Origin of the sequence: Streptomyces sp. NBC_01622, from assembly GCF_045209635.1 — a bacterium.
In the GTDB taxonomy this organism is placed as follows: Bacteria; Actinomycetota; Actinomycetes; order Streptomycetales; family Streptomycetaceae; genus Streptomyces.
Map to the genome: position 1 here is coordinate 1 of NZ_CP109293.1, position 230,686 is coordinate 230,686.

The 230,686-nt window shown below is 69.2% G+C and carries 196 protein-coding genes, 1 tRNA gene and 19 pseudogenes (1 of these 216 cut by a window edge); 93 read left to right on the forward strand and 123 right to left on the reverse strand.

Annotated features, from left to right (window positions below):
• Window positions 1-684 precede the first annotated feature (684 nt).
• The gene (locus OH768_RS00005; protein WP_406448669.1) at window positions 685-813 is read left to right on the forward strand and encodes a hypothetical protein; all 129 of its coding nucleotides are present in this window, start codon (window positions 685-687) and stop codon (window positions 811-813) included.
• 112 nt (window positions 814-925) lie between these two features.
• Here OH768_RS00005 and OH768_RS00010 read toward each other — a convergent pair whose 3' ends face one another.
• The 3 genes from OH768_RS00010 to OH768_RS00020 form a co-directional block, all read right to left on the reverse strand.
• Complete coding sequence (locus OH768_RS00010; protein WP_406448671.1) at window positions 926-4,234, reverse strand: hypothetical protein; 3,309 nt, start codon at window positions 4,232-4,234, stop codon at window positions 926-928.
• Between the two features lie 559 nt (window positions 4,235-4,793).
• Window positions 4,794-5,084 carry a hypothetical protein gene (locus OH768_RS00015; RefSeq protein ID WP_406448673.1) on the reverse strand — a complete coding sequence of 97 codons (291 nt, stop codon included), beginning with the start codon at window positions 5,082-5,084 and terminating at the stop codon, window positions 4,794-4,796.
• Between the two features lie 119 nt (window positions 5,085-5,203).
• Window positions 5,204-6,841: a hypothetical protein gene (locus OH768_RS00020; protein ID WP_406448675.1), complete on the reverse strand. Its 1,638-nt coding sequence runs from the start codon at window positions 6,839-6,841 to the stop codon at window positions 5,204-5,206.
• A 272-nt stretch (window positions 6,842-7,113) separates the two neighbouring features.
• On the opposite strand from OH768_RS00020, the gene OH768_RS00025 reads away from it, so the two are divergent.
• Entirely contained in the window at window positions 7,114-7,836 is a 723-nt protein-coding gene (locus OH768_RS00025; protein ID WP_406448677.1) for a hypothetical protein, read from the forward strand.
• Between the two features lie 328 nt (window positions 7,837-8,164).
• Window positions 8,165-8,241, forward strand: a tRNA-Met gene (locus tag OH768_RS00030).
• 131 nt (window positions 8,242-8,372) lie between these two features.
• Here the strand turns inward: OH768_RS00030 and OH768_RS00035 are convergent.
• From OH768_RS00035 to OH768_RS00045, 3 genes are all read right to left on the reverse strand, one after another.
• Window positions 8,373-8,672 (reverse strand): hypothetical protein, encoded by a 300-nt coding sequence (locus OH768_RS00035; RefSeq protein ID WP_406448679.1) that lies wholly within the window; start codon window positions 8,670-8,672, stop codon window positions 8,373-8,375.
• Window positions 8,669-8,941: a hypothetical protein gene (locus OH768_RS00040; protein ID WP_406448681.1), complete on the reverse strand. Its 273-nt coding sequence runs from the start codon at window positions 8,939-8,941 to the stop codon at window positions 8,669-8,671. Before OH768_RS00040 ends, OH768_RS00035 begins: the two co-directional genes overlap by 4 nt.
• 196 nt (window positions 8,942-9,137) lie before the next feature.
• Complete coding sequence (locus OH768_RS00045) at window positions 9,138-9,431, reverse strand: hypothetical protein (RefSeq protein ID WP_406448683.1); 294 nt, start codon at window positions 9,429-9,431, stop codon at window positions 9,138-9,140.
• 126 nt (window positions 9,432-9,557) lie between these two features.
• Between OH768_RS00045 and OH768_RS00050 the strand changes: the two genes are divergently transcribed.
• The 3 genes from OH768_RS00050 (at window position 9,558) to OH768_RS00060 (ending at window position 12,522) form a co-directional block, all read left to right on the forward strand.
• Window positions 9,558-10,835, forward strand: a complete 1,278-nt coding sequence (locus OH768_RS00050) for a hypothetical protein (protein ID WP_406448685.1) — start codon at window positions 9,558-9,560, stop codon at window positions 10,833-10,835.
• Between the two features lie 751 nt (window positions 10,836-11,586).
• On the forward strand, window positions 11,587-11,955 hold the full coding sequence (locus OH768_RS00055; RefSeq protein WP_406448687.1) for a WhiB family transcriptional regulator: 369 nt from the start codon (window positions 11,587-11,589) through the stop codon (window positions 11,953-11,955).
• 66 nt (window positions 11,956-12,021) lie between these two features.
• Window positions 12,022-12,522: a DUF6624 domain-containing protein gene (locus tag OH768_RS00060; protein WP_406448689.1), complete on the forward strand. Its 501-nt coding sequence runs from the start codon at window positions 12,022-12,024 to the stop codon at window positions 12,520-12,522.
• 101 nt (window positions 12,523-12,623) lie between these two features.
• Here OH768_RS00060 and OH768_RS00065 read toward each other — a convergent pair whose 3' ends face one another.
• The 3 genes from OH768_RS00065 to OH768_RS00075 all read right to left on the reverse strand — a co-directional run bounded on the left by OH768_RS00065 (window position 12,624) and on the right by OH768_RS00075 (window position 14,971).
• Entirely contained in the window at window positions 12,624-13,535 is a 912-nt protein-coding gene (locus OH768_RS00065) for a hypothetical protein (protein ID WP_406448691.1), read from the reverse strand.
• A 274-nt stretch (window positions 13,536-13,809) separates the two neighbouring features.
• Window positions 13,810-14,643, reverse strand: a complete 834-nt coding sequence (locus OH768_RS00070; protein WP_406448693.1) for a helix-turn-helix domain-containing protein — start codon at window positions 14,641-14,643, stop codon at window positions 13,810-13,812.
• Window positions 14,644-14,650: 7 nt separating this feature from the next.
• Complete coding sequence (locus OH768_RS00075) at window positions 14,651-14,971, reverse strand: hypothetical protein (RefSeq protein ID WP_406448695.1); 321 nt, start codon at window positions 14,969-14,971, stop codon at window positions 14,651-14,653.
• A 549-nt stretch (window positions 14,972-15,520) separates the two neighbouring features.
• Between OH768_RS00075 and OH768_RS00080 the strand changes: the two genes are divergently transcribed.
• Complete coding sequence (locus OH768_RS00080) at window positions 15,521-15,676, forward strand: hypothetical protein (RefSeq protein ID WP_406448697.1); 156 nt, start codon at window positions 15,521-15,523, stop codon at window positions 15,674-15,676.
• Here the strand turns inward: OH768_RS00080 and OH768_RS00085 are convergent.
• The 5 genes from OH768_RS00085 to OH768_RS00105 form a co-directional block, all read right to left on the reverse strand.
• Window positions 15,669-16,460: a DUF5677 domain-containing protein gene (locus OH768_RS00085; RefSeq protein ID WP_406448699.1), complete on the reverse strand. Its 792-nt coding sequence runs from the start codon at window positions 16,458-16,460 to the stop codon at window positions 15,669-15,671. The two genes, OH768_RS00080 and OH768_RS00085, sit on opposite strands and share 8 nt — an antisense overlap.
• 304 nt (window positions 16,461-16,764) lie before the next feature.
• On the reverse strand, window positions 16,765-17,232 hold the full coding sequence (locus OH768_RS00090; RefSeq protein WP_406448701.1) for a GntR family transcriptional regulator: 468 nt from the start codon (window positions 17,230-17,232) through the stop codon (window positions 16,765-16,767).
• Window positions 17,229-17,639: a hypothetical protein gene (locus OH768_RS00095; protein WP_406448703.1), complete on the reverse strand. Its 411-nt coding sequence runs from the start codon at window positions 17,637-17,639 to the stop codon at window positions 17,229-17,231. The genes OH768_RS00090 and OH768_RS00095 overlap by 4 nt, the downstream gene beginning before the upstream one ends.
• Before the next feature lie 222 nt (window positions 17,640-17,861).
• The gene (locus OH768_RS00100; protein WP_406448705.1) at window positions 17,862-18,080 is read right to left on the reverse strand and encodes a hypothetical protein; all 219 of its coding nucleotides are present in this window, start codon (window positions 18,078-18,080) and stop codon (window positions 17,862-17,864) included.
• Window positions 18,081-18,230: 150 nt separating this feature from the next.
• On the reverse strand, window positions 18,231-19,910 hold the full coding sequence (locus OH768_RS00105; protein ID WP_406448707.1) for a hypothetical protein: 1,680 nt from the start codon (window positions 19,908-19,910) through the stop codon (window positions 18,231-18,233).
• Window positions 19,911-20,255: 345 nt separating this feature from the next.
• Between OH768_RS00105 and OH768_RS00110 the strand changes: the two genes are divergently transcribed.
• A complete protein-coding gene (locus OH768_RS00110; RefSeq protein ID WP_406448709.1) occupies window positions 20,256-22,106 on the forward strand; it encodes an RNA-binding domain-containing protein in 1,851 nt (616 codons plus the stop codon).
• A gap of 138 nt (window positions 22,107-22,244) precedes the next feature.
• Window positions 22,245-23,057 carry a TIGR02391 family protein gene (locus tag OH768_RS00115; protein ID WP_406448711.1) on the forward strand — a complete coding sequence of 271 codons (813 nt, stop codon included), beginning with the start codon at window positions 22,245-22,247 and terminating at the stop codon, window positions 23,055-23,057.
• Between the two features lie 4 nt (window positions 23,058-23,061).
• Here OH768_RS00115 and OH768_RS00120 read toward each other — a convergent pair whose 3' ends face one another.
• Window positions 23,062-23,247 carry a hypothetical protein gene (locus OH768_RS00120; protein ID WP_406448713.1) on the reverse strand — a complete coding sequence of 62 codons (186 nt, stop codon included), beginning with the start codon at window positions 23,245-23,247 and terminating at the stop codon, window positions 23,062-23,064.
• A gap of 193 nt (window positions 23,248-23,440) precedes the next feature.
• Here OH768_RS00120 and OH768_RS00125 point away from each other — a divergent pair, with 193 nt between their 5' ends.
• The gene (locus tag OH768_RS00125; RefSeq protein ID WP_406448715.1) at window positions 23,441-24,304 is read left to right on the forward strand and encodes a hypothetical protein; all 864 of its coding nucleotides are present in this window, start codon (window positions 23,441-23,443) and stop codon (window positions 24,302-24,304) included.
• 57 nt (window positions 24,305-24,361) lie between these two features.
• On the opposite strand, the gene OH768_RS00130 is transcribed toward OH768_RS00125, so the two are convergent.
• Entirely contained in the window at window positions 24,362-25,114 is a 753-nt protein-coding gene (locus tag OH768_RS00130; protein ID WP_406448717.1) for a hypothetical protein, read from the reverse strand.
• Window positions 25,115-25,565: 451 nt separating this feature from the next.
• On the opposite strand from OH768_RS00130, the gene OH768_RS00135 reads away from it, so the two are divergent.
• Window positions 25,566-25,805 (forward strand): hypothetical protein, encoded by a 240-nt coding sequence (locus OH768_RS00135; RefSeq protein ID WP_406448719.1) that lies wholly within the window; start codon window positions 25,566-25,568, stop codon window positions 25,803-25,805.
• Window positions 25,806-27,147: 1,342 nt separating this feature from the next.
• Here the strand turns inward: OH768_RS00135 and OH768_RS00140 are convergent.
• Window positions 27,148-29,562: a Helicase associated domain protein gene (locus tag OH768_RS00140; protein ID WP_406448721.1), complete on the reverse strand. Its 2,415-nt coding sequence runs from the start codon at window positions 29,560-29,562 to the stop codon at window positions 27,148-27,150.
• Between the two features lie 285 nt (window positions 29,563-29,847).
• Here OH768_RS00140 and OH768_RS00145 point away from each other — a divergent pair, with 285 nt between their 5' ends.
• The 3 genes from OH768_RS00145 (at window position 29,848) to OH768_RS00155 (ending at window position 32,464) form a co-directional block, all read left to right on the forward strand.
• Window positions 29,848-31,221: a hypothetical protein gene (locus OH768_RS00145; protein WP_406448723.1), complete on the forward strand. Its 1,374-nt coding sequence runs from the start codon at window positions 29,848-29,850 to the stop codon at window positions 31,219-31,221.
• 227 nt (window positions 31,222-31,448) lie between these two features.
• Window positions 31,449-32,225: a hypothetical protein gene (locus tag OH768_RS00150; RefSeq protein WP_406448725.1), complete on the forward strand. Its 777-nt coding sequence runs from the start codon at window positions 31,449-31,451 to the stop codon at window positions 32,223-32,225.
• Window positions 32,222-32,464: a hypothetical protein gene (locus OH768_RS00155; RefSeq protein ID WP_406448727.1), complete on the forward strand. Its 243-nt coding sequence runs from the start codon at window positions 32,222-32,224 to the stop codon at window positions 32,462-32,464. The genes OH768_RS00150 and OH768_RS00155 overlap by 4 nt, the downstream gene beginning before the upstream one ends.
• On the opposite strand, the gene OH768_RS00160 is transcribed toward OH768_RS00155, so the two are convergent.
• The 7 genes from OH768_RS00160 to OH768_RS00190 all read right to left on the reverse strand — a co-directional run bounded on the left by OH768_RS00160 (window position 32,465) and on the right by OH768_RS00190 (window position 38,335).
• Window positions 32,465-33,037, reverse strand: coding sequence for a transcriptional regulator (locus OH768_RS00160; protein ID WP_406448729.1), 573 nt, complete (start codon window positions 33,035-33,037; stop codon window positions 32,465-32,467). It lies immediately after the preceding gene.
• A gap of 17 nt (window positions 33,038-33,054) precedes the next feature.
• Window positions 33,055-34,647, reverse strand: coding sequence for a helix-turn-helix domain-containing protein (locus tag OH768_RS00165; protein ID WP_406448731.1), 1,593 nt, complete (start codon window positions 34,645-34,647; stop codon window positions 33,055-33,057).
• Window positions 34,644-34,934: a helix-turn-helix domain-containing protein gene (locus tag OH768_RS00170; protein ID WP_406448733.1), complete on the reverse strand. Its 291-nt coding sequence runs from the start codon at window positions 34,932-34,934 to the stop codon at window positions 34,644-34,646. The genes OH768_RS00165 and OH768_RS00170 overlap by 4 nt, the downstream gene beginning before the upstream one ends.
• 158 nt (window positions 34,935-35,092) lie before the next feature.
• The gene (locus OH768_RS00175) at window positions 35,093-36,556 is read right to left on the reverse strand and encodes a UvrD-helicase domain-containing protein (protein ID WP_406448735.1); all 1,464 of its coding nucleotides are present in this window, start codon (window positions 36,554-36,556) and stop codon (window positions 35,093-35,095) included.
• Entirely contained in the window at window positions 36,553-37,035 is a 483-nt protein-coding gene (locus tag OH768_RS00180; protein WP_406448737.1) for a hypothetical protein, read from the reverse strand. The genes OH768_RS00175 and OH768_RS00180 overlap by 4 nt, the downstream gene beginning before the upstream one ends.
• Complete coding sequence (locus tag OH768_RS00185) at window positions 37,032-37,901, reverse strand: DUF6083 domain-containing protein (RefSeq protein WP_406448739.1); 870 nt, start codon at window positions 37,899-37,901, stop codon at window positions 37,032-37,034. Before OH768_RS00185 ends, OH768_RS00180 begins: the two co-directional genes overlap by 4 nt.
• 170 nt (window positions 37,902-38,071) lie before the next feature.
• Window positions 38,072-38,335, reverse strand: coding sequence for a helix-turn-helix transcriptional regulator (locus OH768_RS00190; protein ID WP_406448741.1), 264 nt, complete (start codon window positions 38,333-38,335; stop codon window positions 38,072-38,074).
• A gap of 173 nt (window positions 38,336-38,508) precedes the next feature.
• On the opposite strand from OH768_RS00190, the gene OH768_RS00195 reads away from it, so the two are divergent.
• Both OH768_RS00195 and OH768_RS00200 read left to right on the forward strand, forming a co-directional pair.
• A complete protein-coding gene (locus tag OH768_RS00195) occupies window positions 38,509-39,633 on the forward strand; it encodes a hypothetical protein (protein WP_406448743.1) in 1,125 nt (374 codons plus the stop codon).
• A 125-nt stretch (window positions 39,634-39,758) separates the two neighbouring features.
• On the forward strand, window positions 39,759-40,388 hold the full coding sequence (locus OH768_RS00200) for a hypothetical protein (RefSeq protein ID WP_406448745.1): 630 nt from the start codon (window positions 39,759-39,761) through the stop codon (window positions 40,386-40,388).
• 410 nt (window positions 40,389-40,798) lie between these two features.
• On the opposite strand, the pseudogene OH768_RS00205 reads toward OH768_RS00200, so the two are convergent.
• Window positions 40,799-41,339, reverse strand: a pseudogene (locus tag OH768_RS00205) (transcriptional regulator); the annotation flags it as partial.
• 438 nt (window positions 41,340-41,777) lie between these two features.
• Here OH768_RS00205 and OH768_RS00210 point away from each other — a divergent pair.
• The gene (locus OH768_RS00210; protein ID WP_406448747.1) at window positions 41,778-42,047 is read left to right on the forward strand and encodes a hypothetical protein; all 270 of its coding nucleotides are present in this window, start codon (window positions 41,778-41,780) and stop codon (window positions 42,045-42,047) included.
• A 188-nt stretch (window positions 42,048-42,235) separates the two neighbouring features.
• Window positions 42,236-43,371, forward strand: a pseudogene (locus OH768_RS00215) (IS3 family transposase).
• A 64-nt stretch (window positions 43,372-43,435) separates the two neighbouring features.
• On the opposite strand, the gene OH768_RS00220 reads toward OH768_RS00215, so the two are convergent.
• Window positions 43,436-47,092: a hypothetical protein gene (locus tag OH768_RS00220; RefSeq protein WP_406448749.1), complete on the reverse strand. Its 3,657-nt coding sequence runs from the start codon at window positions 47,090-47,092 to the stop codon at window positions 43,436-43,438.
• Window positions 47,093-47,805: 713 nt separating this feature from the next.
• Between OH768_RS00220 and OH768_RS00225 the strand changes: the two genes are divergently transcribed.
• A complete protein-coding gene (locus tag OH768_RS00225) occupies window positions 47,806-47,973 on the forward strand; it encodes a hypothetical protein (protein WP_406448751.1) in 168 nt (55 codons plus the stop codon).
• A gap of 626 nt (window positions 47,974-48,599) precedes the next feature.
• Here the strand turns inward: OH768_RS00225 and OH768_RS00230 are convergent.
• Both OH768_RS00230 and OH768_RS00235 read right to left on the reverse strand, forming a co-directional pair.
• The gene (locus tag OH768_RS00230; protein ID WP_406448753.1) at window positions 48,600-48,788 is read right to left on the reverse strand and encodes a hypothetical protein; all 189 of its coding nucleotides are present in this window, start codon (window positions 48,786-48,788) and stop codon (window positions 48,600-48,602) included.
• 424 nt (window positions 48,789-49,212) lie between these two features.
• On the reverse strand, window positions 49,213-49,542 hold the full coding sequence (locus OH768_RS00235) for a hypothetical protein (RefSeq protein ID WP_406448755.1): 330 nt from the start codon (window positions 49,540-49,542) through the stop codon (window positions 49,213-49,215).
• A gap of 318 nt (window positions 49,543-49,860) precedes the next feature.
• Between OH768_RS00235 and OH768_RS00240 the strand changes: the two genes are divergently transcribed.
• Complete coding sequence (locus OH768_RS00240) at window positions 49,861-50,457, forward strand: winged helix-turn-helix domain-containing protein (RefSeq protein WP_406448757.1); 597 nt, start codon at window positions 49,861-49,863, stop codon at window positions 50,455-50,457.
• Entirely contained in the window at window positions 50,382-50,984 is a 603-nt protein-coding gene (locus tag OH768_RS00245) for a transposase (RefSeq protein WP_406448759.1), read from the forward strand. Before OH768_RS00240 ends, OH768_RS00245 begins: the two co-directional genes overlap by 76 nt.
• 19 nt (window positions 50,985-51,003) lie before the next feature.
• On the opposite strand, the pseudogene OH768_RS00250 reads toward OH768_RS00245, so the two are convergent.
• The 3 genes and pseudogenes from OH768_RS00250 to OH768_RS00260 form a co-directional block, all read right to left on the reverse strand.
• Window positions 51,004-51,934 (reverse strand): annotated as a pseudogene (locus OH768_RS00250) (IS5 family transposase).
• A 60-nt stretch (window positions 51,935-51,994) separates the two neighbouring features.
• A complete protein-coding gene (locus OH768_RS00255) occupies window positions 51,995-52,423 on the reverse strand; it encodes a RacP protein (protein ID WP_406448761.1) in 429 nt (142 codons plus the stop codon).
• Between the two features lie 3 nt (window positions 52,424-52,426).
• Window positions 52,427-53,541: pseudogene (locus OH768_RS00260) on the reverse strand (DUF6192 family protein).
• A 728-nt stretch (window positions 53,542-54,269) separates the two neighbouring features.
• Here OH768_RS00260 and OH768_RS00265 point away from each other — a divergent pair.
• On the forward strand, window positions 54,270-55,883 hold the full coding sequence (locus tag OH768_RS00265) for an IS1182 family transposase (protein WP_406448763.1): 1,614 nt from the start codon (window positions 54,270-54,272) through the stop codon (window positions 55,881-55,883).
• A gap of 49 nt (window positions 55,884-55,932) precedes the next feature.
• Here OH768_RS00265 and OH768_RS00270 read toward each other — a convergent pair whose 3' ends face one another.
• The 6 genes from OH768_RS00270 to OH768_RS00295 all read right to left on the reverse strand — a co-directional run bounded on the left by OH768_RS00270 (window position 55,933) and on the right by OH768_RS00295 (window position 63,157).
• Complete coding sequence (locus tag OH768_RS00270) at window positions 55,933-57,384, reverse strand: NF041680 family putative transposase (RefSeq protein WP_406448765.1); 1,452 nt, start codon at window positions 57,382-57,384, stop codon at window positions 55,933-55,935.
• Window positions 57,385-57,606: 222 nt separating this feature from the next.
• Window positions 57,607-59,109 (reverse strand): hypothetical protein, encoded by a 1,503-nt coding sequence (locus OH768_RS00275; protein WP_406448767.1) that lies wholly within the window; start codon window positions 59,107-59,109, stop codon window positions 57,607-57,609.
• Window positions 59,106-60,284 carry a tyrosine-type recombinase/integrase gene (locus OH768_RS00280; RefSeq protein WP_406448769.1) on the reverse strand — a complete coding sequence of 393 codons (1,179 nt, stop codon included), beginning with the start codon at window positions 60,282-60,284 and terminating at the stop codon, window positions 59,106-59,108. The genes OH768_RS00275 and OH768_RS00280 overlap by 4 nt, the downstream gene beginning before the upstream one ends.
• Window positions 60,285-60,956: 672 nt before the next feature.
• Window positions 60,957-61,406 carry an ATP-binding protein gene (locus tag OH768_RS00285; protein WP_406448771.1) on the reverse strand — a complete coding sequence of 150 codons (450 nt, stop codon included), beginning with the start codon at window positions 61,404-61,406 and terminating at the stop codon, window positions 60,957-60,959.
• A 100-nt stretch (window positions 61,407-61,506) separates the two neighbouring features.
• Window positions 61,507-62,268 carry an SDR family NAD(P)-dependent oxidoreductase gene (locus OH768_RS00290; RefSeq protein WP_406448773.1) on the reverse strand — a complete coding sequence of 254 codons (762 nt, stop codon included), beginning with the start codon at window positions 62,266-62,268 and terminating at the stop codon, window positions 61,507-61,509.
• 37 nt (window positions 62,269-62,305) lie between these two features.
• A complete protein-coding gene (locus tag OH768_RS00295) occupies window positions 62,306-63,157 on the reverse strand; it encodes an SDR family oxidoreductase (RefSeq protein ID WP_406448775.1) in 852 nt (283 codons plus the stop codon).
• Between the two features lie 118 nt (window positions 63,158-63,275).
• Between OH768_RS00295 and OH768_RS00300 the strand changes: the two genes are divergently transcribed.
• The 9 genes and pseudogenes from OH768_RS00300 to OH768_RS00340 all read left to right on the forward strand — a co-directional run.
• Window positions 63,276-64,244 carry a LysR family transcriptional regulator gene (locus OH768_RS00300; RefSeq protein ID WP_406448777.1) on the forward strand — a complete coding sequence of 323 codons (969 nt, stop codon included), beginning with the start codon at window positions 63,276-63,278 and terminating at the stop codon, window positions 64,242-64,244.
• 219 nt (window positions 64,245-64,463) lie between these two features.
• Window positions 64,464-64,802 (forward strand): annotated as a pseudogene (locus tag OH768_RS00305) (hypothetical protein); the annotation flags it as partial.
• Between the two features lie 60 nt (window positions 64,803-64,862).
• Entirely contained in the window at window positions 64,863-66,017 is a 1,155-nt protein-coding gene (locus tag OH768_RS00310; RefSeq protein ID WP_406448779.1) for a site-specific integrase, read from the forward strand.
• A complete protein-coding gene (locus OH768_RS00315) occupies window positions 66,014-66,340 on the forward strand; it encodes a helix-turn-helix domain-containing protein (RefSeq protein WP_406448781.1) in 327 nt (108 codons plus the stop codon). Before OH768_RS00310 ends, OH768_RS00315 begins: the two co-directional genes overlap by 4 nt.
• A gap of 335 nt (window positions 66,341-66,675) precedes the next feature.
• Window positions 66,676-68,724, forward strand: a complete 2,049-nt coding sequence (locus tag OH768_RS00320) for a hypothetical protein (RefSeq protein ID WP_406448783.1) — start codon at window positions 66,676-66,678, stop codon at window positions 68,722-68,724.
• A gap of 293 nt (window positions 68,725-69,017) precedes the next feature.
• Window positions 69,018-69,833 (forward strand): oxidoreductase, encoded by an 816-nt coding sequence (locus OH768_RS00325; protein WP_406448785.1) that lies wholly within the window; start codon window positions 69,018-69,020, stop codon window positions 69,831-69,833.
• A gap of 129 nt (window positions 69,834-69,962) precedes the next feature.
• Complete coding sequence (locus OH768_RS00330; protein ID WP_406448786.1) at window positions 69,963-70,778, forward strand: oxidoreductase; 816 nt, start codon at window positions 69,963-69,965, stop codon at window positions 70,776-70,778.
• 301 nt (window positions 70,779-71,079) lie between these two features.
• Entirely contained in the window at window positions 71,080-71,670 is a 591-nt protein-coding gene (locus tag OH768_RS00335) for a TetR/AcrR family transcriptional regulator (RefSeq protein ID WP_406448788.1), read from the forward strand.
• Window positions 71,671-71,935: 265 nt separating this feature from the next.
• A pseudogene (locus OH768_RS00340) lies at window positions 71,936-72,088 on the forward strand (ADP-ribosylglycohydrolase family protein); the annotation flags it as partial.
• 107 nt (window positions 72,089-72,195) lie between these two features.
• Here OH768_RS00340 and OH768_RS00345 read toward each other — a convergent pair.
• The 3 genes and pseudogenes from OH768_RS00345 to OH768_RS00355 form a co-directional block, all read right to left on the reverse strand.
• A protein-coding gene (locus tag OH768_RS00345; RefSeq protein WP_406448790.1) for an IS5 family transposase occupies window positions 72,196-73,013 on the reverse strand; the annotation gives its coding sequence in 2 pieces (ribosomal slippage) (window positions 72,196-72,671 and window positions 72,671-73,013; 819 coding nt in all).
• A gap of 56 nt (window positions 73,014-73,069) precedes the next feature.
• Window positions 73,070-74,775 (reverse strand): annotated as a pseudogene (locus OH768_RS00350) (ISAzo13 family transposase).
• Between the two features lie 553 nt (window positions 74,776-75,328).
• The gene (locus OH768_RS00355) at window positions 75,329-76,099 is read right to left on the reverse strand and encodes a transposase (protein ID WP_406448792.1); all 771 of its coding nucleotides are present in this window, start codon (window positions 76,097-76,099) and stop codon (window positions 75,329-75,331) included.
• An 878-nt stretch (window positions 76,100-76,977) separates the two neighbouring features.
• Here OH768_RS00355 and OH768_RS00360 point away from each other — a divergent pair.
• The 8 genes from OH768_RS00360 (at window position 76,978) to OH768_RS00395 (ending at window position 82,693) form a co-directional block, all read left to right on the forward strand.
• Entirely contained in the window at window positions 76,978-77,238 is a 261-nt protein-coding gene (locus OH768_RS00360) for a hypothetical protein (protein WP_406448794.1), read from the forward strand.
• A gap of 416 nt (window positions 77,239-77,654) precedes the next feature.
• On the forward strand, window positions 77,655-77,948 hold the full coding sequence (locus OH768_RS00365; protein WP_406448796.1) for a hypothetical protein: 294 nt from the start codon (window positions 77,655-77,657) through the stop codon (window positions 77,946-77,948).
• A gap of 986 nt (window positions 77,949-78,934) precedes the next feature.
• The gene (locus tag OH768_RS00370; RefSeq protein ID WP_406448798.1) at window positions 78,935-79,174 is read left to right on the forward strand and encodes a hypothetical protein; all 240 of its coding nucleotides are present in this window, start codon (window positions 78,935-78,937) and stop codon (window positions 79,172-79,174) included.
• Between the two features lie 66 nt (window positions 79,175-79,240).
• A complete protein-coding gene (locus OH768_RS00375) occupies window positions 79,241-79,567 on the forward strand; it encodes a hypothetical protein (RefSeq protein WP_406448800.1) in 327 nt (108 codons plus the stop codon).
• Window positions 79,568-79,604: 37 nt separating this feature from the next.
• Entirely contained in the window at window positions 79,605-79,979 is a 375-nt protein-coding gene (locus OH768_RS00380; RefSeq protein ID WP_406465078.1) for a transposase family protein, read from the forward strand.
• On the forward strand, window positions 79,931-80,080 hold the full coding sequence (locus tag OH768_RS00385) for a hypothetical protein (RefSeq protein ID WP_406465080.1): 150 nt from the start codon (window positions 79,931-79,933) through the stop codon (window positions 80,078-80,080). Before OH768_RS00380 ends, OH768_RS00385 begins: the two co-directional genes overlap by 49 nt.
• Before the next feature lie 185 nt (window positions 80,081-80,265).
• Window positions 80,266-80,658, forward strand: coding sequence for a tetratricopeptide repeat protein (locus OH768_RS00390; RefSeq protein ID WP_406448802.1), 393 nt, complete (start codon window positions 80,266-80,268; stop codon window positions 80,656-80,658).
• 238 nt (window positions 80,659-80,896) lie between these two features.
• Window positions 80,897-82,693 (forward strand): RecQ family ATP-dependent DNA helicase, encoded by a 1,797-nt coding sequence (locus OH768_RS00395; RefSeq protein WP_406448804.1) that lies wholly within the window; start codon window positions 80,897-80,899, stop codon window positions 82,691-82,693.
• Window positions 82,694-82,825: 132 nt separating this feature from the next.
• Here the strand turns inward: OH768_RS00395 and OH768_RS00400 are convergent, their stop codons facing one another.
• From OH768_RS00400 to OH768_RS00410, 3 genes are all read right to left on the reverse strand, one after another.
• Window positions 82,826-83,464, reverse strand: coding sequence for a Type 1 glutamine amidotransferase-like domain-containing protein (locus OH768_RS00400; protein ID WP_406448806.1), 639 nt, complete (start codon window positions 83,462-83,464; stop codon window positions 82,826-82,828).
• Between the two features lie 39 nt (window positions 83,465-83,503).
• Window positions 83,504-84,769 carry an IS256 family transposase gene (locus tag OH768_RS00405; protein ID WP_406448808.1) on the reverse strand — a complete coding sequence of 422 codons (1,266 nt, stop codon included), beginning with the start codon at window positions 84,767-84,769 and terminating at the stop codon, window positions 83,504-83,506.
• Window positions 84,770-84,894: 125 nt separating this feature from the next.
• On the reverse strand, window positions 84,895-85,341 hold the full coding sequence (locus OH768_RS00410; RefSeq protein ID WP_406448810.1) for a hypothetical protein: 447 nt from the start codon (window positions 85,339-85,341) through the stop codon (window positions 84,895-84,897).
• A 215-nt stretch (window positions 85,342-85,556) separates the two neighbouring features.
• Here OH768_RS00410 and OH768_RS00415 point away from each other — a divergent pair, with 215 nt between their 5' ends.
• Window positions 85,557-85,790 (forward strand): hypothetical protein, encoded by a 234-nt coding sequence (locus OH768_RS00415; RefSeq protein ID WP_406448811.1) that lies wholly within the window; start codon window positions 85,557-85,559, stop codon window positions 85,788-85,790.
• A 285-nt stretch (window positions 85,791-86,075) separates the two neighbouring features.
• Window positions 86,076-86,843, forward strand: a complete 768-nt coding sequence (locus OH768_RS00420; protein ID WP_406448813.1) for a hypothetical protein — start codon at window positions 86,076-86,078, stop codon at window positions 86,841-86,843.
• A gap of 169 nt (window positions 86,844-87,012) precedes the next feature.
• On the opposite strand, the gene OH768_RS00425 is transcribed toward OH768_RS00420, so the two are convergent.
• Window positions 87,013-87,822: a hypothetical protein gene (locus tag OH768_RS00425; RefSeq protein WP_406448815.1), complete on the reverse strand. Its 810-nt coding sequence runs from the start codon at window positions 87,820-87,822 to the stop codon at window positions 87,013-87,015.
• A gap of 609 nt (window positions 87,823-88,431) precedes the next feature.
• On the opposite strand from OH768_RS00425, the gene OH768_RS00430 reads away from it, so the two are divergent.
• A complete protein-coding gene (locus tag OH768_RS00430; RefSeq protein WP_406448817.1) occupies window positions 88,432-88,893 on the forward strand; it encodes a hypothetical protein in 462 nt (153 codons plus the stop codon).
• A gap of 121 nt (window positions 88,894-89,014) precedes the next feature.
• Here OH768_RS00430 and OH768_RS00435 read toward each other — a convergent pair whose 3' ends face one another.
• Together OH768_RS00435 and OH768_RS00440 are read right to left on the reverse strand one after the other, a co-directional pair.
• Window positions 89,015-90,235 carry a PIN domain-containing protein gene (locus OH768_RS00435; RefSeq protein WP_406448819.1) on the reverse strand — a complete coding sequence of 407 codons (1,221 nt, stop codon included), beginning with the start codon at window positions 90,233-90,235 and terminating at the stop codon, window positions 89,015-89,017.
• 96 nt (window positions 90,236-90,331) lie between these two features.
• Entirely contained in the window at window positions 90,332-90,499 is a 168-nt protein-coding gene (locus OH768_RS00440; RefSeq protein ID WP_406448821.1) for a hypothetical protein, read from the reverse strand.
• A 298-nt stretch (window positions 90,500-90,797) separates the two neighbouring features.
• Between OH768_RS00440 and OH768_RS00445 the strand changes: the two genes are divergently transcribed.
• Together OH768_RS00445 and OH768_RS00450 are read left to right on the forward strand one after the other, a co-directional pair.
• Complete coding sequence (locus tag OH768_RS00445; protein ID WP_406448823.1) at window positions 90,798-90,929, forward strand: DUF6207 family protein; 132 nt, start codon at window positions 90,798-90,800, stop codon at window positions 90,927-90,929.
• 371 nt (window positions 90,930-91,300) lie between these two features.
• The gene (locus tag OH768_RS00450) at window positions 91,301-92,209 is read left to right on the forward strand and encodes an aminoglycoside phosphotransferase family protein (protein ID WP_406448825.1); all 909 of its coding nucleotides are present in this window, start codon (window positions 91,301-91,303) and stop codon (window positions 92,207-92,209) included.
• 797 nt (window positions 92,210-93,006) lie between these two features.
• Here OH768_RS00450 and OH768_RS00455 read toward each other — a convergent pair.
• Both OH768_RS00455 and OH768_RS00460 read right to left on the reverse strand, forming a co-directional pair.
• Window positions 93,007-96,909 carry a trypsin-like peptidase domain-containing protein gene (locus OH768_RS00455; protein WP_406448827.1) on the reverse strand — a complete coding sequence of 1,301 codons (3,903 nt, stop codon included), beginning with the start codon at window positions 96,907-96,909 and terminating at the stop codon, window positions 93,007-93,009.
• 10 nt (window positions 96,910-96,919) lie between these two features.
• Entirely contained in the window at window positions 96,920-97,252 is a 333-nt protein-coding gene (locus OH768_RS00460) for a trypco2 family protein (RefSeq protein WP_406448829.1), read from the reverse strand.
• A gap of 828 nt (window positions 97,253-98,080) precedes the next feature.
• Here OH768_RS00460 and OH768_RS00465 point away from each other — a divergent pair.
• From OH768_RS00465 to OH768_RS00475, 3 genes and pseudogenes are all read left to right on the forward strand, one after another.
• Entirely contained in the window at window positions 98,081-98,851 is a 771-nt protein-coding gene (locus OH768_RS00465) for a transposase (RefSeq protein WP_406448831.1), read from the forward strand.
• Window positions 98,852-98,946: 95 nt separating this feature from the next.
• Window positions 98,947-99,246 (forward strand): putative quinol monooxygenase, encoded by a 300-nt coding sequence (locus OH768_RS00470; protein ID WP_406448833.1) that lies wholly within the window; start codon window positions 98,947-98,949, stop codon window positions 99,244-99,246.
• 159 nt (window positions 99,247-99,405) lie between these two features.
• Window positions 99,406-100,201 (forward strand): annotated as a pseudogene (locus tag OH768_RS00475) (IS5 family transposase).
• 9 nt (window positions 100,202-100,210) lie between these two features.
• On the opposite strand, the gene OH768_RS00480 reads toward OH768_RS00475, so the two are convergent.
• Both OH768_RS00480 and OH768_RS00485 read right to left on the reverse strand, forming a co-directional pair.
• On the reverse strand, window positions 100,211-101,194 hold the full coding sequence (locus tag OH768_RS00480) for a CehA/McbA family metallohydrolase (RefSeq protein WP_406448835.1): 984 nt from the start codon (window positions 101,192-101,194) through the stop codon (window positions 100,211-100,213).
• Between the two features lie 146 nt (window positions 101,195-101,340).
• Window positions 101,341-103,023, reverse strand: coding sequence for an ISAzo13 family transposase (locus OH768_RS00485; RefSeq protein ID WP_406448837.1), 1,683 nt, complete (start codon window positions 103,021-103,023; stop codon window positions 101,341-101,343).
• Between the two features lie 342 nt (window positions 103,024-103,365).
• Between OH768_RS00485 and OH768_RS00490 the strand changes: the two genes are divergently transcribed.
• The 5 genes from OH768_RS00490 (at window position 103,366) to OH768_RS00510 (ending at window position 108,599) form a co-directional block, all read left to right on the forward strand.
• The gene (locus tag OH768_RS00490) at window positions 103,366-104,127 is read left to right on the forward strand and encodes a TnsA-like heteromeric transposase endonuclease subunit (RefSeq protein WP_406448839.1); all 762 of its coding nucleotides are present in this window, start codon (window positions 103,366-103,368) and stop codon (window positions 104,125-104,127) included.
• Window positions 104,124-105,998, forward strand: coding sequence for a Mu transposase C-terminal domain-containing protein (locus tag OH768_RS00495; protein ID WP_406448841.1), 1,875 nt, complete (start codon window positions 104,124-104,126; stop codon window positions 105,996-105,998). The genes OH768_RS00490 and OH768_RS00495 overlap by 4 nt, the downstream gene beginning before the upstream one ends.
• Window positions 105,995-107,044: a TniB family NTP-binding protein gene (locus OH768_RS00500; protein ID WP_406448843.1), complete on the forward strand. Its 1,050-nt coding sequence runs from the start codon at window positions 105,995-105,997 to the stop codon at window positions 107,042-107,044. Before OH768_RS00495 ends, OH768_RS00500 begins: the two co-directional genes overlap by 4 nt.
• Window positions 107,041-107,685 carry a hypothetical protein gene (locus OH768_RS00505; protein ID WP_406448845.1) on the forward strand — a complete coding sequence of 215 codons (645 nt, stop codon included), beginning with the start codon at window positions 107,041-107,043 and terminating at the stop codon, window positions 107,683-107,685. Before OH768_RS00500 ends, OH768_RS00505 begins: the two co-directional genes overlap by 4 nt.
• Window positions 107,686-107,843: 158 nt before the next feature.
• On the forward strand, window positions 107,844-108,599 hold the full coding sequence (locus OH768_RS00510; protein WP_406465082.1) for a class I SAM-dependent methyltransferase: 756 nt from the start codon (window positions 107,844-107,846) through the stop codon (window positions 108,597-108,599).
• A 174-nt stretch (window positions 108,600-108,773) separates the two neighbouring features.
• Here OH768_RS00510 and OH768_RS00515 read toward each other — a convergent pair whose 3' ends face one another.
• The 5 genes from OH768_RS00515 to OH768_RS00535 all read right to left on the reverse strand — a co-directional run bounded on the left by OH768_RS00515 (window position 108,774) and on the right by OH768_RS00535 (window position 113,546).
• Window positions 108,774-109,670: a PIN domain-containing protein gene (locus OH768_RS00515; protein ID WP_406465083.1), complete on the reverse strand. Its 897-nt coding sequence runs from the start codon at window positions 109,668-109,670 to the stop codon at window positions 108,774-108,776.
• Window positions 109,583-109,777 (reverse strand): hypothetical protein, encoded by a 195-nt coding sequence (locus OH768_RS00520; RefSeq protein ID WP_406465823.1) that lies wholly within the window; start codon window positions 109,775-109,777, stop codon window positions 109,583-109,585. The genes OH768_RS00515 and OH768_RS00520 overlap by 88 nt, the downstream gene beginning before the upstream one ends.
• Before the next feature lie 205 nt (window positions 109,778-109,982).
• Window positions 109,983-111,302 carry a UDP-glucose dehydrogenase family protein gene (locus tag OH768_RS00525; RefSeq protein WP_406448847.1) on the reverse strand — a complete coding sequence of 440 codons (1,320 nt, stop codon included), beginning with the start codon at window positions 111,300-111,302 and terminating at the stop codon, window positions 109,983-109,985.
• 71 nt (window positions 111,303-111,373) lie between these two features.
• The gene (locus OH768_RS00530) at window positions 111,374-111,811 is read right to left on the reverse strand and encodes an NUDIX domain-containing protein (RefSeq protein ID WP_406448849.1); all 438 of its coding nucleotides are present in this window, start codon (window positions 111,809-111,811) and stop codon (window positions 111,374-111,376) included.
• Window positions 111,812-111,839: 28 nt separating this feature from the next.
• Window positions 111,840-113,546: an asparagine synthetase B family protein gene (locus tag OH768_RS00535; RefSeq protein ID WP_406448851.1), complete on the reverse strand. Its 1,707-nt coding sequence runs from the start codon at window positions 113,544-113,546 to the stop codon at window positions 111,840-111,842.
• 363 nt (window positions 113,547-113,909) lie between these two features.
• Here OH768_RS00535 and OH768_RS00540 point away from each other — a divergent pair, with 363 nt between their 5' ends.
• Both OH768_RS00540 and OH768_RS00545 read left to right on the forward strand, forming a co-directional pair.
• The gene (locus tag OH768_RS00540; protein ID WP_406465084.1) at window positions 113,910-115,307 is read left to right on the forward strand and encodes a sporulation protein; all 1,398 of its coding nucleotides are present in this window, start codon (window positions 113,910-113,912) and stop codon (window positions 115,305-115,307) included.
• A gap of 115 nt (window positions 115,308-115,422) precedes the next feature.
• Window positions 115,423-116,232 carry an IS5 family transposase gene (locus OH768_RS00545; protein ID WP_406448853.1) on the forward strand — a complete coding sequence of 270 codons (810 nt, stop codon included), beginning with the start codon at window positions 115,423-115,425 and terminating at the stop codon, window positions 116,230-116,232.
• Between the two features lie 110 nt (window positions 116,233-116,342).
• On the opposite strand, the gene OH768_RS00550 is transcribed toward OH768_RS00545, so the two are convergent.
• Complete coding sequence (locus tag OH768_RS00550) at window positions 116,343-119,270, reverse strand: AfsR/SARP family transcriptional regulator (RefSeq protein WP_406448855.1); 2,928 nt, start codon at window positions 119,268-119,270, stop codon at window positions 116,343-116,345.
• Between the two features lie 167 nt (window positions 119,271-119,437).
• Here OH768_RS00550 and OH768_RS00555 point away from each other — a divergent pair, with 167 nt between their 5' ends.
• The 3 genes from OH768_RS00555 (at window position 119,438) to OH768_RS00565 (ending at window position 121,271) form a co-directional block, all read left to right on the forward strand.
• On the forward strand, window positions 119,438-119,635 hold the full coding sequence (locus OH768_RS00555) for a peptidase inhibitor family I36 protein (protein WP_406465085.1): 198 nt from the start codon (window positions 119,438-119,440) through the stop codon (window positions 119,633-119,635).
• Between the two features lie 368 nt (window positions 119,636-120,003).
• Window positions 120,004-120,468, forward strand: coding sequence for a hypothetical protein (locus tag OH768_RS00560; RefSeq protein WP_406448857.1), 465 nt, complete (start codon window positions 120,004-120,006; stop codon window positions 120,466-120,468).
• Window positions 120,469-120,569: 101 nt separating this feature from the next.
• The gene (locus tag OH768_RS00565; RefSeq protein ID WP_406448859.1) at window positions 120,570-121,271 is read left to right on the forward strand and encodes a methyltransferase domain-containing protein; all 702 of its coding nucleotides are present in this window, start codon (window positions 120,570-120,572) and stop codon (window positions 121,269-121,271) included.
• Between the two features lie 342 nt (window positions 121,272-121,613).
• Here the strand turns inward: OH768_RS00565 and OH768_RS00570 are convergent, their stop codons facing one another.
• The 12 genes and pseudogenes from OH768_RS00570 to OH768_RS00625 form a co-directional block, all read right to left on the reverse strand.
• Window positions 121,614-122,129, reverse strand: a complete 516-nt coding sequence (locus OH768_RS00570) for a hypothetical protein (RefSeq protein ID WP_406448861.1) — start codon at window positions 122,127-122,129, stop codon at window positions 121,614-121,616.
• A gap of 109 nt (window positions 122,130-122,238) precedes the next feature.
• The gene (locus OH768_RS00575) at window positions 122,239-122,928 is read right to left on the reverse strand and encodes a transposase (protein ID WP_406448863.1); all 690 of its coding nucleotides are present in this window, start codon (window positions 122,926-122,928) and stop codon (window positions 122,239-122,241) included.
• A 167-nt stretch (window positions 122,929-123,095) separates the two neighbouring features.
• Window positions 123,096-123,836: pseudogene (locus OH768_RS00580) on the reverse strand (ISL3 family transposase); the annotation flags it as partial.
• A gap of 400 nt (window positions 123,837-124,236) precedes the next feature.
• Window positions 124,237-124,986: a DUF6082 family protein gene (locus tag OH768_RS00585; RefSeq protein WP_406448865.1), complete on the reverse strand. Its 750-nt coding sequence runs from the start codon at window positions 124,984-124,986 to the stop codon at window positions 124,237-124,239.
• Window positions 124,987-125,018: 32 nt separating this feature from the next.
• Complete coding sequence (locus OH768_RS00590; RefSeq protein ID WP_406448867.1) at window positions 125,019-125,276, reverse strand: DUF6313 family protein; 258 nt, start codon at window positions 125,274-125,276, stop codon at window positions 125,019-125,021.
• Window positions 125,273-125,686, reverse strand: coding sequence for a DUF6313 family protein (locus OH768_RS00595; RefSeq protein WP_402364805.1), 414 nt, complete (start codon window positions 125,684-125,686; stop codon window positions 125,273-125,275). Before OH768_RS00595 ends, OH768_RS00590 begins: the two co-directional genes overlap by 4 nt.
• A 118-nt stretch (window positions 125,687-125,804) precedes the next feature.
• Window positions 125,805-127,349 carry an ISL3 family transposase gene (locus OH768_RS00600; protein ID WP_406448869.1) on the reverse strand — a complete coding sequence of 515 codons (1,545 nt, stop codon included), beginning with the start codon at window positions 127,347-127,349 and terminating at the stop codon, window positions 125,805-125,807.
• Window positions 127,350-127,469: 120 nt separating this feature from the next.
• Window positions 127,470-127,820 (reverse strand): annotated as a pseudogene (locus tag OH768_RS00605) (STAS domain-containing protein); the annotation flags it as partial.
• A 71-nt stretch (window positions 127,821-127,891) separates the two neighbouring features.
• Window positions 127,892-128,977, reverse strand: a complete 1,086-nt coding sequence (locus OH768_RS00610) for a GDSL-type esterase/lipase family protein (RefSeq protein ID WP_406448871.1) — start codon at window positions 128,975-128,977, stop codon at window positions 127,892-127,894.
• On the reverse strand, window positions 128,974-129,171 hold the full coding sequence (locus tag OH768_RS00615) for a hypothetical protein (protein ID WP_406448873.1): 198 nt from the start codon (window positions 129,169-129,171) through the stop codon (window positions 128,974-128,976). Before OH768_RS00615 ends, OH768_RS00610 begins: the two co-directional genes overlap by 4 nt.
• A gap of 42 nt (window positions 129,172-129,213) precedes the next feature.
• Complete coding sequence (locus OH768_RS00620; protein WP_406448874.1) at window positions 129,214-130,530, reverse strand: MFS transporter; 1,317 nt, start codon at window positions 130,528-130,530, stop codon at window positions 129,214-129,216.
• A 35-nt stretch (window positions 130,531-130,565) separates the two neighbouring features.
• Entirely contained in the window at window positions 130,566-132,149 is a 1,584-nt protein-coding gene (locus OH768_RS00625; RefSeq protein ID WP_406448876.1) for a CoA transferase, read from the reverse strand.
• Between the two features lie 184 nt (window positions 132,150-132,333).
• Here OH768_RS00625 and OH768_RS00630 point away from each other — a divergent pair, with 184 nt between their 5' ends.
• Entirely contained in the window at window positions 132,334-133,041 is a 708-nt protein-coding gene (locus OH768_RS00630; RefSeq protein ID WP_406448878.1) for a FadR/GntR family transcriptional regulator, read from the forward strand.
• Window positions 133,042-133,202: 161 nt separating this feature from the next.
• Here OH768_RS00630 and OH768_RS00635 read toward each other — a convergent pair.
• A pseudogene (locus tag OH768_RS00635) lies at window positions 133,203-133,431 on the reverse strand (IS110 family transposase); the annotation flags it as partial.
• A 433-nt stretch (window positions 133,432-133,864) separates the two neighbouring features.
• Between OH768_RS00635 and OH768_RS00640 the strand changes: the two are divergent.
• The 3 genes and pseudogenes from OH768_RS00640 to OH768_RS00650 all read left to right on the forward strand — a co-directional run bounded on the left by OH768_RS00640 (window position 133,865) and on the right by OH768_RS00650 (window position 138,357).
• Window positions 133,865-136,474: a glutaminase domain-containing protein gene (locus tag OH768_RS00640; RefSeq protein ID WP_406448880.1), complete on the forward strand. Its 2,610-nt coding sequence runs from the start codon at window positions 133,865-133,867 to the stop codon at window positions 136,472-136,474.
• 524 nt (window positions 136,475-136,998) lie between these two features.
• Entirely contained in the window at window positions 136,999-137,454 is a 456-nt protein-coding gene (locus OH768_RS00645; protein ID WP_406465086.1) for a hypothetical protein, read from the forward strand.
• A gap of 63 nt (window positions 137,455-137,517) precedes the next feature.
• A pseudogene (locus tag OH768_RS00650) lies at window positions 137,518-138,357 on the forward strand (transposase family protein).
• Between the two features lie 250 nt (window positions 138,358-138,607).
• Here the strand turns inward: OH768_RS00650 and OH768_RS00655 are convergent.
• A complete protein-coding gene (locus tag OH768_RS00655) occupies window positions 138,608-139,279 on the reverse strand; it encodes a TetR/AcrR family transcriptional regulator (RefSeq protein WP_266501868.1) in 672 nt (223 codons plus the stop codon).
• A 106-nt stretch (window positions 139,280-139,385) separates the two neighbouring features.
• On the opposite strand from OH768_RS00655, the gene OH768_RS00660 reads away from it, so the two are divergent.
• Both OH768_RS00660 and OH768_RS00665 read left to right on the forward strand, forming a co-directional pair.
• Window positions 139,386-140,219: an SDR family NAD(P)-dependent oxidoreductase gene (locus tag OH768_RS00660; protein WP_266501871.1), complete on the forward strand. Its 834-nt coding sequence runs from the start codon at window positions 139,386-139,388 to the stop codon at window positions 140,217-140,219.
• A 77-nt stretch (window positions 140,220-140,296) separates the two neighbouring features.
• The gene (locus tag OH768_RS00665) at window positions 140,297-141,046 is read left to right on the forward strand and encodes an SDR family NAD(P)-dependent oxidoreductase (RefSeq protein WP_406448883.1); all 750 of its coding nucleotides are present in this window, start codon (window positions 140,297-140,299) and stop codon (window positions 141,044-141,046) included.
• Between the two features lie 101 nt (window positions 141,047-141,147).
• Here OH768_RS00665 and OH768_RS00670 read toward each other — a convergent pair whose 3' ends face one another.
• Window positions 141,148-141,273, reverse strand: a complete 126-nt coding sequence (locus OH768_RS00670) for a hypothetical protein (protein WP_406448885.1) — start codon at window positions 141,271-141,273, stop codon at window positions 141,148-141,150.
• A gap of 163 nt (window positions 141,274-141,436) precedes the next feature.
• Here OH768_RS00670 and OH768_RS00675 point away from each other — a divergent pair.
• Together OH768_RS00675 and OH768_RS00680 are read left to right on the forward strand one after the other, a co-directional pair.
• A pseudogene (locus OH768_RS00675) lies at window positions 141,437-141,739 on the forward strand (DUF4158 domain-containing protein); the annotation flags it as partial.
• A pseudogene (locus OH768_RS00680) lies at window positions 141,738-142,029 on the forward strand (Tn3 family transposase); the annotation flags it as partial. The pseudogenes OH768_RS00675 and OH768_RS00680, both read left to right, overlap by 2 nt.
• Window positions 142,030-142,041: 12 nt before the next feature.
• On the opposite strand, the gene OH768_RS00685 reads toward OH768_RS00680, so the two are convergent.
• A complete protein-coding gene (locus tag OH768_RS00685; RefSeq protein ID WP_266501879.1) occupies window positions 142,042-142,905 on the reverse strand; it encodes an SDR family NAD(P)-dependent oxidoreductase in 864 nt (287 codons plus the stop codon).
• A 466-nt stretch (window positions 142,906-143,371) separates the two neighbouring features.
• The gene (locus tag OH768_RS00690; protein WP_406448887.1) at window positions 143,372-144,769 is read right to left on the reverse strand and encodes an FAD-dependent oxidoreductase; all 1,398 of its coding nucleotides are present in this window, start codon (window positions 144,767-144,769) and stop codon (window positions 143,372-143,374) included.
• 211 nt (window positions 144,770-144,980) lie between these two features.
• Between OH768_RS00690 and OH768_RS00695 the strand changes: the two genes are divergently transcribed.
• Complete coding sequence (locus tag OH768_RS00695; RefSeq protein ID WP_406448889.1) at window positions 144,981-145,943, forward strand: AraC family transcriptional regulator; 963 nt, start codon at window positions 144,981-144,983, stop codon at window positions 145,941-145,943.
• Here OH768_RS00695 and OH768_RS00700 read toward each other — a convergent pair.
• The 3 genes from OH768_RS00700 to OH768_RS00710 form a co-directional block, all read right to left on the reverse strand.
• Window positions 145,924-146,082, reverse strand: coding sequence for a hypothetical protein (locus OH768_RS00700; protein ID WP_406448891.1), 159 nt, complete (start codon window positions 146,080-146,082; stop codon window positions 145,924-145,926). The two genes, OH768_RS00695 and OH768_RS00700, sit on opposite strands and share 20 nt — an antisense overlap.
• A gap of 71 nt (window positions 146,083-146,153) precedes the next feature.
• Window positions 146,154-146,993, reverse strand: coding sequence for a transposase family protein (locus OH768_RS00705; protein ID WP_406448893.1), 840 nt, complete (start codon window positions 146,991-146,993; stop codon window positions 146,154-146,156).
• A 63-nt stretch (window positions 146,994-147,056) separates the two neighbouring features.
• Window positions 147,057-147,512 (reverse strand): hypothetical protein, encoded by a 456-nt coding sequence (locus OH768_RS00710; protein ID WP_406465088.1) that lies wholly within the window; start codon window positions 147,510-147,512, stop codon window positions 147,057-147,059.
• 456 nt (window positions 147,513-147,968) lie between these two features.
• On the opposite strand from OH768_RS00710, the gene OH768_RS00715 reads away from it, so the two are divergent.
• Together OH768_RS00715 and OH768_RS00720 are read left to right on the forward strand one after the other, a co-directional pair.
• Entirely contained in the window at window positions 147,969-148,097 is a 129-nt protein-coding gene (locus OH768_RS00715; RefSeq protein ID WP_406448895.1) for a hypothetical protein, read from the forward strand.
• 568 nt (window positions 148,098-148,665) lie between these two features.
• Complete coding sequence (locus OH768_RS00720) at window positions 148,666-149,115, forward strand: spore-associated protein (protein WP_406448897.1); 450 nt, start codon at window positions 148,666-148,668, stop codon at window positions 149,113-149,115.
• 1,027 nt (window positions 149,116-150,142) lie between these two features.
• On the opposite strand, the gene OH768_RS00725 is transcribed toward OH768_RS00720, so the two are convergent.
• The 4 genes from OH768_RS00725 to OH768_RS00740 form a co-directional block, all read right to left on the reverse strand.
• Window positions 150,143-151,012, reverse strand: coding sequence for a carbohydrate ABC transporter permease (locus OH768_RS00725; protein ID WP_406448899.1), 870 nt, complete (start codon window positions 151,010-151,012; stop codon window positions 150,143-150,145).
• 71 nt (window positions 151,013-151,083) lie between these two features.
• Entirely contained in the window at window positions 151,084-151,983 is a 900-nt protein-coding gene (locus OH768_RS00730) for a carbohydrate ABC transporter permease (protein WP_406448901.1), read from the reverse strand.
• Window positions 151,980-153,251, reverse strand: a complete 1,272-nt coding sequence (locus OH768_RS00735; RefSeq protein ID WP_406448903.1) for an ABC transporter substrate-binding protein — start codon at window positions 153,249-153,251, stop codon at window positions 151,980-151,982. The genes OH768_RS00730 and OH768_RS00735 overlap by 4 nt, the downstream gene beginning before the upstream one ends.
• A gap of 49 nt (window positions 153,252-153,300) precedes the next feature.
• A complete protein-coding gene (locus OH768_RS00740) occupies window positions 153,301-155,292 on the reverse strand; it encodes a glycoside hydrolase family 127 protein (RefSeq protein WP_406448905.1) in 1,992 nt (663 codons plus the stop codon).
• Window positions 155,293-155,623: 331 nt separating this feature from the next.
• Here OH768_RS00740 and OH768_RS00745 point away from each other — a divergent pair, with 331 nt between their 5' ends.
• The 3 genes from OH768_RS00745 to OH768_RS00755 all read left to right on the forward strand — a co-directional run bounded on the left by OH768_RS00745 (window position 155,624) and on the right by OH768_RS00755 (window position 160,425).
• Window positions 155,624-158,146 carry a SpoIIE family protein phosphatase gene (locus OH768_RS00745; RefSeq protein WP_406448907.1) on the forward strand — a complete coding sequence of 841 codons (2,523 nt, stop codon included), beginning with the start codon at window positions 155,624-155,626 and terminating at the stop codon, window positions 158,144-158,146.
• Window positions 158,143-159,039 (forward strand): LacI family DNA-binding transcriptional regulator, encoded by an 897-nt coding sequence (locus OH768_RS00750; protein WP_406448909.1) that lies wholly within the window; start codon window positions 158,143-158,145, stop codon window positions 159,037-159,039. Before OH768_RS00745 ends, OH768_RS00750 begins: the two co-directional genes overlap by 4 nt.
• Before the next feature lie 546 nt (window positions 159,040-159,585).
• Window positions 159,586-160,425 carry an IS5 family transposase gene (locus tag OH768_RS00755; protein WP_406448911.1) on the forward strand — a complete coding sequence of 280 codons (840 nt, stop codon included), beginning with the start codon at window positions 159,586-159,588 and terminating at the stop codon, window positions 160,423-160,425.
• Between the two features lie 224 nt (window positions 160,426-160,649).
• Here the strand turns inward: OH768_RS00755 and OH768_RS00760 are convergent, their stop codons facing one another.
• The 10 genes from OH768_RS00760 to glnT form a co-directional block, all read right to left on the reverse strand.
• The gene (locus tag OH768_RS00760; RefSeq protein ID WP_406448913.1) at window positions 160,650-161,045 is read right to left on the reverse strand and encodes a hypothetical protein; all 396 of its coding nucleotides are present in this window, start codon (window positions 161,043-161,045) and stop codon (window positions 160,650-160,652) included.
• Between the two features lie 659 nt (window positions 161,046-161,704).
• Window positions 161,705-161,926, reverse strand: coding sequence for a hypothetical protein (locus OH768_RS00765; protein WP_406448915.1), 222 nt, complete (start codon window positions 161,924-161,926; stop codon window positions 161,705-161,707).
• 244 nt (window positions 161,927-162,170) lie between these two features.
• Window positions 162,171-163,001 (reverse strand): hypothetical protein, encoded by an 831-nt coding sequence (locus OH768_RS00770; protein WP_406448917.1) that lies wholly within the window; start codon window positions 162,999-163,001, stop codon window positions 162,171-162,173.
• A 536-nt stretch (window positions 163,002-163,537) separates the two neighbouring features.
• Window positions 163,538-164,833: an ammonium transporter gene (locus OH768_RS00775; RefSeq protein ID WP_406448919.1), complete on the reverse strand. Its 1,296-nt coding sequence runs from the start codon at window positions 164,831-164,833 to the stop codon at window positions 163,538-163,540.
• Between the two features lie 102 nt (window positions 164,834-164,935).
• On the reverse strand, window positions 164,936-165,559 hold the full coding sequence (locus OH768_RS00780) for an XRE family transcriptional regulator (protein ID WP_019068425.1): 624 nt from the start codon (window positions 165,557-165,559) through the stop codon (window positions 164,936-164,938).
• Window positions 165,560-165,568: 9 nt separating this feature from the next.
• The gene (locus OH768_RS00785) at window positions 165,569-166,654 is read right to left on the reverse strand and encodes an FAD-dependent oxidoreductase (protein WP_406448921.1); all 1,086 of its coding nucleotides are present in this window, start codon (window positions 166,652-166,654) and stop codon (window positions 165,569-165,571) included.
• Window positions 166,651-167,970: an FMN-binding glutamate synthase family protein gene (locus OH768_RS00790; protein ID WP_406448923.1), complete on the reverse strand. Its 1,320-nt coding sequence runs from the start codon at window positions 167,968-167,970 to the stop codon at window positions 166,651-166,653. The genes OH768_RS00785 and OH768_RS00790 overlap by 4 nt, the downstream gene beginning before the upstream one ends.
• 16 nt (window positions 167,971-167,986) lie before the next feature.
• A complete protein-coding gene (locus OH768_RS00795) occupies window positions 167,987-168,661 on the reverse strand; it encodes a glutamate synthase (protein ID WP_406448925.1) in 675 nt (224 codons plus the stop codon).
• On the reverse strand, window positions 168,649-169,524 hold the full coding sequence (locus OH768_RS00800; protein WP_406448927.1) for a glutamine amidotransferase family protein: 876 nt from the start codon (window positions 169,522-169,524) through the stop codon (window positions 168,649-168,651). The genes OH768_RS00795 and OH768_RS00800 overlap by 13 nt, the downstream gene beginning before the upstream one ends.
• An 11-nt stretch (window positions 169,525-169,535) precedes the next feature.
• Window positions 169,536-170,879 (reverse strand): type III glutamate--ammonia ligase, encoded by a 1,344-nt coding sequence (gene glnT / locus OH768_RS00805; protein ID WP_406448929.1) that lies wholly within the window; start codon window positions 170,877-170,879, stop codon window positions 169,536-169,538.
• A gap of 936 nt (window positions 170,880-171,815) precedes the next feature.
• Here glnT and OH768_RS00810 point away from each other — a divergent pair.
• The gene (locus OH768_RS00810) at window positions 171,816-173,135 is read left to right on the forward strand and encodes a glycoside hydrolase family 16 protein (RefSeq protein ID WP_406448931.1); all 1,320 of its coding nucleotides are present in this window, start codon (window positions 171,816-171,818) and stop codon (window positions 173,133-173,135) included.
• Window positions 173,136-173,209: 74 nt separating this feature from the next.
• On the opposite strand, the pseudogene OH768_RS00815 reads toward OH768_RS00810, so the two are convergent.
• The 9 genes and pseudogenes from OH768_RS00815 to OH768_RS00855 form a co-directional block, all read right to left on the reverse strand.
• Window positions 173,210-174,050, reverse strand: a pseudogene (locus tag OH768_RS00815) (endo alpha-1,4 polygalactosaminidase).
• Between the two features lie 125 nt (window positions 174,051-174,175).
• Window positions 174,176-174,574 carry a hypothetical protein gene (locus tag OH768_RS00820; RefSeq protein WP_406448933.1) on the reverse strand — a complete coding sequence of 133 codons (399 nt, stop codon included), beginning with the start codon at window positions 174,572-174,574 and terminating at the stop codon, window positions 174,176-174,178.
• A gap of 123 nt (window positions 174,575-174,697) precedes the next feature.
• A complete protein-coding gene (locus tag OH768_RS00825) occupies window positions 174,698-175,834 on the reverse strand; it encodes a serine hydrolase domain-containing protein (protein ID WP_406448935.1) in 1,137 nt (378 codons plus the stop codon).
• 93 nt (window positions 175,835-175,927) lie between these two features.
• A complete protein-coding gene (locus OH768_RS00830) occupies window positions 175,928-176,158 on the reverse strand; it encodes a hypothetical protein (protein ID WP_406448937.1) in 231 nt (76 codons plus the stop codon).
• Between the two features lie 35 nt (window positions 176,159-176,193).
• A complete protein-coding gene (locus tag OH768_RS00835) occupies window positions 176,194-188,325 on the reverse strand; it encodes a hypothetical protein (protein WP_406448939.1) in 12,132 nt (4,043 codons plus the stop codon).
• Window position 188,326: 1 nt separating this feature from the next.
• Complete coding sequence (locus OH768_RS00840) at window positions 188,327-188,662, reverse strand: hypothetical protein (RefSeq protein WP_406448941.1); 336 nt, start codon at window positions 188,660-188,662, stop codon at window positions 188,327-188,329.
• The gene (locus tag OH768_RS00845; protein WP_406448943.1) at window positions 188,659-189,150 is read right to left on the reverse strand and encodes a YbaB/EbfC family nucleoid-associated protein; all 492 of its coding nucleotides are present in this window, start codon (window positions 189,148-189,150) and stop codon (window positions 188,659-188,661) included. Before OH768_RS00845 ends, OH768_RS00840 begins: the two co-directional genes overlap by 4 nt.
• Window positions 189,151-189,565: 415 nt before the next feature.
• Window positions 189,566-190,522, reverse strand: coding sequence for an ornithine cyclodeaminase family protein (locus tag OH768_RS00850; protein WP_406448945.1), 957 nt, complete (start codon window positions 190,520-190,522; stop codon window positions 189,566-189,568).
• A complete protein-coding gene (locus tag OH768_RS00855) occupies window positions 190,519-191,280 on the reverse strand; it encodes an IclR family transcriptional regulator (protein ID WP_406448947.1) in 762 nt (253 codons plus the stop codon). Before OH768_RS00855 ends, OH768_RS00850 begins: the two co-directional genes overlap by 4 nt.
• 130 nt (window positions 191,281-191,410) lie before the next feature.
• Here OH768_RS00855 and OH768_RS00860 point away from each other — a divergent pair, with 130 nt between their 5' ends.
• Together OH768_RS00860 and OH768_RS00865 are read left to right on the forward strand one after the other, a co-directional pair.
• Complete coding sequence (locus OH768_RS00860) at window positions 191,411-192,724, forward strand: amidohydrolase family protein (RefSeq protein WP_406448949.1); 1,314 nt, start codon at window positions 191,411-191,413, stop codon at window positions 192,722-192,724.
• Window positions 192,721-193,806, forward strand: coding sequence for a dipeptidase (locus OH768_RS00865; protein WP_406448951.1), 1,086 nt, complete (start codon window positions 192,721-192,723; stop codon window positions 193,804-193,806). Before OH768_RS00860 ends, OH768_RS00865 begins: the two co-directional genes overlap by 4 nt.
• Here the strand turns inward: OH768_RS00865 and OH768_RS00870 are convergent.
• Window positions 193,779-195,023, reverse strand: coding sequence for an MFS transporter (locus tag OH768_RS00870; protein ID WP_406465089.1), 1,245 nt, complete (start codon window positions 195,021-195,023; stop codon window positions 193,779-193,781). The genes OH768_RS00865 and OH768_RS00870 overlap by 28 nt on opposite strands.
• A 21-nt stretch (window positions 195,024-195,044) precedes the next feature.
• Here OH768_RS00870 and OH768_RS00875 point away from each other — a divergent pair, with 21 nt between their 5' ends.
• Entirely contained in the window at window positions 195,045-196,604 is a 1,560-nt protein-coding gene (locus OH768_RS00875; protein ID WP_406448953.1) for a recombinase family protein, read from the forward strand.
• Window positions 196,605-197,453: 849 nt separating this feature from the next.
• Here OH768_RS00875 and OH768_RS00880 read toward each other — a convergent pair.
• Window positions 197,454-197,660: a hypothetical protein gene (locus OH768_RS00880; RefSeq protein WP_406448955.1), complete on the reverse strand. Its 207-nt coding sequence runs from the start codon at window positions 197,658-197,660 to the stop codon at window positions 197,454-197,456.
• A 184-nt stretch (window positions 197,661-197,844) separates the two neighbouring features.
• The gene (locus OH768_RS00885) at window positions 197,845-198,039 is read right to left on the reverse strand and encodes a hypothetical protein (RefSeq protein ID WP_406448957.1); all 195 of its coding nucleotides are present in this window, start codon (window positions 198,037-198,039) and stop codon (window positions 197,845-197,847) included.
• 97 nt (window positions 198,040-198,136) lie between these two features.
• Between OH768_RS00885 and OH768_RS00890 the strand changes: the two genes are divergently transcribed.
• From OH768_RS00890 to OH768_RS00900, 3 genes are all read left to right on the forward strand, one after another.
• Entirely contained in the window at window positions 198,137-198,988 is an 852-nt protein-coding gene (locus OH768_RS00890) for a helix-turn-helix domain-containing protein (RefSeq protein WP_406448959.1), read from the forward strand.
• Window positions 198,989-199,005: 17 nt separating this feature from the next.
• The gene (gene cyaB / locus OH768_RS00895) at window positions 199,006-199,563 is read left to right on the forward strand and encodes a class IV adenylate cyclase (RefSeq protein WP_406448961.1); all 558 of its coding nucleotides are present in this window, start codon (window positions 199,006-199,008) and stop codon (window positions 199,561-199,563) included.
• A 97-nt stretch (window positions 199,564-199,660) separates the two neighbouring features.
• Entirely contained in the window at window positions 199,661-200,206 is a 546-nt protein-coding gene (locus OH768_RS00900) for a hypothetical protein (protein ID WP_406448963.1), read from the forward strand.
• 154 nt (window positions 200,207-200,360) lie between these two features.
• Here the strand turns inward: OH768_RS00900 and OH768_RS00905 are convergent, their stop codons facing one another.
• The 8 genes from OH768_RS00905 to OH768_RS00940 form a co-directional block, all read right to left on the reverse strand.
• On the reverse strand, window positions 200,361-200,948 hold the full coding sequence (locus OH768_RS00905; protein WP_406448965.1) for a hypothetical protein: 588 nt from the start codon (window positions 200,946-200,948) through the stop codon (window positions 200,361-200,363).
• A 34-nt stretch (window positions 200,949-200,982) separates the two neighbouring features.
• On the reverse strand, window positions 200,983-201,690 hold the full coding sequence (locus OH768_RS00910; RefSeq protein ID WP_406448967.1) for a hypothetical protein: 708 nt from the start codon (window positions 201,688-201,690) through the stop codon (window positions 200,983-200,985).
• Window positions 201,687-202,532, reverse strand: a complete 846-nt coding sequence (locus tag OH768_RS00915; protein ID WP_406448969.1) for a hypothetical protein — start codon at window positions 202,530-202,532, stop codon at window positions 201,687-201,689. The genes OH768_RS00910 and OH768_RS00915 overlap by 4 nt, the downstream gene beginning before the upstream one ends.
• A gap of 100 nt (window positions 202,533-202,632) precedes the next feature.
• Window positions 202,633-202,902, reverse strand: coding sequence for a hypothetical protein (locus tag OH768_RS00920; RefSeq protein ID WP_406448971.1), 270 nt, complete (start codon window positions 202,900-202,902; stop codon window positions 202,633-202,635).
• The gene (locus OH768_RS00925) at window positions 202,902-203,225 is read right to left on the reverse strand and encodes a hypothetical protein (RefSeq protein ID WP_406448973.1); all 324 of its coding nucleotides are present in this window, start codon (window positions 203,223-203,225) and stop codon (window positions 202,902-202,904) included. Before OH768_RS00925 ends, OH768_RS00920 begins: the two co-directional genes overlap by 1 nt.
• Window positions 203,226-203,227: 2 nt before the next feature.
• On the reverse strand, window positions 203,228-203,398 hold the full coding sequence (locus OH768_RS00930) for a hypothetical protein (RefSeq protein WP_406448975.1): 171 nt from the start codon (window positions 203,396-203,398) through the stop codon (window positions 203,228-203,230).
• A complete protein-coding gene (locus tag OH768_RS00935; protein ID WP_406448977.1) occupies window positions 203,395-203,601 on the reverse strand; it encodes a hypothetical protein in 207 nt (68 codons plus the stop codon). Before OH768_RS00935 ends, OH768_RS00930 begins: the two co-directional genes overlap by 4 nt.
• Window positions 203,598-204,761: an NlpC/P60 family protein gene (locus OH768_RS00940; protein ID WP_406448979.1), complete on the reverse strand. Its 1,164-nt coding sequence runs from the start codon at window positions 204,759-204,761 to the stop codon at window positions 203,598-203,600. The genes OH768_RS00935 and OH768_RS00940 overlap by 4 nt, the downstream gene beginning before the upstream one ends.
• A gap of 304 nt (window positions 204,762-205,065) precedes the next feature.
• Between OH768_RS00940 and OH768_RS00945 the strand changes: the two genes are divergently transcribed.
• The 4 genes from OH768_RS00945 (at window position 205,066) to OH768_RS00960 (ending at window position 208,985) form a co-directional block, all read left to right on the forward strand.
• On the forward strand, window positions 205,066-205,263 hold the full coding sequence (locus tag OH768_RS00945) for a hypothetical protein (protein WP_406448981.1): 198 nt from the start codon (window positions 205,066-205,068) through the stop codon (window positions 205,261-205,263).
• 100 nt (window positions 205,264-205,363) lie between these two features.
• A complete protein-coding gene (locus OH768_RS00950; RefSeq protein ID WP_406448983.1) occupies window positions 205,364-207,646 on the forward strand; it encodes a phage/plasmid primase, P4 family in 2,283 nt (760 codons plus the stop codon).
• Window positions 207,647-207,895: 249 nt separating this feature from the next.
• Window positions 207,896-208,675 (forward strand): hypothetical protein, encoded by a 780-nt coding sequence (locus tag OH768_RS00955; RefSeq protein ID WP_406448985.1) that lies wholly within the window; start codon window positions 207,896-207,898, stop codon window positions 208,673-208,675.
• A complete protein-coding gene (locus tag OH768_RS00960; RefSeq protein ID WP_406448987.1) occupies window positions 208,644-208,985 on the forward strand; it encodes a hypothetical protein in 342 nt (113 codons plus the stop codon). The genes OH768_RS00955 and OH768_RS00960 overlap by 32 nt, the downstream gene beginning before the upstream one ends.
• A 414-nt stretch (window positions 208,986-209,399) precedes the next feature.
• Here the strand turns inward: OH768_RS00960 and OH768_RS00965 are convergent, their stop codons facing one another.
• Window positions 209,400-210,281, reverse strand: a complete 882-nt coding sequence (locus tag OH768_RS00965) for a GyrI-like domain-containing protein (RefSeq protein WP_406448989.1) — start codon at window positions 210,279-210,281, stop codon at window positions 209,400-209,402.
• A 168-nt stretch (window positions 210,282-210,449) separates the two neighbouring features.
• On the opposite strand from OH768_RS00965, the gene OH768_RS00970 reads away from it, so the two are divergent.
• Both OH768_RS00970 and OH768_RS00975 read left to right on the forward strand, forming a co-directional pair.
• On the forward strand, window positions 210,450-211,565 hold the full coding sequence (locus tag OH768_RS00970) for a serine hydrolase domain-containing protein (protein ID WP_406448991.1): 1,116 nt from the start codon (window positions 210,450-210,452) through the stop codon (window positions 211,563-211,565).
• Between the two features lie 300 nt (window positions 211,566-211,865).
• Window positions 211,866-213,488 carry a cellulose binding domain-containing protein gene (locus tag OH768_RS00975; protein ID WP_406448993.1) on the forward strand — a complete coding sequence of 541 codons (1,623 nt, stop codon included), beginning with the start codon at window positions 211,866-211,868 and terminating at the stop codon, window positions 213,486-213,488.
• A 160-nt stretch (window positions 213,489-213,648) separates the two neighbouring features.
• Here the strand turns inward: OH768_RS00975 and OH768_RS00980 are convergent, their stop codons facing one another.
• From OH768_RS00980 to OH768_RS00990, 3 genes and pseudogenes are all read right to left on the reverse strand, one after another.
• The gene (locus OH768_RS00980) at window positions 213,649-214,653 is read right to left on the reverse strand and encodes a chitinase (RefSeq protein WP_406448995.1); all 1,005 of its coding nucleotides are present in this window, start codon (window positions 214,651-214,653) and stop codon (window positions 213,649-213,651) included.
• A gap of 484 nt (window positions 214,654-215,137) precedes the next feature.
• On the reverse strand, window positions 215,138-215,692 hold the full coding sequence (locus tag OH768_RS00985) for a GNAT family N-acetyltransferase (RefSeq protein WP_406448997.1): 555 nt from the start codon (window positions 215,690-215,692) through the stop codon (window positions 215,138-215,140).
• 108 nt (window positions 215,693-215,800) lie between these two features.
• A pseudogene (locus OH768_RS00990) lies at window positions 215,801-215,959 on the reverse strand (dihydrodipicolinate reductase); the annotation flags it as partial.
• A 52-nt stretch (window positions 215,960-216,011) separates the two neighbouring features.
• Here OH768_RS00990 and OH768_RS00995 point away from each other — a divergent pair.
• Entirely contained in the window at window positions 216,012-216,389 is a 378-nt protein-coding gene (locus OH768_RS00995; protein ID WP_406448999.1) for a hypothetical protein, read from the forward strand.
• Window positions 216,390-216,588: 199 nt separating this feature from the next.
• Here OH768_RS00995 and OH768_RS01000 read toward each other — a convergent pair whose 3' ends face one another.
• From OH768_RS01000 to OH768_RS01010, 3 genes and pseudogenes are all read right to left on the reverse strand, one after another.
• Window positions 216,589-217,176: a phosphatase PAP2 family protein gene (locus OH768_RS01000; protein ID WP_406449001.1), complete on the reverse strand. Its 588-nt coding sequence runs from the start codon at window positions 217,174-217,176 to the stop codon at window positions 216,589-216,591.
• A complete protein-coding gene (locus OH768_RS01005; RefSeq protein WP_406449003.1) occupies window positions 217,169-218,578 on the reverse strand; it encodes a diacylglycerol/lipid kinase family protein in 1,410 nt (469 codons plus the stop codon). Before OH768_RS01005 ends, OH768_RS01000 begins: the two co-directional genes overlap by 8 nt.
• 388 nt (window positions 218,579-218,966) lie before the next feature.
• A pseudogene (locus OH768_RS01010) lies at window positions 218,967-219,182 on the reverse strand (thioredoxin family protein); the annotation flags it as partial.
• A gap of 226 nt (window positions 219,183-219,408) precedes the next feature.
• Between OH768_RS01010 and OH768_RS01015 the strand changes: the two are divergent.
• From OH768_RS01015 to OH768_RS01025, 3 genes and pseudogenes are all read left to right on the forward strand, one after another.
• A pseudogene (locus tag OH768_RS01015) lies at window positions 219,409-219,639 on the forward strand (serine/threonine protein kinase); the annotation flags it as partial.
• Between the two features lie 424 nt (window positions 219,640-220,063).
• Window positions 220,064-220,882 carry a lectin gene (locus OH768_RS01020; protein ID WP_406449005.1) on the forward strand — a complete coding sequence of 273 codons (819 nt, stop codon included), beginning with the start codon at window positions 220,064-220,066 and terminating at the stop codon, window positions 220,880-220,882.
• A 147-nt stretch (window positions 220,883-221,029) separates the two neighbouring features.
• The gene (locus OH768_RS01025; RefSeq protein WP_406465090.1) at window positions 221,030-222,106 is read left to right on the forward strand and encodes a glycoside hydrolase family 19 protein; all 1,077 of its coding nucleotides are present in this window, start codon (window positions 221,030-221,032) and stop codon (window positions 222,104-222,106) included.
• A 95-nt stretch (window positions 222,107-222,201) separates the two neighbouring features.
• Here the strand turns inward: OH768_RS01025 and OH768_RS01030 are convergent, their stop codons facing one another.
• Window positions 222,202-222,699 (reverse strand): pyridoxamine 5'-phosphate oxidase family protein, encoded by a 498-nt coding sequence (locus OH768_RS01030; RefSeq protein WP_406449007.1) that lies wholly within the window; start codon window positions 222,697-222,699, stop codon window positions 222,202-222,204.
• Window positions 222,700-223,012: 313 nt separating this feature from the next.
• Here OH768_RS01030 and OH768_RS01035 point away from each other — a divergent pair, with 313 nt between their 5' ends.
• On the forward strand, window positions 223,013-223,954 hold the full coding sequence (locus OH768_RS01035) for a serine protein kinase RIO (protein ID WP_406449008.1): 942 nt from the start codon (window positions 223,013-223,015) through the stop codon (window positions 223,952-223,954).
• Window positions 223,955-224,038: 84 nt separating this feature from the next.
• Here the strand turns inward: OH768_RS01035 and OH768_RS01040 are convergent.
• Both OH768_RS01040 and OH768_RS01045 read right to left on the reverse strand, forming a co-directional pair.
• Window positions 224,039-224,794 (reverse strand): annotated as a pseudogene (locus tag OH768_RS01040) (hypothetical protein); the annotation flags it as partial.
• A 34-nt stretch (window positions 224,795-224,828) separates the two neighbouring features.
• Entirely contained in the window at window positions 224,829-226,148 is a 1,320-nt protein-coding gene (locus OH768_RS01045; protein ID WP_406449010.1) for an RNA-guided endonuclease InsQ/TnpB family protein, read from the reverse strand.
• A 26-nt stretch (window positions 226,149-226,174) separates the two neighbouring features.
• Between OH768_RS01045 and tnpA the strand changes: the two genes are divergently transcribed.
• A complete protein-coding gene (gene tnpA, locus OH768_RS01050) occupies window positions 226,175-226,606 on the forward strand; it encodes an IS200/IS605 family transposase (protein WP_406449012.1) in 432 nt (143 codons plus the stop codon).
• Between the two features lie 385 nt (window positions 226,607-226,991).
• Here the strand turns inward: tnpA and OH768_RS01055 are convergent, their stop codons facing one another.
• A complete protein-coding gene (locus OH768_RS01055) occupies window positions 226,992-227,351 on the reverse strand; it encodes an ArsR/SmtB family transcription factor (RefSeq protein ID WP_406449014.1) in 360 nt (119 codons plus the stop codon).
• 207 nt (window positions 227,352-227,558) lie between these two features.
• Window positions 227,559-227,933, reverse strand: coding sequence for a hypothetical protein (locus OH768_RS01060; RefSeq protein ID WP_093631318.1), 375 nt, complete (start codon window positions 227,931-227,933; stop codon window positions 227,559-227,561).
• A gap of 304 nt (window positions 227,934-228,237) precedes the next feature.
• Between OH768_RS01060 and OH768_RS01065 the strand changes: the two genes are divergently transcribed.
• Both OH768_RS01065 and OH768_RS01070 read left to right on the forward strand, forming a co-directional pair.
• Window positions 228,238-229,206, forward strand: a complete 969-nt coding sequence (locus OH768_RS01065) for a Ppx/GppA phosphatase family protein (RefSeq protein ID WP_406449016.1) — start codon at window positions 228,238-228,240, stop codon at window positions 229,204-229,206.
• A gap of 242 nt (window positions 229,207-229,448) precedes the next feature.
• Window positions 229,449-230,126, forward strand: a complete 678-nt coding sequence (locus OH768_RS01070; protein WP_406449018.1) for a GntR family transcriptional regulator — start codon at window positions 229,449-229,451, stop codon at window positions 230,124-230,126.
• Here OH768_RS01070 and OH768_RS01075 read toward each other — a convergent pair.
• A complete protein-coding gene (locus OH768_RS01075) occupies window positions 230,119-230,316 on the reverse strand; it encodes a hypothetical protein (RefSeq protein ID WP_406449020.1) in 198 nt (65 codons plus the stop codon). The two genes, OH768_RS01070 and OH768_RS01075, sit on opposite strands and share 8 nt — an antisense overlap.
• A gap of 282 nt (window positions 230,317-230,598) precedes the next feature.
• On the opposite strand from OH768_RS01075, the gene OH768_RS01080 reads away from it, so the two are divergent.
• A protein-coding gene (locus OH768_RS01080; RefSeq protein ID WP_406449022.1) for an amidohydrolase family protein crosses the window boundary here: on the forward strand, window positions 230,599-230,686 show its 5' end (the start). It continues 779 nt past the right edge of the window; only the first 88 of its 867 coding nucleotides appear in the window; the start codon lies at window positions 230,599-230,601; its stop codon lies off the right edge, out of view.

Here is a 230,686-nt window from a genome sequence, read left to right on the forward strand (position 1 = left end):
ACGCGCCGACGCTACGCGTCGGAAAGCTGTCTTCGCGGAGCGAAGACAGCTCAGTCCCTCCGGGACCGAAGATCCGCTCCGCGGATCTTGTGGGGTTCGGGTCCGTCGGTGCGGTGTCCCGATCGCTCCGCGATCGTGCCTCCTCCCCGACTGGCCTGCATTGTCCAGTGCATCTCGACTCCTCCTGAGATGAGTTGAGAGATCCGTCCACTCCGTGGCCGGCTCCGGCTAGCTAGGAGTGAGAGGTGTGCTCTCCGGCCAGCGGTCTGTGACTCATCAAGATAATGATCAGCCACGCGTTCTGAGAGCTTTGAGGATTGGGTGCTTCCTTAGTCAAAAAATCTTGGGATATTTGAGTTCTGCCCCTCCCCCGTTCCCTGGGCACGCCAGTCCGCGATGGGCACGTTCGGCGGGGAGATCGTCGACTGGATCTGCAGGACCCAGCCGACATCGACACGGATGATCGGGCTCACCGCTTTCCCTCGGGGAACCGGGCCACGACGCCGGGCAGCTTCCTCGACCGCCCGTTCATGGCGGACCGGCACACCTTCGAGCGGGAGCGCAGCGTCCTGTACTACGAGGAGACCGCCGCCCGGGCCGCGACCTTCCTGGCACACCGCGCTACTGCTGCGGCCCTTCACCGACTACAACCTGGTCATCGGCTGGGCCTGCACCAGCCAGTACATGCACGTCTCCGGCCAGCCCCTCCAGGCCAAGGACGACGATCTGTACGAACTCGCCCAGGCAGTCCGTACCCAGGAAGCCGATCTGCGCGCCGTCGCACAGCGACTGGAGTCCTGGCGCAGCGAGTGACGCCGCCCGGGGCCAAACGGCCGGTGTAGGCGGGAAATAGGCGTCGGTAGCGGTAGGACGAAATCACCCGGAGGCGACTGCGGAGAGTGGTTGGGGGCTGGTGGCCGCGAGGTTAGCCGACGCTGTCCCAGAGGCGAACCGTGCCGTCTGTGCTCGCCGTCGCGAGGAGTTGGCCGTCGGAGCTGAAGCTCATAGAGGTAACTCGGTCCATGTGCCCGTAGAGGGTTCTGATGCGGGACAGGGTCTCGTTCGTGGACCACAGTTCGACGGTGCCGTCGGTGCGGAGCCCCTCGTACTTCACCGTGACGCCGGCGCAGGCGAGGATGGGTTGGTTCGGGTGGAAGGCCGCGGCGGAGGCGGCGGGCAGCCGTCCGGTGGTCCGGTGCCAGACGCCGTTGGGGTTAGGCCGCCAGAGTTCACCGCGGGGAGCCGACACGTAGAGGCAGTCGTCATGGGGGCTGGCGAGTACGACGGGTAAGCCGTCGTAGTGGTACTTGTCGAGCAGTTCCGGGACGAAGAGCTTGCGGCCGTGCTTCTTGTACGGCGGGCGCAGGGCGGCGGCCACGTTGTTGCCGTCGAGCACCAGTTCCCCCTGCCGCAGTATGGCCAGGGCACAGGCCCCTTCCAGGACCTCGTCGTGGCTGGTCAGGCCGTGTAGGCGGCTGTCGGCGCCGACGCGGGCCACGAAGTAGCCGTCCGTGTCGGAGTTGGAGGCCTGGTAGCCGCCGACGAGGTAGCCGCCCGATGGGTGGAAGACGAGGCGGCGGACGCTTCCCACCGGCCAGCGCCCGAGCAGGGTCGGGGGCTGTTGCCGCCGGATGTCCCAGAGCTCCACCGCTTTACCGCACCCGACAGCCAGGAGCCTGCTGCCGGTGGGGTCGAATGCCAGGGAATGGACGTTGGGGGGTTCCTTCCAGCCGGGACGGATCAGGCGGTGGGGGTCGGCGAGGAACCGCCCTCCCGAGAGTGCGTTGCCCCACCAGGTCCGGCCGTCGCCCGCTGCCCACACCAGCTCGTGCGTGCCTGGCCGGAACGCCACGGCCGACATGGACTGACCGTCGGGATCCGCGAACACCGCCCTGCTCTCGTCCCGGTGACGCGTCAGCACCACCCCCGTGCCGGCGCATGCGGCCGCCAGTCCCGCTGCCAGCACGACCCGTCGGCGCGCGCTCTCCGGCTCCGTCCTCCGTGGCGCCTGCGGAGACCGGTCAAGGGTCTGCTGCCCGGCGAGGGCCTCCTGGAGCCGGATGTGCCGGAACTGATAGGTGCCACCGGACTGACGGAGGATCTCCCGCTGCCGGGCGTCGGCCAGGAAGGCCAGCAGTCGCCACGGCAGCTGGCCCCGCAGGGCGAGCCACCAGCGGGCCACGACGAAGCGCGGCCAGGCTCGGGTGAGCACGACGAACATCGCGAACAGCGTCCCCGGCAGCAGCAACCACAACGCCGCCCCGGCGGTGCCCACGCCGAAGTCGTGGCCCGTGCGGTGCCACGCCGCTCGCGTGTAGTCCCCGAGGTCGGCGTCCCCCGGCCAGCCCGGCCAGCCGCTCGCCCAGTGGAAGAAGAGGCCGCCCGCAACCAGGCCCGCCCTCAGTCCGTACATCGCCAGCACGCCGAAAACCGCACCGGCCAGCACCGCACCGGCCACGGCCGAAAGCCGGTCCTGGGCAACCGAGTTGGCGGGACTTACCCGGGCGGCCCGGGACGGCGGCGCGTTGAGCCAGCCGTGGGCGGCAAGCGCCAGCCCGGTCACGGTACTCAGCGCGGCACATACGGCGAGCAGTTTGGCGAATGCCTCGGCGCCCTGCAGTGTCCCCGGTCCGAGAGTCTGACCTAGCACCGTCACCAGCGTCGCTCCACCGGTGACGGGGACGACGAACACGGCGCTGAGCGCGGCACCGCGGCGGAACCCGCGCCTCAATCTCGGTCCGGACCCGTTCAGGGACCACGACAGCCGTCCCGGCAGCGGGCTGCCCGCCGCGTACCAGACGATGGAACCGGTCAGACCGAACAGCACCACGGGCCACAGCGCCCAGGCCCCGACAGTACTGGCTGAGCCTCCGCCCATGACCATGACCCAGCCGACGGCGACGCACGCGAGCAGGAGTCCGGAGCCGAACGCGACGACCGGGCCCGCCCACGCCGGTATCAGCCGCGCGCCGAGCAGCCACCACGCGAGATCGCGCTCCCGGTGCTCGTGCAGGTAGCAGGCGAGGAACGTCAGCCAGCGCCGCGCCTGTTCGGGATTCCACCGGCCACGGACCTGCGCGCCCTCGGGTAACCATGGGTCGGGCGCGTACGCCGCCTCGACCACCTGGTGCGTCAGATGGTCCTCGACCGCGTACCGGCAGTCGAACCGCTCCTCGTCCAGCAGTTCGGCAGGGTCACGTCCTCCACGCCGATAGACGAGGTGGGCCGTCGTCACCATCAGCGGCGTCGACAGGGCCTCCGCCACCGGCCCCGGGGGTTGGGCGCGCAGCCGGTCGAAGACGCCGTTCCAGCTGACGCCGTCCGGCCAGTCCAGGTCGCTGAGGTAGCCGATGACGTCGGCGGGCGGCACCGGCAGCACTTCGACCACCGGCGCGCGCCTCAGCCGCGGGGCCCCGCCCCGGATCAGTTCCTCGTATTCCACGGCACGGCAGGTCACGACGAGGGGGCGGTCCGTGCCGATCGCCTGGTTGATGCCGCGGATCGCACCCCGGCGGGCGGACTCCGGGATCTCGTCCAGGCCGTCGAGCACCGGGAGCAGCAGGCCGTGGGTGAGCAGGAGGCGCGGGATCTCCGGGTCGCCGCCGTAGTACGGGACGGCGAGGGTGCGGACGATCCAGTCGTCGAGCCGCTCGCGCAGCGGGTCCCAGGACGAGATGGAGAGCAGGACCGGGACGCGCGTACCTGCATTTCGGGAGGCCAGCAGTCCGAGGGCCAGCAGCATCGCGAGGACCGTCTTGCCCGCCCCCGGCTCCCCGATGACAACGAGCCGGCCCTGTTCCAACTGGCCGTATCCGTCGGCGAGTCGGCCGATGGCGCGGTCGAAGTCCCCGTCGAGTCTGCCGTCCAGCCGCACCCGCAGCACCCGCCCGCCGGCGGCCTGTGCACGTGGCTCGTCGGCAACCTCCCGGCCGGTCGTCGCCCAGACGATCGGCAGCACCCTCGGATCGCGCAGGCGCCGGGCCTCCGCCTCTTCGAGCCACTGCGCCCTGACCGTGCGGGCCAGGTCGTCGGCGTACACGGCGGGATCGGGCCGAGGCGACTCCTCACGGAAGAAGTCGACGAGGGCCAGGATCAGAGCGGCGATACCGATGAACAGCCCGCCCACCGTGGCGACATGATCGGACGCGCCGCCGACCAGCATCCACACCGCAAGGCCGGTCGACCCCGCCCCGACAGCGGCGAAGACGCCGATGCGGACGAGACGCCGACGCACACCCGCCTGTCCTAACGGCCCCCGAAGCACTACCCGAGTATGGGCGTGCGAAGCCCTGGTTACTCACACTTTGCACGAAACGATCCCTTTACGACAGATCGCGACAACTTCAGCGCAACAACTCCCAAAGCGCATTCGCCGTCGGCTCCTTCGCCACCACCCGATTCGACTCCGACAGCGCCGATACCAGCGGCATCATCACCGGCCTGAACTCGCTCGCTGCGGGCGTCGGGGTACCAGGGGACGAGGCGCAGGAGGAAGCGAAGGGTGTAGCGGGCGACGGTGCGGTGGGCGGGACGCGGGGCGTAGGCGCCGGTGAGGGCCAGGAGCAGCAAAAGCGCGGCGCTGGCGAGGGCGGTGCGGACGACGGTGGCGGGGACCAGGAGCGGAACGGCGGCGGTGCGGGCGGGCCATCGGCGGCGGCAATGCGGCGTTTTCTGTACCTCACGGGGTTGAGTTCTGCCCGGACTGAGGGGCGCCGGTCGGCATGTCCCGCCTTCCGCCGGTTGCCCGGGGCGGTCGTTGGACCGTCCCGGCTCGGCCTGCCCGGGCGTGCCGGTCACTCGTCGTGGCTCTGGTCCTCGGTCCGTGCGCCCGGCCGTGCCCGCTGCACTGGGAGAGTGCGGCTCTGGCGGCGCAGCTGCTGGTGGCGGCGGCGGCGGTCGCGCCACCAGGCCAGGCGGTGCGCGGACTCCTGCGGCAGGAGCGTCTGCAGGACAGCGACGGTGATCAGCCCGAGGGCGAGAGCGCCGAAGAGGCCTGCGGTCAGCCACCACGGGGTGCCGACCATTGCCGACGTGACGCCGCCCAGGCCGGCCGCGACCGACGAGACGAGCGGTGCGGTGTTCATACGGAGTTCCCCCTCCGACGGGCGCACCGTGCGGTGCGCGGGACGTGCGGCCGGGTGTCTTTTCGCCGGGCACGTACCCAGTTGAGCGGAGGGGGAAGAGCTACTTGTATCGGTGGGTGTCACATCCGGCGGGCGTACCGGTCGAACGCCTGCTGCCAGGCCTCGTGCGCCGCCTCCTCAAGCACCCGGGTGCGGCTGCGGTAGGCCTGGACGGCCAGGGCCTGGACGAGGTCCGTGCGCGGATTGGTGAGGAGTTCCTCGGCCACCGACGGGCCGGGCCACTGCCACGTCGCACGTCGCACGCGGAACTTCGAGGCGGTGTACTTGCTGTGTCGGGTGGCCAGGCGACGGAACGTCTGGGCGTTGTCGCGTGCCTCCCGCAGCTCTTGGAGGTCTAGTTCATCGAGGCCGTCGTCGTGGAGTTCCTCGATGATCTCGTCCATGCGCCGCAGGGTCTCGGCGCGGGCTTCGGCCATGGCCGCGTGCTGCTGCTCGGAGGTCAGAAAGCCGAGGCGGTGCGCCAGATCGGCGGGCAGGTCCAGGACGATGCGGAGCGAGGAGTCCACCCCGTACTCGTGACTCCAGTCGATGAGGACAGCCTCGATGAACCCGGAGATCTCTTCGGACCGCAGTTTCGCGGCCCGTGCCGCGGCCGCCAGCGGCTCGATGCCGGACACCGGTTCCCAGCCGGAGCCCGCGGACGTCATCGGCCACAGGGCCAGGCGGCCCTGGTAGGGGAAGGTCAGGAGCCGGCCGTCGGTGACCCACTGGGTGTAGGGCTCGGTCAGGTCCGTGCCTCTGATGGTGTGGGCGTGCCAATTCGGCGGAGTGCGCAGTATCCAGGCCGGCGGGTTCACCACGTAGGACGCGGAGTCCTCGTCGGGGCCGGGCCTCGCAGAGGTCAGCCAGTCCTCGAAGTCCTGGACGGCGACTGTGCGGTGGGCGCGCCATACAGCCGTTCCCCCGCGTCCGGTCCAGTCGTAGGACTGGTTGTGCAGTGTCATCGGGGGCCGTTCGGCGGCCTGGAGCGCGTCCTGGTACTGCTCCTGGAAGGCCGGGCCCTGTTCGTACAGCAGCTGCTCGCCCGTCGCAGCGTCAGGACCGGTGAGCAGGCGGCGGGCGAGGGCGGCGGTCTTGTCGAAGCGGGCCGGCGAGTGCCAGCCCACCTCCTCTTCCAGGGCCTCGGCTGCCAGGAGCAGTTGTCGTTCGGCCGCCTCGTCCATCTCGTCGGCCAGGCCCGAGCGGATGGTCTCGGCGGGGACCAGCAGTGCGCGCTCGGGGCCGGTGCTGGTCTCGGCCGTCGTCAGCCGCCACAGTCCCAGCGCTGCCCGGTGCCTCAGGAGAGGCAGCAGCCCCTCCAGGGCCTCGTCGGTGAACGGCTCGACTGCGGCGATGGCGGTCATCACCGCGTCGGTGAGCACCCGGGCCTGGTAGTCGCGGTGGCTGCGCCGGTGCTGGCCGGGCAGGCTCAGGGAGACGGCGCGGGCCCGCTCCAGCAGGTCACGCTCCGCGCGCAGCCGGACCGGCCGGTCCGGGCGCGGCTCGTGTCGTGACCTGGGCGGCGGGGGGTAGCGCAGCACCGTAGAGATGTGCGTCAGCCGGTCGTCGGGGTCCCGGTCCTCCTGGAACTCCACGTGTTCGCCCAGCAGTTGGCGCAGTGTCGCGTCCTGCGACGTCCCTCTGCGGGTACCGACTGCGGCCAGGGCCTCCACCGCACACCACGGCAGGCGGACGTTGGTCTCCGTACGGCCAGACATGGGGCCAGTATCGGCCCATCCCCGCACGCTCGTCGCGTGAACTCGGCATCCTGACCTCTCCGTTGGCCGCTGCCGTGTGTTCCTGAGGCCGCCTCCTCTACCGTCAGCAGGTCTCCGGCGCGATGCGCGCCGAGGTCGGCTGCCCGCCCGGCTGCGGGCCGGGACGGCTGCGAACCCTTCGCCGGCCGGTGCGTGGATAGCCTGGGCAGGTGATCCACAGTCATGACCGTGCCGGCGAACCGCATGCCGCTGGACTCCCCGATCCTCATACGGTGCTGACCGGAACGGACTGGGCGTTTCTTGAGATGCCGACCGGGACCGGAGAAATCCTGCCGTCGGCGCTGGCACGGCTCCTTGACCCCAACCCGGAGGTGAGGGCGTCGGCGGTCGGTGAGTCGCTCGGGGCGGTAACCCACCAGAACACCATCTACGAGGCGACCGTGCCCGTGGCGCTGTTCGTGGCCGCGATCCTCACCCACCCGGCCACCACCGCGGGCGAGGCCGCGCGCGTCGTCGGCAGGGTCGTGGGCTACCCCACCCGCGCGGCCCTGCTGGACTGGCTGGGCAGCACCGCTTACGACGCCGACGACGCGTGCGTCGCCTGCGGCGGACGGACCCCGGACAGCGCGTTTTTCGGCGATGCCCCGGGTCTGCGGGCCTTTTGCGAGTTGCGTCCCGTGTTCTACCGCGCCGTGCACCCACTCCTCGGGGACGATCACGAAGAGGTACGCCATGCTGCTCTCATCGCCGCCATCCCTCTGACCCGGCATCCGCTCCTCACCGGGCACCGGGGTGAACTGGCCGACCACGCCCGCTCTTTGCTGGCCTCCAGCACCCACCGCCACCGACGCGACCGGGCGCTGGAGGCGTTGGCGGAGTGGGGGCACGACGTCAGCGGCCTGGAAAACGCAGACGACGTCGCGGTCCGGGAACACTGGGCCCGGCAGCGAGCAGAACGCTGGGCGGGCGGCTGCACAGACGATCCCCCGTTCTGAGTGGCCTCGGCCCGAACCCGGGAACGTACAGGCTGCCCCGGGTCGGGTCGGCGTCGTGCCCCAACACTGCCTTGCTGGGCGGATGTTGAATGCCGGGTATCAACCGGCCGGTGTGAGAAGGGCGTTGAGGTAGGCGAGCATGCGGGCGCGGGCGGCCGCGGTGAGCATGCCGCCGTCGTGCTCGACGAGTTCGCACAGCCGAGCCGGTTGGTGAACTCGCGGGCGGCGCCGCAGGTGATCGTGCCCGGGCCGACTCGGCGCTGTACGAGGCTGTCGGAGGTAAATCCCGGTCTGCCGCGTCCTGATGACGTAGTGTGAGGGATACCGACGCGGGGTGGAGCAGCTCGGTAGCTCGCTGGGCTCATAACCCAGAGGTCGTGGGTTCAAATCCCTCCCCCGCTACCACCGTCCGGCCCCCTCCGATATCCCAGATCGGAGGGGGCCGGAGTCGTGTGCGGTCCCGGACATCCGGACGCGAGATGCCGTGCACGACCCGTGGTACTGCACGATGCCGAGCCGGTGGAACGGCGGGCTGGTCAGCGCGGGAGCGGGCGTACGGCAGCCGTGCACAGCAGGGGAATCTCATCGAACTCCCACAGTCCCTCGCTCCGCTCCCACGCTCCGCCGCGGTCGGCTTCCTCGTAGCCGAGCTCGGCGAGCGCCCGGCGGCGGCCGGAGCTGGTCAGCAGGCCCGCGTCGAGAAACACCGTCGGCTCATCCATCCACGGGTCCCCGCCGTCCTCGTGCAGCCCACCGGGCGCTACGGCCATCAGCCAGCGCCCGTCGTCCTGCAGGGCGACGTACGCCGTCGCCTTCTCGTACCGCTCCCTGCTCACAGGCACCGGCCTCGGTCACCGGCGGCTCTGGCAAGGCCCGGGACGGTCGCCGAGATCTTGCAGTGGGAGATCACCGGGGTGCGTCCGTACCGGCCGACGCCGCCAGGACGGACTTGCCGCGCCCCTCGTACGGTCGCAGGGCTGCTCAGGAGTCGGCGCAGCCGGGGCGCGTCCGGGCGGGCGGTGTCGGTGTATACGGCGGTCTGCAGGATGTCGTAGAGCGAAGGCGGGCCCGGCTGGAGTAGTCGGCGGTCAAACAGGCGTGACATGGCGGTCTCTCCCCTCGGTGCGGCAGCGGTGTTGGTGCCCGCCAGCCTGCCGTGTGGGCACGCTGCTGATCTCTGCGTGAGGGGAGTCCTCCCGCCCGGCGGTCCGTACCGCTCTCAGCGTCCCGTGCCACGGGATTCGGCCCCGGGACCGACCAGCCGGTGCCGGTCACGCGCATGACTGATCGAGGTGGGGTCCTCAGGTCTCACCCCGCCCCTCCCCCGTCCGCTCTCCGTCGGAGTCGGGGTACCAGGGGGCGAGGCGCAGGAGGAGGTGGAGGGTGTGGCGGGCGGCGGTGCGGTGGGCGGGGCGCGGGGCGTAGGCGGCACCGAGGGCGAGGGCGGCGGTGAGGGCCAGTAGGAGCAGGAGCGCGGCGCCGACGTAGGCGAGGGCGGTGCGGCCGGCCGGGGCGAGGAGGAGCACGGTGGTGGCCGTACGGGCGGGACGCTGGCGGGCGGGATGCCGGCGGGCGGGGCGGGGACGGGCGGGCATGGGGAGCGGCTCCTTCGCGGCGTGCGGCGATACCCCGGGCCCCTGCCGGAGCCTGGTTGTCTGCCCAGTTCAGCGGGTGCGCGGCGCACGTTTTCCGGGTACCTCGCGGGGTTCTAAACTGCGGCGGTGCCCAGAGGAGAGCCGAGCCCGGCGGACCAGCAGCTGATCGAGCACCTGGCGGCGCTCGGCCTGTACGTGTCGGCGGCGCAGCTGGAGCGGTGGCGCGGGGCCGGGCTGCTGTCCGGGCACGCTCGGGCGTGGCTGGGGCGCGGGCGCGGCTCGGTGTCCGTGCTCGCCGAGGAGACCGTCACGGTGGCCGCGGCGATCGCCGAGCACGCGCGGCCGGGGCGGGACCTGCGCTGGACGGTGATCGCCTGGTACGCCGAGGCCGGACGGCCGGTGGTGCCCGGGGAGTCGGCGGTGCCGGAGCCTCCGTGGCCGGCCGTGCACGAGGCCCTGGTGTGGGCCGCGGGGCGCTCCCGGGCGCAGCGCCTGGCCGCCGCCGGGCGAGCCGCGGCCGTCGCCGGCGAGGAGGAGCAGGACGCCTTCTACGCCCACGTCACCCGCCTGTTCGGGCGTGATGCGGGCCTTCTCCCGCACCCGGACGAGCTGCTGCGGGTGGTCGAGGACCCGGACGCCGAGTTGGCGCGCGGCCCCGACCGCCGGCTGCGGCGCGGCGCGGTCCGTCTGATCGCGGCCGCCGGCATGGGCGCCGCCGAGGTCGGCGGCGAGGCCTTCGTCGACGCGCTCGCCGCCCTGATGCCCGGCCTCGACTGGGCGCCCGTCGCCGCGGAGGCGCGGCGGGCCGAGGAGGCGGGAACCCTGGAGGACTGGGTCCGGGCCGGGACGCTCGACCCGCTCGCCCTCCTGCGGGCGGCCGGAGAAGAGGAGGTGGCCGCCGCCCGCCGTACGGCGCAGATGCTCGCCGGGATCGGCGCCCTCTACGTGATGCACGGGCTGCTGATGCCCGACACCCCCGGCCTCGCCCACCTGCGCGAGCAGCTCGACGCCTCCGGCTTCGCCGTGATCGTCGCCCAGCTCGTCCCCCTCATGATCAACCCGACCGGCATCCCCCAGGCCCTCGTCATGTGCCTGATACCCCACATGGGCGCGCTCGCCGCCCACTTCGAGACGCTGCTCACCCAGCAGGCCGACACCGAGCGCGGGCTGCTGTGGCTGCCCGACGACGAACACAGCTCAGCCGAGGCCTACATGGAGGCCTGGACCGGCCGCATCCACCAGCTCACCGACCGCTCCCGCACCCGCCGCACCGCACAACAGGCCGACGGGGTGGACGGGGTGGACGACGACGTCGCCGTCGAGGCCTGCGACCGTCCACACGGCGCCGGCCACATGATGGAGCCCACCCTGCAGCCGGACCAGGAAGGAACCCGCAACCGATGACCAGCAACGACCTCCGGACCGGGCCGGGATGTGCTGCATGACCTTCTTCGACGACCTCGCGCGCGCCTCCCGGATGCGCACGCCGGAGACCGAACTGCGCTACCACGGCGGCCCGCTCGACGGACAGGCCCACCCCTGACCCCTGGCCGCCGCAGATCCCGATCGCCCCGTCCGCCGGCCAGGCGGGAGGCCGGTACCTGCTCGCCGGCGGCACGGACGACCCGGACCTCTCCTTCTCCTACTACTGGACACCCGGCGACCGCGCATCCGCGCCGCGACCGGGTTCCGCCGCCCACGACGCCCCAGCGGCCGACCAGCTCATCGAGCTCCCGGACTGGGCCCTCGCTATCCGCGCCCTCTTCCAGGACAGCCGGGGCCGGCATGCCTCCCTCCAGCTCGATGTCCCGCCCCCGCCCCACGAGTAGCCGTGCCCCCAACCTCCCCGATGGCACAAGGCGGTTGGGACCCCGCCACGGGCCCGGCCGGGGAACTCGCGGGGGTGACGCTGGCATGACCGTCGAGCAGTACGGGCCGCGGCCCTACGGATGGATCCAACGGCACGACTTCGTACGGGAGTTGCTGGGGCAACTGACCACCGTCCCAATGCCGGCAACGGCTGTGCCTGGACGGGAGGTTGAGGATTTGTCGTGCCGCCGTCAAGGCCGCCTTCACCCGTAGGGATTGCCGCGCCTTGACGGTGTCTCATGCCCGGTGCGTTTGTCGTACCGTCTCCCCACCGTCGCATCCTCGGATGGGACGGTGGCGGTCCGGATCGGGGAGAGGACGGCATCGGGTGATCGTGGGTGATGGGGAGTCGTGGGGCGCGAGGGCGATCTGCCGAACCGCCGACCCCGAGGAACTGTTCGTCGAAGGCGCCGCGCAGAACCGGGCGAAGGCTGTGTGCACCGGCTGTCCGGTGCGTACGGAGTGCCTCGCCTACGCTCTCGACCACCGTATTGAGCATGGAATTTGGGGCGGTATGTCTGAAAAAGAAAGGCGCGCACTGCTGCGGCGGCGGCCCACAGTGACGTCCTGGCGATGTCTGCTTGAGGCTGCCCGCACGCAGCACAACCGGCAGGAATCCCCCGAAGGTGACGAGCGCCGTGCCTCGGCCGGCTGAGTACGGCCCGGCTGGCCGCCGCTTCATCACCTCCGCTCCGGCGTCGACGAGGAGAATCAGCTCACGTTGAACCACGCCCTTGCCGCCGAACTCCACCGCCGTGCCGAAGAAGACCAGGCGGCGCGCCGCCTCCCGGCCGGAACCCATGACGGGCGCGAGATGCGCCGGATCGACGCCGACAACACGGCCTGGCTCCAGCAGGTCATCGCCGAACACGGCTGGCCAGGCGTGGCGTTGGCCGGCGAACAGGGAGCCGATGAGGCATGGCTTCTGGCCCAGCACGCCGATCTCGCCCCCGCCTTCCAGCACCAGGCGCTCGAACTCCTGAAAGCTGCAGTCGCGGCCGGAGACGCCCCTCCACGCCACCTGGCCTACCTCACCGACCGGGTTCTGGTCGCGGCCGGCGAACCCCAGGTGTACGGAACGCAGTACACGGACGACGGAGACGGCTCGAACCTGCGCCCGCAGCCCGTTGCCGACCCTGACCAGCTCGACGAACGCCGCGCCGCGGTGGGGCTGGAACCGGCTGCGGCGTACGACCGACGCATGCACGGGTTGGAAGAATGAGGAACGCACGAGTCGAGTGAGCTCGGCCGGTCGCCGACCCCGCTGCCCCGCAGGCCGGGAAGTCCCCGCACCCGGCCGACGTTTGAGACGTGAAACCTGTTCTACGGACGGGGCCAGGCGGCAGGGACGGAAGGCGGCAGCGGGATCTCGTCCAGCCGCAGCCACTGCTCCCGGCCGGTCCGATCGGCCAGGCGGAACCTCACGTCGCCACTCTCGCCGGCCTCGTACGGGGCGTCGGCGACCGCCCTCAGCAGGGCCCGCAGTCTCGGGTGCGGTGCCTGCATAGCCCGGCCGCGCACGCCCTCGCCGCGCAGGGCGGCCAGGGCGAAGGAGGCGACGTTCACGCCGGTGCGGTGGTGGTCGTCGGCGTGGGCCGCCATCTCCGGGTGCTCCACGATGGAGGCCAGCGCCTCCGGCCCGGCGACGGTGTAGGTGAGCACCAGGTCGCCGCGCTGGAGCATCACCTGGGCTCCGGGTTGCATCATCGAGCCGTCGTCGTGGGTGGACAGGGCAACCCTGCCGATCATCGGTCCGGCGCCGATCTCACGGATCTCGTCGAACTGCTCCACGGTGGCGTCCACGAACCGCTCGGAGTCCGGCAGCACCAGCACGCAGTGCCCGTTCCATACGGTCCCCGTCCAGCTGGGCGTGAGTGAGCCGTAGCGGGTGCCGCCGCCGTCCTTGTACTGCACCGCCAGGTCGACCGGCAGCAGCTCGGCCCTCACCCCGAGCTGGCCGTAGGCGTTGCGCAGTGTCAGGCAGGCGTCCACGCACACGTTCGCCGGGACACGGCCGTCCGCGAGAGCGGCCCACAGGTGCGGCAGTACCAGTTCCACCAGCTGGTCCGGCTTCGCGTGCTCCAGGAGCGTCGCGGTCTGGTCCAGGCTGCCGCGCAGAAGAAGTCCGCCGCCCGGCAGAACCGGGGCCGGGGTGCGCGGACGGGGCACCTGGGGCTGGCGCGGGGCCCGTGTCTGTGGCGTCCGGTGCTTACGGCCTCGCTTCTGCTTCGACATGGAGCTGAGCGTAAAGATCCCAACCCGCCCTGCAACAGACCGCGTTGACACCGCTATGGCCTCAGGCCGGTGCGGGTGCCGGCCTCCCACGTCACCACTGGGCAGGGACAGTTCCGCATCCCCCGCTTCCACCGGCTGCCGGGCATCGTCCGTCGGCACGGCGGACTCATCCCAGGAGCTCGACGGGATCGTCGGACGGGCGGACGGGTAGGGGCGGCTCACGCCGCGCTCTGTCCTCGCTCAGCACCCTCTCCCGTACCTGCCGCCACAGGATCTACTCGTCCGACGGCACGCCGAGCGCGTCGAGGATGCTGCCGAAGAAGAGGTCGATCGACCGCTGTCCGGCCATGATGTGCTTGACGACGGTCCCCGGGGCCCACAGGGCGGGGCCCTGACGGGTCGTCCGGGCGGCGATCTGCTCGTCGGTCGGGGAACCGGCAGCTGTGCGCAGGCCGTCCAGCGCGGCGACCAGGTCATCCACGGTGCGGATCGAGTCCAGCTTCTGGCGCAGTCGCCATAGGTGAGGCACCTTGCGCTGGATACGTGCGGGGCCGTTCAGGGTGATCACCCGGTCCCAGGCCTGTAGGCACTGGGACCGCAGGGGTTTGTGGACTTCGACAGCGTCGAGGAAGGCGGCGAACTGTTCCCGGTCGGCGGGGATCGTCCTCTTGGTGACGAGGCGGTGCGCCGTGGAGTGCCCGAGCCGGCCGTCCGTACGGTCCTCCACCTCGCTCATCGACGGAGCGCCGTTCCTCTCGTACAGTTCCTCGGCGAGCGCGGCCAGGTCAACGACGGTACGCACCAGATGCGCGGCGGGAGCCTGGGGGCGGGGACGGTCGGCCAGCCGCTGATGGTAACGGGCCTGCCTCCACAGGTCGATGGTCTCCTGCTCGGGTCCGCCGCAGTGGGTGACGGCGTCCCGCACGACGTCCCGGCGTGGCGGGCGGCGGCCGGAGGCGGCGTTGCGCAGGGTGGCGGCGGACCAGCCGGTGTCGTGCGCGAGGTCCTCGTACGTCAGGCCCGCCGCCGCGCGCCAGGCCCGCTGGAAGTCGGCAAGCCGGCCGACGGCGAGCACCTCCCGGACGACCGGGTTCTCTGTGCGTCCCACGGGGCGCTCACTCCTCCCCAGCGAGTTTGCCGAGCTTCCCGATCCACACGAGTGGACGGATCCGGCCCGTCGCCGACGCCACGATCACCGCACCCAGTCCGCCCACGGCAGCGACCATCTGCACCACCTCACCGAGCGTCGACCCGGTGAGGTACAAGAGCGCCGCCACGCCAAAGACGACGCTCATCAGCGCCGCCTCGGCCGCGTTGAGCCGCTTGCTCTCCCCGCCGTTCCTGGGCGAGGACACCGGTACAGCCGCGGGCACGTCGACGGCCCGGGCGGCGACCGCGCGCAGGGAGGGGGGCACCGGGCTGTCCTCGGGGGACATCACAACTGGCTCCTGGGTGTGACAAGGGGGCTCCGGCAGCGGAGCCCGAGGAGGTGATGGGAAGCGGTGCCGGAGCTGCGGGGCGAGTCACCCGCATACGTCCGGCGCGTGTCGTCATCGTCGCAGCCCTCGGGTCAAGTCCCGTACCGAAAACGGGCCGTTGGAGCCGATTCCGCAGTGTGCATCCCAGTCGTTCGGACGCCGCGATGCGGGGACCACGGTCTCGTGCCGGGCAGGTGCGGGAGCCGGTTCACGCTGGCAGACATGCCCGATGCACGCTCCGCCCGCCCCCTCAGGCCTGCAAAATCCGCAGCCGGCATCCCAACCCTGCGCCGTTCCGGGACGGCGGCCCGAGCCGAACGAGAACACCTCGCGGCCGTCGGGTCGGCCGGCGAACCCACAGCGAGGAGACGACGGTGCCCGAAGAGCTGTCGCCCAGTGGGTGGCCGGCTTCCGCAGCCCGCAGACCCACGGTCAGCGCCGCACCTACATGGAGGAGTTGCTGCTCTTCGCGGCTGAGGAACCTCGGAGGCGGGTACCGCGGTCGGCGTGCTCTACGTCATCTTGAAGGACGACCAGGGCGGCAGCGGCGACGGCCGGTCGGTGGCCTCGGTCGCCGCGCAGGGTCCGCATGCTCCCGCGCTCACCGGCGGGCAGGTCGGGCCGGGGCGCCCTGAACGGCCCGGCCCCGGGACCGTTACTTGACGCGGACGGGCAGGAGCTGGGTGTTCTCCAGACCGAGGTCCGCAGTGGCCTGGTCGATGCTGGCGCGCAGGGGGTCGCCGTCGATCAGGGGGCTCACCACGGTGGCGGTCTGCAGGAGCGCCAGGGCCAGTTGGATGATGTCGGCGTGGCCGAGATCGGCGGCCTCCGGCCGGATCTGCAGGGAGCCGTCGCTCATCTGCTCCACGTACGCGCTCGCGGTGGCGATGGTGGTGTGCGAGAGCGAGGAGAGGTGCGAGTAGACCGGGTAGATGTCGCCGACGTCGTAGCGGTCGAGCATGTCGTAGAAGTTGCCGAGCTCGTGCTTGAGCTTGTTGAACAGGGTCTGTTCGGCCGGGGTACGGACGGCCGGCACCTGCTGGGCGGTGGCCTGGTCGATCACGGCACGGAACTCGGCCGCGTTGGACCAGCCGGTCTCCTCCAGCTTCTTGCACAGCTTCTCGCGCTCGTCGTCACCGCGGGCGACCAGGGCGTCGACGGCCAGATCGCCGTTGTCGACGAGCCAGTTGATGGCGTACGCGTGGTTGAGGATGTTGCGGACTATCGGGGCCGCCTCCAGGGTGAAACCGCGCTCGGTGAGCAGCAGGACGGCTTCGGAGGTGCGGCAGACCAGACGCCACCAGCTGTAGACCGGGCCGAAGACCCGCTCCTTGTCCACGGGAACGCTCACGCCGTGGACGATGGCCGCGTCGGCGGCCTCGAGGAGGTCGGCGGCCGTCGACCGGGCGAGGTCGGCGGACTTCTGATCGTTCGTCAGGTTCGTCATGCCCAGGGACTGTAGGGGTTCGGGGCGGAGTGATACGAGCGGTTTGCGGGCAGGCCCGGAAAGCCGGGGCACGTGGTGGGGGCGGGACCGTGTCCCTGGATGCGATCAGCGCCGGGGATGCTGACAGCCCCGTTCACTGCGAGGTGCACGGCGGGAGCTGGTGCACGGACGGGCCACGCCCGCGCGGCCTGGCAGCGCTGTGCCGCCCGCGTACGCCGGACCCGGATGCTGCCTGGGTGCGGCGCGGGCCGACGGACCTGCCGCATGACCGGGACCGAGCCGGGCACGGCGTTCTCGCCGCCCGTCACGTCACGGGCGCGGCCGTCCGCCGGCGGAGGCTGCCGGCCTGTCCGAAGAGGCGCAGCAGGGTGTCCAGGACGTCGGCGAGTTCGTCGACGCGGCGCGCGAGTTCGGTGTATTCGTCCGTGGGCATGTGTGTCCGGGAGGCGGCCGCGGAGACGGAGCCGGCGGGGGCGGGGAGGGGGCTGGCGACGAAGGTTCCCCGGCCGGGCTCGGTGTAGACGAGGCCTTCGTCGCGCAGGACCCGCACGGCGGACCGGGCGGTCATGTCGGCGATGCCGTACTCCTCTCCCAGGACACGAGAGGGCGGCACCTGGTCACCGGGGCCCAGGCGCCCGACGAGGATCTGGCGCCGCAGGTCGTCGGCCAGGAGACGGTAGGGAGGCCGGTCCGAGGACTGCGGCAGACGCCGCGCCGCGGTCCTGCGGGCCCCTGCGCGCGGACTGCCGGGCGCTGCCGCGCCGTTGCTCACGACGGGCCCGCGCCCGGGACGGAACGCCGGGGTGCGCGGTGGATCCGGCTCTGAACCAGCTCGATCTGCTCGGCGCCGTAGGCGGTGGTCGCACCCGAGGGCTTGTAGCCGGAGGCCGGGGCGAGTTCGCGCAGGGGGTAGCGGCCCGAGGCGTGGAACTCCCGGGCGTAGGCCAGGATCAGGCGGACGCGGCGGTCGGCCGCCTCCCTCTGCGCCCGGGCCTCCTCCAGAGCCAGGATCAGGGGATCGGCATCGAGGCCCAGGGCGGCGGCCTCCAGGTTGGAGGCGTACTCCGAGCGCTCGCGCTCGGCCTCCTCGTAGGCGTCGGGGAAGGCATCCTCCGGAGTCACACTCCCCGGTTCGGGCAACGGGCAGAGCAGGGCGGCGAGTTCATCAATCAGCAGCATTTTTCGATTATCGTAAATCTTTACGATAATCGCAAGATGCTGTGAGGTTGCCGATCCCGCGCTGCCGCCCGACCCTCGCCTTCGTCCCCGCCCGGAGGCGGTCGGCACGGCGGCGGCGTACCCGCCGGGCAGTGGCGCCTCGTCCGGTCGGCGGCCTCGGTGCCCATACCGTCGGGAGCCGCAGCCCCGCAGCCGCCCGGACCCAGCCGGGGGACGTGTGCTCTAGCCGCGCTGCTGGTGATTCCAGCGGGCGCGCCACCAGGCCAGCCGGTGCGCGGAGTCCTGGGGGAAGACCGACTGGATCGCGGTGACGAGCAGGGCGAGGGCAAAGCAGGTGAAGGCCAGGGCGGTCAGCCACCACGGCGCGCCGATCAGTGCCAGGGCGATGCCGCTGATGCCGGCGGCGGCGGACGAGATCAGCGGTCGGTTCGGATTGTGCATTCGAAGGTGTCCCCCTCGGGCGGGCGTACCTGCGCGGTACGCGGAATGTCAGGAACCCGGGCGTTTTTCGCTCGGCCTGCATCCAGTTCTACGGAACGAGGGCTTTATTTATGTATCGGTATTTGTACATCATTTGTACATCGGTGGGTGTCACACCGGGTCTTTTCCCCTGCGGTCCCTGCGCCCGTACCGGTCGAACGCGTAGCCCCACGCCTGCTGCATCGCCTGCTCCAGGATCAGCGAACTCCTGTCGTGCGCGGCGGCGGCCAGCCACTGCACGAGGTCGGCCGGGGAACCGGCGAGGAGTTCGCCGGCCACCGACAGTCCCGGCCACCGCCACACCGCCTTGCGCACCCGGAACTCCGATCCGATCCACCGGTCGAACCGCTTGGCCAGGCGCGCGAACTCACGGGCGTTCCCCCGCGCTTCCCGCAGTTCACGCAGCTGTTCCTCGCCGTGGCCGTCGTCCTTGAAGGCGGCGATGATCTCATCCATGTCCTGCAGGGTCTCCTCGCGCGCCTCGGCCATGGCGCGCTGGCGTTCCTCGGCGGCGACGAAGCCGAAGTCGTACGCGCTGCCCACCGGAAGATCCAGCGCGAGGTGGAGGCCAGGGTCTTCTTCGAACTGGTGGTTCCAGTCGATGAGCACGGCCTCGATGAAGCCGGTGATCTGCTCGGGCCGCAGATCCAGGGCGGCGGCGAGCAGCGGCTCGATCCCGGGCACGGGCTCCCAGCCCGGCGGGCCCTGCCTGCGCCGAAGCGGCCAGAGGGCCTGCCGGTTGCGGTAGGGGAAGACCAGTGCGCGGCCTTCGGCTGCCCACTGCGCGTACGGCTGCGGCAGCCGCCCTTCGCGGGTGAGGGCGGGGGCGACGGCCCTCCAGCCGGAGGGGCGGGCCAGCATCCAGCCGGGCGGCTCCATCATGTACTCGGCCGTGTCGTTCCCGGTGCGGCCTGTCAGCCAGTCCTCGAAGTACTGCAGGCGAACCTGGCGTTGGGCCCGCCACACCGCGGTCCCGCCGCGCCCGGTCCAGTCGTAGCTCGTGGTTCCCCGCAGCCATGCGCGATGCGCGTCATCGGCGTGGAGAGTGTCCTGGTGCAGGAGGTGCCATGCCTGGCCTTCGTCCTGGAGCATCCGCTCTTTGGCCCCGGCCTGCGAACCGGTCAGCAGATCGCGGGCGATGTTGGCCGCAACCAGGAACCGGGCCGGGGAGTGCCAGGCCACGTCCTCCTCCAGGGCCGTCACGACCGCCAGCAGATGCTGGTCCTCCTCGTCATGGGGTTCTTCTGACATCCATGCCGTCGTCGAGCGCACGTATTCGGCGGCGTCCAGAAGCTGGATCTCCGGGCGGGTGCAGAGCGTGGCGGCCGCCAGTTTCCACAGGTTGCGGGCCGCGCGGTGGCGCAGGAGAGGAAGCAGACCGTCCAGGAACTCGTCCGTGAACGGCTCGGCCACCGCGATCGCGGTCATCACCGCGTCCGTCACCATCCGGCCCTGGTAGTCGCGGTACGCGCGCTGGTACTGCCCCGGAAGCCGCAACGAAACCGCCCGTGCCCGCTCCAGCAGCCCGGCGGGCAGACGCAGCCGCAGGGGCCGGTCCGTACGCAGATCACCTCGCCAGCGCGGCGGCGGCGGATACCGCAGAACGGTGGAGATATGCGTCAGCCGGTCCTCGGGGTGCTCCGGTTCCTGCCGCCCGACTTGTTCCGCCAGCAGCCGGCGGACCGTCGCATCCCGTGAAGTGCCCTCCCTCGCCATGACGGTGGCCAGCGCCTCGAACGCACACGGCGGGAGCCGGACGTTGGTCTCCGTGATCTCCATACGACCAGACACACCGCCATTATCGGGACTGCCTCGGCCCCGGCGCCCGCGTCCGGCCCTTCACAGGACCGGAAGATCCCACGTCATGGCCTTCCCGAGGGCCTGTGCCGCCGCAGCCAGGCACTCGGCCGTCCTGCACGCCACTGGCCCCACGACGGGAAAACCTCGGGGCACAGCGTCGCAGTGTCCGGGCCTGCCCGAGTCCGGGCGGCACGGGTTGTCCGTGGCCAGCGGCCGGCCGCCGAGGACACATCGCCCGGCCCGTCCCGGTCGCGCTGCGCGCGGCCTCCGGTGTTCCCTGTGGACGCCTCGCGGAAAGGCGGGCGCCGATGCCTGCGGGCCCGGGATACTTCGGGGATGCCGAAGATGGATCTCGAAGCCGTACGGACGGCGCTGCGTTCCCACCACCCCACAGCACTGCTGGAGTTGCCCGAGGGGCAGTGGCTGGACGCCAAGAGCGCCCCGTACGAGATGCGTGATCCGCACGCGGTCGAGGAACTCGCCAAGGATGTCGCGGCGTTCGCCAACGGAGGCGGCGGCATCATCGTCGTGGGGATCAGAACGCGTCTGGAGCACGGGCAGGAGATCCTCGACAAGACGGTCCCGATCGAGCGGTCGTCCGTCGATCTCGACCAGTGGCGCAAGCTGATCCGTCAGCACATCACCCCGGCCCCGCGCCGGGTGAGCGTGGAGTGGTCCGACGACGGCCAGGGCGCCTGCGTGGTCTGCATCGACGTCCCCGCCCAGGATCCCGGATGCCTGTTCGTGGTGGCGGCACCCACCGGCAAGAACGGCGCGCCCCGGACGGACACCGTCGCGGTGCCCGTCCGTGAGGCGGACGGCACGCACTGGCTGCCGCGCACCGAACTCCAGCGGCTGCTCTCCCGCGGCGTCGCGGCGTCGGGGATGCCCACAGCCCAGGCACTGGCCGAGCTCCTGCGCGAGGCCGTGGCCCGGGCGCCGCAGCCGGAGCCCGCCCCGGCCGGGCCGCAGATCGGGCAAGGTCTGCCCAGCCGCCAGCAGGAGATCCGTAAGGCCTACGAGCAGCTGAGCAGCTCCGGGCTGGGCCGGCCGGCCGGCGAGGCGTACGCCCGTGGTCCGGCCGCCCTGCAGGAGTTCGAGGGTGGGGAGGGACAGCCCGGATGGGTGCTGTGCGTGGTCGGCGGCCGGGCGCCGGTCGCGGTGGCCCAGCCCGTATGGCAGGCCATCAGGGCCGCCGGCCGGGACAGTGCGGGAGGCCATCCGCTCGCGGTGGTCGGCTACCCCGTCCCGGGCACTGACCGGGCCGACCAGCACGGCCCGTGGGTCGTGCCGCCGGATGCCCGGAGTGTCGATCTCGACGGCGGCAGCTGGGGAGCGGGCCAACTCGTACGGTCGGGGCGGGATGTGTGGCGGTGGGAGCCGGCCGAGCGGCTCGGCTTCCTCATGTCCCGGTATGCCCGGAACTGGACGGCGCAGCAGCCCGCCCCGCAGCTGCGTCTGCGGGCGCTGGTGACCTGGCCCTGGGCGGACACGGCCGGACTGCAGATCGCCCCGGGCAAACGCCAGGACCTCGAGCGGACTCTGCCCCACAGCGCGCTGGCCGGTGCGGTGACCCTCCTGTCCCGGCGCCGGGGCGCCGAACTCCCCGCCGCCCACTGGAACACGGGCCCCGGCCGCAACACCCCCACCGCCCTGAGCTACACCAGCACCATCACGGCGCCGGACGGCCGCCGGGCCGTCTCGGCAGCGGTCATGACGTCGGTGGAGGACACGGTGGTGACCTGTGCCGACGTCCTCATCGAGGACACCTCCGCCTGGGCCGCCCTGCTCCCGCCCGGCGCGGGAACGCAGTTGGGCCTCGACGAATTGCAGGCCCTGCTGCTCGCCGCGTGGGAGAGCGCCGCCGAGACGCTGCCCGACGCCGTCACCGATCCGGCCCGGATGCAGTGGTTCGCACCGCCCACCACGGAACTGCGGCTGAGCGCCGAAGGCCCCCACGACCGGCCCTCCCCCGGTCTCGCAACGCTGATCGACCTGGAGGCCCTGGGCCCCGGGGAGGACGGCGTCCGGCCGGAGATGGCCGTCACGATCACCAGGTCGCCCACCATGCACCGCCAGGAGCGCCAGGCCCTTCTGCGCCGGGCCCTGGTGCACATGGCGCGGCACTTCGGTCACGTATGGGCCACGGAAGAACTACTGGCTGGTCAGGGCGGTCCCCTTTCCTGAACGCCTCCTCCAGCATCTGACGCCCGAAGACCTCCGGGCCGCCGTTGTCCTGCCCGGTGCGGGAAAGAGGCGGATGCCGCTGCCGTGCCCGTGCCATCCTGGCCGGTTGGCCAGGGGACGAGGCGAAGCGGAGAAGACATGGCATCACGTACGTACGGGCCCTGGCCCGCGCCAGTGGTCACGGCGGTGGCCGGTGTGCTCGGCGACACCGTGCACGGGTTGACCGGGCGGGAGATCGGGCAGCTGCTGGCGGCCGTGAGGGTGCCGGACGCGGAGGGCGGCAACAAGCGGGACCGGCTGGCCGGGGCGCTGCTGGCGCAGCAGGCCCGCCAGCAGGTGTCGAACTGTGTGATCGCGTTCATCACCGCGGCGATGGCCCCGGTGCGCTACGCGCAGCAGCCGCAGGCGTTCTCGCGCCGGCAGGACGACCTCAACGAGGTCCTCGTCCATGTCGGGCTGCGGGTCAACGACGAGGGGAAACTTGCCACGGGGCCGGCGGCGGCCACCCTCGACGAGGCCGCACGGCACGCCGGTTCACTGCGGGCCGAGCTGCGCCGCCGCGCCACCCATCCCGAGGTGCTGCGCTACTGCACGCTGGAGATCCTGGCCAAGAACGCCTTCCACGCCGGGCTGGAGGCGGTCAAGTCGGTGGCCGACCGGCTGCGGACTCTCACCGGCGAGCACCTGGACGGGGCCCGGCTGGTCGACGCGGTGCTCATGCCCGGCCGGGGCACCGCCCGGGTCGCCGTCAACGCGAACGTCACCGGGCCGGAGCTGGATGAGCAGAAGGGGCTGGCGGCCCTGGTCAAGGGCCTGTTCAGCATGTACCGCAACCCGGCCGCGCACGAGCCGCGGCTTCACCGCACAGTCACCGACGAGGAGTTGCTGGAACTGCTGACCACGTTGTCGATGGTGCACCGGCGCCTCGACGGCGCGCACGTGACGCCCTGACGGGTCAGTCGTGGTGCCACCAGGCCACCGCGAGGCCGACGAGGAGGGAGCCCGCATGCCGGGCCGCGCCCGCGAGCACGCCCATGGACACCAGTCGCGGCCACGACACGGCGGCGGGCATGCCGTGCTCCCGCTGGCGGCGGGCGGTGGTGTCAGGGGTCGAGGCGTGTGCCCGGTTCGTCTTCTTCATGGTGGTGTCCTTCCGGTGTGCGGGCAGGGTGCAGCGGCACGTCTGCCCCGGGGGTCGGCGGGGTGTGGGATTGTGCAGCGGGGGTGGCGGCCCGCGGGGGCCGTGCTGCTGTGTCGATCGTGGCAGCGCACGGTCGGCTGACGCATCCTCAACCGGGCCCGGACCGCGGCGGAAACGATGTAATTTCCACCGCGTGCACACCTGGCAGGACATCACCGAACCCGGCACCATCGACGACCTGATCGCCGATGCCCGGGCTGCGGGCCACCCGGACATGAACGCGCGGCTCATCCACTCGTGGATCGCCAAGGGCCTGCTAGACCAGCCGCGGCTGCGTACCCGCCACCGCGGCTCGGAGCGGGCCGAGCACAGTGTCAACCAGCGCAGGCTGCTGCTCCTCCTGCTCGACAAGCGGCGCCAGGTCACGCACCTGAGCGCGCTCGCGCAGGTGCCGCTGGCGGTGTGGCTGTGGTGGGACGGCCACGTGCCCACCCGGCAGGCGCAGCGGGCCTGGGTGACGTGGGTGGGGCGCGGCGGGCGCAGCAAGGACGTGGCGCGCGAGGGCGCGCTCGGTCTCCTGCGGCAGATCGGGCACCCGCTGGCCACCCCCACGGCCAAGACCCGGTTCGTGCGGATCGTCACCGATCTGGGCAACGGCACCGTGCTGACGGTCCGCGGGCGCGCCGAGCTCCTGGACGCCGTGCGGGAGGTGATGGAGCCGGACAGCGTGTTCGCCGCCACCGGTCTGGTGCGCGCGCTCGGCCCCGCGCAGATCCCGATGACCGCCGAGACCGTCGTGGGCTACGCCGAGGCCCTCAGTGCCGCCCTGCGCCGGACCCTCGACCAGAAGGTGGACGGCGCGCTGCTGGAGCGGGTGCGGGCCGTCCACCGGGCCTCCATGACCGGATATCTCGCGCAGCGGGCCGAACTCGCCGCCGCCGCAGGAGGGTTGGACGGGATCTTCCGCGAGCCCACGTCCCAGGAGCAGTTCGACGAGGTCGGCCGGCAGCTGCTGCTCGCCCTCGGCCTTGAGCTGACCCACCGCGGCCGTGCATGACGGCACACTCCTTCGTGCCCCCGCCCGGCGGTAGCGCGCGCCCCTGCCCGTGGTTGTTCAGCGGGCCGGAGACCGCAGGCGGGGCAGGGGTTTGTACCGGGCCGTCAGGACGCCCGCCCTGCGGGCTTTGCTGGTCCAGCTCGCCGCCGTCTTGTAACTGACGCTCCACAGGACGCAGATGAGCGGCAGCGGGGGCTGTTCCTGCGCGAGGGCGAAGCGGTAGGCGCCGGTGACCTGCCGCAGATGCTCCGCTCCCCGCCCGCGGCCGGGCTCGCCCACCACGGCCCGGGCCATGACGAGATAGGTGTTGCCCTGCAGGGCCGCGAGCCCCCGGGCGAAGACGTCATCGAGCGGCATGGCGGCAAGGGTCTTCGCCGTCAGGTGGGTTCTCCAGCCTGCGGCGTGCGTGATGTCGGGCTCGATCGCCCAGCCGCGGGCGAACACGATGCCCTGGCGGAAGCCGGGTTCGACGCGGAAGGTCCAGTCGGGCCAGCCGGGCAGGTCCTCAAGCGTCACTGCACGGGTGCCCACGCTGCCGGACGAGGATGGCAGCCGGCCGGGCGGGCGCGGCGGCGGGAGGGGTCCGCGCCGGTCGGGGTCGGTGCGGCGGCCGGGGCGGCCGGCGAGCGGGTCGCGCCCCAGGACCTGGCGGCGGCGGGCCTCGGCGAGCCAGTTGTCCACCATGTCCACTCCCCTGCCCCAGACGGCAGCGATCACATGACGCGGCGGGAGGCGATGGGCGACCGCCTGCGCGTAGAGCAGGGCGACCAGCAGACTGAAGGCATGGCTGCCGCCCCGGGGCCGCTGCATCCAGCCGGCATCGAGCTGCTCGGCTGCGGGTGGAACAGGTCGCGGCGGCGGTGGCGATGGCCAGCACGCGTTCCCAGTCGACGGCGCGCGCGGCCCTCGGCGTGACGGCGCCGGGGCCGGCTCCGGGAACGTGCAGGCGCACGGCCGCGGGCCGGTAAATACCGTGCTCGGTACGGCGCAGCCCCACGGTGAAGACGGCTTTCGCTACTCCCGCGAGCCCGCTGATCTCAGCGTGCCCGGCTTCCGCCCCCGGCTGTTCACCGGCGGCTGTCCGGCCGTACCGGGTCACCGTCACCCTCATGGCACCCCCCCATCTCCCTGACCCCATCCTTGGGTAATCAGGGCAGAAATGGGAGATGGTCCGCGCGGCCGCGGGCGCCGTACGGTCGAGGCACCGGGTCGGCAATGCCGGTCCCCCGTCCAACTCCCTTGCCTGTAGGAGACGTTCGCCATGTCCGTTTCGCCGACGCCGTCCGTGCGGCCGTCGTCCCCGGCCCGTCTTCCGGTGTGGCTGCGCGTGGCCCGGCCGGTGGCATTCCTGCTGGCCCTCGCCTTCGCCGGTGCGACGACCTATCAGCTGCTGACCGGACCGTCCGCCACCACAGCGCCCTGGGCGACCATGACCACCGCGGTGTCGGCGGTGTGGGTAGGGCTGCTGATGTACGGCGCCCACGTACGGGCCCCGCGTTGAGCCGACGAACGGGTCGGGCGGGCGGCAGGCACGGCCGTCCGCGCCGGCGAACATGACGGACCTTCACCGACCGCAACAGGCAGCACCCATCGCGTTCGAGCGTGTATCGAGTTCGCAGGCCGTCGCGAACGCCCCCACACGTGGCCGGTCACGGCCCCTGCGGCGTCCGCTGCTGCGGCCGTGAACTCGCAGCACACCCCGGGCCTTCTGCGGACCTGGATGAGCTCTTGCGCCGGGACGGCCCCACCCGACGCCGCCACGGGGGCGCCGGCCTGGCTTCCCGGGCCCCGGACCGCCCCCGACACCGCCACACCTGCGGACACCCCCCTTCCTGACCCGCCGGCACCTCCGGCGCGCTCCCGCCCATGGCTGTGCAGCGGGCAGCAGGTGAGGACTGTCCGGCGCTCGAAAGGGCAGGTCAGCGCGGCAGACCAACGCCCGGCCCACGACCGAGCGGGGAATCCACGAAATAATCAAACAATTTTCATTCCCAAACAAAAGAAATAGAAATCCAAAAAAGAAAGCCGCCCAATGGGCGGCTTTCCGAATTAATGTGAAACGTATTCAATATCACCATTCGGCCGATAACCGAATTGCCGGCGGCGATTCTCAAAGCAAAAGATAAAACAACACAACTGACAGGCGATGCGAATATCTATATTGCCGTTCAGGTTCGATTCTTCCCCCCACCCACCTTCCCGCCATCCCTGTACGCACACCATTGATTCCACGCGGACCGCATCGAAAACAGGCTTCCCGCAAGGCCGGACAAGCGCCACAGGAGCACGGGCCACACAATGTGAGCAGCAGCCAGCAAGGCCCCTACCTGCACAGCATTGCCCACCAGGGACACTGCAGGCATCGCGAAGCAGCGAGTGAACTCAAGCCAGTGGGAAATCTTCGCCTGGTTCTCAAAGTCAAACATTTAATATTCTCTCTTCTTCTGGATTTTGACATAGTTTTCCCTTTCTCGGGAAGCTTGAGATTGCTCTCAGATATAGCAGAACAGGCGGAGGGACCGTATTTTCGGAACGCGAAAGCCCCCGTTACCGGGGGCCTCTCTTCGTTTCCCTGTCTCCCGCCTGCGTGATAGAGGAAGGCTACTGGAATTGCATGATCAAGTCAAACATTGGAGGCGCCCACTGGGCGCGTCCCGGCACAGTCCAATTCATCCAGCGCCCCGTACGGGTCTTTCCTTCCAAGAAATGCGCTGATCAGAGCCGCTGTTCCTTCTTCGGCGGTACGGGCTTCGTCTGGGCGAGTGCTGGCTCAGGTCCGTCACGCTCCGCCGTCACCGTGGCTCTGTCGAGGCAGCGGGCCTGTACTCGCTCCGACAGGGCCCTCACGAGCCCCGGCCATCTCCGGGCCCGGTGGTGGAGGGAGCGGAGAGTGCTTCGATGCCGTGCTCGGCGAGGGTCTCGGTCAGCATCTGCGTCTGTCCGGGCGGGAGTTGCCCGGTATTCAGCTTGGTGCGGGTCTTGGCGAGCCAGGGGCCGATCATGACGCGTTCGCCGTCGACCTCGATCCACTCGCGGGCGCCGGGGGTGCGCCCCCAGCGCTCGACGAACAGGCTAAGGATCTGCGCGGTCTGGGCGAAGGTGCGCCGCTTCGGGACGCCGGTGCCCGGGGAAGCCTGGTCGGGGGTGAGGCCGATCGAGGTGAGCAGGTCGCGTTGTCCGGGGGCGAGTTGGGGCCAGGTGGTGAACTGGCGGTGCAGCCAGCTGCCCGCCTTCACGGTGCCGATGACCGTGTCGCGGGTGAGGGTGGTGGGGTGGTTTCCGGCTTCGAGGTGGCGGCGGACGACGTGGTACTTGCGGTGCCAGTCGGGGCCGTGCGGGAGCATCCAGCCCGGGTCGAGGGCGGTGAGTTGGGCGTCGCGGGCAGGGGTGAGGCGGCCGTTGCGGGCGGCGGTGCGCTGGTCGGCGAGGAACTGGCCACCGGGCGCCTGTGCGGGGACGGCGAGGTGGCCGTGTTCGGCGTGGAAGGCCTCGACGGTGGCCATGTGCCCCTGCCAGAGGGCCTCGTGCTCGTCCCAGACCATGCCGAGCGCCTCGAGTTCGGCGGTCCACGCCGGATCGAGGGCGCCCGCGCGGTGGGCGGTGCGCTGGCCGGTGACGAAGGCACCCAGCCGGTAGCCGTAGGCGTCCTCGAAGTCCGCGCTCACGCGCAGGTGGCCGCGCTCGGCGTGGTAGCGGACAGCGGCGGCGAGACCGGCGCGGCGCGGGGCGGACAGGACGGCGCCGTCGGAGGGCCACACGAGCAGGTCCAGGGCGCGGGCGATCGCGGTGGGGTCGAGGGTGTGGTCGAAGCGGAAGCGGCGGGTGATGTAGGTGTGGGAGTCGCGGGCGGGGTGGGTGTTCTTGGCGCGGGGGGCGCGGGCGGCGATGGTCTGGTCGTGGTGGCGCAGGGCGGCGGTGACCAGCCAGAGGGCCTCGTAGGGGGTGCCGAGGAGGTCGGTGGGGTCGGCGCCGGGCGGGATGTAGGCGGGGACGACGAGGCTGGCCGTCTTCGTGTCCTGGGTGGGGGGTTTGCGCAGGGCGCGGCCCAGGGCCTGGACGATGCGGCGGACGCTGGCGGTGCGGTCGGCGAAGACGATGCCGTCGACGGCCGGCAGGTCGACGCCTTCGCCGAGGACCTTGGCGTTGGCCAGCACGCCGCGTTCGGCGTCGGTGAAGCGGGCGAGGATGGCGGCGCGTCGGTGGGGGCTGTGGGTGCCGTCGATGGACTGCACGCTCAGCTGGTCCGCCCAGTCGGGGCGCAGGTCGTCGGGGAGGGTGCGCAGGGTGTGGGCGAACTGGCGGGCGAAGTCGGAGGCGTCGGCGATCTGCTGGAAGTAGACGAACACGTGCTTGAGGTTCTGCTCGCGCATGGCCTTGAGGATGGCCAGGTGCAGGGCGGTGGTGCGGCGTGCGGTGGGCCCTGCGTCGGGGTCGGTGAGGGCGGTGCGCAGGTCGGTGTCGGTGACGGTGGGCACGACGAGCTGGTAGTCGGCCAGGACGCCGTCGTCGATGGCGTCGGCGTGGGAGTAGGTGTGCAGGCGGGGGCCGAAGATCTTCGGCTGGTCCATCGTCGCGAGCAGGGACGGGTCGTCCCAGCCGGGGGCGGTGGAGGGGGTGCGCTTGGGCTGCGCCCTGCTGGTGGGTGCCTCGGCCAGGCGGGGGGCCTCCCACACGTTGGGAGTAGCGGTGAGGTAGAGGCGGCGCTCGGCGGGGATGCGCTCGTCGTCGTGCAGCGCGGTCCAGTTCTTGGTCCAGGTGCCCGCGGTGGCGTGGGCCTCGTCCACGACCAGCAGCCCGAACACGGGCGGGGCGAACACCGTGGAGTGCTGGGCCTCTGCGACCTTGTCCAGGGAGTCGAAGGTGAAGAACACCGTCGCCCGGGGGTGGCGGCCCAGCCAGTAGGCCAGGTACTCCCCCGAGTTGGTGGAGGCGACCTGTGCGTCGGCCAGCAGCGGGTGGGAGGCGGCGTTCATCGAGGAGACGGTGATCATCGGCTCGTCGCGGTGGTCGGCGCGGGCGGCCGCGGCCCACTGGGCGACCAGGTCCAGGCTCGGCGCCGCCACCCCCAGATGACGGATCCCGAGCGTCTCCGCCGTGCGCAGTGCGATGAGGGTCTTGCCGGTACCGCAGGCGGACACCTCGTGGCCGCGGGTGCGGGGACGCCTGAGATGGCGGGCCGCGCTGTCAACGCCGTCCTGCTGGTCCGTGCGCAGGACGAAGCGCGGCGGGCGGCCGTCGGGCGTGGCGTGGGCGGTCATCGCGCGGGTCCTCGGCATGCGGAGCGGCGGGCAGGACGTTCATCCTCGCGTACCGCGGGGGCGGGTGCGGTGCGGATCCCCGCACCGCACCGCCCGAAAGGCGCGCGCCCCCAGGTTGCGGGACGGCAGCCCGGCGGGGCGGCGCGCGGCCCCATCCGACGCGCCCTGTGGCGGGTGCGGCCCAACTCGGCAGGACCGAGAGGGGTTTGGCTGTGCTGTAGTGAGGGCATCACGTACGCTGTAGTTATCTACAGCACTCAAGTCATAGAAGGGTACAGCGAATTGATGCGTACTCCGCTTCCGATTGCGAACGGGATCTCGACCGACCACCCCGTCCCCGGGCTGCCGTTCGCCGACGACACGCACATCCCTCTCCACGACCCCCGGGCCACGGAAGCCGTCGGCCGGGGCGCCGGGGAGGGCATGTGGGGCCGCTGGGACGACGACCGCGACGACGGGTGGCGGGCGTTCACCACCGACCCGATCCGCCACGACCTGGCCTGGTGCATCCGCCAGCACCCCGACCACGGCCGCTCGGTCCTCCTGGTCCGCGACACGGACGCCGCGAGCCTGCACACCGACTGGCACCGCGGCCCGCTGCTGTTCCGCACCGGCGGCTACTGGTGGGACGGCACCGCCTGGTACCGGCCGCTGCAGGTGTGGGACGCCGCCAGCGAGGCCTACTCCCGCCGCCCGGCCCGCTCGGCCACCACCGTCACCGCCGCCGACCTGCTCGACGAGGCGGCCGACCCCTCGGCCGCGCACCTGCTGAAGGTCGCAAACATCGACACCGACGCCCCGCCGCCCGACCGGTGGGCCGACCACCTCGCCCTGTGGGCGGCCCGCCGCGCAGGCGACCGCGCCGCCCGGCCGCTCACACAGTGCGTGGTGCGCCTGTCCGCGCCCGAGCTGGACGGCGACCAGCTCGTCGGCGTCCCCGAGTTCGCCGCCATGGCCGGCATCGCGGCCTCGACCCTGCGCGCCTACACCGCCCGCGGCGAGGCGGACGTACCGCAGCCGCAGGCCACCGTCAGCGGCCGCAGCGCCTGGGCCCGCCCGGTCGCCGAGGACTGGACCGAGCAGCGCTCCCGTTCCTCCGACAGCGTCGCCGCCACCATGGCCACCGGCAGCGACGACTCCCTGCCCGTCGGCGCCGCCGACGTGCGCGAGCACTACGGCCGCGTCTTCCTGTCCTACCTGTGGGAGAGCCCCGAGCGGCGCAGGCGGTGGGTCCTGCGCCAGCGCAACGAAAGTGCCGTGAAGCAGGTCGCCGACGAGCTCGCCTGGGAAGTCGCCGCCAGCCTCGAGAGGATCATCCCCGCCGACGCGCTCTCCACGACCGTCCGGCTCGCCGTCCTCGACGAGATCGCCACGGGCCTGGACCGCAGTCAGAAACTGGACGGCACGGCACGCGAGACATCCTTCTTCGGCCTGCTGGCCCCCGTGGCCACGATGCTGGACTGGCTCATCCGCCACCACCCCACCACCGCCCAGCACACCGTCACCGACATCATCGGCGAGGCCGAACACCGCTTCGACGTCGACCGCGAAGTCACCGCCCGCTCCCTGCGCACCGCCCTCGCCCTCGACGGGAAACTCGGCGAAGGCGCCTACGACGAGTTCTTCGCACACGTCCTGCCCCCGGCCCGCACCACCTGACCCCCCTGGACGTCTGTGCGATGCGCACCCCTGAGGCGCGGCAGTTGCCGCCCTCGGCGTCTGCGCAGTCCTGTCGTCACCGTGCCGCGATGCTCGGAGTGAAGGAGTGCAGGGCGGCACGGTGACAGGCATCGCATACGGCGCTCCAAGATTCATTGCCGATGGAGGGGTCCCCCGAAGCCGAAGAGTGAGAGCTGATGCCACCACCGGAAGGAGCCCGCCCTCCCATGGCTACCGAGCACACCCCATCTCCGCAGACGGCACCGACGAGCTCGGCGGATCCGCCGAGCACCGCCCCGTCGACCTCACACGAGTTGAGGATTTGCGGCAACGGACGGCTTTACAAGATGAGCGTCGCCTCGCTCCCGGAGCAGTACACGGGCCCCGTGCCGGAATATGACGGTCCGCCGCCCGACCTGGTCAAGGCGGTGTGGGCACGCGAAGCGGCCGCGAACGGCGACGACGACGCCATCGACGGCTTCGCTTCCCGCGTGCTGGCTCTGCGGCAGGGCGGGCGGTGGCGGGAAGCGGTGTCGACTGCTCTGCTGGGTGACTGGGCGCTCCCGCTGGACACCCCGGACGGCCTTCACATCTCGGCAGTGGCCGCCCTGCGTGCACAGGCGCTGACGATTCATCGGCAGTTGACACCGTTGTGGCGGCGGCGGGTGAACAGGTCTCGGGTGCTGCTCCTGGACACCCCGCTGGGGGAAGGCATCACGCTGTACGACCTGGTCATCGGAAGCCCCTGCTCACAGACGCCGACCCCTGGTGCCGGGCCGGACGACGTCCGCCTGCTCTCCGTCCTTGCCGCACTGCAGCCGGCGGAACGGGCGGTCGCCCTGGCCTGGGCACACCCGGCGGTGGCCACCTGGACGGAGGCCGCCCTGGTGGCCGGCGCCACGGATCCCGTCGCCCTCGGCGAGAGGGTGCGCCGCAAACTCAAGCGCCTGGGCGAACGCCAGACGGAGCGTGCGGTGGCAGCCCGGCAGGGTGGTAACCGGTGAGCTCCCGCCGGATAGACCGGGAAGCGGATGCCGAGCAGCAGCGGGGGCTGCTGGTACGAGTGACGGTCCCGGGCGTCCCCACGTGCACCGCCGTGTTGAGCGCCGGCTTCGTGGGATCGCTGTTCGCTGGCGGCGCCGCGCCGTCCGGTTCGGCCGTGGGGTGGCCACTGGTGGTCCTGGCCCTCGGGTCCATGGCCTATGACCTCGGTGTCCGGGCCCTTCGGCGCAGAGGCAACTGATCAGGCGGCGAAGCCGACGTTCGTGCAGTACTCGTACTGGCCCCACTGGGAGCCGAGGTCGACGATCTTCTCGATCCAGGCGTCGTCCAGCGCCCGGTCGTCCCCGGCGGCCCACGCATCGACGATGCGGTCCCAGTGGCGGACGTTGAGGTGGCGGTGCCCCATGACCCGCTGCAGGGGGCGGCTGACGAGCGACTGGTCGAGGGGGTGGATCTCCACGCGGGTGCCGCGGCCCTCGCGGTTGAGGCGGGACAGGAGGTGGCGGGCGACGTTGTGGCGGCGCACCGTGCGGTAGGCGTCCTCGACGGCGGCGAGGTTCTTCTTCAGGGGCCGACGCTCGCCGTTGAGCCAGGCGTTGACGGTGTCGTCGGTGACGGTCAGGCCCGCGTCGCGGGCAGCGGTGCGGGCGTGGTCGGTGCGGGTGAGGTAGTGCAGGCGGGCGAGCAGGCCGCGCGGGCTGGTGACGGGGGTGGTGATGTAGGTCAGGTAGGAGTCCAGCTGGCGGGCCACCAGTTCGTGGCCCTTGGTTCCTCTGGCGCGGTACTTGCCGAAGTCGACGGTGCGCTCGGGCATGCGGGGCTGCTCCTCCTCTACTGATCGGTGTCGCCGGGGGCGGCCGGGTCCTCGGGCGGACCGCCCACAATGTAGGTGTCCTTGACCTTCACCTCGGTGACGCCGCGGCCCTCGGTGAAGACCTGGTGCCAGTCCCCGATGACGTGGAGTTCGTCGGTGCCCTGGACGCTGACGACCATCAGTCCCTCGTCGTGGGCCTTGAATGCCTTGGTCCAGAGGTTGGCGAAGGCCTGGGAGCGGATGAGGTGCATCCAGTCGGGGCGGTTGAGCTCCCGGTTGTACGTCGATTCCCCCATCGTGGAGACGAATTTGGAGTACATGGCCTTCACGTACTCGCCGGTGACCTCGTCGTCCTCGGCGATCGCCTTGTCGCGGGCGTCCTTGAGGGTGATGCGGAACTTCTCCAGCAGGCTCTCGGTCGCCCCCGAGGTGAACGACTCGTGGATCACGGGCGGCTCGCACAGCCGGTACTTCGGGCCCGCCAGACGCAGCAGCAGGCGCAGGGTGGGTTCGGTCACCCACAGCGGACCGGGCTCGTCGCGGTCGCCCAGCGGGTTGGGCAGGACCGCGTCGTGTTCCCAGACGGACGCGGTGATCCGGTGGACCCCGGAGCGGCGCCGGTCGTGGACATTGCCTCCTGAGTGCTCAAGGCGGCCGATCGGCAAGTGGGTCTTGAGGGCCGACAAGTAGGCCCCGTTGATGTCGAGGCGGGCCACTTCGTGCTGTCCGGCGGGCAGTTCGGGGCGGGTCCACTTGGGGCGGGCCTCCCAGATCTGGTCGGCTCCCCTGGCGGTCTGCTTGCGCAGGACGTCGGGGATCCCCGGGTGGGCCACGATGTCGTAGCGGCCTCCCTTACGGGTGGAGTCCAGCAGGGCCATCGCGTCCGGGATGGCCCGCTTGACCAGCGCCGCGGTCGCGGCCTCCACATCGCCCCGGTGCTCGGCGAGCGCGGCCGCGACCGCGTCGCCGATGGGATCGGGGACGTCGGCGGCGGTCCGCACCCGGCCCGCGGAGGACCCCACCGTCTTCACGCTCCCGGACCGGCGCGGCGGGGCCGGACGCGGCACACGGCCGGCCGGGGCCGCCGCAGGCGCGCTCACAGAGGGTGCCGTCGTGGGAGGTGCGGGGACTGTGCACTCGGCGGGGTCAAGGTGCTGGGGGTAACCGGCGACCTCGTGGCGTGCGTCGTGTCCGCACAGCACGCACGGCCGGGGCACCGTCAGGATCTCTACGTCCTCAACGTCGTCGGCCTCCCGCACGGCAGGTGTCTGGTGTGCCGCGTCGCCCGGCCCGGCATCCGGTGCCTCCTCGGCACCGGTGCCGGTGTCGGCAACGGCGTCTTCGGCTGCGCCGTCTGCGTCGAGGGCGGCTAGCTTGGTCTGGGCGCCCTTGAGGAAGTAGGCGTACTGGTCGCGGACTTCGCCGCCCGGGTCGCGGCCGCTCTCCCAGCCCCCGACCGTGGAGGGACTGACCCCCAGGGCGCGGGCCACCTGCGCACGCGAGAGATGCAGCGCCTCACGCAGCATCCGGCGCTGCTCGGCCGGGGGCAGTTCGGCCTCCTTGCGGGCCGCGGCCAGCAGCGCGTCGATCTCCTCGAACTGCGGCTTCACTGCGGCTCCCCTTTCACGGGCGACCGCCGCCGTCCGGCACGGCGCGCGTCGGGCAGTGCCTCGCACGCCCGAGTCGGGCCGGCCAGGAAGTCCAGGACATCCATGCCGTAGTGCCCGGCCAGCGCCTCGCAGTCAGCCAGACTCCAGGCAGCGGACCCGGACTGACGGCGGCTCACCTGCGCCTGCGTCACCCCCAGCACCTCGGCCAACCGTACCTGCGGCTCGCCCGTGGCATGCATCAGCGCCGCCACCGCCAGCCGCACCCGCTCCGGCAAAGACATCCCCATAGCCCAACCCTACCAGGGCAATACGATTAACGAATTGATTATGAGTAGCACGCATAAATTTTCCAATGCAGCCCGCGGCCCCGGAGGGAGCCGCCCTCATGATCAATGATCGGACCACTGCGTCGGCCCTGACTGGGCGTCACGTCCGACCAGCCGGTTCATGTGTAGGGATAGTCGTGGATCCAGGAGAGGCCTCCGAGGTCGAGGTGGGAGCGAGTGCGGGTGACGGCGACATAGGCGAGGCGGGCCTCGCTGTCGTCGATGGGTCCGGGTACGGCCTGGCCGACGGCGTCCTGCTGGTCGGTGTCCTTGGGCGGGGTGAAATCATCCGCGATCTTCACACGAGCCCATTCACGGCCTTTGGCTTTGTGGGCGGTCGATACGGTCACCTGGGCGTGCTGTTCGGGCACGAGTTGAGTCACGGCGGCGAGGATGGCATCGGTGCCATGCGTGTCGACGAGGTCGACCAGGGGCTGAAGGTCGCGTCCGGCCGGGTCGTGGACAGCGTAGTCCTGCAGTTCGCCCCAAGAGGGGAACAGGATCAGTTCGGGGTGGGTGGTACGGCGGCCGTCTTTCAAGTCGCGCGCAGCCAGGGCCAGGGCGCGCAGGCTGTCTCCTCCCCCGACCAGCGCGACCCTGTATCCGGTGGTCATCAGGTCCATGACGTGGGCCATGGCGCCGACGTTGGTGCGGCACAGCACCGCGTCGGGCCGGGCGAGGGGGCCGAGTTCGGTGGGCACGGCGGGGGTGCCGGTCAGGCGGAGGGGGGCGTCGGCCAGGTGCAGCCACCGGTTTGCTTCCGCGGCGAGGAGGGGGCCGAAGCGGAAGGACTGGGACAGGGTCAGCTGGGTGCCGTCGAAGCCGGTCATGACGTCCTTGGCGCCGCGCCAGTGGTAGATGGCCTGGGCGGAGTCGCCGACCATGACGAGCTGGGCGTGGTCGCGCTGGCTGAGGAAGACCTGTTCGACGACGGGGTTGGTGTCCTGGGCCTCGTCCAGGAGCAGGAAGTCGGTCTGGATGCGCGGCCGGGTGAGGGCCCAGATCTTCAGGTAGTGGTCGTGCTCGAAGCGGACGGCGCCGTCGTCCGGGTGTTGCAGGTCGACCCAGGCCTTGCGGGCGAACGGCACGATGTGCGCGGCGAGTTGGGCGTGCAGGTCGGTATGTTCCAGGCCGCGCAGTGGGGGCACGTGATGGCGAGTGATGGCCTCGTCCGCGGTGTGGCAGAAGCGGGTGACGGTGCGCAGCGTAGCGTTGGAGAGGGCCTTTTGGGTGACCTCGCAGTCGCCGATGCGGATGGCTTTGGTGATGCCGAGGGCTTGTCCGGTCTGCCAGGCCGGACGGCGCGGCGCGTTCAGGCGGCGGGTGTAGCGGTGGCCGACGGCCGCGTAGGCCAGGGCGTGCGCGGTCTTGCACTGGACGGTGTGGGGGAAGCGGGCGGTGGCGTCCTGGGCGATGGCCCGGTTGAAGGCGAGGTAGCGGCCGTAGCGGCCGCGGCGGGTGGTTGTGTGGGCGAGGAGGGCGAGGGTGGTGGTCTTCCCGGTCCCTGCGCCGGCCTGCAGGGCGAGGTGGTCGCCGGCCTGGAAGGCGTCGGCTGCTGCCGCCTGTTCGTGGGTCGGTTTCATCGTGTGGGCCTCTCGGGGAGCCGGGTGAGTGCGTGCCCGACGGCGGAGAGCAGGTGGGCGGGGGTGGTGTGGGTCAGGAGTTCGCGCACCGCGCGGTCGAGGCGGTCGGTCTCCTGGTCTGCGTGCTGGGCCAGGGCCCGGTGCAGGGCCAGTTCCACGAAGCGTTCAGGGCTCTGGTGCACGCGGCAGGCGGCAGCCTTGAGGACGGCGTGGGCGGCGGCCGGGAAGGCGACGTTAAGGAGCACCTTGTGGTCGGCGTCCGGGTAGTGCGTGGTGATCACGTCGATGGGCAGCAGTGCCCCGAGCCGGTGGCGCAGCCTGCGGGCGGCCTGGTGAGAGGTCTTGGCGTGCACGAGGGCCATGAGGCGGGTGGCGTTGTGGTTGGCGGCGAGTGGCAGTACGCGGGCGGCATCGCGGAGTTCGGCCTGGGCAAGGGGGCGGGTGAGCACGATTTCCAGGGCGTGGTGCGGCATCGTCATCCCCTCCCCTGTCGGCGGGTCTGAAGGTGGGGCAGTCGGGTGTGGATGTGTGCCGCGTGCAGGAGGGGGTCGAAGGGCTGCCATCCGGCCAGGGCGAGTTCGGCGGCGCCGGATGCGGCGTGTGCGGGGCAGCGTTGGGCGCGCCAGCGCAACTGTTCGCTGTAGGGGAGCTGGCCAAGGTCGTAGACGGCCATCAGGCCTTCGGGCAGGGCGAGTTGGCCGTGCTGCACTGTGGCCGGCAGCAGTCTCCAGGTCCCGGCCGGGCCGATGGAAGCAGGGACGGTGCGAGTGCAGCGGTGGCGGTGGCGTGTCTGGGCCACGCAGCGGAGGTTCGTGAGGGGGCGTTCGGCGAGGTAGCGGCAGAGCAGCATCTGTACGACGGGGCGGTCGGGTTCGCCGGTGTCGGCATCAGTGGCGGTGGCGGGTTGTGTGCTGGCGGCCGGGGCCGGGGTGAAGACGCCGGTGTCGATCACGCGGCGGGTACGGACGGCGAGTTGGCGTCGGATCGCCTCGAGGCCCGGGGCGGTGTGGCGGGTGAGGGTGCGGCGGGGGCAGAGCAGGGCGTGCGGGATGCGGCACCAGCCGCTGCCGTCACCGTGCGGGTGGGCGATGCCGCCGCTCAGGTGCCAGCGGCAGGACTCGGGGACGTCGGCGGCGGCCAGTTCGGCCGGGTGCAGGGCGACGGGCCGCTCGTTGGTGCGCTGGTAGAGGTCAATACGGTTGCCGCACTGGCGGCAGAGACGGCTCTGGCCGGCGCGCAGCAGGCGGCTGGGACTGGTGCCGGCCACCCGCAGGGGTCGGGGGCGGCGGGTGACGCGAGGGCTGCCGTCCCAGTGGCGGCCGGCGGGGGTGGGAGTGGGGCACATGGCGAGGACCGTGCCAGGCGACACGCGGCCCGGGGTGCCGCGGCGGCCGGTATGTCCTCCGGTCGGCCCAGCCGGAGGGAACGGGCGTGCGGGCCAACGGTCTTGTGTTCTATGCCTGCTCGCCGGTTCGGGTGATTTGCGGCGGGGTCCGCGAAGGGCGCGCCAGCAGGTCAGGGGCCTTGTGCGCCGGGCGGGGTGTGGTCGTCGCAGAGGGGGGCCAGCAGGTGCTCGATGGGTACGTCGAAGGCGTGGGCGAGGGCGTGCCAGGTGGTGACGCTGCCGGTGGTGCGGCCGTGTTCGAGGTCGATGAGGGTGCGGCGGGCCAGGCCGCTGCGGCCTGCGATTTCGTCGAAAGTCCAGTCGCGCTCGCCCCGCAGGCGCGCCAGCGTGACGCGCAGCGCGGTGAGGTCGGGGTCGGGCGGCAAGATCGTCACCCCACCATCCGACGGTGCAGGACCCTGCCCTGTCAGTGCAGACCTCTGCACTATCTGGCGAGGCGGGAGTGACATTCACAGTGCAGAGATCTGCACTACCGTGCGTTCGTTCCGGCCCTCAGAGACCGGGCACCGACCGCCGCGGCACGGACAGAGGGGAGGACGACCAGCAGATGAGGCTTGCGCGTGCGCATACAACGGTGCGGCGCATCTGGACCGTGGAGCTGCGTCCGCAGGCAGGCGGCCCCACGCTTGTCTGCCCCTCCTGCACCGCCCACACCTCTCCCCTCACAGCCTCCTCCGCGCGGTCCGCCGCGCTGGCACATCTGGCCTGCCACGCCCGCGCCGACGCGCTGCCGGTGTACCTGCGCAGCTGTCAGTGCCGGGCACAGGGATGTTCGTGGCATCCGCGTCACCGCGGATGCGACGGGCCGGTACGTCTTGCCCTCACCCGCGACCGCGGCGGCCGCACCTGGCGCCTCGCCGACGCCTGCACGGCCTGCGCGGGAGCGACCAGTCATACCTCCGTGGTGCCGGACACCCTGCTCGGCACCATCCGGCCGCACCCCTCCCCCGGACCTCCGCCCCCTGCCCGCGTCGGACTCTGCCCGGGGCCCGACGAGCAGGTACGCGTGCGGGAGATGCTCACCTACCTCGGCGCCGCACTGCCCCGCTTCACCTCCCCCGCCGCCCGGCTACTGGGCCTGCAGTGCGCCCTGCGCACCGACACCCGCGGCCATGTCCGCCTGCCGGCGGGGCTGCTGCGCGGCATGCGCCTGCGCGGGCACCGGGACCTGTGGCAGGAACTGGCCCACGCCGGCTGGCTGGAGCCGCCGGATGCCAGATCTGCTCCCGTGCAGCTGCGGCTGCTCGATGCCGCGGTCCTGGACCAGGCGCCCGGCCGCCTCGCCCGCCGGCGCGCCGCCCACTGGGCGCTGCACCCCGCCCCACTGGCCCTGCCCACGGCACCGCCCGCCCTGCGACTGACCGCCCTGGCCCTGGCCGCACACACCTCCGCCAACACCGAACACAGCACCGACCTGGACACCCTCGCCCGCCTGTGTGGGCACTCCCAGCAGCAGACCGGAGAACTCCTCGACCGGCTGGTGACAACAGGCACCCTGACAACCTGGCACCACAACCGGGAGACCCACGAGGCAGCCTGGCAACTGCCCCAGCCCCCGCGCACGAACCCGCCCTGCAACAGGGCTCCAAAGGCACCAGACAGAGTGGTTCTGACCTCCGCGGCGAACAGCGGACGCCACTCGAGAGGAACAACCGGTTCCGCCCGTCCGTAGTATCTCTACACCAAGGCATTTTGCGGCACATGCAGCGTCCGCACGCCGGTACAGCGCATGGAGCACTGCCCGGTTCGAGACCGCTCGCCTGGATTACTGCCGTACACCGAGGAAAGGCCAGCACCATGTCCGAGAGCACGACTGTCGCCACGGGACTGACATCCCAGTACATCGCCCAGGTGGCGAGCGACCTCGAAAGCAACACAAAGGAACAGGAACGCATCGGCGCGGAGATCGAGGCGTTGCAGGAGCAGTTGGGTGCTCTGCAGCACGACCACAGCGTGCTGGTGAACATGCAGCAGGCACTCGGTGTCATCCGCGAACCGGATGAGCCCTCGACCACGGCCGAGAGCACCACAGTGCCCTCTTTCCCGCAGAGGACTGAGGCCGCACCCTCCAGCAAGCGCCGGTCACGGAAGACCACGGTCCCGCAGGAAACGGCGGCCAAGAAGCCTGCCACGCCCAAGGCTGGTACGCCGAAGGCCCGGCCCACTCTGGTGGAACTCATCCGCCGTCACCTCACCGAGCAGGGCGAGCCGCGCTCCGCTGCGGAAATCTCCACCGCGCTCGGCCAGGCTCATCCCGAGCGCGGCATCAAGACCAAGGTCGTCCGCGTCACTCTCGAAGGACTCGTGGCCAAGAGCCAGGCCCAGCGCACCAAGCAGGGCGCCTCTGTCTACTACACCGCCCCCGACGCGACGGAACCGACAACTGCGCCCGCAACCGAGGAACAGCCCGGAGGCACCGACCGCTGAAGCCACGGGGCAGCGACCGCGCACCACCAAGGTCAGTATCCGCCGCCCCACCAGGCGCTCACGGTCTGAATCAACAAGTCCTGGAAGTACGGAGCGCGTGTCTCGCGAACCGGTACCCCACTAGTCAGTGGGCCTCGTCCGCGGGCTGCAGGCGCCCGATGTGGTGGGCCGCCTCGCTGCCCCGGCGGTAGGAACGGGGCGGACATTCCAGGCCCGGTCCTGGGTGCCGCGACCGGCACAAGGCCAGCGATGTGCGTGATGACCAGGCACGGAGTATCACCGTCATGGGCGTGCGCGAGGCGGCACTGCAGCATTGCGACTTCTCATTTAGCCGTCACCAGTAGTTCTCATCTGAGTGTCAAAGATCTTTACTGGTCAGATCGTGAAACTGGTGTCGTCGAATGAGAAGTCGCAGCCGGGCTGATGGAGAACAGGCGGCCCGCCGGGGCGGTCTCGGGCAGACGGACGGCGGCGCGGCGGGCTTCCACGGTCATCGCCAGAGCCTCGGTGCGGTGTCCGCCCCGGGCGGCGGTGTAGGCCAGGGTGCAGAGCATCTGGGCGTACGCCGATGTCGACGTCGGTGCGCAGTCCGGTGCTTTCCACGCCGGTAGCGGCTGTGGACATGAGGCGTTGGGCCTCTTCGTTGCGGTTCTGGTGGCGCAGTACGATCGCCAACTCCCGGGCCGCTGCCGCTGACGCCAGCGGGGAGCCGGACACTTCGGCCCACGTGCGGGCGCGGTCCGCGGTGAGGCGGGCCTGTTCGTAGGAGCCGAGCTTGCTCAGTACGGCGGCAGCGAGGCTGTAAACGGAGGAGAGCCGGGCCTGATCGAGTTCGCGGCGTGAGCGGGCGGCTGCATGTCCGTCGGCGATCAGTCCGGGCAGGGCAGCGAGCAGCCGCCGGTGGGTGCCTTTGTCGTACAGCTCGCGAGCTGTGGCCAGACGGGTGTCCAGCACCTTGCCCTCCGGCCCGCCCCGGAGACCACCACACCGTTCAACGTGCCATACATGCAGCCACCTTCCTGTCAGTGGCCGCTGCCATGCTGCCCCCATGACATGCCTTGCGTCCCTGACGCTTACCACGCAGGAACTGCACGCCCTGGACGCCGGAATGGGCATTCCCGGCCTGCTGGAAGAGGACGGCTTCTACCGCTGCGAATTACGGGGCCCCATCCCGGCCGTCACGTCGCCCTCGTCGACCCGCTGGCATGGGACGAGAACCCTCCAGTCCTCACCTACTGGCTGTGGTGGGACGCCGCCGGACATGCTCTGACCCATTCCTCGTCCTGCCCCGTCTGCCACCTGCCCGAAGGACACCCTGCCAACTCCGGCTGCACGCAAAACGCCCGCCAATGCACGGCCAAAACCGCCATCACCGAGACCGACCGGGCCATGCTCGAAGACCTCGACGACGCCGTACATCAGACAGAGACCAACCACCTCTGCCAGTACCAGACCGGCCACGAAGGAGAACACGTCTGCCTCGCCCAGAGCCAGGACCGCCCCGACAACACAAGCACCGCCTGGTGGGTGATCTGGCCCGCCCCCGCCTCCTCCTACCGCCTCGCGGCCCTGCCCGAATGCCCCGCCACAGCAGCCGACCTCAACGACGACAGCCTGTGCCTCCACCCCAAAGGCCACCCAGGCGACCACAGTTGGTAACCACACTCCGACGACGCCGGTCGTGAACTATCCGACCTGAAGCACACCAGGCGCAGCGACTGGACAGTCGCGAGACGTCGGGAATGCTGCCGCAGAACCGCCCCGGGTTCGGTAGAGATGGTATGCCCCGGTTCTGATGGAGTCGGGTTGCTGGACAATTGACGATCCAGCAGCCTTCGGAGGCCGTGATGCCCCGCAGCTATCCACCCGAGTTCCGCCGTAAGGTCCTCGATCTCGTCGCATCCGGAAGGAAGGTCGCCGAGGTCGCCCAGCTCCTCGGCATCAGTGACCAGACGATCTATGTCTGGCGCCGCCAACACCTCATCGATACGGGGCAGTTGCCCGGCACCAACAGCACCGACCAGTCCGAACTTACTGCGGCCTGCAAACGCATCGGCGAGCTGGAGGCCGAGTTGGCCATCCACCGCCGTGCTGCCGAGCTGCTGGGTGAGGTGACGTCCCCAAAAGGCGGTCCGAAGCCATCCGCGTGATGGCCGGTGAGCATCTGCCGGTGCAACTGGCCTGCCGGGTGCTGCACGTCGCCGAGTCCGGGTACTACGCCCGGCGGGACCGTCCGCCGTCGAACCGCCGGGTCAAGCACGCCTGGCTGACCGAGGCCATCGTGGGCATCCACACCGCCCCCCGCGGCACCTACGGCTCCCGACGGGTCCACGCCGAGCTCGGTCTGGGCCTGCGCATCCATGTCAGCCACGGCACCGTGGAGCTGCTGATGCAGCGCGCCGGCCTGCCCGGCAACCGGCGGCTCCGCGCCAAGCACGTCGCCCCGTCCGGCGCCGACCTGGTGGAGCGGAACTTCACCCGCCATGCCCGGGACCAGTTATGGGTCACCGACATCACCGAGCACCCCACCTTTGAGGGCAAGGTGTACTGCGCTGTCGTCCTGGACACGTTCTCGCGACGTGTCGTGGGCTGGTCGATCGACGCCTCGCCCACCGCGGCGCTGACCACGAACGCCCTGGCCATGGCCATCGGAAACCGCTCCCCGCGGCCGGGCAGCACCATCATCCACTCCGACCACGCAGTGCAGTTCGGGTCCCGGGCATTCACCCAACGCGCGAGGGCCTCCGGTCTGCTGCCCTCGATGGGTTCCATCGGGGACTGCGTGGACAACGCGATGATGGAGTCCTTCTGGGCCCGGGTCCAGGTCGAACTGCTCAACCGCAGACGGTGGCGCACCCGGTTGGAGCTGTCCACCGCGCTCTTCGAGTACCTGGAAATCTTCCACAACCGACAGCGCAGACACTCCGCACTGGGCATGCTCAGCCCGGCGGAGTACGAACTCCGCACCCCGCCAGTAGCCTGAAACCAAGCAACTCGACTCCACCCAACTCGGGGCAGTCCGTAGTCTCCATTCGAGCCGGGGCGGTTCAATTTGGGCACGTGTGGTGTGGTGGCTGATCTGGCATGTACACCGAGCGTTCCTGTGCGGTGAAGTTACGACCTATTGCGCGGCAGATCTTGCTGATTGCTGTGGTGGGTGTAGAGCTGTCCACGTTCCACCGGCGTACGGTCTGGTCTGTGCTGCCGGTGGTCAGGGTGCGGCCGTCCGGGCTGAACGCTACGGAGAGCACAGCGCCGGTGTGTCCAGCGAGCGTGACCCGTGTGACGCCGGTGGCTGTGTCCCACAGCCGCACCGTGTTGTCGTCGCTGCCGGTGGCCAGGGTGCGCCCGTCCGGACTGAATGCCAACGCGCCGGTCAGAGCGGTGTGGCCGGTCAGGCTTGCGCGGCTGTGGCCTGTGGCTGTGTCCCACAGTCGTACGGTGCGATCCTCGCTGCCGGTGGCCAGGGTGCGCCCGTCCGGGCTGAACGCTACGGAGAGCACAGCGCCGGTGTGTCCAGCGAACATGATCCGGGGGTCGCCGGTGGCTGTGTCCCACAGTCGCACGGTGTGATCCTCACCGGCGATGGCCAGGGTGCGGCTGTCCGGGCTGAACGCTACTGAGAACACAAGGCCGTGGTACGCGGGATGCTCCTTGCGGCTACGGCCGGTGGCGGCGTCCCACAGTTCCACTCCGCGGGCAGTGCTGGCGGTGGCCAGAGTGCGGCCGTCCGGGCTGAACGCCAGCCTTCGAGCGTCAGCGCTGTATCCGGCCAGACTGCTGCGGTAGCGGCCGGTGGCCGTGTTCCACAGCTTCACCCCGCCCTCGACCAGGTTTCCGGTGGCGAGGGTGCGCCCGTCCGGGCTGAAAGCCATGGAGGGCCCGGTGTCCTCGGCGGACCCGGGCAAGCGTGCGCGAAGACGGCCGGTGATCATGTTCCACAACCGCACTGCTCGATCACCGGTTCTTCCAGTGGCCAAGGTGCTGCCGCTTGGACTGAAAGCCACCGAGACAGTCTCCTTAGAGGGATCGGAGAAGAGGGTCCGGGATTGATGGGCCATCACGTCCCACAGTCGTACGGTGCGATCCTCGCTGCCGGTAGCCAGGGTGCGGCCGTCTGGACTGTATGCCAGCACACGGATAGGGCTGGTGTGTCCGGAAAAGCTCCTCTGGAGACGGCCGGTGTCCGTCTCCCACAAGCGGACACTGCCATCGAGGCTTCCGGCGGCGAGGGTGCGTCCGTCGGGACTGAGCACCAACGCGACGACCGGGTCGGTTGCCCCGGCAAGTTCCATGCGAGGACGGCCGACCCTTGCGTCCCACAATTTCACCCCGCCGTCGGAACTGCTCGCCAGGGTACGGCCGTCCGGACTGAACGCCAACGCGACGACCGGAGCGGTGTGTCTGGGCAGACTTCGGCGCAGACGGCCAGTGGCCGCGTCCCACAGCTCCGCTCTGCCGTCGAAGGCGCCGGTGGCCAGAGTGCGTCCGTCCGGACTGAACGCCAAGGAGCTCACGTCGTTGCTCTGCTCGGAGAGCCTCGCGCGGATGCGCCCGGTGCCGGTATCCCACAATTCCAACTTCTGGCCGACACTGCTGACGGCCAGGGTGTGTCCGTCGTTGCTGAACGCCATGGGACCTGAGTCAACGATCTGCTTGGCCAGCCGTTTGCGGGTACGGCCAGTGCTGGTGTCCCGCAGTTCCACCCCGTCGGGGCCGGCGATGGCCATGGTGCGTCCGTCCGGGGTGAACACCGCGGCGAGATCGGCGTCCCCTCCGGGCAGGTTCTTGCGGAGGCGGCCACTACGGGTGTCCCACAGCCGCATCGTGCCGTCGTTGTCGCCGGTGGCCAGGGTGCGCCCGTCCGGTTTGAACGCCACCGCGACTACAGGGCCAGGGTGCCCGGTGAGCCTGTGTCGGAGAGGTACAGCGGCGGCGGCGTAGAGGCTTTCCACGGCCTGGGAGGTCGGGCTGGTCCGGTAGGCCTGGATGGCCAGCAGTGAGGCGAGGTCGGAGTTGGTGCCGATAAGGGCGGCGGACTGCGCGGCAAACTGCCGGGACAGGGCAACCTTCCGGGCGGAATCGGCGGCCTGCCGCTGCTGGTCGCTGGTCCGGCTCTGCTGCCAGGCAACCAGGCCGGCGGTGAGGGCGAGGACGAGCAGGGCGGACAAGGCGGCATTGAGGGTGCGCAGGCGCCGGGTGGTACGCGCTGCGGCGTGCTCTTCCTGATCACGTGCGGTTGTGCTGGCGGTGAGGAAGTGGTGCTCCAGGGCGGTCAGATCTTCAGCAGGGCCGCTGCTGAAGCATTCCTCGGCAGCGACGAGACGACTTCCCCGGTACAGAGCCCCCGCGTCGTGGCCCAGTTCCTCCCAGGCTCGGGCGGCCTCGGTCAGTTTGCGGTGAGTGCGCAGGCGTTCACGGTCTTCGTCGATCCAGCCCCGCAGGCGGGGCCAGGCAGTCAGCAGGGCCTCATGAGCCAGATCGACGCTGCCGTCGTCGAGAATGAGCAGCCGCGTCTGGGCCAGAGCCTCCAACGCCTCGGCGGTCTCCTGCTGCCCGCCGGACGCAAGTTCCTCCCGGCCGGCGGGCCGGCGGGTGTCGGGAGTGCCCTCGCCGGGGGCGACCAGGCGCAGCAGCAGGCGGCGTGCCGCGGCGGCCTGGGCATCGGTGAACCAGCGGTAGACGTCCTCGGCGGTCTTGGCGACCGCGCCCTCCAGGCCTCCGGCAGCTTCGTAGCCGGTGAGGGTCATCGTCTTGCCACGGCGGCGGCGCCAGGTCTCCAGAAGCACGTGCGAAAGGAGCGGCAGTCCGCCTGGGGCGTCGGCGACCTCCTCCACCAGGCGGGCGGTGAGAGCGCGCTCCACGGTCAGTCCTTCGGCGGCGGCCGGTTTGACGATGGCTGCGCGCAGTTCCGTCGGACTCATCGGGCCGACCAGCAGGTTGGCGTCGCGCAACGCGTCGGCCAGGTCGCGGTGTTCGGCGCAACGGCCGTAGAAGTCGGCGCGCACCCCGATGAGGACCCTTAACCGGCTTGCGGGCTGGCGGGCGGTCAGGAGCAGGTCCAAGAAGCTGGTGCGTTCGGCCGGATCGTGGCAGAGGGTGAAGATCTCCTCGAACTGGTCGACGATCACGAACGTGTCCGGGCCCGGACTGCCTGGTTTGGTGTTGGCGGGATCGAGTGCGCGGGCGTGGGTGTGTGCCGGGTGCCGGCCGGGGGTGAGGATACGGATGGCGGCCGGGCGCAGGTCCGCGTCCTGGGTGTGCTGCAGAGCGGGGATCAGGCCGGCGCGCAGCAAGGAGGACTTTCCGCTGCCGGACGGGCCGAACACTGCAGCGAACCGCTGCCGGCGCATCAGGTCCAGCAGACCGGCGGTGAGTTCGTCACGGCCGAAGAACCGGCCGCTGTCGCCCGGCTCGAACCTGGCCAGCCCCCGGTACGGCGGCTCCCCGCCCTCCTCTTCTTCTCCCGGAGCCGAGGCGGCGACCTCGTCCACCGCCTGCTTCCACCGCGCCTCCCACTCCGCCGCGCCACCCCCGCACGCCTGTACATAGGCAAGGACCACCTGGAGCGTCGGCAACTGCTCACCGGCCGCGGCCTGCGACAGCGTCGTCACTCCGTACCCGGCCCGATCGGCCAGCACACGATAGGTCAGCACGCCCGCCTCGGCGCGCAGCTTGCGCAACTCGAATGCGAACCGCTGCACCGGACCCGCCCCCGGATCCACCGGCACTTCACGACGACCCGCCACGTCGCCCCCCTCAGCCGCACCCCGTACCAGCCCGGACGGCCAACCTACGCACCCCTCATACCCCCGCAAAGATCGCGTCCGGCCATTGTTTGGCCGTTGGGTCAGCCCTGCCGAACAATGCGCCGGCCGCTGAACTTGATGTCGCGGGGCCCGAGAAGCTCGGTCTGACGACGCACTGTCGGACGGTCACGGGGCTCGCACTTCAGGGGGGAGCGGGATCGGCCTCCACCGTGCAGAGATGACGGTGGAGGCCGATCCCCAGCACTCCTCGTAAAACAGGATCGGAAACACGCTCTCAAGTGCCAGCGGACTACGCCGATGCCCGGAGGACTCGGTCTGTCCAGTCGTCCGGACGCTGGTTCCGGCCCCGGCCGATGCCAACGCCTCCCGGACAGTGTCCGGGACACGCCTCTGAACAGTCCGGACAGCCACCGAATGTCCGGGACAGCCACTCACTAGGAGTCGCCTCAATGAGAACTACGCCCACAAAGATCGCCAGCGGCATGGTTGCTGCCACGGCAATCGCAGCTGCCTTGATTCCCATCGGCTCGGCCAGCGCATCGGCCGCTGCAACATGCTCCGGCCTCCACGCGAACAAGCCATACCTGAGCGGTGGACGCGTGTACGCTCAGACATCTTCCACCGGGTGCACCAGCACTGTTCGGCTCATGATGTACCTGTACACGGACGGCTCACTGAAGTACAAGACGGCCTGGACCGGGAGCGGGTCGGGTGCGCTGTCCACCCCGTGTCTCAGCGGGAAGCACTACTACTCGGATGAGCTGGACGCCAGCTACGGTGTCAGCGTCGGGAACGCGACGTACATCACCTGCTGACGTAAGCGGATGGCGCGGGATCCCGGCGGAACAATCGCCAGGATCCCGCGCCGGTTGAAACCCACAGCATGGACCGAGTCGTCCAGCCGAGCGTCTGCTTCAGGAGCCTGAAGGCGTGCTCAAGACCGAATCCGCAGCGCCTCGGCCTTGCCGTAGCGGGTGGTGTCCGTACTGGTTGGCATCGGGCTGGTGCCAGATGTCCGGCTTGGCGATGGTGAGGATGCCGCCGTACCGGCGGGGCAGCCCCCCTTCGGACCCGAACGCCCGGGGCCTGCATCGCGGAGCGGCCAGGCGCCGACGTGTGTGGACGATCACGTAATTCCCCAGGGCTGTGGTCACGTAATTCCCCACCTGGTCGCCGGGCACGGTGCCTCGGCCTGAGGGGGGCGTCAGCTGGCCAATGGCCTCTGGCAGACTTCGCAGCATGGGGTTGTTCAAGCGGGCCAACAAGCCAGACAGTGCTGCTCAGGCCGTGGATCAGGCGGATCTGAGCACCCTGCTGCTGCAAGGCGAAGACATGATCGATCAGTTGGCTCGTGCGCACATGTCCTGGGGGCTGGGCTCGGCGGACCGCTGGGGTCTGGATCAGAGGACCGGCCTCATCACCTGGACCTTCCCCGAAAAGACTAGACCGGCCCTGGGTAGGCGTCCGCACCAACCTCGTGGCGGTGGATCAAGCGGGTGACCGCGGCCCGGGCAGCGTCGTTCACAGTGTCGTCGACGGAGTGCCCGGAGCCCGCGGTGAGGGTGTCGGCCTTCACGGTCCACCGTGGACCGTCGGATTCGATGGCGATGAACACGGCGTCGTCCGCCATGGCCTGCCTGTATGCCCGGTGGAACGCCTCCGTGCCACTGGCGTCTGGGATGAGGTGGGCGGGGCAGGGAACCGGCAGCGGCTGCATGAGGGAATTGTGCAAGAGGTCAGGAACGCGTCCTTTGACACTCGCAGAGTGGTTACTGACCTTGTTGGCGTGATGTCGTGGCTGACAGGCGGTGGTTGTCGCGGTAGGCCGGTCATATGAGGTATCCGCAAGGGGGCGGGCTGACCGCGGAGCGACGGGCGTTTCGCGAGCACGGATGCAGGCGGCCGAGTTGTTCGCCTGGATGTCTCGCTGAAACCGGCCTCACCTTGGCGATGTCACGCAAAACAAGGTCAGTAATCACCGAAGCAGGGTCGGGCGCCGGTCGTAGGCCCCGTTTCCGTGTTCGCCCACAAGTGGAGTGGTGGAAGGCGCGGGCCTACTGGACCGTCACGATGATGTACGTGGGATCGCCCGAGAGGTCGACATTGATGGTGGAGGGTGCCTTGTAGCTCCAGCCGCCGAGTTCTTCGAAGTGGACGACCCCGATTTCCTCGTTGGTGTTCGCGTTGGTCACCTTGAGATCGAAGGTGGAGGTCACGTCGAAGCAGTCACCGCTGTTCTTGGTCTCGATGTACTGCCCATTGCTGTTCGGGAAGGTCTGGCCGGAGCTGATGACCTGGGCGTTGAAGACCGAGAGATTGGAGCCGGGGGCGCTGCCCTGGCCGTGGTCGTACATGCAGGTGACGTTGTCGATGAACGTCCGCACGGAGTCCCCGTTATCGTTACTGACCATCATCATTGCGCTGTTACCCATGGCGGAAGCCCTTCTGGTGGGAGGGGGAAACGGAATGGCGTTAGACGAAAGGCCGATGCCGCGTGTCGATCGTCACACAGTCCTTCAATCCGCGCTCTCTCGCTGCTCCAACCAGGTCACAACTGACCAATCATTCCGTAATTTCCTGGTTCCCGTGCGGGACTACTGGAGATCTCCGCATGGTGTTGCCGGACTTTCCGAAGAGCCGCAGTTCAGGCTCCCACGCAAACCGCGACATCACGCCTGGAAGCACACTAGAGATCTTTAACGGTGCGGGTTACGTCTGGTCGTGACGGTTGGCGTCGGCTGCGCTATGCCGGAGGGGTGAGGTATCCCGATGGCGGTGGGCTGACGGCCGAGGAGCGCGATCGGCGTGAGCAAGTCCGGCTCGCGGCAGCCGACTTGATCGAGGCGGGGGCCAGTGACCGGGAGGTGGCCCGGCAGTTCCGGGTGACCCGGATGTCGGCGAACCGCTGGCGCCGGGCCCTGGCTTCGGGCGGTCGCCAGGCGCTGGTCTCCAAGGGTCCCGGCGGCGCTCGCTGCAAGCTCTGCGCGGGTCAACTGCGTGCTCTGGAGGCGGTATTGGAGGCCGGTCCGGCCACGTGCGGATGGAGTGACCAGTGCTGGACGCTGGCCCGCATCGGCGAGGTCGTGCGCCGCCGGTTCGGCGTCGATTACACCCTGGCCGGGCTGGATCTGCTGCTGCACCGCATCGGCTGGAGCGTGCAGGTCCCGGCCCGGAAGGCCAGCGAGCGCAACGAGGCGCAGATCGCCGCCTGGAAGGACGAGCAGTGGCCCGTCATAAAAAGAGGGCGGCGGACCTGGGCGCCTGGCTCTGCTTCGAGGACGAGGCAGGTCAGGGCCTGAGGCCGCCCAAGGGCCGCACCTGGGGCCGCCGGGGCTGCACGCCGGTCGTGAAGGTCACCGCCGCGGGCACCAAACGCGTCTCCATGGCGGCGCTGATCTGCACGAAGGCCGGCCGCAGGCCACGGCTCATCTACCGCATCCACCTGGACCGCGGCCCCGCCAAAGGCCGGCGCAAGGGCTTCACCGAGACCGACTACGCCCGCCTGCTCGATGCCGCACACCAGCAGCTCGGCGGTCCCATTGTCTTGGTCTGGGACAATTTGAACACGCACGTCAGCCACACCATGGGGGAGCTGATAGCCGCACGGTTATGGCTGACCGTCTACCAGCTGCCCCCGTACGCGCCGGAGTTCAACCCGGTCGAGGGCGTGTGGTCGCACCTGAAGAGATCGCTGGCCAACCTCACCAAACACAGCCTCGACCAGCTCACCGCACTGGTCAGGACCCGGCTGAAACGGATGCAGTACCGGCCCCACCTCATCGAAGGGCTCATCGCCAAGACCGGACTCGACCTCCAACCGCCGTAACCCCAGCCATTGAAGATCTCTAGTCGAGTGGGACGTCCAGGGCCGGGGTCTTCGGGCTGGCTGGGGCGAGGGGCTGACCGTACCCTTGAGAATGATCAGTCGCGCTGGGCTTCGCGGGAGGCCGGCTGATTGCTCCTGCGGGAGGATCGCCGGGTGATTCGCCTGGTCATGAGGGTGATCGCGGCCCAGGCGATGAGCGATTCCGAGTGCTGGATGAGCCGTTCGTAGTCGCGCGCGTGCCGACGGGCGTGCATGACCCAGGCGTGTGAGCGTTCGACGACCCAGCGCCGGGGCAGCACGACGAACCCGACGGCGTCCTTCGGGCGGCTGACGGTCTTGATCGACAGGTTCAGGTAAGTCTTCGCCCAGGTCACGAGCTGTCCGGCATAGGCGGAGTCGGCCCAGACGATGGTGATCTCGGGGTGCATCAGCCGCAGCCGGAACAGCACCTCCTTGGCCGCGTCGCGGTCGGTCATGTCGGCCGGGGTGACCATGACGAACAGCGGCAGGCCCTTGGTGTCCACGACCAGGTGCCGCTTGCGGCCGTTGATTTTCTTGCCTGCGTCGTAGCCGCGGGAGTCCTTGCCGACGGTCTCCGCGGCCTTGACGGACTGGGAGTCGATGACGGTGGCGACCGCTCCGGGCGCCTTGCCCATCTCGCGGCGGATGCGTTTGCGCAGCTGGTCGCGGATCTGCCCGATGACGCCGGCGGCGGCCCAGCGGGCCATGAAGTTGTAGCAGGTCCTCCAGGGTGGGAAGTCCTTGGGCAGGGCCCTCCACTTGCATCCGGTGTCGACGACGTAGCGGATGGCGTCAACGATCTCGCGGCGCGGGTGCTTCTCCGGACGTCCTCCCTTGGGAGACTCGCAGGCCGGGGGCGGTAGCAGGGCTTCGAGCAGGGCCCATTCGTCGTCCCAGGTGTCGGAGGGGTAGCAGCGGCGCCGCGGCACTGGGTTTCCCTTCCCTCCAGGACGGGGCGGGGCCGGCCGCTTCGCGGCCGGCCCCGCCGGTCAGGCGTCGATGTAGTCGGCGATCACGTCGAGGGTGGACTCGACGGAGCTGAGCTGGGTGTTCAGGTGCTTGATCCACCGGCCTTTGGGCTGCAGGACGGCGTGCGGGGCGACGATGCCGGTGATGAAGCGGCGGATCTCGGTGAGCTTCTCCCGGATGATCGCGACCTCGTATGCCTGCAGCTCGGCCGGGTCCGAGCAGAACTTGTAACCGTCCGTCCTCGTCCAGATCAGCGGGGGCCAGCCGCGTTCGGCGATGGTGTCCCGCAGGCAGGCCAGGCCCGCGCGGGCCTGACTGGGCGACAGCTCACTGGATCTGACCAGCTGGTGGAAGGCCAGACCGGCCGGGCGGGCTTCGAAGAGTACGAACCGGACGGTGTCGGCGTGTCGCTGGGCGGCGGGTGATCTGCGCTGGGAAGCGCGAGGCATCGCCTACTCACCTTGCAGGAGTTTGGCCAGCTCGCCGTCGACGTCGACCTTGCCGGTGTCCACCGCCGTCTCGATCCAGTCCAGCGTCGCCCTCACCTGGGCGACGTTCTCGTGGATGATCGTGCGTTCGTCGTCGCCGAGCTGGCGGTCGCGCATGCCCGGGACGACGCGGCCGGCCGCCGCGACGAACGCGTGGCAGGCGGTGACCAGGTCCAGGAACTGAACCGACCGGTCGATGTTGCGGATGGCCGGGGCGACGGGGCTGGTCTCCTCGAAGTGCTCGCGGGCCTGCCGGCCCCGTTCGACCTGGGCATGGTTGACCTGGTGGCGGGCGGTGTCGTCGGACATCGCCCGGAAGGCGACGTCCGGGCGCCGGAGCAGGCCGGTGGTCACCTCGCCGGCGACACTTTCGTCTCGCGTCAGCTCCTCCACGACCTTCACCCGGTCGGCAGGCTTGACCTGGGCCACGACCGCGGGACGGCGCAGGATCTCCGGGGCGATCGCGGCCGCGACCTCGTCCTCACGGGAGAGCTCCTCCACCACCCGGACTTTGTCCTCGGACTTGACCTACGCGACAACCGCCGGGCGCCGCAGCAGGTCACCGTCGCCGCGACCTCCTCGTCCTGGGCGAGCGAGTGGATCGCGCTGACCTTCTCCTGCGCAGTGACGGGCTTGACGACCTGGCGGCCTGCCCGCCGGTTCGCCTCGTCCGGTGTCCACCGGGTCTTGCCCTCCGGCGGCGTGCGCAGCACCTCGAACCGTTCCTCGTCGTCGGCGATGCCCGCCAGAATCCGGTGGACGGTGAACGACACCCCCTCAACCCGGTGTTCCTTCGGCCACCGCGACGCGGTCCACCTCGCCTGCTTCACCATCGAGTACGACACCCCGATGTCCTCGGCCAGGCCGAACAGCGAGTTCTTGACCGTGAACAGGTCATCGCTGCGTTCCTGGCCCCCGTACTCGCGCATCGGCTCGACTTCCAGCGCGTAGTCGCCGATCGTGAACTGGATGCGGCTGGCCGTCTCCACCAGCTTCCGCAGCTCGGCCACGATCTCCGCGTACCGGCTCGCGCTGACACTGCCGACCTTGCCGCCGGTCTCCTCGATCTCTTCGGGCATGGCATCCACCACCCACCGCGAGGCCGGGGCACGGCCCCGCGGCCGTGACAAGACCCGGCCCGCTTCCTGAGCTGAGAGTCAGACCGAAAATGTAATGATCACAACGAACGACCACAAGTGACCGCATTCTGACCGAAGTTGGGATTCAGATGCGTTCGCAATGCGGTCACTGTGAGCGTTCGCCGAACGTTTCCTTCCGGGCCCTCCAGGCCCTCGTGACGCACCGCCGCGAGCAGTAGACCGCATTCGAACGACGGTCGACTCCGGCCACCTAAGTGTCCCCGCACTCGGGGCACTTAGCCTGGCCGGCACCGCTCAACTCCGCGGCCACCCGCTTGCGCAACCGGCGGTCCCGGCGCCACTGCCTGGAACGACATGCCGCCGAGCAGTACACGGCATCCGGCCGTGCTGCCGGCCTCAGCCGTTCACCACAGCCCCCGCACACCCGCTCCACGGCCCGCCTGTCGTCCTCGGACACCACGCCAGCCTAGAGCCCGAGGCTACTCAGCAAGCCGGTTTAGGAACAGGCACTGAGCTTGACTCTGTCGGGGATCTTGGGGTTTCCCGGTGCGGCAGCATGGTCAACGGGCAGGCTCGGGTAGTTCTGCCGACCGATGCAGTTGTCGAGGTGCCCGTTGTCCCTGCGCCCCCGTTCCGGTGAGCGAGTCCCGCCTCTGACCGCGCAGGTGGCGCGGGCAAGCAACCCGGGCGGCACGACGGCGATATGGGTGAGGGACCGCCTCAACGGGCTGTGGTGCGACGAGGACTTCGCGGACTGGTACCCCAGGGACGGACGTCCCGGGCTTTCGCCTGCTCAACTGGCCACCGTCTGTGTGCTGCAGTTCCTGCTCGGCCTGTCGGACCGGCAGGCCGCCGAGGCGGTCCGCTGCCGCATCGACTTCAAGTACGCGATGGCCATGGAACTGGACGATCCCGGGTTTCACCACAGTGTGCTGGCAGACTTCCGTGACCGTCTCGCTGAGGACGGCCGTCCTGACCGTCTCCTGGACCTCGCGCTGGCCCGGCTCAAGGAGGCCGGCCTGGTGCGCGAGCGCACCACACAGCGCACCGACTCCACCCACGTCCTGGCCGCGGTACGTGACCTGACCCGCCTGGAGCTGATCACCGAAGCGGTCCGCGCCGCACTCGAAGAAGTCGCCGGCACGTTCCCGCACCTGCTCGACGAGCTGGTCGATGAGGACTGGGGGCGCCGCTACGGCCGGCCGGTCCGCCTGGGCAAGAACCCCACCAAGCCCATGACCAGGATTCTTGCCACCGGAAACGACGCCGCCCGGCTCCTGGAACACCTCCACCGTCGCGGAGCGGACCGCATGCCCGCTCCCCGTGTCCAGGCCCTGCGCCAGATCATGGTGCAGAACTACCACCGTGATGCCGCAGGGCACCTGCGCTGGCGCACCGCCGAGAAGGAAGGCGGACCCGGACTGCCGCCCTCGTCGAGGGCGATCGTCTCTCCCTACGACCCCTCGGCCCGCTACGCACGGCACGGACACATCATCAGCTGGAAGGGGTTCTCGGCGCATCTGACCGAGACCTGCGCTCCCGACGGCCCCAACGTGATCACGGACGTGGCCACCACCGCGGCCACCACCCACGACAGCCAGGTCCTGCCCGGCATCCACACCCGCCTCGCCCGCCGCGAGCTGCTGCCCGCCGAGCACCTGGTCGACGCCGGCTACACCTCCCTGCCCCACTTGGAACAAGCCGCTCGTGAACACCAGGTCACCGTCTCCGGGCCGCTGAAGAGCAACCCCACCCGCCAGCACCGCCAAAACGAGGGCTTCGCCCGGGACGACTTCCATATCGACTTCGATCGTCAGCAGGTCACCTGCCCGCAGGGGCAGGTCAGCGCGGGCTGGCACGGCCCCTACCCGACCTCCTCGCCCACCGCGGCCCCACTGATCGTGGCACGGTTCACCAAAAGCCAATGCCGTCCCTGCCCAGCTCGCGCCCAGTGCACCAGCACCGCCGACAACGCCCGCACCGTGGGCTTCCCTCCACGAGAACTCCGCGACCTGCAGCTCCGCGTCCGCGCCGAGCAACAGACGCCTGACTGGAAGGCCCGCTATGCGGTCCGCTCCGGGGTGGAGGGCACCATCAACGAGTTCGCCCACGGACACGGCATGCGACGCTGTCGCTACCGGGGACAGGGAAAGGCCCACGTCCAGCACGTCCTGACGGCCATCGCCGTCAACATCGAGCGCCTCAGCGCACTGACACCGGCCGAGGAAGCCCCCACGCCCCGCCGGCCGACTGCCTTCCAGAACTACCTCGACCAACGCGAGATCCCTCGTCTCAAGTCCTGGCGCACCCTGGGTAGTTGACCTCGGCGTCTACAAGATCCCCGACAGAGTCAGGCACTGAGCTTGATCATTAACCTCGCTGCTGTTTCAGGCGGACGTGTTCGGTAAGGGTTTCGATTCGTTTCACGGTCTTCCCAGGTTCGTGACGTGGGGCTGACCTGCGGTTCTTCGAGCCGGGTGGGCGTCCGGGTCCGGGCTTGGAGGGTCTGGGCACGTCGGCGGGACGGGCGGTCTTCACGCGGAGGTGGCGAAACCCCCGGCGGACCCGGGCAGGGGTGAGCCGACGAGGCTGCGCCGGCCGCTCCCAGGGCCGACGAAGATCCTCGGCGAGGGGCCGGGCAAGGCGGAGTTGGGTGTGGGCGGCGATGATCAGCCACGTCCACAGGTCGGCCGTGTGCGGATCGCGGACCTTGGGGACGGTCCAGCCCAGGGTCTGTTTGAACAGCCGGAAGGTGTGTTCAAGATCGAACCTGCGGAGGAACGCCTGCCAGCGCAGGTCGATGTCTGCGCCGGTAATCCCGGTGCGTGAGGACCACAGCCACACCGGCTTCGGGTCGCGGTCACCGGGCAGGTGCTCAACTTTCAGCCGGATCAACGTGCCGTGGATCAAAGGGAGTTCACCGCAGTGGTCGAGCCAGGGGCCACGGGCCTGCAATCGGGGGTGCATCCGGTCCCAGGCGAGGGCTTCGGCCGTGCCGTAGCGGGTGGTGTCGCACGTCGTGGCCTGGTCGGGGGTGTGCCAGGACTCCGGCTTGGAGAAGGTGAGGACGCCGCCGTGCTTGCGGGGCTGTCCGCCGCGCGGGGTGGAGCGGCGTGGGCCGGCGTCCCGGAGCATGACGCGGTCCGAGCGGAGTCGGCCGACCAGCTCGACGGGCAGGTCGGCAAGGACGTAGGCGAGGCGGGTGACGTCGTAGCCGGTGTCCATGACGACGAGGATGTCCGCGTCGCCCGGCCGCCACTGCCCGGCATGCACCAGCCGGGTGACCACGTCCCGCAGCTGGGTGGCGGTCACCGCGGTGGCATCGTCGCACGGCCCCAGCCGGACCGCGTCCAGCACGGCCGTCCACGACGTGCGTCCCGTCTCCAGCGCGGCGACGAAGGAGTAGGGCCAGCCGGGGATGAACTGATCCGCGCTGCGGCCCCGTCCGTAGACGTGGCAGAACAGCAACTCCGGGCTGGTGGGGGCATCGGGCCGCAGCCAGTTGCTCACGTCCACCGCGAGGACGATCCGCCCGTCGGCGGCACGCGGCAGCGGCGTGGAGGCCAGCAGCCTGCGCAGACGGCGCGGTTCCACCCAGCCGTGGTTGACCGCGTCGTACATCGCTCCGTGCCCGCGCCGGTGCTCGGCCGTGAGCGTCAGCTCGACCAGCGAGGTGACCGGGCCGTCCGAGCACAGCACCGCGTCGGTGAGCTCGAAGAGCGCATCCGCCCGGGTGTAGAGGCAGTCGTAGAACTGGACACGAAAGTGGGACAGGACACCCAACGCGGCGTCAGTGGACTGTTCAGCGGCGAGACTCTTCACCAGCGGCCGTTCCTTCACGCGACGTTGCTCGACACCTCGAAGCGTGAAGAACGGCCGCCCTGCTGTCCCGGGAACGAACCAAGATCAGCGGGTCAGGTGAACGGCCGAGGTTAAACACCAAGCTGAGATCGGCGGTGGCCTGCGCGATCGGCAGGCGGCGGCCGAACCGGTGCTCCTTATAGTTGTTGTAGACGAGCACCGGTTTGCCGTCGCGGTCGGTGCTCAGACAGTCCCAGGGCAGGGCGCAGATCTCGTCGGGGCGCAGATCTCGTCGGGGCGCCGCCCTGTGTCGATCATCAGCTCGATGGCGATCCGGGTCTGCCGGCTCGTTCCGTCGGGGTCGATCGCGGGCAGGTTCGCGCACAGCTGCCGCATCACCTCCTGCGGCAGGTCCCGCTCCTCGTCCCGGCGGTCGGGTTCCGGTGGAAGATCGTCGCGGACCAGGTGGAAGTCGTCGGGCAGGCCGGCCAGCGGCGCGCCCGGGCGGGTCAGTCCGAGCACCCGCATCCGTGTCAGCACCGCGCGCACCGCGCGGCAGGCCCGATAGCGCATGTAGGCGGAGAGCTCCCCGCGGTCCTGCAGAAAGACCAGCCTGGCCAGGAAGTTCTCCAGGTCGACGCGCCCGAGCCCAGCGGGCACCTCGCCCCGGTCCAGGCGGTGCGCCCGCAGGCTCGCCGACAGCAGGACCAGACCGTCCAGCTGCATCCGAACCTGGGAGGTAGCCCCCTTGCCGCGCCGCTTGGGGAGATTGTCGGCCGCCCAGCGCATGGCGCCGTGGCGCAGCCATGGCTGGGTGATCTGGGTGAAGTCCAAGGTCCCCGCGTGGCCGAAGGCCCGGGTGTCCCAGCGAGTCTTGGCACGCTCGGTCTCCGGGTCGAGCAGCGCCCGGTGCACGTAGGTGCGCAGCATCCGCAGCAGGTTGAGCTGCGGCTTGGGCAGCCCGCCTTCCAGCAGGTCCCCGATGCTCCCGGCCTGCCGCTGGCGCAGCAAGTCACAGACGATACGCAGCGCATCGTCCCTGGTCTTGGTGCCTTCACGGGTGCGCATCTGCAGCCCGAGCAGGATCTGGGCGACGACCAGCGGGGCCAGACCCCGAAGGCTGATCACTCCCTCCTGCGCGATACCCGGGCTCGTGGCGCGCCAGTGCTCCTCGTCCACCGTGGCCTCGTGCCGCCTCACCTTCGCCCACCGGTTCAGATGGGGCGTGCAGTACGGGCCGGCGCCTTCACGTACCCGCAGACAGGCCACCACCCGGCAGGGGCCGTAGCCGGGCAGCGGGCGGGTGTCGGGGTGGGCAAGGAAGTCCTCCAGGGCGAGCTTGCACCGGGTGCGCTGGTAGCGGTGAATGCGGCACAGCTGCACCGGGGCCGTCATCTGCGGAAGCCCGCAGCCCTCCACCGGGCACATCACCTGCTGAGTGTTCCGGGCATGGCGGGGCAGCACCCTGAAGGCGTCGAAGGCCAGGGAGCTCGCCTCGAAGCGGTTGTTGCACGAGTCGCACAACTGGAGCAGCCCCAGGCCGTGCTTCCCGCAGTCGTTGACCCGGCACAGCGGCCGGCCCAGCAGCGGGTGCTCTGCGGGCAGGCGCAGCACCTGCTGCCCGGCGTCCCATCCGGCCTCGTCCAGGAACGTCGTGCCGATCAAGGCCGTCACCCGGTCCAGCAACTCCGTGGCGTGCTCGGGTGCTGCGTCCAGGGGCAGGGCGCGCAGCGCGGTCGCGGTCACCGTGAACCCTCCACGTCCAGGCGGGGCGCCAGGACGCGTTCGACGGCTTCGCGCAGCCGGTGTTCGGCGGGGTGCTCGTAGGGAAGTGTCGACCGGGGCGAGGACTGGCCCAGCAGGGCCTGGAGTTCGTCCCTCGTGCCGCCCGCGTCCAGGACGTTCCCGCTGAAAGCATGCCGGAGCTGATGCGGCGTCACATGTCGGTCCAGGTCCGCCCGTAGCCCGAGCGCGGTGACCAACTCGTTGATCGCGCCGGGTTTCATCGGCTCACCCAGCGGCGCACGGAAGAGGTTCACGAGGACGAAGTCGCTCAGCGTGGCTTCGGGATGCCTCTCCCGCTCGAAGGCGTAGGCGTCGTACGCCTGCACCACCAGGAAGTCCGCCGGGACCACGCGGCTCAGCCGCGACTTGGACCACGCGCCGTTGACGTTCTGACGCCGCACGACATGCAGATGAGACCCCTCGACCCGGCACCCCAAGGCCCTGGAGTCGACCGCGAAATGGACATCCTCCCGCCGCAGCCCGGCCACCTGGCCACGGCGCAGCCCCGCCCGGGCCATCAGCAGGATGACCAGACGGTCCCGGCACGACAGACACGCCCGGAACAGCCCCAGTACCTCCTCATCGGTGGCCCGGTCCACCGCCCGCGCCTCGGACCGCACCCGGTGCGTGGCACGCAGCTGCGACCGCATCGCCCCATCGCCACACACCTCCGGCGCCAGGTCGGTGACCGATGCACCCTCGTACAGTGCCGGGATGACCGAGGGCGGGACGGAGTGGGTCCGCGCGGCGTGGAGCAGGAAGCCGCGCACAGCGGTGAGAACGAGGTTGATCCGGCTGCCACCGCGTACCGGGTCCACGCCTGCGCCCGGAACAAGCAGTCCTCCGCCGCTGCGTTCGGCGTCATGCGCCGCCACGTCCCGCGGTGTGTGTCTCAGCCACAGGATGAACAACCCCAGATCGTCGGCACCAGTCCGCCAGTCACGGCCGGTGCGCTCGCGCCACCGCAGATAGTGGGCGATCCCGTGCGCGTACGTCTTGGTGGTCAGCTCCGCAAGATCCCTGGCCAGACGCAGATGACGCAGGTGACTGTCCGCCTCCTCGACCACGTCGTAGTCCGCGTCCAGCACCGTCCAGTACCGCGCCCCCGAAGGCAGCGTGATGGGAAAAGCTCGCACGTGCTCTGCTCCATGATCCGATCGCCGTGTACGACAACCGCCACATGAACCACACAGGCACGGAACTGTTGCACGACAAGCCAGACCACCTGGTCATACAACGTCGCACCACACGAGAAGAACCCCTAGGAAACCGGGCGTACGACCGAGTCCCGGTGCAGAGTGACGAACTGGCCTTCGTACAGCACCTCCGACCCTGTCCGGCTCCACCCCATCGCCATCCACCACCCACCTGCGTTGGACCCGAGGCGAGGGCGATGGGGCGCCCAGCCATCCATCCCTACTACCTCCTCGCTTGGGGACTCGATCAAGTGAGCTGAAGAGTAGCGCGGGTCGTTTTCAAGAATCGCCATCATCGTCCCGGAGTAGGCCGACGGGCGGGCGGCCGTTCGCGGGCGGAGGCTGGTCACGTGGAGTTCCCCGTGGAGGTCGCGCTGACCGAGCTGGCTTCCGTGCTGCCAGCCGCGCCGGGATGGTGGTTCGAGATCAAGTTATGGACAGGGTTCGGCGCTGTCCATAGTCCACGGTCGAACGCCCGTTGGAGCCCTCCGGGAGTGGTGGGCCCCAACGGGCGGTGTCAGTTCCGGCAGCCGGACCCCGAGCGGAGCCGCTTTGATGGTCCCCCGTCTTCCGCGACCTCACCCTCCAGACCGTCGCCGCCGGGAGCCGGCCTCATGCCGTACGTCCCGCGGGCAGCGGGAGCGACGCCCACACCGTCTTGGCTCCTCTCTTACGGAGTCTCCAGCCCCACTCGGCGGCTAGGGCCTCCACCAGGAGCAGGCCGCGCCCCTTCTCGGCCTCCGTGCCGACCCGGCGCAGCGCCGGCTGCTGTGCGGAGCCGTCCTCGACCTCCAGTTGGGCCTGGCCCTTGGCCAGCCGAAGCCGCACCGCGGCCTCGCCGCCGGTGTACTTGAGCGCGTTGGAGACCATTTCGGACGCCACCACCTCCATATCGTCGGCGATCTCGTCCGCGCCCCAGGACAGCAACGCCGCCCACACCGAGCGCCGCACCTCAGCGACCAGCGCCTTGTCCGCAGCGATGCTTATGCACAGGCACAGGCTCCGGGTCGAGGCAGCGGAGGAACCGGCCTGTGTCAGGCTCGGATCAGAATGGGTGGTCACGCTGCATCCCTCGATCGAGGTGCCTCGGCAGGAACGGCGACCCCGCGCGAACCGAGTTCGCCAGTGAAGCGGGAAGCGACCAAGGAGTCAGTACTGAGAGTCATGGCTTTGTGGCGGGAACGGGCCCCAGGAGGTAGCCGCCGTCGGCGACGAACTCCGCGCCGGTCGAGTAGCCGGCGTCGTCCGACGCGACGAACAGCACAAGGCTGCTGATCTCGTCGACGTCGGCCAGGCGAGGGATGGGCTGGTCGTCGATGCCGACGATGAGTTCGCCGGTGGCAGGGTCGTAGGCCAGAGGTGTCTCGATGATGCCGGGGTGCACGCCGTTGACGCGGATGTTGTCGCGGCCGAGTTCCTTCGCGCTGATCCTGGTCAGTCCCCGGATGCCCCACTTGCTGGTGCCGTAGGCGGCCAGCCCTGCGGCGGCGCCGATCCCCGCAGTGGAGTTGATGTTGACGATGCAGCCGCCGCCGCGTCGGCGCATCGACGGCACGGCCGCCCGCGTGCCCAGGAAGGTGCCGAGGAGGTTGGTGTTGATTACCTCCCGGAACTCGTCCGGGGTCAACGACATGGTGGTGCCGACGATGGCCCGGGCTGCGTTGTTGACGAGCACGGAGACCGGGCCGAAAGCGGCTTCTGCGGTGGCGACGGCAGCGGTCCAGTCCTGTTCGCTGGTGACGTCGAGCTGGGCGAATACCGCGCGGTCGGTGCCGAGCTCGTCGAGGAGTCCGGTGACCTGCTCCCGACGGCGGGCGCCGACCACCACGCGGGCGTCCTCGGCGGCGAAGCGGCGGACCATGCCGGTGCCCAGGGCGCCGGCGGCGCCGGTGACGATGACGGTCTTGTCGGTGAAGCGTGGCATGGCAGAGGTCCTTTTGCGGTGAGTCGGTGGTGGGGCGTCACGTTCGGGGCGGCGTGAAGCCGTCCCGGTCGGTGGAGAAGGCGACCTCGCGCTGGGTCTCGGCGCTTTCCAGCCGGGCGGTGAGGGCGTCGTGGACCAGGTGGTAGGCGTCGGAGCCGAGGAGCTGTCGCCGTGGCGGCTCCTTGAGGTCGCCGATGCGGATCATGGCTTCGGCGACTTTGCGCGGGTCACCGGGCATGGCCTCCAGGGGCACGCTGCTCTTGCCGTGGGTGAAATCCGCGGCTTGGGTGCCGGCGTAGGCGGGCAGCTGTGAGGGGGTGCTGTCCGCTGCGCCGTAGAAGTCGGTGGCGACCATGCCCGGTTCGATCAGCGTGGTGTGGATGCCGAACGGTTCGGTCTCCAGCGCGTAGGCCTCGAAGAAGCCCTCGATGCCCCACTTGCTGGTGTGGTAGAGCGACATTGCGGGGAAGGCGATATGGCCGCCCATGCTGGAGGTCTGCAGGAAGTTGCCACCGCCCTGCGCGCGCAGGTACGGCGTCACCGCGCGCGCGAGCTGGATGGGAGCGATCACGTTGGTGTCGATCTGGCGCTCGATCTGCTCGTCGGTCAGCTCCTCGGCCAGGCCGATGAGACCGTAGCCGGCGTTGGAGACGACCACGTCGATGCGTCCGAGATCGGCGAACGCGCTGTCCACGACCTTCCGCATGCGTGCGGTGTCGGTGACGTCCAGCTCCGCGCGCCACAGCCGGTCGCCGTGTCGCGCGGCCAGGTCGTCGAGTCGGGCGGGGTTGCGCAAGGTGGCGGCGACGCGGTCGCCGCGCTCCAGCAGCAGCTCGGTCATCTGGCGGCCGAAGCCGCTGGAGGTTCCGGTGATGAACCAGGTCCTCATGTCGGTACTCCTTGGGTCGGACAGTTGGTTCCTGTCCTCCATGAGAGCGCCGTGCCCGCGACACGATCAACGACGAACGCCCACGTGTTCGACAGGCTGAACCTGTCAATATGGGGGTGTGGAGCTTCGCCAGCTGGAATACGCCGTCGCCGTCGCCGAGGAACTGCACTTCGGCCGGGCCGCGGCGCGGATGCACGTCACTCAGCAGTCGGTCAGTGAGCAGATCCGTCGTCTGGAGCGTGAGCTCGGCGCCCCCCTGTTCACCCGTACCAGCCGACGCGTGACCGTCACCGCGGTGGGCGAGGCGTTCCTGCCCGAGGCGCGCAGCGCGATCGCCGCCGTCCGCCACGCCCTCGACGTCGGCCGCCGCGTCGCCACCGGCACGGTCGACGAACTTCGTCTGGGCTACGCGGAGGATCTTGGTCCGCGGCTGTTCCAACTCACGGTGTCCGCGCTGCACGCCCGTTTCCCCGACGTCCGCCTGGCCCCGCGACCGATGACCACTGTCGCCCAGCTGTCCGCGCTCAGCGACCGCCGCCTCGACCTCGGCTTCTGCTGGACCGCCGAGCACCCGCCCGACCTGGCCTCGCTCCTGGTTGCCCGTGAACCGCTCGTGGCCGTGCTGGCCGCCGGTCATCCCCTCGCCGCCCATGAAGCGATCGACCCCGCCCAGCTGTCCCACCAGCCCCTTGTCATCGTCGAGCGCAAGGTCAACCCATGGCTGCACGATCATTTCGTCAGCCAACTCGAAGCCCGAGACGCCACGGTGACCATCCACCGAGAGATCTCCAGCCTCGACCGGCTCCTCCCCTTGGCGCTCACCGGCTCGGCCATCGGACTCACCATCACCAGCGCAGCCGCAGCCAGGCCTTTCGCCGGAGTCGTCTATCGCCCCTTCACCGACCCGAGCCCCTACGCCGGCCACAGCATCGTCTGGCACCGCGACAACACCAACCCCGCCGTCACCGCGCTCATCGACATCGTCCGCGAACTGCGCGATACAGGAGCCTTCCTCCCACCCGAAGTCCCGCACGAACCCGACGAGCCACACCGCAGCACCGCCACCGACGACACAAGGCCAGACTGACTACATGGTCACCTGGGGAATTCCGTGACCGCACGATGTCAGGGGGCCTGCCAGCGGGACTCAGGAGGCGCATCGTGCCGAACTCCCGCATGAGTGGGGTCTCTTCACGCGGCCACGCGAGCTCCCGGCGGGTGAAGTGCACCCGCCAACGTGTGATCGACATGGCGCTGGACGACAGCCCGTGGACAGCTCAACAGCGCATAACCGAAGCTCGACGGCCACAGAACGGTCATGTGGCGCACCGCCGACGGCGTTCGTCTTCAGGCTCGCTCCGGACGGGACGTGACGGCGAACTGGATGGACATCGCGCTACCCGGGATGCGGCTGCCGCCCGGCGTGGTGCTCGACGGTGAAGCCGTGGTCGTCGTGGACGAGCGCATCAGCTTCGAAGCGGCCCAGTCCCGGGCGGCGTCGGCCCCCGCGCGGGCGCGGCGGTTGGCAGAGGAGCGTCCTGCCCTGTACGTAACTGGAGTACGCACGGGTTCCTGGGTGGACACCAGGAGGGTGATCGGGCGAAGCCAGCAGGTGGGAGACACGTGTTCGAGGTGTCCCACGTAAGCGTAAGATTTCCGCAATCACTGGCAGATTCTGCGAGTAGCGCTCCTAATCTGCGGGTTCATGGGGGAATCCGAAACCCGTTCCCTGACTCCTGAACGCGATGCGGTCGGCATGGCGGAGGTCTTCTCTCTCCACACCTATCGGTCGAGCCGCTCGGGTCAGCGGGATGAACGGTCGTACTTCTTCGACACGCTCGCGGAGTACCAATGGGCGCGGGACGCGGCAGGGCTGATGCCGGCGTCGATCGACCAGCTGGTCAAGCCGGTGATCGAGCTGTGCGAGCACTACGACGTCGTGCCGTGGCAGCTCACACCGACCGCGTTGGACCGGTACTTCGCGGGCCCGGGTAAGCGGGCCCGTCCGACGGTCCTCGCGAAGATCAACAAGATCGACGCGTACTTCGCGTTCCTGGAGCAGCGGTACGCCGGGGAGATCCACCGGCTGTTCGGCGCGGTGGTGGAGTCGCCGGTCGACTCGTTCGACCGGCGACTCCACCACCGTGGCGATTTCGGGCTGCGGGTGCCTCCGTCGCCGCGGGCGATGCGGGAGTTCTTCACCGCGTGGCGGGCTGCTTTGCCGCAGTCGCGCAAGGAGGCGGTGGCGTGCCGGGACTACGTGACGGCGAAGATTGCCTATCTGTCCGGAGTCCGGGCGGCGGAGCTGTGCGGTGTGGCGCTGGGGGACGTGCACTGGGAGTCGGGCCGGTGGGGCCGGTTCGTTGTCCAGGGAAAGGGGGCCCGCGGGTCCGGTCCGAGGCCGCGGAAGGCATTCCTGTTCGAGGAGGGCCGCGAGCTGTTGTGGTGGTACGTGGAGGAGGTCCGTGGCTTGTTCCGGGATGACCCGGAGCATCCTGCGGCGCCGTTGTTTCCTTCTGAGCGGCTGCCGGGACCGGTGGCGGCGCTGAACATGCCGGTCGCGCCGGAGGTCGTCCCGGCGACGTTCCGGCGGGCGCTGAAGGCGGCGTCGCGGCTGTATCTGCCGGGGCCGGTGCCCGAGCTGTTTCCGCATCTTCTACGTCACGCGTGCGCCACCCACAACTACGAGCGTGGGATGACGTTGTGGGAGGTGCAGCGGATGCTCGGGCATATCTGGACGACTACGACGGTCAATTATTTGGCGACGGCCCAGGCTGATCCGGAGCAGGCGGATCGCTGGCGGGCGTCGGCGGCGCGGGCCGGGCAGCGGCTGGTCGCGGATAGGGGGAGTTTGCGGTGAAGTGGAATCTGCGCTGGGCGGCTGCCAAGTGTGACATCTGGCGGCCGGTCGACTTGCAGGCGGCTTTCGCGAAGGTGGGGTTCACGCCGTCGCTGAGCAAGGTCGCCGCCCTGTGGGGCGGCACTCCGGTGACGGTGCGGCTGGAGGACCTGGACAAGATCTGCGCGGCACTTCAGTGCACGGTGGCCGACCTGCTGGAGGCCGAGCCGGTGGCCGCCGCGGCGGACCAGGAAGAGCGGGAGCGGGCGGTCGGCGGCGAGGCGGGGCCGGTGGGGCCGGTGCCTCGCAGGGACGGACCGCGCCGGCTCCGGCCGCCGAATTGACGGCAGGCGCTGTGGTGCTGCTGCGGCAGTGCGGGTTGTGTCTGGACTGGGGCGTCCCCCGTCTGGTGAACGGGCTGTGCTGGAGTTGTCGTGGCTGGCTGGAGAACCGGGAGACGGCGCGGTGTCCGCGGTGCTGCCGGGTCGGTGCGGTGGATGGTGACGGGCTGTGCCGGCCGTGCGTGATCGCGGTGCGTGAGGAGATCCGGGCCGGCGTCGACGCCGTCTTCCCCGGGCCCACTCAGTTGCACGTCTTCGTGCTGGGTCCGGGGCAGCAGGGTGCCCGGAACCTACCGCGTCCGCGGGGCTCGGCTGCTCCCTTTCTGGGGCCGCAGGAGGTGCGAGGTCTGGTCGACGACCCGAGGATCTGCCCCGCGGTGATGCGCGGGCAGTTGACGTTGTTTCCGGTCCGGCGGCGCTTCGAGCGCGGCGATGCCCGGCGGATCAGCGGTCGCACGTGGCCGGAGGAGGAGGTCCTGCAGGCGCTCGCTGGTCAGCGGGCGGCGAGCGCGGGGCTGTCGGGGACGTGGCCGCAGATGGTGTTGCGGCTGATCCGGTGTGCGCTGGCGATCCGGGATGCCGAGGGGGAGGTCCTGGTTTCGGAGGAGATGCTCGATCAGGTGCGTTTGCCGCTGAAAGCTGCCGCCGGTGAACTGCTCGCCCAGACAGGGTTGTTGAGGCCGCGCACCAGCCCGCCGCCTGTGTCCTGGCCCGTGCGGTCCTGCGCGGACTGTGGGTGCTGGGGCGAGACGACGACCCTGTGCCGCGGCTGTGACGAATGGCGCAAGAACCGGGATCGCTACCGCGTGGGCCGGTGCCCGCGGTGTCGGCGGGACGGGCTGCCGCTGCACGCGGGGAAGGACTTGTGCCGCGGCTGCCTGGCGTATGTGCACGAAGTCGGCCCGCAGGCGGTGTCTGTCACGCAGCTCGCTTTCGCCGGGCCGCTCGCGCACCAGCTCAAGCGTCGGGCCGGGGAGCTGGGATTCCTCGTGCACCAGCGTTCCGGTCCGCTCTCGCGTGCACGCGCCCGGGCCCGCGAGGTGAGCGCCCCGGCCCGCCGGGCAATGCCGGTGCCGGTCGTCGCGGGGCAGCTTTCGCTGTTCGCGATGCCGCGGACCTGGCATCGCGAGTCGCACGCCCCCGTCCTCTCGCTGCCCCCGCTGCCGGCTCCGGTACAGGAGCTGCTCGATACGTTCACCGCCGGCTATCCGCGGGTCTGGCTCGCCGACAAACGCAACGTGCCCGGTGGTGCGGCCCTGGTCCTGCATACGCTGCTGGCCCGGCTGGGGGCGCACGAGCCGATCCCCGAGCGCGATGTACGCTCCCTGGCCGGGACTGTAGCGGCCGGTACCGCCGCCACCTGCCGGGTGATCTCCTTCCTGCGCGCGCACGCCCTACTGGAGGCCGACGAGCTCTTCGAGGCCCCCCGGCAGTTGCTCGCCGACGTTCAGCGCCAGATGCACCCGCGCCTGACGGATATGAGCCAGGAGCGGCGCGATCGGCACGACGAGAAGGCCCTGCACACGCGGATCGCTCAGCTCCCCGCGCCGATGGCCCACCAGCTGAGCGCCTGGGTGCGGGTCCTGCGCGGCCAGGGCCGCTACCGGCATCCCCCTGCAGACTGGAGGCTCATTCGGCGCTACCTGGGCATGGCCTGGTCCACCCTGACGTCGTGGACGGCGGCAGGGCTGGACCTGCGGCAGGTCACCGCCAGTCACATCGAGACTGAACTCGCCCGCCACCAGGGCAACGTGGCCCGGGGCTTGCTCGGCGTGCTGCGCAGCATCTTCCGGGCCCTGAAGCAGGAGCGGGTGATCTTCCGCAACCCCACGGCCGGGCTGCAGCAGCGTGCCGGAGTACACCTGCCGCGGCCGCTGTCCAGCGACCGCCTGGCCGGCATCCTGGACCAGCTCGACGGCCCCGCCGCGCGGCTCATCGTCGGTCTGGTCGCCATCCACGCCGTGCGTGCCGTGGAGGTCGCCCGGCTCGACCTGGCCGACCCCGACCTCGCCCGCCGGACACTGGCGGTGCGCCGAGGTGAGGGCATCCACCTCGTCTACCTCGACGACCTGAGCACCGACCTGGCTGCCGACTGGCTGCGCGAGCGCCGCCGCCGCTGGCCCCAGGCCACCAACCCGCACCTGCTCATCACCTCCCAAAGCTACCGGCACCCCGCCTCTCCGCAGATCAGCTATTGCGCGATGCGGGCCGCGTTCGACCAGATCGGGCTGCTGCCACGGCAGGTATGGGCCGACCGCATCCTGGATGAGGCCCGGGAGACCGCCGACCCAGTCCACCTCGTCCGCCTCTTCGGCATCCACCCCAGCATCGCCGTGAAGTACGTACACGCCGTACACCCAGACAAGGCCCTGCCCCGGATCCGCTGACCGGGCGACACCGCCCGAAGAAGGAAATAGGCCACGCTGGCGTCGGCACGGCACAGGTGACCTGCGCGAATGAAGCGGATTCAGCGGGCCGCTGATGCGGTCGTCGGCTCGACGGTGGGTGACGCCCTCGGTTCCGGCTCGTCGTCTGCTCGTGGCCTTTCCCGTACTGCACCCCCGTTTCCCGGCACCTTCTCGAATCACCGGACGCGACCACTTGCCATCGACCGACGACCATTCTATGGTCGTATGACCGTAAGGCATACGACCATACTTTAAAACCAAAGGAGCTCGTGATGGCGACAACTCGGCCGGTGGCACTCGTGACAGGTGCGTCCACCGGTATCGGAATGGCGGCCGCCCTCGCGCTCGTCGCAGCGGGTTTCGAGACGGTGGGAACGAGCCGGAAGGCGTCGGGAGTCGACCGCCGCGACGGCGTGACGTTCCTCGCCCTCGACGTAGGCAGCGACGATTCGGTCGCTGCCGCGGTCGAGCAGGTGATCGAGCGGTTCGGGCGGATCGACGTCCTGGTCAACAACGCGGGCATCGGTTCCTCGGGCGCCGCCGAGGAAAACTCTCTCGCGCAGGCCCAGCGTCTCTTCAACATCAACGTCTTCGGTGTGATGCGCATGACCAAGGCCGTTCTCCCGCACATGCGCGCCCAGGGAAGCGGGCGCATCATCAACATCTCGTCCGTCCTCGGGTTCCTCCCCGCGCCCTACATGGCCAACTACTCGGCGTCCAAGCACGCGGTCGAGGGGTACACCGAGTCCGTGGACCACGAGATCCGCGAATACGGGGTCCGGGCCCTTATCGTCCAGCCGGGCGGTACCAAATCCTCGTTCGAGGCGAACACCGTCGAGCCCGACATGCCCATGCACATCTACGCGGAGCAGCGGCGGATCGCCGACCAGGTGGCGCTGGCGGTCAACGAGGACGGCGACGACCCCACCACCGTCGCGAAGGCAATCGTCGCGGCCGCCACCGACTCCAAGCCGAAGGCGCGGTACACCGCCGGCCGGAGCGCCCGGCTCCTCAGTGCGGCGCACCGCATCCTTCCCGCCGGGGTCTTCGACGGACAGATCCGCAAGGCCAACAAACTTGCCGGCTGAGCCGAAGGGACGGGTTTCGGGCCCTGCCTCGAATCACCGGACGCGACTACTTGCCATCGACCAACGACCACCACATAGTCGTATGAACGTAAGACATACGGACGTATTTCAAAACCAAGGGAGACCGTGATGGCGACAACCCAACCGGTGGCGCTCGTGACGGGTGCCTCATCGGGGATCGGCAAGGAGACGGCCCGCGCCTTCGCCGCGGCGGGCTTCGAGGTGATCGGAACCGCTCGCAACACCGCGCGGGTCACCGCGCTCGCCGGGGTGACCTACCTCGACCTCGACGTGACCAGCGACGAATCGGTCGCCTCCGTGGTCAAGCAGGTGATTGACCGGTTCGGGCGCATCGACGTCCTGGTCAACAATGCCGGCGTCGGCGCCAATGGCGCCGCCGAGGAGTTCTCCGTCGCCCGGACGCAGGAGGTCTTCGACGTCAACGTCTACGGCATCATGCGGATGACCAAGGCGGTTCTGCCGCACATGCGCACTCAGCGGCGCGGACGCGTCATCAACGTCTCCTCCCTCAGCGGGTTCGTCCCCAGCCCGTTCATGGCCATCTACACCTCGACCAAGCACGCGGTCGAGGGCTACTCCGGGTCGCTGGACCACGAGGTCCGCGAGCACGGCGTCCGGATCCTGCTCGTCGAGCCCGGCCCGATCAACACCCCGTTCGGGGACCACAGCGTGCAGGGCGACACCCCGTTGGCGCTTTATGCGTCGGGACGGCGCACCTTCGACGAGGTGCTGGCGAAAAACACCAGCGGCGGCGACGATCCCGCCACCGTGGCCAAGGTGATCGTCGCGGCGGCCACCGACAAGAAGCCGAGCCTGCGGCGCACCGCCGGCTCGACGGCCGCAAGCATCAGCGTGCTCCACCGCGTCCTTCCGGCCCGGATCTTCGACCGCATCGTCCGCAGGTTCAACCGGATGCCGAACTGAGGACGCGAGGGACGGGCGGCCGGCGGGAACCCCGCCTCAGGGGCTGAACGGCGGCAGGTCACCGTCGGCCGAGCGCGACGGCGCTCAAGGCGGCGGTGACGGTGCCTCGTTGGCGCAGTGATTCGGTGTCGCGGGGGGTGACCGGCTCGAAGTTGAAGCTCTGGTATGCCGCACAGGGAAACAGACGACGAGAGGTCGGCCGCCGCCGCTGTCGGCTCTTTGGATTACGTTCGCAATATCATAGACTGGCGAGATCGGTGAAGGGCAGCCGGTCCTTCCGGCCGGCGAAGGAGTGTGTGCTGTGGTGCGGTACGGAAAAGAGCACAAGTCGGAGACGAGGCGGCGGATCATCGAGACGGCGGGCCGTCGGTTCAAGCAAGACGGTATCGACGGCTCCGGGGTCTCGACGCTCATGAAGGACGCGGGGCTGACCAACGGGGCCTTCTACGCGCACTTCGAATCCAAGGACGACCTCGTCGCCACGGCAATCGCCGACCAGTTGAAGGTACAGGCCGAGAGCGTCGTCGCGCAGGCTGCGCCTGGCCGAGCCGGACTCGAGCAGATTGTGCGCGCGTACCTGTCGCCCCTGCACCGCGACAGCCTTGGTGACGGCTGCCCCAACGCCGCTCTGCTCGACGAGATCGGGCGCTGCACCGACGCAACCAGGCAGGCGTACACCGACGGCGTGCTGGTCCTGGTCGACGGCATTGCCGCCCGCATGGCACTCGAGGTCCCGTCCTCCGCACGCGTGAAGGCGCTCAGCCTCCTCGGCCTGATGGCCGGGACGCTGCAACTTGCCCGCGCCTTGACCGACAGCCAACTCGCTCATGAACTCCTCGATCAGGGGATAAGCAACGCCCTCGCCCTGCTGGACGCCGGGCAGCGCGTCTGACGCACCGCACCGCTCTCCGCGGGCTGTGGCTTTCGGAGGAGCAGCCCGATGCCGTCAGGTTTTCTCCAGTCGGCACTCGGCCGACGCCACCGGACCCATTCTCAACGCCGACCACCCCGCTGGGTGGCGCGGGATCGGGCGGCAAGTGGTGCCCGGACGACGTCTGCGGAGTCGTCGAGCCGTCGGCACCGGAGTCACCCCCCGTTCAAGCCGGGTGACGAGGCCTTCGACATGCTGTCACGGGCCTGACAGGGACCGGTCCGGGCACCGCGATCAAGAGACCGAGTTCAACGGCGCCGTCTTGCCCTGCCTGGGCTCCGCCGCCTGGGCCCTGCGCACCACCACCAGCTTCGAAGATGCGACAAACGCGGCGATCGACCTCAGCGGCGACACGGACACCGCCATCGCGGTGACCGGCGAGATACGGTAGGTCGTCATGCCGCCGAAGGTCAAGCTCAGTACGCAACCCGTATCGGGACGGCCACCAGTCCCCCACCGGCGCACGGGTTCGCTTAAGACCGTGTCCTATGTGGTGAGGCGGACGTATCGCTTGTAGCAGCAGAGGGCGGCGGCAAGTCCGAGAAAGGCCAGGTAGTTGCGGGGATGACGTTCGTAGCGGGGGCTGAGCCTGCGGTAGCCGGACAGCCACGACATCGTGCGCTCGATCACCCACCTGCGGCGGCCCAATCGTTCGCTGGACTCGATTCCTTTGCGGGCGATGCGGACTCCAATGCGCTTGCCGCGTAACCATTTCCGCAGGTCCGGCCGGTCGTAGGCCTTGTCCGCGTGGAAGCGCTGGGGCTTGAAGTAGCGGCCGCGATCCGGGTCGTGTCTCGTTTGGTGACCCGCCACCATGGGCTTCAGACCCTCGCTGTCATGGGTGTTACCGGCGGAGACGCCGACGAGGAGGGGCAATCCGTTCGCGTCCGACAGAACGTGCATCTTGGAACCCGGCTTGCCCCGGTCCACGGGGCTCGGACCTGTGTGTTCGCCCCCTTTTTCGCCCTGACGTGGGCGGTGTCGAGGACGACGCGGGAGACATCGATGAGGCCGGCGTCGTCCAGGCGGTGCAGGACAGCTTCGTGCAGGCGGCCCCAGACACCGGCTCTGGACCAGATCAGGAATCGGCGGTGGACGGTCGACTTCGAGACACCGAAGCACGGCGGTAACGCTCGCCAGGCACACCCGCTGACCAGGACGTAGATGATGGCTGCGAACAGCGTCTCATCAGGCGTGCCCTGCGTCCCGCCGCCTTGCGGCCGCACTTTCGACGGCGGGATCAGCGGCTTCGCGATCTCCCACAGCCCGTCCGGAACAATCCAACTCCACGTACCCCGCCCCATGAACAGACCAACGTCCGCCTCACCACATAGGACACGGTCTTAGGGCTCGCAGAGAATCAACATGCGGGTTTGATCTTCTTCGGGGGGTGTGTTCCGTACCGGTCGAGGTGGACGGCCACATCAGTAGGGGTGCGGAATCTGGCAGTTGAGGGGTGGACCGCGTGATCGTGCTCGGCCAGTAGCGGGCGCGCTTCCTGGACGGCCCGTGTGAGAGTGCTTCCGGTGACGCCAAAGAGCCGGGCGAGCAGGTCGTGGGTGCCGATCTTGCGGAGGCAGAGCACGGTGGCGAGGATCCGGTCTGCGTCGGAGAGCTTGTCCTTGGCACCCGCGCCTCGCCGCCGTCGGCGCTCGCCGCCCCGGCGCTCGTGGCGGATTTGCTCGCGTTGTTGTGCGAGCGCCGGGATCAACGCACTGACCAGAGCGTCGAGTTGGGCAGTGGTCATGCCGGTCAGCTCCGGGTCGCGGAGAGCTTGGGTGTCAACGCCGGCCGGGTGGGCGGTTGTGGCGGTGGCGGCTTCGGATTCCGTCTCATGGTGTGGGGCCGGGCGAGGACCAGCAGGGCGGAGCGTGTAGTTCCAGTCGCCGTGGAAGCGGTGCCGGCTATTGCCAGTGCATCGATCTCGGCGTCGGTGACCTTCACACCGGTGTCGTAGGTGCCGGTGTCGAGTTCAGCTTCCACTTTCAGACCGGTGCGGGTCGTGGTCGCCGCGATGCTGTCCACGATGACTTCATGGCTGGTCAGCGGTCTGCCGCGCCAGTTCATGGAGATGTGGGAGAACAGCCGGTGCTCGATCTTGTTCCACTTCGAGGTCCCGGGCGGTAGGTGACAAACAGTGATCTTCAGACCAGTTCCGGAGGCGAGAGCGGCCAGTTCACTCTTCCAGGCCCGGGTGCGGTAGCCATTGGAGCCGCCCGCGTCCGCGGTGATCAGAAGACGGGTGGCGTGCGGGTAGTCGTGACGGCCGCGGGCCTGCCACCAGCGGCGGATCGAGGCGACAGCGAATTCGGCGGTGTCGTGGTCGGTGCCGACACTGACCCAGCCGGTGTTCGCCGCAAGGTCGTAGATGCCGTATGGGATCGCCTTGCCCGGTCCCTGCCGGTCCAGGAAGTCATGCGTTTTGACCAGCACTGGTTCGCCCGCCGGCCGCCACTCACGCCCGGCATTCTTGTAGTCGCCGACCAACTCCTTCTTCTTGGTGTCCACGCTGATCACCGGGTCCCCGGCACCGATGTGTTCCTTGGCCCGGTCGTTGATATAGCGGAACTGGGCATCACGGTCCGGGTGCTGTGCGCCCTCGATGGTCTTCGCGTTGGCCTGCAGGCTGAAGCCCTCCTCCCGGAGCAGGTCCCCGACCGTGTCCGCGCTCACCTTGTGCCCCTGGCGGGTGAGTTCGGCGGCGAGCTTCCTCGTCGACTTGGTTGTCCAGCGCAGCGGCGATATCGGATCCCCGCGTACGTCCGGCTCGACCAGTGCGAGCAGGGCCGGCCGCAGCCCCGGGTCTACCTCGGCGGCCTTCTTGCGCCCGCCGCCAGGACGGCGAACCCGCCCCAGCGGTCCCTCGCCCGCCTCCAACTCGTCCACGCCCTTGCGAACCGTGGTCTCGCTGACCTGAGCCGCCTGCGCGACCACCCGGATACCGCCGTGTCCCAGGGCCCGGGCCTCGGCTCCCATCAGCAGCCGACGCTGCCGCTCGTCCAGATGCGGGAACAACACCCCAAACTTGACGGCCAGTTGGTCACGAGTCGCGTCAGGGATGCCCATACCAGGTGAACAAGCCCGGATGCGGGAAGCAACACCTTGATTCTCTGCGAGCCCTTAGCCGCACCCCGCACCAGCCCGGACGGCCAACCTACGCACCCCTCATACCCCCGCAAAGATCGCGTCCGGCCATTGTTTGGCCGTTGGGTCAGCCCTGCCGAACAATGCGCCGGCCGCTGAACTTGATGTCGCGGGGCCCGAGAAGCTCGGTCTGACGGCGCACTGTCAGACGGTCACGGGGTTCGCGCTTCAGGGGGGGATGGGGATCGGCCTCCACCGTGCAGAGATGACGGCGGAGACCGATCCCCAGCACGCCTCGCAAAACAGGATCGGAAACAAGTACGAAGAGCCCTGGAGTCAAGGACAGCCACTCAGCGACCGGTCCGGCCAATGGGACGGCCGCCGGGCACCTGTTCATACCTCCGCTCCTCTCGAAAGGAACATGCATCATGCGCACCCGCAAGATTCTCGTGGGACTCGCCCTCGGAACCACAGTCGGACTAAGCGTTGTCCCGTAAATGATCTTTGACGTGCTGGATTACCTGCCTTTTCTCCGTCACCCGGCGAGGGTGATGTTGTGCAGGCGGGCGATGCCGAGCATGGCGTGGTGGACGCCGTCGCCCTTGAGGCGGCAGTCGCGGAGGATCTTCCAGGTCTTCATGCGGGCGAAGGCATGCTCGACGCGGGCGCGGACTTTGCGGTGGGAGGTGTTGTGTTCCTCTTTCCATTCAGGGAGTTGGGCCTGGCCCGGTTCACGTCGGTGCGGGATGACCAGGCCGGTGCCGCGGTAGCCGCCGTCCGCGATGACCGTTGTCTTGCCGACGGCGTCCTTCGCGCCGGACAGTTCCCACGCCTTGCAGTCGTTGCGGTTGCCGGGCAACGGGCGGCCGACAGTGACGACGAGCCGGGTGTCGGCGTCGATGACGACCTGGTGGTTGGTCGAGTAGCGGTAGTTCTTCGACTGCTCGGCGACCTGGTGATCGCGGGTGGGGACCAGGGTGCCGTCCACGATCAGCACGGCGTCCTTGCGGAACCGCTTGCGCTGCTGGAGGGCGAGCGCGGGTCCGAGGTGGTCGATGATGCGGTCGGCGGCCGACTTCGACACCCCGAACAGCGGCGCCAGTTGGCGCAGGGTCAGGTTGGTCCGCCAGTAGGCGGCGACCAGCAGCACCCGGTCCTCAAGCGGCAGGCTCCACGGCCGGCCCTTGCGCACCGGGTCGGCGCCCTCGCGCCGCAACGCCGTGATCAGCTTCCCGAACTGACGCGCACTCAGCCCGGTGAACGGGGCTATCCAGGACGGCTCCGACGCCGTGATCACACCAGACACGACAAGATCATCTCACCAGTGACCAGCGGTTACGGGACAAGTCTTAGGCCTCATGACGGCACCGGCCCAGGCAGCGCCGCCTGCGACTGGAGACGCCGGCCTCCTGACTGGCGTAGAGCGCGTCAGTACCACCAACGGTGTCACCCTTTACAGCGGGGTGAAGACCAAAGCCCAGGCCGCCGCTCTCTGCGGTGACGCCTTCTGCGCCTACAGCTCAAACGTTGGGCAGGTTCAAGCTGCCGACGATTGCGGCGCCGTAGCCTTAGTTCCGCCGAGCTGGAGGACTGGGTCCGCCGGCGGTTGGTGGCAGAACAGCCTGCCCACGGGCTTCGTCTCCATGTACAACAACAGCGGGACCAACATCTACGACACGCCGGACGCCTACTCGGCGGACTGGACGGCGAACTGGGCCCCAGTCCGCTACTGGGAGATCCAGTGCGGGAACCCGTGACGGGCCGCATGAACCCTGTCTGGCGCTGAGTGGCGTAGGTCAAGGAGTCCCCCGGGATCGACTGTTCGGGGCCGCACTCCCTCGCGGCTACCGCTTCGGCCCAACATGAGCGGCGGGTCACCCAGATCGGAGCGCGGGTCGTGGGGCAGCCGGGCCGGCGGTGCCCGAACGCCTCTGCAAGTTCGAGGTCAAGGAATGTCTCACTGGGCCGGCGTCGACTGCGAATGCGGCAGCCGGTCCGCCTTCTGGCAGGACTGACAAGAGCAGAAGACAGGAAAGGAAGGTACCGATGTACCGACGTGGTCCGCGAAGTCTCCGTGGCCTGGGTGTTGTGCTGGCTGGCGCGGTTGCCTCGCTCACGCTGGCCGGGGTATCGCAGGCGCAGGCGCAGGCGGGATGCCGGTCGAATACCAGCACGATCAGCGGTGTGTCCCTCTCGTTCCATATGTGCTGGGACTCGGGCGGCACCCGTATCAACTACACGCTGAAGGACACGCTCGCCGACGGGCGGCGCGCCGAGGCGTGGATCTCCAGCCCTCAGGGCGGCGCCAACAAGTTCGACGAGGTCCTCGGTGCGGGCGATGAGCACGCCGACTGGACGACCTTCAACTTCGCCAGCAGTGACGTCTGGTTGAGGGCGTGCACCAGCAATGCGAACACGAATCGCAGGTGCGACAGCTGGCGGTGACCCGCGATAGCCTGCGGCCCGCGAGGCCGCACTCGGGACACCCGTCACCGTGGAGCCGCTGATCCAACGTCACAGCCAGTCAGGGTCTGACCGTACCCAGCTACCCAGCAGCCGGGATACGCCACCGCCGTCTGTGGAACGCTGCCGCCTCTACCTGGCCAACCCCCACACTTCAGCCGCCCGTTCCGGATCGCTTACGGGATACCGCCACGGGACAACAGAAATCTGTCGCCCACAGCGTGCGCGAATCGTCAACACCCCTGCGCGGACTGAAAAGGACGGCAGCTGTCACCCTCGGCATTCTGAATGGCGAACATCCCAAAGTTCAGCGCGCTCCATGCACAGGCCGTGAGCAGCGGTATGTAGCCGACTGCCACAGCCATCACCGTGACCTCGGCAGAAATGAGGAGTCGATCATGCGTATTCGTCACGCCCTGACGGGTGCGGCGATGGGAGCCGTTCTCACCCTCGGCACCCTCGCCACGCCAGCACAAGCCGCATCTCTGCAAGGCAATTCGGCGGTAGCTCATGTGAATGTGACACGGAATGTTTCGGACATCCCGTCGCCCGCGGTGCTATATGGCAGGTACGCGACCCTGTCCGAGTGCATCAGCATAGGAAGCAATGGAGAGTTCCACGGCCGCTGGCTGAGCTGGAATTGCTACGACAACAGGCCCATTGACGTGCAGCTCTGGGTTCAGTACAGCTGATCGGCTGAGTCGCGATTGAGCGGATCGGCTGGCGCTCGGCGTATGTTCGTCGAGGCTGAACGATCCTGGCAGTCACATATGCGAGCGAGCCCCGACCGTGTCGGTTCAGGGCTCGCGGGCGCGGCCTCTGGGCGGTCTGCAACGACCGGCTCCGCCAGCACACCGAGACTGGCGTACGTCGCATAGATGGTCACCGGCACCTGGCCGAATCACAAACGTCAGCTGTACGGGGTTCGTGGTGGAGCGCACCTTCAAGCTCCACAGCTCGGGGTTGTTGGTGAGCGTCATCATCACCAGGTCGCAGCTCTGCCACTCCTAGAACTGGCCGACCTGGTAATCGCCGTGGCCGTCGCCTTGCGCTGATTGCCTACGCGCAGGCTCGGGGATCGCGCTGACGGAGACGGAGCTGGCGGCCGGCCTGCTCCACCACTCGGGCCAGAAGGCGGGTCAGCCGATCTCGGTGACGGCGGCATGGCGGTCGTGGACGCGCGGTGGAGGCGGCGGAGTAATTGGCAATTCCTGTGGATCACCGTGGGGAGCCTCAAGTGGCCCGCAGCCAGTGAGCCCCCGCCAACCTGATTTCCGCTGGTCAACGGGGCTGATGTGCTGTACCCGGTGAGGTGCTCGCGCTGGTCCGGCCGGAGATCGTTAGCACGTGATCGTCCGCCATGGGCGGTTTCTGGCGTTCGCGGACCAGGACGGCGGACCGCTGCGTAGCCTCCCGGCGGAGGGATACGTATGACGGACGTGCTGACATGGACGGTCCAGCAACGGCTTGAGCTGGAAGAACGGGCTGAGCTGCTCCGCAAGGAACTGGCCGGAATCGACTCGCAGTTGACCCGGTTGGAGGCGGCCGAGGTGGTGTTCGGGCAGAGGCGACGGACGGGGGACGGCGGTCGTCGGGCTTCGTGGAGCCGGAGCCGGAGCCGGAGCGGGAGCGGGAGCGGGAGCGGGAGCGGGTAACCGCTGGTCCGGGTGCGGGTGGGATGCGGCTGGTCCCGGACCCGGCCGAGGGCATGGGGGTGGAGGTCCTGACCTCGGAGTATCGGCGGATCATGGAGATCGTGGCCGACGCGGACGGTCCGGTGATGGCCAAGGACGTGGCGATCGCGCTGGGCCGTGAGACGACGCCGGGGAAGGTCGAGCCGGTCCGCGGGCAACTGCGCAAGCTGTCCGACCGGGGCTGGCTCGCCCGGACCGGAGCGGGCCGTTACCTGCCGCGCTGACCAGCCGGCACGGCGGCGGACCGGCCGATTCCTGCCGTAACAAGAGAGCCCCCAGCGGAAGTTGGGGTGTTTCTGAAGACAACCAGCCCCGCCGAGAACCCTCAGCATGCTGTCTACCAGGTTCAGCTTCCCGCGTCGAAGCGGACTCTCGACCTCGTCGGCGATCTGATACGCCGCGAACGCAACCGGCTGGGCACCCGGTGGCGCAAGGTCGAGCCCGGTACCCAGGCCCTGATCGTGCTCGCCGTCCTCCGCCACGACCAGCGCCTTTCCGACATGGCCGGCGGCAACCAGATCTCCGCCCCCACCGTGCGCCGCTGGGTGCAAAAGGTCCTCCGCCTGCTCGCCCGCCCGCGCACCGCGCCTGGACCGAGCTCTGAAGAAGATCGCTAAGAAGGGCGGGGTCGTCGTCCTGCTGGACGGCACCCTGATCCGCACCCGACGCCGCACCGGGACGGAGAAGCGCAAGAACTACAGCGGGAAACATAAGGCCCATGGCCTGCTGTTTCTCGCGCTGACCGACGAGAAAGGCAACCTGATCTGGATCTCCTCGGCCAGGCCCGGCCGGTCCAGCGAGATCACCACCGCCCGCCACGACAAACTCGCGGCACACCTCCGCGAGGCCGGCCTCGGCGCCCTGGCCGACCTCGGCTTCGTCGGCCTGGACGACGAACTCGACGACCACCCCGTGATCATCACCGGCCGCAAGGCCACCCGGAACCACAGCTCACCGACGCGGAGAAAGAGGCGAACCGCCTGCTCAGCCGCGAACGCGCCGCCGTCGTGCATGGCTTCGCGAACCTGAAATCCTGGCGCATCCTCACCAAGGTCCGCATGAACACCCGGCACGCGACCACCCTCCTGCGTGCCCTGCTCGTCCTCGCGAACACCGAGGTCCAGAGGTGACCGACGATCTCCCCGGAACGATCACGCTCTCTACCGGGGTGAGTACGTCACTCCCGCCCCACACCAGCCCCCTGACCTGCGAAATCAGGATGAAACTCTCTCAGTGCAGGGCCTTCGCGCCGCCGGAGACCGTGCCTGGGAGGCCCTGGCACTGAACAACGTCGGCTGGGACCACGCGGAGATAGATGGGCGAATACCGGCATGCCCTCGCCTACTGCGAGCAGGCGCTGACCCTGGTAAAAGACACCGGCCACGTCTCCGGAGAGGCTCACACCTGGGACACGCTCGGGTACGCCCACCACCACCTCGGCGAACACAGCGAGGCCGCCACCTGCTACGAAAGAGCCGCGGCGCTCTTCCACGATATCGAAGACCGCTACTACGAGGCGGACATCCTCGCCCACCTCGGAGACACCCACCACGCGGCCCGAAATCCCGAAGCCGCCCGCGAAGCCTGGACCCTGTCCCTGGCGCTGTTCGAGGAACTTGATCACCCGGATGCCGCGGCGCTGCGAGCCAGGCTCCACCATCATCTCGACCTGGATCCGTCAGACACGGTGCTGCCTGCACGTGGCTGACCACTCATCACCTTTCAGCACAGCGGCAGTTCATCATTCCCGCCGGTCAGGGGCGTTCTTTCGAGCCAGCGGGCTGACGGTGCCTCAGAGGGCGGTACCGGGAAGCCGTTTGCCGGGCGCTGTGGGCGTACCGCGGTGATCTCGACAAGGGCGACCGAATCGCGCGAGGCGATATTCCCGCGAACCGGGGTAACCGCCAGACACCCAGCGGTTAGACGCTCACGCTTCAAGGAGAACGATGCTCACACTCACGTCCCGGCGTCTGCGCGGCACCGCGCGTCGGGTCTTCGGCTGGCAGCAGTTGCGTCCGGCCCAACTGACTGCGATGAAGGCCGTGATGAAGGGGCGTGACGTACTCGTCGTCATGCCGACCGGCGCGGGCAAGTCCGCCGTGTACCAGGTGCCTGCGGTCCTGCTCGGCGGTCCGGTCGTGGTCGTCTCGCCGCTGATCGCGCTTCAGCGGGACCAGATGCAAAGCCTGCTCGGATCCGGCAAACTGCGCACCGCCGCCATCAACTCCGCGCAGCGCCTCAGCGACAACGAGACGGCATGGGCCCGCATCAGTTCCTCCTCGGTCGACGTGGTCTTCCTCGCTCCTGAGCAGCTCGCCAAGCCGGACGTCACAAACCGGCTCGCCGCCGTCCGTCCCCGGCTGCTGGTGGTGGACGAAGCACACTGCGTGTCGTCCTGGGGGCACGATTTCCGGCCGGACTACCTGCGGCTGCGGGACGCGCGGGAGCGGCTGGGCAATCCGCCGGTACTCGCCCTGACCGCGAACGCGGCGGCCCCGGTACGACGGGACATCGCCGAACGCCTCGGCATGAACGACCCGGTGGAGACAGTGGCCGGCTTCGACCGTCCCAACATCCACCTGGACGTGTCCGCCTTTCAGAACGCGGCCGCCAAAGAGCGGTTCGTCGTGGAGCGGGCCGCCGTCGAGGAGAAGCCGGGAATCCTGTACGCGGGGACCCGGAAGGCAGCAGACAGCTACGCGGAGCAGTTGAGGAGCCTCGGGCTGTCCGCCGCCAGCTACCACGCGGGCCTCTCCCCCACCGGACGCCGCCAAACCCAGGACCGGTTCAGCTCCGGTGAAGTCGACGTCGTTGTGGCGACCTCGGCCTTCGGGATGGGCATCGACAAGGCGAACGTACGGTTCGTGCTGCACGCCTCCGTCCCCGGCTCTCTCGACGCCTACTACCAGGAGATCGGCCGGGCCGGCCGCGACAGCGCACCGGCCAGGGCGATCCTCGCCTACCGACCGCAGGACCTGGGTCTGCAACGCTTCTTCGCCTCCGGCGCTCCCGACGCCGACGCACTGCGCCGCGTCGCCGAGCGCCTGCGCGGCGACGCGGGCGCCGTGAGCGCAACCGGGCTCCGAGCAGATTGCGAACTCGGTGCGACGGCACTGTCCGCCGTGCTGAACCTGCTGGAGGAGGCCGGGGCCGTCCGTACCGGACGGGACGGCAGCCGCTTCACCGGCGCGCTCGGCGCCTCCGCGGAGGACGACGTCGACGCCGCTGTGCAGAGCGCGCTCGCCGTCCACGCCACGCACCTCAAGCTCGAACAGTCCCGGGTCGACATGATGCGCGGGTACGCCGAGACGACCGACTGCCGACGGCGGTTCCTCCTTGGATACTTCGGCGACTCCGTCCCCGTCCCGTGCGCGGCATGCGACAACTGCACGGGGGCGGTGGTCAAGCCTGTTACCGGGCTGAGGCGTGGGCGGTCCGGGGACGCCGGACATCCGTACAAGGCGGCCGCACGGCGGCGCCGGTGGCCCCGGGCCGGTGCGCGCGCGGGCGCCTCCGCAGGTGCCGCCCGGGCGACAAAGACGGCCGCACGCCCCACCGTGGACGAGCACGCCTACCTGCCGGGCGTCCGCGTGCACCATGACCAGTGGGGCCAGGGCGAGGTCATGAGCGAGGGCGACGGCAAGATCACCATCTTGTTCAAGTCGGTCGGCTATCGCACCCTGTCGCTGGCCGTGGTGACGGACAAGCAGTTGCTGATCGCGCTGCCCGACTCACCACGCTGACGCTGGACCCGCGAGTTCCGGGCGCCGGGAGGCACGTTGGCCCAGCTTTCTGCCTGCGTACGCTTGCTGGGCAGGGCTGTCATGTACTGCAGGTGAGTAATCGTCAAGACCTGTGGATCAAGAAGGTGGCGGTCAGGTGACCGGCCTGGTGGTGTCTTGGACGTTCACCGCCTCTCCGTCGCGCAGGCAGCGGTGTGACAGCCTGCGCTCGGCGAGATGGGCGGCGGCTCGCTCCGCGCCTTCCGCGTCACGGTGTTCGGATCGCCAGTGGGGAACGATCCGGTAGGGCACCAGGCAGAGGCACTCCGGTGCTGTAGTCGACGGATAGCCTTCGGGCAGGACGGATGGGTCATCGATGAGGTCGATGCCCTGGAGGTCCGGTCCGGCGACGCAGGCTCCTGCCGAGTAGCCGCCGTAGGTAAACTCGGGCCGATGCAGCTGCTCTTGGAGGGCGGTGCGGAACCCTGCCTGGGTCATGGCGCGGGCCAGGACGAACGCGTTGCCACCCAAGGCCCAGGCGAGGTCGAGGCCGTCCAGGCGTTCGGGGAGTTCCTCGGGGGCGGTGAAGTAGTCGCGGAGATCGAGTTCTTCGCAGGTGTATCCGAAGGTTTCCAGGGTGCGGCTCTCGCGGGCGTAGTCGCGGGCGCGTGAGCGGCCGTACTCGTCGAGTGCGTTCAAGACGATGCCTGCTCTGCCGGTGGTCAGGGTGCCGGGCAGCGCCGACGGTCGGCTGTCGGGGGTCAGGAACCAGGAGCTCAGCAGCAGCCTCATCAGTATCTCTCGCTCATCGGATCACGCGGCGGTGATCATTCATGCTGCCGTGAACGCGGCCTGGCTGCTGGGGCGTTCGGCGAGCTGACCGCGTTCGAAGCGGGCTCCGGCACGGACGAGGGCGACGAGGTGGGATGCGTTCACGGCCCGCCAGCGGGCCTGGGCGGACTCGACGAGCTTGAAGACCACGGCAAGGGCGGCGGCCGCGCTGCCGGCGCCCCGGGTGACCTTGGTCCGCAGCCGAACGGTGGCGAAGGTCGACTCGATCGGATTCGTGGTCCGCAGGTGAATCCAGTGCTCGGCGGGAAAGTCGTAGAACGCCAGCAACTCATCCACGTCGTCAGTGATCTTCTTGACGGCCTTGGGGAACTTCGCGCTGTAGGTCTTGGCGAACGCCGTGATCGCCTTTACGGCATGCTCGCGGTCCTCGGCGTTGCAGATCTCCTGAAGGGCCTTCTTCGCGCCGGGCTGGGCGGACTTCGGCAGAGCGTTCGCGACGTTGGCGATCTTGTGAACCCAGCACCTCTGATGACGGGCCTCGGGGAACACTTCGGCCAGAGCCTTCCAGAAGCCCAGGGCGCCGTCGCCGACCGCGAGGACGGGAGCACGCATGCCCCGGCGTACGCAGTCCCGCAGCAAGTCGGCCCAGGAGTCGGCGGACTCGCGATAGCCGTCTGCCATGGCGATCAGCTCTTTGGTGCCGTCTGTGCGCACACCCATCAGTACCAAGACGCACAACTTCGCCTCCCGCAGGCGTATGCGCAGGTGGATGCCGTCGGCCCAGACGTAGACGTAGTCAGCGGCGGACAAATCGCGCTCGCCGAATGCCCGGTGGTCGGCCTGCCACTGGGCCGTCAGCCGCGTCACGGTCGTCGGCGAGAGCCCGGCGGAGCTGCCGAGGAACTGCTCCAGCGCGGGCACGAAGTCGCCGGAGGACAGGCCGTGCAGGTAGAGCAGCGGCAGCACCTCGCTGATCTTCGGAGACTTGCGGCACCACGGAGGGAGGATCGCCGAGGAGAACCGCCTCCGCTCGCCGGTGGTCTCGTCGACGCGCTTGTCGTTCACCCGCGGGACGTTCACCTCGACCTCCCCGGCCGCGGTAGTGACCTTCCTCGGCTGGTGATAGCCGTTATGGACCGCCAGGCGGCGCCCATGCTCGTCACGCTGATCGGCCAACTCGGCTACATAGGCGTCGACTTCAGTCTCCAGGGCGGCGGCCAACATCCGCCTCGCACCCTCGCGGACGATGTCGTCGATCAGGGAACCCGTCTCGGTCGTTCCATCGGCATTCACTACGCTCAGCACGGGGCGTGCCTTCCCGACCGACGGTGCAACGTCGGCCTACTCGATGACCAGAAGTCGATCACCCGGGAAGGTACGGCCCTCGCGTCCGGCCCGAAACTGATCCACAGGTCATGAGCATTGCTCTGTCACCTGCCGGTCGAGGAGTTCCCCGGTCTGCTCGGGGAGTGCCCATGCAGGCGGGTGAGGGTGTTCAGGTCGGTGCTGTGCTCGGTGTCGAGGCCAGCACAGGTCGCGGACGGGGTCGTGTGTGCCGAAGGCTCGGGCGCTGGGCTACTCGATGAGTCTGCAGAAGGTTTCTTCGTGGTCTTGCAGGGTGCCGGGGGATGAGCTGCCCCGAGTTTCGTAGAGTCCAGTGATCTTGTTTCAGGCGGACTGTGGGGTCTGCTACTGGCTCTGCCAGAAGTCGCGTTCGTACTCGGCTGGTGGCACGTAGTCGAGCGCGGAGTACAGCGCTCTTCGTTGTACCAGGTGATCCACCGGAGGATCGCCCGTTCGACCTTGGCGGGGTCCTTCCAGGGGCCTTGCATCTCGATCAGCTCGGCCTTGAAAGTGCCGTTCAGCGCCTCGGCCATGGCATTGTCGTACGAGTCCGCGACGGAACCGACCGACGCGGACGCGCCGATGTCCGCGAGCCGGTCGGTGTAGCGAATCGACACATATTGCGAACCTCTCTGTCACTCGGTCCTGATCGCATCGCGGATCAGAGAACACGGCCTCGAAGCCCCGCCCACCGAATCTTCGAGGGGCCCGCTCATCAGTCAGAAACTCGACCGGCACGAGGCGGACCGTGGCCAGCTGGGAAGCCCGCCTGGGAGGCCAGCACTGGGTGCTGATGCTCGGGGCCGAGCAACACCTGCTATCAGAAGGGGGATTGGTCACCTTGGGCCCGGCAGAGACCCGCGCGGTGGTCTGCGACAGACTGGCGTCCGACTTCCGCAGAGCAACGCAGGAGCGCACCGGTCGGCCCTACGAGAACCCGGCCGCGATCTTCTTCGACCTGCAGCCCAACACCCCGGCCTGAGAGGCCCGTTCCGCACTGGAGACACAACATGCACTACGGCGTGCCCATCACCTTCGAGGGGCAGATCAGCAGAATCGGCACGGATTCCGGTTCCGGTTACCACGTGGTCCGTCAGTCGGAGCGTCCGGGCGGCACCCCGCACTTTCCCCCGGTGGCCAACGGCCTGGACTACCTCGTGAGCGTCGTGGAGCGCCTGGAGGCGGACGCTCCCAGCCCGCGGGATTCAAGTACGCGGTCCTGCACCTGGCCGCCGGGGCGGAAGTACTTCTCAAGGCCCGCCTGCAGATGGAGCACTGGACGCTGGTCTTCTCCCACCCCGGACGTGCCGTCCGTGACGAGGTGGAGAACGGCACGCTGACCAGCTGCACCCCCAAGGAGGCGCGCGAACGGCTGGGGAGCATCGTCGGAATCCCGGTGGCGAAGCCGGACGCCGAGGCGCTCGACCAGCTCGCCAAGATGCGCAACGCCCTGCAGCACTATGGTCTGGTGGGCCCGGCCGCGAATGCCCAGGCGATCGAGACGCTTACCGCCAAGGTACTCGGGTTTCTCATTCTCTTCCTCGACGACCACGTCCTTGGCCGCCTGACAGAGGACGAGCAGGATGAGGTGGAGCACGAGCTCGTACGCATCCGTTCCGGGCTGCGCGACATCCGGGCCTACGCCGTGGAGCGCCTGCGCGCGCTCGGCCCCAAGCTGGGCCCGCTCCGCAGCCGGACACTCGAATGCCCCGAGTGCTCCCAGTGGGCCTATGTTCCCTCCCCGACCCCGGTCCCCGACAACCGCAGTCCGGATCGCGTCTACTACGTGACGACCTGCTACTTCTGCGAGATCCAGCATGTCGAGTCGGAGACTGCGGCCTTCAAGTACCTGGTGAACCACCCCGTTTACGAGTATCGGAACGCCGTCGGCGAGACTGTCTACCCGTCGCGCCCGTTCGTCTGCCCGCAGTGCGCCACCAGCAGCCTGGCGCCCAGGGCCCGTCTCGCGACGGACCCCGACGCCGAGGTCGACCTCTGCTTCCGCTGCGCCGCGCCCGTGTCGGTCCCGTCCTGAGTCCCCTCGTCCTGCGGATGTGCCAGCCACCACACCGCGAATCACCGCGATCAGTGATCAACTAGCCCCGGACTTCGCGGGTCACCGTTTCAGGTCTCGTGACTCAGCGCTTCAATTGGCCAGTTGGCCATGTAGGCAGCGGGGAACCAGGAAGCTGTCCCATGGGGGCTCAGGGGTCCGGAGCGCCCATCGGCTCCTCCGGGAGCCGCTCGGTGGCCTGCCTCGTCAGCTCGGCCCGGAGGTCGTCCGGGGTGAGCGCCAGCAGTTCGCCGATCGACCGGTTCCATTCGTCGGCCGCCTGCTCCACCTCGGACCGGAAGCCTCGCCGCACCGGGCGCCCCACCACCATCAGGGCGACAGCGGCGACCGGCCGCAACAGCCACCGCCCACGCACGGTGACTGCGACGTCCACCTGCCACCGTCCGCCGTCCGCCCGCCGCGGCCACAGATACAGATGCACCTTGCCCAGCCGGTGCGTCAGCCGTGCCGTCGCCGGGGCACGCGCCGCCGGCAGGGCCCCGGGCGCGAGGTCGGTCGCCGCCCACCATGCGGCCAGGTCGAGCCGCGCCTTTCCTGACCCCCGGCGCAGCGCCCCCGATCCCTCGGGGCCCCGCACCTGTCCTTCGACCTCCAGCAGCCGCGGTCGGTCGGGGGTGCGCAGTCGCAGAGCCATCCGCAGCGTCACATCGTCCGAGACCAGTAGCTGTTCCACGGCGATCGCGCTGTGGCGCTGCCACTCACGTACGAGCACAGCCACCTGATCCGTGGCACCGGCCTCAGAGAGCTCGTACCGCGCGCCGGGCCGCAAATGCCGCCCCTTGACCAGTCGCACGTCTGCGACCGGCCGTCCGTCTTCCAGGACGATCTCTTCTCCCTGGGCCCGGGTGGATTCGGCGAAATCGAAGATCAGCTTGGTGAGCTCATGGAGCCGGTCGGGTTCCAGGGCGAGGACGGATACGGAGTGTCGGAGAACGGTCATGTGGTCCTCCCCCAGGAGGTCGGATAAACCGGCCGTACCGTTGACCGCCTTTGCTATGCGCTCACTGTCCCCGCCCTGAGTCGGTCCCACCCACTCTGTCAGGTGTACACGCAGCCCCTGGTGTGCGTCTGCATTCAGCACAGCAAGTCACGATGCTATAAGCAGGGGCGTTGCTTGGCGGAGCCTGCGCAGGAGCCAGTCGGTACCTTGGCCGACCAGCGCTCGCCTGGCCAATGCAAGCGCTCAGCCACAGGTCTGTGGCCAGTGGGTCTGTCCGATGTCGGCATCGACAGGTAGGCCGCGGCCCGGCGCAGGACCTCGTTCTCCTGCTCCAGCCACTGCGGCGGCGAGCAAGACGGAGCCCGAGGAGCCGGTGAAGGTGGACGACCACGGTTGCGACACCATGCGGTACGTCGTCGCGGAGTTGGACCTCGGTCGGCACGTCGTCCGTGAAGTCGCCGGCCGCGCGCCGTGGCCGGGCCGGGGGACGGGTCAGCCGCGGTCCGCAGCGGTACGGGCGAAGCATCAGCGGAGGAGGGGGCGCAGCGGAGGCAGCCGAGGTTCGGGGTAACGGTGCGCTGAGACAGGCCAGTTGGCACAATCTGCGCCATGGGGGATCTTGGGATTGCATTGATCGCCGCTGGCTCTGCCCTGGCGGGCAGCGGACTCACCGGCCTGTTCACGATTCTCGCGGGGAGGCGACAGGCGGCTGCGGCGCAATACGCCGGCGACAAGCAGGCTCAGGCCGTACTCGTGACGGTGCAGCAGACCTTGGACGAGCAACGTGTTGCCCGGCTGCAGGACGCACGGCGCAACGTCTATGCGGCCTTTGTGGCCAGCGCAGAGCAGGAAGCCAACAAGACGTCGCAAGGTGTGTTCGCGCAGACGTCAGGGAACGTCATGGAAGTTGACATCGCTCTGAGCCTCATCAAGCTCGAAGGGCCGCCCAACGTGTACGACAAGGCGCGACAGGCCCGCTTCGTGTTGGGTGTGGAGAACTTCACTATGGCCTCGTTCGAGGCGAAGTTGCACGAGTTCATCGACGCTGCGCAAGAGGTGCTGAACGGCTAACCGACCGGGTGCCGAGGGCATGCCGGGGGTCGGGCAGCCGCGAGGCGCAGCGGTACCAGCGCAGTATCGGAAGAGGCAGCGGCGGAGGCTCCGGCCGGAGCCGGAGCTGACCGGTTCGCGCCTACTCGTCGTCGTCCTCATCCGCCAGTGCGGCCTTCAGCCGCCGCTCCAGGGCGCTTTGGCGAGCCTGCCTCACCAGCGCGCCTTCGTAGGCCCGAGGGAGTCCGTGATTCGCCTGCGTCCGAACCGCTTCGAGCCTCCGGAAGAAGTCGCCCAAGACTTCGGCAAGTGGGGCGAGTGAGACGACTCGGTTGGTGAGCCCGAGGGATGTGAACTCCTCGGGGGAGAGTGCGAGGGGTAGGTCGTGGCGGAGGACCGTCACGCGGGGGTTGGCGACATCTGGGGTAAAGAGGACGGATGTGGTCCAGGATGAGCCTCCGGAACCGGCACTGAACTCGCCGTTGAAGTAGGCCAAACCGGAGAGACACCACCGGACGACGGCCGCGTACCACTCTTGCTCGCCGATCCGGTACGCCCGGACTTCGTGCACTGAGCGGAGCGATGCCGTTACCGTGACCCAGCCTCCGGCGGGCATGGATTCCGTCTCCTGCCCGACTTCACGCCCAAGTGTCGTGCAGGGGAAGGGCTCGCCCGAGTTGAGGCGCTTCTCCGCCGCCCTTTCGATCTCCCGGAGCAGCGTTTGCGAGCCGAGGATTTCGGCTGCAAGAGCCTCGTCCGTGTCCGTCTCCTCGGTGAACCGCTTGATCACCTCATCGAGCTTCGTGAAGTGAATGAACCGGTCGCCGAGTTCAGCGACATCCTTGTCCATCGGCGGGGGATACGCGCGGCCGTCTCCGTAGAAGTCCCCGGTGTTTTCGCTGACGAAGTAGACGGTCTCCTCAGGGTGCTCGCGGGCGTACGCGATCGCCGAGAGCCAGATGACGGCGTCCCTGGAGCCCGTCTTGTTCTTGCCCAGCTTCCCGCACGGCGGGAGGGCGTTCGCCTCGCGGTAGAAGGCGGCTTCCAGGGCCGCCGAGTTCGCTGGGAGGGTTTCCACGAGAGTCCCGAGCGCTGCTGCCCAGTGCTTCCGGACGCGTTCTGTGTCGGGCTCTTCGATGTGGCTGTCGGGCTTCCATGGAGTGTGCCGCGCGTGACGCTTCAGCGCAGCGGCTGCCTCGTCGTGGCTTTCCTGGTGAGCGATGACTCGCTGTGCGACGAGTTCCTCCTCCACCATCCAGGGGATGGCAACGCGTTCGCCGACCGCTCGCAGGGCCCGCAACAAGTCGGCGCTGCTGTCGTGCAGCCCAAGGCGCCGGACCACGTCCGAATCGAGAATGATCAAGGTCTGAACCTCTGTGTGACCCAAGATTTGGATCACAGGGTCTCAGGTAATGCCCCCTCGGCGCACCGGACTTACGTTCCCGGTCGCGTGCCGACGTCAGCTCTCCTCATCGACGAGGACGGCCGGAACGAACGAGTAGTCGACGACCTCGTATCCCGGGCCGGGCCCATAGATCAGGATCTCTATGCCCTCGTCCGTGACCAGCTCGACCGAGGAGAGCGGCGCCCCTGAATCCATGGACAGGTGCTCTGTGCAATCGGGCATGCGCTCAGGGCAGGAACCGCCAGGCGGGTGACAGCAGGGGGGGGCAGAGAGGCGCGCAGGGCGTGCAGCTAGTCCCTGACTGTCGAGCTCAATGGTGTGGCGCCGTCGCCAGGTCGAACGCAGTGTCGACCGGACCCAGCGGGAGCACTCGGGCTGGCGGTTACGCCGCAGGGCGTGGTCCTCCAGCTGCCTTCCCTAGGATCTTCATGTCGTTGGGATCGCTCTTGCGCAGGACAAACACCTTGGCCAGAGCGAGCAAACTAGGGCCGCAAAGTACGGCAGATAGCCAGGCGGCCGCGTGTTCGCGTTTCAGGAAGCGCTCGCTGCGCGGTGGGCGACCGCGACGGCGGACCGTACAACTCGCGAGCCCGGCGAACCCGGCGTGCGGCTGCGCTGTTTCCTGGACCTGCACCAAGAAACCGGCGCGTAGCTCGCGGCGCGTGCGCCAGCCTTCGTCGTGCCGTGCGGCGGGACGGCCCATAGGCTGGGTGTAGGTTCCGATTTGACTTGTCGGTCGGTGGGAACATGACCTGGTGTTTTGGGGTGCTGTCCAGGCATCTTGTCGAGGATTCGTCCGACAGATCTGTCGGTTTCCTCAGGCCGTGGTGCGGTGTTGGGTTTCGCGCCGGGCGGCTCGGTAGCCCTCGGCTGTGAAGGTGTAGCAGGTGCGGCGTTTGGCGGGGCAGCGGCTGGGGTGCATTGCTTCGAGCCGCTTGGACCGGGGGACGGACACCGGACTGAGTGCGGGACGATCAGAAATCGCTTGTGGCGATCTGATAGGGCGTCGTACGGTCGCCCCCGATGAACGAGACGCCCGAGGTCCTGCCGTTGCCGGACCGGAAACCGGTCGACGCCGCGGTGGCGGGCAGGTTGATCGCCGCGCAGTTCCCGCAGTGGTCCGACCTTGAGGTCCGGCCGGTCGATGCGCAGGGTTGGGACAACTGCACCTTTCGCCTCGGTGACGAGATGCTGGTGCGGCTGCCGACCGCCGGAGAGTACGCGCTGGCGGTGGAGAAGGAGCACCGGTGGCTGCCGGTGCTCGCACCCGCGTTGCCGTTGGAGATCCCGGTTCCGCTGGCCAGAGGCGTACCCGATGAGGGCTTTCCACACGACTGGTCGGTCTATCGGTGGATCGGTGGCGAGCCTGCGGCCCGTGCCGTCGTCGAGGACATGACGGCGTTCGCCATCGACCTTGCGGAGTTCCTCGTGTCCCTGCAGCGGATCGACCCGACAGGCGGACCGGGCCCGGGACTGCACAATTGGTTCCGCGGCGGACCACTGACGACCTATGACGGGTGGGCCCGGGCCGCTCTGGAGATGTTGGACGGCTTGATCCGGACCGAGGCCGCCGAGGAGATCTGGGAACGGGCGTTGCGAGCCTCGTGGGATGGTAAGCCAGCCTGGTTCCACGGTGACATGGCCTCGGGGAACCTTCTGGTGAAGGACGGTGCGCTCGCGGCCGTCATCGACTTCGGCACCTGCGGAGTCGGAGACCCGGCCTGCGATCTGTCGATCGCCTGGACGATACTGACCGGCAAGAGTCGGGCCGCGTTCCGCGATCTGCTAGGGGTAGACGAGGCGACCTGGGAGCGTGGACAAGGCTGGGCGCTCTGGAAGGCCCTGGTCGTCTGCGCCGGAGGGGTTCGCGATGGCGACGGCCTCCCGGCAGATGCGTCGTTCGTTCTGGAGGAGATCCTTGCCGCTCATTAGCGGCTGGTCCGAACGACAAGTTGATGACAAGTCACTTGGAAAACGACATCCCTATTCGGAACCTACACTGGGTGTAGGTTCCGTCGCTCGTGTCCCACGGCGATCCTGTGACCTGCGCCTTCTCGCGGTGTCTCACGTCGTGGCCAGTCACTCAGTCTCACGGCCCTGGCCGAATCCTCGGGGTGACCGCAGAAACATAACTCGGGGGCGGCTCCCCGCCTCAAGGGCCGGATGAGTGGGCTGTGTCCGTCATACCCGGAGGTCAGCCCCGCTCCCGGTACAGGTCCGCCGGCCGGGCTAGCGAGTCGCCGCTGACCGAGTCTGCCCGGCACCTGGCGGAGGAGTTCGCCCAGCAGCGGCGGAAGCGACGACCGGACTACCGCAAGGACACTCGCACGCTCACCATCCTCACGTACTGCCTGGGCGCCGGGACGGCTGACTACGAGCGCGATGTCCACGCCCTCGCCCGGCTCGATGCGAGCCTGGCGGCCAAGCCCGGTCTGCCAGTTCCTGCGCGGCCGCGGCCTGCTCGTGGGGGATCCCGAGCTCCACCGGAACGCGGATCTGGTGTGGATCAAAACCGAAGGTCGATGAAGCAATCGACACCGCGCTGCTGTCCAACCCCGCCGTCAGCGCTAGCTGCAACTACACCAGTAGGCACGTTGGCCACTGTCGTGAGCAACTTCTCCAGGCGTCCACACACAGCTACACGACCGCCTTCTGGGCTGCCGCCCCGTCCCCAGTCACGGCTGCCCTGGCGACGTTTCCTGGTCTGGCTCTGTACGTGAGTCGGGGGTCTAGGACCAGCCGGCCGGAACCCACCACGCCGAAAGCCCACCGAGTTCGCTCGCGAGAAACACATGATGGCCGTCCGCAGCCGGTGCGGTGGCCAGCGCTCGGATCGGACCCGTCGCGCACAACACGGTGGACCTGCCGTCGTGCTCCCAGATCCGTACGTGATCGGAGTCGCCCGCAGTGACGAATCGCCCGTCGGATAGGGCGACGGCAGTGACGTCCCGGCCGTGGTGACCAAGGTGCGTCGGGTGCCGGAACGGTTCGGTGAGGTCCCAGAGGTAGAGGTCTCCAGGGCCGACGCCCACCGTGAGCAGGGTGGTCTCGGCCAGGGCCAGCATGATTTTGACCTTCCGACCGAGCCTGCCCAGTTCGAACGGACCGTCTATTGCGGTGAGATCCCACAGCAGCAGTTGACCATGGTCGCCGGACGCCGTGATGACGTGACGAGCGGAAACCGGAAGCAGATGATCGACCGGTTCGATGAGCCCGGCGACGACCGCAGGGTCCGATCCCGGGAGATCAGGGTCCCACACCGCCAGCCCCAGCCGCCTGCCCGCGGTTACGATGTATCCGGTCGGCAGGACCGCGAGTGGAACGGCCTGTGTCCCCACGAACCCGAGGGATCGCGAGGGCTCTTCCGGGCTCGAGGGATCCCAGATCAGCAACTCTTCCAGCGCTCCGCCTTTGGTCACGGACTGGGTGACGACGCGTCCATCGGGCAGCACCGCGAGGGAGTCGACGTGGCCGCCTGTGCTGCCCAACTTGGTCGGTTGCTGGCCGCCATCGGCCGGGTCCCAGACCAGCAGGTCGCCTTCCCAGCGGGACGCGCTGACCAGGCGTTCGCCTGGCAGGGTGGCGAGCCTGTCGATGGGTTCGTGGTAGGCGGGGCCATGCCGGTAGTGGTAGCGGAAGGTGGTATCCCACCCCAGCAGTCGGCCCCCATCGCGGCCGGCGGTGATCAGGCGGTTGTGGGATACCGCCGACAGCTGGCGGACGGCCTCGCCATGGAATCCGAATGGGATTGGCTCGCGATTGTCCCGCATCGCATCCCAGTTGATCTCCTGGCCACGAGGGCCCGGTGAAGATCCCATCGTACTGAGCCACCAGACGAGCAGTCGGCCTTCAGGGCCGGATGCCGTTACGAGTTCGCGCGGAGTCATCGCGGCCGTTGTGTGCACGATGTCCTTGTGGTCGCCCTGCCTGCTCAGCTCGAACGGCGTCGTGCCAGGCTCGAGCGGCTCCCACAGCAGGACTTGTCCCTCACGTTTGCCAACGGTCGCCAGGATTCCGTCCGTCAACAGGGCCATGCCGATCACCCGCTCGCCGTGCGAGCCGAGGCGAACCGGCCGCTCGTCGAGCTGGCTGGCGTGTGGCTCCCAGATGTCCAGGCGGCCTTCGGGTCCGGACGCCGTCAGCACTCGGCCGCCGGGCAGGCCGATCACCGCGTCCACAGAGTCATTGTGGCGGCGGAGCTGCATCGGGTCCTTCGCTGGTGCGGTGAGGTCCCACACCAGCAACGGCCCAGCCACCCGGGTGGCGCTCACCAACCGTCCGTCCGGGAGCACCACAAGGTGGGCCACCGAGCCCGCACGTGCCGTGAACTCGGAGTCCGGGGCGCCTTTGGAGACCTGGCTCCAGAGGAACATCCGACCGGAGGCAGTTGTGGCGACGATCACGTTCTCCGGCGTGCTGGTCATCGCGGTGACGCCTAGGCCATGCTCGCCGAGCTCCCGCGGCCGGGAGCCGGGCAGCGTCGGATCCCACAGCAGCAGCCTGCCGCGGGCGCCGCCCGCCGTCGCGATCTGGCCGTTCGACAACACGGTCAGGGCGGACACCCCGCCCGGGTGGATGCCGAGCTCGTATGCCAGCGCGGGGTTGGTGCGGTGGGCCCACCGCGGGAACGGCACCTTCTGATCGAGGTCGCTCAGGCGCTCCCGGCCGTACCGTTCGGTCACCAAGTCGCCGTCAAGCTGGGCTTGCAGGATTAACTGTCCGACGGCGTAGCCAGGTCGCTCGATGGGAAGCGGAGGGCGAAGATTGTGCGCTTGCGCCACGATCCGCTTGTCCGTGATCGAGCTACCCACCTCCGTGACGAGCCTGGCATTGCGCATGTGAGGGAGCACAGCGTCGACGCCGATGCTGCGAACGGCGGTGTCCTGCCAGCCGATGTCCGTGACGAGGACGTGAAACCGCTCCCGGTCAAGGGCGGCCAGCACGGTGGGGTACGAGTCCAGGAGGTAGCGAGGGGTCGTGCCCGTCGGCCAGCCCTGAGCTTGCCATTCCTGCGCCCATTGATGGATCCGGGCTTCGAACTCCAGCTCACTGGTGTCCTCGCCGTTCGCGCAGTAGTCGAGGAGGGCAGCATGGGCGAACTGGTACCTGCGCTGCCCTTCCGCGCCTACTGGCTGCAGGCTGCGGGCCGCGCGTTCCGTAGCGAACCGCCGGATGGTTCGCGGACGTTGGCCGGTGAGAGCAGTCAGGTCGTCGACGGCAAGCGGCCCGGACGCGGCGGCCAGGAGACCAAGCACCTCGACAGCCAGGTCGGCCTGCGGATCGTTGCCCCGGAGGAGCTCCTCGATTTCCTGTCTGGCCCGCTGCTCCACTGCCCGTGCCTCTGAGCTCTGCCGCAGGGGCGTGGGGGTGACACCTCGCAGTGGGTGGTCGACCGGTAGATCGGTCGGCAGGTCGGGGTGTGGCCGGCTGGTCACCAGCACGTGCGCGGCTCCGCCCGCAAGCGTAGGCAGGAGAGCGGCCACGCTCGGCGACCCCGGCGGCTGCAGGTCCTCGTCGAGCGCGTCGACGACCAGTAGGAGGTGGCGGTTGTGCTGGGCAGCCCACGCCGTCGCACGTTCCCAGAGCGCCCGGAACCCATGCAGGTCGGGATCTGGTGGGTCGTCGTCGAGCAGGTACGCGAGCTGCGGAACGACGGCGGCGAGGAAGTGGTTGCTGTCGGCGTCGGCTTCCCGCCGGGACAGGAAGTACGCCACCACGCGGACCTGCGGCGGCATCGCGCCCAGCACGACCTCCGCTGCCAGCGAGGTCTTGCCGGCCCACGCACCGCCGACCATCCAGCGATAGCTCTGGTCGCTGACGGCGAAGGCCGCGACGTCGGCGAGCTCGCGCTCCCGGTTCAGCAGCAGAGAAGTACGCGCGTGGATCTCGCGCAGCGTCGAGGTGTAGGCGGGGCGCTGCCGTTCGCCGCTGGGCGCGGGCATGAGTACCAGCCCGGCCGCGCACTCCACGCCGAGCTTTGGCCACCAGAGCTCGGCGTTGCTCAACCGTTCGAGGTGCGTAAGCGGCGTGACGGTGAGCGCCGATGCCCCTTCGCAGGGGGCGTGCTCGGTAACGACGCCGACGAGGTACTCGCCCGCCCAGACGGGTGCGCCCGACATGCCGGACCACTCCGTCTGGGCCAACGACTGCCCGTGCTGCGGCAACGGCCGAGGGGACGCGGTGACGTGCAGCGTGAGCAATTCGCTGACCAGGTTCGCCAGCACGGAGATGTGCCCGCTGACGCCCACGGTGTCCCTGACCGTGGAGCCCTGCGTAGTACGTTCTTTGAAAGCCGGGTAGCCGACGGTGTGGCAGCGATCGATGACCTCGGGTACGCCACTGCCACGGTCCACCGCAGCAACCAAGAGCGCTGGGAAGCCTGTGTCCTCGTCGAGCTCGACCAGCGCGAGGTCGACGGACTCCGGATCGCCGACATAGGCGGGATCCACGCGAGCTTCGCGCTGGCGCTTGTCGCGTCCCCGTACCCAGACCGTGTCGGCCCCCACCACGGCATGCGCCGCGGTGAGCACGGTTCGCCCGGACATGACACAGCCGGATCCGTACCGGTATCTCGGCGAGGCGCTCGGACCGAAGTCGCTGACGACCTCGACCACCCGGTCTGCCAGGGCCACCACGACGGGACTAGCCCTTCACCTGGTCTCCGGCCGAGACCACCTTAACCCGGTTGCCGGCTTGGTCGACGGGCGCGTCGAACACCACGGTGATCGCCTGCAGGCTTTCCTTCTGCCACCCGGCGCCAACGCCCAACTCGGCGTTGACGAACGGAATCTTGAAGCCCGCCTTGCCGTCCGCCGAGCGCGTGGCGGCTACCTTCAGCTCGATCGTGATGCTCTGGATCGGGAACTGGATGTCCTGGTGACTCGGATCGCGCTGAGCGGCAAGTAGCTCGGCACGTAACGTCTGGATGGCCTCGGTGAGTCCAATCCCCGGTATCCCCTGGTCCTCGCCGGCCATCCAGCCCTCCACTCGACATCCACTGCTGTCCAGGACCAGTGTCGCAGGCCCGGTCGGCGGCGCGCCCCTATTCGGCTCCCGCCATGCTCGGCTGATCGACGACTTCACCGACTCGACGGCGAAACACTGAGCGTGATGGCAGGACGATCATGGTGTACCCCCCCTCCCCCACACACACGAGCCGGTGGCCGACCAGCCACGCTGCTAGGACACTGGCCGTGGAACGTCTGCCTCACGCTCGATTCGCTCCAGTGAGTGAGCAGGCTGACCAGCCAGTCTCAGATTCGTGGCCGGTTGGCCACCGAGTGGCCATCTACCGTGAGATTCGGCCACGGAGTCCGAGACCCAACAAATGTCTGTAGGGTCTCGCCGCTCGTGTCCTAGGCCGAGGATGTGACCTGCGGCTTCTCGTGAAGTCTCACGCCGTGTCCAGCAGTTCAGTCCCAGGACCGTGTCCAAATCCTCGGCATGCTCGCCCAGCGCGATCCGTTGACGCGTAAATACCGGCTAGCGTGGGCAAAGCCGCAGGTAGCTGGCCAGCTGACCTCCGCCTCCTGCGTTGCCGCCCTCGCGATGCGGTGTTGATCAAAAGCCACGGGGTGTTCGGCACGCACATTTGCCTGCCCCGCGGCGGGCGGCGGAGCCGCCCCGGGTCGCCGACCTCGCGACTAAGTGGTCGGCTCCGGAAATCCTTCGGGGGTTGACTCTGGGGGCAATGAGGCGCGGCATATTGCCGATCCACGCCGTCGACCGACGCCCAGTTGAGCTGCCGTCGACCCCGCTAAGACTTGTCCCGTAACTGCTGGTCAGGGATGAGATGATCTTGTCGTGGCTGGTGTGATCACGGCGTCGGAGCCGTCCTGGATAGCCCCGTTCACCGGGCTGAGTCCGCGTCAGTTCGGGAAGCTGATCACCGCGTTGCGACGCGAGGGGGCAGATCCGGTGCGCAAGGGCCGGCCGTGGAGCCTGCCGCTGGAAGACCGGGTGCTGCTGGTCGCCGCGTACTGGCGGACGAACCTGACGCTGCGCCAACTGGCGCCGCTGTTCGGGGTGTCGAAGTCGGCCGCCGACCGCATCATCGACCACCTCGGACCCGCGCTCGCCCTCCAGCAACGCAGGCGGTTCCGCAAGGACGCCGTGCTGATTGTGGACGGCACCCTGGTTCCCACCCGCGATCACCAGGTCGCCGAGCAGTCGAAGAACTACCGCTACTCGACCAACCACCAGGTCGTCATCGACGCCGACACCAGGCTCGTCGTCGCCGTCGGCCGCCCGTTGCCCGGCAACCGCAACGACTGCAAGGCATGGGAACTGTCCGGCGCGAAGGACGCCGTCGGCAAGACAACGGTCATCGCGGACGGCGGCTACCGCGGCACCGGCCTGGTCATCCCGCACCGACGTGAACCGGGCCAGGCCCAACTCCCTGAATGGAAAGAGGAACACAACACCTCCCATCGCAAAGTACGTGCACGCGTCGAGCATGCCTTCGCCCGCATGAAGACCTGGAAAATCCTCCGCGACTGCCGCCTCAAAGGGGCCGGTGTCCACCACGCCATGCTCGGCATCGCCCGCCTGCACAACCTCGCACTCGCCGGGTGACGGAGAAACGGCAGGGCATCCAGCACATCAAAGATCATTTACGGGACAACGCTTAGGCTCGCGTGCGGATCTCGTCCGTGACCAAGAGGAGTGTCATGCGTTACGGCTACATCGGTTCGATGAAAGTCAAACCCGGTCACCGAGCGGAGGTGGTCGCAGTACTGGTCGCCGGCGCGGACGGTTTACGCGAAGCGGGATGTGATCTCTATGTCGTGACCGAATCGGCCACCGATGAAGACACCGTGTGGGTGAGCGAGGTGTGGCAGAGCAAGGAGCATCACGATGCATCGTTGCAGTTGCCCGAGGCTAAGGATGCCATCGGCAAGGTCATGCCGCTGCTGACGGGTGAACTCACCCGTCAGGAGACGCACGTCGTGGGCGGTCTCGGTATCTAACCGCAGATGCGTGCCGTCAGTCAGGGGTTGACCCGCTGCTTGGCTGATGCCGGAAAGGCGTGCTCAGGATGCCCTGCGGGCCGGGGACTAACTGATCGTTTCAGAATGAGTTGAGCGGCAGGACTTGTGCTGGACGATCTTGCTCGGCAGGGTGTCCGGGTGCGTACTGATCTTGTTCCGGACGATCTGTGGGAGCAGGTGGCACCGCTACTGCCGGCTGCTCCCGAGCGGCGCCACCGTTTCCCGGGGCGGCTGCGTGTTCCGGACCGGACGGCACTTGCCGCCGTCTTGTACGTGCTGCGGACCGGTGTCGCCTGGCGCGATGTTCCTGCGGAGACTGTGGGTTGCTCCGGCGTGACGGCTTGGCGCCGACTGAGGGACTGGACCGAGGCCGGCGTGTGGCCGCGTCTACACGCCGTACTGCTGGCCGAGTTGCGCCGCGCCGACCTGCTGGACCTAGACGACTGCGCTGTGGACGGGTCACACGTCCGGGCGCTCAAAGGGGGGACCACGTCGGCCCCTCGCCCGTCGACCGCGCCCGTCCTGGCTCCAAGCACCACTTGATCGTCGACCGCCACGGCATCGCGCTCGCCGGCGGCAACCGCCACGACGTCACCCAACTCCTGCCGCTACTCGATGCGGTCCCAGCGATCCGCGGCTTGCGGGGACGCCGTCGCCGCAAGCCGCGGCGCCTGTACGCCGACCGGGGCTACGACTTCGACAAGTACCGCCGACTGCTGTGGAAGCGCGGCATCAAGCCGCTGATCGCCCGACGCGGCGTCGGTCACGGTTCGGGCTCGGCAAGGTGCGTTGGGTGGTGGAGCGCGCCTTCGCCTGGCTGCACCAGTTCAAGCGACTTCGGATCCGCTATGAACGACGCGCCGACCTACACCAGGGCCTGCTCGAACTGGCCTGCAGCCTCATCTGCCTCCGTCGCCTGCGCACCGCACAATGAAGCGATCAGTCAGAACAGGATGATCGGGTTGGTGAGTGCGGCGACGGTCCCGTCGGGGTGGCGGACCTCGATGCGGACGAACGCCGAGTCCTCGGCCGTCGTGTACCACTGCACCAGACCTGCTCCATCAGCCGGAACGACCGCGCGGTGGACCTTCTCTCGATCGGTGTGGAAACTGACAGTCGCCGCTGGCACGCCCTGTACCGCTGCGCGGACCTCTACTTGCCCACCATGTGTTGCGAGTCGCTCTCCCACTCCGGCGATGCGGCCCTCCAAATGGGCCGTGAACGACACCTCCACGGCTGCCGACTCGGCGATCCAGCTCCGGCCAGAGCGGATCCCCGCCAGGATCGCCTCCGTGCTCAACTCTTCAGCGAAGACCACCGTGTGGGGGATGCCGATCTGCCCCTCCAAGTGCGTGTCGCTGTTGCCCATCACCGGCCGCCACGAATCCGCCTGAATGTCGGCTGCGAGCCTCCGCCCCCATTCGGCCAGCGCAACCTCGTTGTCAGCCTGCCAGGGCTGGTCAGAAGTCCATGACCCGTTCCATACCTCCACCACGTCGAAGCCCTGGAAGGGGTACATGAAGTCGCCCGATGCATAGGGCGCATGCGGGTGCGCCACTACGCATAGGCCCCTCACCCGATGGACCTGGTCCAGACACTGATCGATCAGTCCGTCTCCGACCCCGTAGTTCCAGTCGACGGACTGGCCGGGACGAAGGCCGAGCGCGAGCCAGTGCCCGGTCTTCGTGGTCACTTCCTGGCCGAGAACAATCAAGAAGTCATCGGCGGCCAGATGCCCCCATGCACCTGGTTCCGCAGCGGCTTTGTGCTCTGTCGTCGCGATGAAGTCGAGCCCGGCAGCGCGGGCTCGGAGCGCCAACTCTTCCGGAGTGAGTTCCCCTCCGTCCGAGCGCACGGAGTGGATATGGCTGTCGCCGCGGTACCAGGTCGCCCCACGTCCGACCGCCCGCACCGACGGGAAGCTCAAGCTCGACAAGGTTCTTCCCCCGCATAGACCTGTCGAGGCAACGTGCAAGAAGAGCAACCGGTTCCGTGGCATCAACGAGATCTACGTCGCCGAGAAGTCGAGATCACGATCTCATTCTGAAACGATCAGTTAGAGGCCGTAAAGAATCAACACGCCGGTTTGGTGTCTGTCGTGAGGGTCGCGCAGTGTGTAGTGGCGTGGACGAGGAGTCCTGCCAGGGTGTTGAGGTGTGCTGCTGGGGGCCGGGGTGTGTGCGCGTGTTGGTCCATCAGTTGCCGGATTTCACTGGTGGCGTGGCGGATGGTGTCCTTGCTGACGGCGAAGAGGTGGGCCAGCGCGGTGGGCAGCAGGCCGAGATTTTGTTGCAGCACGGTGGCCAGGACCCGGTCGGCCAGGTCGAGTTTGGCTTTGCGGCCGCCGCCCGGGGCCCGGCGTCGCTCGCCGCCGTCGCGTCGGGTGGCGGAGTCCTGTTTTTGTAGCGTCTGCCAGTCGGCGGTCAGGGCCCTGGTCAGCTCGGTCAGTGCGGTGCGGGGCATGCCGGTCAGCGCGGGATGTGACAGAGCACCGCGGTCGAAGACCGCCGCCGGCCCGGTGGGGCCTGCCTCCGGGCCGGCGGGGCGGGGATGGACGGTGTAGTTCCATTCGCCGTGGAAGGCATGGCCGGTGATCGGCACCGCGTTCAGCTCGGCGTCGCTGACCTTCACCCCGGTGGGATAGGCGCCGGTGTCGAGTTCGGCATGGACGGTGAGGCCGGTGCGGGTGGTGGTCGCGGCGATGGACTGCACGACGACCTCGTGGCTGTTCAGCGGTCTGCCGCGCCAGTTCATGGTGATGGCGGAGAACAGCCGGTGTTCCACCTTGTTCCACTTCGATGTGCCCGGCGGCATGTGGCAGACCGTGACGGCCAGGCCGGACTCGGCGGCGAACCGGGCGAGTTCGGTCTTGAAGGCCCGGGTGCGGTAGCCGTTGGAGCCGCCGGCATCGGCGGTGATCAGCAGACGGGTGGCCTGCGGGTAGTCGAGGCGTCCTTGCCCGTTCCACCAGCGGCGGGTCGATTCGACCGCGAAGGTGGCGGTGTCGTGATCCGTACCGACGTTCACCCAGCCGGTGTCCGCGGCCAGGTCGTAGATGCCGTAGGGCAGGGCCTTGCCCAGCGCATCACCGGGGAAGTCATGGACGTCGACCCGTACGGGTTCACCGGCCGGCCGCCATTGGCGTCCCGCGTTCTTGAACTCCCCGACGGCTTCCTTCTTCTTCGTGTCCACGCTGACCACCGGCTCTTCGTCCGACTGATGGTTTTTGGCCTGGTCGTTGATGTACCGGAACTGCGCATCCCGGTCGGGGTGCTGAGCGCCTTCAAGCGTCTTGGCATTGGCCTGCAGGCTGAACCCGTTCTCCCGCAGCAGCCTGCCCACGGTCGGCGCCGACGCGGCGTGGCCCTGCCGCGTCAGTTCCCCGGCCAGGGACCGCAGCGACTTGGTCGTCCACCGCAGCGGCGACATCGGATCGCCCCGTTCATCCGGCTCGACCAGGGCCAGCAACGCCGGAACGAGCAGCAGATCAAGCTCCTCGGCGTTCTTGCGACCGCCGCCGTCCCGGCGGACCCGGCCATCGGGCAGGGGATCCTCGCCGTCCTCCAGTTCGAAGACGCCCTTGCGTACCGTCGTCTCGCTCACCCCTGCGGCACGCCCGACGGCCCGGACTCCGCCGTGCCCCAGCAGCCGGGCCTCGGCGGCCAGCGCCAGCCGCTGCTGCCGCTCATTCAGATGGGGTAACAACACCCCGAATCTCAGGGCAAGTTGGTCACGGACCTCGCTCGGTATGCGCATATCACACCAACGACAGGGAGACCGTCAAGCAACGTGTTGATTCTTTACGGCCTCTTAGCGCCCGGTTCGACATGCCCTCGCGAGCGTCACGCCGCAGCGCGGCATACAACTCGACCTTCGACTGACCAGGCGGCATCGGCGGTGCTCCTTCACTGAGCACATTCACCTTGCCACCGCAACCCCGCGAGTGACACTACTTCTCACGAACAACTTCCCAGCTAACCAGCCGGTGACATCCACTCAGACGGATGTCCTCTGTCATCCAATCGAGCCCCTTGACAGGGATTCCGGCCCGGAGACGTTCTGCGTCAGCGAATCTGGCCCGAGGGCCGGGTTCTGGGGGTGGCTGTGGCGACGGAGGCAGTGTTCTTCGGTTCAGAGACCGAACCGCGCTTCGAGGTGGCCTTCGTCGACGGCACGGGGAAACGCCAGCGTCGTTCGCTGCGGTCGTGTGTGACCGAGAGGTTCGAGGACGTACAGCCGGTGCGCCCATTTCGCTGGTCGCGCGGGGATCGCCACTTTTCCGGCTGGTACTGGGCGGTGACGGTGGATCGACATGTGGGCTACGAGTCGTGGCTGGAGCGGGATCGGCTGATCCTGTTGGACTTCGACCCGCTGGTGACGGGCATGGCGTCGCAGCCGTTCTGGCTGCACTGGCACGACGGGGAACGCGAACGTCGGCATGCGCCGGACTACTTCGTACGCCGTCAGGACGGGTCTGCGCTGGTCGTCGACGTCCGGGCGGATGAGCGGATCGAGCCCAAGGACGCGGCAGCCTTTGAAGTGACTCGCGGGGCTTGTGCCCGGGCTGGCTGGGAGTTCGAACGGGTGGGGACTCCAGCACCGGTGCTGATGGCTAATGTCCGCTGGCTGTCTCGATACCGGCACTCGCGGTGCTTCCGCGAGGACATCGCCACGGCTCTGCGGAGCATGTTCGCCTTGCCTTGCCCGCTCTTGGAGGGAGCCCGGCTCGTCGGCGAGACCTTGGTGACGTTGCCGGTCTTGTTCCACCTGCTCTGGCGGCACGAACTGGCCGCTGATCTGTCCGGACATCTGCTGGGGCCGGCCACCCAGGTCCGATCCGGACCGGCGGTCGGCCGATGAGTGGGACACGACGGGTCCCGCCGACGGCACGGCTGGAGGAGTTTCCGCCGGTGGCAGTCGAACGGGCCCGATGGTGGGAGAGGCACATCCTGGAAGTGCTCAACGGGTTGCCCCCAGATGCCCCGAGAGGTGCGGCGCCCAGGTCGGAGTTCGATCCGCGGCGGCACAGCCTGACTCAGCGCGAGGCCACGAAGGCGGCCCAGTTGAGTGCTGACGGGCATCCGGTGGCCGCGAGCACGGTCAAGCATCTGCGTCAGCGTTATCAGCGTGACGGCCTGGTCGGTCTGGTCGATGGCCGCTCAGCGAAGCAGATGTCGCAGTTCGGACGGGCAGAGCCAGCCGTGGTTGACGCGATGCGGCAAGCGATCGCCGAAGCGGTGGATGCCTCGTCCCGCACGATCGGGTTCATCGTCTGGCGGACCGGGCAGATCCTCGCGACCAGCGATCCACCGGTCGATCTGCCGTCCCAGCGCACGCTTTACCGACTCTTCGCCAAGCTCGCGACCGGCACGCACACCGCCGGTTCGGCCCGCACCCGGCGCTCGTTGGACCGCCAGCCGCCGGGACTGTTCGGTGAGCTACCGGCCTGCGCGCCCGGCGAACTGGTGCAGATCGACTCCACCCCGCTGGACGTCCTGGTCCGCCTGGACGACGGCATTGCGGAGAAAGTCGAGCTCACCGCGATGGTCGACATCGCCACCCGGACCGTGACCGCCGCGGTCCTGCGGCCGACCACCAAAGCGGCCGACGCCTCGGTGCTGCTGGCCCGCAGCATCACCCCGGAGCCGATGCGTCCCGGCTGGTCGGAAGCCTTGAGCATGGCCCGCTCGGTGCTGCCGCACCAACGTCTCCTTGCCCTGGACGAGCGGCTCGATCATGCGGCAGCCCGGCCGGTGATCCTTCCCGAGACGATCGTCTGCGACCACGGAAAGGTCTTCATCTCGCAGAACTTCCGGGCTTCCTGCCGCTTCCTGGGCATCAATCTGCAACCCGCGCACAAGGCAACCCCCACCGACAAGGGGACCATCGAGCGCACGCTGGGATCGGTGGCCACACTGTTCGCCCAGTTCACCGCCGGTTACACCGGCTCGACCACCGACCGCCGCGGACGCCAACTTGAGCTGGGGCCGCTGTGGTCCCTTCCCGAACTACAGGACCTGCTGGACGAGTGGATCGTGGCCGTCTGGCAGAACCGACCGCACGACGGACTGCGCGACCCTGATGCGCCGAAGCGGGCTTTCACACCGAATGAGAAGTACGCGGCCTTGATCGAATCGGCGGGCTATGTTCCCGTCCCGCTCGGCGGGGCGGACTACATCGAGCTGCTGCCCGCCCGCTGGCAGGCCGTCAACGCCTACGGGATCAGAATCAATCACCGCACCTACGACAGTGACGAGTTGGGACCATTGCGGCGCCAGCACTCCGGCGTCACGGAGAAGAAGGGCTTGTGGGAGGTCCACTACGACCCCTACGACATCTCCCGCATCTGGGTACGCAATCGCCGAACCGGGAAATGGATCACCGCCTTCTGGAAGCACCTGCACCGGGTCGGTGCCCCCTTCGGCGAGATGGCCTGGGACCACGCCCGCCGTCAGCTTCCCGACGGCACGGAAGAGGAGATCGCCGACGCCACCGCGGCCTTGCTGGAACGGGCTCACCGCGGCCCGGCCCAGACGTCCGACCGCGCCAAGAAGCGATCGCGTCGCGATCTGCGGGTCGCCGCCCGCACAAAGGCCACGACCTCCAAGAAGCGCCCCGACGAACTGCCACCGCCGGAGGCGGATCAGCAGCCGACAGACGACGAGCCGCTGGCAGAGGTGATTCCGCTGGGCCTGTTCGACCCCCTCGAAGATCCCTGGAGACGCCGGTGACCACATCCGAACCGAGGCCCCAAAACCCGGTGGTGGAGGCCATCGACGATGAAAGCGGCCGCCATCTGACCACCGTCGACGGGTGGAGACGCTTCATCGCCCTCGCCCCAACCCCACCGGATCTACTGGGTTCCTCGGCCCGCCGACACCTCTCGAAGACCGAAGAGGACAGTTACGACGCGGCCCGCCTGGAACATCATGCCCGGCTGCTGGTGGTCGCGACCTCCACCGTCCGTCACACCGTGACCTGCGGCCGCCGACTCGTCCTGCTCAACCGGCATGCAATCAGCGCCCGCCGGGGCCTGATCGTCTCCGGCCCAGCCGGCACCGGGAAGACCATCTCCATCACTCAGCTCGGACGTTCCCACGAACTCACCGACCGGGCCCGCCATCCACACTCCACCGACCGGATCCCGGTCGTCTACATCACCGTCCCACCCGCCGCCACCGCCCGCATGGTCGCCGCCGAGTTCGGCCGCTTCCTCGGCCTGCCCGTCCGGAACCGACTGAACATCACCGACATCATCGAAGCCGTCGTGGGCGTCCTCACCGACACCCGATGCGGTCTGATCCTGGTCGACGAACTCCACAACATCTCACTGGCGAGCCGCAGCGGAGCCGAAGTCGCCGACACTCTCAAGTACTTCTCCGAACGCATCCCGGCGACCTTCGTCTATGCAGGCATCGACATCGAGCACAGCGACTTGCTGTCCGGCACCCGCGGGGCCCAGATCGCCGGACGCTTCACGCTCATCACCACCGAGCCGTTTCCCTACGGCCCGGAATGGCAGGGGCTCGTCGCCACCTTGGAACAGACACTCCTCCTGCACGACCACAAGCCGGGCACCCTCACCGGCCTGGATCGCTACCTGCACCACCGAACCGGCGGCATGATCGGAGCACTCTCCCATCAGATCCGCGGAGCTGCGATCGATGCCATCCTCACCGGCACCGAAGAGATCACGAAGCAGAGTCTCGAAGCCATCCCGCTCGACCACACCGCCGAGACCAGTCGTCCTCGCACCACGTCCGGCAACCGGCGATGAACGGCACGTCCGACGCCCCCGCTGAGCGCCTGGCCCGGCTCCCGGTCCAGGTCCGTCCACAGTTCGGTGAAACCGCCGACTCCTACATCCGCCGCCTGGCCCGCGCCAACCATCTCAAGCCCAGCTATCTGCACGGCTTCTTGACCGGCACCCGGAACTGGTTCGGCAGCCCCCGACTTGAACGACTCGCAGCCCTTGCCGACCGTTCACCCGAGGTGCTGGAACGGGTCCTTTCTGATGCTCAACCTCCGCGCCGACGTCGCAAGTCGAACCCGCCACGGAAGCCGAAGCGCACGACAAAGACCGAGCTCTACCAGCGCATTCGCCGCGACGCAGAAGCCGAGGGCCTGTCGGGGAGAGCACTGGTCAGACGGCATCACGTCACCTGGCGAACCGTCCGCGCTGCCCTGAACAGCCCAGAACCCCGGCCCCGCAAGCCGCTGCCTCGTCGCTCCACGGTCATCGACCCCGTCCAACACATCATCGATCCCATGATCGAAGCAGGCCGAACCTCCATGGAGATCTGGGTGAGCCTCATGGATGAGCACGACATCTCGATCTCCTACGGCCGGATCAGGGCATACATCCACGACAACGCGGCGCCACGACTGCCAATCAATCAGGCCCGACCAGGTCATTGACCTGCACCGGGCCGACTTCGATGTCAGCGGACAACGGACAACTGACAACCCACAAACACCGTCAGAGCCATCCTTGCGAAAACCAATTGGTGCCCGGCTTGCTCCGCTGATGGACTGACGTCCTACCGTGAGTCTGCCGCGTGACGGAGGTAGTGGTTGTGACAGGCTATGACGTGCTTGCCGAGGTGTACGAATGGCTCATCTCGGATGCAAAGTTGCCTCCAGCCGAGTTCGCTGCGTCGTTCGACGACGTTATCAATCTCCTGCCGTCGAACGCTCACGTCCTCGACTGTTCGTGCGGAACCGGACAGTTGGCGGTTGGCCTCGCCGGTCGTGGCATGCAGGTTGTCGCAACTGACGCCAGCGAGGCGATGGTTCGTCGGACTGCAGAGCTGTCTGAGGAGTTCGGGGCATCCGTCCGGGCCGTACGGGCGAACTGGGAAGAGTTGCCCGACCATTTCCAGGACAACACGTTCGACATGGTGTTCTGCGTTGGCAACTCGCTTCACCATGCCGCGGGCGCGACAGGCAGGGGTGCAGCTCTGGAGTCGATGTCACGGCTTCTGCGCCCCGGCGGGCGCTTGGTACTCACATCTCGCACTTGGGAACTCGTGAGGGCCAGAGGTTCCCGGCTGGAGATCAGTGACCGACTCGTCCGCCGGAACGGTCGCGATGCCGTCGTGGTCTACCGCTGGGAGATTGCGCCGCATTGGGAGGAGGAGCACCACATCGAGATTGCGATCGCGCAAGTTGATGCGACCGGGTTGGTTCTTGTCCGCTCGGAACTGCTGTCCTGCTGGCCCTACCGGTACGAGGAACTCGAAGTCGAGCTGCACCGGGTCGGACTCCAAACGGAACTGAGCACGTTCGATCTTGAGGCCGAGAACTACATGGTGGTCGCGAGCAAGGTATAAACACCGGACTCTCAGTCCCTGGCCGGACCGCGCGGTTGCTCGCAGGACGCTTGCGCCCTCTCATCGGTGCGGGTTCAAGTGGTCAACGCAACGCCTCGGACGAGGAGTGCTCATCGATCAGACGGCGGTAGATCCGGGGTGACGGTGTGGCGCTGTTTCCTGGTCGCGTCCAGATCAATGAGCAGGATCTCGTCGATCAGCAGCGTGAACGGATCCAGCTTCGACGGCCGCGCCGAAGCGGTTGTCGAGCGAGGCGGTCGCGGGCCGGGAGGCGTAGCCGACGAGGATCCAGTCGACCGTCGCCGTGTACCACTCCTCCTCGCCGATCCTGTGACCGGAAACCTCGTGGACCCGCCGCAGGAAGGTTTTGGGTGCGCTGAGCCAGGCGTTCCACCGAACCGGGCCGTAGGCACTGGCGGAGCCGAGGCCGGCCAGGAAGCCGTTGGCCTCGGTGCCCACCCAGGACCCCGTCTTGGCGATGAGGAGGTCCTTGACCGCGGACTCCAGGGGACTGCGCGTTTCCTCCCTCGTCAGCAGGCCGACCAGGACGTCCTCAATGTGTTTCTCGTCGATCTCCAGAGGAGTCGTGAACTCCCCGACGGCGGCATCGAAGGAGGTCAGGAGCACGAGCCGGTCTTCGAGACCTTCGAGGTCCTCGCCCATCGGGGACGGGAATGAGTTCTCGTCCCCGAAGTCGCGCGTGTTCGCGCTGACGAAGTGGACAGTTTCGCCCGGGTTCTTCGTCAGGTAGTCGATCACGGAGAGCCAGATCGCCGCGTCCCTCGCGCCGCCCTTGGCCTTAGCGTCTGCGCCCTTGGCAGGCTTCTCGCAGTGGGCCTCCCGCAGGAGTGCTTGGCGGGCCACATCGCCGGAGGTCTCGATGATCTCGAACAGGTCCCCGTACTTCTTCCGCCAGTAGCCCCGTGCCTCCTCGGTGTCGAACGCGCGCGGCTCCGCTTCCCGCCGCCACGGGGTGACCCGGTTCAGGGCTCGATCGCGGAAACCGCCTCCTGGTGGGCCTCGGCCTGCCGGATCACTTTCTGCGCGACCAGTTCCTCCCGGACCATCCAGGGGATGGCGACCTTGTGCCGGCCGGACCTCTTCAGCGCGCGCAGCAGGTCGAACTTGGGGGCGTCCGAACTGAGTCCGAACAGTGCGTTCGAGTCGAAAATGATCACGCACGTCTCCTCGACAAGGGTGTCGCCAAAGCATCCCAGAGCAAGGCGCCCCACCTCCTGCGATTTCAGGGGAGCACGTATCCTCGCTCGGCCGGGAAGGGAGGAAGCGCTGGTCTGGCGGGCTGGCTGGTCACTCCAGACTGTCCTGCACGTAGTCCCGCAGGACAGGGAGTTTTCCCTGACGGGCTCGCGGTACGGAGGAGGGTCAGGGGCGGCCGAGGGCGCGGACGGTCCAGCCGGCTTCGCGCCAGGTGTCGGCGTCGAGGGTGCCGCGGCCGTCGATGACCTTCGGGGACGCGGCGCGGGACGCGAGGCGCTGCGGGTCGACATGGGAGAACTGCGGCCACTCGGTGAGGTGCAGGAGCAGGTCTGCGTCCTGGACGGCGGCGATCGGGTCGTCGCTGTAGTCGAGTTCGGGGTGCTGCTTGCGGGCGTTGTCGAGGGCCTGGGGGTCGGTGACGGTGACGGCGGCGCCGAGTTCGTGGAGTTTCTGGGCGACGGCGAGGGCGGGCGAGTCGCGGATGTCGTCGGTGTTCGGCTTGAACGCGGCGCCCCAGACGGTGATGCGCTTGCCCGCGAGGTTGCCGTCGAGCTGCTGGCGGGCGAGGTCGACCATGCGTTCGCGGCGACGGTTGTTGATCGCGTCGACCTCGCGGAGGATCGTCAGGGCGTGGCCGGCGCCGAGTTCGCCGGCGCGGGCCATGAACCCGCGGATGTCCTTGGGGAGGCAGCCGCCGCCGAAGCCGAGGCCTGGCCGCATGCCGCGGCGTCCGATCCGTGCGTCGTGGCCGAGGATGTCGGCGAGCTGGGTGACGTCGGCGCCGGATGCTTCGCAGACCTCGGCGATGGCGTTGATGAAGGAGATCTTCGTGGCGAGGAAGGCGTTCGCGGACGCCTTGGCGAGTTCGGCGGTGGCCCAGTCGGTGACGATCGTCGGCGTCCCCGCCTCGATGATCTTCTCGAAGCACTGCCGCAGCACCGTCTCGGCCCAGGACTGCTCGGTGTCGAAGCCGAGGACGAGGCGGTCGGGGCGGAGGGTGTCCTCGACGGCGAACGACTCACGCAGGAACTCCGGATTCCAGGCCACCTCGACCGCCTCGCCGGCCGGCGCGAACTCGTGGAGGAGGCCTCGGACACGGGGCGCGGTGCCGACTGGGACGGTCGACTTGACCGCGATGACGGCCGGGTGTGTGAGGCGTGGTGCGAGCTGGCGGACGGCGCTGAACAGGTGGGTGAGGTCATAGGCGTGCTGTCCGGGCTTCTGCGGTGTGCCGACCCCGATGAAGTGCAGGTCGGCGAAGGCGGCGGCCTCGGCGTAGGAAGCGGTGAACGTGAGGCGGCCGCTGGCGGTGTGCTTGGCGAGGAGGTCGTCGAGGCCGCGTTCGAAGAACGGGGCCTTGCCGGAGTTCAGGACGGCGACCTTGTCCATGTCGCTGTCCATGCCGAGGACTTCGTGGCCGAGTTCGGCCATACAGGCCGCGTGGGTGGCGCCGAGGTAACCGCAGCCGACGACGGTGAGCTTCATGACGGTGTTCCTTTGCGAGGTGGGGGCCGCCGACGACCCCCACCTCTGCCCCGCTCACAAGGGCGGGGTTCTCAGGCGGGCCGGGCGGCCAGGTAACGGTGGATCCCGTCCCGGATGAACGCCGGGATCGTGAGGATGCCGAGGTGTTCGGAGGCGAAGAACTGGAGCTTGACGCCCTCCGCGAGGGGCAGCACGGTCTCGTCGCCGTTCCAGAAGGCGGCGAAGAACGTGATCAGCTGCCCGGAGCCGTGCTCGTCGCGGATCTCGAAGAGCTCGGTCAGGCCGTCGACGGTTAGGCCGGCTTCCTCGTTGAGCTCGCGGACGATCGTCTCGCGCGGTTCCTCGCCTGGGTCGCAGCCGCCGCCCAGCACGCTCCAGTGATCCGGCCAGGCGATGTGTGGCAGGTCGTCGCGGAGGTGGAGGAGGAGTTCGCCGCGGCGGTTGGCGATGATCGCGACCGCTCCGCGGGCGGCGGCGGTCGGGCTCTCGGCGGTGGTGTTCTGGTGCATCCGGACACCGTAGTAAGGCAGTTGAGGATCACGCGGCAGCCCTCACCGTCTGGCCGTGAAACCAGGCGGCCGTCATGAGGGCCTGCATCCTTGTACGGTCGAACCGCCCGCTGGGCTTCTTGAGCCCGCCTTCCAGCAGCGGCTTCAACGACGCCGGTGTCTCGGTCAGGGCGGTGCGGATTTGGGCGTCTGCCCAGCCGGCGAGGGGCCCGTTCAACCAGGACGGGACGGGACTGGCGAAGCCGAGCTTGTCCCGGCTGTCCCAGACTTCGCGGGGCAGGCCGAGGGCCTTCGCCGCGTCCCGCAGAATCCGCTTGCCCTCGGCGGGGTGAGCGATCTTGTACTCCGCGGGCAGCCGGTAGGACAGCTCGACCAACTCGCGGGCCAGGTAGGGGGATCGGCGTTCCAGCGCGTAGGCGGAGGCGAGCTTGTCGCTCGTCATCACCAGTGGACGCCAGGCCGTCGCCAGGTCGGCAAGGGTCAGACCGCGCGCCAGGTCCCCGCCCTCCGTCTCCATCGCGGTGGCGACCAAGTCCCGGATCCGTGCCTCGGGGTCGGGGCCCCGCTGGATGAGCCGGGTGACTGCCTCAGCCGGATCCAGTTCCTTGCCGGCAGCGTGCAGGAGCTTGGCGGCCAGCGGCCGGTAGGCGTCCATCCCTGCGGCCAGCACGGCATCCGGGCCGAAGAGGACCAGGGAGTGACGGACGTAGCCCATCAGGAACTCGTCCGGACCCAGCCCGCCGACCGCGACCTTCAGACCCAGGTCGGCGATCTTCCGGTAGGCCATGTACTCGGAGAACGTGGACGCGTTGCCCATCGGGTAGTCCAGCGCGGACGTCATGTGCGTCAGCACCCTGGTGAAGTCAACGTGGTCCGGCTCGACCACCACCAGCTCGGCCCCGATGTCGGAGGCGATCCGGGCCGCGATCTGCGACTCGTCGAGCCGGTCCTGTCCCGGGTAGCGGACGGTGACGCAGACCGGCGGCCGTAGCAGGTAGGCGAGTACCGACGAATCGAGCCCGCCCGAGAGTAAGAGCGCGAAATCGCAGGCTGGGGCCCGTAGCGGGGCCTGCTCGGCCAGGACGACGGAGAACTTCGCCAGAGCCTCGGCGTAGGTGCCGGTGAACGACTGCTGGTCCTGAAGGCGCCAGTAGACGTGCTGGTCCAGGGAGCCACTTGCGATGTCGAAGGACAGCAAGGTGGCTGGGGCCAGGAGCTGGATGCCCTGGAAGGGGGTGTCGACGCCGACCGGCGTCTCGATCGCCATCACCTCGGGGCGCAGGACGAGCGGAGCGGGGCCGTAGCCGGTGAGGGTGGTGACCTCGGAGGCGAACGCGAGCCGGCCGCCATCCAGACGCCAGTAGAGCGGCTTCTCCCCGAGCCGGTCGCGGGCCAGGAACAGCTTGCCGACACGCGGGTCGTAGACGGCGAGGGCGAACATGCCGTCCAGCCCGTCCAGACAGGACGGCCCGATCTTCGCCCAGCCCCGCAGGACGAGGTGAGCGTCGGTATCCCGCTCGCCGAGCGGGATACCCCAAGCAGCGGCCTGGGCACGGTAGTTGTAGATCTCGCCGTTGAAGGCCAGCAGTACCCCGGAGTCGCGGTCGAGGTAGGGGCCGGGCATCGCCTGTGGGTCGACGATCAGCAGGGTGTTCATGGCCAGCACCGCCCGCCCGTCCGAGCTGGCGGCGTGCAAGGTGCCGTCCGGGCCGCGGTGGGCCTGCGAGGCGGCCATGGCGCCGACCGTGCTCTCGTGCCGGACAGCGTCGGCTCCGGCCAGGCCAGTGATTCCACACATATCTGGTTCACCCCCGAGTCAGTAGTGGGGCTCTGGCGGCGACCGCCGCCGGAAGGAGATCTGCTCCGGTTCCGGCGGCGGCCCTGACTCTCATCACAGCCGCCCGGACCAAGAGCGGGGAGGGCTCGCAGAGGGGCTCACAACTCGCAGACACGGTTCACACGAGCCCGCCAGGCAATACCCTCGGTGACCCAACACGCGGAACGCGTACGGCTCTTCGGCTCCGGTCGAGTACAGGCTCATGTGCTCAACCGCCTGTTCGAGTCGGCCGCGGTCCCGGCAACCGGCAAGGGAGAGGTCGTGGCATCGACCGCCCGCCGGACCCGTCCGCCGAACGCGGACCTGGCCCGGCTCATCGACGCCAGCGGCGCGAGCCACAAGTCCCTGGCTCTGCGCGTCAACCAGCTCGCCCACGCCGCCGGGATAGAGACCGACTACTCACACACGTCCGTGGCGAACTGGTGCCGGCGCGGGATGACGCCGAAATGGCCCGTCCCGAAGCTGTTGTCGCAGGCCATCGGCGAGCGGCTCGGCCGGCCCGTCGCCCTGGGCGAGATCGGTATGGGCGAGGCGGAGACAATCGACGCATCGGTGGGGTTGGATTTCCCCAGGGACCCCGCCGACGCCGTCCGCGTCGCCACCATGTTCTGGAGCTCCGTGAACCGCCGCGACTTCCTCACCCAGGCCGGCTCCGGCTTCGCCGCCTCCGCCTTCACCACCCCCGTCACCCGATGGCTCGTCACCCCCGCCGACGAGACCGCCGACCACCGTGGCGGCCCCCAGGTCGGCCGCTCAGACCTCGCCGAACTGCGCGAGGCCGCCGACGACGCCCGCCGCTGGGACTCCAAATACGGCGGCGGGAACTGGAAGGCCAACTCCGTCACCGACTGCCTCGACCACCGGGCCGCCCCACTGCTGCAGGGCAGCTTCTCCGACGAGATCGGCCGTGAACTCTTCTCCGTCACCGCCGAGTTGTCACGCCTCGCGGGCTGGACGGCCTTCGACGTCGGCCAGCACGATGCAGCCCAGCGGCACTTCATCCAGGCACTCCGCCTCGCCCGCGCGGGCGGCGACGTCCAACTGGGCTGCTACGTACTGACCACCATGGCCATGCAGTCCCTCATGCGCGGCTTCGCGTCCGAGGCCGTGGACATGGCCGAGGGCGCCTTCGAACGGGCCAGGGGACGGGCCGTGCCCCGCGTACTGGCGTTCACCAAGCTCATCGAAGCCCGCGCTCACGCCCGCGAGAACAACCCCCGGGCCGCCTCCCGGTCCCTGAAAGCCTCCGAGGATCTCCTGGATCACGCGAAGGACGGCAACGGTGACGAGCCGGCGTGGATCGACTTCTATCACCACGCCCGCCTCTCGGCGGACGCCGCCGAAGTCTTCCGGGACCTGAAGAACCCCAAGGCCGCCCTCGTCTGGAACAAACAGGCCGCAGCGATGCCGACCGGCGCATTCACCCGCTCCGTCGGCATGCGGCTCGCCATCGTCGCAACCGCCCACCTCCAGGCCCGAGACCTCGACCAAGGCCTCGCACTCGGCAACCGGTCCGTCGACATCCTCGCCCGCGTCCAGTCCTCCCGGGCCAAGGACTACGTCCGCGAGTTCAACGCCGCCCTCGTCCCCTGGCGGCGCGAACCGGCCGTCCGCGAGTTCATCCACCGCACCCGCGCCGAACTCGGCGTCGCCGCCTGAGCCCTGAGCCCTGCGGTCTCCCGGGAGATCCCCGCTCGTAGAGCTCGTAACACGATCTTGTTGAAGTGCCCTGGTCGGGCGTGACCGATGCGACGATTCGGCCGTTCGGGATGTTGTGAGCACTCGGCCGTGGATCGTGGACGACGACTTGTGGGCGCTGATCGAACCGCTGCTGCCGCCCTGGCCACAGAAGTCGCCGGGGCCGCGGCCGGTGGCGGACCGACTGTGTCTGCAGGGCATCCTGTACGTCCTCCACAACGACATAGCCTGGCAACTCCTGCCCCTGGAGCTGGGGTTCGGCTCGGGACAGACCTGCTGGCGACGACTGGAACGATGGCAGCAGGCCGGCGTCTTCGACCAGCTGCACCGCATCCTGCTCGCGGAGCTGAACGCGGCCGGCGAACTCGACTGGTCCCGCGCCTGCGTGGACGGCTCCCACATCCGCGCGAAAAAAAGGGGAGCCGACACCGGTCCGTCGCCGGTCGACCGGCGGAAGACGGGCAGCAAACACCACCTGATCTGCGACGGACACGGCACCCCACTCAAGGTCATCACCACCGCGGCCAACGTCAACGACGTCACCCAGACCCTCGGCCTCATCGACGGCGTCCCGGCCGTCGCCGGACGGCCCGGCCGCCCCCGTAGACGCCCCGACGCACTGCTCGGCGACAAGGCATACGACTCGAAGGCCGTACGCCATGAGCTGCGACGCCGCCGGATCCTGCCGGTCATCTCCCGCAAAGGCGCCCCGAACATCAAGGGCCTGGGCAAACTCCGCTACGTCGTCGAGCAGACCTTCGCCCTGCTCCACCAGTTCAAACGCCTCGCCGTCCGCTGGGAACGCCGCACCGAACTCCACGACGCTTTCGTCTCGTTGGCCTGCGGCCTCATCTGCTGGAGACGCCTCAAGAAGGCACAACCATGATCGTGTTACAACCTCTTACATGGACAGTCTCCTAGCAGCGCGCCTCATCAGCCACCGGCCGCCATGGCTACCGCGCGGCCTCTGAGAGCAAGAAGTACAAGTGTCTGGTGTCACGGCCGGGGCGTGGGGGTCGTTTCCCGTTCGGCAGCGGGATCCCACCGTTCGTCGGGTGGGAGTTCGTCGAGGCGGCGGAGTCTGCCCCGTATCTCCTCAGCGTCCGGGTGGTCGACCTTGTCGAGGAGCGCAAGCGCCTGCTGCCAACTTGTGCGGGCGGCGTCCGAGTGGCCAGCGCCCCGGTGGACGTCACCGAGGTTGCCGAGGGCGTGGGCCTGTCCCCACCGGTTGCCGATGTCCGCATGCGTGTCCAGCGCCCGACGGTAGTACTCGACCGCGTCATCGTGGCGCCGGAGCCGACGGTGGACGGTGCCGAGGATGTCGAGTGCGATGCCTTCGCCCCAGCGGTCGCCGATGGCGCGCAGGACGGTCAGTGCCTGTTCCAGGCAGTCGATGGCCTCGTCGAACCGGCCGAGTTGCGCATAGGCGTCGCCCAGGTTATTCAGGATGGTTCCCTCTCGGCCCCAGGCTTCGCCGAGTTTGCGGTGGATGGCCAGTGCCCGACGGCAGTACTCGACGGCCCTGTCCGGCCGGCCGATCTGACGGTAGGAGTAGCCGAGGCTGGCCAGGGCCTGGTACCTGAAGTAGGTGTCCCCGAGTTCTCGTCCGAGGGCCATCACCTGGCGGTAGTGGTCGATTGCCTCGTCGAACCGGTGTGTCTGCGTCAGGGCGCAGGCCACGTCGCCAAGGCTGTATGCCTCGCCCGTGCGGTCGTGGGCGTCGCGGGCGGCGTCCAGGGCGGTCCGGGTGGTGTCGAGCCAATCGTGCAGATGGCCGCGGATATAGAAGAACCCCCACAGGACGGCGGCCAGTTGCCACGCGATGCCTGGCTGTTCGGCGGCGACGGCCTGGTGCACCGCGGCGACGAGGTTGGAGCGTTCGGTCTCGCACCAGTCAAGGGCCTGGTCGTAGGCGCTGAATGCCAGGGGGTGGCAGGAGGCGGGCAACGGGGTGAGGGGAACCTGTCGGCGCTGCGGGGCGAGGAACGGATAGGCGGCGTCGGCGGTGTGCAGGTACCAGGTGAGGAGCCGCTCGACGGCGCGGTCCCGCTCTGGCGATGTCTCCACGGCGAGGACACGCTCGGCGGCGTAGACATGCAGCAGGTCGTGCAGCGTGTAGCGGCCGGATGAGTGCTCGGTGAGCAGGTGGGCGCGGGTGAGTTCGACGAGCAGGCCATGGGTCTGTCGGAGCGGGAGCCCGGCCAGGGCGGCCGCGGCGGGGGCGGCGAGGTCGGGCCCGGAGTGCAGGCCCAGCAGGTGGAACAGGCGCGCGGCCGGCGCCGTGAGGGCGTGGTACGACCAGGAGAAGACAGCCCGTGCGTTGGTGGTGAGGTCACCTGCATCGAAAGCGTCGAGGCTGCCGTGGCTTTCGCGTAACTCCGCGGCGACGGTGCTGAGGGGGAAGCCGGGGTTGGCGGCGGCGCGGGCGGTGGCGATGGCCAGGGCCAGCGGGAGCCTGGCACACCGGGCGATGATCTCCTGAACGGCGTCTGGTTCGGCCGTCACCTGGTGTTCGCCGAGCCGGCGGGCCAGCAGGTCGCGGGCCTCAGCCGGTGAGAGCATGTCCAAGGCAACGGGGTGGGCGCCCTCGGCGGCGACCAGGCCGGTGAGCTGACTGCGACTGGTGACCACGGCCAGGCAGCCGGGAGCGCCAGGCAACAGCGGACGGAGCTGGTCAGTGTCGCGGGCGTTATCCAGCACCACCAGCACTCGCCGCCCGGCCAGCAGGCTCCGGTACAGGCCCACCCGCGCCTGAAAGTCTACCGGGATGCGCTGGGCCGGCACCCCCAGAGCGTCTAGGAAGCCCCCCACCGCCTGATCGGGCGTCACCGCCGTCCCGGACGGGTCGAAGCCGCGCAGGTTCACATACAACTGACCGTCCGGGAAACCCTCGGCCACCCGGTGCGCCCAGTGCACCGCGAGCGCCGTCTTGCCCACCCCCGCGGTGCCGGACACCACCACCGCAGTCGGCCGCTGCGCGGCAGCGGTCAGGATCCTGTCCAGCCGGGCCAGTTCATCCTGCCGACCGGCGAACCCCCGTATCTCCAGCGGTAATTGCGCCGGAACTGTGTGACTGGGTCCCGCCTCGGCGGGCGGCAGCGTACCGCCGCCCGCGAGAGGGGCGGATTCGCCGCGCAGAATCGCCTGATGCACCTGCTGAGCCTCGGCGCCCGGGTCCGCACCCAGCTCCTCGGCCAGCCGCTTCTGCAGCATGGTGTAGCAGGCCAGGGCCTCCGGGCCACGTCCGGCAGCCTGCAGCGTCCGCATCAGCGCCACGGTGAGCGGCTCCACCAGCGGATGCTCAGCGACCAGACTGGTCAGCGCACCGATCACTCCCGCGTGATGGCCCACCCGGAACTCGGCTTCGGCCCACGCCAGCACTGCCTCGATCCGCTGCTGGTGCCAGCTGTGCCGGGTGCGCTCCGCCCATGCACCAGCGAGCCCCGCCAGCGGCTCTCCGCGCCACAAGCCCAACGCCTCACGCAGCATCACTACCCGCTCGGCGTCCGTACGGCCCGCGCCGCGGGCCTGGTCGACCAGGTGCCGGAACCGGTGCACATCGACCCGGCCGGACGACACGTCCAGCAGGTACCCGCCGGGACCTCGCCTCAACTGCGGCCTCGCGCCAGCGCCGCCCGCGCCCGCATCGACAGGCGCAGCCATGCTGGCCAGCATCCGGCGGATCCGGGCAATGTGCGTGTAGAGCGAGGGACGCACTTGAGCGGGCACGTCCTCCCCCCAGACCCGGTCGATCAGCGTCTGCACCGCCACCCAGCGGCCCGCGTCTACCAGCAATGCCGCCAGGACCGTGCGCTGCTTGGCCGGACCCAGATCCACGGCCGCACCATCCGCGCCCTGTAACTCGACCGTGCCCAGCAGCAGAAAGTTCGTCATGCGCTTCCCCCGGAAGTCACTCTGCACCATCCCGTGCACCGGGCTGCGGCCCGCGCCAGCCGACCCACGCTGACCAGTAAAGCAAGGTTTTCACAAGGTTCCTGCCCACCTTCACGCCACACCGTGGGGACAACGCCCGGGACACCGAGGGAGCAACCAGCCCTCTCTGGCCTGAGCGCCGCGGAAACATAAAGCACCTGCCTGACTCCATCCGCAGCAAGGGCAGCTCGGTGATCAACAACTCCGACAGGGCCGTCCAGGTATGGCAGAAGGACAACTACCACGGCCGTCGTGTCTGCGTAGGCGCGGACGGCGGCTCCATCCAGGACCTCCGCTCCTACGGCCTCAACGATCAGACACATTCCCTGCGATTCAAGAACCACTGCGGTAGCTGAGCTACGGCGGAGCTCGGCCACCGGGCAGGGCAGTTGGGGGGCTGCCCTGCCCGGTCCTCTCCCTCAGCGCACACGGCATGTGGTCGATGCCTCACGGGGGTATGCATCGGCCGCGTGCTGTTGTTCCCAGCGGCAAGCCCTCGCACTCGAGCCGCGACTCCGCCCCAGCGCCGCGAGACCGATGCCGTGTGAGACCTGTCGACGTTCGCGCCGCAGAAGCGGTGGAGGCAGCGACGACCGCGATTGGGGAAATGCCGTCCGCCGTGAGAAAGGAGCGTTTGGCCACAGCGTGAGATACCCGGAGGACTGGCTGGTCAACGTGACGCCCTATGACAGGAGCCGCGAGAACCTACACCACCGGAGGAATCATGTCAGCCGCAGTCGCATCCCCACTGTCCACCGACCCGACGATCGGCCCTTTCCGGTCCGCGCGAGAAGTCGTGCCGGACGATCTGTGGGACAAGCAGGTCGCGCTCCTGGTGCGTGACTACCCGTACGACTCGATCATGGCGGCCCGGGTCCTCGGCCAGGGGTACGCCTATCTGCTGACCGCGATGAACCACCGGGGTGAGTCCCTGGGGCTCGCGCCGAGCAAGCTCGTCGACGTCGGTGTCCACACGATCATCCTCGACACCGTGGCGTACTCCGAACTGTGCGACCGCTTCAACGGCGGGCACTTCCTGCACCACGTGCCCAAGGCCGAGATGAAGAACGACGGCTCGGTGATGAAGACGGCGACCGTCATCGCGTCCAACGGCTGGGACGTCGACCTGTCGTTGTGGACGGACGCCGCCGAGTGCGGCCCCTGCCACCCCGGCAACGACTCGCACTGACCGAAAGGCACGTCGGGCCCCGGCCGCAGTCGGCTGGGGCCCGACGCACGTGGGGGTGAGATTCCCCGGAACCGGCTCGGTGCCGGGCCCCGCGCGCCAGCATGGTACGGGTGACGACCACCCCCTCAGACCTCTGGCACCACTACGGCCGCACCCGCGCCGGGCGCGACCGGGAGGTTCCCGACACCTTTCGCTGGATCTGGAGCCAGGACAGCGGCCCCGGCCCGGAGGTTCTGGGAGACCTGTCGGGGCGAGTCGTCGGTGACCTCGGCGCGGGTGCCGCCCGGCACGCCGCCCATCTCGTTGTCCATCACAAGCCCGCCCAGGTCGTTGCTGTCGATGCCTCGCCGGGGCAGTACGAGATGGCTGCCGACCTGTTCGGCCACCTCGCACCCCGTCTGCGCATCGTGCCGTCTGACGCCCTGTCGCATCTGAAGGCGACGGCCAACACCTACGCCGTGCTCTACAGCGTCTTCGGCGCGCTCGACTTCACCGACCCCCGTGAACTGCTGCCGGCGGCGATCTTCGCTCTCAGACCGGGCGGACGGCTGGTCTTCTCCACCCTTGCGCACTACCTGGGCGGCACTCCCCCGCAACCGGACGTCGTAGCCGCCCCTGTCCCCGCGAGGACCCCTGAGGGGGAAGCAACCACGATGGAACGGTGGGTACTCCAGGAGCACGTCTGGGTGAAGGTCTTGGACGAGGCCGGATTCACCGGGATCACCGTGGACATGCTGCCGTCGGCCGTCCGGGGGCCGCGCACCGCGGACACACTGCTGGTGACCGCGGCGCGCCGACCTTGATCGTTCATCCGACCGAGGGATGGGACGGCGGTACAGTCCGCCTGACTAGGCTGTAGGCGTGGTCGAGTCACGCAGGCTGCCCGGAGACCCTCCGAACTTCACCTGCGTATCTCCCACGACGACTCGCTCCTCGACACCCCGCAGGGCAACACGCTGGAGCGGTGGGACCTGACCATCCTCCACCGCCGCCGCACACACTGGCTCGGGCGGTTTGAGCGGGGATCTGGCAGCGATCACGGGGAGCCGTCACGGTCGGTGAACGGCGTGTTCGATTCCTTGATGAGCGCCGATGCACCGTGCGAGCGTGGGCGATGGATGGGCTTTCCGGCCGTGCCGCGTCTATCAGGTGTCGTCGGAACTGCCCGCGAGCGATCCGCCTATCCAGAAGGGCAGCGCCTTTTGATCTTTGCTCAGTGAGCGTCGTATGGCGTTGACCAACTGCACCTGTGCCTGGGCGGGTGCTCTGTTGGCCTGGGCGAACTCCTCCTGGCTCAACGGGGCGCGCGACGGGTCGCGTGCCGGGTCGCGCGCCACTTGGTCCAGGAATGCGTTGATGGCCTTGCCGAAGTTGTCGATCTCCGCTGCGACGGCCACAGGGGCGACCAGGCTGGCACGGGTCAGGGTCGCGCTCCACTCGCTCCAGTCGTAGTCCCATCCCTGTCGGCCGGCGTGGGCGCGGCTGATGATCATCGTGAACTTGGCGTAGTGGCTGATCAGTTCCTGGTAGGCGATCAACTGCTTGTCCCGAAGCCACTGACGGTCCTGGGCCCGGTGCGTGACGATGCCCCCGACCAGGACCCCGATCGTGGCGGACAGCGCCCCGGCGGCCGTTGTCACCAGCGTGCCCAGCAGTGCCACCCCGGGCCCCGTATTCCCCGTCGCTCGAACATCGGCGGCTCGAACCTACTAGTGACCTGCCTCCGGTGACAATGCTCAACTGCCATGGCGCAGGAGCCGGAGCGGCGGGTCACGCGAGCAGGATCATCTTCCGTAACAGGTCGAATTCGGCCCGGCCGTACAGCTGCCTCTTGATCTTCTTGATGCGGTTCACGGCGCCCTCGGTGCCACCGGAGCTCCAGCGGAGCGTCAGCCCGGCGGTGACGGCGTCGAGATCATTGGTGAGCCCGCGGGCGAATCCGGTCAGACCGGGCAGGTCCGCCGTGAGGGCCTCGTCGATCCAGGCGGGCAGGAGGACGCCGGTCTGCTGGGTGAGCATGTCACCGAAGTCACGTACTAGTTGGTGCGCGGTGGCCAGCTCTGGGCAGGCGTCCAGAACCGCTTTGAGCTGCCGGTGTTCGTCCTCGGAGAGCGAACTCGGCCGGCGGGCGAGCCAGCCGGTGACCTGCCGTGCGGTCGTCGGTGCTGGGGGCGGCTGTGGGGTCCGGCGGGGCTGGTGAAGGCAGTGCCGCGCCCAGTCGCGCAGCGGCGAGTAGCTGCCCTGCCAGCCGCGTTCGGCGAGTTCGCGGTGCAGGGCGGTGAGCGAGATGCGGCCACGGGTTTCGGTGATGCGTTGGGAGAGGTAGGTGTGGTGGACATCCAGGCTGCTGCCGCGCCGGTGGCGTCCCGGGGAGACCTGGTACCAGTGCTCGGCGCGGGCGTAACGCTGCACGGTGTGCCGGCCCCAGCCCAGGTGGCGGGCGATGGCCCGGACCCCCATGCCCTGCTCCAACAGGCCGTGGACCAGGGCGTGATGGGCTTACAGCCGTGCGGCGAGGCGACCATTGCCGTGCGCCGTTGCGGGACGAAGCGGTGGCTGCGCGGACGGTGGCGGGGTCGGCGCCGACGGCGGTGCGTGAGACAGGAGCGGTGCGCGGCGAGGCATTTCTCGACGGCCTGGCCCAGATTCATCCACAAATGAAAGCGATCTGCCACCTGGATCGCCTCCGGTGCGCCGACGGCGGCTCCCTCGGCGTAGGCACCGGCCCGGTCACGGCACACGACCTCCACGCCCGGATGCGCGAGGAGCCACGTGGTCAGCGGCTTGGCCTCCCGGGTGGGCAGCACGTCGACGACCCGATGCGTCTCGCCGTTGGTCAGCACGGTGGCATAGGTATGCCCCCGCTTGATCGCGAAGTCGTCCACGCCGAGTACACGCGGGGTGTCGTACGACGGGTCAGGCATCGCCCGCACCCGACTCAGCAGCCCCATCCGCCCTGCCGTGATGCCCAGCGCGGCAGCCATGCGGGCTCCGGCGCGTCCGGCCAGGGCCAGCGCGATAACGTTCAGCAGTGCCCCAAGCCGGTTGGTGCAGCGGGCGTACGAGCTGGTGAAGCCCGGTATCTGCTCGGCGAACGTCCTCTGCGGCCACTGCGCGTTCACGCAGACGAACCGACGGATCTCCAACGTGATCTCCACTTGCCGCGAGGCCAGCGGCACATCCTGCAACCGCCGCTGGTATCGGTCGTGCACCCGGGACGACGGATTGCCGCACTTCGGGCACCGCCCGTCACGGCTCCCACTGCGGGCATGCATGACCGTCACTGTCGCGCCGCGCACCGCAGACTCGATGAGTACCGCCACACCCGCGAACAGCACGTCCTGCCAGGAGAGTTCGCATTCGTCCATGCCCGAGACGTCGACCGCAGCAGGCGTCTCCAGCCCGCTCCACCAGGAGCTGAGGGAGCGTCACGTATGGGCGGATACCGGCCAGCGCACCCCGGCTCGGACACGGGAATCGAACACGCCGTTCACCGACCGTGACGGCTCCCCGTGATCGCTGCCAGATCCCACTTCGCCCCGTCACTACCCCTCAATGCACCCGTGCGACCCACCAACAGGGGCCGATCGAAGCCAACATGCCGGGGCCGCTGAACGGTCCTGGCGCGCATTTCGTGAAACAGATACGGCGATGGATACGCGGACATCATGTTCGGCCAGGGTTACACGGTGGCCACGCCTGGACCCTCTGCGGCGAGGCGCTGGTTACGTGGCAGACACAGTTCGGAGGGTCGGCCCTACGGGTCCCTCAAACGTTTCCGTCGGTCGTCGGCGGCTCGCCGACGACCCACCATTCGTCAGTATCCGCTTCGTCCATCTCCCTTACCAGATCGTCCGCGACGCGTCCGATGCGGGCTTCCGCTGAGTTCTGGCTGAGGCTGGCTCGATGGTTACGCGTCGCCTCCCAGTACTGCCGGAAAATCGGGTTCTGGAACAAGATCCGCAGGTTCCCGTAGAACTCCTCCAGGGTCATGGCGCCGACACGCCACTCCAGCAGATATGTCCTGTATACGGCCTCGACGAAGAGGAACTGCCGTCGCATTGCGGGAGAGATCTCGGATCCGTACACATCCAGAGCTGCTGCGAGATCCGGGTTGTCGATCGCCTCGCGGAGTAGCCCGAGGCGCATGTCGTGCACGGATACCAGGCTCGTGACGTAGTCCTCCTGATGCTGCCGCCACTCTGTGCCTAGATGCCTGGCCTCGTCGCGAGAGGCACTTTCTCGGCGTGCTTCGGCAAATCCGTCTGAGAGACCAGCTAGGAACCGGCTCGCACTCATGCCGAACCGTCGGCCGCGAGCCCTCCACACCATGCTTGTCTCGCCGCGCGCGCTCAAGAGCCGCCGCAATTCGTCGATGTCCGCGCTGGTGGGGGCGCGCCGCAGCCCGATGTCCGCGATCATGGAGGCAACCTGGTGAACTTCGCTGGCCCGCTCTCCCGGAGAGACGGCGTGCATCATCTGCTCGATGACCGCATCGACCGGCTTCCGCAGCGCCATCGAACCCTCCTCATCTGAGGGGCGATGTGTGGTCATAGCGCACACGCCCAGCACTTGTGCATCCGCGCCAAAGTCCAGGCCAACGTGCGAGCAAGGGTCTCGGCCCGGTGTTGTGCCTCGTCCGAGTGCATGCTCTCCAGTTCCTTGGCGTTGTGCGCGATGTGCTCCACGGTGCGTGACCAGTGATCCTGTGCGCGGCTCCATCGGCCACTGTGCGGGCCGTTGACGAACTGCTCTACGAATTCGCGTGATTCGCCACCCTCCGCATAGAGCTGTTGCAGCGACTTCATTCGCGGACCTGAGGCGGATCCGCCAGGTGTCCTGCCTCCCTGCGCATCTGGGCCAGAAGTTCCTCCGCGTCCACCGTTCTGCGCCGATCGATCTGGCGTGTTACGAGGTAGCCAGCAGCGCCCCCGATGATGGCCGGGACCAGCAACCAACCCAGCAGCCCTAGCGCATATGCGTAGGCTGGGACGTTCGTGTCGCCCGGCGATTGGAGGCCGACCAGTACTTCGTATGCGGCGCGCCACCCGAGGACCACACCCCCCACGACGTACAGCAGGCCGAATACCGTGAGCCATGCGGGGCCTCGGGTAACCAACCAATACCGTGGACGGTTCAGACGCGACAGGGAGCGGAACACGTCGCGTGTCTGCTCCACCCACGTCGCCTTCGGTGGAACCGTCACAGGCTCGGGCATATGGTCACCGTAGCGACTACACGCTGCCCATGGCAGGTCCGTCACAGAATCACCCGTGAACCACGGATGCCGTCCAAGGCATTCGCTATTGAGTCTTGGCGCGTCTTCCGTAAGGCGATCATGCTGCTCGGGTGTACGACACGGTGTGTGAGCGTCGGGAGGCAGCGACGAGCAGGACGCGTTTTCTCAGCAGAGGGAGTCCGGCTCGGTTGACCATCTGCCGTTTCAGCATCTTGAGATCGCAGACGCGGCCTTCGACGATGCCTGAGCTCCAGTTCGTGGTGAAGCCGGCGGTGACTGCGTCCAGGTCGGTGGCCAGTCCTTTGGCGAAGCCAGCAAGGCCGGGCAGCCCGCTGGTGCTGACCTCCTCGATCCAGGTCGGCAGCTCGGCGGCCTGGCGCGTCTGGAGCATCTGCCCGTGGACGCGGATGTGCTTGTGGGCGGCGGCTAGTTCGGGACATGCGGCGAGCGTGAGCTTGAGCTGACTGGCCTCCTCCTCGCTCAGCGTGTCCGGATGGCGGGTGAGCCAGCCGGTCACCTGACGGACGGTCGGTGGTCGCAGTGGAGGCTCGGCGGGTGCCTGGCGGGGCGGGAGAGTGCGGGTGATCCAGTCCCGCAGGGTGGTGTAGCTGACGTCGATTCCCTGCTCGCGGAGTTCGCGCTGGAGGTCTTTGATCATCACGTTGCCGGTCTGCCACCGTTGCCACAGGTAGTCGGTGTGCGGGTCGAGGATGCTGGAGCGGCGCGGCCGGAGGGTGACCTGGTCTTGCCAGCGGGCGGCGCGGGCATACCGCTGCACTGTGTGCCGTCCCCAGCCAAGCCAGTGCGCGATCGCGCGGATACCCATCCCTGCATCGAGCAGGTCATGGACCTGGTGCCAACGGATTCGGGCAAGTTCGGCGGTGCGCCGGTGCGAAGCGGGGAACGTCTCTTCCTCGTCGCTGACGTCGGCCTGCTGGGGCCCCACCTCCGGGGCCCAGGGCGGCAGGCAGCAACGGTGGCTGGTCACACACCGCTCGGCGGCCTTGCCGAGGTTGTTCCAGATATGCCACTTGTCTGCGACCTGGATTGCGTCCGGAGCGGCGGTGCGGGCCGCGTCGCTGTAGGAGCCGGACCGGTCCCGGCAGATGATCTCGATGCCGGGGTGTGCGGTCAGCCAGCGAGCCAGCGGCCCTGCTTCGCGGCCTTCGAGTATGTCGATCGGGGCGTGTGTCTCCGCGTTGACCAGGAGCGTTCCGTAGACGTGTCCTTTCCGGGTCGCGAAGTCGTCGACTCCCAGGACCAGCGGCGTGGCCGCTGGCGGGTCGGGCAGTGCCATCACGAGCCGCAGCAGCGCCGACCGGTCGACCGGGACCGACAGCACGGCGGCGAGTCTGCCTCCGGCCCGTCCGGCGAGCGCCACACCGACCGACTCCAGCAAGCTCCGCAGCAGCGGCGTCCGGCGGCCGTAGAAGAAGGTCAGCCTCTCGACCTGCTCGGCGAAAGTCACCCTGGTGCAGCCGGCGTTGTCGCAGAACAGCCGCCGAACGGAGAGTTCGATGACGCTCCGGCGGCCGCCCACCGGGGCGTCGGCGAGCCGGCGCTCGTACCGGCTGTGCGTCCGTCGCGACGGTGTCCCGCATGCCGGGCAGGCGTAGTCCCGCTCATCTCGGGTCCGCGCCACAACACGTAACACGCCTTCTGTCAGAACCAGTTGCTCCACGCGTACCGCTTCCAGATGCGGAAACAGCCTCTCGATCAAGTCCTCACACGTCAGCCAGGGTCCCTGCAATGTGACTGCATGTCACCGGCGTACGGAAGCGTGGTCGCCTTCACGGAATGCGCGCCAGGACCCGCTGAACAACGTCACAGCCACGTTCAGGCTGATGATCTCGACGGTCTTGCCGCGCTGGGCGTACTTCGTCTCGATGGCGTCGAACGCGGCCACCGAGGAGGCATCCCAGATGTGCGCGGCCGACAGGTCGATGACGACCTTGTCGGGGTCGGGGGCGTAGTTGAACTGGCCGACGAGGTCGTTGGAGGAGGCGAAGAACAGTTCGCCGGTGACCGAGTAGACGACCTGAGTGCCGTCGGGGTCGGTGGCAGAGGTGACGTCGGCCAGGTGGGCGACGCGCTTGGCGAAGATGGCCATGGCCATCCCGCACCCCGCCGAAGCCACATTTGCGAATGGCCTGCCGCCCCCTGCGCCGAGACGGACCGATGGTGTCAGAGTGCCGTTGAGGAGCGGAGCATCGGCAGCGAGATGAAGTCTGCGATGGCCTGTTGGCCGACGATGTTCGCGTGGATGCCGTCGCCGTTGTCGTTCACCGGGTTGGTGCTGTTCGGCCTGAGAGGGTCCTTGATCACCTGGTCGACGTCTGGTACTCCGTCGCAGGTGCCGGAGCAGGTGTTCCACTTCTTGACCCAGCTGCCGACGGTGTGGCGGTCGAGGTTGTTCTGGTCGGTGTAGCCGGGGCGCGGGGTGATGGGCGTGACGTACACCTTGATCCCGGCGGTGTGCAGGCGCTGGAAGACCGCGCGGTAACTGGCCAGGATCTGCGCCGCGTCGCAGTCGTCGGCGAGGTCGTTGGTTCCGTAGTAGTAGATGACGCCAGTGACCCCGGGCAGTGCGAGCACGTCCCGCTCCAGACGGGCTGCCGCGTCCAGGCCGACGGCGACGTCGGGCATGTGGGGGCAGGCGGCCGAACTCGTGGTGCCGCTGATGCCGGCGTTGGCGACCGCGAGTTGCCGATCCGCGGGGATTTCGCGGTTGATGCGTCGCAAGGTCGTCCGGCCAGCGGCGGTTGGTTGCCGTTTCGGTGCGGCCCGGCCGCAGTTGGTGCTGCCGACACCGTCGACGATCGAACTGCCGTACGTGACGATCGTGCCCTTCAGCGCCGTGTTGCGTACGTCGACGGCGCTGACGAGATAGGTGGACTGGACCGTCTGCGTGTACGCGTCGCCGCCGGCCTCCGCGGTGTGATCGCCCGACCCCGCCTGGGAGAGGCAGTTGGTGCGCAGACCCGTGGAGTGCTCCCCCGGCGTGGCCGTGCCGACGACGGACAAGGACACCGCGATGTCGTCCTGGGGACGGGCCGCGAGCCCGGCGGCGTCGCTCCAGACCTCGCCGCCGGGCGGGATGACGACGTGACACCGGCCGCCGAAGGTGACAGCGCGGACGGGCCCGGTGATCGCCGCGGCGTGCCCACCGCGGCCCACCGTGGCGGCGTCGATGGTCGGTGGGGTCGTACCGAAGGTGTTCTGGATACGGACGCACAACACGTCGCCGCCCTGGCTGAGATGGGTGATCATCCACAGGGACTGGTCTGCAGCGGCGTGCCGGCGAGGGACTGCTGGGACTGCGCCCAGGAGGTGAACCACGTCCGCCCGCCCCGGTGTTCGGGCATCGGGACCGAGGCGGTGCCGGCGAGCCCGGCCGCGGCGAGAGAAAGTGCCAGTACGACGAGGGCGGTAGGACGTGTTGCGGGTCCGCGGACCGGGCGCATGCGGGTGATGCCTCTCTGACGTGGGTCTGTCGGGGAGCAGGTTCAGTCGGGCAGCGCCTCTCCTCGGGTCTCGGGCGCCAGCGGTACCAGGGCCATGCCGACGACGAAGACCACGGCGGTGAGGCTGAGCGGGAGTGTCAGCGAACCAGTGGCGTGGATGCCGTAGCCGATGAGGAAAGTGCCGGCGGCGGCGAACCAGCGGGAGAACGTGGTGGTGAACGCGAAGGCGGTGGCCCGCATCCGGGTCGGGTACTGCTCGGGCAGCCAGATGGTGAATACCGCGAAGCTCGCCCCGCCGAGCCCCAGCACCGGCAGGAACGCGAAGGTCAGACCGATGGAGTGCAGCGGGTAGGCCAGGCCGTACGCACCCACCGTTCCCAGGGCCATCAGCGCGAAGAGCGCGGCCAGTGTCCTGCGACGGCCCAGACGCCCGGCCAGGCGGGGCACGCAGAAGCAGCCCAGGATGGTGAAAGCCGCCACCGTCATGGTGGAGAGGCCGGCCAGGCGCACGGTGGTGGTGTGGCCGTAACCGGCGTCCTTGGACAGGTTGTTCATGGCGGTGGGGACGTAGGTGGAGCCGGCCCACAGGCCGATGACGCAGACCACCAGGAGGACCAGGTTGCCTATGGTCCGGGCGCGGTACTGGGTGCTGAGCACTTCCCTGACCGGCTGCCAGAAGGAGCGGTGAGCTCGTTCGGCGGCCCGCTCCTTCCAGCGCTCGGGCTCTGGCGTGGTGCGGCGGATGAGGAAGACGGCGAGGGCGGGTATGCCGCCGAGGAAGAACATGCCGCGCCAGCCGAGCGTGGAGCCGAAGAGGAGGTACACGGCGGCGACGAGGAGGACACCGAAGTACGCGGCCGAGTGCATCAGGCCGCCGAAGCGTATCCGTGCCCGCTCCGGCATGACCTCGGCCAGCAGGGTGCCGGCCATGGCCCATTCGCCGCCGACGCCGATGGCGGCCAGGAAACGGAAGGCGTTCCACTCCCAGAGGTTGGTGGCTGTGCCGGCCAGGGCGGTGAACACCGCGTACATCAGGATCGAGACCATCATGGCCGGCTTGCGCCCGAACCGGTCGGCAATGGGGCCCCAGATGAAGGAGCAGCCCCAGCCGAGGAGGAACAGGGCGGCGCTGATCTGGCCGTACCAGCCGACGTTGTCGGGGGTGTCGGCGATGCCGACGCGGGGCAGGAGGTCGGCCATGGTGGGGGCGAGGACCAGCCCGAAGATGGTCCAGTTGAAACCGTCCATGGCCCAGCCGCCGAACGAGCCCCAGAAGGCGTGCCGTTGGGCCCGGGTGAGGCGGTCTGCGGCGGGGGGTAAGTCCGTGGTGCTTGTCGCGGGTTGTTCGTTGATCGTCACGGGGACCTCGATTCGAATCGAAAGGTGACGAGGGGTCAGGGCCGCTCTGCACATGCGGTCCGGTCGCAGATCGGCCGACGTTGGAGACGCGCGCGAGACAGGTGCTGAGGCCGGCCCGCATGCTGTCGTAGTCGGCGGCCGGCCCGGTGAAGGTGTGCGGGCGGTCTCCGCACGGGGCAGCGGTGCGTCGAAGGGGTGTTTCGCGGCCGGATGGCCGCCGTGGGCCGAGCGGTGATCGAGCTGATGAGAGCGGCCATGGCGTCGGCGGGGCCGGGTTCGACGACACGGGTGGTGGCAAGGCCGAACCGCAGTGCCTCGGGGCCGTCGATCGGTCGTCCGGTGAAGAGCGAGCCGGCCGTCGCGGGCCCGGTGAGCGGCGAGAGGCGGGCTGTGTGCAGGGCGGGCGGCACCAGAATGCTCCAGCGCGCGAGAGGCATTCCCAGCCGGGCGACGACGCACCGGCCGCAGGGGCAGGCGAGTTGGCGGCCCGCGCCTGGAGCGGTGCCGCGGCCGGACGCGGTGACGGGCACAGGCGCGGTGACGGGGACGGGCGCGGTGACGGGGACGGGCGACGCTCGATGGCCGTCAGCGCCCTCTCCATGGCGGCGAAACTCGCGTCGGTCCCGTCCGGTGTGGCGGAGAGCCGTTCGGGCGTGTCCGAGCCGGAACTGAAGCAGCCGCCGCCACAGCCGGAGACGACTACGCGCAGCGTACGGTCCTGGGCCAGGTCTTCGAAGACGGCGGTCTGCGCCTGCACGTCGTGGGTGCCCAGGGCGTCGGTCCGGCGTCAGGTGCCCACCCGTACGGTGGCGAACACACCGTCGCGCCGACTGCCGACCGCCGCCGAACCTGTCACTGTACGGCCCCGCTGCGTGCGGCTCCGCGAGTCCGGCCGCGCCGCAGCCGGACTCGGCCGGTAACTCGTCGGTGCACCGGCCCAGCAGTGGAGGTGCGCTACGGGTGAGGGCGGGCGGACCGCTCGGCTTCGGCGGGGAGGCGACCGCAAGCAGCGGGCCCGCCCTGGGCCGGTGCAGGACCTGCACCATTGCGCCGGCCACCGCCCGCTCACTGCACAGGGCCTCCTCTGCGGTGCCGAGCAGTGAGCAGGACATCCCGGCGGAGGTGAGCACTTCGGCCCACGGGGCCCGGCCGCTGGCGGCGAGCGCGGCCTCCAGGAGCAGGACGAGCCCGCGGCCGTGATAGACCCGCTCGGAGCCCGCGGCCGGACGCGGGGCGTCGGCGAGCTCCACGACACCCACGACCTCGGTGAACTCGCGCCACAGGCGGAAATGCTCCACCAGGACGTCGGCGCGCTCAGCCGGGCGCCGCAGGGACTCGCTCCCCCGGGCCGTCTTGTGGCCGCTGCGCACGCCGCACGTATTGCGGTTGACGGTCGGGAAGCAGGTGGCTTCGCTGGCCTGGAACGGCGGACCCCACTGGCCAGTGTCGTTGCCGTCCTTGGTGTCCTCGACCTTGACGACGTCGGCACCCGGACCGGCCGGGACCATGGTGGCGAGCGGGCCGGACCGGACGCGGGACAGGTTCAGGACGCGGATCCCGGCGAGGACGCCGTCGGGAACCGGTGCCGCTGCGGACCAGGGTGCTTCGATCGGTGCCATACCTGCGCGGCGCCTTTCTCGAGCGGGCGTTGTCCCGGTTCGGGCGGGCCTGATTCCAGGTCCTGGAATTGGCTGGACCACTGGACCAGTGGGCTGATCGGCTAGAGTGTGAGACCCCTGCGAACTGCTGTCAAGTGGCTGCGCGGAAGTCCGAACTCCTCTACTGGCAAAGGGATTTGCGCCCGTGTCCGATGCGCTGCGTCCGCTGTCACGGCCCCGCCTGTACGAGCAGGTGGTCGAGCGGCTGCGGGAGTACGTACAGAGCGAAAGCCTGCACGCGGGCGACCGGCTGCCTCCCGAACGCGACCTCGCCGAGCGGCTCGGCGTCAGCCGCACCTCCGTACGGCAGGCGCTCGTGGCCCTTGAGGTCCAGGGCCTCGTGGACACGCGGCACGGCGGCGGCACCTACCTGCTGCGCGACCGGCTGGACGCGGAGCCGCTGGAGACGATGATCGACCGGCGGCGCCGGCTGCCGGACGTCCTGGACGCCCGGGACGCGCTGGAGACCAAGCTCGCTGAGCTCGCGGCCACGCGCCGTACCGACAAGGACCTGGCGGAGATCGAGGCGGCGCTGGCCGCGATGAGGGAGGCGGTGGAACGCGGTGAACTGGGAGTTCCCGAGGACCGGCGCTTCCACGCGGCCGTGACCGCGGCCGGCCACAGCGCCCTTCTGGGCGACTTCATAGCGGAGATTTCGCTGTCCATCGCGGAAAGCCGCACGGAGTCCCTGCGCCAGCCCGGCCGCCCGGAGCAGTCCCTCGAGCAGCACCGGCTCATCGCCGACGCGGTACGTGCGGGCGACCCCGAAGCGGCCGCCCGTGCCATGCACCATCATGTGGTCACCGTCGGCCAAGTCAAACTGCTGGACTGGCAGGCAGACGACTCCGAGTGAAGCCCGCGGCCCCACCGGTGGTTTCATCAGCCAGGTCGCCGAGGCAGGAGGGGACTCCTACGGCCCACCGGCTGCCGGCAGGTTCAGGGCGATGCCCACGACAACATCCGTTGTGACGGCGGTTCCTGCTCCGTGACGCCCAGCATGTCGGCGATTTTCGGGGTCCGCTCGTCCAGCGCCGTGAAGACGTCCTCGACCATGCGTTCGGCCATGCGCGGGGCCTTCGGGCGTATCGGCGTGAACCGTCGGCGGCGTCCGGCCTTCCTCGACTCCTCCGGGGAGCCGAACCGTTCCGGCATCATGAGCACAGCCGAGTGCTGGACGCGCGGGCCCGGCACCCGCTCCAGGGACCGGGGGATCCGGGATCCGGGTGAGCAGGCCACGCAGTCGGACTCTCCGTTCCGAACACGCCGGGCGTGAAGTTCCACGACGTGATGGTCGTCTCGCTCGGCGGCCAGGGCCAGTACGAGCACGTGATCAACGAGACGGGCTCGCCGACCTCGGGAACGGACACGGTGCCGTCCACGGTGCCCTCCTACCCCTGGACCGGGCTGCCTCGTGGCCTGAACTCGGCCGTGCGGGGCGGGTGTTGCGCGAGGGCTGGACACCCGCCCCGTGCAGTGCTGTCATCCATCGACACCGCACTTTCCGTCGCTGGAAAGACAGTTGGCACAGCACCCGCCCATGCGCCGGCCCGCCCCGCACACCGGGCCGTCCGCCACCCCCGGTTCTGTCGGTACGAAGCCATGTTCTGCGTGACACCCCGTCAGCACGACCTGCTGACAACGATGTCGAACTCTCGTTGCCCATCGAAGGAGCCCCCATGCCCCACCCCGAAGACGACGTCCGCCCTCCCCTCACCACCGGACTGTCACCGCTATCCAGACGCGACCTGCTGCGCTGGGGAGGAGTGGCCGCAGCAGGTGTCATGGGCGGCCTCGGCATCGGTGAGTCGCCCGCGCATGCCGCCAACTCGGCGGCCGGCGCCGCCGCTTCGACGTTCAGTCCGCTGCGCCCACCCGCCACCCCCCTCGCCGTGCGGTCCCCGTACCTGACCACCTGGCTGGCCGGGGACAGCCTCGCCGGCACCTGGCCCACCTTCTGGAACGGACGGATCACCGCGCTGGCCGGCATCGCCCGGATCGACGGCACGCCGTACGTGTTCCTCGGCGCCCCGGCGCTGCCCGGCGGTCCGACGCTCAGCGCGATGACGCAGACGTCGTTGCAGCTCACGGCCACCCGGTCGATCTTCACGCTCACCGGGGGCGGCGTCACGCTGACGGTCACCTTCTTCTCGCCCGTGGACCTCGGCAACCTGCAGCGCCAGTGCGTGCCGCTGAGCTACATCAGCGTCCAGGCAGCCAGCAGCGACGGGGCGAGCCACACCGTCGACGTACACGTCGACGCCTCCGCCGAGTGGGTGCACGGCGACAGCTCAACTCAGGTCACCTGGGCCAAGCAGGCGACCGGCAGCATGACCGCCCTGACCTGCCAGCCGGCCTCCCCAGGATTGCTGGCCGAGAACAACGACCAGGCGTCGTGGGGTTCACTGGTGCTGGCCGCCCCCACCGCGAGCGGGCTGACCTGGCAGATCGGTCAGGACACCGTCGTACGGGCGGCGTCCGCCGCGAACGGGACGCTGGCCGGCACCTCCGACACCGCCCAGCCCCGCGCGATCAACGACCGCTGGCCCGTGCTGGGGCTCAACCAGAACCTGGGCACCGTCACCGCCTCCGCCCCCTCGGCGGTGTTCCAGATCGTCGTCGGCCATGTGCGCACACCGGCGGTGAGCTACCTCGGCACGAACCTGAACCCGTGGTGGATGCACTACTGGGCCTCGTGGACCGCCATGCTCGACTGGTTCAACGGCGACCGCACCGCCGCCCTGAGCGCCGCCGTCGCCTTCGACAAGGCGATCCACGACGACGCCGCGACCGCCGCGGGCGGCGGCGACACCGGCGAACACTACGCGGCCGTCTGCGCCCTGGCGGTGCGTCAGGCCGTGGCCGGAACGGAACTCGTCGACCGCAACGGCTCCCCGTGGGCGATGCTCAAAGAGATCTCCTCCAACGGCAACTTCTCGACTGTAGACGTGATTTACCCCGCGTCCCCCGCCTACCTTCACCTCTCGCCCGCGTATCTGCGGCTGCTGCTCGAACCGCACTTCTTCTACGCGGAACAGGCCGGCTGGCCCAAGGTGTACGCCGAGCACGACCTCGGCTCCAGCTACCCGAACGCGACCGGGCATCTGGACGGCAACGAGGAGGCCATGCCGATCGAGGAGTCCGCGAACATGCTGATCATGGCGGCGGCCGTGGCCCAGCGCCTTCCGGCGGCCGACGCGGCCTCCTTCGCCACCACGCACTACGCGATCCTCCACCAGTGGGCCGAGTACCTGGTGGCCAACGCCCTCGACCCGGAGAACCAGAACCAGACCGACGACTTCACCGGCTGGATCGCGCACAGCGCCAACCTCGCGCTCAAGGGCATCATCGGCATCGGCGCGATGAGTGTGATCGCGAAGGCGGCGTCCAACTCCTCCGACGCCGCGCACTACGAGACGATCGCCCGGGGCTACATCAGCCGGTGGGTCACCCTGGCCCAGGACTCCTCGGGCACGCACCTGAAGCTCGCCTACGACCAGGACGGCACCTGGAGCCTGAAGTACAACGGCTACGCCGACCGGCTGCTGGGCGTGGACCTGGTGCCCACCGGGGTGGCCGCGCAGGAGGCCGCGTGGTACCTGTCCAAGGCGGGCACCTACGGCGTGCTCCTTGACCCGCGCAACGACTACACCAAGACCGACTGGGAGTTGTGGACCGCGGCCTGGCTGGCCGACCACGCCGACGCCCGCACCATGCTGATCAACGGCGTCTACGGCTTCGCCAACACCACGCCCTCGCGGGTGCCCTTCACCGACTGGTACGTCGTCGCCACCGGCGCCCAGCGGGGCTTCGCCGACCGCCCCGTCATCGGCGGCGCCCTCGCCCTGATGAACGCCCCGGCGGCCGACTCCGTCTCCTGGAAACGTATCCAGAACAAGAACTCCGGCAAGCTGCTCGCCGTCAGCGGCACGTCCCTGGCCGACAGCGCCGAGGTCACCCAGTACGAGGACAACGGCACCGCCGACCATCTGTGGACCGTGGTGGACAACGGCGACGGCACCGTCAAGATCTACAACCGCAACTCCGGCAAGCTGCTCGCCGTCCACAACCAGAGCCTCGACGACGGCGCCCACGTCCAGCAGTACAACGACAACGGCACCCAGGACCACCTCTGGCGCTTCGTCGACAACGGCGACGGCTGGATGAAGATCGTCAACGTGCACAGCGGCAAACTCATGGCCGTCGACGGAGCCTCCCAGGCCAACAGCGCCCAAGTGACCCAGTGGAACGACAACGGCACCTCCGACCACCTCTGGCGGCTCGTCTGATCCAGACGGTTCCTGCCCCACACAGAAATGAAGGAGCATTCCGGCTGAAGCGGCGAGCCGACGCGACGAAGCTCGCGCCCCGGACCGAACGGGCCGCGGAGGCCCTCGGCGGTTCCTGATACGACTCGGCGCACGGCACCCTCGTCGTCGGCCTCACCGACACCGGTGGGGCCGCGGCCGATTCCGTACGGTCCACGGGCGCCATGGCCGTCCGGAGCCGGCACGTCGAGCCCCACACCAGCAGCGTGGTGGCAGAGGGCCTCCGATCGCCGAGTGGAGGCGCTGGTTGCTGAACCGGTCGATCCATTCCTCAGTGAGCGGTGTGCATCGTGAAGTTGCAGGTTGCGGGTCTAGTGTGAGTGACGAGTGGGGTACTCGCGCCGGTCGGCGGCCGATGACCATGGCGTAGATCATCGGGCATGTCCGGTTCCGGTGGATGTGCGGTTCGGCTGCGCCCGTGACCGACCGCTGCCTACGATCCGTCAGCAGGTCGGCACGCCGCGGAATCGTGGGAGGGTGCGGGACTGCAGGAGCTGGAGTGGATCGCGGCTCGTCGGAATGAACTGGACACGCTCGCCGAACGGTTGGCCATGCAGCTTCAGGAAGTCCAGGTTGAGCGGGACGAACTGGCGATCGCGGAGCGGGTCCTGCGCCGGCTGGCCGAACAGGACCGGGCTGCGCGGGAGGCCGCCGCGACCGTCGCCCCGACGGCGGCCCGGGTGGCGGGGCGGGCGGTGCTGCTCATCCCGCACCGCGGCGAGACGGGCGACGAGGCCGCGCTGCCCGCCGACTACCGCAAGATCCTTGCGATCGTGCGGGCCGCCGACGGGCCGGTGCAGGTCAGGGCGGTCGGCGAGGAGTTGGGCCTTGAGGTGACGGTGCGCGGGAAGCTGGAGCCGCTGCGGGCGAAGATGACCAAGCTCGCTGACCGCGGCTGGCTGCACAAGCGTCCCGACGGCAGGTTCACCGCACGCTCGTAGGCGTAGGGAGGCGGGCGCCGACGGCGCGCAACTGGCGGGCCCCCGGCGGCAGTTGAGTTTGGTGTGAAGAAAAACAACCATCCCGTCGAGGGCCCTGACGGCCTTGTCTGCACCGCCCGCCTGCCGCTGTCGAGTGCCACCCTGAACTGGCTCGCCGACCTGATACGCGGCCACTGCAAGAAGATCAGGTCACGGTGGCGGGCCCTGCCCGCCGGGAAGATCGCCGCCATCGCGCTCGCGGTACTGCGCTGTGACCAGCGGCCGGGCGACCTGGCCGGCGGCAACGGGATACACCGCACCACCGTGACCCGGTGAGTCAGGGAAGTCGTCGGCCTGCTGGCCGCCCGCGCCCCGCGCCTGGACCGCGCCCTCAAAAAGATCGCCCGCAAGGGTGGCGGGATGGTGCTGCTGGACGGCACGCTGATCCGCACCCGGCGGCGCACCGGCAAAGAGAACCGGAAGAACTACTCCGGCAAGAGCAAATGCCATGGCCTGCTCGTCATCGCGCTCACCGACGACCGCGGCCGACTGCTGTGGGTCTCGGCGGCCCGGCCCGGACGGACCTCGGAGATCACCGCCTGCCGACACGACCAGCTCACCGCCCGCCTGCGGGCCGCCGGCCTCGGCGCCATCGCCGACCTGGGCTTCGTCGGCCTCGACGACAGCGGTCCCGACGCCGACCCGGCGGTGATCACCGGCTACAAGGCCGCCCGGAACCGGCCCCTGACCCGCGGCCAGAAGCTGTCCAACACCGCACTGGCAGCAGTCCGGGCACCGGTGGAGCACGGCTTCGCCCACCTCAAGAACTGGAGGGTCCTCGGCAAGGTCCGAACCTCCCCATCCTGGGCGACCGCCCTGGTCAGGGCCCTGCTGGTCCTCACGAACCGCGAAGCTTCCCGGTGACCGACGATCTCCACCGAAGTCACCCGCCAGCGACCAGCACGAGCACCCCGATGCCCACGCACACCAGACCCGTGACCAGCAACTTCAGCTCGCACACCGCTCAATGCTCGTCGCTCACGTCGGTCTTGTAGGGCTTGTGCTCGCTCACGGTGCTCAGCCCAACATGCCCATGGCCGCCGACCGGTCGGGGTACCGCACCGCCACACGTTCAGGTGACGGCAAATCTCCTATGTACTTTCATTCCGCCCTCTCAGATTCGCGGACCGGTCAGGCCGTTGATGAGTGCGGTCAGCAGCACGGTCATGCGGGGCTCGAAGTCGACGTGTGCCGAGGCCAGTTGAGGCACTCGCTCATACAGGAGCTCCAGGGTCTCCCCAGGGTTCGCGTACTGCCAGAAGGCGGGAGCCAGCGCGGTGGCGGCGGCCACGACCTCGCGTCCGTCCGCCCGAGAGAGGGCGGGCAGCGCCCGGTGGAGGGCATCGGCGAGTTCGTCGACGACCCGGACCGCGGCGCTCTTGTACTCGTGCAGGCAGTCGATCGGAACCTCGCGTTCCAGGGAGACGGCCGCATGGGCGAGGAGGTCGCAGAAGAGTGAGTGCTCCGCGAGGGAGGCGGCGATCGAGCGGGCAAGGCCGTTTGCGTCCAGCGGCCCGGCTCCGGTGAGCTGCTCGGTCAGGTCCCGCGACCACGCCTGCCACGACGCGGTCGCCAGGCGCAGCAGGATCTCCTCGCGCGAGGAGAAATAACCGCGAACGGCTGAGGCGTGCACGCCGGCCCGCTGGGCGATCCCCTTCAGCGTCACCGTTCGGGTTCCGCCCGACTCCGCGAGTTCGGCGGCCGCCTGCAGCAGGTCCCGGGCACGACGCTCCCGATGCTCGGGCGAGCGGGCTCGCTGGAAGGCGGGAGGTTCTGTCGTGTCCATGGAGTCGAGTTTAACGCACTCGGTTTGCGTTGTTAGCGCAACTCAAGTGTGCTAACTTAAGGCAATCGAGTTGCGCAAAGCGCCAACCGTGGACGAGGAGACATCCATGAGCGAGCAGGTCTGGTTCATCACGGGTAGTTCGCGCGGTCTGGGCCGCTCGGTAGCGGAGAAGGCGCTCGCCGCCGGTCACCGGGTCGTCGCCACCGCCCGTCGTACCGAGGCGCTGGACGACCTGGCAGCCAGGTACGGCGACCGGGTGCTGGCGGTCGAGCTGGACGTCACCGACCCGGCGCAGGCCCAGGCCGCGGTCGACACCGCGGTGCGGGCGTTCGGGCGTATCGACATCGTGGTCAACAACGCGGGCTACGCCGACATGACCCCGATCGAGGAGGTCACCCTCGATGCCTTCCGTGCGCAGGTCGACGCCTGCTTCTACGGCACGGTCCATGTGACCAAGGCGGTGCTGCCCGTCTTCCGCAAGCAGAACAGCGGCTACTTCATCCAGGTCACCTCGATCGGCGGCCGGCTGACCGCTCCGGGCCTGGGCGCTTACCAAGCCGCCAAGCACGCGGTCGAAGGGTTCTCCGGCGTCCTGCACAAGGAAGTCTCGCCCCTCGGCATCCGTGTCACGCTCGCGGAGCCGGGCGGCATGCGCACCGACTGGGCCGGTTCCTCGATGGAGATCCCCTCCTTCGACCCCGCCTACGAGCCGACGGTCGGCGCTCAGGCCAAGCACCTGCGCGGCTGGACCGGCACCGAGCCGATCGACCCGGCGAAGGTCGCTCGTGTGTTCCTGGACCTCGCCGACAACCCCGAGCCCCCGCTGCACCTGGTGCTCGGCGGCCACGCCGTCGACTACATCGCCGAAGCCACGGAGCAGCAGGCGGCCGAGGACGCCGAGTGGGCGGAGATCGGACGTTCCGTCGACTTCACCGGCTGAGGGCCGCACCCCGCCCCGGTTCCACCATTCCCGGGCACCGGAGACCCGGCCCCGGCACACGTTAGGAGACAGGCATCATGAACACTGCGCTGGAAGGCAAGGTCGCCCTCGTCACGGGCGCCGGCAGCGGCATCGGAGCGGCGACGGCCCTCCTGCTCGCCGAGCGGGGGGCTGACGTGACCCTCGTCGGACGCCGCAAGGACAAGATCGACGAGGTGGTCACCCGGATCCGTGCGGCCACCGGCCGTGAAGCGCTCGCGGTGGCCGGCGACGTCGCCGTGCCGGACGACCTCGAACAGGCCGTCTCCCGCACCGTCGACCGGTTCGGCGCCCTGCACTACGGCGTCAACAACGCCGGAATGTCCGGCTACTTCGAGCCGCTGCACGAACTCAGCACCGAGAAGTGGAACCGAGTGCTGGGCGTCAACCTGTCCGGCCTGTTCCACGGGATGAAGTACGAGATCCCCGCGATCCTGGCCGCCGGCGGCGGCGCGATCGTCAACGTCTCCAGCGTCTTTGCCGACCGCGGCGGTCCCACGCCCGACTACTCCAGCGCCAAGCACGCGATCCGCGGCCTGACCCGCACGGCGGCCAAGGAGTATGCCTCCCAGGGCATACGTGTCAACGAACTCCAGCCCGGTGTGATCTCCACCGAGATGACCGCGGCCCATCCCGAGGAGGCACAGAAGGTCGCCGACAGCGGGATCCCCATGCGCCGAGTGGGCACCGGTCACGAGGTCGCGACGGCGATCGCCTTCCTGCTCTCGGACGACGCCTCCTACATCACCGGGGCGCGCCTTGCGGTGGACGGCGGCTTCCTCGTCTGAGACCCCGGGCGGCCCCCGGGACGGGGACGGTGCCGCTCTCGCCGGCCGGAGCCGGCCGCATCGTCCCGGGCCGCCCGCGAGGCGGCCGACTCCGCCCCTGCTCAGCGCCTGACATGGCAGACGCGGTTCGTGAGTGTCTCGGCAGCCAGCCGCAAGTCGCGCAGACCCGCCTCGGCGGCGATCGTCTGGCCGACCCGGACCGGCCGGGCATCGGCAGCTGGAGCCACGGCGGATTCATGACCGCGTGGGCCGCAGGGCGCGGCGACCGCTTCAACGTGGCGGTCATGTGCGCAGGGATCAGCGACTGGGCGATGCTCGCCGGTACCGGTGACTGGGGAGCGCAGGACAGCGCGCTGGCCGGCGGCTACGGCTGGCAGGGGGCCGACGCAGTGCGAGCACGCGTGGGAGATCCAGGAGGCATACGGCTACCACCTCTACGAGGACCACGCCGCGGGCCGGAAGTTCCGGGCGTTCCTGCACGGGCGGGCCTGGACGGCGCACGCCGAGGGCCCGAAGGCATTGTTCGATCACGCGGTGGGCTGGTTGCGTCGGCATCGGGTGCTGCTGCCCGGGGTGAGTGCGCTGGCCCGGCAGGTCGCCGAGGTTCGGCGGATCGCGGACAAAAGGCTGCACACGACGGTCGCCAAGGCGGCCCGGCGGGCCGATCCGGCTCAGACCGGGGACCTAGTGGGCGTATCGGGACGGAATGGAGGACCAGATCGGATCGCTCGGCCTGGTTCTGGACGCCGTGGTGCTCTGGACGACGCAGTACATCGACGCCGCCGTCGCCCAGCTCCGCGCCGAGGGGCCACGAGATCCGCGACGAGGACGTCGCCCGCCTGTCCCCGCTCAAGCACCGCAACCTCAACGTCCTGGGCCGCTACAGCTTCAATGCCTCCATCCCTGCCGGCGGGAGCCTGCGGCCGTTGCGCGATCCGCAAGCGGCCGGGCTCGACGACGATGAGAACGGTGGGCAGGACTGACCGGGCGGTGGCTCAGAGGGCGAACTCGACGGGTTCCTTGCCCTGCGTGACGAGGCTCTTCCACAGGTCGCTGGGGTTGCCGGTGGAGGCGTTGCGGAACTCCTCCCAGTACCAGTCGGCGCCCAGGAGCTGCTTGACGCGGGGTACGGCGACTCCGTCGGGCCCGGTGTAGTAGCGGACCTTCTCGATCCTGCCGTCGGTGACCGCCTGATAGATGGCCTTCGCGGTCACGGCCGGGCTGGAGCCGGTGCCCTGCATGCTGAAGAAGCGCTGCATGCCGGACTGGTAGTCCTCGGGAATGTCGCCCGCCTGGTCGATCTTTGTGAAGATGCGTGTGGCGTGGGCGCCCGGGAAGACCGCCTTGACCGAGACGCCGAAGTCGGCCATCTCGACGTTGAGGCCCTCGGAGAAGGCCGCGACCGCGGCCTTGGAGGCGGCGTAGACGGCGGTGTAGGGGTAGCCCTGGTCGGCGCTGATCGAGGAGATGTTGACGATCACGCCGGAACGCTGCTTGCGGAAGTGCGGCAGGAAGGCTTTGGTCAGGGCCATCAGGCCGAAGACGTTGGTCTGGAACTGGTCGTGGATCTGCTCCATCGATGCGGCCTCGACGGGGCCCATGTGGTAGTAGCCGGCGTTGTTCACCAGCGCGTCGATGCCTCCGAACTGGGCGGCAGCCTGTTCGGCGAAGGCAGTGTCGGCGCCCTCGTCGTTGACATCGAGCAGGAGGGTCTTCACGTTCGGCAGGTCGTTGTGGATGGCGAGGTCCGTCTCCTTGCGGACGGTCGCCACGACGTTCCAGCCCTGGGACGCGAACAGGCGGACGCTGTCGCGGCCGAAGCCGGAGGTGGTGCCGGTGATGACAACGGTGCGGTTCATGAGGGGGACTCCTTCGTGACTTTCTGTGCTGGATCGGTAGATGTGCGTCTGCGCTCGGCTTGAAAGGGAGAGCGCAGACGCTTCGCGTCGGCTCCGCAGGTCGCCGTTCGCAAAAGTCCTCTCGAAACCGGCGTGTGGTGCGAGGCACTCCTGAGAGGCTGCCGCCATGGATCTCAGTGCGTTGTGGCAGACCGGATCTTGTTCGAGACGTGCGGTGCGGGGGACCGTCTGGACGGAGGTGCGGGTGCGGCCGCGGGTATGAAAGAACGGGCCCTTTGGTAGTGACGCGGTTACGACACCCAGCACAACCAAGGAAGCCCGTTGCTCGATCGGTTGAGCAGCATCTCTGTGCCTGCGTCCACCGCGGTCATCCCTGCGTGTGCCCGTCCCCGACCCCTGCCGTTGGCCGGACAGGCCCGGTCCACGAACACTGCGGTGCCGCCTCCGACGATGGCACTGCTGCGGGCTATTCGACGTTCTGGTTGGCGGCGACGGCGCGTTCGAGGAGGGCGGGGTCGGCGAGGGTGGCGGGGTGGCGGAGCATGTAGGAGACGTCGTTGAAGGAGCGAGCGACGCTGCCGTCGACGGTGCTTGCGCCGATGACCTGCTGAAGTGCCCAGCGCTGCCGGCGTACGTCCTCGGGGGGCTCGACGCCGGCCAGCGCGTCGAGGCGGGCGCTGTCGCCTCCGGCGGATACCGCCCATGCCGCGTCGACAACCAGTTGCTGCAGGGCGAAGAAGTCGGTGGCGGGCCGGGTGAGGTCGGGGTCGCCGGCGAGGTATGCCGACAGGCAGGAGCCGTGGAGCGCGGCTGAGGACATGCCCTGGCCGTAGACCGGGTTGAAGGAGGCCACCGCGTCGCCGACGACTGCCAGGCGTGCGGGGAAGCGCTCCAGGCCGGTGAAGTGACGCCGCCTGGATTCGGCCTGGTGGTAGGTGACGATGTCGCGGGTGACGGCGCCGGCGGTGGCCTGGGCGAAGACCGGGGGCAGTGCGGCGCAGGCCGCGCGGAAGTCGTCGATGGTCCTGCCGGGCCGGTCGTCTCCGTAGCCCATCAGCATGACGAGCCACTGCTTGTCCTCGACAGCGTTGGCGGCGGCGACGGACACCCCGTCGGGCCCGGCTCCCGGGCTGCAGAGCGCCAGTGCGCAGGGCACGTCGAGGTAGGTGGACTGCACGTCGCGTTCGAACAGGGCGGTGGCGTAGTTGATGGGGCTTTCCAGCCGCTCCAGGGCGGGCTTGTCGTAGCCGTCCTGGCTGATCCACTCCGAGAGCCTGCTGCCGCGTCCCATCGCGTCCACGACGAAGTCGGCCGCCAGGGTGTGCTCGGCGGTGCCGTCGGTGTAGGAGACGGCGCTGACCGCGCCGTCTCGGTATGACAGGCCCGTCGCCCGGCCCCGCACCAGGGAGACGCTGGGCCGGGCCAGGACACGGGCACGGATGCGGGCTTCGAGGAAGGGCCGGCTGCAGGTGAGCAGGTGGTGATCGGCGTGGCTGGGCGCCTGCGGGTGACCGTCGAAGGCGGTGAGTACCCTGCCCGCGCCCGCGTCGGCCAGGACGGCTCCCATGTCGAGTGCTTCCTGGGTGAATCCGGGCAGCCACCGCTCGACCCATCGGTGGCCGGCTGGCAGCAGCGTGTGCACCTGGTGGTCCTGCGGCACACTGGGACGTGACTGGCCTGTGGCCGACAGCTCGTCGCGCTCGATGATGACGACACGGCGTGCGTGGTCGGACAGCACGCGCGCTGCCAGCAGCCCGGCGATGCTGCCGCCGATGACGCAGGCGGTGTCGAGCTTCGGCGTAGAGGCAGCGGGTGGTGCTGCCGCAACGAGTCCGTCGAAGGCGGATATCACAGAGTCGGACATGGGCGAAGTTCCTTAGCGGGACGGGCCGTTGCACGGCGTGCAGGGTGAACCAGGAACACGCTAGGGTCCCTCACGTGCCGCGACATTGCACCTGCGTGCCGACGGCGATGGACTTTTGTGCCATCGTGCGTGGACCGGCAGTGGCTCCGCCCACGGCCGACCGCAGGTGTCGGCATAGCGGGGTGAGCCAATCAGGAGGTGGTACGACGCCATGCAGCCCGATGACGGCCCCGGCCGGTTCACCATCGACATCACCGTGCCCTACGCCGATCAGAGCAGGAACGACGTCCTGCTCAGCGAGTGGCAGCGGCAGGCCGGCGGCCTGGTACCCGCGCCTCCGCTGAGTCTGCCGCGGCGCAGCGAGGGGGCGTACTCGGTGCGTATCAGGCAACGTCCGATCGGGGGCCTGGTGGTGGAGGACCAGTACAGCGACGCTGTCACGGGCAGCACCGGAGGTCCCAACGGCCACCTGGAGGACCGGGTGGTGCTCCACGCGACGTTCCGGGGGAGCTGGCTGTTCACCTCGGCGCGCCGGACGTCGATGGTCGGCGCGGGGCTGCTGTGCGTCCGGCGCAACGACGCGCCGTGGGACTTCGAGGTTCAGCGGGGCACGCGTGCGCTGATGCTGCACGTGCCGGCCCGGGACGTCGATCTGCGTGGTCCCGGCAGGCTCGCCACAGCCGCGCAGGACACGCTGGCTGCCCGGTTGCTCCTGGCCCACCTGCGCACGTGTGCCGACCTGCCGGGCGATCCGGGCCACGCGGCGCGCAACGCGACGGTGGAGTTGCTGAACGGCATGCTGCGGGGTCAGGGCATTGACGACGAGGCATTCTCCCATGCCCTGGTGACCGCCGCGAAGGAATGCATTGAGGTCCGGCTGCTCATCGACGCCGATCTGACTCCTCGGGTGATCGCCGCCGCGCTGCACGTATCGGTGCGGACCATGTACCGTGCCTTCGCCCATGAGGGGACGTCCGTCATGGGCTACGTACGCCGGCGGCGCCTGGAGCGCGCCAGAGCGGAGCTGACCTCGACCTGCTGGACGCTGTCCGAACTCGCCGCACGCTGGCACTTCGGCGACAGCAGCCACTTCATTAGGGCCTATGCCAAGGAGTTCGCCGAGACTCCGTCGGCCACCCGCCGCCGAAGCCTGTTCAGCCGGAGAGGCGAGTGAACTCATTGCGCAGATCGATGATCAGACCGTCCGGACCGACTGTCCTGTGTTCAACTCCGGCTACGGTGATGACAGTGCCGTCTGTCATGCGGGCCGCGCACACCCATTGAGCGGTGTGCGAGCTGAAGTTGCTGGTCACGGGTCTGGTGTGCGTGGGCATCGGGGTGCTCGTGCTGGTCGCTGGCGGGTGACTTCGGTGGAGATCGTCGGTCACCGGGAAGCTTCGCGGTTCGTGAGGACCAGCAGGGCCCTGACCAGGGCGGTCGCCCAGGATGGGGAGGTTCGGACCTTGCCGAGGACCCTCCAGTTCTTGAGGTGGGCGAAGCCGTGCTCCACCGGTGCCCGGACTGCTGCCAGTGCGGTGTTGGACAGCTTCTGGCCGCGGGTCAGGGGCCGGTTCCGGGCGGCCTTGTAGCCGGTGATCACCGCCGGGTCGGCGTCGGGACCGCTGTCGTCGAGGCCGACGAAGCCCAGGTCGGCGATGGCGCCGAGGCCGGCGGCCCGCAGGCGGGCGGTGAGCTGGTCGTGTCGGCAGGCGGTGATCTCCGAGGTCCGTCCGGGCCGGGCCGCCGAGACCCACAGCAGTCGGCCGCGGTCGTCGGTGAGCGCGATGACGAGCAGGCCATGGCATTTGCTCTTGCCGGAGTAGTTCTTCCGGTTCTCTTTGCCGGTGCGCCGCCGGGTGCGGATCAGCGTGCCGTCCAGCAGCACCATCCCGCCACCCTTGCGGGCGATCTTTTTGAGGGCGCGGTCCAGGCGCGGGGCGCGGGCGGCCAGCTGGCCGACGACTTCCCTGACCCACCGGGTCACGGTGGTGCGGTGTATCCCGTTGCCGCCGGCCAGGTCGCCCGGCCGCTGGTCACAGCGCAGTACCGCGAGCGCGATGGCGGCGATCTTCCCGGCGGGCAGGGCCCGCCACCGTGACCTGATCTTCTTGCAGTGGCCGCGTATCAGGTCGGCGAGCCAGTTCAGGGTGGCACTCGACAGCGGCAGGCGGGCGGTGCAGACAAGGCCGTCAGGGCCCTCGACGGGATGGTTGTTTTTCTTCACACCAAACTCAACTGCCGCCGGGGGCCCGCCAGTTGCGCGCCGTCGGCGCCCGCCTCCCTACGCCTACGAGCGTGCGGTGAACCTGCCGTCGGGACGCTTGTGCAGCCAGCCGCGGTCAGCGAGCTTGGTCATCTTCGCCCGCAGCGGCTCCAGCTTCCCGCGCACCGTCACCTCAAGGCCCAACTCCTCGCCGACCGCCCTGACCTGCACCGGCCCGTCGGCGACCCGCACGATCGCAAGGATCTTGCGGTAGTCGGCGGGCAGCGCGGCCTCGTCGCCCGTCTCGCCGCGGTGCGGGATGAGCAGCACCGCCCGCCCCGCCACCCGGGCCGCCGTCGGGGCGACGGTCGCGGCGGCCTCCCGCGCAGCCCGGTCCTGTTCGGCCAGCCGGCGCAGGACCCGCTCCGCGATCGCCAGTTCGTCCCGCTCAACCTGGACTTCCTGAAGCTGCATGGCCAACCGTTCGGCGAGCGTGTCCAGTTCATTCCGGCGAGCCGTGATCCACTCCAGCTCCTGCAGTCCCGCACCCTCCCACGATTCCGCGGCGTGCCGACCTGCTGACGGATCGTAGGCAGCGGTCGGTCACGGGCGCAGCCGAACCGCACATCCACCGGAACCGGACATGCCCGATGATCTACGCCATGGTCATCGGCCGCCGACCGGCGCGAGTACCCCACTCGTCACTCACACTAGACCCGCAACCTGCAACTTCACGATGCACACCGCTCAGTGGTGACCCGCATGCCGACTGCGACGTGATGAGCCCGCGTGGCCGAACCTGCCTACCGGCAGAATCGGCTCCATGAACTCCCGCTCCTCGTCAGCGAGTTGCACACACGTCACACATTCAAAGTCGGCAACCATCACACACCCACACATGACCGAGCCCGCATTCGAACCACCCGGCAACTCACCCCCGCCGGCCCAGCAGCAGGCCATTGCCGCTCCTGACACCCGCACCCTAGGGTGGCGATCATGCGAAGTGGAGCCGCCGATCGCGCCCAACCGGTCCTGACCACCGAGCGCCTGGCCTTGGCGCCGCTGGTCCCGGACCGCACCGAGGGACTTGTCGCGTTGTTCGCGGACCCGCAGGCCAGCCGCTAGGTCGATGTTCCTCTCATGAGAACCATCTGACCCTCTGTCAATACAATCCGCATCTCGGGGGAACCGCATGGCGCACATAAACGCCAAGCTCAGGGCCGACCGCTCGGCACCCGCCCACCGCACCGGCGTGGGCCGCGCCGCGCGATCTGGTCACGCCCAGCCCTGAGCCAGACCTGAGTGGACCCCTTCGACACCCAGTGCACCGAGGGGTTGTGGCGAGAATGCGCCGACATCCGCACGCTGCCGTGCTCTCGGGCGGATCCGCGACGGCGGGGCGCCGGGCGCGGACGGCCACAGGTCACCCGGGCCGCCGCCTGGCGTTCCCGGCTTGCAACGTCCCCGGACGAGGAGCGCGGCCGTGACGGCGCGGAGTGACCCGGTGCGAGGACGGCGGGCCCGGGCGCCGCCGCAACCTCCCCGCCCACCCAGGTCACGGCCACCCGGCCGTGTTCCCGGCCCGCCCGGCCAACTCGGCCGGATCGAGCCGGTGCGGGGTCACAACCCCGCGCGGTCGGCACGTGTCTGACCTGTCAGGAGCAAGACACTCCTAAGACCATAAGGGGGAAATATGAGATTCAATCATTCCATTCTCGCCGGCGCCGCAATGGCGGCCCTGGCAGTCGGCGCGACGACCGCTGTGGCCGGCCCCGCCTCCGCAGCACCGAACACCACTGCGCAGAAGGTCTGCGGAAGCAGCTACAAGACCGTCAATTCCGCGCCCGTCGGCACGCAGGGCACCGTCTACCTGACCTACAACGCTTCCAACGGCAAGAACTGCGTCGCGACCATCCGCACCAACCCCGGCGCCGCGCGCGACATGGGCGCGTGGATCTACGTCTCCGACACCGGTGAGTACGCCCAGGACTATGGCGTGTACACGTCGTACGCCGGACCGGCCTATGTCCAGGGCAAGGCCCACTGCGTCGACTGGGGCGGCCACATCGACAACGTGTACGTCTACGTGACGGGCTCCAACTGCTCCGCGCTGAAGGAGCACCGGGTCACCACGGTCCGCTGACCCGCGGAGCGCTGCCGCGGTCCGGCCCACTCCCGTCGGCCGGGGGTGGGCCGGACTCCGTCACCGGCCCCGATGCCCCTCGTCCGTCGTCCCCGCGCCGACGAGGGCAGCCCCCGGCCGCAAGCGGTGGAACCATGTCCGTGACGCGGGCCTCCCGCACCCCACCCCTCCACCTCCGCGACCTTGTCCGCGACCCGCGCGCCGCTCAGCCCGCCCCTCCCCGCTACCTTCTTCGTGGCTCCGCAATTCGGCCTCCGGCCTTCGGGTCCCGTATGACTTCCCGCTGCTGTTGTTGATGATCCGGGGGGTGGTGTCACCGGGTCCGGAGGCATCGACGGACCGCTGATGAGGGGCTTGGAACCGAGCTTGGGGCCGTTCCGCCCAATGCCAGGCCATGGTCGTCTTGCCGGCCCCGGGCAGCCCGTCCAATACGCCGACGCTCAACTGCGCCAAGCCCGCCTTTCGCGTGTCCAAGGTCTGGTCCAGCGCCGCGAGTTCGGCCGTCCGGTTGCTGAACGGGACCATGGTGACGGGTACTTGGTCGGGCAAGGCGTGAGTACCCGACCCGGACGGTGCGGGCTGGACGTTGAAGGTGATGCCGCCGTGGATGCGTGAACCCTGGAACGCCGGCCCGTAGTTCACTCTTCCGCTCACGACGCTGGCGAACGAGCGTGAGGCCTCCGGCTCCAGTTCGGACAGCAGCCCGTCCAGGGCCTGTGCCGCGCCGGGATCCTCCCGGAAGATCTCCTCCAGCCGCTGCTGCCACCGGGCCTGGAGGTCCGCCCGGGCACTGTCGCTCCCTGCCGCCCGGGCAGCGACCGCCGCCTCAAGTTCCCTGTCGGCGTCCCCGCCCGCATCCCGCCGTGCGAAGAACCGGGCCAGGGTGCCTTTCGTCCGCTCCCCGCGACTCCGAAACCATCAGGCCGACCAGCGTCGTCGCTCCCGACGTCGCAAGCGCCGCCAACCCGGTTCCCACACAGCTCCCTTCACACATCCAACCCACCGGGCATACACCCCTGAAGCACACCTACTTCACCGCGCCGCTGAGCAGTCCGCCCACGTAGTACTTCTGCAGCAGCAGGTAGATGACAACGCAGGGGACGATGGTCACCGCGACGCCGGCCTGCAGGACTCCCCAGTCGACACTTCCGAAGCTGCCGCTGGCGAGGACGCCGAGGCTGACCGGGAGCGTGAACTTGTCCTGGTCGGTGATGAGGATCAGCGCCGCGAAGAACTCGTTCCAACAGGCGAAGAAGGTGAGCAGGGCGGTCGTGACGACGCCCGGTACGGCGACCGGCAGGACAACCCGGACCAGCGCCTTCAGGATGCCGCAGCCATCGATCAGCGCGGCTTCTTCGAGACTGCGGGGGACGGCCGCGAAGGAGTTGCGCATCAGGAACAGCCCGAAGGGGAGCTGGAAGGTGGTGTAGACGGCGGCCAGTCCGAGCAGCGAGTTCTGAAGGCCGAGGTTGTTGAGGAGCAGGTAGAGCGGGGTGATGACCGCCTGGAAGGGGATCATGAAGGTGGCGAGGGTGGCGTAGAAGAGGATGTTGCTGCCGGGGAAGCGCAGCCGCGCGAAACCGTAGCCCGCGACCGTGCTGAGAACCACCGTCGCCAGTGTGGCGCCCAGGGAGACCAGCAGGCTGTTGCCGGCGCTGGCCACGATGTCGATCCCCGTGCCACCGCCCAGGGCCCGGAAGTTGTCCAGGGACAGCCGGTGCGGATAGGGGGTGGGTGGCGCGGCGGCGGCCTCGCCCGGTGTCTTGAGGCTCTGCGAGAGCATCACGTACAGCGGGTAGAGGAACAGCACGGCCACGCTGGCGCAGACGGCCCACCAGGCGGCGCGCGGCAGTGACCGGCGGATGGCAGCCACCAGGTTCCTGGAGTCCGTCTCCACCGGACGTCTCCCCGGGTCTCGGGTCCCCGCGGTGCGAGTGCTCACGGTTCGGGTCCTCAGGTCTCGGGTCCTCAGCGGTCGGAAGAGCGCAGGAGCAGCAGCTGTGTCGCGCTGACCGCGGCGAGCACGATCATGAGCAGAGCGGACAGGGCCGAGCCGTATCCGAGTTGGAACTTGATGAAGGACGTGCGGTAGATGTCGTACACCGCGGTGATCGTCGAGTTCGCCGGACCACCGCCGGTCATGATGTAGAACTGGTCGAAGGCGAGCAGCGAACCGGCGACGGAGAAGACCAGGACCAGGGCCAGCGTCGGGCGCAGCAGCGGCAGGATGACGTAGCGGAGGGTCTGCGGGCGGCTCGCGCCGTCGATTCTGGCGGCCTCCTCCACGTCGGTGGGGATCGACTGGAGTCCGGTCAGCAGCAGAAGCATCTGCAGGCCGACGACTTTCCAGGTCACCATGCCGATGACCACGAGCATCGCGGACGTCGATCCGGCGAACCAGTTGGTGGTACGGCTGCCGAGGCCGAGGTGGTCGGCGAGGTCCCCGGCCGGTCCGATGTCGGACTGGAACATGAACAGCCACAGGAAGGCCGCCGAGGCGAGACCGACCACGACCGGCAGGACGTACACGGCTTGGAAGAAGCGGGCGCCGCGGCGCTTGTGGCGGACCAGCAGGGCCAGCGCGAAGCCGAGGACGAACAGCACCGGCGTGGTGATGAGCGTGTACTTGACCGTGAAGACCACGGCGGTGCGGAACTCGGTGTCGTGCAGGGCGTCGCGATAGTTCTTCAGGCCGATGAAGCGGTGCTCTCCCAGCAGCGGCCAGTCGTGGAGCGACATCCACAGCATCATGACGAGCGGGACGAAGAAGAAGAGCGTGATCATCGCCAGGGCCGGCGTGGTCATCGCGATGCCGGCCAGCCGGCGCCGCCCGGCCCGGGACAGGGTCCGCCGGTGAGGGGTGCTCATGGCGCGTTGTCGATGATGGACTGGGCGGCCTGCTGCCCTTCCTTTTGCGCCTTGGCGATGTCGCCGTCGAAGACGGCCCGGTTGATCATGCGGACCCAGGGCCCGTTGTTGTCGTTGAACAGCGCGTTCTCGACCGTGCTGTACGGCGTGCGGCCCTTCTCCATCGCCGCGGCCAGCACCTTGTACCGGGGATCGAGCGGGGTGTAGATCTTGTCGATCAGATCGGTGCGGACCGGGACGATGCCGTTCTGCGCGAGGACCGTCTGGGCCTGCTCGCCGGTCGCCCACCTGACGAACTCCTGTGCCTGCGCCTTGTTCTTCGCGTTCTTGGTGACGGCGATCTCGTCACCGCCCGCGAAGGACGCCGAGCCGCCGTTCCTGCCGGGCAGCGGGGCGACACCGAAGTCGACCTTGGCGTCCTTCTTGAGGACCGGCAGGAAGAAGGCGCCGAGCGGGGTCATGCCCAGCTTGCCGCTCTGGAAGAGAGCGGGCTGGATGGTTCCGGTGTCGGTCTTGGACTGGGCCGGCATCGAGCCGTCGGTGTACAGCTTCCGGTAGAAGGTGAGGGCGTCGGTGACCTCGGGTGTGTCGAACAGGGCCTTCTTTCCGTCGGCGGTGAGCACGTCGCCGCCGCTGGCCCAGACGTGCGGCGTGAACTCGAAGACGTTGCAGCCGCCGCACTGCCCTCCGATGGCGTACCCGTAGGTGCCGTGGCCCAGTGCGCGGATCTTCTTCGCGTCGGAGATGATCTGCGCGTAGTTCGTCGGGGGCTTGTCCGGGTCGAGACCGGCCTTTCTGAACAGGCCCTTGTTGTAGAAGAGGACGGACGCCTCGGCGGTGAAGGGCAGCGCGTACGTACGGCCGTTGTACGTGGCGAGCCTGCGGTGGGCCGCGCTCAGGCCGTCCTTGTACGGCAGCTTGTTCGCCAGATCCGTGATGTCGTCCAGTACGCCGGTGGAGGCGAAGTACGGCAGATACACGAGGTCGATGGAGGCGACGTCGGGTCCGGTGCCGCCCGCGGCCGCGGTGCCGAACTTCTGGACGAAGTTGGCCGAGGGGACGACGGTCACTTTCACCTTCGTGTCATGGTCCTTGTTCCAGGTGTCCGCGAGGATGTTGATGAAGTCCTTCTGGCTGTCGCGGACCCATAGGGTGACGGTTCCCGAGCCGGAACCCGAAGTGTCCGCGCCCGAGCCGCCGCACGCGGTGCCGAGCAGTGCCACGGACGTCAGCAGCGCACCCGCCGCCATTGCTCTTCTGATTCTCATGACCAGCGGTCCTTACGGCTAGCGATCCTTACAGGTGGTGGGGGCTCGTTCAGCTCGTGGGCAGCCAGACGCGCATGCTGCCGTCCTCGCGGTTGGCCCAGGCGTAGTAGGGGATGGCGGTCAGCTCGAAAGGTGCGCCGTCGGGCGTGCCCGTGGGGGTACTTCGAGCCACGCGGTACGGCCACCAGTCCTGTCCGGCGGGCCGACCCCGCAGCCGGCCGGAGCCGACCACGGTGGTGACGCCGCCCAGCAGGTCGGGGCGGTACCGGACGGTCAGCCCCGCCGTGGGGTCGAGCACGATGTCGTCCAGGCCGGGGGCGCCGGGCTGGTCCACCTGCTCCAGGCAGTGGACGAGCGGGCCGCGTTCGACAGCCACGCAGCCCCACACCGCGTCGACCCTGGGGTCGGCCTCGGTGAGCCGCGGCTCCATGCCGAGGTTCAGGACGACCGTGTCACCGGGCCGCCAGGCGGCGCGGATCCGCAGCCAGCCGTCCTGCGACACCTGCTCGGCGGGCGTGGCGCCGACCTCCAGCGTGTACTGCTCGCACCACTGCGGCACCCGCAGCGACAGGGTCCACTCCCTGGGGCCCGCCTCGTCGACGGTCACCGCGATCCGGCCCTGCCAGGGGTAGTCGGTGTCCACCCGGACCGCGACCCGGCCGCCGTCGACGGGTCCGCCGTAGGAGCCGGTGGCGTACTGGTGCAGCTGCAGACCGTCGGCGTCGGTACTGGCCAGGTAGTGGGGCAGACTCGCGAGCAGCCGCATGACATTGGGCGGGCAGCAGGCGCAGGTGAACCACGGGGTGCGGCGCGCCGAGTTGTCCCCGCCCTGGGACTCGTAACCGTCGCGCACCCGGAGCGGGTTGACGTACAGCCAGCGCAGCCCGTCCAGGGAGACTCCGGACAGGAAGCCGTTGAACAGCGTCCGCTCGAGCAGGTCCGAGTAGCGGGTCTCGCCGGTGAGCAGGGCCATCCGCCAGTTCCACTGGATCGAGGCGACGGCCGCGCAGGTCTCGCAGTACGCCCGCTCGTTGGGCAGTTCGTACGGGTCGCCGAAGTCCTCCGACTCGTGGTGGGCGCCGAGGCCGCCGGTGAGATGGGTCCTGGTGGTGGTCATCGACTCCCACAGCCGCTCCATCGCGGCGCGCAGCTGCTGATCGCCGGTCTCGGCGGCCAGGTCGGCGACGCCGGACAGCAGATAGAGCTGGCGTACGACATGGCCGGTCACGGTCTCGGCCTCCCGCACCGGGACATGGTCCTGGAAGTACGCGGGGCCCGGGGCGACGGCGTGTGCGTCGCCCAGCATGGGGCGGCCGTCGCGCAGCAGGCCGTGCCCGCGCCGGTCGACGAAGTACCCGGCCAGGTCCAGATAGCGCCGCTCGCCGGTCTCCCGGTAGAGCTCCACCAGGGCGGTCTCGATCTCGGCGTGCCCGCCGATGCCGTCGACGGGCTTGCCGGGGCCGAAGGTGTCGTCGATGTGGTCGGCGAAGCGGCGGGCGACGGTGAGCAGATCCTCGCGTCCGGTGGCCCGGTGGTGGGCGACGGCGGCCTGGATGAGGTGGCCCGCGCAGTACAGCTCGTGGCCCCAGCGCAGTTCGACGAAGCGGAGCCCGGGCCGGACCACCTGGTAGTAGCTCTGCAGGTAGCCGTTGGCCTGCTGGGCTTCGGCCAGCAGGCGGATCATCCGGTCCACGTCCTCGGCCTGCGCGAACTCCGCCTTCGGATCCGTGTCCGCCAGCTGCCAGGAGGCGGCTTCCAGCCACTTGGTCACATCGGTGTCGAGGAAGGGCAGCTCGCCCCGGTAATCGCCACTCGCCGTTCCGGCCGCCAGCCGGAGGTTGTGCAGATTGCCCACGGAGTCCAGCAGGGCCGGGCCCTGGGGGATGCTCACCTCGGCATTGACGCGTCGGCGCTCGTGCCAGAAACCGCCGGTGACGCGGGCGGATTCGGCCGGCCGCAGCGCGACCTGGGCCCGTTCACCGAGCCGGATGGGGCCCGGCACTGGTGTGGGAGTCGGTCCCGGGGACGGAGAAAGGGACATGAGGGTGCTCCCTGCGCAACAGGAATATCCGGGCTATTTACTTACATACACCTACAGACTCCTCCCCGTCGTCGCGCCATGCGAGGTGCGGGGATCTGCGCAGCGTGTCGACAGGGGTGACGGCGCCCTGGCGGGGGGACTGCGGAGTCGCGCGACGGCACGCCCAGTGCCCGTCGAGGGGCGCGGTACCAGACCGCGATTCGCCGCGTCCACCGCCTCGTCGGCCGTCGTATTCCAGCAGGTCGCTGATTGCCGGTGCCGGGTGCGCTTTGGCCGGATATTGTGGATGGTGCTTACGGAGCGCGACTCGACGGCTGCGAGGTGAGCACCAATGACACACCGTGGCAAAACTGTTCTCGAGTCGCCCCATGATTACGAGCCCACGACCGAGCTGGCCACGGCCACGGTGAGCCGACAGGGCATCGTGACGAGTTGGAGCGACGCTGCACAGCGTCTGCTGGGCCATGCCGCCACGGACGTCGTGGGGCGCGTCGTCACCGAGGTGCTCGCCGCGGACCCCTCCGACGCGGTCTGGGCGGCCCTGGCCGGTGCCGAGGCCTGGAGCGGGACGGCCGTCCTTCGCCATCGGGACGGCAGCCGGCTCGATCTCGGCCTGCGCACCTGCCCGTCGCTGGACGGCGAGAGCAAGGCCAACGGGTTCGTCGTGGCCTTCGCACCGGTCCCAACCAGGAACGGATACGAGGACAGCGGCGGGGACGACCGAAAGATGCTGGAGCGATCGTTCACCCAGGCCCCGGTCGCCTTGGCCACGTTCGACGCCGAGCTGCGCTACCAGGGGCTCAACGACATCGCGTGCGAGATGGCGGGAACCACTGCCGCACAGCTGCGCGGACGCCGGTACCAGGACACCGTCCCCGACAATGTCGCCACCCGGGGATTCCTGCGTCACCTGCGCCAGGTGGTCGAGACCGGGACACCGACCAGTTACGACAGCCACTTCGGCGGTCGCGCCTGGAACATCGAGATGTGGCCGGTCAAGGACCCGTCGAACCGGGTACGCGGTGTCGGGACCGCGTCGTTCGACAGCAGCGCGCAGCACTGGGCCCAGCAGCGGCTGGCACTGCTGAACGAGGCAGGCACCCGCATCGGCACCACTCTGGACGTGGTGCGCACCGCGCAGGAACTGACCGAACTGGTGGTGCCACGGCTCGCCGACTTCGTCAGCGTCGACCTCCTCGACTCGGTCCTCCAAGGGGAGGAACCGACCGCGGAGCCCATCGACGCCGCCGTCGTACTGCGCCGGGTCGCTCATCGGTCCGCCGTCGAGGGCCTCCCCGAGGCCGCCGTCGCCCTGGGCGCGGTCGACACCTACCCGGCGTACTCACCGGCGGCCCGCTGCCTGGCCGTCGGCCGCCCCTTCCTGAGCGGACTGGAGGATCCGGATTTCGTCCGATGGATCGAAGGCGACGACGTCAGGAGCGCCGGCGTCCATCACGCCGGCGTCCACTCGGGTATGGCCGTGCCGCTGCGAGCCCGCGGGATCATCCTCGGAGTGGCCGTCTTCTGGCGCCGACTGCGTCCTGAACCCTTCCAGCCGGACGATCTGATCCTCGCCGAGGAACTCGCCGGCAGAGCAGCAGTCTGCGTGGACAACGCACGGCGCTACACCCGCGAATACACCACCGCGCTCACGCTCCAGCGCAGCCTGCTGCCGAGGGGACTGCCCGGGCAGGCGGCCGTCGAGGCCGCCTTCCGCTACCTGCCGGCCGATTCCCAGGCCGGAGCGGGAGGCGACTGGTTCGATGTGATCCCCCTGTCCGGAACCCGGGTCGCCCTGGTCGTCGGCGATGTGGCCGGCCACGGCGTCCGTGCCTCCGCCACCATGGGGAGCCTGCGTACGGCCGTCCGGACCCTCGCCGACGTCGACCTGCCGCCCGACGAACTCCTCACCCACCTCGACGACTTGGTCACCCACCTCGCCTCCGACGACGGCACGACCGCCTCCGATGCGCAGGACGCCGACGGGATCAGCGCCACCTGCCTGTACGCCGTCTACGACCCGGTCTCGCGCCGCTGCACCCTCGCCAGCGCCGGCCACCCCCCGCCCGGCGTCCTCTACCCCGACGGCACGGTCTCCCTCGTCAGCCTCTCCCCCGGACCTCCGCTGGGCGTGGGCGGCCTGCCCTTCGAGGCCACCGAGCTGGAACTGCCCGAAGGAAGCCTGATCGCCCTCTACACCGACGGCCTCATCGAAGCCCGCGACCACGACATCGACGCGGGCCTCGACCAACTGTGCCAAGCCCTGGCGCGCCCGTCTCCTTCGCTCGACGTCACCTGCGACACCCTGATCGACGCGCTGCTGCCCTCCTCCGCCGTTCAACCCGGTGAGCCCCCGTCCCGTCTCCCCTCCAGCCTCGGTCCGGATGGATCCCCTTCTCGCTCCGCCCGCCCCACCGACGATGTCGCCCTGCTCGTCGCCCGCATCAGGGCCCTGCACGCCGACCAGGTCGCCACCTGGAGTCTGCCCGCCGACCCCGAGATCGTCGCCGACGCCCGGCTCCAGGCCTCCCGCCAGCTCCAGGCCTGGGGGCTGGAGGAAGCCGGGTTCGTCACCGAGCTGGTGGTCAGCGAACTGGTCACCAACGCCATCCGATACGGGGCGCCCCCCATCCAGCTGAGGCTGATCCGCGACCGCACCCTGATCTGCGAGGTCTCCGACGGCAACAGCGCCGCCCCCCATCTGCGCCGCGCCCGCACCTTCGACGAGGGGGGCCGCGGCCTGCTCCTGGTCTCCCAGCTCACCCAGGGCTGGGGCACCCGGCAGACCACCAGCGGCAAGACCATCTGGGCCGAGCAGCTCCTACCGACGGGCCACGCAGGAGGATTCCGGTGAACACCGACGCCACCACGGAGACTCCGCCGAACGGCCGGACCCGCACGATCGGACTGGTCTTCCCGCCGGCCGGCGATCACTACACGGAGACGCAGATGGAGTTCATCGGCCGCGTGGCCGAGGCGGCCCAGCAGCACGACTACGACGTGCTGCTCACCACCGGCCGCGAGGTGGACGACCAGCCGTTCCAGCGGATGCTGACCGAACACCGCGTGGACGGCCTGATTCTGATGGAGATCCGGCTGGAGGACGCCCGGGCCGCCCACCTCATCGAGCTGGGCTTCCCCTTCGTCACCATCGGACAGTCCGGCCTGGAGAAGACCTGGTGGGTGGACATGGACTGGGTGGTCCTCGGCCGCGCCTGTGTGCGGCACCTGGCCGACCTGGGCCATCGCAGGATCGCCTTCGTCAACCGGTCGGAAGAGTTCTTCCAGGCCGGGTACGAGTCCGCGCACCGGGGGCTCGAAGGGTTCAACCAGGGCATGGCGGAGCTGGGGCTCACCGGACGCGGATATCACTCTGGGGACGACGAGGCCGAGGGCGAGGCGTGCCTTGAGCGGATCCTGCTGGACGAGCCGGCCACCACCGCGTTGGTGACCCTGAACGAGGCGTCCCTCGGGGGCGTGTACCGAGGGCTGACCCGTGCGGGCCGCGTCGTGCCGCGTGACTTCTCGGTCGTCGGCCTGGTGTCCGGACCGTGGGTGGAGACGGTGACTCCGCCGCTCACCGCGGCCGACGAGCCGATCGACGAGATCAGCCGGGTCGCCGTCGAGCTGATACTGGAGCGGCTGGACTCGCCCGGCGCCTCTCCCCGGCACGTCGTGCTGAGATCGCTGATCTCCATCCGCTCCAGTACGGGTCCCAGCCTGTCGGGACCGGATTCCGAGTTCTGAGCCGACTTGTCCTCTCCCGAACAAGGAGACGGCCCCCGGTGGCCTCGCGGTGAACATCATCGAATGTTGAGGGGCAGGCCCTGACCTGTGCATTCGTGTCTTTCAGCGGTGTCGGGACCGGTCACGGTGCTCGCAGTCAAGTGGTGAGTGACTCGATGACGGCGTGCCATCGTTCGTCCACGGCTGACACAGACTCGTCGTCGATCTGCGCTGACAGGTAGCGCCCGGGGAATCCCGCATGGATGAACAGCCGGTCGACGAGACGGTAGTTGGAACTCGGTGTGAACCGCTCCGGGATTGATGGAGTGGTATGCCCCGGTTCTGAGTGGGCGTTCACATAGCTTTTTCGGTATGTGAGTTTTGCCCATGTCTTGCTTTGAGTGTCTTCGCCGGGTAGGCGCTATTCGTACCCGGCGTGGCAGAGCACTCGACTGTCCGTCTCATGCGGCTTCATACCCGAAAACCCGTCTGATTTGATAACACCACAGAATCGCCAGAGTTCCAGCGGAACCCACCCCTCCGCCGTACTCATGATCACGCTGCGCCGTGAGCGAGCGTAAGCCGTACCCCAGCGACCTGCCCGACGCCCGATGGGCCCTGATTGAGCCGACGTTGACGGCCTGGAGAAAGGCCCGCCTCGAACGCCGGCCGACGGGGCAGCCGGCCAAAGTCGAACTGCGCGACGTATTCGACGCACTCCTCTACATCAACCGCACCGGAATCCCCTGGAAGTATCTCCCGCACGACTTCCCGGGCCACGGCACCGTCTACTTCTACTACGCCGCCTGGCGTGACGAGGGAATCCTCGCCCAGCTCAACTACGACCTGACCGGCCTGGCCCGCGTGAAGGAAGGACGCAAGCCCGAACCGACCGCTTCCGTGATCGACACCCAGAGCGTGAAGACATCCACCAACATGCCCCTGAACAGCCAGGGAACTGACGCCGCCAAGAAGATCGCGGGCAGGAAGCGTGGCATCCTCACCGACACCATAGGCCTCATCCTCGCTGTGACCGTCACCGCCGCCAGCCTCTCGGAAAACGCCCTGGAAATACGCCTCCTCGACCAAGCGAAGGAGAAGTACCCATCCATCTCCAAGAGTTGGGTCGACACCGGTTTCAAAAATGCCGTCATCGAACACGGCGCTCGCCTCGGAATCGACGTCGAAGTAGTAAACAGAAACTCTGATAAGCGCGGATTTCACATCGTGAAAAGGCGCTGGGTAGTAGAGCGAAGTATCGGCTGGATCATGATGCACCGCCGTCTCGCCCGCGACTACGAGACCCTCACTGCCAGTTCCGAAGTCATGATCCACATCGCCTCGATCGACAACCTCGCCAAACGCATAACGGACGAGACCACGCCAACCTGGCAAGGAACCTACTAGGGCATACAGGGTAATACGCCTACATCAAATGCCCTCTGAGGGGTCTCCCGGTCCCGTTCCTGAAGGGCTCCATCAGGCAGTTGAAGCGGCGCAACAAGCCACCGCTTCACATACAGCACCACCCAACGCTGGTCGGTGTTCGCCTCCACAGCTTTGACCATGAGGGCGTGATCCACGGAATCGAAGAACTTCTGGACATCGAGGTCCAGGACCCAGTCCTTCTTTCAGCACCGCTGTCGGCACCTCTCGACCGCCTGTAACGCCGACCGCCTGGGCCGATACCCATAGGAGTCGTCATGGAAGATCGACTCCGTCCTGGGCTCCAGCGTCAGAGCAACCACCGTCTGGACGATTCGGTCAGCCACAGTGGGCACCCCGAGGATTCTCGTTCCTCCGGGCTTGGGGATCTCAACCGCCTTCACCGGAGGTGGAAAGTACGTCCCCGAGGACATCCGATTCCAGATCTTGTACAGGTTTCCCCGCAGATCCTCCTCGAAGTCCTCGATCGAGCACCCATCCACCCCGGCCGCGCCTTTGTTGGCCTTGACTCTCTCGTATGCCTCCCACACCAGCCGCTTTGAAATGGCGAACGGCTTGTCCGCCGGACCTGACATGCTCACCCGCTGCCTCCCGGAGAACATCCGGTTGTTCGCGCGAACAGATCACCAATGAGCCGGCCCCTTCACACCACCCCGATTACCGGAGCTTCATCGCTACTACAAGCCGGTCCGCCAACGCGTGCCGCATCGGTACTCAATGCCTCACGGTTTCCGCCGCTCGGCACACTCCCTCTCGCCATCTGGCCTCTTTCGAGACCCGGATGGCTGTGTCGGCACTCACCTTCCCACGTTCCATGCAGAAGCCGCAGACCGGACTCGCGCCGCCTCCATGCCGGACACCACCTGGCCAATAGACGGGCACCCGCCAGGCTCATCCCGGCGCCATTTAACCGCCCCGGTTTTGATGTCAGTTGCTTGTTTCGACACGTCGTCAGCGGTTCGCTCTCGCTCGCCTTTCCGGTCCCCACCTGACGCCTCTCGGACGCCTTTTCCTCAACGCTCACCACGACGGTCTTCAGCCAACGCAGCTTGAGGTGGTTTGACGCCTCCCCCCGAAGGGCGACGCCGAAGGGCCACAAAACCTTCATCATCTGCACAGCACCGCATCAAGTGGGTCTACCTACATCAACCTCACTCTCTGCGCTCGTGGCGCACTTAAACGGCAAGCTCAACGTTCGAGCAGGTCCTGCTGGAGCACAACGAGCGTTCTGACCAGCAGGTCAGGGGGAAAAGCTGCCCAGCGTGACGGTCACGCTGCGCCGGGCGGAGCGCAGGGTTTCGATGAAGGAGATCCGGTCGCCATCCAGGCCCGGGGGAGCGGCGGTTCTCACCATCAGCTCGCGCAGCGCGTGGGGGACCAACAGATGCGCCCAGATCTGCTGCAGGACGCCGTCGGGGGTTTTCCTGGTGAGCACGAAGCGGCGCCGACCGCTGACGGTCACGACCGGGGTGCGGCCGCGCCGGCCCCGCAGGCGGACGCCCTGGACCGGGCGGTCCTGGTCCCGCCCCCTCGCGCGGGACCAGGGCCGGCGTCGGCGGAGCCCGGTCAGCCGAGGAGCCGGGCCTGTGCTGCGTCGTCCGTCGTGCCGTGGTGCGTCTTCGTGTGCATCGTGGTTCCGCTATCGAATGGACGTTCGGCGATGCCGGCATGGCCGACCGTCCATGTTGTGGGCGGGGCTGTGTCGTTCACAGGCACTGCGAGACGACACGCAGGACGACACCCGGATAGTTGGTGGATGCCGACGCGTACCAGCCGGAGAGGTTCGGAGCCGTGTTCCGGACCACCTCCGTGTAGACGAGAGTGCTGTTCTGGACCGGCGGGTCCAGGGAGGCGCCACCCGACAACGGCACATGCCCGGCAGGGCAGTTGCCGTAGCCGCCGGCCCAGCCGTTGACGGAGTACGGCGTGGACACCAGCGTGGGGGCCGGAAGGGGCGCGCACTGCGTCGTGACGACCAGCGTGTCGACACCGCTTCGCGCGAAGGTGGCGAACGACCAGCCGGTCTGGTCCGCCGTCGGTGCGTCGGCCTGCATGTTGAAGCCAGCGGGTGTCGGCGAGCCCGAACTGTCCACGAAGTAGCCGCCGCCGAACGCGTACGTCCCCGTCGGGCAGGTGACGGTCCGGCTGAACAGGACGTAGTCACCGACGTTCCCGGTGTGGGCCTGGAACGTCAACGACCGTGAGGTGCTCCCGGCCAGTTGCGCCGCGGGTACGCAGTCGGCGACGAGCGGCAGGTAAAGGTAGTTGGGATTGTTCAGGACGCCCACCACGAAGGCGCCACTGCCGTTCGGTGTCAGGCCGACACTGGTGAGGTTCGCGTTGCCGCCTCCCGCGGAGACGGCCTTCATGCCCGCCGGGCAGCTGACCGAACCCGCCACCTGGTCGTACACCTGACCGGCGAGGTTGGCCCATAGCTGGGCGAAGTTCACCGGCGCGAACGCCACCGCCGACGTGGCGAACAGTAACCCGGCTGCGAAGAGTGTCGCGACGAGGGCCAGAACTCTTCGTGATCTCACGTCATGTCCCCTTCCGTTGAGGACGCCGACCCGTGCCCGCGCCCGGCCTGCCGCCGACCGGCAGCGGACGTCACGCAACGGCACGGAATCGGCGCTGGCTGCGCATGAACCACGGTGGGATTCGCCGGTACCGCCGTCGAGCGCTTTTCCGGTGAACGGACCGCTGTCATGCTCGGGCGGGACCTGCCGGGAGGGCACCGATGGTCTGCGCGTAGGCCGCGGAAGTCATCGACGAGACACTGCTGCACCTCCTCGATGACCTCTCTGGCCGCACACGCCAGCCCGCTTCTGGCGCGGCATGGCCGACACCGGGCCCATTGACGCCGACAAGCCACCCAGCGCCGCCGGCCAGGGAATACGTTCCGGCCATCGCGGAGGGGCGCCGGTCAGGAGGGTGGCGAGATTCCGCCGCCATCCCGACGGCGGCGCCGCACAGCAGCGGCAGTCTTGACCCGCTCCCGGCTGCGACGCCGACGGCACGCGCGCCGCGCACGGCGGCCCTGCTCGCGGCTTCCGAGGGGCGCCCCACCGGTTCCCTAACCAGCGGCGGCCGGGGCGGACATCGGCTCCAGCGTCTGCGGGTGGGTGAGGTCGTAGGCGCTCTCGGCGTGCAGGTGGACGTCGACGCCTTCCTGTTCGATCTCGGGGCGCACTCGCAGGCCCATGGTCTTGTCGAGGGCCTTGGCGATGACCCAGGTCATGCAGAAGGAGTACGCCAGAACGGCGAAGGCGCCGACCGCCTGCTTGCCGAGAAGGGAGAGGCCGCCGCCGTAGAGGAGTCCGTTGACGCCGTTCGGGGCGTCCGCAGTGCCGAGGATGCCGACCAGCAGGGTGCCGGTGATGCCGCCGACGAGGTGGATGCCGACGACGTCGAGGGAATCGTCGTAGCCGAACTTGTACTTCAGGCCGACGGCGAGGGCGCAGACCGCGCCGCCGATCGCGCCGAGGGCGAGCGCGCCGAGCGGGGAGACCGCGCCGCAGGACGGGGTGATGGCGACCAGGCCCGCAATCGCGCCGGACGCCGCACCGAGAGTGGTGGAGTGCCCGTCGCGGAGCTTCTCGACGAGGAGCCAGCCGAGCATCGCGGAGCAGGTGGCGGTGAAGGTGTTCAGGACGACGACGGAGGCCGTGTTGCTCGACGTCAGCGCGGAGCCGCCGTTGAAGCCGAACCAGCCGAACCAGAGCAGGCCGGCGCCGAGCATCACGAGAGGGAGGTTGTGGGGGCGTTCCGCGCCACCCTCCTTCTTCCAGCCGATGCGCTTGCCGAGGACCAGGATCACGGCGAGGGCCGCCGCACCGGAGTTGATGTGGACCGCCGTACCGCCAGCGAAGTCGATCGCGCCGAGCTTGTTGACGATCCAGCCGCCGGTGACGCCCTTCCCGTCGAAGGCGAACACCCAGTGGGCGACCGGCAGATACACCACCGTCACCCAGATGCCGGTGAAGGCCATCCAGGCGCCGAACTTGATGCGATCCGAGATGGCACCGCAGATCAGGGCGGCTGTGAGGGCCGCGAAGAGCGCCTGGAAGGCGGCGAAGACCGAGAGCGGGATGACGGCTTTCGGGTCGTCCGTCATCACGCCGCTCATGCCGAAGTACTCGGTGACGTCACCGAGGATTCCGGCCCCGCCGATCGAGTCGCCGAACGAGGCCGAGAAGCCGTAGACGACCCAGATGCAGCCCACCAAGGCGACGGACCCGAAGGTCATCATGATCATGTTCAGGACGCTCTTGGCGGCGACCATGCCGCCGTAGAAGAGCGCGAGGCCCGGCACCATCAGACAGACGAGTGCCGTGCTCGCGAGCATCCAGGCGGTACTTCCGGTGTCCATGCGCACACTCCACAGAGAGGCCCAGCAGGAGGAAACAATGTTTCACCGCAGTAGACCTTGGTTGCGTTACAGGACACCTGTGTGGCTGATTAAGGCCGGGTTTCAGTGCGGCGCGCCGCCACCGAAGGCCGTCACCGTCAGGAAGCGGATCGGCAACTCGACCAGCCGCTCCGGACCGTGAGGGCCCTCGCCGTCGAACTGGAGAGCGTCGCCGGGGCGCAGGGTGTAGCTGGATTTCCCGTGGCCGTAGACCATCACGCCTTCCAGCATGTAGATGATCTCCGTGCCGGCGTGCTGGAAGAGCGGGAAGACCTCGCTGGACTCGGTGAGGGTGACCAGCAGGGCGTCCATCCGCTTGTGGGCGCCCCTGAGCGAGCCGAGCTGGGCGTAGTCGTGGCCGACGCGGGTGCCCCGCCGGACAATGCGTGCACCGTGTCCGGCGGGGACGAAGACGGCCTCGCGTTCGTCGTCCAGGCCGCGGAACAGGGCGGTGACGGGGACGTCGAGACCGCGCGCGAGCCGGGAGAGCGTGGTGAGGCTGCACGCGGTCTGGGCGTTCTCGATCTTCGACAGCATCGCTTTGGAGATACCGACCCGCTGCGCCATCTCGCCGACCGACAGCCCGGCCGCCTGCCGGTACTCGCGGGCCCGGATCGCGATGACGCGCTCCAGGGCCTGGTCGTCGGAGTCCGCTGCGGGTTCGGGGTGTTCGGCGTGCTCGGTCACCGGCGCATCTTATGCCGTGCGTTCCAGGCGGAAGCGGGGGTGGGGGTCGGTGCGGCCGGTGGCGAGGTCGGCCGCCATCGCGCCGATGAGCGGCGCGAACTTCGCGCCGTGTCCTGAGCACGGGGAGACGATGACGAGGCTGCCGTGGCGGTCCAGGACGAAGTCCTCGTCCGGTGTGGCCGTGTAGAGACAGGTCGTCTCGGCGACGGGTACGGGGGCGAGTCCCGGGAGCCGGTCGTGGACGAAGTCGCTGACGCGGGCACGCGAGGCGGGGTCGACGACGCCACTGCGCGTGGCGGCCGTAGTCGGGGTGCCACGGTCGTGTTCGGCGACCTTGACCGCGGGCAACGGGCCACCGTCGGCGCCGGACGGCAGTCCGAAGACCTGCATCGACTCGTCCTTGGAAACCAGGATCGGCCAGGCGGCGGACGGCTCCCGCTGCCGGAAGTGGAACACCTGCTGCTGGGTGATTCTCAACGGCGGGAGCGCAACGGGCAGTTGGAGCTCCGGCAGCCACGCCCCGGCCGCGACCACCACCGTGTCGGCAACCAGCTCGCGCCCGTCGTCGGTGCGCAGCAGCACCTTCGCCTGTACGTCGATGCCCGTGACGCGCACCCCGATCCACGCGTCCGCGCCATGGTCGATCGCCCGCCGCACGCAAGCCGCGACGGTCTTGTCGGCGTCGATCACACCCGCGTCCGGGTGATACAGCGCCGGACCTTCGAAGCGGATCTGCGGCCAGCGCTCCGAGGCGGCTTCCGAGTCGAGGAGTTCGTACCTCACTCCGGCCGCGCCCAGTGTGACGGCCAGGCCTTCCGGGTCGCGTCCCTCGCCCAGGTCGAGCCCACCGGTGGTGCGCAGCAAGGGAGTTGAGCTGTCGTGCTCCAGCTCGCGCCACTCCTCCGCCGCCTTCCCCGTCAGGCCGACGTAGAAGGGGTCGGCGTACGCGCGCCGGAAGATGCGTGAACTGCCGTGGGAGCTGCCGCGCCTGTGGCCGATGTCGTACGCCTCGACCAGCGTGACCTCGTGGCCCTGCCGGGCGAGCTGCCACGCGGTGGCCGCGCCCATCAGGCCTGCGCCGACGACGGCGATCACCGTACGGCTCCGGGGATCCAGTCAGTGCCGGCGAGGGGGACGCGCGCCATGGCGGCGGACTCGATGGTGAGGGCGACCAGGTCCTCTGGCTCCAGGTGGTGGAGGTGGGCCTTGCCACAGGCGCGGGCGAGGGTCTGGGCCTCCAGGGTCATCACGCGGAGGTAGTTCGCGAGTCGGTGACCGGCCTCCACGGGGTCGAGGCGGGCGGCGAGTTCCTCGTCCTGGGTGGAGATGCCGGCCGGGTCGCGACCGTCCTGGTAGTCGTCGAAGTAGCCTGCCGCTGAGCCGAGTTGGCGATATTCGGCGTCGTACTTCGGATGGTTGTCGCCCAGGGCGATCAGAGCCGCCGTGCCGATGGCCACCGCGTCCGCCCCCAGGGCGAGGGCCTTGGCCATGTCGGCGCCGCCCCGGATGCCGCCGGACACGATGAGCTGCACCTCGCGATGGACGCCCAACTCCTGCAGCGCCCGCACGGCTTGGGGCAGGGCGGCGAGGGTGGGGATGCCGACGTGCTCGATGAAGACGTCCTGAGTTGCCGCTGTGCCGCCCTGCATGCCGTCCACGACCACGACGTCGGCGCCCGCGTGGACGGCGAGCTTCACGTCGTAGTAGGTGCGTGTGGCGCCGACCTTGACGTAGATCGGCTTCTCCCAATCGGTGATCTCGCGCAGTTCGAGGATCTTGATGGCGAGGTCGTCGGGACCGGTCCAGTCGGGGTGGCGGCAGGCGCTCCGCTGGTCGATGCCGACGGGCAGCGTCCGCATACCGGCGACCCGTTCGGTGATCTTCTGACCGAGCAGCATGCCTCCGCCGCCCGGCTTGGCGCCCTGCCCGAGGACCACCTCGATGGCATCGGCGGCGCGCAGGTCGTCGGGGTTCATGCCGTAGCGGGACGGCAGGTACTGGTAGACGAGGTGCTTGGAGTGCCCGCGCTCCTCAGGGGTCATGCCGCCGTCGCCAGTGGTCGTGGAGGTGCCGACCTCGCTAGCGCCGCGGCCGAGGGCCTCCTTGGCCTGGGCGGACAATGCCCCGAAGCTCATGCCGGCGATGGTGACCGGGGTGGCCAGCCGCAGAGGGTTTTTGGCGTGCCGGGTGCCGAGGAGCACGTCCGTGTCGCAGCGTTCGCGGTAACCCTCCAGCGGATAGCGGGACATGGAGGCGCCGAGCAGCAGCAGGTCGTCGAAGTGCGGAAGGCTGCGCTTGGCGCCCCAGCCGCGGATGTCGTAGATGCCGGTCTCGGCGGCACGCTGGATGGCGTGGATGGTGGCGCGGTCGAAGGTCGCGGACTCGCGCAGGCCGTGGGATGCGGGTTCCATGGTTCTTCGAACTCCCTCAGTACGCTGCCGTGTTGTCGACTTTGAAGTGGTACAGCTCGCGGGCCGATCCGTAGCGGCGGAAGTCGGCCGGGTCCTCGTCCCGCTCCGCCGCCTTGAGCAACTCGGCGAGCTCTGCATGGTGTTCGGGCCGCATTTCCTTCTCCACGCAGTCCGCACCCAGTGACTTGACCGTTCCGCGGACGTAGATCCGCGCCTCGTAGAGGGAGTCCCCCAGGGCGTCACCCGCGTCGCCGCAGACCACCAGTCGCCCGGCCTGTCCCATGAACGCGCTCATGTGGCCGACGTTTCCGCCCACGACGATGTCCACACCCTTCATGGAGATCCCGCACCGCGCGGCGGCGTCACCGTCGATCACCAGGAGGCCGCCATGGGCGGTGGCCCCGGCGGACTGGGAGGCGTTGCCGCGCACGCGCACGGTGCCGGACATCATGTTCTCGGCGACGCCGGTCCCCGCGTTCCCGTGGACGGTGACGGTGGCGCGCTGGTTCATTCCCGCGCAGTAGTAGCCGACATGCCCTTCGACGTCCACGGCGAGGTCTTCACGGATGCCGCAGGCCACGGCATGCGCGCCACGCGGATTGAGAACCCGCCAGGCCGCGGCCGAGGACGTGTGCAGGGCCTGGTTGAGCTCCCGTACCGGGGTCTCGGCCAGGTCGATCAGCGTCGCCATACGTACACCTCTTCCGGCTCGGGTTCGAAGATGCGGGCGTTCTCGACACCCGGAAGAACGTCCAGGGCGCGGTACTCGGAGGCCATCGCCACCCAGGAGTCGGTCTCGGCGACGAGGGCCGGCTTGCAGGCGATGGCGTCACGGACGATGGCGAAGGAGTCGCTCGTGGACACCAGCAGCGTGTAGAAGCCGTCGAACCGCTCGCACAGCAACCGCAGCGCCTTCTCCGGATCGGCGCCTTCGGAGAGCTGGTGCGCGATGAAGCGGGCGCCGACCTCGGAGTCGTTCTCGCTGTCGAACTCCACACCCTGGGCGCGGAGTTCGCGTCGGATGGTGGCGTGGTTGGCGAACGACCCGTTGTGGACCAGGCATTGACCGGGACCGACGGAGAAGGGGTGCGCACCCTCGGGAGTGACCGCCGACTCGGTGGCCATCCGGGTGTGCCCGACGCCCTGCCAGCCGGTGACGGACGCGAGCCCGAAGGACTCGGCCAACTCCACTGGATTTCCCGTGCCCTTGAGTACGGCCATGTCGGTGCCGGAGCCGATGACGGTCGCGTGCGGCAATGCGTCCGCGACGGCCGCGAGCAGGGCGGCGACGGAAAGGTCCGCGTGGACGACCGTGGTGACATCGGCCGCGACGGCCGTCGTGCCCGGCAGCGCAGCCTCCGCGTCGGCAGGCGCCACACCCAGCAGCGAGACGACAGCGCGTCCCGCCGGGGACAGGCGCGGGTCACCGTAGACCGCGACACCGGCCGAGTCGGGTCCGCGTTCGACGACCTGGCCCAGCATCGCGGTCAGCAGCTCGCCGAGCCGTGGTTCGAGTGCGGGCTCACGCAGATGGAGCCCCACGATTCCGCACATCTCAAGTCCCTTCAGAAGGCGGTCAGATAGCGGTCCAGCTCCCAGGGGCCGACCGTGGCGTGCCAGTCGAAGAACTCCTCGCGCTTGAGGTCGGCGAAGTACCGGCTCACGCCGGTTCCGGCCGCGTCGAGGGCGCCGCTGATCACCTCGTCCTCCTGGAGGGCCTCGACGGCGTGCAGCAGGGTGGGCGGGAGTTCCGGACCCTTGCCGACGGCGCCGGGCTCGCCCGGGTCGAGTCCGCGCTCGATGCCGTCGAGGCCGGCGGCGAGGGCGGCAGCCGCGGCGAGATAGGGGTTGGCCGCGCCGTCGCCGCCGCGCAGTTCGATGCGGTTGCCATCGGGGACACGGACGAAGTGGGTGCGGTCGTTGCCGCCGTAGCCCGCCACACGCGGTGACCAGGTGGCGCCGGAGCGGGTCGAGACCGCGCCGGTGCGCTTGTAGGAGTTGACCGTCGGGGCGATGACGGCTTGGAGGGCCCGCGCGTGCTCGACGATCCCGGCGACGAAGGAGTAGGCGAGCGGGGACAGGCCGAGGCCGCGCCCGTCGGTTGCGTCGGGGAAGGCGGGGTCGTCGCCCCGCCAGAGCGACATGTGCAGGTGCATGCCGGTGCCGGTGCGGTCGGTGAACGGCTTCGGCATGAACGTGGCCGTCATGCCGCGCTGTTCGGCCAGCACCGACACCAGGTACCGCATGGTGATGACCCGGTCGGCGGTGGTGAGGGCGTCGGCGTGCAGGAAGTTCTGCTCGAACTGACCGTTGCCGTCCTCGTGGTCGTTGGCGTAGTTGCCCCAGCCGAGGGAGTTCATGGCCTTGGAGACGGCGGTGAGGTGGTCGTACATCCGGGTCAACCCGCGTGCGTCGTAACAGGGTTGGGCAGCGGTGTCGCGACTGTCGGCCACACTGAGCACACCGTGCTCGTCCCGGTCGACGAGGAAGTACTCGACCTCGGCACCCACGGAGAGGGACAGCCCCTGCCCGGCGGCCCGCTCGATCAGTCGGCGCAGGATGACGCGCGGGGCGTACGGCCAGGGATTCCCCTCCACGTACGGATCGCAGTGGACCAGTGCGAGACCGGGTTTCACAAAGGGGACGGGTGTGTACGAGGTGGCGTCCGGCCGTGCGATGACGTCGGGGTCGCTGGGCTGCTGGCCGAGCGCGCCGGCCGCGTATCCGGCGAAACCGACGCCGGTGTCCCGGAGCTCCTCCACGGCCTGGGCCGGGACGAGCTTGGCGCACGGCTTGCCGGTCAGGTCGACGAAGACGGCCAGGACGAACTCGATGTCGTCGGCGCGGACCAGCTCGGCGAGATCGGGGGTGACGGTCGCCATGAATCCCTCCAGAATGTCTACTGCCATGAATCACTGTTGCATATGAGTAGACACTGCGGGCGTTACGGAGGGATTTCCGCCGTGCAAGCTCCCCGTAAGCCGAAGGGCCGGGCCCTCAGATGGAAGGGAACCCGCTTCGATGCTCGATGTCCCGTACGAGCTGGTCGAGCATGTCTCCTGGCTGATCTACACCCGAAGGCGTGAACTTCGCACACGCTGGCGGAAGTGGATCACTGCTACCGGGGCACGCGGCTCGCCGTCGCCGAGGAGTCGATCGCCGAGACCGGGGGCTGCCGGAGCGCTCGCCGAGCAGTTCCTACAGGCCTCCCGCGACCGTGCAGGGCAGGAGCATCGGCGTGAACGCCGATACCACGCTCAGCCCCGGCGCCGTACCAGCCGTCGAACACCCCACCTCCGGGACCAAGTCGCCCACAGCGCCGGAGCGAACACCTCGCAGGCAGACCCCTCGCAACGCTTGCCTTCGACTCCTGAAGGTACTTCTCGAGGTCCGCGAGCGGCGCCAGTGGGCGTCCACTCGACGACAGGCGCGGCTTCCCGACGCCGTACTCACAAAATCGCAGCTCAACACGGTGAGAGTGCGTGGATCCGGCCGCTGGAGAGCGCTCAACAACTCGACGGCGCTTGGTTCGGACCTTTACCAGGACTCCATACGGCGTCGCCAAGAGGCCTGCTTTTCAACCCATCGCGTTGAAGCCGTTGACGCATGAAGGGTCGCGCCGGACACTCCTGCATTGAACGGCGATCCCTGCCTGGCCCACACCCAACTCAGGCCTACAGCAATCGACATGACGGATCGTCCGGAATCAGGAGGACAACCAGGGACCGCAGATTCACGATCACCCTGAGAGCGCTCTCAGACCTGACCTGCTCTCCGGCCTCCACCAGGAGCCAGGCCCCCTGCACCACTCCCCACCCGCCAGCTTGCCAGGGAGAACCCACACGATGACGAACTCCCCACCACCTGCCGGTGCGCCCGCAGGCAGCCAGAGAACCGTCCCCCTCGTTCTGGGCAGCACTCTGCTGCTGCTCATCGGCACACTCGTAGGCCTGATCGGCACCGGTGGCAGCGCCTCGGCAGCTGTACCCGGCGCTCCCGCAGGCTGGACCACTGTCTTCTCCGACGACTTCAACGGGTCGTCCGGCAGCGCGCTGAACCGGGCAGACTGGCTCTACGACCTGGGCACCGGATACCCCGGAGGTGCCGCCAACTGGGGAACGGGCGAGATCGAGTCGGCCACCGACTCCACGAACAACGTGTACCAGGACGGGCAGGGACACCTGGTCATCCGGGCGCTCCGGGACGGCTCCGGCCACTGGACCTCGGGACGCATCGAGACGCAGCGCACCGACTTCGCCGCCCCTCCTGGCGGACAGCTCCAGATGAGCGCGTCCGTCCTCCAGCCCAACCCGGCCAGTGGACTGGGCTATTGGCCCGCGTTCTGGGCGATGGGCGGCGCGGCCCGCCCGGTCGGCGCGACGAACTGGCCGAGCATCGGCGAGTTCGACATCATGGAGGACGTCAACGCGCTGAGCAAACACTCCACCACCTTCCACTGCGGCGTGTGGGCGGGCGAATGCCACGACCCCGACGGCATCACCAGTGATCTTCAGCCGTGCGCGGGCTGCCAGACCGGCTACCACACGTACTCCGCGATCATCGACCGCACGAACACCGCCGCGGAGCAGCTCCGCTTCTACCTCGACGGCAATCTGACCTTCACCGTCAACGAGAACCAGGTCTCGGTCGCCACCTGGCAGGCCGCCGTCGACCACGGATTCATGGCCATCTTCGACTTGGCGATCGCCGGTTCCTACCCTGACAAGGTTTGCGGGTGCAGCTCTGCCGCCCAGGCGGGCAGCATCACATCGGGTGCCGCCATGAGCGTCGACTGGTTCGCCGTCTACCAGCAGAGCCCCGGCGGGAGCACCACCGGCGGCACGACGACCGGCGCTACCACAGGTGGCACTACGACGGGCGGAAGCACCGGCGGGAGCACGACGACGCCGGACTACACCGCCGGGGTGACACGGGTGAGCGACAGTCAGGCGCAGATCACGTTCCTTCCGACGACACCCGCGGCGTACGTCGATGTGCACTACCTCATCAACAACGCCAACCAGCAGAACTTCCGTATGACCAACAGCGGCGGCACCTGGACGCAGAACGTCACGCTCACCGCCGGATCCACCCTGACCTATTGGTTCACCTACGAGAAGAACGGCCCCCAGTACGACAGTCCGCACTACACCTACACCCAGTGAGCCTCCTGGGCCGGTCCCGCGGGACCGGCCCAGGTACCACGGCCGCGCAACGGCCGTGCCCTGAACGAAAGTCGTCAGTAGCGGTCGCAGGTCTCGCGGACGTAGCCGTCGTGGCCGGCCGGGGTGACGTCGAGGTCCCGCCGTACGATGCTGATCCGGTCGCCCCAGCCCGCGCAGGCTCTCTTCATACCCTTCTCGGTGTACTCGACGACGATGACGTGGTCGCCAAACGCGTCGACGTAGGACCCGCATTCGTCGTACTGTCCGCACTCCTCCACCACCGCGAAGTCGAGGCCGACCCGCTTGCGGTCCTTGGCGAGTTCGAGGGTGTTCTTCTGGGCGATGGCGAGGTGCCGGGCGTGCGCGTGGCGGGCGAGCAGGGTCTGGAACGCCTCGGCGTCGGCCGCGGTGAGCAGTCCGTGCGGGGCGCGGTATAGCTGTCGTAGTTGTCCGGCTCGACGGCGTCGAATCCCTTGTCGGCGCACGCGTCGATCCAGTCGTCCACCTTCTCCGCGATCCGCGCGCGCTTGGCCGGGGTGCCGATGTCGAGCATCGCCTCGCCCCAGTCCTTGTCCATGACGACCTTCCCGGAGCGGTCCCGCAGCAGGAGGTTGGCATCCCCCCGTCCGCGTCCGCGTCCGCGTCCGCGTCCGCGTCCGGCTGGGCCTGGAACGCGTTGACGTAGCAGATGCTGTAGACGCCCGGGGCGGGCGAGGCCGTGTGGTCGCGGGAGACGACGGAGACGCCCTTCGGCGAGGTGTACGCGCCACCGAGTTGGCAGTCGACGCCTGCGTGGACGGGCGGTGTGGACACCTTCGCCGTTGCGGTCTTCGGCGAGCTGTCGGCATCGGTGGCGGAGCCGGAGCAACTGACGGCAACGAGGGCCGTCGCGGCGAGGATGACGGAGAGGGGCATGGTGACACGGCGGGAGCCGGCCCTACTTGCGCATGACGGTCTGCCTCTGGATGCGAGAGTATGCCCCGCCTCGGACACGCTGGATCCTGGCGACTGGGGCCGGGCTGACGGCTCGAAGGCCTGTGTTACCGGCTGGGAATGCCTTGGTTGTGCGGACCGTGGGGGTGTCGGGTGGTCCGGTGCCGTGACGATACCAAGGCGGCCGCGACCGATTGTGGCGGCCCCGGACCTGGTCGGCGGGTGTCCGGGGTCGGCAAGGGGGTGCGGTCAGGCGTACGCGTCGTCGGCGTCCGTGTGGCGCGCGACAGGGCGAGCAGGAAGGCCGTACTGCCCGACGGGGCCTCGGTGACGGTGAGGTCGCCGCCGTGGTTGCGTACAACGTCCCGTGCGATGGCCAGGCCTAGACCGGCCCGGCCGTCGTCGCCCGCGCGGGCCAGGGGCGCGGTGATCGCGGTGACGGTGTGCCGCCGGCCGTTGTCCAGGAACTTGCCGAGAACGCGGGCCGATTGGCCGCAGGTGCCCATGCGATGCCGTGGCGCACCCGCACCCGGAGGGCGGGCATCGGCGCCGCCACACCCGCCGCCCGTCCGGAGCTGCAGGCCGCGTACACCGCTTCAGAACGGGCCGAGGACCACCTGAGGGGACACTCAGTCGGTCGCGGCATAGGTCCAGAAGTCACGCATCCACGCGGGGAACGCGGGACCGGACAGGCCGCAGGGGGTGAAGAGGACGCTGACCGTGTCGGTCGACGGGTCGATGTGTGCGGCGGTGCCGGTGCCGCCCACCCAGCCGTAGCGACCGGGGGTGTTCCACGGCTCCGCGGAGGTGACGTCGACCGAGCCGCCGTAGCCCCACCCCTGGCCCTGGAGGAAGAGGTCGCCCTCGGCGCGCTGGTCCGCGGTGAGGTGATCCGTCGTCATGAGGCGTGCGGACTCCGGGGAGAGGACCGTGCCGCCGCCGGCCAGCAGCATGCGGCCGAAGGCGTGCCAGTCCGCGACGGTGGACACCAGGCCTCCCGCGCCCGAGGCGAAGGCGGGCGGGGTGGACCAGGCGCCGTCGGCTGCGTCGGCGAAGGTGTGGGTGCCGTCTGGGGCTGTCAGGTAGTAGGGGGTGAGGCGGTCGCGTTCCGGTGCCGGTACGGCGAAGGCCGTGTCCTTCATCCCGAGCGGCTCGAGGATCCGCTCGGCCAGGAACTCCGGCAGTCCACGTCCCGCGGCCCGTGCCACCAGCACGCCTTGCAGGTCGGAGCTTGCGTTGTACAGAAACGCCTCTCCGGGCTGTCGCAGCAAGGGGATGTCGGCGAGCGCGGCGAGCCACTCGTCCGGGGTCAGCGGCGACCGCGGGCCTCCGTTGTACACGGCCACGTCCGCGAACAGGGGCTGAAGGGCGGGGGCGGTGAAGTCGGCCCCGAAGCCCCATCCGGAGCGCGACGACAGGATGTCTTCGACGGTGATGGGACGGACCGCCGGCACCACGTCGTCCAGTTCGCTCGCGGGAGTGCGGACGACCTTCGGGGACGCCAGTTCCGGCAGCCAGCGCGCGATCGGCGCGTCCAGGGTGAGCACGCCGTCGTCGACGAGCGCCAGCACCGAGGCGGCGGTCACGGGCTTGGTGACCGATGCGAGCCGGAACAGGGTGTCGGCCCGCATCGGCGCAGAGCCCGCGGGCTCCGTCGATCCCACGGCCGCGACCTCCACCTCGCCGGAGCGCTCCACCAGCGCGACCGCTCCGGGGAAGGCTCCCTCGGCGACGTACTTCTCCAGCAGTGCGGTCAGATCGCTCATCAGGTTCTGCCCCTCGTGTCACGGCCGACGGCGGTTATGTCTCTAGGACCGTCCGCCGGCCCGGAACTCATCGGCGCAGAACCTCACGCCTCCTCAGCGGCCGTGGGTCCAGGTGCTGCGGTAGTCGGTGTACGTGTAGGGGTTGTCGAGGACCTTGGTCTCGGGGACGTCCGGGTTCATGCCCTTCGCCCAGGCCTCCTCACCCATCGTCGACCGCAGATGGTCCACGGTCCGCTCGACGGTGCGCCGCACCGCGGCCAGGTCGGTGCCGAGGAGACGGTGCTCGTGCTTGACCACCTGGCCGTCGACGATCACGGTGTGCACGTCGCCCCCGCTGGGCCTGGAAGGCCACATGGCCCTCACGGCTCGAAGCGGCGTACCGTCCCCTCGCCGGTCACCAGTGTCAGGACGATTCCCAGGTCGCGGGCGGCCGTGCCCGCGGCGATCTCAGTGAGAAGGTCGTCGCCATCCGCCCAGCGGCGCAGCAGCCGGTAGCGCTGGGCGAGCGTCAGGGTGAGGTCGCCGAGCGGGAGCGCGCCGGTCAGTGCCGCGAACGCGGCCTGGTCGGGTGTCGGGATCACGCCCACCGCGGCGAGGTCCTCGAGCGGCACCGTCGTGTGCGCCGGGCCCGCCCAGTCGGCGGCGGCCAGGCGGGGCACCCGCGCCACGGCGTCCGGGGCCGCGAGCCGGAACTCGGCCCAGCGGTGCAGCGCGTCGGACGGATCCGGTCCCCCGAGAAGACCACCGAGTCCCGGCCGGCCGAACTGGTCGGACCCCTGCTGTCTCAGAGCGTCGACCAACGCGGCCGGCAACCAGTCACTCCCGTCCGTGGGCTGACGCAGCGTCAGAGGCGCGGAAGCGGACGGGATTTCGGTGCCTCCGGTCTGCGGCTCGGGGGGCTTCACGGCGCTCGACTTCACCTGCTCCGGGGCGACCTGGACACCGAGACGGGCGGTGAAGAGTGCGGCTACGTTGTCCAGCCAGCCGGCCGCGACCGTAGGGTCGATGTCCGGCCGTACCGCCTTGCTCATGTAGCGGCCGGACTTGTCGTTCACGGTCCACGACCGCAGGCTCCCGCTCCAGCGGAACTCGCCCGACACCCGGCTCGCGCCGGCACGTGTACGACCGTCCTCCTCGAACACGGCGGCGATACCGGTGTGGCCGAGGCCGTCGATCTCCGCGCGCAGCGCCTGCGCCGTCACCTCGGGGCGTCGGGTGCGGACGCCGGCGAGCAGCGCGTCGAACCGGTCCTGCGCCACCACCTGCGAAGGGGCCTCGCTGCCGAGCAGGACACGGCCGTCGTCGGTCACCGTGTACAGCCACACCGCGTCGTGGTTGCCGGTGATCAGCAGGTCGGGGTCCACCTCTTCCAGGGGGATCCACAGCGGGTTCGCCCGTACGTCGCCCTCGTCGTCGCGCTCCTCGTCCTTCACCCGCTTCGGCAGCACAGGGTCGCCGAAACCGGCGGTGAGGTCACCGCCCGGACCGGGCCGCGGCGCCGCCGGCAGCAACGTCTCGTAGTGGTCGACGCCGTTGTAGGCGACGTACACGGTGGGCCCGTCGGCGTCCTCGGAGAGGCGGTGCAGGATGGATCCGCCGTGGCCGTCGGGCTGGACGACGACGAGATCGATGCCCAGCGACTGGGTGAGCAGCAGGGGTACGTCGTCGTAGAAGGGCGTGTGCCACAGCTCGGCCGAGCGGATCGCGCGGTCGACCAGCCCACGCTCCCCCAGCGCCACGGTCAGCGCCGGGGTGGCGGGCACGACGGCCGGCAGGTGGCTGCGGATCTCCCGCCACAGCGACCGCGACCTCAATGTGGCCGGGCCGTGCAGCGTACGCAGGACCAGTTGCCGCACGTTGTTCGCATGCGCCTGGTCGGTCAACGCGTGCCGTCGGGCGATCACCTCGCGTCCCGTGACGTCCTCCAGGCCCTCGGTCCTCAACTGGGCCTGGATGCGCGCCTGTTGCGTGGGGGTCAGCGGCAGGTGCGACCGCAGTCCCAGCAGGGCGAGCAGGGGCCGCAGGCTGCGCAGGTTCGGGTACCTGTCGTGCACGATCGTCTCCAACGGGTCCCGCGCGGCGTGCTGGTGGGCCGCAGCGGACGTCCCGTACCAGCCGACGATGTCGCTGCGCAGGTCGGCGACCGCCATTGTCTCTACGGTTCTGCCCCGCACGGTGTGGCCGGGGTGCTGGGCGCCGATGCCGGCGATGACGGCGGAGAACAGGCAGTTGCCGTCGGGACGCACGTTCTGGACGGTCATCTGCCGGCCCTCCACCAGGACAGTCCGAGCGGGCGGCGGCTGCTTGTCGCCTACGGACTTGACCGGTGCGTCCGAGTCGGGCTTGCCCTTGTCCTTGCCCTTCGGATCCTTGGTCTTCGTCTCCTTGCCCTGACTCTCCTTGTCCTCGGTCTCCTTGCTCTTCGTGTCCTGGTCGCTCTTGGATCCCTTGCCGTCGCTGCCCTTGTCCTTGCCCGTCCCCTTCGTGTCGTCGCCGTCCTTGCCCCCCGGCGGTTGCGCGCCCCGAACGGGCGGCGCAGGCACCGGTGTTGCGGACCGGGGACGGGCCGACAGATAACTGTCACCGCGCCGGTAGACCGTCACCTGCCGGAGCGGGCCGGCCGTCGGGTCATCGGAGCCCGGGAAGAACCGGTAGCCGCCGTCCTCCCCCACGACCGTGATGTCCACCCCGAGGGAACGCGCCGTCAGGTCCGCGGCAAGGTCCGCCGTCGCGTCGTCCCAACGGCGGGCCCGCTGCACGTGCAGCCGTACGAGACTCTGCCGCTGGGCGGGGGTGAGTGCGGTGAGCAGGGCGTCGGGCAGCCGACCGCCGTTCTCCTCGACAGTGGCGGACAGAGCAGGGTCACGCCGGAAGTGCTCGCCGAGCCTGCCGGTCAGTTCGGCCGTACGGAACACAGCCTGCGTGTCGAGCGTCACGTCCGGAGGCATGTCGCCGCTCCGGGCCACGCGGCCGGCCAGTGCCGCACGTCGCGATTCCGACACCGCCGTCGGCCCGCCGCGATCCCCGACACCGAGGACCGCCGTGAAGAAGCCGTTGCCGTCACCGTCCGGTTCGTGCAGGTCGTAGACCCAGCTCCGGCCGTCGGGATCGGTGGCGGTCAAGGTGCGGTGGTCCTGGGCCGCGTCGAACCGGCGCAGCGACGGGTCCGGGGTGCCGGCCGTCTCCCACGGCGGGCGGCTGAACGCGGGGCGCAGTTCGGCGTCGCCCGCCGCCTCGTCCTGCTCCCCAGCATCCTTCTTGTCACCCTCCTTCTTGTCTCCGTCCTTGTCGCTGGTCTTCTTCTCGGCGTCTTCCTTCTCCGCGTCCTTGTCGCTGCTCTTTTTGTCGGTCGTCTCGGTGGCCTTCTTCTCCGTCACCGGTGCCTTCGCGGTGCCCGGTGCCGGTGGCGCCCGGAAGACGACCTCGTCCGGTTCCGGGGTCGTGCCGAGCCGGGCGCGTCCCGCCGGCGTGGCCGCGAGCTGGTGCCAGCGGGTCAGGCGGTCGGCGGCTTCGCGGACGCGTGCGTACTCGTCGGCGAGTGCCTCGGCGAAAGCACGTCGTTCGCCCAACTCCGCGGTGAAGGCGTCCAGTTGGTCGCGAGCCGTGTCGCGGGCCGCACGAGCTGCGGTGACCTCGTCGTCGGCCGCCCGCAGCAGGGCGATCACGCGGTCGTGGGCGGTGTCGCGTTCCTCGTCGTGGAGTTCCGCCCAGCCGTCGTGGGCGGGTTCCGCGCCATCGTTCTCCTGTTCCAGGCGGGCGAGTTCGCCGCGTGCGGCGATCACCTGGGGCAGGGTCTCGGGGTCGCGGGCGGTGAGGGTGGTCAGCAGGTCCTCGGCGTCCGTGAGCGCCCTCTCGCGGCGCGGGCCCTCGTCGCGGCGCAGCTCCCAGTACTTCTTGTCGGCGGCCGTCCACTCCTTGTCGGCCTTGGTGACCGCGTCCCACGCCCTGGCAGCCACCGGCGGGAATCCGTCGTCGCCGATGAGGCCCAGTTCACGGGCGACGTCCTCGCGGACCCAGGCCAGGACGGTGGTCTCAGTCTCGCGTGCCTGCGGGGCGCGCTGCGGGTTGCCGAACGGGCTGCGCATCGCCCGCACCGGCGCGGAGTCCTTGACGTGGTGGTGGACCGCGGCCACGCTCAGCCAGGTCGTGGGGATGGCGAACAGGAACGTACGGGTGGTGTTCGGCTTGACGTTCACCGACGCGAGGCGGTCGCCGGCCGAGGCAAGGGTGTCGGACTCGGTCGAGACGTCGCCCGGTCCTGAGGCGCCCATCTGGTTGGTGCCAGTGGCGGCGGTCGATGTGGCGGGACCGCCGCCGAGCGACGACTCGGCCTGCCCGACGCGCCCGGCACTCGCGCCACCGCCCTGCACATGGCGTTTGGGTGCCTCGTGCTTCATGCCGTCGGTGACGGCGAGCAGCCGGGCCTGCCGGAACTGCGGCCGGGAGTAGAGCCGAAGGTCGGCGTCGGCGCCGCCGAAGAAGCCGCGTTCGGTCAGGCCGGCCACCTCGTAGCCGCCGGGGTCGAGGGTGCGGTCGTAGAAGGCGCTGAGGGCGCCGTTGCCGGTGCCGTCCTCCAGGTTCTGGGCGGGCCCGGTGCCGGCGCGGGTGAGCGGGGTGTCCTGGGCGCGGGCGATCAGGTCGTCGTCGACCGCGTCGGTGAGCGGGAAGGACGTGTCGTAGGCGGAGGCGAGGGCAAGGGAGTTGGCGGTGTGGAGCTGGTCGACGCCGACGATCCGGCGGACCTTGAAGCCGTCCGGAGGCATGGTGAACGGCTTCATGCTGTCGTCGGGGTGGAGTGTGTCGAGCCAGCCGCCGGGGCCGGTCGTGGCGGGCGGTGCGACGCGGCGGGAAGGTCCGGGGGCGTCGAGGGAGGGCGGGGCCAGCGGGTCGTCCCGTTCGGCGGCGGGGTCGACGGGGTCGGGGCGCATGAGGCTGAGCGGGTAGTGCTCGACGAGTTCCCCGACGTCGCCCTCGGAGCTGACGCGCAGCAGGCGTCGGCCGGAGACCCCGCGCCAGGTGCGGTGCGCGGCCCGCTTCACCCAGGCGGAGGCGCCGGTGCCGGTCTTCGGTTCGCGGGTGTCGGTGACCTCCAGGGTGAGCCGCATCCGGTAGCGGGTGACGTACTCGGCGTGTGCCTGGGTCGTCGTGGCGGTGGCGATCCGCACGCTGCCCTCGGACTGGTTCTGGGCGGCGGTCTGCTGGGTGGAGCCGACCTCCGCGTACGTCGGTCCAGCCATCCGCACGGTGTCGTTGCCGGTGTGCGCGCCTTGGGAGACGGTGGTGCCGACGCTGGCGCCGGAGGCGCGGCCGTGGCCCTCCTGCGTGGTCTCCGCGGCGCTCCGGTGCTCCTCCAACTCCACACTGTGCCCGAGGCCGCCGAAGCCGCTGCCGTCCGGTGCGGGTTTGTCGACGGGCACCTTCACCGGGATCAGTTCGGCGCGCGCCCGTACCTTGCGGCTGCCGACCCACAGGTTGGCGGTAGACGAGCCCCAACGGCCCACGCGGGCGGGCACGGACGAGCTGCCGCCGGTCATCTCCTTGCCGAGGGCGCGCACGACACGTTCCGACATCAGCCGGTGCACCGTGTCCCTGTCACTGGACGTCAGTCCGAGCGGCCTCAACTGCCGGTCGAAGTCGTTGAGTACGGTCGCGGTGTCGAGCGCGGTGAGCGGGAAACTGCCGAACGGATGGTCCAGGAGCCAGGGTTGGGGCGACCACCGGCGCCGGGTGTAGAGCGGTACGTCGCCCCAGCGGTCCCGGAGCAGTCCCATCCGGTAGGCGCTCTTCTCCGGGACGTGCCCGACCCAGCCGTCGTTGACGAGGACCCGTCGCCCGGACGCGCCGGCGAGCCAGCGGGGCAACCGCCGTACGCCCGTGGCGCGTTCGCCGACGAGGGTGGAGGTGGCGGCGATCTCGTGGTCGACGTCGGCGGTGACGAGGACCTGTCGGCCCTGGTCCTTGCGGTTGATCTCGGCGAGCGCGGTCCGGGAGACGGCCCGGAAGCGAGACTTGTCGAGGCGGTAGGGGCTGGCGACGAGGCCGTAGTTGCCGGTGGTCCCGGTGCCGGTGTCGTGCGAGTGGAGGTAGACGAGCTGGCCGCCGAAGAACAGCGTGCTCGTACTGGTGTGGCGTCCCGAGGCCTGGGTGGCACCGCCGATGGTCGTCTCCGCCTCGATCGGGACGGCACCCGTCACGGCGGTGAGGCTCCCGGGGCGCAGGCGGCTGCGGTGGGCGAGGACCGAGGAGCGGTCCAGGTAGGGGGCCTTCGCCCACAGCCCCGAGGCACGCCAGCCGGTCGGGGCGGACGACTGGTCGAAGTTCGCGGTCAGGAACTGGCTCTGGAACACGCGCAGCGCCGCGTCGTGGACGGGAGCACCCTGGTGGGTCAGCATCCAGGAGTTGCCCGACGACTCCTTGAGGACGTCCTCGGCGGCCCGGCCGAGGGCGGGGTCCGCGACAACCGCGAGGGTCAGATACGGGTGGCGCCGGTACTCCTCACGGCCCCGGCGGCCGGCCCGCTCGAACAGGCCGCGCTTGGCGAGCGCCAGGTCCCGCGCGGCCCGCCCGGTGGTCGCGAGAGGCACACCGTGCAGGGGGTGGTGCGGGCGTGCGGTGTCGCGGACGGGCGTGTGCTCGACGGGCACGCCGAGCAGCACACGACCGACGGAGGGTCCCTTGGCGGCCGGCCCGGAGTGAGAAGGACCCGGCGCACCGGTCGGGCCGATGAGGTTCTTCTCCCGCTCGGTGAAGACGAACGGCCGCGTGCCGAGCAGGTTGAGGAAAAGGACACCGCGCAACAGGCCGCGGAAGCGGCGGAAGCCGCCGCGCCGCGCGGTGAGGGTGACCTCGTAGCTGTACAGATGGGTGCCCTTGGTGCCGATCGACATGGCCTCGTGCGTGACGGCGGCCCCGTAACCACTCTCCGAGTCGGTGCGGCCGCCCCACCGCACGCCCAGCGAACCGGTGCCCGCGTGCTGCGGGCCGCCCGCCTCGTCGGTCGCCGCGTCCCGCAGCGAGAGCAGCCCCTCCGCGCCGATGTGTGCGCCGCGTGCGCTGTTCTGCCGCCCGCCGAGGCTCTCGCTGCCGGGTGCGCTGAACCGCAGCCGCAGGTCCTTCTGCGTGCCCTCGAAACGCCGGTCGGACAGAGCGGCGTCCACCCACACGTAACGGTGCGCGCGAGTGGCGCGGCGGGAGTCGACCAGGGAGATCCGCAGCCCCGTGGTCATCATCGTCTCCAGGTTGCCCGCCATGCTATGGAAGGCGAGGGTGTTGAGCACCTCCAGGGTGTTGGAGACCACCATCTGGAAGTGGTCGTCGCTGCGCCAGCGGGGATTGGCGGGATCGAGTTCGGACAGGGGCGCGACGAGGTCCGGGTAGGCGCGCGCGACCTCTTCGAGGACCTGGTAGCCGAAGTGGTCGAGGAACGTGCGGTCCTCGCCGTCGATGTCCCGTACGTAGGAACCGTCGGCGAACGTGAACTCCTCGACCCTGCTCATGCCGAGGGTGGGCGGCGAGTCCTGGGTGAGGTACGGCGGCATCCTCGGCGGCGTGCCGGGTGCGGGGCTCGCCTCCCCGGCGAGGCGGCGTGCCTCGGTGCGGGTGAGCCGTTCCACGGCCCAGGTCTGGAACGTACGGGTGCGTGGTGCCTCGCTCCAGGTCCGCGGGGGGTTCTTGCGCAGCTTGCCGGGTGTCGAGCTCGCGTCGTCGCGCCTGCGGTCGGGCAGCGGTGCCTTGGTGTCGGGCGGTGCGGTGACCGTGACGGTCTTCTGGACCAGGTAGAGGCCCGTGGGGTCGCCCTTGGCCTGACCGGCCGACTTCACGGCGCCGGTTCCGCCGGTGACGGAGGCGCGGTTGCGGGAGGAGCCGTAGCGGAAGTTGAGACCGGCGAGCAGCCGCAGGTCGAACTTGCCGTGGTCGATGCCGAGAAGCTGGAAGGCGGGTCCGAGGGCACCGCCGATGTCGACGCCCGAGGACCTGCCGGTGGTCCGCTCGTTGCGGACCGTCGTCTGGGAGATGTCCCGGAGTTCGGCGGCGGTGGTCTCGCTGATGAGGACGGCTTCGCCGGGCTCCACCCGGACCGCGAAGACACCGAGCGGTTCGCGCCCCGCGTCGTCCTTGAACAGCGGCGGCGAGGTGACCGTCCCGGCCGCCATGACCCGGCTCATGCGGTGGAACCCGTCGGTGGAGAAGAACGAGTTGATCTGCTTGCCGGCCATGCTGTCCGTGTCGGTACGGATCTGCTGGAGCGCCCAGTCCCGGATGTGTGCGACGGGGCCGAAGCTCTCCGTGTTCATCATGCGGTAGTGGGAGCCGCGGTCGAGCCGCATCCGCGGCGGCAGCCGGTCGGCGGGGGGCTTGGGCCGGGTGAGGCTGTCGGCGATGCGCACGAACAGCCCGTCCCTGACGGCGAAGCCGAAGGCGACCTGAGCACGCGTGCCGGACCTGGGCCCGATCGCCTTGCCGGTCCGGTCCACGGGGCGTCCGGCCGGATCGGTGACCTTGACCTCGTACCAGACGTCGTCGAGATGGGCGTGCGAGCCGTCGGTCGTGCGGGTCTCGTTCTGGTTCACGACGAGGTTCTGCATGTTGTACTCGACCCGCTTGGTCCACGAGAACTGCGCGAAGACCCGTCCCCAGGGCGCGAACAGCGTCTTCACCGGTCCGAGCGGCGCGGTGGGCGCGAGGGAGGTCGACGTGCTGTTCACGGCGACCCGGCCGGTGAGGGCGGTGTTGCGCTGCATCGTGTCGATCTTCACGGGGTTGGCGTAGCCGAAGGTGAACCTCTCCCACTGCCCGTACGGGCGGGCCGTGACCGTGAGAACCCGCGACTTGCCGTCCACCGTGCGGTAGTTGAACTGCTGCCCGTCACCGAAGAAGCCGCTCGGGTTGTGGACGAGGGCGTGTCGTACGTCGTCGAGGAGCCCGTCGCCCGCGCGGTTGCCGCCGGGACGCGCGGGACGGGGGCGGACACCGGGCGGCTGCCGGAGGTTGAGATCGAGCTGCTCGACGACGCGATCGGCGCCGCGCAGGACGCGGTCCCCCTGACCGAGGGTGTAGGAGCGGCGCAGCAGGTTGCGCGGCAGCCGGCGCAGCAACTCGCCGATGCCGCCCATGTAGACGGGCAGTTTGGCGCCGTCGGTGAACGACGCGGGTCCGCCGCCGCTGTACGGCGCGGGCGGCAGGTCCAGGTCGACACGCGGCGGCCGCCGGGAGTCCAGGTCGTGCACCACCCAGGTCGGCCCGGGCCTGACGGGCTTCTTGACGGGCGGTGCGGTGAACTCGGCCTCGGCGTCCTCGTCGATGGGTTCGAGCGGAGGGGTACGGCGGTTCGGCGGGGCGCCCTTGCGGGGTGGGCGCTGCCGACGGGGCTTCTCCGTGGGTTCGTCCGAGTCGCGGGGAGGTACCGAAGTCGACTTGTCGTCAGCGGACTTGACCAGCCCGTCGACCGGCACCCCCGTGATCGTGGTCGTCGCGTCGGTCGTCGAGTCGGTCGTGGTGGACGTCGTCGCGACGAGAGGTGTCCCGGTGCCCAGAGTGGCCACGGGCTGCGGAACGTCGGAGGACTCCTCGGGCTTGGGGGCACCGCCGCGCAACCGCTGCGGCAGCCCGAGGCTTATGCGGAGACGGGCGGCGAGCGAGGTCGCCTCCGCACGCGTCCCGCCCGCGGCCAGCACGTCGGCGACCTGACGTACCGTGCTTCGGTACGACTCGATCGCGTGACGCGAGTCCGCGAGCACGGGGTGCAGTTCCAGGGGCAGCACGAGCGCGGTGGCGGTGTCCCACGACTGGCGTGCGGTGTCCGGAGTTGCCCCGGGCGTGCTCAGCGCGAAGTCCGTGAACGCGTCGTCCCACAAGCGCCTGCTGGCCGTGGCAGCGGCGGTGTCGAGGTGCCCGGACCACGGACCGGGTTGCAACATCAGCGCCTTGGCCTGCTGCAAGGGCGTGAGTCCGGTCTCCAGTAGGGACAGTTTGCCGCTCCCCAGGGCTGCCTGGGTCTGCTGCTCGACGGTGAGAGCGGCTCCGGTGGAGGACAGGGCGGCGACGTCCACGTCGACATCGCCGGCCGGGAGGCCGGCGACGGAGAAGTCGTGGGGCAGGTCCTCCTCGGTCAACTGCGAGGCGATCCAGTGCCGTTGGGCGTCGGAGCGGCGTACCACGGGGACGATGGCGGGCTGCGCCGACGGGTCGGAGCCAAGGTCCAGGGCGGCGTCGGCGTGGGAACGCGGAACCTCGCCCAGTGCGCGCAGCCGCGCCTCGGTCCGCGAGAGCTCCGCCTGGGCCTGCCGCACCCTGTCGTCCGCGTCGGGCAGCGCGGTGACGTCACGGCTCGCTCCCTCGCCTGCCGCGACCCGCACGCGGAGCCGTTCAGCGGTGTCGACCGCGTGCTGCAACGACCGTACGGCGTCGGCATGGGCGTCGTGGGCGGCGCCGACGAGCCGGGCGGGGTGGGTGACGGTGTCCGGGGCTGGGTCTGTGGCGTCCGTTGTTGGTGAAGCTATGGCCTTTCCCTTGCCGGTACCCGTTCCGGTGTCCGTGGTCGGGATGCGGGTCGGCGTCGGGGCTTGGACAGGGTGCGGGGTGGGATTGCCGCTACCCGTGTTGTTGCTCGAACTCCCCTGGAGACGAGGGCTGTTGTGGGTTACTGCCGGAGGAACGGTGGTCCCGACGGTAGGCGTCACGGGGGCCGACGTCGCTACGAGCGGCGGAAACTCCGTGGCGGGCGGCTCGACAACAGAGTCCGGGTCCAGGGGCGGGTTCGTGTCCACGCCCTGTCCCGGCTGAACCGGAACGGCGGGATCGGCCGTCCCGGTTACCACCGGAGTCGGGGGCGGCTCGGCCCGAGTTGTTCCGGCTCGCTCCGCCTCGGGAGAGTTCAAGTCGTCGTTCTGCGCCGAGGGCTGGTTGCCGTTGGCGTTGCTGCCGTGCGTCACGACGGGCGGTGCCGAAGTGACACTGCCGCCGGTGACGGCCGGCGGGATCGGCGGGGCGGACCCGATGACCGTCTCGGGGGCCGTCGGCGGCGCGGACGCCCCAACCACGGGCGCAATGAACGGCGTTGAAGACCCCACCACAGGTGGAATGACCGGGACGGACGTGTGGGGCGGTGGGTCGGTGACGGTGAGCGGGGGCACCTTCGTCGACGTGTCGGCGTCCGTGCCGATGTGCATGCCGGTGTCCGTGCCCTGGCCCGATTCCGGATCCGCCTCCACGGGCGTGTGCGGGCCGCTCCCCACACCGGACTTGAGACCGCCGGCCACCGTGGTGGTCGACGGGTACGTCCCAAGGGTCTCCCCACCCCCGGAGGGCGTGTCGCCGCTCTTACCCGGGCCCGTGTTCCGACCGACGTCGCCGGCATCTCCGGTCCCGATGTCGGAGACCGATCTAGAGATCGTCGGCGGGTTCCCCAAGTTCTTCAACCAGTCGGCGCTGTTGGTGACCGCGTGCCCCGCTCCCGCCTCGAACCGCTCGCTCAGGCCCGACCCGACGAACGTCTGCCAACTCGGCGTGAAGTCACCGAAGAACGCGCCCATCACGAGGGACTCGGCCAGCGTCTCCGACGCGCCGTCCGCGACGAACTCGCCGCTCTGGTCGAGTACCTTGGCGGAGAAGCTCTCGTCGCCATGGGGTGTCGGCGTCACATGCGGGGTGACCGTGGAGGTCGTCTTGGGGACATGGGTCCCGGGTCCCGGCGTAGGACCGGACTTCGGCTTGTTCGTCAGGTTCAGGTCGGTGGTGTTCGGCTTCGGCCCCTTCGCCCCGCCCACGTTGATGTCGTCGAACTTCTTCCCCAGGTCACCGATGTTCTTGAAGTTGTTCGTGAGGCTCTTCATCGTCTTGGTGAGGATCGGTGCGAGGAACCCCGCGACGGCGCCGAACGCGGCGCTGAGACCGACGTCGCCCCAGTCGATCGACTTCGGCCGTTGCCCCTTGGGGGCGCCCACCATCATGGCCAGCCGGACCGCGAGCGTCATGAAGGCCTCCTCGGCGGCCTCCAGGAAGCTCGGCAACAGGTGCGTGCGGCGCGAGAGTTCGAGCAGGACCTCCAGGATGAACACGCGGCTGCGGGCACGTGCCACCGCCGCCTCACTGGCGCTGGCGCCGCCGGTGAAGAAGGACATCACCGCGAGGATCGCGAGCTCGATGAACAGGCGGATCAGTTCGGCGATGATGTTCCACTTCGCCTCGCGGATCTGCATGGCGATGTTGACCTGGTTCTCGGTCACGTTGTCCAGGTCGGCCTCGAACTTGTCGAGATAGGGCAGGACTTCGTTGATCGCCCCGATGAACTGGTCGGCGGTTCCCTTGGGAAGGCCCTCCCCCACAGTCAATACCGCTTGTTTCGCCCGTGACTTGAGCGCGCCGATGTGCTGGTGGAGCTGTTCGAAGGACCGGCTGGTGTCGTAGGCGCGGTCCTCGTTGGCCTCCAGGAACTTCTCCCCGATGAGGATGAAGAACAGCCAGTTGAGCTTGGGAGAGACGACGATGGCCACGTTACGGTCGGCTCCCGGTCCGCCCTTGTTGTTCGTGGATGGCGTCGATGATCCCGCCCTGGTTGCTGCGGATCGCGCGGAGATTGTCGAGAGTGCCGTCACCCACGGCCGAGATGCCGGCCGCGATGGCGTCGATAGTGGCGAGGACGGAGTCGCGGGTCTGAACGAACTCCTTCCGGAGCTGCTTCCCGTAACTGTCGTCGCCGGTCCAGCTGACGTCGGCCAAGGCGGCATGGGCCGACGCGCCGACCTCGTCGGCGTAGCTGCCGAGGTCCTTGATGACCCGGGTGCCGCCCATGATGGCCTCGGGGCTCGATGTGTAGGACGGGCCGGTCATCGGGTGCCTCCGTCCTCTTCGTCGTCGGCGATCTCGTCGTGCAGCCGGGTGCGTGCGGCGGGCCTGCCGGAGCTGCTCCGGGCAGGGGCGGGCGGGCCCACGAAACGGGCCCAGTCGATGTCGAGTCCGGCGAGTTCGGGCACCTGCGGGCTGGGGGCGTCGAGCGGCCGGAAGCGGCGGGCCGCCTCGCGCCGTGCCTGCGCGCGGCCCGCTTCGACCGCCTCGATGATCGCCGCGCTCAGTTCCGCGCTCGACATCTCGCGGAACTTGGCCCCCAGGAACCGCAGGTCGCTCAGTTCGCCCCGGGGTCCGACGGTGACCTCTACGGAGCCGTCCTTGGAGACCGTGGCCGAGGAGAAGTCACCCATGTCGGCTTCCGCGCGTGCCGCGTCCTGCTCGGCTGCCGCCAGTTCGGTTCTGGCCCGGGATAAGCGTCGCTCCAGCTGTTCCGCGTAACCGTCCGGGCCGGACTCGGGCTCCTGGGTCATGCGGCCTCCATCTTCCTCGTACTCCACTCACCGGAGGTGAATACGGCGGGGACCGACGCGAACGCCGGGCGGCCCGTACCGGCGGGGGCACGCGTCGGTAGCACGGACACGTGCCGGCGGCAGTCACGTCGGCGCGCACCGGAGGTTCCCGTCCGTACGCACCCGGGGGCCCGCATCACTCGCACCGAAACAGGACGCGCGCGGCTCGGGCCCGCAGACGTCCGATCATGGCCGGGCTGGTTGACGTCCGTCCCAACGGCACATGACGCGCAATGGATGAAGATTCGCATCCGGATTAACTTCCCCTGCACCAGGGCGACTCGAGGTCGCGGCGCACCTGCGCCGAGAGACCCGGCGACGGCCCGACCGCGGGAAGACGACGGCCTCGCCGTTCTGTGAGCGGGGTCCCCGTCCCTCACAGATCCACGCGTACTCCCCAGCCCCGTTCGAGCGCCACGTCATAGGCCACCCGGACCGCCGCGACGTCGAGGGCGGCGTGGCCGGTGGACTTGAAGACGGTGAGGGCGTCGGTGTCACCGCCCCGGCCCGGATGGCCGCCGTCGAGGACGGACCCGAGGAGGGTCACCGGCCGGCCGGGGGCGAGGTCCTGGAGTTCATGGGCGCCCGCCGGTGGTGGCGCGGTGGCCGCGCCGGTCCACTCGGTGAACAGGACCGCGTCCCGGACGGTGCCGGGGTCCAGTTCGGGTCCCTGGGAGCCGCCGACCGACGAGACATGGACGCCGGGAGCGAGCCACTCGCGTCGGACGACGGGCGTGGCGGCGCCGGTGCAGCAGAACACCACATCGGCCTCGCGTACCGCCTCCTCGACCCCGGCGGCGACCCGCGCGCCGGGATGCAGCGCGGCCGCCGCGCCGGCCCGTACCGGATCGCGGCCGGCCACCGTCACCCCGGCCTTAGGCCGCACCGTCGCGAGCAGGGCGAGTTGGGCGCGGGCCTGGGCGCCTGTCCCCACCACCGCTACCCGGCCGAGACCGGGGCGGACGGCCAGGGCCAGCGCGCTCCGGGTGGCGACCGCCGCCGTGCGGACCTCGGTCAGCGACTCGCCGTCCACGAGCGCCAACGCCCGCCCGTCGTGCTCGTCGAACAGGGCCACCAGCCCCCGGTGGAAACCGCGTCCGGGGTGCCGTGGATCGGCGGTCACGGTCACCAGCTTCGCGGCCAGCCCGAGCCCGGGGACGTAACCAGGCATCGCGCCCAGCAGACCGGTCGGGGTCAGGGCGGCGATCCGCGGCGGGACGGAGACCTCGTCGCGGGCGATGGAGACCAGGGCCCGGCCCACCGCGTCGAGGACGGCGTCGGGCCGCAGCGCGGCGGCCGTCTGCCGTCGGTCCAACACCAGCAGGCCGCTCACCGGCCGGCCTCCGCTGTGCCGGCGGTCAGGGCCGTTCCCAGCTCGTCCGCCGCCGCGCGCAACTGCCGCTCCACCGAGGCCAGTTCCGGCCCGTCGAACTCAACGTCCGGTCCCACGACCGTCAGTGCGCACACCGGAGCGCCGGGGTCGGGCACCACCGCCCGGCTGACGGAGGCCACCAGCTTGTCGTTGCGACCGCGCTCCACGGCGACACCGGTCCGTTCCACCTCGGCCAACTCCCGTGCCACGTGCACGGCTTCGTCGCCCAGTCCGTCCAACCACCTTATCCTGGCGTCCGGTTCGAGTGCGGCGACCAGAGCCAACGGCCCGGCGAACCGCCCCACCGGCAGCAGTTCACCCCGCAAGTGGCTGATCATGGCCAGCCGTTCGGGCCTGACCACGTCGATCACCCGGGTGCCGCCCTCCTCCAGGACCTGGAGGTTGACCATCATCGAGGTCGCGGCGGACAGCCGTTCCAGCACCGGACGGGCCAGCGCGGTCAGCGAGTTGCCCGCGGCCGAGGCGGACATCCGGAGGACGGCGGCGCCGGGCAGATAGCGGTCACCGGCCCGCAGCACCCAGCCCCGCCGGACCAGGTCCAGCAGGATCCGGTAGGCGGTGGCACGGTGCAGGCCCACCTCGACGGCCAGATCGGTCAGCCGCACCGGCTGCGGTGCGCGCGAGACAGCCTCGACCAGGTCGAGCGCCTTGTCCACGGCCGACCTGGGCGGTGCCGCGGTACGGGGTGCGACGGGCATGGCAGTGGTTCATCCCTCTCGTCCACGATGCGGCCGCAGAGTACAGTATCTGCATTTTCATCAAACGATACAGTTGTTACATAGAGCGTAACAACATAACGACTGACGACCTCTCGTCCTGAAGGTGGCCATGACCGATCTGCCCCCGGGTGCCCCGACCCCCTGGGCCGCACCGCCCGCCGGAACCGTCACGGTCTACCGCGGCGCCACTCTCTTCGACGGCACCGGCGACCGGCCCCGTGCGGACACCACGATCGTCACGGACGGCGCCCGGATCCACACCGTCGTCGGCGACGGCGACCCGTTGCCCCCGCTCGCGGCCGACGCGCCCCGCGTCGACCTCGACGGCAGGTTCGTGCTCCCCGGACTGATCGACACCCACCAGCACCTGGCCACCCCGCCCGACCGGCCCGTCGCCGAGGCGGTGCTCCGGCGCCTGGTGCACAGCGGGGTCACCGCCGTCCGCGACATGGCCGACGACCTGCGGCAGATCGGCGACCTCGCCCGGGCGACCCTGGTCGGCGAGATCCCCGGCCCCGACATCCGCTACGCGGCGCTCATGGCCGGCCCTTCCTTCTTCGACGACCCGCGCACCCACGAGGTCTCCCGGGGCGCGACGCCCGGCGCCGTGCCCTGGATGCAGGCCGTCACCCCCGACACCGACCTCACTATCGCCGTCGCCCTGGCCCGTGGCACCCACGCCGCCGCGATCAAGGTCTACGCCGACCTGGACGCCGCGACCGTTGCCGCGGTCACCGCCGAGGCGCACCGCCAGGGCATCGCCGTCTGGGCGCACGCCGCCGTCTTCCCGGCCGCGCCCGGCGAGGTCGTCGCCGCGGGCGTGGACGGCGTCTCCCACGTCACCCTGCTCGCCTTCGAGAACCCCACCGAGCCGCTGAGCAGCTACAAGACCAAACCCCCGGTGGACCACGACCGTTTCGCCACGGGCGACGACCCGCAACTGGCCGCGCTCTTCGCCGAGATGCGCCGCCGCGGCACCGTCCTCGACGCCACCGCGTCCATGTGGACCAGCGACGAACTCCGGGGAGACACCGCCGAGTCCGCCGGACGAGCCCGTCGCAACACCGAGTTGGCCGCCGCGGTCACCGCCCAGGCACACCGCGCCGGAGTCGGCGTCTGCACCGGCACGGATTTCGAGACCGACCCCGACGACCCGTTTCCCGCCCTCTACGGCGAACTCGCCTTCCTCGTCGACCGTTGCGGCATCCCCGCCGCGGACGTCCTGCGCTCGGCGACCCTGGTCGGCGCGAAGGCCGCCGGCACCGAGGCGGACATGGGCAGTGTCGAAGCCGGCAAGCTCGCGAACTTCGCCGTCCTGGACGAGGACCCGCTCCGGGACATCGCCAACCTGCGCACCATCACCCTCACCGTGAAACGCGGCCGCCGCTTCGACCGCGCCGACTTCGAGGAGGATGCCAAGTGACCGCCGCCGCCCACCCGATGATCGTCAACGCGCTGGGGCAGCTCGACAACCCCAACACCCCCGCCGCCCGGGCCGCCGCCACCCAGCTCAACCCCGCCAGCGCCCAACTAGCCGTCGACGCCCGGGCGATCGCCGAGACCCGCGCCTCCGGCCTGACCGCCGTCAACATCACCCTCGGCTACACCATGGGCGACCTGCCGCCGTACGAGCACACGCTGGACGAGATCGCGGTCTGGGACGGGATCCTCGACGCTCACCCGGCCGACCTGCTCAAGGTGCGTACCGCCGCCGACATCCGGCGCGCCCATCGCGAGCGGCGGATCGGTGTCATCTACGGCTTCCAGAACGCCGTCGCCGTCGGCGAGGACCCCGCCCTCGTCGAGAGCCGCGTCGCCGGGTTCGCGGAGGCCGGTGTACGGGTCGTCCAGCTCACCTACAACCAGGCCAACCACCTCGGCGACGGCTCCATGGCCACCGCCAACGGGGGCCTGACCCCGTTCGGCCGCCGGGTCGTCGAGGCCCTCAACGACCACCACCTGATGGTCGACCTCTCCCACAGCGGGGAGAACACCTGCCTGGACGCCGCCCGGCACTCCCGGCAGCCCGTGTCGATCAACCACACCGGCTGCCGTGCCCTGGCCGACCTCCCGCGCAACAAGACGGACGAGGAACTCCGCCTGGTCGCCGACCGGGGCGGGTTCGTCGGCATCTACTTCATGCCCTTCCTCAACCCGACCGGCCACGCCACCGCCGCCGACGTCGTCGACCACATCGCGCACGCGGTCGACGTCTGCGGCGAGGACCACGTCGGCATCGGCACCGACGGCACCATCACCGCCGTGGACGACCTCGACGCCTATCGCGCGGCCCTCGCCGAACACGTCGCCGCCCGGCAAGCGGCCGGCGTCGGTGCGGCGGGCGAGCGGGCCGACACCTACCCCTTCGTCGTGGACCTGCGCGGAGTGGACCAGTTCCGCGACCTGATCCGCCTCCTGGAGAAGCGCGGCTACCGCTCCGGACGCATCGAGAAGATCCTCGGCCGCAACTTCCTCGACTACGCGGACCGCGTCTGGACGTCCTGAGGGTCCGCCTGCCGCGTGGCCGGTTCCGCGTCCCGTACCACCTCTGACGGGGTCCGGGCCGATGAGGAAATGATCAGTGCGGAGCTGCCGGTGTCACGGTCCGTGAGGCCTGCGAGGAGGGCGAGGCCGAGGCCGGCTGCGGCGAGCGTCGCTCCGACCAGGGCCGGTGAGGCCCAGCCCCAGCCTGCTGAGATGGCCAGACCGCCGAGCCAGGCGCCGCCGGCGTTGGCCAGGTTGAAGGCGGAGTGGTTGGAGGCTGCGGCCATCGTCGGGGCGTTCTTCGCCTTGGCCATGAGCAGCATCTGCACGGGGGTGGTGACCAGGGCGCCCATCGCGCCCATGAACACGAGGGTCACCAGGGCGGGGACGGCGCTGTGCACGGTGAAGTAGAACGCCACGAGCGTCGAGCCGAGCAGGAACAGGCCCCCGTACAACGTCGGGCGCAGGGCCCGGTCGGTGAGCGGACCCGCGATCAGTGTGCCCAGCGTCATTCCGATGCCGTAGAGCGCGAGGACCCAGGTGGTGGAGGAGTCGGCGAGGCCGGTCACATGGGTCAGGATCGGCACCAGGTAGCTGTAGACGGCGAAGAAGCCGCCGAATCCCACGACGGCTGTGGCCAGGCCGAGGGCGACCTGCCGGTTGCCCATCGCCCGCAGTTCGTGCCGGATGCCGACCTGGTTGCCGCGGGGCTGATGGGGGACGAAGGCGGCCAGCGCGGCCAGCGCTAGAAGGCCGATGACGGCGACGGCGCAGTAGGCGTACCGCCAGCCGAGGTGCTGGCCGAGGGCGGTGCCGGCCGGGACGCCGACGATGTTGGCGACGGTGAGTCCGAGGAACATCCTCGACACGGCCCACCCGGCTCGTTCGGGGGCGACCAGCCGGGAGGCCACGACGGCGCCCACGCCGAACAGCGCTCCGTGGGGCAGGCCCGCCAGGAACCGTGCTGCGAACAGCAGACCGAAGTTCGGAGCGAGAGCGGAGGCGACGTTGCCGATCACGAACATCGCGGACAGCAGGAGCAGGAGCCGTTTGTGGGCGATGCGCGCGCCGATGCCGGTCAGGACGGGCGCCCCGACGACGACACCGAGCGCGTAGGCGGAAACGAGGTTTCCGGCGTGCGGCACGGACACGCCGACGCCGTCGGCGATCTGGGGCAGCAGTCCCATGGTGGCGAACTCTGTTGCAATTCGGCTTTGGGTACGAGAATGGAGGGACAGGGGACGACCGCAGGAGGGGCCATGACGATCACCACCATCGCGACGCTCACGGGACGCGAGTACTTGCGCGTCTCGGTCGACAACTCCGGCTTCGAGCAGAGCAACAACGATCAGCACGATGACAACGCCGATGTCGCCGCAGACTTCGGGATCACGCTGGGCGACGGCTACTCCGACGTCGGCTCCGGATCCCGGCTGGCGTGGAAACCGCGCGGTGACTTCCTGCGCCTCATGGCCGACCTGCGCTCCGGCGACTTCGGTGCTGACATCCTCCAGATGTGGGAAAACAGCCGTGGATCACGACAGCCGCGCGAGTGGCTCGACCTGATTGACGTGTGCCGGGCACGGGGCGTGAAGATCTTGATCACCACGCACCGCCGCATCTTTGACCCGGACAATTGGCGTGACCGGCAGGAACTCCAGAAGGAGAGTCTTGCTGCGGAGGCGTACAGCGAGGAGACACGAGAGCGCGTGGAGAGGGCACTCAAGCGCAACGGCGAGAAGGGGAAGCCGCACGGCGCGATCCCGTACGGCTTCGACCGCTCGTACGTCAAGGTCCACAACAGCAAGGGCCGCGTAGTCACCCGACCCGACAAACAGTTCTCCAAGCCGTCCGAGGCCCTGCATGTGATCGACCTGTTCGTGCAGCTCAAGGCAGGGACATCGTTCGGAGCGATCGAGCGGGACTGGGCAGAGCGTGGGATCGTGAGCAAGGACGGTATCCCGTTCAGCGCGCAGTCCCTGTCTCAGATGGCGCGGAAGATCAGCTACGTTGCCAAGCGTGTGCGGACCCGGACCACCAGGGACGAGAACGGCAAGCGCAAGAACATCGCGCTTGGCGAGGTGGACGCCGTCTGGCCGGTGATCGCCGACTTCGAAGGGTCGCCGATGAGCGCCGAGGAGTTCGTGACCTTGTTCTACGACGTGCAGGCCATGCTCAAGGACCCGGACCGGCGGACCAACCCGGGCGGTGGGGCGAAGCACGTGTGGACCGGGGCCGTGCGGTGCGACGTATGCAGTGGGCCGATCACCGTGACCGCGCATCTGTCCAAGGAAGGTGAGCAGGTGTACGCGTGCCGGGACAAGGGCTGTATCCGGCTGAGTCAGAAGCCCGCTCTGGACGATCTTCTGACCAGCCACGTCCTCGGCCTGCTCGCCGACCCGGACGTCTACGCACGGCTCGGATCGGGCAACGATGGCGATGACACCGAACTCCGCACCGTGCGCGCCGAGTTGAGGCTGAAGCGGGCGGACCTGAAGTCGACGCAGGAGACCGAGGGCGAATCGGACGCGCACGAGCGGCGCCTCGCCCGCAAGGAGGAGCGGCTCGAAACCGAGATCACGGATCTGGAGCAGCGTGAGGCGGAGCTGACCAAGCCCAACCCGCTGGAGGAGCTGTTCCCGGCCGGACCGGCGGAGACCGTGGCCGCACGGTGGGAGGCGACCGAGATCACCGCCAAGCGAGCGATAGCCGCGCTCATCCTGTCCCCCAAGATCATGGGAGAGGTACGGATCAAGCGGGTGGTCGACTCCGCGTCCGACGCGGTTGCCGACCGGATCACCTGGCGCACCAAGGACTGATCATCCGTGAATGAAGAACGCTGGCACGGCGGGCCCCCCACCAGAAGGTGAGGGGCCCGTTGTCCGTGCCTGCTCACAAGCGGGAGTGCAGCCAGACCAGGAACAGGCTGGCGGCCGTGGTGCTCGCGCCGTACGCGGCCCCGTAGAGGGCGCGGAGGACGAGGACACGCCGGTACCGCTTCATCGACCTGACTGCGCGCTGAGCCGGGCCACGACTGGGCACGTCAGGGCCCGGTTGGTTATGGTGCATGGGACTCCTTTCTGCATTGGTAGGGGTACGCACAGGGAGCCCGCTCCCGCCCGAGGTTTTGCAGGCCAACTGGGCGGCGGCAGGGCTCCCTTCGCGTCTGGATTGGAGTCTACCGAGGGGTGATCGGAACAGGATTCGGCCGACTGCAAATGGGGTGCGTAGTGCAGGTGGGAGCCGGCTGGATGGTAACGCCCACATGCCTTCAGATCTCTCTACGTCTCGCCACATCTCAATTCGTCGCTCTCCATCTCGGCAGGGATGACCCTCGAAGTGACGTTGCGCACACGGCCGTTCGGGGATCTCCCGGTGCCGTGTCGGGGAGCAGTAGACCCCCTCTGTGCGAAGTGACGCAAACGTAGAGTTTTGTGAAAACTCTTTGACTGTTTCCCCTGGTCAGAGACGCGAGGCATGTTACAAAACTTCATGCAGTCCCGAGGAGGTACCTCTCGCGTCCGCACATCGAACTCTTCCAGCGCTGTATATGTTCAAGCTGTGATCAGCCTGAGAAGCCACGGAGAAGCCTCTGTGAGGGTGGCTCTGCACACGAATGAAGCCCGGCCGACAGGGGGAACGTCGGACGGGCTTCGGTCTGTTGGGGGCTACACCCCGCGCAGGTGTCTGGACACCAGAACGCGCGTCATGATTCGGAGCAGGACCGGGTCGATCACGTCTACGTCGTCGGCATGATCGCGGTGGGCATAGACGTCCCACCCCGGACCGCTGTTGCCCTGTTGGTGCAGGACGATCACGCCGTCCTCAGGGTCCGTGATCACCTCGTCGCAGGCTCGGCACACGCGTACGGTCATGACGCGCCCGCCTTCCTGAACAGGTGGCAGGTGCACGTGCAGCGGGGCACCAGCAAGATCCCGCCACCTCCCGGGAGCGGGATGTCCGTTGTCTGTCGGCAGTCGGCGTGCAGGCCTTTGTACTCCGGCCGTTGGGCAACCGCGCACTCGGCAGACATGGTGTCCGTGTCGACGGTCGGCGCGCTCATGACGCGACCTCTTGGTGATGGCTCCGGATCTCGACGTTGCAGTCTGTGACCTTGCTCAGATCCCCGCACCGCCGTGCCGTCTCCCGGTCCCGCGCGAGCACCTCGCACACATCGCACCCGGCGACCGGCACCGGTTCGAGCAGCGGCAGCGGGAGATCAACAGGGCCGGTCATCGTGGTCTTGACGTCCATGCCAACACCCTTGGCCAGACGCTGTGTCCAGCCCCATTCCCCGGCTGTAATCTCACCGTGAGATGGGTTCCCATCGGTTCAGCGATACGGGGTGACCATGACGACCGCGACGACGCCGATCGAACTGCCCGACTGGGCATGGGAGAAGGCGGAGATGCGCGAGGCCCTGCGCGCCCGGGACATCGGCCGCGTCTTCCGCTGCGTCCAGCAGTACGGGGGTGCCAGTCAGGGCCGGATCGGAACGGCCGTCGGCATGTCGCAGGCCCGGGTGTCCGAGATCCTGCACGGGCGCCGGGAGGTGGCGCGGCTGGATGTGATCGAGCGCATCGCTGACGGGCTGCGGATGCCGGACGACGCACGCCACCTGATGGGGTTGGCGGCCAGCCGGGAGAAGCGCTCCGGCGGACCGGCGTTCGACCTCGCGGCGTTCCCCGAAGTCGTCCGCGTCTACGCCTCCCAGCACTCGGCCGCAGAGGAGATCCAGGAGCACGCCCGCAGCGCGAAGGAACTGGACGTCCTCGCTGTGCGCGGGCTCGGTCTGATCGGCCTCAACGACTCGCTCCTGAGGGCCCATCTGACGCGCGAACAGCCCCCCGGTGGCCCACGGGTCCGGGTTCTGCTCCTGGACCCGGACAGCCCCGCCCTGGCCCGCCGTGCGGCCGAAATCGGGGAGTCGGCCGAGTCCCTCGCCTCGGGTGTCCGGCTCGCTGAGGCGCGGCTGAGGGAGCTGGCCGACGCGTGCGCGATCGAGGTCTACCGGTACGCCATGCTGCCTACCTGGCGGCTGATCCGTACCGACGCCACCATGTTCGTCAGCGCCTTCGACGCCGGGTGGGAGGGGCACGAGTCGGCCACGTACAAGATCATGGAAACACCTCACGGGCCCTTGTACCGGGGGTTCCGCAGGATGTTCGATGCGATTACCGACGGCGCACAGCGCACGGTCTGACGAGAGAGGAACGGCCTGTGATCGAGGCGGAGTTGAAGGCCCGGGTGCACGCGCCGGAGGCGGTCATGCGGCAGTTGGACGAACGCGCCACGGCCCGCGTCGAGATCTACCAGGACAGCTATTACGACCGGCCGGACGGCTCGCTCACGAAGGCCGACCAAGAGCTTCGGGTGCGGACCGTCCATGGACCCGACGGCGTGCGGTCGCTCCTCACGTTCAAGGGCGCGACGGTGGACGAGGAGTCGGGCTCCAAGCCGGAGCATGAGACCCGCGTCGCGGACTCCGAGGCGGCGCACGCGATCCTGCGGGGTCTCGGGTACGTCCCGGTGATCGCGTTCTCGAAGCGGTGCCGGAACTACGACTTCGAGGCCCGGGGGCGGCGCATGCTCGCGACCCTGGTCCGGGTGCCGGAGATCGACGGGACGTTCCTGGAAGTCGAGACCATGGCTGACGAGGACGACGTCACGGCCGCCCTGGACGACGTCCGCGCGGTCCTGGCCGAACTCGGCATCGCCCCGGACGATCTCACCCGGGAGCTGTACACGGACGCGGTGGCCGCGCAGCGCCGGACGTGACAGCTCGCCCCACGAGCCGGCGAGCACACCCACCTCACGCGCACCACCTTCGTTGATCTGCCTCACAGCCGGTCCCGGGACCTCCACAATCCCGTGCATGAACATCGCTTCCGCTGATCCGTCATGGTGGGCCGACTGGCTCAAGTTCACGCCCGGCTGGCTCGCGTTTGTGGTGACGCTGATCACCGGTATCCGCAAGTCTCTGAACCGTTTTCACCGGAAAGCTCTTGGGGCCGATGACGACAAACTGCGTGAGCAACTGACGTCAACGCGAGGGCTGTTTGAGGAGATCACGACCCGGGGAGGCTTGACGTCTTCCTGGTTCCTCGACGCCGAACGCAGGGAAACCGCTCGGCGGTTGCGTGAACTAGCGGAGCGGCGTGACGACAAACGTCTTAAGGCCGCTCTGTCGAAGGTCGCTGATGCCTGGGACTGGGCGTTCGCCGCCGCGCCACCGGACCGCTGGTGGCAGTCCATTGATCTTGGCGGTCATCCGACAACCCCGGAGGAGCGTGCCGAGGAGGCGGCAGACCAGAAGAGATGCGGCCAACAGGTCGAGGTCGCCCGAAGCGGGCTAGAAGAGGTAGCCACGGCTCGCGATCGGCTGAACAAGTTGGAACGCCGCAACATCGGACGATCGTGACGGACCCCTGGCCGGATCATGGCCAGACGCCTCCTGGACGAGATCAACTCCCGTCCTGGTCCCGGACGTCCGGCCGTCGCCACAGGGGCCCACAGCCCGCCACTGCGTGCGAGGCTGACCCACCTCGCCAAGCGCGTTGGCGTGCCCTTCTGAACTACTGGGAGAGTTCCCGGTTCGCGCCCCGGGTTACGCGACTGACGACCGGCTCGAAGACCGCCGTCGCGCGCATGACCTTGACCAACTCGTCGTAAGCCTCGTCAGCCTTGGCTGAAAGCTTCTCGACGTTCGGCCAAGCCTTGGTCGTCTCACGTACCGCCTCGGCGCGTTCCTCCTCCTCGTGCCCAGGGCCGGTGCGCTTGTTCCAGCGCTGCCACTGGACAAACTCCACTAGCCAGTCGCGCCAAGCTTCAAACGCCGCCTGGTGCGCGGCCTTCATCGCGGAGGACCCGTACAGCTCAAGGTTCGCCATGATCTTGGCGACGTCGGCTTCATCGAATACCGACTTCAAGGCGAGGAATATGTCGATCTCTGGATCTGGGCTGCGCATCACCTCGGTCCTCTTCGAGGCGAGTGCTCGCTCATGCTTCAGGGACTCTTCGATGACCGCGACCTGACGTTCCCACAGCTTGTGGTCGCGCTCGCGGGAGCGAGTTGCGCGCTGAACCGCTCCGGCCACCAGAGTCGTCGTCAGCGAACCGAAGCCGGTGCCGATGAGCGTGGCCACGACGGGTGTGATTTGCATAGCGGCAGAGCATAAGCCTGGGGCGGGGCTTCGGTCAGCTTCCGTTGACCTTGCTCAGCGCGGCCTTGGCTTCGGCGAGACGACGGCCGCCGGTCGCGCGTGAGACCCCGAGGAGTTCGGCCGCCCGCTTCGCCGACAACGTCTCACCGGCCGTGAGACGGGTGATCAGCTGTCTCACGTCTGTCTCACCCGGCGCCGCTGAGACGGCCGGAGACGGCGCGGTGTGAGTCGGCTGAGACGGCACCACGGACAGCGCGCGCCGCGTCTCACGGGGGCGCGTCTCACGGACCGACCGAGACGGTTCACTCGTCTCGGAGCGCACGGAGTGAGACGCGGCGACATGCATGAGATGGCCCAGGACCAGAGGCGGGACACAGCTCACTGAGACGACCAGCCAGACCGGCGCGGGGTCGGCCGACCAGTACCCGGTGACGAACAGGTGTGAGACGGGCTGAGCCGCCATGGCCGCACCCAGTGAGACGAACGCCCCCACGACGGCCGTGAGATGGCCCTGAGCACCCTTCGCCCGGCGGGTCGCCACCGTGGCGGCGATGCCCGCGTACGCGATGAGACAGACCGGCATCCCCCAGGCCAGCCGGTGATCCCACCCGGCGATCACCGCGAGCTGGTGCTCACCGGGCGCACACATGACCATGACGACGATCGCGACCACCGGCCAGCCGCCCCGGGGCAGCCAGTCGACCCAACCGGGGACCCGGGCCTGAACGTTGCGGATGTTCATCGTGTCTCCCTGACGAGACGCCTCAAGTAGCTGCTGCTGGGCACCCGCTGGCCCTCACGTTCGAGCTGCCGGGCGAGGGCGGCGGCGTCCCGAACCCCCATGTCGATCAGCTCCCGTGCGCGCTGTGAAGGCGGGGTGTGAGCGGTTCCGTCCCCCTCGTGAACGCAGAGGTCAGCGGTTCCGTGAGGGACGGAACCCGGTTCGTGAACGTGCAGGTCAGCGAGGGTGCGGAACTCAGGGATCCCTACTGTCTGTCCGTGTGTTCCGCTGCCCGTGCCGGTCATGCGGGCGTCACGGGTGCGCTCGGCCTCGCGCCGCTTCGTGATCTTCTCGGCTTCCTCGGCCGCCTTGAGTCTGGCGGCCTCGGCGTCCAACTCGTGGAGCGCCGGGGCAAGTTCGTCGTGGTAACCGATCCAGAGATCAACCCGATCACTCCGGTCTGTCCGGTCCACGAAGATCACAGAGCCGCCCCACTTACGGTGCGTCTTGATCATTCCGAGGGCGATCGTCTCCGCGTCCACCTCGAAGTGGTGGATACCGTCGAGTCCCATCGTCCGGGCCCGCACCAGACCGAGCGCGGTCGCCAGGTGCATGGCCTTGTCCTCGACGTCGCCAAAGGTCAACTTGCCGAGCAGGCGGAAACGCAGCACGACGCCGTACTCCCATGCCGAGGCCGCGCCGAGCACCAGTCCGGACAGGCCACGGGCCGAAACGATCTCGGCCCAGCGCTCGGGGTCGCCGACCCGTTGGGCCAGCCGGTTGTGTTCGTGGCTGACCTCGGGCTTGGGCGGGAAAAAGCTGCCGATGAACTGGTCAGCACGGGCCAGTAGTCTTCCGATCATGGATACAGCTCCTTCGTAGCTGTGTTCCTAGGCGCCTTGCCCCGGCTGTCATCCGGTGCAGGGCGCCGCTTAGTTGTGGATCAAGCTCGCCGGCTCGTGATCACGAGATCCGCCATCTCGTGGGCCGACCGGCCGACGCGAGACCCTGCGGTCCCGGGTCGCGCTCCACCCGTGCCCTTTCGGTGAGGTGCGCCAGGGCGCTGGACGCGTCGGCACGGTCGGCGATCTTGGTTCCCTGCTGGATCATGTCGAGATCGGCCCAGGGGTCGAGCCCCGAATCCCGGCGGTGACGCAGGTACGCCGTCACCCGCACGGCCAACGGCTGGGCGGACAGGGGGCGTTCGGCCCTGGTCTCGTACACGCGGGACATCACTGCCACCCCGCCGCAATGATGTGGTCGGCTATCAATGCCCTTGTCTCTTCCGGGAGTTGGCGCACGACCTCACCGAATGAACGGGTGTCGGCCGCCGTCGCGCCGTGCCGGGCGGCGAGGTCGACGATCGCGGCGAGCCGGTCGGCGCGCAGCCGCTCGCGAACGAGGTCGGCGAAGGGGATGTCCATGATCGGCGGCTGGCACCGGGCGGCCAGCTCGGCGAGGAGGGCGCGGCCCTCGGGACGGCTGACCAGTTCGGCGAGGCCGTCACCGACGACGGCCGACCGCTGCGCCCGGCTGAGGTCGGGAAGATCGCTCATGATCAGCTCTCCGGTTCCGGCTCGGCGATGCACGTCCCGAGGGCGGGGTCGAAGATCATGCCGTTCGGGCACTCCAGCTCGGTGGCTGCGGTGAACTGCTGGACGCCGCGAGGGTCGCGGACCGGCTTCGGCGGCGCCTCGCCCGGCTGATGGGGCTTGTACTGCTTGCTCATGATCCGTTCCTCCGTTGCTTCCAGGGCTTCGCATGCCCCGGACCTCGTCGCGGGACGGCACCGGTGCCGCTCTGGGGCCGCGTACGGGCACGGTGCGGGGAGTTGGCCGCCGGAGCGCTGTCCGGCCCGGAGACGGCCATCTGGTCGACCTCGCGGGCGAGTGCCGCCATGATCCGGTCCCGGTCTTCCTGACGGCGCGTCATGACAGGTCCGCCCTCAGCGAGTCGATCATCCGGTCCAGCTTCCTGACGTACTGCTCCTGGCCGCCCGCCCGTACGGCGCGGTCGCGGCGCTGGGTGAACACCGTGATCTGACGGCTTGTGCACTCGTCGTCGGTGCAGGCGTCCGGGGCCGCCAACGCGGAGGCCGTGACGGCGGCGTGCGGAGCCGTCACGGCCGCTGTGAGGGCCTTCCGGGTGAGCCGGATACCGAACGACCAGAGGTGAGTTCCGAGGGGCGCATACGCCACTCCACCGGGCGCCGCATGGAGCACCCGGCCGCCGCCTGCGTAGAGGGCGATGTGCCCGGAGCCGGTGGCGGGGAGGTTCACGAGGAGATCACCAGGGACGGCGTCCTTCGGCATGATCTTCTCGCGGCACGCCAGCATCGCGGACTGGGTGACCGGCACGTCGACACCACCCGCGTTGCGGTAGGCCCAACTGATCAAGCCCATGCAATCGAACTCGGCCGGACCGCGCGCCCCGAGGACGTACGGGGCGCCGAGCTTCAACTCTGCGAGACGAAGCGCGTCGGTGCGCATCTTCACGTCGGCGACTTCTCCGGCTGCGACCCTGGCGGCTTCCTCGGCCTCGCGCTTCATGGTCCGGCCGACGGCTGCCAGGGAGGCCCATGCCTGCCGGTCACGGTCACACGGTTCCTGACCCTGGAACAGGATCTTGTAAGCGGCATCGTCGTGCGGCGGTGCGCCCACGGCCTGACGGGCGAAGGTCCATGCCGAGCACCAGCGGCAGACGCCCTCTTCGGGCTTCATGGCCGCCGCGAGGATCGACGGCCGCCCGAACACCGCGACCGCGTCCGGGTCGGCGTGCGGCGCCTTGTCCTGATTCATGAGCGACATGTTGTTGTCCCCGCGCCGCTCCACAACCTTGACCGACGTATCCGGCTGCTGCTCGTAGTGGCGGGCGAACGGCCAAAAGGTGTCGATCACCTTGAGCGCCAGCGCCTCGCGCCCTTCCGGGTGCCGGGCCATTGCCTCGTCATGGCGCTGCTTCGCCAGGGCGACGACCTCGGACACGGGGATGCGGCTGCCGCGTTCACCGGCCGACGCGGTGAGCGTTCCGGACCTGATCCAGTTCCGGACGGCGGGCTCGCTGACACCGAGGGAGGCCGCTGCCTCGGTCACCGAAAAAGTCGCATCCATATGTTTCTGCCAATCAAAAGATTAGGGAAGGATGACCCCTTTCGAAAGCAGTGTGCCACAATTCGGAAAGGGCGACGGCCCGGCGGTGACCTCCGACCGGGCCGTTTCCCTCTTAACTCGTATTGGCAATACTTATCGCTACTTATCTATTGCCATGCCGGCTCGTGATTGGTGCCCTGCGGCTCTGGCTTTCGGGGATTCAGTCAAGGCAGAATTGGAGCAGAAGGAAGCGCGGAACGGAGCGAGGAGCCGGAAGCGCATCTCACGAGATGCCCGGAGGCTCCGAATGGCCCGCAAGCCGTACAACATGTCAGCCGCTGCGCGAGAGGCGCGAGCCCTGGGCGGCATTGCCTCGGCGACTTCCCCCACCAACCTGATCACGCGCATCGAGCGAGCGAAGGCCAATCTCACGCCTGCCCACATCGAGCGTCTCCGCGCCCTGCTCGCCTCCGCGACTCCGAAGAGCGACACGGACGATTCCTGACACACGAAAGCCCCTGGGGGCTCAAGCCAGGGGCTTTCGTACGACGTCCCGGATAGGCGCCGGAGGGATCATTCAGTGCAACTCTGGAGGAGTTGACTCCATGATAGACGAGCACCGCACCTTTCTGAACGCGGCGGCGATCACGGACGACGTGATCGAGGAATACGGCATCCGGTCGATCACCGGGCCGGACGAGATCCCAGACGAGATCTTTGCCACCTGGTCCGGCTTCCTTGGTGAGGCAGAGAAAGGAATCCTGTTCCCAGGGTGGACGAAGCTGGACGGTACGAAGGTGGTGCAGTACCGGCCGGACGTCCCGATCGAGACGCCGGACGGTAAGCGGCACAAGTACGTGTTCCCCAAGGATTGCGGCCCGGTGCTGTGGCGCCTGAGGGAACCGAAGAACGGCAATCCGGACCTGTTCGTCGAGGGCACCAAGCAGGGTCTCGCCCTGGCCTCGCACGTGCCCGAGGGCCACGGCGTGATCGTCATGGCCGGTTGCTGGTCGTGGAGCGGTGCTGATCTGTCGTGGGCCGACGGCCGCGAGATGGTCGTGTTTCTCGATGCCGACCTGTCCAGTAACCGGGACGTGTGGGACGCGGCCGACCGGCTGAAGGAATCGCTGGCCGACAACGGGGCCGATCCGGTCCGGTTCGCGCGCGCCGCTGAAGCACGAGCGAAGGAAGGCATTGACGACGTCTTGGGCCGCAAGACGAGCGGCCGGACCGCTTACCTGGCCCGGCTGATCAAGAGGGCTAGGGAGAAGCTGCCTGCCGCGCCCCGCCGCCGGGCACCCGGGTTCTTCGACGCGAACGGCCTGCTGGTCAAGGACTTGGCCGATGCGGTCCTGAATCAGTGTCCGGCCGCCCTGACGCACGAGGGTGTGATCGCCCTCTACCGGAACGGGGTGTACGAGACAGACCACGAGACCTTCGTGTCCAAGGTCGCGAACCTGCTCGGCAACGATCACCGAAGCACCTACCTGGAGTCGGTCCGGCAACAGGCCGTGGCCCGCCTCCGTGACGAGCACCGGCTCATCCCGGCGCACGCTGACGAGCCGGTGCTCAACTGCGCGAACGGTCTGCTCGACTTGCGCACTGGAGAGCTGAGGCCGCACACCCCCGAGTACCTGAGCACCAATCAGATCCCTGTCGAATGGCACGAGGACGCCACCTGCCCGCACTACGCGGAGTGGCTGGAGCAGATGTGCCCCGGTCAGGTTGACGACCTTGAGGAGACGTTCTCGGCGATGCTCGATCCCTCGTGCTCACCGCTGAAGAACCCGTTCCTGTACGGTCCGACCCGGTCAGGCAAGTCGACCATGCTGCGGATCGCCATGGCCGTTGTCGGCTCCGGGAATTTCTCGGCCGTCAAGCTGCACGAGTTGTGCGTGAACCGCTTCAAGGCGGCCGAGGTGTACGGCCGGATGCTGAATGCCGGATCCGACCTGTCGGGTCAGGATGTCAAGGATCTGTCCGTCTTCCGGATGCTGACCGGTGCGGATCCCGTATCGGCCGAGCGCAAGCACCAGACGCCGTTCACGTTCACCAACCGGGCCCTCTTCGCATTCTCCGCGAACGACCTTCCGCAGGTGAGTGAAAGCCATGACGCCTACTTCGCGAGGATCAAGCCGTTCCGCTTCGGGACATCCTTCCTCGGGCACGAGGATCAGGAGATAGAGCGAAAGATCATGACAGAGCTTCCCGGGATCCTGGTCCGGCTGGTGTCGGCCTGGCAGCGGCGCAATGTGCGCGGAACTTACCTGCCGACTCCGAAGGACGTACAGAACGAGTTTGAGACCAACTCGAACCGCCTACGGCTGTTCATGGCGGAGGAACTGGAAGCCATCCCAGCGAAGACGGACAGCGAGTGCCTGGGCGGAATGAGCCTCGTATCGGTCTGGAATCACTTCGAGACGTGGGCCGAGGCCCAGAAAGTGGGCGGGCTCGGCCGGAACAAGTTCGGAGCGTGGCTGAGGACCGTCCCGGGAGTGACCGAGGTCCGGATCACCAAGGACGGTCGGCGCGGGTTCAACGTCCGGCTGAAGCCGTTGAACCCATCCGCCCCGAAGAAAACAGAGGCCCCAGCGGACAACGGATCCGGCAACTCCGGCAGTTCTTCTCAACTATTGGGGCACCGCGCGCGGGGGGAGACGGAACAGGGTTTGGAGAAAAAACCCATGAGCCAATGTGTCGCGGAAACTGCCGGAGTTGCCGGACGACCCCCGAGCCCGAACGGCTCCGGACCGGCCGATGCCATCCCCGAATGGGCACCGGGCCATTACGAGAAAGGCAGCACGGTCCGCTGCCTCGGAAAGACCTACCGCACGAAGTCGGACACATTCTTCGCGCCCACGTACGACGGATGGACGGAACAGCCATGACCACACAACCGGCTCCGCCGGACCATGCCGCCGGATGCTTCCGCGCCGGGTTCTGCGTGTTCCCCGAGGACCCTCCGGCCTACTGCACCCGTTGGTGCAGGACCCGCGATTCGATCATGTGCAGCGGCTGCGGTCGGCCCTGCGCCGACTGCCGTGAAGGCTGCGCCGAGAACATCCCCGCTGCGGTCCTGGCCGCCTGAATCCGTGACCATGTACACGCCATTCCGTCTGACGCTGGAAGGTTGAACAATGGCACTCAAGAAACCGTCGGTGATCGCCGAAGAGCAGGAACGCTGCTACGTGCTGGCCGTGATCAGGGGACTGCCGTACCGCAAGGTCGCGGAGATCACCGGGTTGAGCCACGACACCGTGATGCACCGGGTGCGCGACGAGACCGAGGCCCGCGCCCGGGGTGACGCCGTGGATCAGTTGCGCCAGCACGCTGCCGATCAGTTGAACGACCGGCGCGGCCGGATGTACGCGATCATGGCGGCGCGTCACCCGCTGGTCCAGAACGGCAAGATCGTCAAGGATGACGACGGGGAGCCCCTGTACGACGACGGTCCGGTGATCCGTGCCAGCGCCGAGATTCACAAGATCGATGAGCGGTGGGCGAAGCTCTTCGCCCTTGATTCGCCGACCCCGGCGGAAGCCGCGCTCATTGGACGTGCCGAGGTGGAATCGCAGCTCATCGCGACCGCCTTGTCAGACGTGATCAAGGGCGTGGTGACGGCCGCCGACGTCGATGCCGCGTTCGCGTCGAAGCTCACCGAATACGCGTACACGCTGGCCGAGCACGCGCTGATCCGTGCCGACGGCTCCGACCCCGGCCCGGTGCCGGAGCCGCCGAAGCCTCAACTGGCTCTGCCCCGGGGCTCTGACGGCTCCTCAGGAAAGATCGATGACGAGGGCGGACCGAGCGCACCGCACCCCCGGAGCCGCGACTCTGCGACCACGATTCTGGCGCAGGTCGACCGCATCCTGATGGAGGACGACGATGACGAGGACGAAGAAGACGATCAAGGCTGAGCTACGAGCCGAGCGCGGCAAGGAGCACCCGGACGAAGGTCATTTGTCCGAGCTGATGTCCGAGCTGGAGCGTGCACGCGGGGGCCGTCCCCGGCGTTCTCGGGCGAGAATCTCACCCGAGATTTCTGCCGACCCCGGCGGGAGGATCCGTTCTGACGAAGTCGATCAGGACACCGAGGCGATCAAGAGCTGGCCGCCCGCGCTCCGGGCGCGGCTGCGCGGTACGAACCGGATCATCGACGGGCGGCCCGAAGATCCCGGCGGGCACGGGGCGCGGAACGACGCCCTGCGCTGGTCGCCCTGGCGCTGATGCGGCGTGGCTTTGCACGCGAGTTGCACCGGTGAAGCGATGGATACTTATTCAGCGCTCTGACCTGCACAAACGTGCCTAAGAATCCAAGGCCCAAAACCGCAGGACTACCTCGGTCGTACCGATACCGAACGCGACGAGGGCAAGGGCCAGAAGGGCCAGTGGCATGGGACGCGAATACCTTTCACGGGCTGCGGTCTGTGTGCGGATGCGGGGGGAAGAAAGGCAGGACCGTGATGCGTCCACTTCGCCCTGTTTCTGTAGCCTGTCGCCTCGGCCGCCGTTGCCCGATGCGCCCCTGGGGGGCAGCAAGAGTCTACGAGCGCTCTGGGCGCCGCTCGCCCAGCCGTGAGGTCGAAGTCAGGACGCGCCCCTGCCGAGCTGGAGCATCCCCGCCCGTCCGCAGACCGATGTTCACGCGCCGGCGTCGCCGCTGCTCCGCTCGATCGGGATCCACAGCTGGGAGTGGGTCTCTTCGCCGGTCTCCACCGGCCGCGTCCGCAGGAGTTCCGGACCTGGCCTGCTCGTGTACGGGTTCGAGGGGAACCACTGTGTGAACACGTCGCGCCACAGTGCCTGGAGCGCGCTCGGATAGGGCCCGTCGTTGTCGAAGACCGCCCAGGTCCCGGCGGGCACGTCGAGGGCGTCGAGTTCCTCGACGGCGGCCTCCGGGCCGGTGACCGCGCCGATCCAGTAGTCGGCCTCGGCCCCCTCCTCCCGACTGTCCGTCAGATACACCGCTGCCGACACGATCCCCTCAGGCTCCCGGTCGGCCAGCTCCTTCATCCGTACGACCGCCCGCTCGTCCAGACTCTCCAGGTGCGCCGCGGCGGCCGAGTTGACCCCCTCGTGCACCAGCGGGACCCGCGCCTTCCTGCCGACGATCCGAAACGCCTCCTTCTCCACGATCCGGTAGCGCATCGTCGTACTCCCTTCGACGACGACGCGGAAGGACATGCGCGGCTGTGCCGTGAGCAGTGCGCCCGTGCGCCGGGCCTCGCCCGGACCGATGCCGTGCACCGACCGGAACGCCCGGGCGAACGCCTCACCCGAGCCGTAGCCGTAGCGCACCGCGACATCGAGCAGCGTGTCCTGCCCGGCCAGCACCTCGGCCGCGGCGAGCGTCATCCGCCGGCGCCGCACGTAGACCGGGAGCGGCATCCCGGCGAGGGCGGAGAACAACCGGCGGAAGTGGTACTCCGACACCGCGGCGATCCGGGCCGCCTCGGCCACGTCGACCTCCCGGTCGAGGCAGGTCTCCAGGTGGTCCAGCGCCTGGTTCAGCCGCTCCAGCACGTGTATCCGTCCCTCTTCCGGCCGGGTGGTCCCGGGCCGTAGGACCCGCTGCCGATACGGCCGACCGGGCCGTCTTCAGGTCTAGGTGATTTCTTTGCGCCCCGCCCGACAGAAGCCGTGCGGGAATTGTCGGGCGGGTGGCCTCGGCGTTGCCTGAGGCTGGCGCACATGACTGATGTTAAAGGGCTGTGCGAGCCACGGTTCGCCGCAGTCGAGGCGGCCCTCGCGGCTTCGCTCGGCAAGGACGATGTGGGCGCCTCCGTCGCCGTCTACCTCGACGGCGAGCCGGTGGTCGACCTGTGGGGCGGGTACGCCGACGCGGACCGCACTGTCGGCTGGGAGCGCGACACCCTCGCGGGCGTGAACTCGACGACCAAGAACATGACCGCCTTGTGCGCGCTCGTCCTGGCCGACCAGGGCCGGCTCGATCTGTCCGCGCCGGTCGCCGCCTACTGGCCCGAGTTCGCCGCGGCGGGCAAGGAGCGTCTGCTGGTACGGCATGTGCTGTCCCATACCGCGGGGCTGCCGGACCTGTCCGGGCCGACGGCGGTCGAGGACCTCTACGACTGGCAGAGCGTGACGGCAGGGCTGGCCGCGCAGACCCCCGAGTGGGAACCGGGAACCGCCGCCGGCTACCACGGGCTCACCTTCGGGTACCTGATCGGTGAGATCGTCCGCCGCATCACCGGCCGTCTGCTCGGCGATTTCTTCGCGGAGGAAGTGGCCGAGCCGCTGGGCGCGGACTTCCACATCGGGCTCTGTGCCGACGACGACCGCCGCGTCGCAGCGCTCATCCCGCCGCCGTCACGGACCGACGAGTACACCGCCGACGCACCGACCGGACCGGACGGCACACGTCGGGAGTACGACGGTGTCGCCGTCCGGGTCAGGGATGCCAACTCCGTCGCCTGGCGCCGTGCGCAGATCCCCGCGGTGAACGGCTTCGGCAACGCTCGGTCCGTCGCCCTCGTCCAGTCGGTACTGGCGAACCGGGGTACCGCCGGGGGCGTACGACTGCTGTCCCCCCAGGGCTGCGAGCCCGCGTGGCAGGAGGTGTTCCGCGGCGAGGACCGGGTGCTGCGGACCTCGATGTCCTGGACCGCTGGCTTCGGCAAGTTCGGCAATACCTTCGGCTGGGGCGGATGGGGCGGCTCTCTGGTCGCGAGCGACCCTGACGCACGTATGACGGTGGCCTACGTGATGAACCAGATGCTCGACCGGGAGCAGCAGGAGGACAGTCGCGGCATGGAGATCATCATGGCCGCCTACAGCGGACTGCGGTGACAACCCGCAGCAACTCGCGCCCCCGAGGCCGGAATTGGTCTAGACGAATCTTTCCCAGATCTCTTGACGCAGGCCGACACGGACAGCCACGCTTCGTACCGCAGGCAGATGTAAGGAAAGTTTCCGATTAACTTCACGACTCGCCGTTCGACGGATTTCCCCTGCCTCACCCCGCCCTGATCACGTCGCACGGCTCCTCCCCACCCGCGCCTCTCCACCGTGCGACGGGCATGCAGGGCACCGCAATCCGCGTACCGGCGCGACGCCGTGCGCGGCCTCGCCCCACGGAGGAGCAACCGCATGAGACGTGCGTCGCTGCGCGCCGCATTGACCGCCGCCCTGATGGTCGGCGGCATGGCCACGACCGCCGCCCCGGCCGCCCACGCGGCCGACAACACCGGTCTGATCGCCTCCTTCGGCATCACCTCCACCTGGGGTGCCGGATTCGAGGGCGGCTACACGGTCACCAACAAGTCCACCCACACGGTCACTTCGTGGACCATCACGTTCACCCTGCCCGCCACCGAGGCCGTCACCAGTTCGTGGAACGGCACGGTCACCCACAACGGGACGCAGTACACGATCACCTCCCCCACCTGGGAGGCCCCGCTCGCCCCCGGTGACTCCGCGCCCGTCGTCGGCATGGACTTCAGCTACACCGGCTCGGTCGTCCCGCCGAGCGCCTGCCTGATCAACAACGGCCCCTGCGCCGGCGTCCCCGCCGACACCGTCGCACCCTCGACCCCCACCGGCCTCGCCGTCCGGGCCACCGGCTCCGGCAGCGTGACGCTGGGCTGGAACGCCTCGACCGACAACGTCGGCGTGGTCGGCTACCGGGTCTACGAGGGCAGCGCCGTCATCGCCACCACCTCCGGCACAGGCACCACCTTCACGGTGATCGGCCTGCTCCCAGGCAGCAGTCACAGCTTCTCGGTGACCGCCCTCGACGACTCCAACAACCAGTCGGCGCACTCCGCGACACTCACCGCGACCGCGGGCAGTGGCACAACTCCTGGCGTGGCGGCTCCCTTCATCGACCTCGGGGCCTACCCGACGCCGAACCTCACGCAGATCGCCACGAACACCGGGCTGCGGCAGTTCTCGCTCGGCTTCATCACCGCGGGGTCGACCGGCTGCAGCGCCAACTGGTTCAACTCCTTCGACCCGGGCGCGGCCTGGGACCGGGCGGACTTCGACTCGCTGCGCGCGATGGGCGGTGACGTACGGCCGTCCTTCGGTGGCGCGTCGGGCACCGAACTGGCCCTCGCCTGCACCAGCACAACGGCGCTCCAGGCGCAGTACCAGAAGGTCGTGGACGCCTACGCCCTGGACCGCGTGGACTTCGACATCGAGGGCGCCGCGGCGGTCGACCACGCCTCGATCGACCGGCGCTCGACGGCCGTCGCCGCCGTCCAGGCCGCGCAGCGCGCCAAGGGCCGCGACCTCAAGGTCACGCTCACCCTCCCGGTCCTGCCCAGCGGTCTCACTGCCGACGGCGTCTACATCCTCAACTCCGCCAAGTCGCACAACCTGAACGTCGACACCGTCAACCTGATGGCCATGGACTACGGCGACAGCGCCGCGCCCAGCCCGTCCGGGAAGATGGGCACATACGCCATCCAGGCCGCGACCTCGACCCGCGCCCAGATCGCCTCGGTGTGGCCCAACCTCACCACCGCCCAGAGCTGGGCGATGGTCGGCCTCACCCCGATGCTCGGCCAGAACGACACCGCCAGTGAGGTGTTCACGGTCGCCGACGCACAGCAGGTGCTCACCTTCGCCCGCCAGAACCACTTGGGCGAGCTGGGCTTCTGGGACGTCACCCGCGACGGGAACGCCTGCACCGGTGCCCTGAGCCAGTGCACGAACATCCCGCAGACCCCGTACCAGTTCTCCAAACTGCTCGCGACCTACGCGGGCTGAGCCCCCGAGGTCTCCTGCGCCCCCATCGGCGCCTTGCGTTCGGACCGCTGAAGAGACGCTCAGTACACGGTCCGTCCGATGTGCTGAGCGCCGTCTTCATTCATCCACCGGGGCCGCTGTGCGCCGCACTCCGCTGCCCCCAGGGATCGCCTGCGCTGGGTCAGCGGAGCGTGCGGGTGAACTGGTATGCGCTCTGCGAGGTGCCGCTGCAGGTGTCGGACAGCTGACCATTGGTGGCGCAGGCCTTATCCCGGCCCAGCGACCAGAAGGACAGTTCCTGGATGCCCTTGCTGGCTGCGAAGTTGGCGAGTGTGGTGGCGTTGGCGGTGGTGAACACCTCGGCCGTGGTGTCGTTCACGCCGATCATGGGGGTGTTCCCCTCCATGGCCCACAGCTGCGCGGAACTCTTGGTCGTCCAGATCCGGCCCAGTTGGTCGTGCAGGGCGGTCGCCGCGCCGGTGGCCGCCTTGCCCATGTCCATGGCCGGACCGTAGTCCATGGTCATGATGTTGACCAGATTGACCGTCAGGGCGTTGCTCTTGGCGTTGTTCAGCAGGTTGATCGAGTTCTGCTCCAGGCCGGTCGGATCGACCGGGAGGGTGTACTGGACGTCAAGCCGGCGCCCCGCTGTCGCGTACTCGCTCTGCAACTGTGCCAGGGCCTTGTTCCGCCGGTCGTTGGCAGCCGTGTTGTTGAGGGTCGAGCCCTCGATGTCGAGGTCGACGCGGGTGAGGTTGAGGCTGTCGATAACCCGCTTGTACTGGGCCTTGAGAGACGACACCGAGGTACAGGCGACGCCCAGTTCGGTGCCGGAGGCGCCGCCGAAGGAGGCGATGACGTCGCCGCCGGCCGCCCTCGTGGAGTTGATGGCGGCGGTCCAGGAGGAGTCGGTGATGGACGTGTCGCCGTTGAACGTCGCGTTGCAGCCGCTTCCGGCGATGACGAAGGCGAGCGTGAAGTACTTCTGGCCGGTGGCATTGCGCGCGTTGGCGAGGGCGGACGGGGAGTTCCAGGTCTCGGCGTACGGTGCCGAGTACCGGGCGGGGAAGCCGGGCCCGGGGTTCGCCGCTGTCGGGGCGGCGGATGCCGAGGGGGCGACGACGGCTGCCACCGCCGCACCGACGGTCACGGCAACGGCCAGTGTGTAGCGGCTCGTTCGACGCATGAGTCCTCCAAGACGCAGCGCACCCAGTGCGCTGGTGGGGGGTAGAGGAAACTACAGCTGTTCATGTCCATGAACATTTTCCGTTCACGTGAACAGCCTGAAGCCATTAAGGCCTAGACCAATACGTCCGTCAATCCCCGCGGCACCAACAGGCGGTCGCTACGCCCTTGTGCAGGCGGCCAGTTGGAGAAGTCAGTTCGTCGCGGAAGCGGAAGAGGAGAGGACATACCGCGGCCCCGAGGCGATCGAAGCACTCGGGGCCGCGTCTGCGCGTTGCGGGAATGGAGGGCGGTCGCCTACGCGGCGATGCGCTCTGCGGGGCTTCAGCCGGACGATCGTCCCCGCAGGCAATAGGTGAGGCCCGGGGACACTGTCCCCTCCACTCCCACGTTCCTTCCAACCACACCGCCCCACCGTGCATTCCCGGGCAACAGGGCGGGACATGGTCGGCGACGACTGGAGTCGGCGTCGGGCACGCCTGCGGTCAGGTACCGGTCCTGTTCTTCGGGTCCGGCTTCCATTCGTCGGCCAGGAGCCCGAGGAGCACCTCGTCGACGAACTCCCCCATCACCCAGGCCGCCGAACGCAGCACCCCCTCGCGGACGAAGCCGTTGCGCTCGGCGGAGCGCAGCATCGCGTCGTTGTCCGGCAGCGTCTCGATCTGCAGCCGGTGCAGGCCGCGAACGACGAAGCCGTAGTGACACAGCACCGCGACCACGTCGGTGCCATAGCCCTTGCCACGGGCGGAGGGCAACAGCCCGAGGCCGATGTGCGCGGTCCGGTTGTGGTCGTCGATGCCCCACAGCACCGCGCTGCCGATCAAAGTGCCGGAGTCCAAGTCCACCACGGAGAAAGGTGCATGCCCCCGCTCCTTGTCGTCCACCGCGAACTGCGAGTCCTTGGAGCCGGGCGAGATCGGCCGCCACGGCCGACCATTGGCCCGCGCCTGGGTGGCCACGTCGTCGTAGAGCTCCGAGTGCAGGATCGGGATGTCGTCCTCGTGCCGGGCCCTGAGCCCGACCTTGTCACCCTTCAGCATGCGAGATTCCTATCCGAGCGCGACGACCTGCGGCAAACGGTTATACGGCCTCGTCGACGAGCGGTTCAGGGGGCGGCGAGGTCAAAGTCGGCGGGCGGCGGCGCGGCGGTCGAGTGGATGCCCCGTGCCCTTCAAGTGGCTTACAGAGTCCCTCTGTTCGTACGTCGCGTAGTCGAGGATCCCCTGGCAGCGGACGACGTCGTTGTCGTACCCGAGCCCGCTGACCAGCAACGGCAGAACGTCATGGCCACAGCCGGGGTCGACCCCCAATGGGCATCGCTTCCTGATTCGCGAGTCGTTCGACGCGTATCGTCCGGACATGGACACCACCGCTTCACCGCGCGTCCTCGTCATCGGGCTTGATCCGTATCGGGTGCCCGGGCCGTGGGATCCTGAGCCGGTAGCCAGGGCGATCGAGTCGGGGCTGGCCAAGTTCGCCGAACACGGCGTGGGCGCGGAGACCTGTCTGATCGGCCTCGATGAAAGTGACGACGTTGAAGTGGTCGTCGGGAGTGCGCTGCGAGCTCATCCGTGGGAGTGCGTCACCGTCGGTGGTGGCCTGCGGCACTCGGACGGTCAAGTCGAACTCCTTGAGCTCATCATCAACCTGATTCGGCGGCACGCACCCGCTGCGGCCATCGCGTTCAACAGTGCCCCGGACACCACCTACGAGGCCGCTGCCCGTTGGATCGAGTGACGCCAGCACACTGCGTGCCTGTGTCGCCTCCCGGCCCGTCGCCGGAGCGTAAGGTCGCCAGTCGAGAAGCCACGTCGGAGCCGTGCTGCCCGCCGCTCCTCCCGTGTCGGCATCACGTGTGCGGACACGGTCTCGCGGCATGAGAGGCGAGCTCGTCACGGCGGTACCACGGGCGGTCAGCGGGCCGAAGAGCCACAGGTCAGCCGCCCGAACCGTCCCAGTGCGCGGCCGCAGCGAGGACGGCGGCGGCCGCGCCCGTTCCGAGTACGGCGCCGGCGACGACGTCGCCCGGGTAGTGCACCCCGGTGTGGACGCGCGAGTAGCCCACGGCACAGGCCAGCAGTCCGAGAGGGACCGTGACGGCCGGGAACGCGGGGCCGACAGCCGCGGCGAAAGCGACGGCGGAGGCGGTGTGACCGGAGGGGAACGAGGCGGATGCCGGCATGGGGACGTGCCGACCGGGGAACGGCGAGTCCTCGGCACGGTGCGGGCGTGGCCGCCGTACAAGACGCTTGCCGAGCAGATTGGCCGTGGTGGACGCGACGCCGATCGCCGCTACGCCGAGCACCGCGGCGCGGCGGGAGCGGCCGGGGCGCAGGGCCAGGGCAGCCGCGATCAGGAGAGAGACCTTGGAGTGATCGGCCGCGGCGGACAGCCGGCGCAGCGCCGAGTCCAGTGCCGGTGTGCTGGTGACCGTCACGGCCTCGTAGAGCGCCTGGTCGAGGCTGGCGAGATCGCGCAACAGGCCCTGCGGTACTCGTTGTTGCCGAGTCCGACGCTCAATCATCGCTCTGCTCCTGGTTCTTGTCGCGTGGGGAGGTTGCTCGGTCGTGGCTCTCGCGTGCGTGGGGCGACAGGTCGAAGGCGAGGCGCATGACGCGGTACCAGTCGACGGTCGGTGCGACGTACGGTGCCCCGGGACGTTCCCGTGGCACGCGGACCCGCAGGGCGCCGGGCCGTATCGTGCACACGACGGGCGGAGGCAGGACGAGTGCCTCGCCGTCCACGGCCACCGGGATGGTCTCCTCGTCGGACTCCACGACGACGCTACGGGACGTCAGGGTCGTGATGCCGCTGGCCCGCTCCCCCAACAGCGCCAGTTCGGCGGCCTGTACGGCGCCCCCGACCCGGACCGCGATCACGCCGAGAGCGCCCGTGTCGAGCCGTTCCCTGCGGCCACCGGTCAGGGGGTCGGCCCGTGCGTAGGGGTTGTTGCTGACCAGCACCGCCTGTGGGGCTTCCAACCGCTCTTCGTCGGTTCGGGCACTGAGTTCGGCGCCCGCCTCGCCCGCCAGCAGGTCCGGCAACTGGTCGAGCGCGGTGACCGCCTTGGCGTCGCGGTACTCGGGGTTCTGCACGATGTGTGCGTACGTACCGAACGAGGCGGTGTTGACGAACGGCCGGCCGGAGATGTCTCCCAGGTCGACGCGGAGTTCCACCCCGTCCGAGAGCGCCTCGAGGCTGCTCACCGGATCGTCCCGGTCCAGACCGAGGTCCATGGCGAAGTGGTTGCGGGTGCCTGCCGTCACGACCATGAACGGCAGACCGTGTTCGGCGGCCACTCCCGCCACCAGGGCCTGGGTGCCGTCGCCGCCGGCCACACCGAGCAGATCCGCTCCTTCGGCGACAGCCTGCCGGGCCAGTGCCACCGGATCCGGATCCGTGTCGAGGTCGAGCAGGATCACCCGCGCGCCGAGTGCCTCGGCCCGTTCCACGAGTCCGTACCGCCCGACCTTCCCGCCGCCCGACTTCGGATTCATGATCAGCACGGCCCGGCTGGGTGGGCGAACCGTGCGGGTGTGCATGCCGTGCGGCTTGCGCAGACGGCGCAGGGCACTGCGCGCGCAGCCGAGCGCGGCCGTCCACGCCGCGAGGGCGACCACCGCGACCACCCACAGGCCCGAGACGGCGTACAGCACCAGGACGCCGACAGGTGCGGCGATCGCCAGCGAGGCGCCGAGGAGTCGGGCGAATCCGCGGTGCGCCAACGCCCACCACAGGCCCGCGCCGGCCAGTCCGAGGCCCGCCAGGCCCAGCAACAGGATGAACACATGGCCGGTACCGGCCACCACCGCGGCCACCGCTCCGGCGATGCACAGCAGGGCGAGGCGGGCCAGGGCTCGCGCCGAGCCGAGGCCCGTGTCGGGTCCATGGCGTTCCGTCTCGCGCGTCGTTCCGGTCTCGTTCAATGTCGCTTCCCGGTCATGGCCGCGGCGGCCGCTCGCGATCGCGGCGGGTGCTCCGTCTGCCCGTCACTCCGGCGATTCCTGTCGGTGTCCATGGAACGTACGCGGTGTGTCCTGCCTCGCCCTCGACCGGGCGCGGTCGCCGGCACGGGTTCAAGCCAGGAAGCCGGTCGCGGTGGTGTGTCGGTCGGCTGATACCGCGAGTCCGACGTTTCCCGACCTCGTTGTGCTTCTCCGCCACCCCGTCTCCTCACACCCATCGGTGATCGACCGAGCCTCGACGACACCCATCGCAGAGTGGATCAAGGCTACAGGCCGGGGGGAGCCAACCCCGTCGGACACCGGATCCGATGCTCCGCCCTGCCGGATGCCCGTCGGCCGCAGCGGCCGCTCAGAGGTGGCCATCCAGGAACTTCCGTACCTCGGCGGTGGTCATGGGCACCGTGCCGTGTGCCACCGCCTCTCCCTCCTTCAGCAGGACGTAGGACGGGGCTCCGGTGATCCCGTATCGCTCGGTCGCGGCCGGGCAACGTGTGATGTCGGCGCGGATGGCCGTCAGGCGGTCTGTGTAGTCGTCGGCGATGCCACCTACGACGAGGTCCAAGAGTCCTCGCGCATGCAACCGCCGCACTGCGTGAGCGGTGTTGACCAACGGGGCTCGTGTGCTCCTTCGACCTGCGTGCGAAAGAGCGGAAGGAATCGAGGTAAAACGAGGTGTGCGCGATGACCAGCGCTCGTGCGCCTGCGTTGTCCGGAAGAGAAGCGGCCCGGACCGGGGGCCGGGAATTCGGGGTCGGCAACGAGCGACAGATCCGCGTCGGAATCGGGGGACGATGAGCGGCGTACTGATCCATGTGCCACAGGACCCGCCGCTGACGCTACGGCTCGGCGCGGGTGAGGTCGCCCGCTTCGGCCGGGGCTCGGAGACGGTCGCCGTGGAGTTGCGGCTCGACGATCCGGCGGTGTCGCGGCTGGCCGGGGAGATCCGGGTGAGCGAGGACCACTGGCTGTTGAGCAACCTCAGTGCCGCACAGAGCTATCTGGTGGAGAACCCGGAGGGCGCCATGTCCGTCTCCGTCCTGACCCGCGTCGCGGCGCTCGGCGTCTCCGCCGCCGCCATCGCGCTGCTGCCCGCCGCGACAGCCTCGGCGGCCGACGCAGTGAACACGTTCAAGAACCAGGCGACCAACCGCTGCATCGACGACAGCAGCGCCGGCTTCCGCACCTGGGCGTGCAACTCCGGTCAGAACCAGAGCTGGTTCTGACACCTGCCGACCCGTACGCATCCATCGAGTGCTCCGGCGCGGAGCGCTCCGATGAGGGAGGCACCACAGGCACAGCACCGGCAAAAGATGTCATGCACACACCTTGACCAGATTAGTCTAGACTTTTACTTTTGAGTGGTCAACTCACGTCGGCGCGGGCCCAGTTGAGACCTGCGCCCCCTTCCGCATGCGCCGAACCGCTCGAGAGGGCCCCGACACCCCCATGACCACTCGTCCCCGCCTCCCCCGCATCGCGTTACGCGGCGCCCCCGTCCTCGCCCTGCTGGCCCTGCTGATCGGTCTCGTCACCGCGGCACCGGCAGTCGCGGCGACCGGGGCGGTCACCGGTCTCGCCGGCAAGTGCCTCGACGTCGCCGGAGCGGCCTCCGCCGACGGCACACCGGTCCAGCTCTACGACTGCAACGGCACCGCCGCCCAACAGTGGACGGTCGGTACGGACAACACCGTCCGCGCGCTGGGCAAATGCCTGGATGTCACCGGCAGTTCGACCGCCGACGGCGCCAAGGTCCAGCTGTGGACCTGCACCGGCGGTGCGAACCAGCGCTGGACCGTCACCGCCGCGAACGACATCGTCAACCCGGCCGCGAACAAATGCCTCGACGTCTCCGACAACTCCTCCGCCAACGGGGCGCGCATCCAGATCTGGACCTGCACGGGTGGCGCCAACCAGAAGTGGAACGCCCCCGCGCAGCAGTCGGGAGAGCAGTGCTGGGCCACGCACTACGGCCCCCAGCCCGCCGGCGCCCTGACGGCCAGCGGCGAGGTCTTCGACAACAACGCGGACACGGCGGCCACCTCGCTCTCGCGTCAGCCCCAACTGCCTTTCGGTACAAGGGTCCAGGTCACCAATGTCGCCAACGGCCGCTCCCTGACCGTACGGATCAACGACCGCGGGACGTTCGCCCAGACCCCGCAGGAACCGAAGTGCCTTGATCTGACCGACGGCGCCTTCAGCCGCCTCGGCGGCGTTCTCGACCCGGACGCCGGACACATCGTCGTCACCCAGACGGTTCTGGGCTGACGCCTGCGGCACGCCCGGTCGTGTGCCGGCCGACGCGGGCCGATCGCCCTCGGCACCTCTCAACCACAGGAGTAAAGCCCCATGGTCACCCCCCACTCCGCACCAAGTCTCCGCAGACTCACGGCTCTGAGCAGACTGACGCTCGTCATGCTGCTCGCCGCGGCTCTGTCCGCTCTGTTCACCGTCTCCCCCGCCCGTGCGGCGGACGGCCGGATCACTGGTCTGGCCGGCAAGTGCGTCGACGTCGCCGGGGCGAACACCGCCAATGGGACCGCCGTACAGCTCTACGACTGCAACGGCACCAGTGCCCAGACCTGGTCCAACCCCGGTGACGGCACCCTGCGCGCGCTCGGCAAGTGTCTCGACGTGACCTCCGGCGGCACCGCGGACGGCACGACGGTCCAGCTCTACGACTGCAACGGCAGCGCCGCCCAGAAGTGGGCCGTCAGCTCGGCGAACGACATCGTCAACCCGCAGGCCAACAAGTGCCTGGACGTCACCGGCAACAACTCGGCCAACGGCACCCGGCTCCAGATCTGGACCTGCTCGGGCGGCGCCAACCAGAAGTGGAGCGCCCCCGCGAGCGGTGGCGGCACCACCCCGTCCGGCTTCGTCGTCAGTGAGGCCCAGTTCAACCAGATGTTCCCGAGCCGGAACGGCTTCTACACGTACCAGGGCCTGACCGCAGCCCTGTCCGCCTACCCCGGCTTCGCCAACACCGGATCCGACACGGTGAAGAAGCAGGAGGCCGCCGCCTTCCTCGCCAACGTCAGCCACGAGACCGGCGGACTGGTCTACGTCGTCGAGCAGAACACCGCCAACTACCCGACGTACTGCGACTGGAGCCAGTCCTACGGCTGCCCGGCCGGTCAGGCCGCCTACTACGGCCGCGGCCCCATCCAGCTGTCCTGGAACTTCAACTACAAGGCCGCGGGCGACGCGTTGGGCATCGACCTCCTCAACAACCCCTGGCTGGTGCAGAACGACTCGGCCGTCGCCTGGAAGACCGGCCTGTGGTACTGGAACACCCAGTCCGGCCCGGGCACGATGACCCCGCACAACGCCATGGTCAACGGCGCCGGTTTCGGCCAGACCATCCGTTCCATCAACGGCTCCCTGGAATGCGACGGGCGCAACCCAGCCCAGGTCCAGAGCCGCGTCGACGCCTACAACCGCTTCACCTCCATCCTCGGGGTCAGCCCCGGCAGCAACCTCTACTGCTGAAGCCCGTCCTCGAACACGCCTGGCGCTGGGGCCGGTTCATCCGTGAACCGGCCCCAGCTGCGCGCCTGCTCCGTCACAGGTGCATGAGCGGATGATCAGGACTGCTCGCGCTCCGCCCGCTGCTTGACCAACTCCTCGACCGCGCTCGGCAGGGTCGTCTCGAAGTCGATCAGCTTCGCCCATGTCGGAGTCACCACGATCCGGACCATGCCGTCGTAGAGCGAGCGGACCTCGGCCTCCCACTCGATCCGCTGCTCGGGTGTCATCTCGTACGAGCCGTTGATCTGGAGGTACTCCTCCGGGATGCCGTCCACGACATCCAGCTCGGCCCGGCCGCGGATCAGCAGGATCTTGGGCGGATGCACCTCGGTGTCGATCGTCAGCGCGACCGTCGGGTTCTCCCGCAGAGCCGGGAGCTTCGGGGCGTTCTTCGTCGTACACATGACGATCTCCGAACCGTTCCAGGTGAACGCGATCGGGACGTTCCGGGGCGTGCCGTCCTTTGCCACGTACGCCAGCCGGACCACGTCGCGTGCCAGCAGCTCCCGGCTGATCGGCCGGTCCAGAATCTCGGTGATCTCACTCGCTCGCATAACGGTCCTCCAGAGAAGTCGTCGCCATCTGCCCCAGGGACGGAGCCGGCACGGCATTCTCGACATCCACCAGCCCCCGAGTTCCCTCGGCCTCCCGTCCGCCTGCCCGACTGTCTCTCGCGGCCGGACGAGAAGGTTCTCGCTCGACTCGGGCCGGCTTTATTCGGTTGCCGCTCCCCGCGTCCGCCCTTCACCATGGGCGAGCCACCGGGAGCTGCCCGGTGCTCCACGAGAGGAGGCACGACCGTGACCACGACTGTCCTCGGCCTGCCCGCAGACCACCTCTCACTCACTTCATGGAGCACCTCCAGCGATGTCTCACGACGATCTCCCGCAGCACTCCCAACTCCCGTCGTTCCCTGACGACTTCAGCACCGGCGCCCACCGTTCCGTCCCGCCGCCGGACGGTCCGGGCGACATCGACGACCGGTTCGTCTTCGACTTCCGTGCCTACGACGACGACCTCGCCGAAGGCCGGCGCTGGTCGACCTGGCTCAGCGTCGAACCCCTGTCCCGCGGCCCCGAGCCGCTCCCGGAGTGGGTGGTGACCTCGCAGGGCGCGATCGACACCGAACTCGGCGTCCTCAAGACCGGCAAGGAGGCCGACGTCCACCTCGTCGAGCGTGCCGATCCGCTCGACCCCGACGCCGGCGTGGTGATGGCGGCCAAGCGGTACCGCTCTCCCGAACACCGGTCCTTCCACCGTGCCGCGTCCTACACCGAAGGCCGTTCGATGAAGCGCTCACGTGACGAGCGGGCCGTCAAACGCAAGAGCACCTTCGGCCGGCAGGTCGCGGCCGGCGAGTGGGCGGTCTCCGAGTGGGGCGCCCTGGTGCGGTTCTGGAACCTCGGGCTGCCGGTTCCCTACCCGGTCCAGATCGACGGCACCGAGATCCTGATGGAATGGATCACCGTCGTCGACGAGGACGGCACCGTCGGGACCGCGCCCCGGCTCGCCCAGACGCGACCCTCGCCCCAGCTGCTGGCGGCGTACTTCGAGCAGCTCACCGACGCGCTCGCGACCATGGTGCAGAACGGCCTCGTGCACGGTGACCTCTCGGCGTACAACATCCTGGCGGCGGGCGAGCGGCTGGTGATCATCGACCTGCCACAGATCGTCGATCTGGTCGGCAACCTCAACGGGATGACCTTCCTCCAGCGCGACTGCGCCAATATCTGCGGCTGGTTCCGCTCACGGGGCCTCGACGTCGACGAGCACGAGCTGTTCGCGGAACTGATGGCACACGCCTTCTGACCGAATCGGGCGGGCGGGCGGCCGTACTCCGTCGTCGGTGACCCTCCGGAACACCCACCGGGTCACCGACGACACCGCCGGCGGTCAGGGAGCGATCCCCACGCCGTCGATCCGGCTCCACGCCCGCTCCTGCGCCGCGGTCATGGCGGGCCAGGCGAGCCCGCCCGGCCGGGGCCGGATCCGCGAGGCGTAGGGCGCGGGGCGGAAAGCCGGGTCGTAGAAACACCCGGTGCCGTACGTCCGGTCGAAGGCCGCGCATGAAGCTGCGACCGAGCGCCGGCTCGGCTTGCGTCCGTTGCGGACCCAAGTGTCCAGCGCCGCAATCGAGTTGGCGTACTCGGAGTCGCTCAGCGCGCTGTGCTCGGTCTCTGTCGTGAAGGTCTGGACGAGGTTGCCGCCCCGGCCGGCCCCCTGGAGAGTGTCTCGGTAGGCCGCCTCGTGCTCGACGAAGGCGGTGGGGTCGTCGATCGCGTGCAGGGTGAGGACGGGGATGGAGACCTTGCCTGTCAGGTCGCTGTCGTAGGAGAGGTCGCGGCGCGCGGTGGGGTCGGCGGAGAACCGTTCGACGCCCGCGTTGAGCGCCTTGTCGTCGTGCGAACCCGCGTACCGCACACCCCGGTTGCTGAAGGGGTTACGGCCGCCGAGGATGTCGTCGAGGTTGCGCTGCTGGAGCGCGGTCCGCTCGGCGGGGGCGGAGGCGAATCCGGTGCACTCCTGCAGTCGGGCGCGGAGCCCTGCGCTCGTCATGGTGGAGTCGGCGCGCAGCCCCTGCCACAGCGGGTACTGCGGCTCTGTCGGGCGGGGGTGGTGGTTGTGGCAGTAGTACTGTTGAAGTGCTCTCCTCCCTTCGCAAGCTCAGGAAGGAGATTCCTGCCTACCTTGCGGTGGCGGGCTTGACGCCACGGGTGCGTCTGACGACTGCCCTCCCGGCAGCCGGGAGGGCCACGAGGCCGATCCGGTACAGGTGCAAGATGTTCCGGGCCGCGTTCCAGTCGGCGTTGCCGGACCAGCCGCAGTCGGGGTTCTTGCATACGAACGTGGCCTGGTCTTCCCGGCTGCCGGGCGTGATGAAACCGCACGCGGAGCAGCGCAGGGAGGTGTTCGGGGCGGGGACCTTGACCAGGGTTCCGCCGTGGCGGGCGGCCTTGTACGTCAGCATTGTCACGGTCCGGCCCCACGCCTCCTGGCTGATGGAGCGGTTCAGACCGGACTTCTGCGCGACGTTCCTCCCCGGGTTCTCGATGGTTCCCCTGGCGGACTTGACCATGTTCGTTATCTGCAACTGCTCCACCACGACCGTGCCGTACTCCTTGGCGATGGCGGTGGTGGTCTTGTGCTGCCAGTCAGTCGCCCGGCGCGTGGCTCTTGCGCGGAGCTGCTTGATCTGGTCGTAGGTGCGGTGCAGCCGGTTCGAGCTCCGCTCCTTCGGCTTGCGGAAGGACTTGCGGTGCGCGGCTTGCCGCTCCAGGCGGAGCAGCTTGGCCTTCTCGTCCGGATTCAGCCACTTGTCCCGGTCGGCGGTGCCGTCCGGGAGCCGGGGCGGCCGGCCGTGGTCCTGGTGGTTGCCGTCGGACAGGGCAAGGGGAAGACCGACCCCGGCGTCGATGCCGACCTCAGGGCCGGTGTGCGGCCCGGGCTTCGGCTCCAGAGTCTGGACGCGGAAGGCGATATGCCATCCGAGCCCGTCCTTGACCAGCCGTGCCCCGGTGATCCGGTTCTCCTTGCCGGCGAGCTTGCCGACCGGGAGATCCCTGGTCCACCGGAAGCGGACACGCCCCACCCTGGGAACGTTGACCATGCCCCACCGCCGGTGCACCCGCTTGATCTGCAAGTCCCGGCCCTGCGGGATGTCCACGGACATGACGGTGCGGAAACGGGCCTTGAAGTTCGGCTCGTCCGCCCGCCCGTCCCAGCAGTTCCGCCACGCCTGGACGTACGTTTTCAGCACCGCCTGCGCGGCCTGCGCAGGCAGCACCGCGTACCAGTCGATCTCCTTGCGGGCCTGCCGCAACGCCTGATCCAAGCGCGTCAGAGAGCGCTGACACTTCGGTGTCATCTGCCACAGGTCGTGGAGCTGATTCCACATCGCCCGTGCCGCATGGGCCTGTTCATCCATGAGCCGCGCCTGTGCAGGCGTCAGCGTCAGCCGGGCACGATGCCCGAACTGCCCCTTCTCCCACACAAGTTCACTCATGACGATCACTCTACTGAAGGTGGCTTATGTCACCACGATGGAACCCTGATCCCGATGTGCGCACAGGACGCCACGTCGTCTACAACCTGCATGTCCACTTGGTTTTTGTCACCACGTACCGGCGCAGGGCATTCACCGACGCCATGCTGACGCGCACCGAGGAGATCATGCGCGAGGTCTGCACGGACTTCGAGGCCGACCTCACGCAGTTCAACGGCGAGCAGGACCATGTGCACCTCCTCGTGCACTACCCGCCCAAGGTCCAGCTCTCCAAGCTGGTCAACTCCCCCAAGGGCGTCTCCTCCCGCAGGCTCCGCCAGGAATACGACAGCCACGTACGCCGGTACCTGTGGGGCGGACACTTCTGGTCCGGCTCCTACTTCGCCGAATCCTGCGGCGGGGCACCGCTGACCGTCGTCAAGCAGTACATCGAGAACCAGCAGCGCCCCGTGGGCTGAGGACTAGACTGCGCACCCGTGCGAACGATGCGGGTCACAGCAGTTCTGAGATGGCCTTCACCCCCGCCGTAAACGGCGGAGCACTGGCCAAGATCAGAGGTAGACCACCCGCAGGTCGACCCGGTAGTCGTAGCCGCGTGAACCGCCGCCGAGGACGCCGCTCGTGAGCAGCGCGAGACTCTCCGCGCGCCCGACGAACACGCCCTCCGGCCCCGGCCGAACAGTGGGACCCGCATGGTCCACCTCGGCTCACCCCCTGCGAGCATCGTCCTCAGGAAGGCGCGAGCAGTCCAGGTGTCGAACTCTCCGGGCCCAACAGGCGTGCCGAATCAGCGAGTTCAGCCCACCGCTCCGCCGTTTCCTCGTCCGGTCCTCGCCCCCGACGTCACCGACGTGCGGGAAGCGGATGCGTCGGGGCGTCCGCCTGCTGGAGTTCGGCGAGGATCTGGTTCTGGCCGGTGAGGAGTTCGGTGAGGATGCGGCGGGCGGCGCGCAGGAGGTCGGCGACGTCTGTGCCGGCGAGTTCGTAGCGGACGGTGGAGCCCTCCCGCGTGGAGACGACGATCCCGGAGCGTCGCAGGACGGCCAGTTGCTGCGACAGGCTGGAGGGTTCGATCTCGATGTCGGCGAGCAGGTCCCGTACGGACACCGGACCGTGCTGGAGGAGTTCCAGGACCCTGATGCGCACGGGGTGGCCGAGCATGCGGAAGAAGTCTGCCTTGACCTGGTAGAGGGGGACCTGCATGGATGCTCGCTCCTTGCCGGGTTGTTCGGACTGCGGCCGCCGGGATGCGGCGGCACTTGAGAGTGCCGCCGCATCGCGGGCCGCCCTCCGAAGCCGATCCTTCACGTCTCGGACTCCGTACGACCGCACCTTGCGACCATGCAGACATGGCGAGTTGAAGAAGTCTTCACATCACGGGCAGACGTGGTTCCCGCATGTCAGGACGGGCTAGATCTCGATCGCCCCCTCGACGCGTTTGAGCTGGTGGCGGGCCATGGCCAGGTTCGAGCGGGCCTTGTCGAGTACGAGGTACAGGAACAGGCCGTTGCCGTCACGGCCGGTGACCAGGCGGATCAGGTGGTACTGGCTGTCCAGCGTGATCAGGATGTCCTCGATCTGGCCCTTGAGGCCCAGCTGTTCCATGGTGCGCACCTTGGCCCGGATCACATCCGTGTTGCCGGCCGCGGCGACCGTCAGGTCCAGGCTCTTGCTGCCGCCCAACGTGCCCAGCGCCATGCCGCTGGTGTAGTCGACGACCGCTGCCCCCATCGCCCCCTCGATACCGGCCATCATCTCCTTCAGCGACACTTCCACACTCGCCACGATGCCTCCCCTTGCGTTCCGTTGACTGCGGCGGGCCGGTGCTGCCGATCCGCCTCGACGTCCGGACCGTAGGCATCCGGCCCTCCCCCGCGGAGTATCTCTTCGAGACTGGCTCCGGACGATCGAACAACGGCCCGACAGGATCTGTTGATGGGCTGTAACTGCCCCGTCTGGTACCAGAGTTGATGCAACATTCGGCGCGGGGCGCAGGCCGAGATCACGCGGGCCGGGATCCCGTCACGCCGTCGGAGGTTGGGGAGAGGAAACCGGTGCGGTCGGACGCGGGGTCAGGGGAGGCGATGGGGTGCGGCAGGCAGGTGTGCTCGATGTCGGGTGTCACAGTGCTCTGCTGACGGTCGTACAGCGGCGCCCGGGTGCGGTGCTGGAGCCGGTGTTCTCCCGCAAGGTGCGGCTGAGACTGCATGAGACCCTCGACCACAAGGGACGGCTGGGCCAGGCCGGCGTGGAAAGCGTCGAGCGGGCAGTGGCCGAGGCCGTCGCCGCCAATCCACGTCAGCGCGGACCTGAAGTGTTCGCGTTCGCCACCTCCGTCATCCGGGACGCTCCCAACAGGGACACGATCATCGCGCGTGTGGCACGCACCACGGGCACCCGCCTGCGCGTGCTGACCGGCGAGGAGGAGGCACGGCTGGCCTACGTGGCCGCCCGCCAATGGGCGAGCCGGGCGGCCGGCCCCCTGCTTGTCCTGGACATCGGCGGCGGCACCCTGGGGATCGCCTCCGGCGCCGGCGACCAGCCCCGCACGGTGCACTCGCTGCCGCTGGGCGCGCGCAGAATCACCCGGGACTGGCTGCCCGGCAACACCGCACCGTCCCCACGTCGTCTGGCCGAGATCCGAAAGCACCTGCGCCGGTCACCGGACGCCGTTCCCGGCCTGCCGCAGGCCGAGCCGGGCATGCGGGTGCCGGCATGCTCCAAAACCTTCGAACAGCTCGCCCGGCTCGCCGCGGCACGGGGTGCGGCGCCACGAGGTGGGCGGCAACTGACCCTGCCTCACCTACGTACTTCGGTCGCCCTGCTGGCCAGGGCAGAGCCGTCCCGTCGTGGCAAGCTGCCAGGTATCTCCCGCCACCGCGCCGAACAGTCCCTGGCCGGAGCCCTGATCGCCCAAACCCTCATGGAAGCCGGCGGGGCCGAAGCCGTCGAGATCTGTCCCTGGTCCACCCGCGAAGGGCTACTGCTGGAACACCTCGGCGTGCCCGACGCCACAACCGCCGCTCCCGCCACGCCGGCTGAACTCCGACGGACCTGACCTTCGCGTACCCCCGCAGGCGGCGAACGGTGTGGAGACGGGGTCGGGCGCGAGGAAGTCGGGTGCGTAGCCGCGGGGCGGCAGCAGTCAGGTCAGTGGTCGGCTCGCGGCGGGCAGCCGGGAGCGGATCGGCCACCGTCAACGATTGCCGACAATATCTTCAATGATAAAATCAGTGATCTCGTCGGAAGTCTGTGAGCACGGTGGCGGGCGTCCGTGTGTGAGAGAGGGAGCGACAGCCGGTGACCAGCACGCGCATCAAGGGGGCGGCTGCCCGGAGCCACGTGAGCACACACATCCGCGACGCCCTGCGGGGCGGTCACCTTGTGCCGGGACAGCGGCTGGTGGTGCAGGACCTGGCCGACGAACTCGGGGTGACCCGGAGCTCCGTACGCGAAGCGCTCGTCGACCTCGCCTCCGACGAGCTCGTGGAGATCGTGCGCAATCGTGGGGCGCGGGTGAGGATGATCTCGATCGAGGAGGCCATCCAGATCACCGAGTGCCGCTCCGCGCTGGAACGGGTGTGCGCGCGCAGGGCCGCTGCGCACGCGAGCGAGGCTCAGCGTGCCGAACTCGCCGAGGTGGGCGTGCAGTTGCGTGCGGCGGTCGCGGAGCACTCCCCCGAGACCTACTCGACGCTCAACCGAAGGCTGCACGACCTCATCATCGATTTCAGCGGCCAGGCGGTCGCCAAACGTCAGCTGGAGCGACTCCATACGCAGATGGTGCGCTTCCAGTTCCGCCTCGCGCTGCGGCCGGGGCGCCCGCAGCAGTCGCTGCCCCAACTGCTGGCCATCATCGACGCCGTCGTCGCCGGTGACGCCGACGCCGCCGAGGCCGCTACCGAGGCACAGTTGGCCGGCGTGATCGACGAACTGCGCGCAACCGGGGCCGCCCATTCCGTCGAGTCGGTCAGGTGACACGTACAGGGCGCCGCCCACGTCCCGTCGGGCAGTAGGCGCCGACCCTGGTCGGCTGAGCGCACCCCGGGTACGTCCAGCGGGCATGGCCGTACCACGCCGGCAGTCCCGGACCGTTGGGGTCACCCTCGGCGACGTAGTTGGCGACGCAGGACGTCATGGTGTCGGCGATCTCATAGTCCGTGCCCATCCAGCCTTGGTCAGCCGGACAGAGGCTGACGCTCCATATTGTCTGACAAGACCTAACGGGCTGCGAGTCCGTCCGGATGAGCACGACGGCCGGCATCGGGTCGTGCGGCATCCCACTCCGAAGCACCCTCTCCGAACGGCCGGCCGGCATCTGCGCCGACCCATAGCTGCAAAAATGATTGGATAAAATTGTTGACAATCTTGTCGACCTGGACTTCAGTCGGTGTGCGGCTTTCAGCCGCACCGAGCGACCGACGCCGATCCGAGAACCTTGGGAGGCCTGATGGAGATCGTGGACACGCACACCCACGTCATCTCACCGGACACCACGCGATATCCCCACGCCCCGGTCGGGGGACGCCAGTCCGCGT

What these genes read in the sequence shown, in the direction of transcription:
- OH768_RS00005 (WP_406448669.1), top strand. Translation starts at nt 685, where the DNA reads ATGCACGTCTCCGGCCAGCCCCTCCAGGCCAAGGACGACGATCTGTAC.
- OH768_RS00015 (WP_406448673.1), bottom strand. Translation starts at nt 5,084, where the DNA reads ATGAACACCGCACCGCTCGTCTCGTCGGTCGCGGCCGGCCTGGGCGGC.
- OH768_RS00020 (WP_406448675.1), bottom strand. Translation starts at nt 6,841, where the DNA reads ATGTCTGGCCGTACGGAGACCAACGTCCGCCTGCCGTGGTGTGCGGTG.
- OH768_RS00040 (WP_406448681.1), bottom strand. Translation starts at nt 8,941, where the DNA reads ATGTCACGCCTGTTTGACCGCCGACTACTCCAGCCGGGCCCGCCTTCG.
- OH768_RS00045 (WP_406448683.1), bottom strand. Translation starts at nt 9,431, where the DNA reads ATGCCCGCCCGTCCCCGCCCCGCCCGCCGGCATCCCGCCCGCCAGCGT.
- OH768_RS00055 (WP_406448687.1), top strand. Translation starts at nt 11,587, where the DNA reads ATGGGACGGTGGCGGTCCGGATCGGGGAGAGGACGGCATCGGGTGATC.
- OH768_RS00065 (WP_406448691.1), bottom strand. Translation starts at nt 13,535, where the DNA reads ATGTCGAAGCAGAAGCGAGGCCGTAAGCACCGGACGCCACAGACACGG.
- OH768_RS00075 (WP_406448695.1), bottom strand. Translation starts at nt 14,971, where the DNA reads ATGTCCCCCGAGGACAGCCCGGTGCCCCCCTCCCTGCGCGCGGTCGCC.
- OH768_RS00085 (WP_406448699.1), bottom strand. Translation starts at nt 16,460, where the DNA reads ATGACGAACCTGACGAACGATCAGAAGTCCGCCGACCTCGCCCGGTCG.
- OH768_RS00095 (WP_406448703.1), bottom strand. Translation starts at nt 17,639, where the DNA reads ATGCTGCTGATTGATGAACTCGCCGCCCTGCTCTGCCCGTTGCCCGAA.
- OH768_RS00100 (WP_406448705.1), bottom strand. Translation starts at nt 18,080, where the DNA reads ATGCACAATCCGAACCGACCGCTGATCTCGTCCGCCGCCGCCGGCATC.
- OH768_RS00110 (WP_406448709.1), top strand. Translation starts at nt 20,256, where the DNA reads ATGCCGAAGATGGATCTCGAAGCCGTACGGACGGCGCTGCGTTCCCAC.
- OH768_RS00115 (WP_406448711.1), top strand. Translation starts at nt 22,245, where the DNA reads ATGGCATCACGTACGTACGGGCCCTGGCCCGCGCCAGTGGTCACGGCG.
- OH768_RS00120 (WP_406448713.1), bottom strand. Translation starts at nt 23,247, where the DNA reads ATGAAGAAGACGAACCGGGCACACGCCTCGACCCCTGACACCACCGCC.
- OH768_RS00130 (WP_406448717.1), bottom strand. Translation starts at nt 25,114, where the DNA reads ATGCAGCGGCCCCGGGGCGGCAGCCATGCCTTCAGTCTGCTGGTCGCC.
- OH768_RS00135 (WP_406448719.1), top strand. Translation starts at nt 25,566, where the DNA reads ATGTCCGTTTCGCCGACGCCGTCCGTGCGGCCGTCGTCCCCGGCCCGT.
- OH768_RS00140 (WP_406448721.1), bottom strand. Translation starts at nt 29,562, where the DNA reads ATGACCGCCCACGCCACGCCCGACGGCCGCCCGCCGCGCTTCGTCCTG.
- OH768_RS00145 (WP_406448723.1), top strand. Translation starts at nt 29,848, where the DNA reads ATGCGTACTCCGCTTCCGATTGCGAACGGGATCTCGACCGACCACCCC.
- OH768_RS00150 (WP_406448725.1), top strand. Translation starts at nt 31,449, where the DNA reads ATGGCTACCGAGCACACCCCATCTCCGCAGACGGCACCGACGAGCTCG.
- OH768_RS00160 (WP_406448729.1), bottom strand. Translation starts at nt 33,037, where the DNA reads ATGCCCGAGCGCACCGTCGACTTCGGCAAGTACCGCGCCAGAGGAACC.
- OH768_RS00170 (WP_406448733.1), bottom strand. Translation starts at nt 34,934, where the DNA reads ATGGGGATGTCTTTGCCGGAGCGGGTGCGGCTGGCGGTGGCGGCGCTG.
- OH768_RS00175 (WP_406448735.1), bottom strand. Translation starts at nt 36,556, where the DNA reads ATGAAACCGACCCACGAACAGGCGGCAGCAGCCGACGCCTTCCAGGCC.
- OH768_RS00180 (WP_406448737.1), bottom strand. Translation starts at nt 37,035, where the DNA reads ATGACGATGCCGCACCACGCCCTGGAAATCGTGCTCACCCGCCCCCTT.
- OH768_RS00185 (WP_406448739.1), bottom strand. Translation starts at nt 37,901, where the DNA reads ATGTGCCCCACTCCCACCCCCGCCGGCCGCCACTGGGACGGCAGCCCT.
- OH768_RS00195 (WP_406448743.1), top strand. Translation starts at nt 38,509, where the DNA reads ATGAGGCTTGCGCGTGCGCATACAACGGTGCGGCGCATCTGGACCGTG.
- OH768_RS00200 (WP_406448745.1), top strand. Translation starts at nt 39,759, where the DNA reads ATGTCCGAGAGCACGACTGTCGCCACGGGACTGACATCCCAGTACATC.
- OH768_RS00210 (WP_406448747.1), top strand. Translation starts at nt 41,778, where the DNA reads ATGCTCGAAGACCTCGACGACGCCGTACATCAGACAGAGACCAACCAC.
- OH768_RS00225 (WP_406448751.1), top strand. Translation starts at nt 47,806, where the DNA reads ATGATGTACCTGTACACGGACGGCTCACTGAAGTACAAGACGGCCTGG.
- OH768_RS00230 (WP_406448753.1), bottom strand. Translation starts at nt 48,788, where the DNA reads ATGGCGGACGACGCCGTGTTCATCGCCATCGAATCCGACGGTCCACGG.
- OH768_RS00255 (WP_406448761.1), bottom strand. Translation starts at nt 52,423, where the DNA reads ATGCCTCGCGCTTCCCAGCGCAGATCACCCGCCGCCCAGCGACACGCC.
- OH768_RS00290 (WP_406448773.1), bottom strand. Translation starts at nt 62,268, where the DNA reads ATGCCACGCTTCACCGACAAGACCGTCATCGTCACCGGCGCCGCCGGC.
- OH768_RS00295 (WP_406448775.1), bottom strand. Translation starts at nt 63,157, where the DNA reads ATGAGGACCTGGTTCATCACCGGAACCTCCAGCGGCTTCGGCCGCCAG.
- OH768_RS00310 (WP_406448779.1), top strand. Translation starts at nt 64,863, where the DNA reads ATGGGGGAATCCGAAACCCGTTCCCTGACTCCTGAACGCGATGCGGTC.
- OH768_RS00325 (WP_406448785.1), top strand. Translation starts at nt 69,018, where the DNA reads ATGGCGACAACTCGGCCGGTGGCACTCGTGACAGGTGCGTCCACCGGT.
- OH768_RS00330 (WP_406448786.1), top strand. Translation starts at nt 69,963, where the DNA reads ATGGCGACAACCCAACCGGTGGCGCTCGTGACGGGTGCCTCATCGGGG.
- OH768_RS00365 (WP_406448796.1), top strand. Translation starts at nt 77,655, where the DNA reads ATGCGTATTCGTCACGCCCTGACGGGTGCGGCGATGGGAGCCGTTCTC.
- OH768_RS00370 (WP_406448798.1), top strand. Translation starts at nt 78,935, where the DNA reads ATGCGGCTGGTCCCGGACCCGGCCGAGGGCATGGGGGTGGAGGTCCTG.
- OH768_RS00390 (WP_406448802.1), top strand. Translation starts at nt 80,266, where the DNA reads ATGGGCGAATACCGGCATGCCCTCGCCTACTGCGAGCAGGCGCTGACC.
- OH768_RS00395 (WP_406448804.1), top strand. Translation starts at nt 80,897, where the DNA reads ATGCTCACACTCACGTCCCGGCGTCTGCGCGGCACCGCGCGTCGGGTC.
- OH768_RS00400 (WP_406448806.1), bottom strand. Translation starts at nt 83,464, where the DNA reads ATGAGGCTGCTGCTGAGCTCCTGGTTCCTGACCCCCGACAGCCGACCG.
- OH768_RS00410 (WP_406448810.1), bottom strand. Translation starts at nt 85,341, where the DNA reads ATGGCCGAGGCGCTGAACGGCACTTTCAAGGCCGAGCTGATCGAGATG.
- OH768_RS00420 (WP_406448813.1), top strand. Translation starts at nt 86,076, where the DNA reads ATGGAGCACTGGACGCTGGTCTTCTCCCACCCCGGACGTGCCGTCCGT.
- OH768_RS00425 (WP_406448815.1), bottom strand. Translation starts at nt 87,822, where the DNA reads ATGACCGTTCTCCGACACTCCGTATCCGTCCTCGCCCTGGAACCCGAC.
- OH768_RS00430 (WP_406448817.1), top strand. Translation starts at nt 88,432, where the DNA reads ATGGGGGATCTTGGGATTGCATTGATCGCCGCTGGCTCTGCCCTGGCG.
- OH768_RS00440 (WP_406448821.1), bottom strand. Translation starts at nt 90,499, where the DNA reads ATGCCCGATTGCACAGAGCACCTGTCCATGGATTCAGGGGCGCCGCTC.
- OH768_RS00450 (WP_406448825.1), top strand. Translation starts at nt 91,301, where the DNA reads ATGAACGAGACGCCCGAGGTCCTGCCGTTGCCGGACCGGAAACCGGTC.
- OH768_RS00460 (WP_406448829.1), bottom strand. Translation starts at nt 97,252, where the DNA reads ATGGCCGGCGAGGACCAGGGGATACCGGGGATTGGACTCACCGAGGCC.
- OH768_RS00470 (WP_406448833.1), top strand. Translation starts at nt 98,947, where the DNA reads ATGCGTTACGGCTACATCGGTTCGATGAAAGTCAAACCCGGTCACCGA.
- OH768_RS00485 (WP_406448837.1), bottom strand. Translation starts at nt 103,023, where the DNA reads ATGCGCATACCGAGCGAGGTCCGTGACCAACTTGCCCTGAGATTCGGG.
- OH768_RS00495 (WP_406448841.1), top strand. Translation starts at nt 104,124, where the DNA reads ATGAGTGGGACACGACGGGTCCCGCCGACGGCACGGCTGGAGGAGTTT.
- OH768_RS00505 (WP_406448845.1), top strand. Translation starts at nt 107,041, where the DNA reads ATGAACGGCACGTCCGACGCCCCCGCTGAGCGCCTGGCCCGGCTCCCG.
- OH768_RS00525 (WP_406448847.1), bottom strand. Translation starts at nt 111,302, where the DNA reads ATGAAGCTCACCGTCGTCGGCTGCGGTTACCTCGGCGCCACCCACGCG.
- OH768_RS00530 (WP_406448849.1), bottom strand. Translation starts at nt 111,811, where the DNA reads ATGCACCAGAACACCACCGCCGAGAGCCCGACCGCCGCCGCCCGCGGA.
- OH768_RS00535 (WP_406448851.1), bottom strand. Translation starts at nt 113,546, where the DNA reads ATGGCCGCCTCGCAGGCCCACCGCGGCCCGGACGGCACCTTGCACGCC.
- OH768_RS00550 (WP_406448855.1), bottom strand. Translation starts at nt 119,270, where the DNA reads ATGGTGCAGAGTGACTTCCGGGGGAAGCGCATGACGAACTTTCTGCTG.
- OH768_RS00560 (WP_406448857.1), top strand. Translation starts at nt 120,004, where the DNA reads ATGTCAGCCGCAGTCGCATCCCCACTGTCCACCGACCCGACGATCGGC.
- OH768_RS00565 (WP_406448859.1), top strand. Translation starts at nt 120,570, where the DNA reads ATGGTACGGGTGACGACCACCCCCTCAGACCTCTGGCACCACTACGGC.
- OH768_RS00575 (WP_406448863.1), bottom strand. Translation starts at nt 122,928, where the DNA reads ATGGGGGTCCGGGCCATCGCCCGCCACCTGGGCTGGGGCCGGCACACC.
- OH768_RS00585 (WP_406448865.1), bottom strand. Translation starts at nt 124,986, where the DNA reads ATGGCGCTGCGGAAGCCGGTCGATGCGGTCATCGAGCAGATGATGCAC.
- OH768_RS00590 (WP_406448867.1), bottom strand. Translation starts at nt 125,276, where the DNA reads ATGAAGTCGCTGCAACAGCTCTATGCGGAGGGTGGCGAATCACGCGAA.
- OH768_RS00595 (WP_402364805.1), bottom strand. Translation starts at nt 125,686, where the DNA reads ATGCCCGAGCCTGTGACGGTTCCACCGAAGGCGACGTGGGTGGAGCAG.
- OH768_RS00610 (WP_406448871.1), bottom strand. Translation starts at nt 128,977, where the DNA reads ATGATCACCCATCTCAGCCAGGGCGGCGACGTGTTGTGCGTCCGTATC.
- OH768_RS00615 (WP_406448873.1), bottom strand. Translation starts at nt 129,171, where the DNA reads ATGCGCCCGGTCCGCGGACCCGCAACACGTCCTACCGCCCTCGTCGTA.
- OH768_RS00625 (WP_406448876.1), bottom strand. Translation starts at nt 132,149, where the DNA reads ATGGCACCGATCGAAGCACCCTGGTCCGCAGCGGCACCGGTTCCCGAC.
- OH768_RS00640 (WP_406448880.1), top strand. Translation starts at nt 133,865, where the DNA reads ATGCCCCACCCCGAAGACGACGTCCGCCCTCCCCTCACCACCGGACTG.
- OH768_RS00655 (WP_266501868.1), bottom strand. Translation starts at nt 139,279, where the DNA reads ATGGACACGACAGAACCTCCCGCCTTCCAGCGAGCCCGCTCGCCCGAG.
- OH768_RS00660 (WP_266501871.1), top strand. Translation starts at nt 139,386, where the DNA reads ATGAGCGAGCAGGTCTGGTTCATCACGGGTAGTTCGCGCGGTCTGGGC.
- OH768_RS00665 (WP_406448883.1), top strand. Translation starts at nt 140,297, where the DNA reads ATGAACACTGCGCTGGAAGGCAAGGTCGCCCTCGTCACGGGCGCCGGC.
- OH768_RS00685 (WP_266501879.1), bottom strand. Translation starts at nt 142,905, where the DNA reads ATGAACCGCACCGTTGTCATCACCGGCACCACCTCCGGCTTCGGCCGC.
- OH768_RS00690 (WP_406448887.1), bottom strand. Translation starts at nt 144,769, where the DNA reads ATGTCCGACTCTGTGATATCCGCCTTCGACGGACTCGTTGCGGCAGCA.
- OH768_RS00695 (WP_406448889.1), top strand. Translation starts at nt 144,981, where the DNA reads ATGCAGCCCGATGACGGCCCCGGCCGGTTCACCATCGACATCACCGTG.
- OH768_RS00715 (WP_406448895.1), top strand. Translation starts at nt 147,969, where the DNA reads ATGCGAAGTGGAGCCGCCGATCGCGCCCAACCGGTCCTGACCACCGAG.
- OH768_RS00720 (WP_406448897.1), top strand. Translation starts at nt 148,666, where the DNA reads ATGAGATTCAATCATTCCATTCTCGCCGGCGCCGCAATGGCGGCCCTG.
- OH768_RS00730 (WP_406448901.1), bottom strand. Translation starts at nt 151,983, where the DNA reads ATGAGCACCCCTCACCGGCGGACCCTGTCCCGGGCCGGGCGGCGCCGG.
- OH768_RS00735 (WP_406448903.1), bottom strand. Translation starts at nt 153,251, where the DNA reads ATGAGAATCAGAAGAGCAATGGCGGCGGGTGCGCTGCTGACGTCCGTG.
- OH768_RS00740 (WP_406448905.1), bottom strand. Translation starts at nt 155,292, where the DNA reads ATGTCCCTTTCTCCGTCCCCGGGACCGACTCCCACACCAGTGCCGGGC.
- OH768_RS00745 (WP_406448907.1), top strand. Translation starts at nt 155,624, where the DNA reads ATGACACACCGTGGCAAAACTGTTCTCGAGTCGCCCCATGATTACGAG.
- OH768_RS00775 (WP_406448919.1), bottom strand. Translation starts at nt 164,833, where the DNA reads ATGGACACCGGAAGTACCGCCTGGATGCTCGCGAGCACGGCACTCGTC.
- OH768_RS00790 (WP_406448923.1), bottom strand. Translation starts at nt 167,970, where the DNA reads ATGGAACCCGCATCCCACGGCCTGCGCGAGTCCGCGACCTTCGACCGC.
- OH768_RS00795 (WP_406448925.1), bottom strand. Translation starts at nt 168,661, where the DNA reads ATGGCGACGCTGATCGACCTGGCCGAGACCCCGGTACGGGAGCTCAAC.
- OH768_RS00800 (WP_406448927.1), bottom strand. Translation starts at nt 169,524, where the DNA reads ATGTGCGGAATCGTGGGGCTCCATCTGCGTGAGCCCGCACTCGAACCA.
- glnT (WP_406448929.1), bottom strand. Translation starts at nt 170,879, where the DNA reads ATGGCAGTAGACATTCTGGAGGGATTCATGGCGACCGTCACCCCCGAT.
- OH768_RS00810 (WP_406448931.1), top strand. Translation starts at nt 171,816, where the DNA reads ATGACGAACTCCCCACCACCTGCCGGTGCGCCCGCAGGCAGCCAGAGA.
- OH768_RS00820 (WP_406448933.1), bottom strand. Translation starts at nt 174,574, where the DNA reads ATGGGCACCTGCGGCCAATCGGCCCGCGTTCTCGGCAAGTTCCTGGAC.
- OH768_RS00825 (WP_406448935.1), bottom strand. Translation starts at nt 175,834, where the DNA reads ATGAGCGATCTGACCGCACTGCTGGAGAAGTACGTCGCCGAGGGAGCC.
- OH768_RS00840 (WP_406448941.1), bottom strand. Translation starts at nt 188,662, where the DNA reads ATGACCGGCCCGTCCTACACATCGAGCCCCGAGGCCATCATGGGCGGC.
- OH768_RS00845 (WP_406448943.1), bottom strand. Translation starts at nt 189,150, where the DNA reads ATGACCCAGGAGCCCGAGTCCGGCCCGGACGGTTACGCGGAACAGCTG.
- OH768_RS00855 (WP_406448947.1), bottom strand. Translation starts at nt 191,280, where the DNA reads ATGCCCGTCGCACCCCGTACCGCGGCACCGCCCAGGTCGGCCGTGGAC.
- OH768_RS00860 (WP_406448949.1), top strand. Translation starts at nt 191,411, where the DNA reads ATGACCGATCTGCCCCCGGGTGCCCCGACCCCCTGGGCCGCACCGCCC.
- OH768_RS00875 (WP_406448953.1), top strand. Translation starts at nt 195,045, where the DNA reads ATGACGATCACCACCATCGCGACGCTCACGGGACGCGAGTACTTGCGC.
- OH768_RS00880 (WP_406448955.1), bottom strand. Translation starts at nt 197,660, where the DNA reads ATGACCGTACGCGTGTGCCGAGCCTGCGACGAGGTGATCACGGACCCT.
- OH768_RS00885 (WP_406448957.1), bottom strand. Translation starts at nt 198,039, where the DNA reads ATGGACGTCAAGACCACGATGACCGGCCCTGTTGATCTCCCGCTGCCG.
- OH768_RS00890 (WP_406448959.1), top strand. Translation starts at nt 198,137, where the DNA reads ATGACGACCGCGACGACGCCGATCGAACTGCCCGACTGGGCATGGGAG.
- OH768_RS00900 (WP_406448963.1), top strand. Translation starts at nt 199,661, where the DNA reads ATGAACATCGCTTCCGCTGATCCGTCATGGTGGGCCGACTGGCTCAAG.
- OH768_RS00905 (WP_406448965.1), bottom strand. Translation starts at nt 200,948, where the DNA reads ATGCAAATCACACCCGTCGTGGCCACGCTCATCGGCACCGGCTTCGGT.
- OH768_RS00910 (WP_406448967.1), bottom strand. Translation starts at nt 201,690, where the DNA reads ATGAACATCCGCAACGTTCAGGCCCGGGTCCCCGGTTGGGTCGACTGG.
- OH768_RS00915 (WP_406448969.1), bottom strand. Translation starts at nt 202,532, where the DNA reads ATGATCGGAAGACTACTGGCCCGTGCTGACCAGTTCATCGGCAGCTTT.
- OH768_RS00920 (WP_406448971.1), bottom strand. Translation starts at nt 202,902, where the DNA reads ATGTCCCGCGTGTACGAGACCAGGGCCGAACGCCCCCTGTCCGCCCAG.
- OH768_RS00925 (WP_406448973.1), bottom strand. Translation starts at nt 203,225, where the DNA reads ATGAGCGATCTTCCCGACCTCAGCCGGGCGCAGCGGTCGGCCGTCGTC.
- OH768_RS00930 (WP_406448975.1), bottom strand. Translation starts at nt 203,398, where the DNA reads ATGAGCAAGCAGTACAAGCCCCATCAGCCGGGCGAGGCGCCGCCGAAG.
- OH768_RS00935 (WP_406448977.1), bottom strand. Translation starts at nt 203,601, where the DNA reads ATGACGCGCCGTCAGGAAGACCGGGACCGGATCATGGCGGCACTCGCC.
- OH768_RS00945 (WP_406448981.1), top strand. Translation starts at nt 205,066, where the DNA reads ATGGCCCGCAAGCCGTACAACATGTCAGCCGCTGCGCGAGAGGCGCGA.
- OH768_RS00950 (WP_406448983.1), top strand. Translation starts at nt 205,364, where the DNA reads ATGATAGACGAGCACCGCACCTTTCTGAACGCGGCGGCGATCACGGAC.
- OH768_RS00955 (WP_406448985.1), top strand. Translation starts at nt 207,896, where the DNA reads ATGGCACTCAAGAAACCGTCGGTGATCGCCGAAGAGCAGGAACGCTGC.
- OH768_RS00960 (WP_406448987.1), top strand. Translation starts at nt 208,644, where the DNA reads ATGACGAGGACGAAGAAGACGATCAAGGCTGAGCTACGAGCCGAGCGC.
- OH768_RS00970 (WP_406448991.1), top strand. Translation starts at nt 210,450, where the DNA reads ATGACTGATGTTAAAGGGCTGTGCGAGCCACGGTTCGCCGCAGTCGAG.
- OH768_RS00975 (WP_406448993.1), top strand. Translation starts at nt 211,866, where the DNA reads ATGAGACGTGCGTCGCTGCGCGCCGCATTGACCGCCGCCCTGATGGTC.
- OH768_RS00980 (WP_406448995.1), bottom strand. Translation starts at nt 214,653, where the DNA reads ATGCGTCGAACGAGCCGCTACACACTGGCCGTTGCCGTGACCGTCGGT.
- OH768_RS00985 (WP_406448997.1), bottom strand. Translation starts at nt 215,692, where the DNA reads ATGCTGAAGGGTGACAAGGTCGGGCTCAGGGCCCGGCACGAGGACGAC.
- OH768_RS00995 (WP_406448999.1), top strand. Translation starts at nt 216,012, where the DNA reads ATGGACACCACCGCTTCACCGCGCGTCCTCGTCATCGGGCTTGATCCG.
- OH768_RS01000 (WP_406449001.1), bottom strand. Translation starts at nt 217,176, where the DNA reads ATGATTGAGCGTCGGACTCGGCAACAACGAGTACCGCAGGGCCTGTTG.
- OH768_RS01020 (WP_406449005.1), top strand. Translation starts at nt 220,064, where the DNA reads ATGACCACTCGTCCCCGCCTCCCCCGCATCGCGTTACGCGGCGCCCCC.
- OH768_RS01025 (WP_406465090.1), top strand. Translation starts at nt 221,030, where the DNA reads ATGCTGCTCGCCGCGGCTCTGTCCGCTCTGTTCACCGTCTCCCCCGCC.
- OH768_RS01030 (WP_406449007.1), bottom strand. Translation starts at nt 222,699, where the DNA reads ATGCGAGCGAGTGAGATCACCGAGATTCTGGACCGGCCGATCAGCCGG.
- OH768_RS01035 (WP_406449008.1), top strand. Translation starts at nt 223,013, where the DNA reads ATGTCTCACGACGATCTCCCGCAGCACTCCCAACTCCCGTCGTTCCCT.
- OH768_RS01045 (WP_406449010.1), bottom strand. Translation starts at nt 226,148, where the DNA reads ATGAGTGAACTTGTGTGGGAGAAGGGGCAGTTCGGGCATCGTGCCCGG.
- tnpA (WP_406449012.1), top strand. Translation starts at nt 226,175, where the DNA reads ATGTCACCACGATGGAACCCTGATCCCGATGTGCGCACAGGACGCCAC.
- OH768_RS01055 (WP_406449014.1), bottom strand. Translation starts at nt 227,351, where the DNA reads ATGCAGGTCCCCCTCTACCAGGTCAAGGCAGACTTCTTCCGCATGCTC.
- OH768_RS01075 (WP_406449020.1), bottom strand. Translation starts at nt 230,316, where the DNA reads ATGGGCACGGACTATGAGATCGCCGACACCATGACGTCCTGCGTCGCC.